General features: G+C 37.4%; 220 protein-coding genes, 1 other RNA gene, 4 pseudogenes and 3 riboswitches (2 of these 228 running past the window's edge). Of the genes and pseudogenes, 156 read left to right on the top strand and 69 right to left on the bottom strand.

Features of this window, described 5'->3' with window-relative positions; all coding sequences use genetic code 11:
* The 5 genes from ACB089_RS17070 to ACB089_RS17050 form a co-directional block, all read left to right on the top strand.
* Nucleotides 1-1233, top strand: the 3' portion of a protein-coding gene (locus tag ACB089_RS17070; protein WP_374967462.1) for an NAD(P)-dependent oxidoreductase. It extends 144 nt beyond the left edge of the window; 1233 of the gene's 1377 nt are visible here — the last part of the coding sequence; its start codon lies off the left edge, out of view; the stop codon is at nucleotides 1231-1233.
* 180 nt (nucleotides 1234-1413) lie between these two features.
* Nucleotides 1414-2676 (top strand): NAD-dependent dihydropyrimidine dehydrogenase subunit PreA, encoded by a 1263-nt coding sequence (gene preA, locus ACB089_RS17065; RefSeq protein WP_374967461.1) that lies wholly within the window; start codon nucleotides 1414-1416, stop codon nucleotides 2674-2676.
* Nucleotides 2677-2781: 105 nt separating this feature from the next.
* Nucleotides 2782-4290 carry an NCS1 family transporter gene (locus ACB089_RS17060; RefSeq protein ID WP_374967460.1) on the top strand — a complete coding sequence of 503 codons (1509 nt, stop codon included), beginning with the start codon at nucleotides 2782-2784 and terminating at the stop codon, nucleotides 4288-4290.
* Between the two features lie 35 nt (nucleotides 4291-4325).
* Complete coding sequence (locus tag ACB089_RS17055) at nucleotides 4326-4535, top strand: hypothetical protein (RefSeq protein ID WP_068982800.1); 210 nt, start codon at nucleotides 4326-4328, stop codon at nucleotides 4533-4535.
* Between the two features lie 527 nt (nucleotides 4536-5062).
* Nucleotides 5063-6433 carry an amino acid permease gene (locus ACB089_RS17050; protein WP_374967459.1) on the top strand — a complete coding sequence of 457 codons (1371 nt, stop codon included), beginning with the start codon at nucleotides 5063-5065 and terminating at the stop codon, nucleotides 6431-6433.
* A 107-nt stretch (nucleotides 6434-6540) separates the two neighbouring features.
* Here the strand turns inward: ACB089_RS17050 and pgeF are convergent, their stop codons facing one another.
* Entirely contained in the window at nucleotides 6541-7305 is a 765-nt protein-coding gene (gene pgeF, locus ACB089_RS17045; protein ID WP_374967458.1) for a peptidoglycan editing factor PgeF, read from the bottom strand.
* Nucleotides 7306-7483: 178 nt separating this feature from the next.
* Between pgeF and ACB089_RS17040 the strand changes: the two genes are divergently transcribed.
* From ACB089_RS17040 to ACB089_RS17030, 3 genes are all read left to right on the top strand, one after another.
* Nucleotides 7484-8107 carry a hypothetical protein gene (locus ACB089_RS17040; protein ID WP_374967457.1) on the top strand — a complete coding sequence of 208 codons (624 nt, stop codon included), beginning with the start codon at nucleotides 7484-7486 and terminating at the stop codon, nucleotides 8105-8107.
* 407 nt (nucleotides 8108-8514) lie between these two features.
* The gene (gene safA / locus ACB089_RS17035; protein ID WP_374967456.1) at nucleotides 8515-9123 is read left to right on the top strand and encodes a SafA/ExsA family spore coat assembly protein; all 609 of its coding nucleotides are present in this window, start codon (nucleotides 8515-8517) and stop codon (nucleotides 9121-9123) included.
* Nucleotides 9124-9408: 285 nt separating this feature from the next.
* Nucleotides 9409-10401 carry a VanW family protein gene (locus tag ACB089_RS17030; RefSeq protein WP_374967455.1) on the top strand — a complete coding sequence of 331 codons (993 nt, stop codon included), beginning with the start codon at nucleotides 9409-9411 and terminating at the stop codon, nucleotides 10399-10401.
* A 146-nt stretch (nucleotides 10402-10547) separates the two neighbouring features.
* On the opposite strand, the gene ACB089_RS17025 is transcribed toward ACB089_RS17030, so the two are convergent.
* Complete coding sequence (locus ACB089_RS17025) at nucleotides 10548-11165, bottom strand: HAD hydrolase-like protein (RefSeq protein WP_374967454.1); 618 nt, start codon at nucleotides 11163-11165, stop codon at nucleotides 10548-10550.
* A gap of 691 nt (nucleotides 11166-11856) precedes the next feature.
* Nucleotides 11857-11982: riboswitch (FMN riboswitch) on the top strand.
* A gap of 204 nt (nucleotides 11983-12186) precedes the next feature.
* A riboswitch (FMN riboswitch) is annotated at nucleotides 12187-12312 on the top strand.
* 183 nt (nucleotides 12313-12495) lie between these two features.
* On the opposite strand from ACB089_RS17025, the gene ribE (ACB089_RS17020) reads away from it, so the two are divergent.
* The 6 genes and pseudogenes from ribE (ACB089_RS17020) to ACB089_RS16995 all read left to right on the top strand — a co-directional run bounded on the left by ribE (ACB089_RS17020) (nucleotide 12496) and on the right by ACB089_RS16995 (nucleotide 18488).
* Complete coding sequence (gene ribE, locus ACB089_RS17020; protein WP_374967453.1) at nucleotides 12496-13134, top strand: riboflavin synthase; 639 nt, start codon at nucleotides 12496-12498, stop codon at nucleotides 13132-13134.
* A gap of 26 nt (nucleotides 13135-13160) precedes the next feature.
* Nucleotides 13161-13754: pseudogene (gene ribB, locus ACB089_RS17015) on the top strand (3,4-dihydroxy-2-butanone-4-phosphate synthase); the annotation flags it as partial.
* A 53-nt stretch (nucleotides 13755-13807) separates the two neighbouring features.
* A complete protein-coding gene (gene ribE / locus ACB089_RS17010; RefSeq protein WP_374967452.1) occupies nucleotides 13808-14275 on the top strand; it encodes a 6,7-dimethyl-8-ribityllumazine synthase in 468 nt (155 codons plus the stop codon).
* A 125-nt stretch (nucleotides 14276-14400) separates the two neighbouring features.
* Nucleotides 14401-15846 carry a spore germination protein gene (locus ACB089_RS17005; RefSeq protein WP_374967451.1) on the top strand — a complete coding sequence of 482 codons (1446 nt, stop codon included), beginning with the start codon at nucleotides 14401-14403 and terminating at the stop codon, nucleotides 15844-15846.
* A 548-nt stretch (nucleotides 15847-16394) separates the two neighbouring features.
* Nucleotides 16395-17702 (top strand): ATP-binding protein, encoded by a 1308-nt coding sequence (locus tag ACB089_RS17000; protein ID WP_374967450.1) that lies wholly within the window; start codon nucleotides 16395-16397, stop codon nucleotides 17700-17702.
* A gap of 219 nt (nucleotides 17703-17921) precedes the next feature.
* Nucleotides 17922-18488: a histidine phosphatase family protein gene (locus ACB089_RS16995; protein WP_374967449.1), complete on the top strand. Its 567-nt coding sequence runs from the start codon at nucleotides 17922-17924 to the stop codon at nucleotides 18486-18488.
* A 279-nt stretch (nucleotides 18489-18767) separates the two neighbouring features.
* Here ACB089_RS16995 and ACB089_RS16990 read toward each other — a convergent pair whose 3' ends face one another.
* Nucleotides 18768-19394, bottom strand: coding sequence for a hypothetical protein (locus ACB089_RS16990; RefSeq protein WP_374967448.1), 627 nt, complete (start codon nucleotides 19392-19394; stop codon nucleotides 18768-18770).
* A gap of 399 nt (nucleotides 19395-19793) precedes the next feature.
* On the opposite strand from ACB089_RS16990, the gene ACB089_RS16985 reads away from it, so the two are divergent.
* The 3 genes from ACB089_RS16985 (at nucleotide 19794) to ACB089_RS16975 (ending at nucleotide 21493) form a co-directional block, all read left to right on the top strand.
* Nucleotides 19794-20015 carry a DUF2829 domain-containing protein gene (locus ACB089_RS16985; RefSeq protein ID WP_374967447.1) on the top strand — a complete coding sequence of 74 codons (222 nt, stop codon included), beginning with the start codon at nucleotides 19794-19796 and terminating at the stop codon, nucleotides 20013-20015.
* A 60-nt stretch (nucleotides 20016-20075) separates the two neighbouring features.
* A complete protein-coding gene (locus ACB089_RS16980) occupies nucleotides 20076-20831 on the top strand; it encodes a 3-oxoacyl-ACP reductase (RefSeq protein ID WP_374967446.1) in 756 nt (251 codons plus the stop codon).
* A gap of 152 nt (nucleotides 20832-20983) precedes the next feature.
* On the top strand, nucleotides 20984-21493 hold the full coding sequence (locus tag ACB089_RS16975; RefSeq protein WP_374967445.1) for a QueT transporter family protein: 510 nt from the start codon (nucleotides 20984-20986) through the stop codon (nucleotides 21491-21493).
* Nucleotides 21494-21549: 56 nt separating this feature from the next.
* Here the strand turns inward: ACB089_RS16975 and ACB089_RS16970 are convergent, their stop codons facing one another.
* Nucleotides 21550-22893: a TldD/PmbA family protein gene (locus ACB089_RS16970; protein ID WP_374967444.1), complete on the bottom strand. Its 1344-nt coding sequence runs from the start codon at nucleotides 22891-22893 to the stop codon at nucleotides 21550-21552.
* A gap of 3 nt (nucleotides 22894-22896) precedes the next feature.
* A complete protein-coding gene (locus ACB089_RS16965) occupies nucleotides 22897-24285 on the bottom strand; it encodes a TldD/PmbA family protein (RefSeq protein WP_374967443.1) in 1389 nt (462 codons plus the stop codon).
* Nucleotides 24286-24504: 219 nt separating this feature from the next.
* Here ACB089_RS16965 and ACB089_RS16960 point away from each other — a divergent pair, with 219 nt between their 5' ends.
* The 3 genes from ACB089_RS16960 (at nucleotide 24505) to ACB089_RS16950 (ending at nucleotide 27444) form a co-directional block, all read left to right on the top strand.
* Nucleotides 24505-24732, top strand: coding sequence for a transcriptional regulator SplA domain-containing protein (locus ACB089_RS16960; protein WP_374967442.1), 228 nt, complete (start codon nucleotides 24505-24507; stop codon nucleotides 24730-24732).
* A 440-nt stretch (nucleotides 24733-25172) separates the two neighbouring features.
* On the top strand, nucleotides 25173-26102 hold the full coding sequence (locus tag ACB089_RS16955; protein ID WP_374967441.1) for an arginine deiminase family protein: 930 nt from the start codon (nucleotides 25173-25175) through the stop codon (nucleotides 26100-26102).
* 16 nt (nucleotides 26103-26118) lie between these two features.
* A complete protein-coding gene (locus ACB089_RS16950) occupies nucleotides 26119-27444 on the top strand; it encodes an amino acid permease (protein WP_374967440.1) in 1326 nt (441 codons plus the stop codon).
* Here the strand turns inward: ACB089_RS16950 and ACB089_RS16945 are convergent.
* Complete coding sequence (locus tag ACB089_RS16945) at nucleotides 27441-28208, bottom strand: YqcI/YcgG family protein (protein WP_374967439.1); 768 nt, start codon at nucleotides 28206-28208, stop codon at nucleotides 27441-27443. The genes ACB089_RS16950 and ACB089_RS16945 overlap by 4 nt on opposite strands.
* 312 nt (nucleotides 28209-28520) lie before the next feature.
* On the opposite strand from ACB089_RS16945, the gene ACB089_RS16940 reads away from it, so the two are divergent.
* A complete protein-coding gene (locus ACB089_RS16940) occupies nucleotides 28521-29384 on the top strand; it encodes a GNAT family N-acetyltransferase (protein ID WP_374967438.1) in 864 nt (287 codons plus the stop codon).
* A gap of 11 nt (nucleotides 29385-29395) precedes the next feature.
* Nucleotides 29396-29800, top strand: a complete 405-nt coding sequence (locus ACB089_RS16935; protein WP_374967437.1) for a GNAT family N-acetyltransferase — start codon at nucleotides 29396-29398, stop codon at nucleotides 29798-29800.
* A 44-nt stretch (nucleotides 29801-29844) separates the two neighbouring features.
* Here the strand turns inward: ACB089_RS16935 and ACB089_RS16930 are convergent, their stop codons facing one another.
* On the bottom strand, nucleotides 29845-30282 hold the full coding sequence (locus ACB089_RS16930) for a MarR family winged helix-turn-helix transcriptional regulator (RefSeq protein WP_374967436.1): 438 nt from the start codon (nucleotides 30280-30282) through the stop codon (nucleotides 29845-29847).
* A gap of 120 nt (nucleotides 30283-30402) precedes the next feature.
* Between ACB089_RS16930 and ACB089_RS16925 the strand changes: the two genes are divergently transcribed.
* Nucleotides 30403-30990, top strand: a complete 588-nt coding sequence (locus ACB089_RS16925) for an NAD(P)H-dependent oxidoreductase (RefSeq protein ID WP_374967435.1) — start codon at nucleotides 30403-30405, stop codon at nucleotides 30988-30990.
* 43 nt (nucleotides 30991-31033) lie between these two features.
* On the opposite strand, the gene ACB089_RS16920 is transcribed toward ACB089_RS16925, so the two are convergent.
* The 3 genes from ACB089_RS16920 to ACB089_RS16910 are packed head-to-tail and all read right to left on the bottom strand — an operon-like array spanning nucleotide 31034 to nucleotide 34550.
* On the bottom strand, nucleotides 31034-32104 hold the full coding sequence (locus ACB089_RS16920; RefSeq protein ID WP_374967434.1) for an ATP-binding protein: 1071 nt from the start codon (nucleotides 32102-32104) through the stop codon (nucleotides 31034-31036).
* The gene (locus tag ACB089_RS16915; RefSeq protein ID WP_374967433.1) at nucleotides 32101-32778 is read right to left on the bottom strand and encodes a response regulator transcription factor; all 678 of its coding nucleotides are present in this window, start codon (nucleotides 32776-32778) and stop codon (nucleotides 32101-32103) included. Before ACB089_RS16915 ends, ACB089_RS16920 begins: the two co-directional genes overlap by 4 nt.
* A 17-nt stretch (nucleotides 32779-32795) precedes the next feature.
* On the bottom strand, nucleotides 32796-34550 hold the full coding sequence (locus ACB089_RS16910; RefSeq protein WP_374967432.1) for an ABC transporter ATP-binding protein: 1755 nt from the start codon (nucleotides 34548-34550) through the stop codon (nucleotides 32796-32798).
* 620 nt (nucleotides 34551-35170) lie between these two features.
* On the opposite strand from ACB089_RS16910, the gene ACB089_RS16905 reads away from it, so the two are divergent.
* The 7 genes from ACB089_RS16905 to ACB089_RS16875 all read left to right on the top strand — a co-directional run bounded on the left by ACB089_RS16905 (nucleotide 35171) and on the right by ACB089_RS16875 (nucleotide 42079).
* Nucleotides 35171-36433, top strand: a complete 1263-nt coding sequence (locus tag ACB089_RS16905; protein WP_374967430.1) for an MFS transporter — start codon at nucleotides 35171-35173, stop codon at nucleotides 36431-36433.
* 812 nt (nucleotides 36434-37245) lie between these two features.
* The gene (locus tag ACB089_RS16900; protein ID WP_068982768.1) at nucleotides 37246-37728 is read left to right on the top strand and encodes a DUF5590 domain-containing protein; all 483 of its coding nucleotides are present in this window, start codon (nucleotides 37246-37248) and stop codon (nucleotides 37726-37728) included.
* A 16-nt stretch (nucleotides 37729-37744) separates the two neighbouring features.
* Nucleotides 37745-38938, top strand: coding sequence for a pyridoxal phosphate-dependent aminotransferase (locus ACB089_RS16895; RefSeq protein WP_368637886.1), 1194 nt, complete (start codon nucleotides 37745-37747; stop codon nucleotides 38936-38938).
* 28 nt (nucleotides 38939-38966) lie between these two features.
* Nucleotides 38967-40262, top strand: coding sequence for an asparagine--tRNA ligase (gene asnS / locus ACB089_RS16890; protein ID WP_374967429.1), 1296 nt, complete (start codon nucleotides 38967-38969; stop codon nucleotides 40260-40262).
* A gap of 103 nt (nucleotides 40263-40365) precedes the next feature.
* On the top strand, nucleotides 40366-41094 hold the full coding sequence (locus ACB089_RS16885) for a DnaD domain-containing protein (RefSeq protein ID WP_374967428.1): 729 nt from the start codon (nucleotides 40366-40368) through the stop codon (nucleotides 41092-41094).
* 11 nt (nucleotides 41095-41105) lie between these two features.
* Nucleotides 41106-41768, top strand: a complete 663-nt coding sequence (gene nth / locus ACB089_RS16880; RefSeq protein WP_374967427.1) for an endonuclease III — start codon at nucleotides 41106-41108, stop codon at nucleotides 41766-41768.
* A complete protein-coding gene (locus ACB089_RS16875) occupies nucleotides 41765-42079 on the top strand; it encodes a YpoC family protein (protein WP_374967426.1) in 315 nt (104 codons plus the stop codon). Before nth ends, ACB089_RS16875 begins: the two co-directional genes overlap by 4 nt.
* Before the next feature lie 129 nt (nucleotides 42080-42208).
* Here ACB089_RS16875 and ACB089_RS16870 read toward each other — a convergent pair whose 3' ends face one another.
* Complete coding sequence (locus tag ACB089_RS16870) at nucleotides 42209-44908, bottom strand: PBP1A family penicillin-binding protein (protein WP_374967425.1); 2700 nt, start codon at nucleotides 44906-44908, stop codon at nucleotides 42209-42211.
* Nucleotides 44905-45555 (bottom strand): Holliday junction resolvase RecU, encoded by a 651-nt coding sequence (gene recU, locus ACB089_RS16865; protein WP_374967424.1) that lies wholly within the window; start codon nucleotides 45553-45555, stop codon nucleotides 44905-44907. Before recU ends, ACB089_RS16870 begins: the two co-directional genes overlap by 4 nt.
* A gap of 427 nt (nucleotides 45556-45982) precedes the next feature.
* Between recU and ACB089_RS16860 the strand changes: the two genes are divergently transcribed.
* The 20 genes from ACB089_RS16860 to ACB089_RS16765 all read left to right on the top strand — a co-directional run bounded on the left by ACB089_RS16860 (nucleotide 45983) and on the right by ACB089_RS16765 (nucleotide 67350).
* Nucleotides 45983-46177 (top strand): endonuclease, encoded by a 195-nt coding sequence (locus tag ACB089_RS16860; protein WP_068982760.1) that lies wholly within the window; start codon nucleotides 45983-45985, stop codon nucleotides 46175-46177.
* Between the two features lie 340 nt (nucleotides 46178-46517).
* On the top strand, nucleotides 46518-46871 hold the full coding sequence (locus tag ACB089_RS16855) for a YppE family protein (protein ID WP_374967423.1): 354 nt from the start codon (nucleotides 46518-46520) through the stop codon (nucleotides 46869-46871).
* A gap of 4 nt (nucleotides 46872-46875) precedes the next feature.
* Nucleotides 46876-49152: a DEAD/DEAH box helicase gene (locus tag ACB089_RS16850; protein ID WP_374967422.1), complete on the top strand. Its 2277-nt coding sequence runs from the start codon at nucleotides 46876-46878 to the stop codon at nucleotides 49150-49152.
* Between the two features lie 5 nt (nucleotides 49153-49157).
* Nucleotides 49158-50414 carry a ribonuclease H-like domain-containing protein gene (locus ACB089_RS16845; RefSeq protein WP_374967421.1) on the top strand — a complete coding sequence of 419 codons (1257 nt, stop codon included), beginning with the start codon at nucleotides 49158-49160 and terminating at the stop codon, nucleotides 50412-50414.
* 121 nt (nucleotides 50415-50535) lie between these two features.
* Nucleotides 50536-50832: a cell division regulator GpsB gene (gene gpsB, locus ACB089_RS16840; protein WP_374967420.1), complete on the top strand. Its 297-nt coding sequence runs from the start codon at nucleotides 50536-50538 to the stop codon at nucleotides 50830-50832.
* Nucleotides 50833-50893: 61 nt separating this feature from the next.
* Nucleotides 50894-51274: RNase P RNA component class B (gene rnpB, locus ACB089_RS16835), an RNA gene on the top strand.
* 416 nt (nucleotides 51275-51690) lie between these two features.
* Nucleotides 51691-53436: an EAL domain-containing protein gene (locus ACB089_RS16830; RefSeq protein ID WP_374967419.1), complete on the top strand. Its 1746-nt coding sequence runs from the start codon at nucleotides 51691-51693 to the stop codon at nucleotides 53434-53436.
* Nucleotides 53437-53439: 3 nt separating this feature from the next.
* A complete protein-coding gene (locus ACB089_RS16825) occupies nucleotides 53440-54576 on the top strand; it encodes a class I SAM-dependent RNA methyltransferase (protein WP_368637345.1) in 1137 nt (378 codons plus the stop codon).
* An 85-nt stretch (nucleotides 54577-54661) separates the two neighbouring features.
* Nucleotides 54662-56569: an ATP-dependent DNA helicase gene (locus ACB089_RS16820; protein WP_374967418.1), complete on the top strand. Its 1908-nt coding sequence runs from the start codon at nucleotides 54662-54664 to the stop codon at nucleotides 56567-56569.
* 251 nt (nucleotides 56570-56820) lie between these two features.
* Nucleotides 56821-58251 carry a histidine kinase N-terminal domain-containing protein gene (locus ACB089_RS16815; protein WP_374967417.1) on the top strand — a complete coding sequence of 477 codons (1431 nt, stop codon included), beginning with the start codon at nucleotides 56821-56823 and terminating at the stop codon, nucleotides 58249-58251.
* Nucleotides 58244-58822 carry an ANTAR domain-containing response regulator gene (locus tag ACB089_RS16810; protein WP_374967416.1) on the top strand — a complete coding sequence of 193 codons (579 nt, stop codon included), beginning with the start codon at nucleotides 58244-58246 and terminating at the stop codon, nucleotides 58820-58822. The genes ACB089_RS16815 and ACB089_RS16810 overlap by 8 nt, the downstream gene beginning before the upstream one ends.
* A gap of 83 nt (nucleotides 58823-58905) precedes the next feature.
* The gene (eutH, locus tag ACB089_RS16805) at nucleotides 58906-60150 is read left to right on the top strand and encodes an ethanolamine utilization protein EutH (RefSeq protein ID WP_374967415.1); all 1245 of its coding nucleotides are present in this window, start codon (nucleotides 58906-58908) and stop codon (nucleotides 60148-60150) included.
* A 29-nt stretch (nucleotides 60151-60179) separates the two neighbouring features.
* Complete coding sequence (gene eutS, locus ACB089_RS16800) at nucleotides 60180-60521, top strand: ethanolamine utilization microcompartment protein EutS (RefSeq protein ID WP_368637350.1); 342 nt, start codon at nucleotides 60180-60182, stop codon at nucleotides 60519-60521.
* Nucleotides 60522-60531: 10 nt separating this feature from the next.
* Nucleotides 60532-61029, top strand: coding sequence for a EutP/PduV family microcompartment system protein (locus tag ACB089_RS16795; protein WP_374967414.1), 498 nt, complete (start codon nucleotides 60532-60534; stop codon nucleotides 61027-61029).
* 20 nt (nucleotides 61030-61049) lie between these two features.
* The gene (locus ACB089_RS16790; protein ID WP_374967413.1) at nucleotides 61050-62474 is read left to right on the top strand and encodes an ethanolamine ammonia-lyase reactivating factor EutA; all 1425 of its coding nucleotides are present in this window, start codon (nucleotides 61050-61052) and stop codon (nucleotides 62472-62474) included.
* Nucleotides 62475-62479: 5 nt separating this feature from the next.
* Complete coding sequence (locus ACB089_RS16785) at nucleotides 62480-63850, top strand: ethanolamine ammonia-lyase subunit EutB (RefSeq protein ID WP_374967412.1); 1371 nt, start codon at nucleotides 62480-62482, stop codon at nucleotides 63848-63850.
* Between the two features lie 9 nt (nucleotides 63851-63859).
* Nucleotides 63860-64891 carry an ethanolamine ammonia-lyase subunit EutC gene (gene eutC, locus ACB089_RS16780; RefSeq protein WP_374967411.1) on the top strand — a complete coding sequence of 344 codons (1032 nt, stop codon included), beginning with the start codon at nucleotides 63860-63862 and terminating at the stop codon, nucleotides 64889-64891.
* An 11-nt stretch (nucleotides 64892-64902) separates the two neighbouring features.
* Nucleotides 64903-65553 (top strand): ethanolamine utilization microcompartment protein EutL, encoded by a 651-nt coding sequence (gene eutL / locus ACB089_RS16775; protein ID WP_368637355.1) that lies wholly within the window; start codon nucleotides 64903-64905, stop codon nucleotides 65551-65553.
* Nucleotides 65554-65567: 14 nt separating this feature from the next.
* A complete protein-coding gene (locus ACB089_RS16770) occupies nucleotides 65568-67055 on the top strand; it encodes an aldehyde dehydrogenase family protein (RefSeq protein ID WP_374967410.1) in 1488 nt (495 codons plus the stop codon).
* Between the two features lie 16 nt (nucleotides 67056-67071).
* The gene (locus ACB089_RS16765) at nucleotides 67072-67350 is read left to right on the top strand and encodes a BMC domain-containing protein (protein WP_004269321.1); all 279 of its coding nucleotides are present in this window, start codon (nucleotides 67072-67074) and stop codon (nucleotides 67348-67350) included.
* Here ACB089_RS16765 and ACB089_RS16760 read toward each other — a convergent pair.
* Nucleotides 67330-67989, bottom strand: coding sequence for a hypothetical protein (locus ACB089_RS16760; protein ID WP_374967409.1), 660 nt, complete (start codon nucleotides 67987-67989; stop codon nucleotides 67330-67332). The two genes, ACB089_RS16765 and ACB089_RS16760, sit on opposite strands and share 21 nt — an antisense overlap.
* Nucleotides 67990-68051: 62 nt before the next feature.
* On the opposite strand from ACB089_RS16760, the gene ACB089_RS16755 reads away from it, so the two are divergent.
* From ACB089_RS16755 to ACB089_RS16710, 10 genes are all read left to right on the top strand, one after another.
* The gene (locus tag ACB089_RS16755; protein ID WP_374967408.1) at nucleotides 68052-68642 is read left to right on the top strand and encodes a phosphate propanoyltransferase; all 591 of its coding nucleotides are present in this window, start codon (nucleotides 68052-68054) and stop codon (nucleotides 68640-68642) included.
* 12 nt (nucleotides 68643-68654) lie between these two features.
* Nucleotides 68655-69524, top strand: coding sequence for a phosphate propanoyltransferase (locus tag ACB089_RS16750; RefSeq protein WP_374967407.1), 870 nt, complete (start codon nucleotides 68655-68657; stop codon nucleotides 69522-69524).
* A gap of 33 nt (nucleotides 69525-69557) precedes the next feature.
* Nucleotides 69558-69842, top strand: coding sequence for a EutN/CcmL family microcompartment protein (locus ACB089_RS16745; RefSeq protein WP_068982741.1), 285 nt, complete (start codon nucleotides 69558-69560; stop codon nucleotides 69840-69842).
* On the top strand, nucleotides 69835-70200 hold the full coding sequence (locus tag ACB089_RS16740; RefSeq protein WP_068982740.1) for a BMC domain-containing protein: 366 nt from the start codon (nucleotides 69835-69837) through the stop codon (nucleotides 70198-70200). Before ACB089_RS16745 ends, ACB089_RS16740 begins: the two co-directional genes overlap by 8 nt.
* Nucleotides 70200-71144: a malate dehydrogenase gene (gene mdh, locus ACB089_RS16735; protein WP_374967406.1), complete on the top strand. Its 945-nt coding sequence runs from the start codon at nucleotides 70200-70202 to the stop codon at nucleotides 71142-71144. Before ACB089_RS16740 ends, mdh begins: the two co-directional genes overlap by 1 nt.
* Nucleotides 71145-71616: 472 nt before the next feature.
* Nucleotides 71617-72183, top strand: a complete 567-nt coding sequence (locus tag ACB089_RS16730) for an AAA family ATPase (protein ID WP_374967405.1) — start codon at nucleotides 71617-71619, stop codon at nucleotides 72181-72183.
* 110 nt (nucleotides 72184-72293) lie between these two features.
* A complete protein-coding gene (locus ACB089_RS16725) occupies nucleotides 72294-72746 on the top strand; it encodes an NUDIX domain-containing protein (protein ID WP_374967404.1) in 453 nt (150 codons plus the stop codon).
* Nucleotides 72747-73022: 276 nt separating this feature from the next.
* Nucleotides 73023-73847, top strand: coding sequence for a MerR family transcriptional regulator (locus ACB089_RS16720; RefSeq protein ID WP_374967403.1), 825 nt, complete (start codon nucleotides 73023-73025; stop codon nucleotides 73845-73847).
* A gap of 24 nt (nucleotides 73848-73871) precedes the next feature.
* Nucleotides 73872-74873, top strand: a complete 1002-nt coding sequence (locus tag ACB089_RS16715) for a serine hydrolase domain-containing protein (protein WP_374967402.1) — start codon at nucleotides 73872-73874, stop codon at nucleotides 74871-74873.
* 95 nt (nucleotides 74874-74968) lie between these two features.
* Nucleotides 74969-76465, top strand: a complete 1497-nt coding sequence (locus tag ACB089_RS16710; RefSeq protein WP_374967401.1) for a carboxypeptidase M32 — start codon at nucleotides 74969-74971, stop codon at nucleotides 76463-76465.
* Nucleotides 76466-76523: 58 nt separating this feature from the next.
* On the opposite strand, the gene ACB089_RS16705 is transcribed toward ACB089_RS16710, so the two are convergent.
* The 4 genes from ACB089_RS16705 to ACB089_RS16690 form a co-directional block, all read right to left on the bottom strand.
* A complete protein-coding gene (locus ACB089_RS16705; protein ID WP_374967400.1) occupies nucleotides 76524-78185 on the bottom strand; it encodes a b(o/a)3-type cytochrome-c oxidase subunit 1 in 1662 nt (553 codons plus the stop codon).
* A complete protein-coding gene (locus ACB089_RS16700) occupies nucleotides 78172-78663 on the bottom strand; it encodes a cytochrome B5 (protein WP_368637369.1) in 492 nt (163 codons plus the stop codon). Before ACB089_RS16700 ends, ACB089_RS16705 begins: the two co-directional genes overlap by 14 nt.
* Before the next feature lie 24 nt (nucleotides 78664-78687).
* Nucleotides 78688-78810, bottom strand: a complete 123-nt coding sequence (locus ACB089_RS16695; RefSeq protein ID WP_263297538.1) for a hypothetical protein — start codon at nucleotides 78808-78810, stop codon at nucleotides 78688-78690.
* Between the two features lie 361 nt (nucleotides 78811-79171).
* Nucleotides 79172-79627, bottom strand: a complete 456-nt coding sequence (locus ACB089_RS16690; RefSeq protein WP_368637495.1) for a chemotaxis protein CheX — start codon at nucleotides 79625-79627, stop codon at nucleotides 79172-79174.
* 623 nt (nucleotides 79628-80250) lie between these two features.
* On the opposite strand from ACB089_RS16690, the gene ACB089_RS16685 reads away from it, so the two are divergent.
* Nucleotides 80251-80865 (top strand): pyroglutamyl-peptidase I, encoded by a 615-nt coding sequence (locus tag ACB089_RS16685; RefSeq protein WP_374967399.1) that lies wholly within the window; start codon nucleotides 80251-80253, stop codon nucleotides 80863-80865.
* Nucleotides 80866-81139: 274 nt separating this feature from the next.
* On the opposite strand, the gene ACB089_RS16680 is transcribed toward ACB089_RS16685, so the two are convergent.
* Both ACB089_RS16680 and ACB089_RS16675 read right to left on the bottom strand, forming a co-directional pair.
* Complete coding sequence (locus ACB089_RS16680) at nucleotides 81140-81460, bottom strand: DUF4183 domain-containing protein (RefSeq protein ID WP_374967398.1); 321 nt, start codon at nucleotides 81458-81460, stop codon at nucleotides 81140-81142.
* A 36-nt stretch (nucleotides 81461-81496) separates the two neighbouring features.
* A complete protein-coding gene (locus tag ACB089_RS16675; protein WP_374967397.1) occupies nucleotides 81497-81922 on the bottom strand; it encodes a DUF4183 domain-containing protein in 426 nt (141 codons plus the stop codon).
* Nucleotides 81923-82356: 434 nt separating this feature from the next.
* Here ACB089_RS16675 and ACB089_RS16670 point away from each other — a divergent pair, with 434 nt between their 5' ends.
* Genes ACB089_RS16670 through ACB089_RS16660 form a run of 3 tightly spaced genes read left to right on the top strand, consistent with a single transcriptional unit; the run spans nucleotide 82357 to nucleotide 86945 of the window.
* Nucleotides 82357-82479, top strand: a complete 123-nt coding sequence (locus tag ACB089_RS16670; RefSeq protein ID WP_375122114.1) for a hypothetical protein — start codon at nucleotides 82357-82359, stop codon at nucleotides 82477-82479.
* Between the two features lie 34 nt (nucleotides 82480-82513).
* Nucleotides 82514-86125 (top strand): dynamin family protein, encoded by a 3612-nt coding sequence (locus tag ACB089_RS16665; RefSeq protein WP_374967396.1) that lies wholly within the window; start codon nucleotides 82514-82516, stop codon nucleotides 86123-86125.
* Between the two features lie 10 nt (nucleotides 86126-86135).
* Nucleotides 86136-86945, top strand: a complete 810-nt coding sequence (locus ACB089_RS16660) for a sulfurtransferase (protein ID WP_374967395.1) — start codon at nucleotides 86136-86138, stop codon at nucleotides 86943-86945.
* Between the two features lie 151 nt (nucleotides 86946-87096).
* On the opposite strand, the gene ACB089_RS16655 is transcribed toward ACB089_RS16660, so the two are convergent.
* Together ACB089_RS16655 and ACB089_RS16650 are read right to left on the bottom strand one after the other, a co-directional pair.
* Nucleotides 87097-87327: a hypothetical protein gene (locus ACB089_RS16655; protein ID WP_374967394.1), complete on the bottom strand. Its 231-nt coding sequence runs from the start codon at nucleotides 87325-87327 to the stop codon at nucleotides 87097-87099.
* A 15-nt stretch (nucleotides 87328-87342) separates the two neighbouring features.
* Nucleotides 87343-87786, bottom strand: coding sequence for a hypothetical protein (locus tag ACB089_RS16650; protein WP_374967393.1), 444 nt, complete (start codon nucleotides 87784-87786; stop codon nucleotides 87343-87345).
* Nucleotides 87787-87915: 129 nt separating this feature from the next.
* On the opposite strand from ACB089_RS16650, the gene ACB089_RS16645 reads away from it, so the two are divergent.
* The 3 genes from ACB089_RS16645 to ACB089_RS16635 all read left to right on the top strand — a co-directional run bounded on the left by ACB089_RS16645 (nucleotide 87916) and on the right by ACB089_RS16635 (nucleotide 92253).
* Nucleotides 87916-88746 carry an MBL fold metallo-hydrolase gene (locus tag ACB089_RS16645; RefSeq protein ID WP_374967392.1) on the top strand — a complete coding sequence of 277 codons (831 nt, stop codon included), beginning with the start codon at nucleotides 87916-87918 and terminating at the stop codon, nucleotides 88744-88746.
* Between the two features lie 565 nt (nucleotides 88747-89311).
* Nucleotides 89312-90574 (top strand): group II intron reverse transcriptase/maturase, encoded by a 1263-nt coding sequence (ltrA, locus tag ACB089_RS16640; RefSeq protein ID WP_374963429.1) that lies wholly within the window; start codon nucleotides 89312-89314, stop codon nucleotides 90572-90574.
* Between the two features lie 476 nt (nucleotides 90575-91050).
* The gene (locus ACB089_RS16635; RefSeq protein WP_368637379.1) at nucleotides 91051-92253 is read left to right on the top strand and encodes an NADP-dependent malic enzyme; all 1203 of its coding nucleotides are present in this window, start codon (nucleotides 91051-91053) and stop codon (nucleotides 92251-92253) included.
* 56 nt (nucleotides 92254-92309) lie between these two features.
* Here ACB089_RS16635 and ACB089_RS16630 read toward each other — a convergent pair whose 3' ends face one another.
* The 3 genes from ACB089_RS16630 to gdhA all read right to left on the bottom strand — a co-directional run bounded on the left by ACB089_RS16630 (nucleotide 92310) and on the right by gdhA (nucleotide 95492).
* Nucleotides 92310-92960: a Yip1 family protein gene (locus tag ACB089_RS16630; protein WP_374967391.1), complete on the bottom strand. Its 651-nt coding sequence runs from the start codon at nucleotides 92958-92960 to the stop codon at nucleotides 92310-92312.
* 286 nt (nucleotides 92961-93246) lie between these two features.
* Entirely contained in the window at nucleotides 93247-93933 is a 687-nt protein-coding gene (locus ACB089_RS16625; protein WP_374967390.1) for a phosphoribosylaminoimidazolesuccinocarboxamide synthase, read from the bottom strand.
* Between the two features lie 185 nt (nucleotides 93934-94118).
* On the bottom strand, nucleotides 94119-95492 hold the full coding sequence (gene gdhA / locus ACB089_RS16620; protein WP_374967389.1) for an NADP-specific glutamate dehydrogenase: 1374 nt from the start codon (nucleotides 95490-95492) through the stop codon (nucleotides 94119-94121).
* A 187-nt stretch (nucleotides 95493-95679) separates the two neighbouring features.
* On the opposite strand from gdhA, the gene ACB089_RS16615 reads away from it, so the two are divergent.
* Together ACB089_RS16615 and ACB089_RS16610 are read left to right on the top strand one after the other, a co-directional pair.
* Nucleotides 95680-96153: a YaiI/YqxD family protein gene (locus tag ACB089_RS16615; RefSeq protein ID WP_068982714.1), complete on the top strand. Its 474-nt coding sequence runs from the start codon at nucleotides 95680-95682 to the stop codon at nucleotides 96151-96153.
* Nucleotides 96143-97483: a D-serine ammonia-lyase gene (locus ACB089_RS16610; RefSeq protein WP_374967388.1), complete on the top strand. Its 1341-nt coding sequence runs from the start codon at nucleotides 96143-96145 to the stop codon at nucleotides 97481-97483. The genes ACB089_RS16615 and ACB089_RS16610 overlap by 11 nt, the downstream gene beginning before the upstream one ends.
* A gap of 78 nt (nucleotides 97484-97561) precedes the next feature.
* On the opposite strand, the gene ACB089_RS16605 is transcribed toward ACB089_RS16610, so the two are convergent.
* From ACB089_RS16605 to ACB089_RS16595, 3 genes are all read right to left on the bottom strand, one after another.
* The gene (locus tag ACB089_RS16605; RefSeq protein ID WP_049666523.1) at nucleotides 97562-97753 is read right to left on the bottom strand and encodes a hypothetical protein; all 192 of its coding nucleotides are present in this window, start codon (nucleotides 97751-97753) and stop codon (nucleotides 97562-97564) included.
* Between the two features lie 267 nt (nucleotides 97754-98020).
* On the bottom strand, nucleotides 98021-99094 hold the full coding sequence (locus tag ACB089_RS16600; RefSeq protein WP_374967387.1) for an LLM class flavin-dependent oxidoreductase: 1074 nt from the start codon (nucleotides 99092-99094) through the stop codon (nucleotides 98021-98023).
* A 22-nt stretch (nucleotides 99095-99116) separates the two neighbouring features.
* Nucleotides 99117-100295, bottom strand: coding sequence for an MFS transporter (locus ACB089_RS16595; protein WP_374967583.1), 1179 nt, complete (start codon nucleotides 100293-100295; stop codon nucleotides 99117-99119).
* Between the two features lie 291 nt (nucleotides 100296-100586).
* Here ACB089_RS16595 and ACB089_RS16590 point away from each other — a divergent pair, with 291 nt between their 5' ends.
* Nucleotides 100587-101168, top strand: coding sequence for a TetR/AcrR family transcriptional regulator (locus ACB089_RS16590; RefSeq protein ID WP_049666516.1), 582 nt, complete (start codon nucleotides 100587-100589; stop codon nucleotides 101166-101168).
* Nucleotides 101169-101410: 242 nt separating this feature from the next.
* On the opposite strand, the gene ACB089_RS16585 is transcribed toward ACB089_RS16590, so the two are convergent.
* Nucleotides 101411-102592 carry a pyridoxal-phosphate-dependent aminotransferase family protein gene (locus ACB089_RS16585; protein WP_374967386.1) on the bottom strand — a complete coding sequence of 394 codons (1182 nt, stop codon included), beginning with the start codon at nucleotides 102590-102592 and terminating at the stop codon, nucleotides 101411-101413.
* Between the two features lie 241 nt (nucleotides 102593-102833).
* Between ACB089_RS16585 and ACB089_RS16580 the strand changes: the two genes are divergently transcribed.
* The gene (locus tag ACB089_RS16580) at nucleotides 102834-103913 is read left to right on the top strand and encodes a DUF1835 domain-containing protein (protein ID WP_374967385.1); all 1080 of its coding nucleotides are present in this window, start codon (nucleotides 102834-102836) and stop codon (nucleotides 103911-103913) included.
* A gap of 59 nt (nucleotides 103914-103972) precedes the next feature.
* On the opposite strand, the gene ACB089_RS16575 is transcribed toward ACB089_RS16580, so the two are convergent.
* Nucleotides 103973-104461 carry a hypothetical protein gene (locus tag ACB089_RS16575; RefSeq protein WP_374967384.1) on the bottom strand — a complete coding sequence of 163 codons (489 nt, stop codon included), beginning with the start codon at nucleotides 104459-104461 and terminating at the stop codon, nucleotides 103973-103975.
* A 902-nt stretch (nucleotides 104462-105363) separates the two neighbouring features.
* On the opposite strand from ACB089_RS16575, the gene ACB089_RS16570 reads away from it, so the two are divergent.
* From ACB089_RS16570 to ACB089_RS16555, 4 genes are all read left to right on the top strand, one after another.
* Nucleotides 105364-106980, top strand: coding sequence for an amidohydrolase (locus ACB089_RS16570; RefSeq protein ID WP_374967383.1), 1617 nt, complete (start codon nucleotides 105364-105366; stop codon nucleotides 106978-106980).
* A 20-nt stretch (nucleotides 106981-107000) separates the two neighbouring features.
* Nucleotides 107001-107852: a nitrilase-related carbon-nitrogen hydrolase gene (locus ACB089_RS16565; protein WP_374967382.1), complete on the top strand. Its 852-nt coding sequence runs from the start codon at nucleotides 107001-107003 to the stop codon at nucleotides 107850-107852.
* Between the two features lie 97 nt (nucleotides 107853-107949).
* The gene (locus ACB089_RS16560) at nucleotides 107950-108147 is read left to right on the top strand and encodes a DUF3311 domain-containing protein (RefSeq protein WP_068982709.1); all 198 of its coding nucleotides are present in this window, start codon (nucleotides 107950-107952) and stop codon (nucleotides 108145-108147) included.
* Nucleotides 108147-109637 (top strand): sodium:solute symporter, encoded by a 1491-nt coding sequence (locus ACB089_RS16555; RefSeq protein WP_374967381.1) that lies wholly within the window; start codon nucleotides 108147-108149, stop codon nucleotides 109635-109637. Before ACB089_RS16560 ends, ACB089_RS16555 begins: the two co-directional genes overlap by 1 nt.
* 212 nt (nucleotides 109638-109849) lie before the next feature.
* On the opposite strand, the gene ACB089_RS16550 is transcribed toward ACB089_RS16555, so the two are convergent.
* The gene (locus ACB089_RS16550) at nucleotides 109850-110335 is read right to left on the bottom strand and encodes a hypothetical protein (protein WP_374967380.1); all 486 of its coding nucleotides are present in this window, start codon (nucleotides 110333-110335) and stop codon (nucleotides 109850-109852) included.
* 604 nt (nucleotides 110336-110939) lie between these two features.
* Complete coding sequence (locus ACB089_RS16545; protein WP_374967379.1) at nucleotides 110940-111425, bottom strand: hypothetical protein; 486 nt, start codon at nucleotides 111423-111425, stop codon at nucleotides 110940-110942.
* Nucleotides 111426-111808: 383 nt separating this feature from the next.
* Here ACB089_RS16545 and ACB089_RS16540 point away from each other — a divergent pair, with 383 nt between their 5' ends.
* From ACB089_RS16540 to ACB089_RS16530, 3 genes are all read left to right on the top strand, one after another.
* Nucleotides 111809-112132, top strand: a complete 324-nt coding sequence (locus tag ACB089_RS16540; protein ID WP_374967378.1) for a phosphoribosyl-ATP pyrophosphohydrolase — start codon at nucleotides 111809-111811, stop codon at nucleotides 112130-112132.
* 7 nt (nucleotides 112133-112139) lie between these two features.
* Complete coding sequence (locus tag ACB089_RS16535) at nucleotides 112140-112436, top strand: hypothetical protein (protein WP_374967377.1); 297 nt, start codon at nucleotides 112140-112142, stop codon at nucleotides 112434-112436.
* A gap of 235 nt (nucleotides 112437-112671) precedes the next feature.
* Complete coding sequence (locus ACB089_RS16530; RefSeq protein ID WP_374967376.1) at nucleotides 112672-113331, top strand: HNH endonuclease signature motif containing protein; 660 nt, start codon at nucleotides 112672-112674, stop codon at nucleotides 113329-113331.
* Between the two features lie 402 nt (nucleotides 113332-113733).
* Here the strand turns inward: ACB089_RS16530 and ACB089_RS16525 are convergent.
* Nucleotides 113734-113811: pseudogene (locus ACB089_RS16525) on the bottom strand (PC4/YdbC family ssDNA-binding protein); the annotation flags it as partial.
* Nucleotides 113812-114890: 1079 nt separating this feature from the next.
* Complete coding sequence (locus ACB089_RS16520; RefSeq protein WP_374967375.1) at nucleotides 114891-116273, bottom strand: PLP-dependent aminotransferase family protein; 1383 nt, start codon at nucleotides 116271-116273, stop codon at nucleotides 114891-114893.
* A gap of 115 nt (nucleotides 116274-116388) precedes the next feature.
* Here ACB089_RS16520 and ACB089_RS16515 point away from each other — a divergent pair, with 115 nt between their 5' ends.
* From ACB089_RS16515 to ACB089_RS16495, 5 genes and pseudogenes are all read left to right on the top strand, one after another.
* Nucleotides 116389-117012, top strand: a complete 624-nt coding sequence (locus tag ACB089_RS16515) for an FMN-binding negative transcriptional regulator (protein WP_374967374.1) — start codon at nucleotides 116389-116391, stop codon at nucleotides 117010-117012.
* 331 nt (nucleotides 117013-117343) lie between these two features.
* A pseudogene (locus tag ACB089_RS16510) lies at nucleotides 117344-117499 on the top strand (transposase); the annotation flags it as partial.
* 385 nt (nucleotides 117500-117884) lie between these two features.
* Nucleotides 117885-118451: a TetR/AcrR family transcriptional regulator gene (locus ACB089_RS16505; RefSeq protein ID WP_374967373.1), complete on the top strand. Its 567-nt coding sequence runs from the start codon at nucleotides 117885-117887 to the stop codon at nucleotides 118449-118451.
* A gap of 703 nt (nucleotides 118452-119154) precedes the next feature.
* Nucleotides 119155-120723, top strand: coding sequence for an FAD-dependent monooxygenase (locus ACB089_RS16500; protein WP_374967372.1), 1569 nt, complete (start codon nucleotides 119155-119157; stop codon nucleotides 120721-120723).
* A 314-nt stretch (nucleotides 120724-121037) separates the two neighbouring features.
* Nucleotides 121038-121280 (top strand): hypothetical protein, encoded by a 243-nt coding sequence (locus ACB089_RS16495; RefSeq protein WP_374967371.1) that lies wholly within the window; start codon nucleotides 121038-121040, stop codon nucleotides 121278-121280.
* Between the two features lie 512 nt (nucleotides 121281-121792).
* Here the strand turns inward: ACB089_RS16495 and ACB089_RS16490 are convergent.
* On the bottom strand, nucleotides 121793-122665 hold the full coding sequence (locus tag ACB089_RS16490; RefSeq protein WP_374967370.1) for a LysR family transcriptional regulator: 873 nt from the start codon (nucleotides 122663-122665) through the stop codon (nucleotides 121793-121795).
* 120 nt (nucleotides 122666-122785) lie between these two features.
* Between ACB089_RS16490 and ACB089_RS16485 the strand changes: the two genes are divergently transcribed.
* From ACB089_RS16485 to ltrA (ACB089_RS16465), 5 genes are all read left to right on the top strand, one after another.
* Nucleotides 122786-124069: a Na+/H+ antiporter NhaC family protein gene (locus ACB089_RS16485; protein WP_374967369.1), complete on the top strand. Its 1284-nt coding sequence runs from the start codon at nucleotides 122786-122788 to the stop codon at nucleotides 124067-124069.
* 61 nt (nucleotides 124070-124130) lie between these two features.
* A protein-coding gene (locus tag ACB089_RS16480) for an IS3 family transposase (protein WP_374966999.1) occupies nucleotides 124131-125266 on the top strand; the annotation gives its coding sequence in 2 pieces (ribosomal slippage) (nucleotides 124131-124356 and nucleotides 124356-125266; 1137 coding nt in all).
* 1390 nt (nucleotides 125267-126656) lie between these two features.
* Nucleotides 126657-128432, top strand: coding sequence for a group II intron reverse transcriptase/maturase (gene ltrA, locus ACB089_RS16475; protein ID WP_374967545.1), 1776 nt, complete (start codon nucleotides 126657-126659; stop codon nucleotides 128430-128432).
* Between the two features lie 668 nt (nucleotides 128433-129100).
* Nucleotides 129101-129208 carry a putative holin-like toxin gene (locus ACB089_RS16470; RefSeq protein WP_220443510.1) on the top strand — a complete coding sequence of 36 codons (108 nt, stop codon included), beginning with the start codon at nucleotides 129101-129103 and terminating at the stop codon, nucleotides 129206-129208.
* Nucleotides 129209-129840: 632 nt separating this feature from the next.
* Complete coding sequence (gene ltrA, locus ACB089_RS16465; RefSeq protein WP_374964162.1) at nucleotides 129841-131106, top strand: group II intron reverse transcriptase/maturase; 1266 nt, start codon at nucleotides 129841-129843, stop codon at nucleotides 131104-131106.
* A 143-nt stretch (nucleotides 131107-131249) separates the two neighbouring features.
* Here the strand turns inward: ltrA (ACB089_RS16465) and ACB089_RS16460 are convergent, their stop codons facing one another.
* Both ACB089_RS16460 and ACB089_RS16455 read right to left on the bottom strand, forming a co-directional pair.
* Entirely contained in the window at nucleotides 131250-131876 is a 627-nt protein-coding gene (locus ACB089_RS16460) for a nitroreductase family protein (protein WP_374967368.1), read from the bottom strand.
* A gap of 128 nt (nucleotides 131877-132004) precedes the next feature.
* Nucleotides 132005-133249 (bottom strand): ferric reductase-like transmembrane domain-containing protein, encoded by a 1245-nt coding sequence (locus tag ACB089_RS16455; RefSeq protein WP_374967367.1) that lies wholly within the window; start codon nucleotides 133247-133249, stop codon nucleotides 132005-132007.
* Nucleotides 133250-133447: 198 nt separating this feature from the next.
* On the opposite strand from ACB089_RS16455, the gene ACB089_RS16450 reads away from it, so the two are divergent.
* From ACB089_RS16450 to ACB089_RS16425, 6 genes are all read left to right on the top strand, one after another.
* A complete protein-coding gene (locus ACB089_RS16450) occupies nucleotides 133448-133936 on the top strand; it encodes a metal-dependent hydrolase (protein ID WP_374967366.1) in 489 nt (162 codons plus the stop codon).
* 638 nt (nucleotides 133937-134574) lie between these two features.
* A complete protein-coding gene (locus ACB089_RS16445; RefSeq protein ID WP_374967365.1) occupies nucleotides 134575-135948 on the top strand; it encodes an APC family permease in 1374 nt (457 codons plus the stop codon).
* A gap of 295 nt (nucleotides 135949-136243) precedes the next feature.
* Nucleotides 136244-137716 (top strand): aldehyde dehydrogenase family protein, encoded by a 1473-nt coding sequence (locus ACB089_RS16440; RefSeq protein WP_374967582.1) that lies wholly within the window; start codon nucleotides 136244-136246, stop codon nucleotides 137714-137716.
* A gap of 60 nt (nucleotides 137717-137776) precedes the next feature.
* On the top strand, nucleotides 137777-138955 hold the full coding sequence (locus ACB089_RS16435; protein WP_374967364.1) for an iron-containing alcohol dehydrogenase: 1179 nt from the start codon (nucleotides 137777-137779) through the stop codon (nucleotides 138953-138955).
* A 70-nt stretch (nucleotides 138956-139025) separates the two neighbouring features.
* A complete protein-coding gene (speB, locus tag ACB089_RS16430) occupies nucleotides 139026-140036 on the top strand; it encodes an agmatinase (RefSeq protein WP_374967363.1) in 1011 nt (336 codons plus the stop codon).
* 359 nt (nucleotides 140037-140395) lie between these two features.
* Complete coding sequence (locus ACB089_RS16425; RefSeq protein ID WP_374967362.1) at nucleotides 140396-141226, top strand: MerR family transcriptional regulator; 831 nt, start codon at nucleotides 140396-140398, stop codon at nucleotides 141224-141226.
* A gap of 362 nt (nucleotides 141227-141588) precedes the next feature.
* Here the strand turns inward: ACB089_RS16425 and ACB089_RS16420 are convergent, their stop codons facing one another.
* Complete coding sequence (locus tag ACB089_RS16420) at nucleotides 141589-142410, bottom strand: squalene/phytoene synthase family protein (protein WP_374967361.1); 822 nt, start codon at nucleotides 142408-142410, stop codon at nucleotides 141589-141591.
* 194 nt (nucleotides 142411-142604) lie between these two features.
* On the opposite strand from ACB089_RS16420, the gene ACB089_RS16415 reads away from it, so the two are divergent.
* The 5 genes from ACB089_RS16415 to ACB089_RS16395 all read left to right on the top strand — a co-directional run bounded on the left by ACB089_RS16415 (nucleotide 142605) and on the right by ACB089_RS16395 (nucleotide 145659).
* Nucleotides 142605-143339, top strand: coding sequence for an SDR family NAD(P)-dependent oxidoreductase (locus tag ACB089_RS16415; protein ID WP_374967360.1), 735 nt, complete (start codon nucleotides 142605-142607; stop codon nucleotides 143337-143339).
* Between the two features lie 531 nt (nucleotides 143340-143870).
* The gene (gene coaW / locus ACB089_RS16410; RefSeq protein WP_374967359.1) at nucleotides 143871-144707 is read left to right on the top strand and encodes a type II pantothenate kinase; all 837 of its coding nucleotides are present in this window, start codon (nucleotides 143871-143873) and stop codon (nucleotides 144705-144707) included.
* Between the two features lie 128 nt (nucleotides 144708-144835).
* Nucleotides 144836-145069, top strand: coding sequence for a hypothetical protein (locus ACB089_RS16405; protein ID WP_374967358.1), 234 nt, complete (start codon nucleotides 144836-144838; stop codon nucleotides 145067-145069).
* Nucleotides 145070-145095: 26 nt separating this feature from the next.
* The gene (locus ACB089_RS16400) at nucleotides 145096-145227 is read left to right on the top strand and encodes a hypothetical protein (protein ID WP_368637407.1); all 132 of its coding nucleotides are present in this window, start codon (nucleotides 145096-145098) and stop codon (nucleotides 145225-145227) included.
* A gap of 102 nt (nucleotides 145228-145329) precedes the next feature.
* A complete protein-coding gene (locus ACB089_RS16395) occupies nucleotides 145330-145659 on the top strand; it encodes a DUF3889 domain-containing protein (RefSeq protein WP_374967357.1) in 330 nt (109 codons plus the stop codon).
* Between the two features lie 37 nt (nucleotides 145660-145696).
* On the opposite strand, the gene ACB089_RS16390 is transcribed toward ACB089_RS16395, so the two are convergent.
* Nucleotides 145697-146251, bottom strand: a complete 555-nt coding sequence (locus tag ACB089_RS16390; RefSeq protein ID WP_374967356.1) for a DJ-1/PfpI family protein — start codon at nucleotides 146249-146251, stop codon at nucleotides 145697-145699.
* Between the two features lie 130 nt (nucleotides 146252-146381).
* Here ACB089_RS16390 and ACB089_RS16385 point away from each other — a divergent pair, with 130 nt between their 5' ends.
* From ACB089_RS16385 to ACB089_RS16375, 3 genes are all read left to right on the top strand, one after another.
* Nucleotides 146382-146555, top strand: coding sequence for a hypothetical protein (locus ACB089_RS16385; protein WP_374967355.1), 174 nt, complete (start codon nucleotides 146382-146384; stop codon nucleotides 146553-146555).
* Between the two features lie 98 nt (nucleotides 146556-146653).
* Entirely contained in the window at nucleotides 146654-147052 is a 399-nt protein-coding gene (locus tag ACB089_RS16380; RefSeq protein ID WP_374967354.1) for a MarR family winged helix-turn-helix transcriptional regulator, read from the top strand.
* Nucleotides 147053-147056: 4 nt separating this feature from the next.
* Nucleotides 147057-148247 carry an MFS transporter gene (locus ACB089_RS16375; RefSeq protein ID WP_374967353.1) on the top strand — a complete coding sequence of 397 codons (1191 nt, stop codon included), beginning with the start codon at nucleotides 147057-147059 and terminating at the stop codon, nucleotides 148245-148247.
* 46 nt (nucleotides 148248-148293) lie between these two features.
* On the opposite strand, the gene ACB089_RS16370 is transcribed toward ACB089_RS16375, so the two are convergent.
* From ACB089_RS16370 to ACB089_RS16345, 6 genes are all read right to left on the bottom strand, one after another.
* Nucleotides 148294-148905 carry a C40 family peptidase gene (locus ACB089_RS16370; protein WP_374967352.1) on the bottom strand — a complete coding sequence of 204 codons (612 nt, stop codon included), beginning with the start codon at nucleotides 148903-148905 and terminating at the stop codon, nucleotides 148294-148296.
* Nucleotides 148906-149555: 650 nt separating this feature from the next.
* Nucleotides 149556-149801: a hypothetical protein gene (locus ACB089_RS16365; RefSeq protein WP_374967351.1), complete on the bottom strand. Its 246-nt coding sequence runs from the start codon at nucleotides 149799-149801 to the stop codon at nucleotides 149556-149558.
* Nucleotides 149802-150939: 1138 nt separating this feature from the next.
* On the bottom strand, nucleotides 150940-151347 hold the full coding sequence (locus ACB089_RS16360) for a hypothetical protein (protein WP_374967350.1): 408 nt from the start codon (nucleotides 151345-151347) through the stop codon (nucleotides 150940-150942).
* Between the two features lie 521 nt (nucleotides 151348-151868).
* On the bottom strand, nucleotides 151869-152249 hold the full coding sequence (locus tag ACB089_RS16355) for a hypothetical protein (RefSeq protein ID WP_374967349.1): 381 nt from the start codon (nucleotides 152247-152249) through the stop codon (nucleotides 151869-151871).
* Between the two features lie 274 nt (nucleotides 152250-152523).
* The gene (locus tag ACB089_RS16350) at nucleotides 152524-152805 is read right to left on the bottom strand and encodes a hypothetical protein (protein WP_374967348.1); all 282 of its coding nucleotides are present in this window, start codon (nucleotides 152803-152805) and stop codon (nucleotides 152524-152526) included.
* Nucleotides 152806-153210: 405 nt separating this feature from the next.
* Nucleotides 153211-153603, bottom strand: coding sequence for a ribonuclease HI family protein (locus ACB089_RS16345; RefSeq protein WP_374967347.1), 393 nt, complete (start codon nucleotides 153601-153603; stop codon nucleotides 153211-153213).
* 171 nt (nucleotides 153604-153774) lie between these two features.
* Here ACB089_RS16345 and ACB089_RS16340 point away from each other — a divergent pair, with 171 nt between their 5' ends.
* Nucleotides 153775-153966, top strand: coding sequence for a zinc-finger domain-containing protein (locus ACB089_RS16340; protein WP_068982684.1), 192 nt, complete (start codon nucleotides 153775-153777; stop codon nucleotides 153964-153966).
* A gap of 288 nt (nucleotides 153967-154254) precedes the next feature.
* On the opposite strand, the gene ACB089_RS16335 is transcribed toward ACB089_RS16340, so the two are convergent.
* Nucleotides 154255-155238 carry an SEC-C domain-containing protein gene (locus ACB089_RS16335; protein WP_374967346.1) on the bottom strand — a complete coding sequence of 328 codons (984 nt, stop codon included), beginning with the start codon at nucleotides 155236-155238 and terminating at the stop codon, nucleotides 154255-154257.
* A 771-nt stretch (nucleotides 155239-156009) separates the two neighbouring features.
* On the opposite strand from ACB089_RS16335, the gene ltrA (ACB089_RS16330) reads away from it, so the two are divergent.
* Nucleotides 156010-157272: a group II intron reverse transcriptase/maturase gene (ltrA, locus tag ACB089_RS16330; RefSeq protein ID WP_374963429.1), complete on the top strand. Its 1263-nt coding sequence runs from the start codon at nucleotides 156010-156012 to the stop codon at nucleotides 157270-157272.
* Between the two features lie 92 nt (nucleotides 157273-157364).
* Here ltrA (ACB089_RS16330) and pepF read toward each other — a convergent pair whose 3' ends face one another.
* Nucleotides 157365-159179, bottom strand: coding sequence for an oligoendopeptidase F (gene pepF / locus ACB089_RS16325; RefSeq protein WP_374967345.1), 1815 nt, complete (start codon nucleotides 159177-159179; stop codon nucleotides 157365-157367).
* A gap of 274 nt (nucleotides 159180-159453) precedes the next feature.
* Here pepF and ACB089_RS16320 point away from each other — a divergent pair, with 274 nt between their 5' ends.
* The 4 genes from ACB089_RS16320 (at nucleotide 159454) to ACB089_RS16305 (ending at nucleotide 161499) form a co-directional block, all read left to right on the top strand.
* Nucleotides 159454-159777, top strand: coding sequence for a hypothetical protein (locus tag ACB089_RS16320; protein ID WP_374967344.1), 324 nt, complete (start codon nucleotides 159454-159456; stop codon nucleotides 159775-159777).
* A 153-nt stretch (nucleotides 159778-159930) separates the two neighbouring features.
* Nucleotides 159931-160461, top strand: coding sequence for a hypothetical protein (locus ACB089_RS16315; RefSeq protein ID WP_374967343.1), 531 nt, complete (start codon nucleotides 159931-159933; stop codon nucleotides 160459-160461).
* An 81-nt stretch (nucleotides 160462-160542) separates the two neighbouring features.
* Nucleotides 160543-160983 (top strand): Dps family protein, encoded by a 441-nt coding sequence (locus ACB089_RS16310; protein WP_068982679.1) that lies wholly within the window; start codon nucleotides 160543-160545, stop codon nucleotides 160981-160983.
* A gap of 183 nt (nucleotides 160984-161166) precedes the next feature.
* Nucleotides 161167-161499: a general stress protein gene (locus tag ACB089_RS16305; protein ID WP_374967342.1), complete on the top strand. Its 333-nt coding sequence runs from the start codon at nucleotides 161167-161169 to the stop codon at nucleotides 161497-161499.
* Between the two features lie 231 nt (nucleotides 161500-161730).
* Here the strand turns inward: ACB089_RS16305 and ACB089_RS16300 are convergent, their stop codons facing one another.
* Nucleotides 161731-162630, bottom strand: a complete 900-nt coding sequence (locus ACB089_RS16300) for a DMT family transporter (RefSeq protein WP_374967341.1) — start codon at nucleotides 162628-162630, stop codon at nucleotides 161731-161733.
* A gap of 134 nt (nucleotides 162631-162764) precedes the next feature.
* On the opposite strand from ACB089_RS16300, the gene ACB089_RS16295 reads away from it, so the two are divergent.
* The 3 genes from ACB089_RS16295 to ACB089_RS16285 all read left to right on the top strand — a co-directional run bounded on the left by ACB089_RS16295 (nucleotide 162765) and on the right by ACB089_RS16285 (nucleotide 165153).
* Nucleotides 162765-163640, top strand: a complete 876-nt coding sequence (locus tag ACB089_RS16295) for a LysR family transcriptional regulator (protein ID WP_374967340.1) — start codon at nucleotides 162765-162767, stop codon at nucleotides 163638-163640.
* Nucleotides 163641-163826: 186 nt separating this feature from the next.
* On the top strand, nucleotides 163827-164501 hold the full coding sequence (locus ACB089_RS16290) for a phosphopantothenoylcysteine decarboxylase (RefSeq protein WP_374967339.1): 675 nt from the start codon (nucleotides 163827-163829) through the stop codon (nucleotides 164499-164501).
* Between the two features lie 331 nt (nucleotides 164502-164832).
* Nucleotides 164833-164928, top strand: a riboswitch (SAM riboswitch).
* Between the two features lie 69 nt (nucleotides 164929-164997).
* Nucleotides 164998-165153 carry a YezD family protein gene (locus ACB089_RS16285; RefSeq protein WP_083226859.1) on the top strand — a complete coding sequence of 52 codons (156 nt, stop codon included), beginning with the start codon at nucleotides 164998-165000 and terminating at the stop codon, nucleotides 165151-165153.
* Nucleotides 165154-165451: 298 nt separating this feature from the next.
* On the opposite strand, the gene ACB089_RS16280 is transcribed toward ACB089_RS16285, so the two are convergent.
* Nucleotides 165452-165940 carry a flavin reductase family protein gene (locus ACB089_RS16280; RefSeq protein ID WP_374967338.1) on the bottom strand — a complete coding sequence of 163 codons (489 nt, stop codon included), beginning with the start codon at nucleotides 165938-165940 and terminating at the stop codon, nucleotides 165452-165454.
* 225 nt (nucleotides 165941-166165) lie between these two features.
* Between ACB089_RS16280 and ACB089_RS16275 the strand changes: the two genes are divergently transcribed.
* The gene (locus tag ACB089_RS16275; protein ID WP_374967337.1) at nucleotides 166166-166951 is read left to right on the top strand and encodes a VOC family protein; all 786 of its coding nucleotides are present in this window, start codon (nucleotides 166166-166168) and stop codon (nucleotides 166949-166951) included.
* Between the two features lie 85 nt (nucleotides 166952-167036).
* On the opposite strand, the gene ACB089_RS16270 is transcribed toward ACB089_RS16275, so the two are convergent.
* Complete coding sequence (locus tag ACB089_RS16270) at nucleotides 167037-167237, bottom strand: cold-shock protein (RefSeq protein WP_068982672.1); 201 nt, start codon at nucleotides 167235-167237, stop codon at nucleotides 167037-167039.
* 213 nt (nucleotides 167238-167450) lie between these two features.
* Here ACB089_RS16270 and ACB089_RS16265 point away from each other — a divergent pair, with 213 nt between their 5' ends.
* Nucleotides 167451-169130 (top strand): formate--tetrahydrofolate ligase, encoded by a 1680-nt coding sequence (locus ACB089_RS16265; RefSeq protein WP_368637431.1) that lies wholly within the window; start codon nucleotides 167451-167453, stop codon nucleotides 169128-169130.
* A 328-nt stretch (nucleotides 169131-169458) separates the two neighbouring features.
* Complete coding sequence (locus ACB089_RS16260) at nucleotides 169459-169659, top strand: cold-shock protein (RefSeq protein ID WP_068982670.1); 201 nt, start codon at nucleotides 169459-169461, stop codon at nucleotides 169657-169659.
* A 317-nt stretch (nucleotides 169660-169976) separates the two neighbouring features.
* On the opposite strand, the gene ACB089_RS16255 is transcribed toward ACB089_RS16260, so the two are convergent.
* Nucleotides 169977-170174 carry a hypothetical protein gene (locus ACB089_RS16255; RefSeq protein WP_374967336.1) on the bottom strand — a complete coding sequence of 66 codons (198 nt, stop codon included), beginning with the start codon at nucleotides 170172-170174 and terminating at the stop codon, nucleotides 169977-169979.
* A 495-nt stretch (nucleotides 170175-170669) separates the two neighbouring features.
* Between ACB089_RS16255 and ACB089_RS16250 the strand changes: the two genes are divergently transcribed.
* From ACB089_RS16250 to ACB089_RS16175, 16 genes are all read left to right on the top strand, one after another.
* The gene (locus ACB089_RS16250; protein WP_374967335.1) at nucleotides 170670-171035 is read left to right on the top strand and encodes an Rpn family recombination-promoting nuclease/putative transposase; all 366 of its coding nucleotides are present in this window, start codon (nucleotides 170670-170672) and stop codon (nucleotides 171033-171035) included.
* A 1-nt stretch (nucleotide 171036) separates the two neighbouring features.
* Entirely contained in the window at nucleotides 171037-171669 is a 633-nt protein-coding gene (locus ACB089_RS16245) for an Rpn family recombination-promoting nuclease/putative transposase (protein ID WP_374967334.1), read from the top strand.
* A 961-nt stretch (nucleotides 171670-172630) separates the two neighbouring features.
* A complete protein-coding gene (locus tag ACB089_RS16240; RefSeq protein ID WP_374967333.1) occupies nucleotides 172631-173245 on the top strand; it encodes an HD domain-containing protein in 615 nt (204 codons plus the stop codon).
* Between the two features lie 441 nt (nucleotides 173246-173686).
* Nucleotides 173687-175573 (top strand): ABC-F family ATP-binding cassette domain-containing protein, encoded by a 1887-nt coding sequence (locus ACB089_RS16235; RefSeq protein WP_374967332.1) that lies wholly within the window; start codon nucleotides 173687-173689, stop codon nucleotides 175571-175573.
* A 12-nt stretch (nucleotides 175574-175585) separates the two neighbouring features.
* The gene (locus ACB089_RS16230; RefSeq protein WP_374967331.1) at nucleotides 175586-176710 is read left to right on the top strand and encodes a conserved virulence factor C family protein; all 1125 of its coding nucleotides are present in this window, start codon (nucleotides 175586-175588) and stop codon (nucleotides 176708-176710) included.
* A gap of 307 nt (nucleotides 176711-177017) precedes the next feature.
* The gene (locus ACB089_RS16225) at nucleotides 177018-178250 is read left to right on the top strand and encodes a M20 family metallopeptidase (protein ID WP_374967330.1); all 1233 of its coding nucleotides are present in this window, start codon (nucleotides 177018-177020) and stop codon (nucleotides 178248-178250) included.
* Complete coding sequence (locus ACB089_RS16220) at nucleotides 178247-179335, top strand: tartrate dehydrogenase (RefSeq protein WP_374967329.1); 1089 nt, start codon at nucleotides 178247-178249, stop codon at nucleotides 179333-179335. The genes ACB089_RS16225 and ACB089_RS16220 overlap by 4 nt, the downstream gene beginning before the upstream one ends.
* A gap of 1 nt (nucleotide 179336) precedes the next feature.
* Entirely contained in the window at nucleotides 179337-180083 is a 747-nt protein-coding gene (locus tag ACB089_RS16215; protein ID WP_374967328.1) for an SDR family NAD(P)-dependent oxidoreductase, read from the top strand.
* Between the two features lie 10 nt (nucleotides 180084-180093).
* Nucleotides 180094-181545, top strand: coding sequence for an aldehyde dehydrogenase family protein (locus ACB089_RS16210; protein ID WP_374967327.1), 1452 nt, complete (start codon nucleotides 180094-180096; stop codon nucleotides 181543-181545).
* 9 nt (nucleotides 181546-181554) lie between these two features.
* Entirely contained in the window at nucleotides 181555-182580 is a 1026-nt protein-coding gene (locus tag ACB089_RS16205; protein WP_374967326.1) for an ABC transporter ATP-binding protein, read from the top strand.
* Complete coding sequence (locus ACB089_RS16200; protein WP_374967325.1) at nucleotides 182555-183529, top strand: ABC transporter ATP-binding protein; 975 nt, start codon at nucleotides 182555-182557, stop codon at nucleotides 183527-183529. Before ACB089_RS16205 ends, ACB089_RS16200 begins: the two co-directional genes overlap by 26 nt.
* Before the next feature lie 42 nt (nucleotides 183530-183571).
* Nucleotides 183572-184561: a P1 family peptidase gene (locus ACB089_RS16195; RefSeq protein WP_374967324.1), complete on the top strand. Its 990-nt coding sequence runs from the start codon at nucleotides 183572-183574 to the stop codon at nucleotides 184559-184561.
* Between the two features lies 1 nt (nucleotide 184562).
* A complete protein-coding gene (locus tag ACB089_RS16190) occupies nucleotides 184563-186110 on the top strand; it encodes an ABC transporter substrate-binding protein (RefSeq protein ID WP_374967323.1) in 1548 nt (515 codons plus the stop codon).
* A 17-nt stretch (nucleotides 186111-186127) separates the two neighbouring features.
* A complete protein-coding gene (locus tag ACB089_RS16185; protein WP_374967322.1) occupies nucleotides 186128-187069 on the top strand; it encodes an ABC transporter permease in 942 nt (313 codons plus the stop codon).
* A 12-nt stretch (nucleotides 187070-187081) separates the two neighbouring features.
* Nucleotides 187082-187909, top strand: coding sequence for an ABC transporter permease (locus tag ACB089_RS16180; protein WP_374967321.1), 828 nt, complete (start codon nucleotides 187082-187084; stop codon nucleotides 187907-187909).
* Nucleotides 187910-187917: 8 nt separating this feature from the next.
* A complete protein-coding gene (locus ACB089_RS16175) occupies nucleotides 187918-188184 on the top strand; it encodes a hypothetical protein (protein WP_374967320.1) in 267 nt (88 codons plus the stop codon).
* An 81-nt stretch (nucleotides 188185-188265) separates the two neighbouring features.
* On the opposite strand, the gene ACB089_RS16170 is transcribed toward ACB089_RS16175, so the two are convergent.
* The 9 genes from ACB089_RS16170 to ACB089_RS16130 form a co-directional block, all read right to left on the bottom strand.
* On the bottom strand, nucleotides 188266-188655 hold the full coding sequence (locus ACB089_RS16170) for a hypothetical protein (RefSeq protein WP_374967319.1): 390 nt from the start codon (nucleotides 188653-188655) through the stop codon (nucleotides 188266-188268).
* Nucleotides 188656-188858: 203 nt separating this feature from the next.
* The gene (locus ACB089_RS16165; protein WP_374967318.1) at nucleotides 188859-189284 is read right to left on the bottom strand and encodes a nucleotidyltransferase domain-containing protein; all 426 of its coding nucleotides are present in this window, start codon (nucleotides 189282-189284) and stop codon (nucleotides 188859-188861) included.
* Between the two features lie 77 nt (nucleotides 189285-189361).
* Nucleotides 189362-189751, bottom strand: a complete 390-nt coding sequence (locus ACB089_RS16160; RefSeq protein ID WP_374967317.1) for an RDD family protein — start codon at nucleotides 189749-189751, stop codon at nucleotides 189362-189364.
* Nucleotides 189752-189820: 69 nt separating this feature from the next.
* Complete coding sequence (locus tag ACB089_RS16155) at nucleotides 189821-190795, bottom strand: carbohydrate kinase (RefSeq protein ID WP_374967316.1); 975 nt, start codon at nucleotides 190793-190795, stop codon at nucleotides 189821-189823.
* Nucleotides 190792-191691 (bottom strand): DMT family transporter, encoded by a 900-nt coding sequence (locus ACB089_RS16150; protein ID WP_368637452.1) that lies wholly within the window; start codon nucleotides 191689-191691, stop codon nucleotides 190792-190794. Before ACB089_RS16150 ends, ACB089_RS16155 begins: the two co-directional genes overlap by 4 nt.
* A gap of 184 nt (nucleotides 191692-191875) precedes the next feature.
* A complete protein-coding gene (locus tag ACB089_RS16145; RefSeq protein WP_374967315.1) occupies nucleotides 191876-193126 on the bottom strand; it encodes a glutamate-5-semialdehyde dehydrogenase in 1251 nt (416 codons plus the stop codon).
* A gap of 21 nt (nucleotides 193127-193147) precedes the next feature.
* Entirely contained in the window at nucleotides 193148-194233 is a 1086-nt protein-coding gene (gene proB, locus ACB089_RS16140) for a glutamate 5-kinase (protein WP_374967314.1), read from the bottom strand.
* 484 nt (nucleotides 194234-194717) lie between these two features.
* Complete coding sequence (locus ACB089_RS16135) at nucleotides 194718-195101, bottom strand: sodium:proton antiporter (protein WP_374967313.1); 384 nt, start codon at nucleotides 195099-195101, stop codon at nucleotides 194718-194720.
* Nucleotides 195102-195497: 396 nt separating this feature from the next.
* Complete coding sequence (locus ACB089_RS16130) at nucleotides 195498-196382, bottom strand: LysR family transcriptional regulator (protein WP_374967312.1); 885 nt, start codon at nucleotides 196380-196382, stop codon at nucleotides 195498-195500.
* Between the two features lie 286 nt (nucleotides 196383-196668).
* Between ACB089_RS16130 and ACB089_RS16125 the strand changes: the two genes are divergently transcribed.
* The 4 genes and pseudogenes from ACB089_RS16125 to ACB089_RS16110 form a co-directional block, all read left to right on the top strand.
* The gene (locus tag ACB089_RS16125) at nucleotides 196669-197421 is read left to right on the top strand and encodes an alpha/beta hydrolase (RefSeq protein WP_374967311.1); all 753 of its coding nucleotides are present in this window, start codon (nucleotides 196669-196671) and stop codon (nucleotides 197419-197421) included.
* A gap of 186 nt (nucleotides 197422-197607) precedes the next feature.
* Nucleotides 197608-198945: a branched-chain amino acid transport system II carrier protein gene (brnQ, locus tag ACB089_RS16120; protein WP_374967310.1), complete on the top strand. Its 1338-nt coding sequence runs from the start codon at nucleotides 197608-197610 to the stop codon at nucleotides 198943-198945.
* 1100 nt (nucleotides 198946-200045) lie between these two features.
* Nucleotides 200046-200429 carry a hypothetical protein gene (locus tag ACB089_RS16115; RefSeq protein ID WP_374967309.1) on the top strand — a complete coding sequence of 128 codons (384 nt, stop codon included), beginning with the start codon at nucleotides 200046-200048 and terminating at the stop codon, nucleotides 200427-200429.
* 88 nt (nucleotides 200430-200517) lie between these two features.
* A pseudogene (locus tag ACB089_RS16110) lies at nucleotides 200518-200745 on the top strand (transposase); the annotation flags it as partial.
* Between the two features lie 337 nt (nucleotides 200746-201082).
* Here ACB089_RS16110 and ACB089_RS16105 read toward each other — a convergent pair.
* On the bottom strand, nucleotides 201083-201454 hold the full coding sequence (locus tag ACB089_RS16105; protein ID WP_374967308.1) for a hypothetical protein: 372 nt from the start codon (nucleotides 201452-201454) through the stop codon (nucleotides 201083-201085).
* 329 nt (nucleotides 201455-201783) lie between these two features.
* Complete coding sequence (locus tag ACB089_RS16100; protein ID WP_374967307.1) at nucleotides 201784-202542, bottom strand: SDR family oxidoreductase; 759 nt, start codon at nucleotides 202540-202542, stop codon at nucleotides 201784-201786.
* Between the two features lie 191 nt (nucleotides 202543-202733).
* Here ACB089_RS16100 and ACB089_RS16095 point away from each other — a divergent pair, with 191 nt between their 5' ends.
* The gene (locus tag ACB089_RS16095) at nucleotides 202734-203303 is read left to right on the top strand and encodes a TetR/AcrR family transcriptional regulator (protein WP_374967306.1); all 570 of its coding nucleotides are present in this window, start codon (nucleotides 202734-202736) and stop codon (nucleotides 203301-203303) included.
* Between the two features lie 88 nt (nucleotides 203304-203391).
* Here ACB089_RS16095 and ACB089_RS16090 read toward each other — a convergent pair whose 3' ends face one another.
* Entirely contained in the window at nucleotides 203392-203622 is a 231-nt protein-coding gene (locus ACB089_RS16090) for a hypothetical protein (RefSeq protein ID WP_374967305.1), read from the bottom strand.
* Nucleotides 203623-203883: 261 nt separating this feature from the next.
* Between ACB089_RS16090 and ACB089_RS16085 the strand changes: the two genes are divergently transcribed.
* The 9 genes from ACB089_RS16085 to ACB089_RS16045 all read left to right on the top strand — a co-directional run bounded on the left by ACB089_RS16085 (nucleotide 203884) and on the right by ACB089_RS16045 (nucleotide 213921).
* Nucleotides 203884-204207: a PadR family transcriptional regulator gene (locus ACB089_RS16085; protein ID WP_374967304.1), complete on the top strand. Its 324-nt coding sequence runs from the start codon at nucleotides 203884-203886 to the stop codon at nucleotides 204205-204207.
* The gene (locus ACB089_RS16080; RefSeq protein WP_374967303.1) at nucleotides 204200-204736 is read left to right on the top strand and encodes a DUF2812 domain-containing protein; all 537 of its coding nucleotides are present in this window, start codon (nucleotides 204200-204202) and stop codon (nucleotides 204734-204736) included. The genes ACB089_RS16085 and ACB089_RS16080 overlap by 8 nt, the downstream gene beginning before the upstream one ends.
* Before the next feature lie 338 nt (nucleotides 204737-205074).
* Entirely contained in the window at nucleotides 205075-205596 is a 522-nt protein-coding gene (locus ACB089_RS16075) for a DUF2812 domain-containing protein (RefSeq protein ID WP_374967302.1), read from the top strand.
* A 12-nt stretch (nucleotides 205597-205608) separates the two neighbouring features.
* On the top strand, nucleotides 205609-206514 hold the full coding sequence (locus tag ACB089_RS16070; protein WP_374967301.1) for an ABC transporter ATP-binding protein: 906 nt from the start codon (nucleotides 205609-205611) through the stop codon (nucleotides 206512-206514).
* Nucleotides 206501-207742, top strand: coding sequence for an ABC transporter permease (locus ACB089_RS16065; protein WP_374967300.1), 1242 nt, complete (start codon nucleotides 206501-206503; stop codon nucleotides 207740-207742). The genes ACB089_RS16070 and ACB089_RS16065 overlap by 14 nt, the downstream gene beginning before the upstream one ends.
* Nucleotides 207743-208263: 521 nt before the next feature.
* Nucleotides 208264-209439, top strand: a complete 1176-nt coding sequence (locus ACB089_RS16060) for a toxic anion resistance protein (protein ID WP_374967299.1) — start codon at nucleotides 208264-208266, stop codon at nucleotides 209437-209439.
* A gap of 282 nt (nucleotides 209440-209721) precedes the next feature.
* Nucleotides 209722-210255 (top strand): hypothetical protein, encoded by a 534-nt coding sequence (locus ACB089_RS16055; protein ID WP_374967298.1) that lies wholly within the window; start codon nucleotides 209722-209724, stop codon nucleotides 210253-210255.
* A 126-nt stretch (nucleotides 210256-210381) separates the two neighbouring features.
* The gene (rarD, locus tag ACB089_RS16050) at nucleotides 210382-211287 is read left to right on the top strand and encodes an EamA family transporter RarD (protein ID WP_374967297.1); all 906 of its coding nucleotides are present in this window, start codon (nucleotides 210382-210384) and stop codon (nucleotides 211285-211287) included.
* 729 nt (nucleotides 211288-212016) lie between these two features.
* A complete protein-coding gene (locus ACB089_RS16045) occupies nucleotides 212017-213921 on the top strand; it encodes an endonuclease MutS2 (protein ID WP_374967296.1) in 1905 nt (634 codons plus the stop codon).
* Nucleotides 213922-213965: 44 nt separating this feature from the next.
* Here ACB089_RS16045 and ACB089_RS16040 read toward each other — a convergent pair whose 3' ends face one another.
* On the bottom strand, nucleotides 213966-215216 hold the full coding sequence (locus ACB089_RS16040) for a helix-turn-helix domain-containing protein (RefSeq protein WP_374967295.1): 1251 nt from the start codon (nucleotides 215214-215216) through the stop codon (nucleotides 213966-213968).
* A 148-nt stretch (nucleotides 215217-215364) separates the two neighbouring features.
* Between ACB089_RS16040 and ACB089_RS16035 the strand changes: the two genes are divergently transcribed.
* The gene (locus ACB089_RS16035) at nucleotides 215365-216651 is read left to right on the top strand and encodes an MFS transporter (protein WP_374967294.1); all 1287 of its coding nucleotides are present in this window, start codon (nucleotides 215365-215367) and stop codon (nucleotides 216649-216651) included.
* A 391-nt stretch (nucleotides 216652-217042) separates the two neighbouring features.
* Here ACB089_RS16035 and ACB089_RS16030 read toward each other — a convergent pair whose 3' ends face one another.
* The 4 genes from ACB089_RS16030 to ACB089_RS16015 form a co-directional block, all read right to left on the bottom strand.
* Nucleotides 217043-217759, bottom strand: a complete 717-nt coding sequence (locus tag ACB089_RS16030; RefSeq protein ID WP_374967293.1) for a lactate utilization protein C — start codon at nucleotides 217757-217759, stop codon at nucleotides 217043-217045.
* Nucleotides 217759-219183, bottom strand: a complete 1425-nt coding sequence (locus ACB089_RS16025; RefSeq protein ID WP_374967292.1) for a LutB/LldF family L-lactate oxidation iron-sulfur protein — start codon at nucleotides 219181-219183, stop codon at nucleotides 217759-217761. Before ACB089_RS16025 ends, ACB089_RS16030 begins: the two co-directional genes overlap by 1 nt.
* Before the next feature lie 15 nt (nucleotides 219184-219198).
* Nucleotides 219199-219915, bottom strand: a complete 717-nt coding sequence (locus ACB089_RS16020; RefSeq protein ID WP_374967291.1) for a (Fe-S)-binding protein — start codon at nucleotides 219913-219915, stop codon at nucleotides 219199-219201.
* Between the two features lie 145 nt (nucleotides 219916-220060).
* Nucleotides 220061-220351 (bottom strand): FCD domain-containing protein, encoded by a 291-nt coding sequence (locus tag ACB089_RS16015; protein WP_374967581.1) that lies wholly within the window; start codon nucleotides 220349-220351, stop codon nucleotides 220061-220063.
* A 331-nt stretch (nucleotides 220352-220682) separates the two neighbouring features.
* Here ACB089_RS16015 and ACB089_RS16010 point away from each other — a divergent pair, with 331 nt between their 5' ends.
* From ACB089_RS16010 to ACB089_RS16000, 3 genes are read left to right on the top strand one after another with little or no spacing between them, the layout of a single operon-like run.
* Complete coding sequence (locus tag ACB089_RS16010) at nucleotides 220683-221393, top strand: cytochrome c biogenesis CcdA family protein (protein ID WP_374967290.1); 711 nt, start codon at nucleotides 220683-220685, stop codon at nucleotides 221391-221393.
* 34 nt (nucleotides 221394-221427) lie between these two features.
* On the top strand, nucleotides 221428-221814 hold the full coding sequence (locus ACB089_RS16005; RefSeq protein WP_374967289.1) for a response regulator: 387 nt from the start codon (nucleotides 221428-221430) through the stop codon (nucleotides 221812-221814).
* A gap of 24 nt (nucleotides 221815-221838) precedes the next feature.
* On the top strand, nucleotides 221839-222333 hold the full coding sequence (locus ACB089_RS16000) for a CcdC family protein (RefSeq protein ID WP_374967288.1): 495 nt from the start codon (nucleotides 221839-221841) through the stop codon (nucleotides 222331-222333).
* A 201-nt stretch (nucleotides 222334-222534) separates the two neighbouring features.
* Here the strand turns inward: ACB089_RS16000 and ACB089_RS15995 are convergent, their stop codons facing one another.
* Nucleotides 222535-222963, bottom strand: a complete 429-nt coding sequence (locus ACB089_RS15995; protein WP_223557026.1) for a DUF2621 domain-containing protein — start codon at nucleotides 222961-222963, stop codon at nucleotides 222535-222537.
* 121 nt (nucleotides 222964-223084) lie between these two features.
* Between ACB089_RS15995 and ACB089_RS15990 the strand changes: the two genes are divergently transcribed.
* The 6 genes from ACB089_RS15990 to ACB089_RS15965 all read left to right on the top strand — a co-directional run bounded on the left by ACB089_RS15990 (nucleotide 223085) and on the right by ACB089_RS15965 (nucleotide 226806).
* Nucleotides 223085-223300 carry a DUF1659 domain-containing protein gene (locus ACB089_RS15990; RefSeq protein WP_223557014.1) on the top strand — a complete coding sequence of 72 codons (216 nt, stop codon included), beginning with the start codon at nucleotides 223085-223087 and terminating at the stop codon, nucleotides 223298-223300.
* Between the two features lie 14 nt (nucleotides 223301-223314).
* Nucleotides 223315-223539, top strand: coding sequence for a DUF2922 domain-containing protein (locus ACB089_RS15985; protein WP_374967287.1), 225 nt, complete (start codon nucleotides 223315-223317; stop codon nucleotides 223537-223539).
* A 67-nt stretch (nucleotides 223540-223606) separates the two neighbouring features.
* The gene (locus ACB089_RS15980) at nucleotides 223607-223729 is read left to right on the top strand and encodes a YvrJ family protein (protein WP_374967286.1); all 123 of its coding nucleotides are present in this window, start codon (nucleotides 223607-223609) and stop codon (nucleotides 223727-223729) included.
* 107 nt (nucleotides 223730-223836) lie between these two features.
* Entirely contained in the window at nucleotides 223837-224733 is an 897-nt protein-coding gene (locus tag ACB089_RS15975; RefSeq protein ID WP_374967285.1) for a helix-turn-helix domain-containing protein, read from the top strand.
* Between the two features lie 128 nt (nucleotides 224734-224861).
* A complete protein-coding gene (locus ACB089_RS15970; RefSeq protein WP_374967284.1) occupies nucleotides 224862-225620 on the top strand; it encodes a hypothetical protein in 759 nt (252 codons plus the stop codon).
* Nucleotides 225621-226032: 412 nt separating this feature from the next.
* On the top strand, nucleotides 226033-226806 hold the full coding sequence (locus ACB089_RS15965; RefSeq protein ID WP_374967283.1) for a hypothetical protein: 774 nt from the start codon (nucleotides 226033-226035) through the stop codon (nucleotides 226804-226806).
* A 221-nt stretch (nucleotides 226807-227027) separates the two neighbouring features.
* On the opposite strand, the gene ACB089_RS15960 is transcribed toward ACB089_RS15965, so the two are convergent.
* The gene (locus ACB089_RS15960; protein ID WP_368637494.1) at nucleotides 227028-227183 is read right to left on the bottom strand and encodes a hypothetical protein; all 156 of its coding nucleotides are present in this window, start codon (nucleotides 227181-227183) and stop codon (nucleotides 227028-227030) included.
* 685 nt (nucleotides 227184-227868) lie between these two features.
* Here ACB089_RS15960 and ACB089_RS15955 point away from each other — a divergent pair.
* On the top strand, nucleotides 227869-228366 hold the full coding sequence (locus ACB089_RS15955) for an AAA family ATPase (RefSeq protein ID WP_374967282.1): 498 nt from the start codon (nucleotides 227869-227871) through the stop codon (nucleotides 228364-228366).
* 967 nt (nucleotides 228367-229333) lie between these two features.
* Nucleotides 229334-230686: the 5' portion of a group II intron reverse transcriptase/maturase gene (ltrA, locus tag ACB089_RS15950; protein WP_374967580.1), read on the top strand. 423 nt of this gene lie beyond the right edge of the window; the window shows 1353 of its 1776 coding nt (coding positions 1-1353); the start codon lies at nucleotides 229334-229336; its stop codon lies beyond the right edge, outside the window.

Below are 230686 nucleotides of genomic sequence, written 5' to 3'. Positions count from 1 at the left end.
CCAACGAGTATTCAAATCCCAAATTTCATAAAAAAAATTGCTTCTGGTAATATGAAGGGCTCTGCTACGACTATATTAGAAGCAAATCCAATTGGTGCAAGCTGTGCAAGAGTTTGTCCAACGGAGGAACTATGTGAAGGGGCGTGTGTGCTAAATTCCTCAACAAAGCCAATTAAAATCGGAGAGTTACAGCGCTATGCAACAGATTGGGCAATGGAAACAAATACTCAGCTATTTAAGCAAGGGCAAAGTAATGGTCAGAAGGTAGCGATTATTGGTGCAGGACCTGCTGGCTTATCTGCAGCTCGTGAACTTAGTCGTTTAGGCTATGCTGTCACAATCTATGAAGCTGAATCGAAAGCTGGTGGTTTAGGTAGCTATGGTATTGTGTCGTTCCGCCTACCAAACGAAGTCGTTGATTGGGAAGTCGAGCAAATTGAAAAGCTTGGTGTGGAAATCAAAACGAATACAGTTGTCGGTGTTGATATTTCTGCGGATGAGATTTTAGAGCAATATAATAGTATTATTTTGGCGGTTGGTATGGGAGCTGTACCGAATTTGGGCATTGAAGGGGAAGAGCTAGATGGCGTAAATGATGCCATCGAGTTTGTTAGGAATACAAAAATGGGAACGCTTACAAAAGAAATAGTTGGGAAGCGAGTAGCTGTTATTGGAGCCGGAAATACCGCGATTGATGGTGCTACATGTGCTGTACGTTTAGGTGCTGACAATGTTCAAATTCTTTATAGAAGAACACAAAAAGAAATGACTGCATACAAATTCGAATATGAATTTGCCAAGCAAGATGGTGTTGAATTTAAGTGGCTAACAGCACCGAAAAAAATTATTGGTAATGAGGTAGGCAAGGTAGTAGGCATTGAATGTGTAAAAATGAAGCTCGGTGAAGCGGGGGCAGATGGTCGTCAAAGACCTGAGGAAGTTGAAGGCTCCAACTTTATTATTGAAGTGGACACTGTCATTAAGGCAATTGGTCAAACACGTTTTGTGTCATTGATCGAAGCTTTTGGTTTACAGCATACAAATGGTGTTGTGAATATTGATGAAACGACAATGCAAACCTCGAATGACAAAGTATTTGCATGTGGAGATGTCGTCTTCGGAAATGGACAGGGCGAGGCGATGGTAGTTACAGCTGTACAGCAAGGAAAAGACGCAGCATATAAGATCCATGAACGTTTAACTTCTTTCAGCGGAAGTCTCCCACCTCTATAGGTGGTGAGATGAATGCAGATTTAAGCTACTTTTCAACAGGCTGAAAGAAGTTAAAGCCTCCGGCGGATGTCACGGAATCGAAAAGGAGTTCTTTGTGCTAGCACAAAGCCGATTCCAGACACAATTATGCCGAGGCATAATTGATAAAACCAAGTGAGATTGCATAAGGGAGGAACTAATATGGCAGACTTACGCATTGACTTAGCGGGCATCAAATCGCCGAATCCATTTTGGCTTGCCTCAGCACCACCAACGAATTCAGGTTATCAAGTACAACGCGCATTTGAAGCGGGGTGGGGTGGAGCTGTATGGAAAACATTAGGGGATCCGATTTTAAATGTTTCTTCACGCTTTGCAGCTGTTAGTTTTAACGGACAAAGAGTAGCTGGCTTCAATAATATTGAACTGATTACGGATCGACCGTTAGAGGTAAATTTACAAGAAATCTATGAAACGAAAAAAAGGTTTCCACATCACGCAATCATCGCTTCTTTAATGGTGGAGCCAAAACAAGAAAAATGGCATGAGATTGTTAAACGAGTAGAAGATGTGGGAGTCGATGGCCTTGAGCTTAACTTTGGTTGTCCACATGGGATGGCAGAACGAGGAATGGGCTCTGCCTCTGGTCAAGTGCCTGAGTTGGTGGAAAAGCAAACGTACTGGGTGAAAGAGGCAGCGAAAACACCAGTCATTGTGAAGTTAACGCCAAACATTACCGACATTACAGTAACAGCAGAAGCGGCCACAAGAGGTGGAGCAGATGCCGTTAGTATGATTAATACAATTAACAGTTTAGCCGGTGTCGATTTAGATACATGGAATACAGTTCCTCATGTAGCAGGAAAGGGTGCACATGGAGGCTATTGTGGTCCTGCCGTGAAACCAATTGCACTCAATATGGTTGCAGAGTGTGCTCGTAATCCATTAATTAATGTTCCTATTTCGGGCATTGGTGGTATTTCCAACTGGCAAGATGCTGCTGAGTTTATATTGATGGGAGCTACGGGCGTTCAAGTTTGTACAGCAGCGATGCATCATGGCTTTAGTATTGTTGAGGATATGATTGATGGACTCAATAATTATTTAGACGATAAAGGAATCGCCTCTGTTATGGATTTAGTAGGACGCTCAGTTTCTAGATACTCCAATTGGGGTGATTTAGACTTAAATTATAAAATCGTGGCTGAAATTAATAACGATGTTTGTATTAACTGTAATAAGTGTCATATTGCATGTGAAGATACTTCGCATCAATGTATCGATTTATATTCAGAAGATGGTCGACCAATGCTGAAAGTTCGAGAGGAAGATTGTGTAGGCTGTAATTTATGCTCAATCGTCTGTCCTGTAGATGGTGCTATAACAATGGTTGAACGTAAATCTTCTGTTCCACCAATGACTTGGAATGAACGTCAAGCTCTAATTAGCAGTCTATCTAAGTAAATAAGCTTTCAAATAAACTGAAATTCCACCTTCCTGTTGAAATGTTGTTGAAGGAAGGCGCCTCATGTAGTTGTCACGGAAATTGAACAAAAAAGGAGAGAGTATATGGAACGTGAAGGGAATTATTTAAAATCCCCAGATTTACTTCCAGTGACACATCAACAAAGAAATATTGGAACATTTGGTTTTGCAGTAATTTGGATAGGAATGGCCATTGTTTTAGCAGCTTTTGCAATTGGTGGTTCAGCAATCATGAGCTTACCATTACCAATGGTGATTTTAGCAACATTGATTGGCTCTTGTTTAATTGGTGTATTTATGACGTTAATTGGTGATATAGGGGTCGAACATGGTTTATCATTCCCAGTGTATATGCGTGCTCCATTCGGTACATTTGGTACACATATTCCGTCACTTGTCCGAGGGGTAACGGCTGCATGTTGGTTCGGTCTGAACACTTATTTTGGAGCACTTGCAATAAACGGCATTTTAAATTTACTTTTTGGTTATGATAATTGGTTTATCTGTTTCATTGTCTTTGCAGCACTCCAACTCTTTAATACGTCACTAGGAATTAAATCGATTGAGCGATTTGCGGATTTAGCAGCGCCAATTATTATCTTAATTTCCTGCTGGATGTATTATACATTGGCAGATAATGCTGTAGCTCAAGGAAAGAATATTTGGACGTGGGTAGAGACGCCGACAACTGGTTTCGCTGCTTTTACCGCATTTATGGTAGTCATCATGGCAAACATGGGCTTTTGGTCCACGTTAGCAGCGGATATGCCTTCACTTTCACGCTACTTTAAAGCACCAAAAAATGAACGTAATTGGTTTAAACGCAATAAAACACAGTTAGTTGGTTCATTAATCGTCATGCCGATCACAAATACCTTTATCGTGACGATTGGTGCCGTGTGCTATATGGCAGTTGCCTCTGCGGATCCGATAAATGCATTACAGCAAAGTGCTAGTGGCTTTATTTTAGGAATCTTACTGTTAATGATTGTGTTAGCCCAATGGTCCACTAATACTTCTGCAAATGTTATCCCAGCGGCAACAATTTTCTCAAATATCGGCGGCCCCAAAGTACCGTTTTGGGTTGGGGTTGTTATTGCGGGGATAATTGGTATTCTTGCACAGCCATGGAGTTTATTTGGTGTATTAGTAAATGCACTATTAATTATCGGAGGTATTTTAACAGCGATTGTCGGTATTTTATTTGCTGATTATTATTTAATCCGTAAACGCCGTGTGCATGTAAGAGAGCTGTATGAATTAGAAGGTCAATTTAAGTATTGGAATGGCTTTAACTTAGCTGGTTTAATCGCTTGGATTATTGGTGGGGCAGTTGCCAATGTTTTCGCCACTTATTCTTCCTTAGTAGGGTTCTTTGTAGGAGCATTTGTATATTTTGTATTAGCGAAGTATTGGTGGTTTAAAAAGTACCCTCAAGCTGAGCTAGAAGATCCAAGTGATGCAAAGTATTTAGGTATTACAGCTGGTCATAATTTGGACGAATTATTTGGGCAGCAACAAGTGCCTGTGCCAACTGAGGATGATATCATTGAGCAACCAGATCCGCTATTAGAAGTAAAAGGTGCCGATTAATGTAGACACCCTAAATCGAAAGGTGAGGTGATGGCATGTCAGAATACCAACAAAGCGCAGAAGAAATAAAAAAGATAGATCATCATTTGGATAGCGGCTTTAAAATCCAATATGTTTATGAAAATTTAAGTGGAATGTTTGTAGAATTTGCGCGTCAAGAAGAGGTTATGCTATTGCAAATTTTAACAGCAGATGCACGCAAATACTTCTCTGCAAAGCTCCAAGAACAGACGTTATTGCAGTAACAAAGTAAACTCTATCCTATTCATCTTTGGATGATGCGATAGAGTTTTTTTACGTAATGAAAATAGAGAGCGGTTAGACCCTTTAAAGTGGTGGATAGCCCTGCTAAAGTGGTGGATAGAACCGTCAAAGTCGTGGATAGCCCTGCTAAAGTGGTGGATAGAACCGTCAAAATGGTGGATAGCCCCATCGAAGTCGTGGATAGAACCGTCAAAATGGTGGATAGCCCTGCTAAAGTGATGGATAGAACCTTCAAAGTGACGGATAGAATTTGCAAAGTGATGGATTGAAATTGCACAGTGGCAGATTGACTTTGCAAAGTGACGCTTAGAACTTGCAAAGATGGATAGAACCCTCAAACTGATGGATAGAATTTATAGAATCCCACGAAAGAATGGATTTAAATCCTTGTTATATAGCCCTCAAGCGTGTTTTTCCTAAAAATACAATTGTATTTTTCAAAATAATTTATTATTATTAAAAAATAATTCATCGTAGAAAGAACTTCAGAGAAAGAGGCGTTATTTGAATGGCAAATAAAGAATTAAAAAGGGGTTTAGAGGCACGTCATATCCAGATGATTGCTCTTGGAGGTACAATTGGCGTGGGTCTATTTATGGGTTCAGCAAGTGCCATTCAGTGGACAGGGCCTTCCGTGCTCCTTGCATATGCAATTGCAGGTATTTTTATTTTTTTCATTATGCGAGCTATGGGAGAGATGCTCTATATGGAGCCTAGTACAGGTTCCTTTGCAACATTTGGCTATAAATATATTCATCCATTAGCTGGTTATTTAACGGCGTGGAGTAATTGGTTCCAGTGGGTTATTGTTGGGATGTCAGAAATTATTGCAGTAGGAACATATATGCAATATTGGTATCCAGATTTACTGGCATGGATTCCGGGTTTAATTGCAATGGTAATTTTAGGTGTTGCCAACTTTATTTCTGTTAAATCTTTTGGAGAATTTGAATTTTGGTTTGCTATGATTAAGATTGTCACGATTATATTAATGATTGTTGCCGGTTTTGGTCTCATTTTCTTTGGGATTGGTAATGATGGCATTGCAATCGGATTATCGAATCTATGGAATCATGGAGGCTTCTTTACAGGCGGTTGGTCGGGCTTCTTCTTCGCTCTATCATTAGTCGTTGCCGCTTATCAAGGTGTTGAACTTATTGGGATTACAGCAGGGGAAGCGAAAAATCCTCAAAAAACGATTACGAACGCGATTCAAAGTATTATTTGGCGTATTTTAATATTTTATATTGGTGCAATCTTTGTCATTGTGACCGTTTATCCGTGGGATGAATTAGGTACGATTGGTAGCCCATTTGTTGCAACGTTTGCAAAGGTTGGCATTACTGCTGCGGCAGGGATTATTAATTTTGTTGTCATTACAGCTGCAATGTCAGGTTGTAATAGTGGAATTTATAGTGCGGGACGTATGCTATATACGCTTGCGATGAATGGACAAGCACCTCCATTTTTTGCGAAGCTTTCTAGTAATGGGATTCCGATATTTGGTACTGTAGGTGTGCTAGTTGGTTTGGTCATTGGGGTTATTTTAAGCTATATTGCACCAGAAAATTTATTTGTCTATGTATACAGTGCTAGTGTGTTACCAGGGATGATCCCGTGGTTTATTATTTTAATAAGTCAAATACGATTTAGAAAAATAAAAGGTGAACAACTGTCGAAGCATCCATTCAAAATGCCACTTTCGCCACTTACAAACTATATAACAATTGCTTTTTTAGTAATGGTGCTTATTGGTATGTGGTTTAATGAGGATACAAGAGTTTCTCTCATAGTAGGAATTATTTTCTTAGCGATCGTTACAATGAGCTACTTTGTTTTTGGTATTGGAAAAAATCGTTATGAAAATAATAAAAACTAATAGCGGTTTAATAAGAGGAACAAATACGAGCGCGATGTAAGAGAATATCCGTGAAAAAGACACATCGAAAAGGGACAATCCAGTTCTCAATGGATTGTCCCTTTCTTTTACTGTTCTTTTCGCATAATAAAGCTTAAATGTCTACCAGCCTGTTTATCTTGACGGTAGGAAAAACCATCTGGGCTAAGGAATGTGCACGTTGAATCAATCAAAATCTGCTTAGAAGGAATACCTGCAAGCTCACATTGTTTTTTGACAGTTTGCTGATTATCGATATGATATTTATTCGTTTGTGCATTGAAATACATAAAGTCCTCAGCGTAGCCTAGGTTGTTGAATTTTTCATAAACATCTGCATCCACTTCAAATTTCTGCTGACTGAGTGCCATTCCAATTTGTACATGAAAATCTTGTGGGTTACAATGCTCATGCTCCATTAAATGTTGGAAAAGCTTTAAGGTCACTTCTTTGACAGTCCCTTGCCAGCCTGAATGAACCACGCCAATAAGACCATTCACTTCATTATAAAAAATAACAGGTACGCAATCTGCTGTAAAACTACATAAAAATAAATTCGGCTCTAATGTGTAAAGGGCATCGGTATTAGCAATGGCAGTGTCCATTTGCTCAGCGCCACGTCCTTTATCAGACATCGTGACTTTATGGAAATTAGCACTATGTGTTTGTTGAGTACAAATAAAACGATTCAAGTCACAATGCAAAGTAGCTGCCAATTTTTTTCGATTTCCTAGTACATCCGTTTCATTCACACATGTATGCAGAGCCATATTGTTTTGTTCTAGCTCGATGTTATCCTTTAAGGTAGTACCCGCGATCAATCGGTCGTTATCAAAATAAATCTTTGTTTTCATATCATCACCTCTTTTTACTATATAGGATTGATTAATGAAAGTATAGGCGCTTACTCTTACTCTTTTTTTAAAGCCTTGAATATTTACATACCCTTCTTTAGATCTTTTAGACATAAAAAATAGAATTCTTCACATATAGTATCGAAGAATCATTAATAGAGGGAAGGAGTATGTATAGATGACTCAAGAGAAATTCCTACTGATTTGTCAATTAGGCATGGGGCTATTTTGGATTATTACTTACATACTAATTATCAAACAAGGATTTCAGGATAAGAAATATGGCATGCCAATGGCCGCAATTTGTGCCAATATTTCTTGGGAGTTTATCTTTGCCTTTATGTATCCACAAAATGATCTGCAAAGGATCATTACTTTCTTATGGTTTATGTTAGACGTCGTTATTATGATGCAATTTTTGCTTTATGGTTATAAAGAATATAAAAAAATGATTCCAAGAAAGATATTTTACTCATCTTTTTTCATTACGCTCGCGGTAAGTTTTTTTATTATTTTAGCGATGATCCATGAATTCAATGATATAGCAGGTAAATATGCTGCATTTTCACAAAATCTGATGATGTCTGGGCTGTTTATCGCATTATTTATCCAAAGAGGGAATTTGAGTGGCCAATCAATGGGCATAGCAGTATGTAAAATGATTGGTACTATGTTTGCAGCAGTAGGCTTCTATATGTACTTTAGAACACCATTGATCACTATTATTTCGCTTGCCACCCTTATATATGATTGGATTTATATCGTATTAATCTATAGGTTCTATGTGAAATATGCTAAATAAGATTTTTCTTTTTACTTTATGATTTTATTAGCATTAAAAATGGATGACATTTGTTAAGATATATGCCTTGTAAATAAGTTGATCTCCGTTCCGGCTGGACGCCCTCAGGAAGCGCACAGCCGGAACGGAAATCAACCACACGTTTTGGTGATGAGCCATTAAAAACATGTATTGGTAATAATAACTATTATTCTGCTTGTGAAAACTATAGTAATATATCCCAGTTACAATAGTGTTGCAACTATATTACAAGATTAGAACTTAAGAATAGCGCTATATTGGTAATTGTTTAGTCTACTGTATCTCTTGTAATACAACTGTAAAAATCCTTCCAAATATTTAGTGATGAATATTGCTCTAAAACTATTTACGATGTTTATAGAGCGAATCAGGAAGGAATGAATTATATGTTTAACAAAGTAAAAAAAGTAGCATTAGCTTCAGTATTATCAGCATCATTATTAGTTCCAGTAGCGGCGATGGCAGCCGATTCATATACAGTAGAAACTGGGGATACTCTTTGGAAAATAGCCTCAAAAACACAAACAGGTGTACAAGAGCTAATTGATGCGAATCCGCAACTTGCCAATCCAAATCAAATTAATCCAGGAGAAAAAATTAATATTCCTACAAACGAACAAGTAAGCGTGGAGCAAGAGGTTGTGAAACTTGTCAATGCTGAACGAGCGAAGGCAGGTCTTCCAGCATTAAAAGAAGATTGGGAGCTTTCACGAGTAGCAAAATATAAATCTCAAGACATGCATGATAAAAAATACTTTGATCACACAAGCCCAACTTACGGTTCACCATTTACGATGATGAAAAACTTCGGTATTTCTTATAAATCAGCTGGCGAAAATATTGCAATGGGTCAACCCTCAGCAGAAGAAGTTGTGAAAGCATGGATGAACAGTTCAGGTCACAGAGCGAATATTCTGAACGAAAGCTATACACATATCGGTGTAGGATATGTGAAGGATGGCAATTACTGGACACAAATGTTTATTCAAAAATAAGAGCAATGAACTGTTCCAAAATCAGTTGAAACTGATGGGGCAGTTCTTTTTTTATGCTAAAAATTCTAGTGGAGGAATCGAAATTTTATCGGCTAGTGCACTACCGATAATTGTTACATTTCCTTTAGAGGTAAGATTTGACCTAATAGCTGTTCAATACAAACTCCGTCACTCAACTTTGTAAAATGTCATTTTATATACAAATAAAAACGATAAAAAGAAACACACTATCATCAATACACGAATAAGATGTCTCTGTAGTATTACAATAGAGGTAGGTGTTTGATGTTGAAGAAAAAGTGGATGGCCATACTGTGTATGATCGGCACAATTGCACTAGTTGGCTGTCAGGAGAAAACGGATGATGAGAAAAAACTAGAACAACAAATTCAAGAGTCAGAGCGAGAAGTTGGGGAAATAAAAAAGCCTGTTAACTTTGAGCAACAAACAGAGCCCGTTGTTGTTGAAATTGTGGACCCTTCTACCAAAGCAATCATACACACAATTTCACCGAACGAAATGGACTATGAGCGTGATGTACAATCCTATACAAAACAAATTGAGCAAATAGCAAAAGAGTTAGCGAGAGGAAATGAACAAACAGCCGGCTATGATAAGCGTATGATCCTCGATAAACTGGATGATCAAGGAAAAGTAATGGAAGGGAGTCCATTAATTGTTTTAAAAGAAAGTGAATTAGTAGAGAGAATATTAGAAGCATCAGCGACCGGTGGTAAAGTGGAGTTGCCTCTTTATATTACCGAAAGCGGTTATTCTTTTGAAGATATTCCTTATTTAGAAGAAGTAGTTGTCGCATCTTATACAACTTACTTCGGTATCACTGATATAGGAAGAAATAAAAATATTGAACTTTCTGCGGAGGCCATCAATAATGTTATCGTTGGGAGTGGAGATAATTTCTCCTTTAATACAGTCGTTGGACCTAGGGACGAAGCGAATGGTTATCAGCCCGCACCAGAAATCATCAACAAAAAGGTTGTGATGGGCATTGGGGGAGGCATTTGCCAAACGTCTTCAACCCTGTTTAACGCGGTTGATCAAATACTAGTAAAATTTGTAGAACGTCATCACCATTCCTTAGATGTTGGGTATGTTCCAAAAGGAAGAGATGCTACGGTTTCCTATGGTGGTTTAGATTTTAGATTCCAAAATACAAGTGACGTACCATTTTTAATAAAAGCTAACTATAGTAAAAATTCTCTTACTGTTGAGATAAGAACTGCAGAAAAATATGTAGAAATCTTGAAAAAGTCATAGTGTTTTTTCAAAGAAACGTATCAAGCTTTGCGCGAAGAAAATGAAGTGACAGCGGTATTTTAGGACACCTTAATTTCATTGCCACATTAATTCTTTCAACAACAAGAGGATCATAGCGAATCTTTAATCGCTATGATCCTTTTAGTTTATATGATGTTTAAAATTTCCTGTGGTGTAGCAACTTTGTACTCGGGTTCCTCTTGTTGAACAACTTCAATAGCGTCATATCCCCAACCAACCCAAATAATAGGCACTCCCACTTTTTTGCAGGCCACAATGTCTCTTTGTTCATCACCAATATATATAACTTCTGATGGTGTAATGTTTGAGTCCTTTAAAAACTTTTTAATTACTTTATCTTTACCAAAAATACGGTTTGAACAAAGAACATTTGACACACAATGAATGCCGTTCATATTTAGAAATTCTAAAATGTTCTCCTGTGAATTGGAGGAAATAATTAGGATTTCAAAGCCCCTTTTATCAATTTCCATAAGAACATCTTTAATACCATCATAAAGATGGACATCATTTAATGATTGACGATACAATCGATAAAATTGTGGTAAAATCATGGGCAATTTATACATAGGAAAGTCGAATAATTTACTTCGTTCCGCTATAGATAATTTTTTCAATGATTCAATTTCCTTTAACTCTATTCCTTTAAATTTATATTTTTGCGCAATTGTATTCCAAGCGGATGCTAACACTGCCGTAGAATCTGCCAATGTTCCATCAAAATCAAAGATAATATATTTCATGTAAACTTTCTCCTTTATAATCTAGTTGTAAAGACGTTTTTTTTTTGAAAATGTTACTAGGAATAGGAAAGCCTATTCTTAATATAATGACATGATTATACAGGATATGAAACAACGTATTGTAAATAACCTTTGATAAGCATTTTTTTCACTAATGCTTAAATATTTTTTCAGGTAAAGGGGAACAAAGCATTTTCTTTGTATGCATCTTAAAGCTAAGGGAGTTTAATAGCATCTAATTACGGAATTTTCTGATAATTATATTATGTAAAACTCCACGAATTTTTTAATATAATTTATCAGGCGTGTTGATTAGGAAAAAATAGGTTTATTATTGAGTGATTAAAGGATCTTTTTGTAGCTATTTTGCTAATATATTCTCATTTTAACTAGATTGTAGCTCCGGGCTACTCGAGTGCTCCTGCCGCTTTGCTTTCGTCGCAGAGCTTAGCTTCAGCCTGGAGCGGAAATCAGCCTCTTTGTATTAATTTGAATGTATAAAATGATTAATCAACACACCTGATAACTTATGCTAATAGGAAAATACCTGTCATCCGTTAGTATTGAGACAGGTACAAACAAATACCCATCCCTTTCTCGCCAAAGCATCAAGAGGTGCAGCCAGTATTTTTTTAAGAATTATCTGGATAATATAATAAAATAGTGTTATCGTAAGAAATAGCTAAATAAAAAAATCCTTCGGGGTAGGGTGAAATTCCCAATCGGCGGTGATGAAGTAATTCAAAGTCCGTGAGCGCAAGCTGATTTGGTGCAAATCCAAAACCGACAGTTATAGTCTGGATGGGAGAAGGGTAAAAGTATGAGCTTTTTAAATTCGCTTGAATTTACAAGGTTTATTTGAGTATGCTTTTGTTAACTACTTCCCATCATTTAAGTTGGGAAGTTTTTTTATTTTCATTCAGTAGGTGTTTGGACACCCACTAAATGAAGATAAAGCCTCCGGACACAATTACGCCAAGGCGAAATTGATTTATTATTTAGCTAACGAATTGAATAGTAGTATGTTCTTCGGGGTAGGGTGAAATTCCCAATCGGCGGTGATGAAGTAATTCAAAGTCCGTGAGCGCAAGCTGATTTGGTGCAAATCCAAAACCGACAGTGACAGTCTGGATGGGAGAAGAACAATGAGATGATAGCCTATGGAAAAATTTTGTATCCATTAGGTTTGTTTGTTGACGTCTTATTTATATGAACTCCCAAACCCCTTTGATGAAAGGGGTTTTTTGTTTGAATGAAAATTTTTTATTGCTGGGAGGAGGGACAACCGCAAAAAATAGGAACGCTCAAAGCATAGGAAGTAGGTGGAAAATTGTTTACAGGGATTGTTGAAGATATTGGTACAGTAAAAACTTTGCAAAGCAATCGACAAAGTATGAAAATCACCGTTATTTCATCGAAAATGGTGGAGGATGTAAAGCTCGGGGACAGTATAGCGGTCAATGGCGTTTGTTTAACGGTGATACATTTTAATGAACAGGAGCTAACGATGGATGTGATGCCTGAATCGGTGAAAGCAACAAATTTACAGCAGCTTGCTGTAGGAGATCCGGTAAATTTAGAGCGCGCCATGTCTGCTAATGGACGATTCGGTGGACATTTTGTATCAGGACATGTAGACGGAGTAGGAAAAATATTGCGTAAGCGAGCATTAGCAAATGCAGTCTATATTGATTTTGAGTTGTCAGAGGAGTTAACGGGCTATTGTATTCCAAAGGGTTCCATCACCATTGACGGTACGAGCTTAACACTTTTTCAAGTCGAGAAAAATAGTGTCACAGTAGCACTGATACCGCACACTTACAAGGAAACAATTTTAGGTATGAAGAAAATTGGAGATCTCGTCAATATAGAAACCGATTTAGTTGGGAAATATATTTGGCATCAACTGAAGCGTGGACAGGGAATGCCGACCATTACGAGAGACTTCTTAGCACAAAACGGGTTTTAACTAATACTGAACAGGAGGTGGCGATATTGCTACATTCAATTGAAGAAGCAATAGAGGATTTAAAACAAGGTAAGATGATTGTTGTTGTAGATGATGAGGATCGAGAAAATGAAGGAGACTTACTGGCGCTCGCGGAGTTTATGACACCTGAAACGATTAACTTTATGGCGACCTATGGAAGAGGTCTTATTTGTACACCGATTTCACAGCAACTTGCACTGAAATTAGGCTTGCACCCAATGGTCCGTCATAATACAGATAATCATCAAACGGCATTTACTGTTAGCATAGATCATGTGAATACAACGACAGGAATCAGCGCCTTTGAACGAGCGATGACGATAGAAAAAATGATAGAACCACAAGCAAAGGCTGAGGATTTTCGTAGACCTGGCCATATATTTCCATTAATAGCGAAGGATAATGGTGTCTTAGAGCGTAGAGGTCATACTGAAGCAACAATTGATTTAGCCAAACTTTGTAATAGTATCCCTGTGGGCATTATTTGTGAAATTATGGGCGACGATGGTAGAATGCTACGCTTTAATGACCTCATCAAGTATGCAGCTCAACATCATTTAAAAATGATTTCAGTAGAGGCATTGGCAACCTATCGACGTCAACAAATAATTGAAGAAAACAAACTGACAATATAAAAGAGGAGAGAAGAAAAATGGGTAGAACATTTGAAGCACAATTAATTGGTACGGATTTAAAAATAGCAGTAGTAGTAGGACGTTTCAATGAATTTATTACAAGCAAATTATTAGACGGGGCGTTAGATGGTTTAAAGCGTCATGGTGTGGATGAAAACTCGATCGATGTAGCATGGGTTCCTGGTGCATTTGAAGTTCCTTTCATCGCAAAACAGTTGGCTGAAACAAAGACGTATGACGCAATTATTGGATTAGGTACGGTGATTCGTGGTTCAACAACACACTATGACTATGTATGTAATGAATCGGCAAAAGGTATTGCAAGTGTGTCATTATCTACAAATGTACCTGTTATTTTTGGCATTGTTACAACTGAAAATATCGAGCAAGCAATTGAACGTGCGGGCACTAAATCAGGTAATAAAGGCTATGATGCGGCAATGTCAGCTATCGAAATGGCAAACTTAAAGAAGATGATTGGATAAAGCATTTTGTTCAACATCCTGTATTCTTGAATATTTTTAAATAGTAAGGGAAAAATATGCATAAGTGTATTGATTAATGTACTAATTTGGAGCTGGCTCAGTAGGAGATGAGGAATATTTCGTCGATGAAACAAGAGTTAAATTTGAAATCTTTGATGGCACTATTTCAACGCTCTGCTGATGTGGTATTCCAAGAATATGTCTTTCAGCAACAAAAGGTACATGTGATAAAATGTGAAGCGATCATTAATGAGCGGTTACTACACACCGTTATTGTGCAACGAGTTCAATCACTATTTACTGCATCACCGGATGAAATGTTAGAAGAACATATACAAAATAATTTACACATTCCTCAACTTCAGAAAATTTCAAGTAAAGATGATGCCATTACAAAAGTCTATAGAGGACATGTATTACTGTATTTTGAAGATATGAATTTGTTGTATTCAAGTAATATTGCTAAAAAACCTAATCGGGACATTAAAGAAACAACCCTAGAATTAGTTGTCAAAGGCCCGAGGGACGATTTTATTGAGGATGTTTTTATTAATATTGCTTTATTACGAAAACGACTACCTACTAATTCATTAAGTGTTGAAACGTATGAACTTGGTAAACGTTCCAAAACAACGGTAGCTGTGCTTTATTTAGAAGATGTCGTAAATCAAAAGATGCTCGAGCAAATAAAATTACAGCTGCAGCGAGTGGATACGGATGTTGTATTTAGTGGAGATTTATTGATGGAAAGAATGGAGCCGAGTGCAAAAATTCTACCTAGACATGATTATACAGGACGTCCTGATTTTGCCTTACAAGCTTTAAGTAGTGGGCGTATTCTCATCATCGTTGATGGTGTATCCTATGTCATTATTACTCCTGCTAATTCAATGTTACTATTTAAATCAGCTGAGGATAATGAACAGCCGATTATTGTAAGTTCTTTGGAGCGTTCATTACGAAGAATAGCTATCTTTTTAAGTGTACTTTTACCAGGTTTTTGGCTTGCGCTAACGACTCATCATCAAGAGCAATTGCCATTTATTCTTTTAGCGACGGTTGTTGAATCAAGAACGGGGCTCCCATTTCCAACGATTCTTGAAATATTAATGATGCTTTTTATGTTTGAATTATTTCGAGAAGCAAATATACATCTACCCAATGTGATCAGTGGTTCAATAAGTGTTGTTGGAGGATTAGTTATTGGAGATGCGGCAATTAAAGCAGGTGTTACGAGTCCTTCCATGATTGTAGTTATTGCTACTTCAAGTATTGCAGCTTTTACACTCGTCAATCAATCTATTGTATCCGCAATGAGTATTTTCAGGATAATTATTATTGTAGCATCTGCTTTTTTAGGGTTATTTGGATTCTTTATTTCGATGTTCTTCATACTGCTGTATATGGCAAATTTACGAGTATTAGGTGTTCCATACTTAAGTATGGGAGCAGATTTAGATTGGCAGGATATTAAAAAGTCTTTATTTCGTTTATCTATAGACGGATACGGTAAGCGGCCAACATTTTTAAAAGTACAAGATAAGTCAAGAACATCTAGTAAAGAAAAATAAATACTTACTTATACAGAGATCAGGTATTATATGCCTGGTCTTTTCAATTGCCCAATAAGTAAGTGGGCGATGAATGTCAGTTGGTGGTAGCCAAAATCTTCTTGTAATGATAAACTAGGAACAAATATTCTCTTTCGGGAGCCGAAGAATCCTTGGTTGTGAAAAAAGAGTAAAATAGTATTTATCTAAGTGAATGGGAACGATGCTAATAAGCCGAAAGTACAAATCCGCTTGTTTCACTCAATTAGCACGATGAAAGAAAGTGATTAAAGTGGATAACAATGCGTCCAAATCTTTCTGAAACATCTTGCGAAATTTTTCAATGGGTACGAACCACTAAGAAAATGGCTAAAAAAAACGAATCGAAACAACTATAAAAAATAAAGTTTACTATAGTATAATAGTATTGTTGATTTGAATTGTTGCAATAGTAAAAAGTATGACAACATGTCATTTTCAGCTATCAATTTTTGTGTTTAATGCGAAAGTCAGCTCAAACTAAATGAATGCATCATTATATTTCTATAGATGAGGAAGTACCAGTTTGTATGAAAAACCGAAAAATAAAATTAATTTTAATATTATCAACGATCTTATTATTATTGTTTACTAGTTTAAATATCTATACATCTTATTTAAAAATGAAGAAGACAGTGGAAGAATCGATAGCAAACCAAAGTTTGGAAGCGGCGATTTCTATTGCCTCTTCAATGGATATCGAGGCGTACAAACAATTTTTAAATAACCCGCAAAAAAACGATTATTATTGGGAAATACGAGACTACTTAAATGATGCAAGAGAAAAAATTGGAGCATTATTTGTTTATACATTGGAGGTTGAAAATCCAAAGGTTTCTACAGCAATGATTATGGGGTTACCTCCCAATTTGACGAACAGTTTCGATATTGGAGGAGTCTGTACGGTTCCTGAGTCGGAAGTACAAAAAGCTTATAGGGGAGAAACCTATGTAACGGAAGTAATACATGATTCTGTTCATGGTGCCTATGTGTCTGTTGGTGCACCGATAAAGGATGATGGAGGAAATGTTATTGGATACCTAGGGATCGATATAAGTGCAGATAAACTGAATGGCATTAAAGGGAAAGTGATAGAGGATAATCTTTTTACCTTGATTTTTAATGGTGTTTTTATTCTAATCGTTATTGGTTCTTTTTTATTTTTACAAAGATGGTATCAAAAAGAAGTGGCGAAGGAAGTTGGAGCAACAGAAGATACATACCAAGCAGAAATTAAAGCTTTAATTACTTCGGTGTCTTCTATAAGGCATGATTTCACAAATCATATACAAGTATTACATGGACTTCTTCAATTAGATAAACCTGAGCAAGCAAAACAATATTTATCTTCTCTTTCTAAAGAGGTTCAAGCTATTGAGTCACTTAAATTAGATATTGATCACCCAGGCTTATCAATATTGTTGCAAACGAAAAAACTAACAGCTCAAAATCATACTATCGATATGGATTTTACAATTTCGGATGATGCATTTAATAAAATTAAAACAACAGATTTAATTAAAATTTTGTCGAATTTAATTGATAATGCCATTGACGCGGCGATAGAATTACCAGAGAGTCAACGAAAAATAACGATTTACTGTAATGCAGATGAAACACAGTATGAGTTCAAAATTACAAATACTGGTCCTAATATTGAAAATGTCTCACAAATATTTAAGCAAGGATTTTCTACAAAGAAACCAGAAAATGAAAAAATTAGAGGGCAAGGCTTATTTATTGTGAATGAAATTGTCAATAAATACAACGGACAAATTTCTATCGACTCATCAAAACATTTAGAGACAACAGTAATCGTAAACATTCCGATAAAGTAAATTTCTAAGCTTCCTACAAAAAATTGTAGGAAGCTTTTTTATCTTTATCGATCGAAGTCCGCTACCGGCGAAGTAAAGGGATTTACTGGATAATATAGCTGTTCTACCTGTGAAGTATTGGTTCACAATACGAAAAGTTGTTGCGACTTTCACTTTTACATTTTTTGAGCAATTCATATCATATAGTACTAATAATTAGAATGGGATTATTGGGAGGAGATGAAGGATTTGGATAAAATCCTTGATTTATTGAAAAAAGGTGGATACATTTTGTATGCAAGGCATGGAGAAGCAACGGTCGGTGTAGATCAGCCATATTTAAATTTTCAAGATTGTTTTACTCAAAGAAATTTGTCTGAAGTCGGGCGAAGAGGGGCAATTTACTTTGGACAAATGCTACGCTATTTCCAAATTCCGATTAGTTCACCAATTGTCGTAAGTCCTTTTTGTCGCACACTTGAAACGGCACAGCTCGCATTTCCTTATGCGTATGTAAGAATGGATCCCTTCTGGTATGAGATCTATAAATTGGGTAGGAAACTCTCTATCAATGAACAAACGAATATAGTATCAAATTTGCAATCCGTGTTAGAAAGAAAGCCGCCGCAAGGAATGAATCAAGTAATTATTGCCCATAGCTTTCCTGAAGGTGTTGGATTAGGGAAAATTTCAAACATGGGAATGGTAATTGTTAAGCCAAAAGGTCCTGGAAAGGGCTATGAAATAGTAAAAAAATTAAATTTAGAAGATTTAGCGCATTTAGATCGTGGCTCAAGTGAAAGCTGAATGAGGTGAAAAAAACTAACACAGTCTTACAGTGAATAGATAGAGGAAACTTTGAAAATATGGAGGGAATTTGTTAATTATGATAGTGGCGACGATCGAAAAGCGAGATATTACATCGAGCTTTCACAAATGAAAAGCGGGGGAAGATGTAACGAAGCTGGATGAGCGTTATCACTAGGAGGTTGAATCGCCCAATACTGAACTGTGCGTACGGTGGTGGGAAAGTCTTCTACTCGATTTTGTTTTCACAAAAAAAGCCACTAATGTGACTACATTTTATTATTTATTTACTTCAATAGTATGAGTAACATCTTCACCTTGCTTATCAAAATTAGAATTTGTAGGAGCACTCACACGAATTTCAATATTTTTCAAATCCTCAACCTTGGAATTTTTTAAAACATATACATTATAGCCTTCATGTTTTACTTTCCCAAGATAGTTACCCTCTATATGTTCAGATAAAACCAGATCAGGCTCTAATTGTTCTTTTGTATTTGTTATAATCACGGCTTGCCCAAGATAAAAATTCATATCTTCAGTAGATGTATTTTCACCACTCATAGAAATAGTTAAAGCATCTACTTCTTCTCCTACAGCTACATCAAATAAATTAGCGGCTTCTTCAGTTTTGGGTTTAATTTTCTTTAATTGAACAGCTTCGATATTGTATAGTATTGGTCCAGATTGGCCACTGATGCCTACTTCTTTGTTAGTATAAGTATTAATGGCTTTTAAATTTGCATTCTCTTGTACGTCATCTTTTTCTGATGAATCATTAGTTTTATCTGATGACACAGATTTTTGTGTTTCCTCTTTTGGCTTCTCTTCTTTGACGGCATCATCTCCACAACCAGCCAATCCTAAACTTAATACGAATGCTGCACTAAAAATTAATTTTTTCATTTTATAATTCCTCCTATATATATTTCCATTTTAGGTAATATGAAGTAAAAAGTACATACAAAAAACAGATAATTGTGATTTGTACCTGTCCTAAATGTTCAATGGCAATGCTACTGGCAAAGTAATAAACAAGGAGAAGCCAAAATTTATTAAAACGAGAAAAATGAAACGATTGGAGAATGGCAACGTAGAAGATCGTCCACACTTTATCGTAAGCAATTCAGCCCTCAAGCAATTTGATGGTCAATGGGGCTAACAGTGGCGATGGAGCAGCTGCAAATGAAGAAAAAAATAGATTCCCACATGCTAAAAAGAAATTTAAGCTATATAATTATTTTTTTTATAGTAAAATTATTATGGATAGTTGCTAAGTATTTGATAAAAAAGGATGAGTGTTAGATGAAGTTTGAAGAAATATTACCACGCTTAAAAGCAGGAGAAAAAGTAATTCGTAAAGGTTGGGGCGGCGTAGAATTATATGTGAAGCTTGTTGGGCAAAGCGAGCATGATGGTGAAACTTTAAATCCGTATTTTTTAATTAATGTACGTGGTGAGGGCTACACAATGTTTACACCAACAGTCTGTGATTTGTTAGCGGAAGATTGGGTCATTGTCAATTAATCCAAAGAGAAGCCATCTCAAATGAGGTGGCTTCTTGTTTATTTTTTGAGGAGAGATGTTATGAAGTTTGAAGAATATAAAGGTAAGACGGTATTTGTAACGGGGGCTGCTTCAGGTATTGGACAGGCTCAAGCTAGTGCATTTTTAGAGAATGGAGCAAACGTATTCGGTTTTGATTTGGATGAGCAAGGGTTAATAACACTACATCAGCAATATCCTCATCATTTTGCATATAGGGTAGGTAGTGTATGTAATATGAACGATGTTGAGCAAGCGTTTGAAGCCGTAGTTTCAATATTTAAGCAAGTAGATATTTTATTAAATACTGCAGGCATTTTAGATGGCTTTGCAAAGACGCTTGATACAGATGAAGCGCTTTGGGATAAAATCATGAATACGAATGTAAAGGGCACTTTTTATGTGACGAATACGGTATTACCTCATATGGTAAAACGAAAATCAGGCATAATCGTCAATATGGCATCTATTGCAGGGCTTGTGGCTGGTGGTGGTGGAGCTGCATACACAGCGTCCAAACATGCAATTGTTGGCTATACGAAGCAAGTAGATTTAGATTACTGTCGGGAAGGAATTCGTGCCAATGCCATCGCACCAGGAGCCATTCAAACACCGATGAACAAGGCTGACTTTGAAGGAGACGGGGAAATGGCGAAATGGGTAGCAAATGAAACGCCTGCAGGTCGCTGGGCCCAACCAAGTGAAGTGGCGAATCTCACACTTTATTTAGCTAGTCAATCGGCTGATTATATACATGGTGCAATCATACCAATTGATGGTGGCTGGCTTACAAAATAAGATTGTTCATTAGTAAATTCTTCTGCTATAATACGCAAGTAAGCAAAAATTAGCTTGCACTACGGCACTTCAGATAGGGCGAAATGCTCTCTTCCTTTGGTCGTAGTTATGACTAAAATAGCGGATGTGCTATTTTACAAAGGAGAATAAAATTGAATACATCTATTGTAAAAGATTCAAGCCGTACTTCTGTAACTGAACTTACAAAGACGGCACTTGTTGCAGCTTTATATGTGGCTGTAACTGTTTTATTGTCAGTTATTAGTTTTGGGGCAGTACAGCTACGTTTGTCAGAGATGTTCAACTATTTGGCATTGTACAACAAGCGATATGTAGTAGCCGTGACATTAGGAGTAGTACTTGCAAATTTCATGTCACCAACATGGATGTTAGATGTACCTATTGGTGGTATTGGGACATTTCTTGTATTAATTCTTTGCCGTAGAGTAACGAAAAATATAACAAATGATATTGTGAAAATGGTTATAACTGCATTGATTTTTGCTGTATCAATGTTCACCGTTGCAGGACAATTAACAATCCTCTATGATCTTCCGTTTTGGGCAACTTGGTTTACGGTTGGGGTTGGGGAATTGCTGTCAATGACTGTTGGTGGTGTGACTATTTATTTATTAAATAAAAAAATTGATTTATCGAAATAATTTAAATGCAAAAAAAGCAAGTCACCTTGTAATAAAAGGGGACTTGCTTTTTTACATTATTCAACTGTTACAGATAGTTCCTTCACAAGGAGGGATGAGGAGCCATACCCATTTGGCAGGAAGTAAAGCTCTGAGCTAGTTTCTTCGATATTGTTTAAGAAATCAAAGAAGTTTCCGGCTATTGTCATTTGCTTCACAGGTGAGGCAATTTTGCCATCTTGAATATGGAATCCTTGTGCCGCGACAGAAAAATCGCCAGAAATCGTATTCGTACCAGAGTGAAGTCCAGATAATTCAGTAATAAGTACGCCTTCAGATAGCGAGGCAATTAACGCCTCCTGTGATCGCTTACCTGGCGAAATATATAAATTTTGGGGTGCGATTGATAAAGTGTCCTTGTAAGAATCTTTATGTGCATGCCCACTCGTTTCGCAGCCCTCCTTCTTTGCCGTTTTTCTGTTATGCAATAGTGTTTGCAGTGTTCCATCTAAAATTACTGTCTGCTCTTTTGTTGCAACACCTTCACCATCAAAGCTTGCTCCAGACAAAGCTTCAGGGTGGAATGGGGCATTAAGCAATGTAAAAGTATCTGACGCCACTTTTTGCCCAACTTTCCCTTTTAACAAAGACTGGTTCTTTTGTGCATTTTCAGCTGACAGTACAGGCATAAAAGTACTTAGTAAAGAAGCAGTCGCATCAGAACGTAGGATGATTGGATATTTTCCGGATGGAATCGACTTTTCACCTAGATTCGCAAGTGCTTCCTCAGCGGCTGCTTTTGCAATTTCATCTGCATTGAGAGAATGAAAATCACGTGTCATTTTTAAATAACTACCCGTTTTCAGTTCCTCGCCTTCTTTGACAACTGTGGACAGGAAGATAACTAAGCCATTCTCCTTATGTGATAAGGAAAGGTCTTTACTATTCGCTAATGAACGTTCGGTACCATATTCTTGAAGAATACAGTAATCAAGCGTTACAATGCGCGAATCGTACGCACGAATTTTTTGTTCTATTAAACGAAGTAGCTCTATTTTTTCAGGAATACCGATCGTCTCTAACTCTTCATTGTAAAATTCATAGGACGTGTATTCGTTACTGCCTTCAAAAATATCTATGCCCTCATCCTCATCTAGAACATCTGCATTTGTTTTTGCACTGTTGATTAAAAAGGAAATTGAATCATCGTCTAATTTTTCCGTATAAGCATAACCCATTTTTCCGTTATACAGCCCACGTAGACTTAGACCCGCATCCTCAGACGTTTCGTAGCTATCAATCTGTCCTTCGTAAAGCATGCACTGGAAAGAATTTTTTCGTTCATAATAAACTTCAGCCTCTTTAAAACCAGCTTCTATCGCATTGTTTAGTAGTTTTTCCTGGTATTCAGCAATGTTCATAAATTATTCCCCCTTCGTTCCTCCAACTGTCATTTCACTAACACGGATCATCGGTTGGCCAACATTGACAGGAAGACTACCACTAATTGATCCACACATACCTGCACCATGCGCAAGATTATTTCCAACACGATCAACGAGCTGCAATGTTCTTGCCCCGTTGCCTATAAGTGTTGCACCACGTACAGGACGATCGATTTTTCCATCCTTAACAATATAAGCTTCCATAACCGCAAAGTTATAGTCACCAGTCGAAGGATTTACTTGACCGCCACCCATATATTTTGCATAAATACCATATTCGGTAGATGCAATAATTTCTTCAGGTGTAGAACTGCCTGGAGCGATATATGTGTTTGTCATTCGGGATGTTGGATTGAAGCGATAGGATTGGCGACGAGAAGAGCCGGTTGGTTCAGCATTCATACGGCGCGCATTAAATTTATCAATCAAGTAGCCTTTTAAAATACCATTTTCAATTAAGATGTTTTTTCGTGTTTTTTCCCCTTCATCATCAATGTTAAGGGAACCCCATTCGTTTGGAAGTGTGCCATCATCAATATATGTAACAATTTCAGGGGCAACTTTTTCACCAATACGATTTGCAAAAACGGAATTGTTTTTCGCGACGGCTGTTGCTTCGAGACCATGACCACATGCCTCGTGAAATATAACACCACCAAATTCATTATCAATGATGACTGGGAATTTACCGCTAGGACATTCATCGGCATGAAGCATAGTGACTGCAATTCGTGCAGCTTCACCAGCATAGTGCTCCAGATCTAGATTTTCGATAAATTCAAAGCCTGCATGTGCACCAGGACCATAGAAGCCCGTTTGCATTTCTTTGCCCTCGGAGGCGGTTGCCTGGATGGCAAGTCGACTATGAATGCGCGTATCTTCTACAAATTTCCCTTCTGAGTTGGCGATTAAAACATGCTGCTCTTCGTCAAGATATCTTACTTTAACTTGATTGATGCGTTCATCATAATTTCTAGCAATGTCATTAGCCTGTCGCATGATTGTTGCTTTTCTAGCATGCTCCACACTGTTTGGTAGAATGATAATGTTATGAATTGGCGTAATAATGTCTTTTTTCAGTGGGTGGATCGTTCCGGTAGCACCTCCGTTAATGGCAAGTGCTGCTCGTTTTGCTGCTGCTAGTAAGCCTTCCTCTGAAAAATCATTTGTGTACGTATAGATGCTTTGAAGTCCAGAAAAAATGCGTATACCAATGCCGAAATCACGCCCTGAAATACTTTGTTCAATTTTTCCGCTTTGCAATGCTAATTCATTGACAAACTTATCCTCGATGAAAATTTCCGAAAAATCGCCACCTGTCGAAAGGGCAGCTTCAAGTACATTTTCAATAACTGATTGTTTAATCATATTTCTCCCTCCTTTTCTTGATTATACCAAATAATTCAAAAATTCTGTATTTGTGAGGTGAATCACATGATTATTTATATTCTATTTGTGACATTTTATGATTAGGGAGTGTTGTTAGTAGGGAAATATTCCAATGAATATCTACATGAGAATCAAAAATTAATTATATTTAACATCTTCTTACACCAAACTAGTGGAAAGGCATAGGAAGGTGATGGAATGAAACAACAACAATATAATGCAGGGGATATCGTTTATATTTTTTATCAACATCCACATATTCAGGAAGTAGTAAACATACAGGAAGCGGTAGTAGTGAACAATCCGGATAATCTAAAGGAGCTGGCGCTATTCCTCTTTGAGACGTATTATCCGCTAACAAACGATATGTTCATATTTACAAGTGAAATGGATGCTGAGCAAGCTTATCATCAGTATTTTCATTGATGGAGACTGACAAGTAGCATTTTTACTTAAATCAGCTTTTCAATACTTTAATGAGAGAAGACGTGATAAGTTTTCTCTCTAAATATTATTCTATAACTAACTGTGTTACATATGGTTCAATATATTTGCTATCTAATCCCTCCGGCGGATGTCACGGAATCGGAAAGGAGGTCTTAAAGGATGTTAGCCTAAAATCATCGCATCCATGCGATAACGGCTAACTGACCTGCATCACGCAGGCCTAAGCACAAAGCCGATTCCGGACGCAATTATGCCGAGGCATAATTGATAGTATTCCAAAGTTACACTCATTTCTTTAATTGTTTTTATACTTATATATATGAATTATCTAAATAACAAAAAAGTCCTCCTCTAATTTGTATAATCCCAATCTTGGTGGTAACGCTAACAGAGATAGTTATGAGAGGGGGGAATACATTATGAATTCATTCCAAGTAAATTGTTGGTCGGAGCATGATGAACTTAAGGTTGTTATGCTTTGTGCACCTTCAAAATTAGATGTACCAGATTTAACAATAGCTGAAAATGTAGGATGGGATGCTACTGTCAATCATGTGAAAGCAATGGAGAATTTCATGGAATTTAAGACAGCCCTAGAAAATGAGGGTGTCCATGTTATTGATTATTCGAAGGAGCTAACAAATGAAGAGAATATAGTAAGTGAGCAGCTTATTAATAGGTACTTTGTTCGCGATCTAGCCTGTGTTTTAGGAAATAGTATTTTATCTGGAGAAGCAGGGAGTTCGCTAAGACGTCCAGAGTATCCACATGCTCACTCATTATTAGAAAAGTGGTTTCCAGAAAAATTAAATAAGCCACCTTCTACTGCTTTAGAATGTGGAGATGTAATGATCCTAAATAAGGATGCCGTACTTATTAATATTGGAATGAGGACAACGTTAGAGGCTGTGGAGAGTATCAAGGATCGTATCTTCCAAGAAGGATTTTCGGAAATTGCAATCATTGATTTGCCAAGACGCTCCGATACACTTCATTTAGATATGAATTGTAATGTAACGAACGCTAATCTGCTAATAGCTAAAAACTTTATGCGTTATTTTCCTGTACACGTCTTCACAGCTCAAACTAGTCGTTTTGAAATGACAGAGCAATTTTTAAATCACCATGGCTTTGACGTTTACTTTCTTGAAAAATATAATACAATCCCTGATATCAATTTTATTAATCTTAATCCCGAGACACTGTTGATTAGTAAGCAAGCAACGAAGCAACACTGGACGAGGCATCCATTATTGCAAAAAAAGAATTTGATAGAAGTTGATGTCACAGAGCTTGAAAAAGGCGGTGGTGGCATTCGTTGTATGACATTGCCATTGTTAAGAAAGTAAAGGAGGGTTGATCAAAATGACATCTAAAACAAGTAAAGGGCGGCTGTCTTGGTGGCAACTCTCGCTACTCGGTATCGGTTGTACACTAGGAACAGGATTTTTTCTTGGGACTAGTATGGCCATTCATAAAAGCGGTCCTGCTGTAATAATCCCCTTCTTGTTAGCGGCGATTTGTACCTATATTGTTTATGATGCACTTGTTAAAATGTCTGTTGCTAACCCTGATAAAGGCTCATTCCGTACCTATGCAAAGCAAGCTTTTGGAAGATGGGCAGGATTTAGTAATGGTTGGGTTTACTTGATTTCTGAAGTGCTTATTATGGGGAGTCAATTGATGGCACTTGGTATTTTTACAAAGCTTTGGTTTCCAACGCTTCCATTATGGGTGGCCGCTTCTATTTATGCTGCACTTGGATTGGCCGTTATTCTTACTGGTATGAAGGGCTTTGAAAACTTTCAAAATATTTTTGGTGCGTTAAAGGCAGCGGCGATTGTGATGTTTATTGTAGTGGCTGTTCTATTAATCATAAAAGGGATTAACAATGATTCAACTACATTGGATTCTTTGCATGCAAACTACGAAGAATTTTTCTCACAAGGTATTAAAGGGATTTGGCTTGGTTTGTTATATGCTTTTTATGCATTTGGTGGTATAGAGGTTATGGGTTTAATGGTCGTAGATTTAAAAAATCCTCAAGAAGCACCGAAAGCTGGAAAAGTGATGCTTATTGCCATAACGATCATTTTCTTAATGGCTATTATGCTTGCCTTGATGCTTGTCTCTTGGAAGGATTTTAATATTGAGGAAAGTCCATTTATTACAGCCCTTCGTGATTATCACATTCCTTTTGTTGCAGATATTTTTAATGGCATTTTAATTATTGCCGGTTTTTCAACAATGGTAGCCTCCTTATATGCGGTCGTAACGATTCTCATTACACTTGCAGAAGATCATGATGCCCCAGCTTCACTGGCTAAAAAGGGAAAAATGAAGGTTCCATTTCCTGCTTTGCTCTTTCTAGCCAGTGGTTTAATCATTACAATTGTTATTGGTTTCCTCATGCCAGAAAAGATTTTTGAATATTTGATGACAGCTGCAGGTCTCATGTTAATTTATAACTGGCTCTTTATATTAGTAACATATGCGAAGCTAATGGAGCTATCGAAGTGGGATCATGTAAAAAATGCTATCGGGATGTTGCTCATTGGTGTGACAGTGTCTGGAACGTTAGGGGAAAAAACTAGTAGACTAGGGTTTTTCGTGAGCCTGCTTTTTATCGTCATAATAGGAATTGCCACTTGGATTGTGATGAAAAGGCAAAAACACGATAAACATGTTTAATGTTCTTCGTTGTGTGATGAAAACAGAGAATTTTGCATACGTAAAAATGGACATTTCGATGGACTACCGTGATCATCACTTAAAAAATATTGCTTCCATTCATAACTATCTTCTTGCCCATACCATTTTAAATCAGGATGAGCTGGAATGGCATCATATTCAGAAATGCGTTGACGAATTAGTTTTTTTAATTTTCGACCAAATACAGTAGAGTCATTGATTTCTTCAAATATCCAGCGGGGCTGAAATGCCATTAATAAAGTAGAAAAATGACGGCTCTTTCGCGATTTATGGGCTGGCGTTGCACAAGAGATAAAATAAGGTTGACCGTTAAAACAAAATTCCCAATCATGATGAGATGGATCAGTTGGAATTTCCTCTGGCCAATCGCAATCATCAAATTTAGTTAAATTGTTTAAAACCAACCAAAACAAATTTCTATAATCCTCAACATCGAAGTTTTCCAGCATATCGTCAGGGGTTTTAAAGAAAATGGCGTGGGTTGTATATTTTCCAAATGTTTGCGAGCATTTTCCGTATTCCTTTAAGCATTGTGCTAACGTCTTTATCGATTGCTCCTCCCGTGGATCTCCGATAAAACTATAACGAAGATGGTTTGATAAAAATCCTGTTCTAGCTGGGATACAAGGGAAAGTATTTACTTCATCTTCAACCGTGGCAGCGAAGTCTGTATATGCTGACTGTTGCCATAATGGAAGTGTTTCAAAATGTTCTTCTATCCACTTCTTGTCTACTACTTCCATTTGAGTCTCCTCCTTCTATACATATTATTAAAAAAAGTGCAGATGAGTGACGATGTATGGGTAATAATGTTTTCTAAATAGCGAAAATAAGGCTCACCACCATAATGTGTGGTTGATTGGAGTGAAGGCTAGGCGTTTGTAAGGAGTCGCCCAGCCTTTTCTGATTTTTGGTGATAAGCAAATTAATAGTTTCAATTTTATTGATAATAGAAAACATGATTAATGATATGATAAAGTTCTACTATTTCAGTTATTTAACATAGAGATTAAATTGAGAAGTTGAAGAAAAATCAATGGAAGGATGTCAGGCATTTGAATTCATCTACTATAAAATTAACAAATCGCATGTTAAGGATTAAAAAAAATGCAGAAAAAGAAGCTTCCTCTTCACAACATAATATGTTACTACCAATTCATTTCCTACTTGCTTGTTTAAAAGAAAAAGAGGGGGTCCTTGGCGAAATAGTATTAAAATGTACTATAGATGGAGCTTCTTTAAGAAACAGGGCTAATGAGTTTAGTCTAAAATCAGACAAGCAAGTTACAAGTCATCATTTATTTAATGTTCCCATAACAAAGGATGTTGTAACTGTATTGGAACAAGCAACTAGCTATATGCAAAACTATAACCAGGTTTATTTAAATGAAGGTCACTTGCTTAAAGCATTAATAAAGACGAATATGCTTGAGGAATTCGTTTCAGAAGAAGATATGAAATTGATTTTAAAACTTGGTACCACATCAAGAGATATGGTTACTCATCTTGAAAATTACAATTTTCCAAAAGTGAATTCTAGCAATATTCGTAGGGTAAATCGTGATGATCAGAATAAGCTAATTCAATTTGTAGAAAATCATTTTTCACAAGAGTGGTCAGATACAATTAATAGTGCATTTTTAAGTACTACACCTTCTATATATGTAGCTTTTGATAATAAGGGAGATCTTGTTGGATTTGCTGCATTTGACGTGTATCAAAATAAAAAATGTTATTTTGGCCCTATGGGTGTAGCGAAATCGAATCGAGTGAAAGGGATAGGATACTCTCTACTCCATCATTGTTTAAAAGATATGCATGATATTGGGTATGAATATGCAATCATTGGAGGAGCAGGTCCGATCGAGTTTTATGAAAAAGCTTGTCGTGCTGTTGTTATTCCTGCAACCACAATTTAAAGGAGATCGTTATGAATATCGTTCAAGCAAACACTATTTCTCCAATTATTAGAAAGCTACTTTCTTTTGCAACGTCGGATGAAAAAGTTCTACAAGTGTATGAAAAATATATCCTTTTATCGAATAGGACATTATATAGCTTCGAAGTTGAGGGTGAAATAGTCGGTTGTATTGGGATAGAACAAATCAGTTTATCAAAATGTGAGATTAAGCATATTGCCGTATTAGTAAATCAAAGAGGAAAAGGCATTGGCAGTAAAATGATTAATTTTGTGGCAAATGAGTACACATCAATAGTTGCTGAAACAGATCATGAGGCAGTAGATTTTTATCGACGCTATGGTTTTTTCATAACTAGCCTAGGGGAGAAATACCCGGGTGTGGAACGCTTTCTATGTCAATATACTAAACAGTGAAAGAACCTGCAATGCTTTTCCTAATGAAAGCATGCAGGTTCTTTTTATAATTTTGGATGAAAGACCTTTTTGTTAAGAATGTTTAAAGCATATTGAATGTCCTCTAAATCTTTCTTTGATGCATGTTGTATTAGTTGTTGAAAGCGCTCTTCTATACAGGCAAATGCTTCTTTCATCATTTTTTCTCCATCTGCTGTAAGGCAAACATAGTGCTTTCTTCGATCTTCGGTATCAATCATTTTTTCTACTAGCTTTCTTTCCTGTAATTTGCGTAATTCACGGCTTGTATTAGGTAATGACATATGCAGACAGTCACTAATTTCAGTAGGCGTGACTGGCTGGCTTACTTTTATATGTTCAAGAATTTTATATTGTACTTGGGTAATATTGTCAATTTTAATGTCTTGTGTTAATTCGTGTGTTACTTGGTGTACAGCTGTTGTAAATGCTACAAACTGATCGAATAATTCTTTTTTGTCCACACTTGTTCACCTCTTACTGACAAGATAACAAAAAACTTATCTTAAAACAATTATCATTTGACAACTAAAAATAGAAGGTTTATTATTTTGTTATCAAATGATAAGTAATGGGGGTATATAATGAACGCATTAATTATTTATACATATCCGAATCATAAAAGTTTGAATTATGCTTTTTTACAGGAGGTTATGAAGGGCTGTAATGACAATCCTTCTATAAAGGATATTCAAATAGTAGATTTATACGAGGAGCAATTTAATCCGCTTTTAGTATTTCATGAGCATAAACGCCGTCGGGATATGTTTCGTGATCCAAAGCTTGAGAAATATCGAGAACAAATTAGGTGGGCTGATAAAATCGTTTTTGTCTATCCGATATGGTGGGGAAGGCCACCAGCAATGCTTTTAGGGTATATTGATCAATTGTTTGCGGCCAATTTTGCGTATAAAGATAAAAAGGGGCTATTTCCAGAGGGGCTTCTAAAAGGAAAATCAGTGGTGTGTATTTCCACAATGAAGGGGCCAACAAAATATCCTCTATTATGGCTGAATAATGCTCATAAAATATTAATGAAAAGGGCGTTATTTAGTTTTGTTGGCATTAAACAGGTGAAGTTTTTTGAATTTGGTAATATGGAAAGTAAAAAGGGGAGACAAAGTAAAAAACTTGAAAAAGTTTATCAGTATTTTAGAAAAGTAGCTTACTAGATTCTTTGTTTAATAGACCCGTGCCAGACGAAGAAAGAAGCTATTATTCGTTTGCACGAGTCTGATCTGTCTGCAATGGCAGTGTGACAAAAAATGTTGTAAATTCAGCAAGCTTGCTTTCGACAGTGATTGTTCCGTTATGCATATCGATAATTTTTTTGACAATGGATAGCCCTAAGCCACTTCCACCATTAGCAGCTGTCCTCGATGGGTCAGCCTTATAAAATCGCTCAAATATATGCTTTTGCTGTTCTTCTGTTAGACCAATACCATTATCATGAACGGCAATAGTAATCGTATTGATTTGCTTCGTCATAGAAATTGTAATGGTGCCAGTAGCATGTATGAATTTAATGCTGTTGCTAAGTAAATTCATCCATACTTGATTCATTAAGTCTTCATCAGCCATAACCGAAATATTTTCTAATTGAAGATCCATCTCTATATTTTTAGCTAACCAATTCGGTTCAAGTGCTAGCACTACATGGCGTAATTGCTTATCGAGTCGGTAGTGCTTTGGCTCGAATGGGTGATGCTGTGATTCTAATGACGTTAGCTTTAGTAAATTGTCACTAATTTTCGATAAACGATTACTTTCCATCTCAATAATTTCTAAATAATGCTGTCGCTTATCCTCTGGGAGATCCATGTTTTTCAATGCTTTAGCAAAACCATTAATAGATGTAAGGGGAGATTGGATTTCATGAGATACATTCGAGATAAATTCTTGTCTCATTCTTTCTAATTCGCCTAATTCGACCGCCATATGGTTGATACCATGTATTAATTGACCGAATTGATCTTCATTTGTTTTAAGGTCTAATTTTACAGTAAAGTCACCTTTAGCAAGTCGGCTTAATGCATCTACAACCGTATCCCAATAGTTTCGCTGTTTATTTAGTCCAATTAAAAAGAGAATAATAATAGTGCAAGTAAAGAGAACAAATACGCCAACTACGGTCCATAACTGAAGCCAAAAACCTTGTGGATGTTTACCTAACCAATCATAAATCCATGAAGTAATGTGGAATGAAATAAAAGCAAATATGATGTTAACGATAAGAAGGACCGTTAAAGATAACAAAAGCTTTAAAAAGTATTTTAGTCTTCTCATGAAACAAGTTCCAATCGATAACCTAAGCCACGAATTGTGCGAATAACAAATCCACTTGTTTCTTGTGGGAAACGTTGACGAAGCCTCTTAATGTGAACATCGACTGTACGTTCATCACCTTCATAGTCATATCCCCAAATTTCTTCAATGAGTTGTTCGCGTGAAAATGTTTTCCCAGCATAGCTTGCTAAGGCAAATAATAATTCAAATTCCTTTAAACGCAGTGTTAAAGATTTCCCATTATATACGACTTCATGTGTATTGCGATTTAACTTTACATTGCCAGCTTCCACGAGTTGAGATATGGAAATACGGTATCTTTTAAGTATTGATTTTACACGGACGATTAGCTCTGCTGGCTCAAAAGGTTTCACAAGATAATCATCTGTTCCAAGATTAAAGCCCTTCACCTTTTGTGAGGTTTCTCCCTTTGCGCTGAGCATCAGGATGGGGAGTTCATCGTTAAATGAACGTATTTCTTCACATAATTCCCAGCCATCCATTTTTGGCATCATAATATCCAATATGATCATATCCACTTTATCAGAAGCTAATTTGGACAGTGCATCCACACCGTCCGTAGCCTCAATTATCTCTAAACCTTCATTTTGTAAAAATATTTTTATTAATTCTCGAATATGCGCATCATCATCTACAACTAAAAGTGTTGTCATGCTAACAAATCCCTTCGTTATTCCTCTTTAATACGTAATTGTTGCTTGGCAAACTCTCGATACATGTCATGAGTCTCAAATAGAGTATCATGTGTGCCACTGCCCGTTATATGTCCTTTTTCCACAAAAAGTATTTGATCTGCATCCACTACTGTTGAAAGGCGGTGGGCAATGACAAGCGTTGTTCTACCTTGCATTAAATTATCTAAAGCTTTTTGAACATAGATTTCCGAGTTACTATCCAGACTAGATGTTGCTTCATCTAGCATTAATATTTGAGGGTTGCGTAATAGTGCTCTGGCGATAGAGATGCGTTGTCGCTGACCGCCAGAAAGTTTAATGCCCCGTTCTCCGACTTCCGTGTCAAATTGCTCTGGCAGTTCGTTGATAAACTGATCGGCATAGGCCATTTTAGCAACTCTTTCAAGTTCTTCATCCGGCACCACTCTGTCGATGCCGTAGCAAATATTTTCACGAATCGTACCAGATAGCAGTGCACTCTCTTGAGCAACGTAGCCGATTTGGCTTCTCCAAGAATGTAGGGAGTACGTGTCGATCGGAGTATCTCCGAGTGTGATCCGTCCGTTAGTAGGTTGATAATATCTTTCTAACAGAGAAAATGTCGTTGTTTTTCCTCCGCCACTTGGTCCAACGATGGCCGTTACTTTACCTGGTTCAATTGTAAAATTGATATTCGATAAAATCGGTTCTTCTCCATAAGCAAAGTCAACATTTTTTACATAAATCGGCTGATCCACTTTTTTTAAGGTTATTCCTTCGAAGATATTCTCCTCTTCATGCTCAAGTAATGCACTGATTCGCTCTGTAGCACCCATTGCTTTTTGGAGCTGCGTAAAGAACATCGTTAATTGAGTCATCGGCATAATGATTTGAATTAAATATAAAATAAATGCCACCATGTCACCAGCAGTAAGCTCTCCTGAAGAAACTCGTACGCCACCATATCCAATAATGGCTACAAGGACTGACATTAATACAAACGAAATAAGCGGAGAGATAAGGGCGTGGATTTTCGCTTCTTTTAAACCAAACGTAAAGAGGTTGGTAATTCCTTTCTTGCCACGCTCGTATTCCATACGCTCGGCGTTAGAAGCCTTTACTAATCGAGTTTCAGGTAAAACTTGATTTAACACAGACGTAAATTTTGCCGTCTCATCTTGCATACCTTTGGAAATGACAAACATCCGTCTTCCTAACAGCATCAAAATAATCATAGCAAGTGGAACAGCAATGAGCATCACTAAAGTCATTTTCCAATCTAAGATTAATAGAATGATGACTGATCCTATAATAGAAATAACGCCCGATAAACAGTTCGCAAGGTGTTCTGTAATAAGCTCCTTGACGACAGCGGTGTCATTCGTAACACGACTTAATGTTTCGCCTGTATCATTTTCATCGTAATAGGGAATTGGTAAATGAAGTAACTTTCTCCAAAGCTGATCTCTTAAATTCGCGACAACATGATGTCCGACACGATTTAAATAATAAATGGAAAGCCCTCTCGCAATAGCCTGCACGATAAAAGCAATACCTAACAAAATAATTTGCCAATAATCAAGGGACTCTACTGAAAAGCCATCCACTAATTTTTTTGTAAATAACGGAACGATAAATCCAACCCCGGTAGTCGCTAAACTCATCATTAATGAGATGATTATAAGCCATATTGGCGGCTCAGCTTGTTTGACTAAGCGAACAAAACGTCGCCAATCATTCTGTTTTGTCGTATCTTTTGAAGTTTCCTGCAACGTAAAAATCCTCCTTCATTTTCATCAACAATAAAATAGGAACCTTTTATGTTTCTTACTATAGCACGTCTTTGTGAACTGAATATGAAACGAGTAGTTCATAGTAAAATAGGATGATTGTGATAGAGGTTTATTCTTGAAATGTATCTATTTCTAAGTTTTTTAGGGGAAGTTCCAAACAGGTTCATTTTTTGGAGAAGCAACATACAATATTATAAACCGACAGTCGGTCTATTGTGGTTTATTTCGGAGATACGCAGAGGGGGAAAGTCATGATTAAAGGGAATATATCTCTTTTTATCATCGAAAAGCTAAAGAGACGGAACAGAAGATAATAGAAAAAGTTTATCTTATTCTGGGTATTACGTTAAGGAAAAACTTCGTCGGAAAACAAAAATTAGTCGCACTGGAAATTATGTATCTATGATCGTGGGACTCTTGCTGCTACTGATATCTTGGAGCACGCAAAGTGAGTGGCTCATGTGGTTAAGTACTATGAGTATTTTTTGTAATGTCCTTCTTCTAACTATACAAAAAAATAATTTATTTTCTTAGTCCTTCAATCTACTCTTTCAAGAGGGGCGTGAATGGAATAGTTCTAAAAGGAAGGGGTCTTATGCATGGAATCACAGATTAAACGAAAAGGCTTTTCAAAAGATTTTAACCTCATGGTCATTGGGCAAATTATTTCTATTTTAGGATCTGCTCTCTTACGATTTGCCCTATCACTATATGTACTAGATATTACAGGGCGTGCAGATCTTTTTGCAGGACTATTTGCGATATCGAGTATGCCAATTTTACTAGCACCGTTTGGAGGAGCTATTGCTGATAGGTTTAATAGACGTAATTTAATGGTAATATTCGATTTTACTAGTAGCATCATTGTTTTTGCTTTCTTTGTAGTACTAGTAATTGGTCATAGTTCTATTTTGCTTATTGGTGTTGTGATGGTGCTGCTTTCTTTCGTTAGTGCCATGTATGCACCTACAGTGATGGCCAGTATTCCAGTCCTTGTAGAGGAGGAAAAACTTGAGCAAGCAAATGGAATTGTCAATGGTATTCAAGCGTTGTCTAATGTAGCGGCTCCTGTACTAGGGGGGATACTATATGGCATGATTGGCTTAAAAGTGCTTGTTATAGTGAGTGGTCTGTTCTTTTTCCTCTCTGCTATATTAGAGATGTTTATTAAAATACCATTTATGCAACGAGAACAGAACGGACATATTATTTCAACGCTTGTAAATGATTTGAAAGAGGGCTTTAGCTATGTAGTGAAGCAATCTTTTATTTTCAAATGTATGATTTTAGCGGCATTATTAAACTTATTATTAACACCCTTATTTGTCGTGGGTGTACCAATTATTCTCCGTGTCACTTTGCAAAGTAGTGATACATTGTATGGCTTAGGGATGGGGTTAATCGATTTTGCTACAATCTTAGGGGCTTTATCAATGGGGTACTTTGCGAGAAAAATGGGCATCAATAATTTGTATTTTTGGATTTTCATCACTGCTTTATTGATTGTTCCAATGGCATTATCGGTTACCCCGATCATGCTTAATATTGGCTATTATTCATCCTATACTTTATTTGTTGGTAGTGCACTTTTAATAGCAATGATTATGACGATTATTTCCATTTACGTTATTACAGTTGTACAAAAAGAAACACCTAATGAAAACTTGGGGAAGGTGATGGCGATTATCATTGCCGTTTCACAATGTATGGCACCAATTGGTCAAATATTGTATGGGCTGTTATTCGAAGGTTTTAGTGTTAACATCTATGTTCCTATTTTAATAATTAGTGTTGTCATGGTTGTGCTGGCAATAGCAACAAAGAGGATTTTGCGATTTGAAGTGAGCGAGGCTGTAAAATGATGCTCAAGAAAATCTTTGTGAAATCGCCTCTGAAGGACCTTTCGCGCTTGCTTACGATATTTTTCCGAATCCAATAGGAAGTGGGTTGTGATTAATGGCCGCAAATCTCCGAAATACACGGGCCATTAACAGAGAAATAGGGTAAAGAAGATTGAATGACTTGGTCAAACAAGAAAAAAGAGAAATCGATGCTGTTCGATTTCTCTTTTTCCTTAGGCAAAGGGGGCAATAATGGAGGGAATTGTGTAATATATAAAATATCGGCATTTGCGGAGACTGATTCGGCATGAACAAAATAATACTTACAAAAACTTGTCAAGAATATGCATGTCTATTTACTTACTTTAGCAATTGTTCAAAAAGATAAAAGCAGTCTCTTAAAAGTGAGAATGGGTGTTTGTCTCAGTGACCAGAAAAATTAACAATACAATAATTTATTTGAGCAAGCAGATTAGTACTTGTATCGCGCTAAAAATGGGGGTTGTGGAAACTATCTGATTTGAGAAATATCATTCGTTTTTAATGGCGTAGTTGATTTCCTATTTGTACTAGTGAATAGGAATTTGTACTTTGAAAGGGTTAATATATTTCTGATTATTCTGTCGATTCGAAAACGTTGTTTTATCAACGTACAATATATAAAATTAAGAAACACGACAGCACAAAATTGTTGTATAATGTTGTGGTATGAGGAAAGAAAGCAGGTTGACAAAAATGGAAAGCAAAATGAATGTATACACAGTTATAAACATGCAAAAGCATCCAGCATTCGTATTGAAGAATAAGCTAGATGTGAAACTTAAGGTGAATATATGAAAAACTGGTTGATTTTCATTTCTGTCTTTATGGTTTCATTGTCACTTGTCATTAGTATTATAGTACTCTGGAAAGCCGAGGCTCCATTCCGTTCAATTGAAGAGCAGGCTGAACAGTTGGCACTCGATGCCAAAGCCCTCGCAATTGTCTCGGAGTCATACACATATAATGGCAAACATTCGTACGTCACTGTGTTCGGGGTAGATGAATATGGTGAGAAAAAGGCTGTCTTTGTTCCGACGAATCTAAAAGCTGATTCAATTAAGGAAGTGTTTTTGAAAGATGGTATTACGGAAAAGCAAGCATTATCGGTTTTAAAAAAAGAAGGAAATGTACAAAAGGTCCTCAATGTAAAATTAGGCTATGAGGAGCCCGGTGCTGTTTGGGAAATTACATACCTAAACGATCAAGATAAGCTCAACTATGTCTATATTATGTTTAAGGACGGCGACTGGTGGACGCGCATTACGAATTTATAAGAGGAGTAGATCCCGTATGAAAAATTTATTAGCAAACCGTGTGAAAACTTTAACACCATCAACAACTCTAGCAATTACTGCGAAAGCAAAAGAGTTAAAAGAACAAGGAATTGATGTTATTGGTCTAGGTGCTGGTGAGCCAGACTTCAACACGCCACAAAATATTTTAAATGCTGCTATTGATTCGATGGAAAAAGGTCTAACAAAGTATACACCTGCTGGCGGTCTTCCAGTACTTAAGAACGCTATTATCGATAAACTACAACGCGACAACAACCTTACATATAAGCCGAATGAAGTAATTGTAGGTGTTGGGGCAAAACATATTCTTTACACTTTATTCCAAGTTATTTTAAACGAGGGCGATGAAGTTATTATTCCGATTCCTTATTGGGTATCTTATCCAGAACAAGTGAAATTAGCGGGCGGTGTACCTGTTTATGTTGAAGGCACAAGTGAGCAAAACTATAAAATTACTGCAGATCAATTAAGAGCTGCTGTGACAGATAAAACAAAAGCAGTTATTATAAACTCTCCTAGCAACCCATCAGGTATGATTTATTCTCGTGAGGAGCTAGCTGAACTTGCGGCTGTTGCAGAAGAAAAAGATATTTTAATCGTGTCAGATGAAATTTATGAGAAGCTTGTATACAATGGTATTGAGCATTTTTCAATTGCACAGTTATCTGATGCAGTGAAAGCACGTACAATCGTAGTAAATGGTGTTGCAAAATCTCACTCTATGACAGGCTGGCGTATCGGGTATGCTGCAGGAGATGCGGACATTATTAAACCAATGACTGACCTTGCATCACACTCTACATCAAATGCAACAACAACTGCACAATATGCAACAGTTGAAGCGTATAATGGGCCACAAGACGCTGTAGAAGAAATGCGTCAAGCTTTCGAATCTCGTCTTGAAAAAATCTATCCACAACTAAGTGCGATCCCTGGCTTCAACGTATTAAAGCCTCAGGGTGCATTCTACTTATTACCAGATGTAGCAGAAGCTATGGCTCATACTGGTTATGATTCAGTAGATGCGTTCGCTGCGGATATTTTAACAGAAGCAAACGTAGCAGTGATTCCAGGCTCAGGCTTTGGTGCACCAACTACAATGCGATTATCTTATGCTACATCTTTAGAATTATTAGAAGAGGCAGTCCGTCGAATTGATGCATTTGTAAAATCAAAATGGCAAGACTAATCCTTTTAACGAACTTTGGAGGATTTCTATGAAAAAAATTATGATTCAAGATATGCCAAAGCATATCGGTGAAACCGTCAAGCTAGGTGCTTGGTTAGCAAACAAACGATCAAGTGGGAAAATCGCTTTCTTACAATTACGTGATGGTTCTGGCTTTGTTCAGGGCGTTGTTGTAAAAGAAGAAGTAGGCGAAGAAATTTTTGCTATTGCAAAAGGTATGTCCCAAGAAACATCAATGTACATTACGGGAGAAGTTAAAGCAGATGAGCGTTCAAGCTTTGGCTGTGAGCTAGCTGTTACTAGTATTGAAGTACTACATGCTGCAACTGATTTCCCTATTACACCAAAAGAACATGGACCAGAGTTTTTAATGGATAACCGTCACTTATGGCTACGTTCTCGCAAGCAACATGCTATTATGAAAATCCGTAACGAAATTATTCGTGCAACTTACGAGTTTTTCAACAACAATGGCTTTACAAAAATGGACCCACCAATTTTAACAGGTTCAGCTCCTGAAGGTACTTCTGAGCTATTCCATACAAAATATTTTGATGAGGATGCATACCTTTCTCAATCAGGTCAGCTTTATATGGAAGCGGCTGCGATGGCATTAGGTAGAGTATTCTCATTCGGTCCAACGTTCCGTGCTGAAAAATCTAAAACACGCCGTCACTTAATCGAGTTTTGGATGATTGAGCCAGAAATGGCATTTGTAGAATTTGAAGAAAACCTAGAAGTGCAAGAACAATATGTAGCGCACATCGTACAATCAGTGCTGGCAAATTGCAAATTAGAATTAGAGCGACTTGGCCGTGATACATCAAAACTTGAAAATATCAAAGCGCCATTCCCTCGTATTTCTTACGACGATGCTATTAAATTATTACATGAACAAGGATTTGACGATATTGAATGGGGCGATGATTTCGGTGCACCACATGAAACAGCAATTGCCAATTCATATGATAAACCTGTATTCATCACTTGCTACCCAGTAGGCATTAAGCCATTCTACATGCAACCACATCCAGAGCGAGATGACGTTGTATTATGTGCAGATTTAATTGCACCAGAAGGCTATGGAGAAATCATTGGTGGTTCTGAGCGTATTCATGACTATGATTTATTAAAATCGCGTCTTGAAGAACATAACCTATCATTAGATGCTTATGCATGGTATTTAGAGCTACGTAAACAAGGTTCTGTACCACATTCAGGCTTCGGTCTAGGATTGGAACGTACAGTGGCATGGATTTCTGGTACTGAGCATATCCGTGAAACGATTCCATTCCCACGTTTACTAAACCGCTTATATCCATAAGCATTACTACCCGTTAATGTTAAGGCGGGATAAATTAAAAGTCGCGTAGTGATATGTCTACGCGGCTTTTCTACTTACGATGGAAAAAGGAGTCAAGTATAAGATGAACACAAACAATAATCGACTCCGTACATGGACTGAGCAGAGAATGGTTCAAATTCCTCAGCTTTTTTTTCAGTTTTATAAGGAGTTAAATATTGAGGATGAAGAGGCACTGATTGTCATACATTTACTCGCGTTCCATATGGAGGGCAATGATTTCCCAACACCTAATGATCTGATGAATCGTCTCACAATGCCTGACAATGACATTACTTCACGTCTACAACGATTAATGCAAAAAGGCTTCCTTGAAATTACAAGCGACGTCGATGTAAATGGCAAGCTATATGAAAAATATTCGGTATACCCACTGTGGGAGCGTATTATGCAGATTATTGAAATGAAGGAGCACCAAAAATCAGCAACAACACTTCGACAAGAAGAAGGTGAGGTATTCCGGTTATTTGAAGAGGAAATGGGGCGTCTTTTATCTCCTTTAGAGCTAGAAAAAATCGGTTTTTGGCTAGATGAGGATAAGCACAGTCCAGCGCTTATTAAGGAGGCGCTGAAGGAGGCTGTGTTTGCTGGCAAACTGAGTATTCGTTATATTGATCGAATATTGCTGGAGTGGAAAAAGAAAAATATTACGACACCACAGGCTGCACAAAAACAAAGTGAACAGTTCCGTGAAAAACAAACTTTTAATAGACCGCCAGCCCGTACAATGCAACAAGATATGCAGTCGGCAAATAAAGTACCATTTTATAATTGGTTAGAAGAAAGAGAGTAGGGGGCTTACGGATGTTAACAAAAAAACAATGGGAGCATTGTCTAGCGGAAATGGATCATATGTTTCCTGATGCACATTGTGAGTTAGTGCATGACAATCCGTTTGAGCTGACTATTGCCACGTTATTATCGGCACAATGTACGGATGTTCTTGTAAACAAGGTAACAAAAACATTGTTTCAAAAATATAAAAAGCCAGAAGATTATTTAGCTGTATCCTTAGAGGAATTACAACAAGATATTCGCTCTATCGGCTTGTATCGAAATAAAGCGAAGAACATTCAAGCATTATGTCAACGACTACTAGAAGAATACAACGGCGAAATACCAGCAAGTCGAGAAGCACTAGTTACATTGCCAGGGGTTGGTCGTAAAACAGCGAATGTTGTATTATCGGTAGCCTTCGATATTCCTGCACTCGCTGTAGATACACATGTTGAGCGCGTATCTAAACGATTAGGGCTTTGTCGCTGGAAAGATTCAGTGCTTGAGGTGGAAGAAACGATTATGAAAAAAACACCGATGGACAAGTGGTCGAAGACGCATCATCAGTTAATCTTCTTTGGTCGTTATCATTGTAAGGCACAAAATCCTGGCTGCCTTACATGTCCTTTACTTGCTGATTGTCGTGAGGGCCACAAGCGTTTGAAAAAAGGACTGGTGAAGGAAGCGTGAATGTAGAGGCAATCGCAAAGGAAAAAATTGATGCTTGGTTTGCAGAGTGGACAGTGCTTGAAGCGAAAATTCATGCAGCTCATGATGCTAGAAACGGTGAAGCAAAAGGCTTAATGGAAGAAGCTATTGTATTGTTTGACCGTTTAGTACAAGAAGCGGGTGACGAGGTATTGCCCATTAATGGTATTGAACGATTGGCTTTTATTCAAGCAAAGCCAGGTCAATATGCTTGCTATCGTCAGCTTGATGAATTATTTAAAGAAACTAAAAAACGAACTGCACGATTACGGCTCCAGGTAACCAAAGGCTAGAGTAGGCGGAACGTGATCAAAATGATTGATAGAAAATACGAATCGACGGTTTGCATCACAATAGTGACGTGAAAGAAACGCTGATACAAATGAAAAAAGCAGAGAAGTGAAAACTTCTCTGCTTTTTCTTTATTCTGTGCTTTCGCCATTTTCATCCGGAGTCACTGGTTCGGTAGGTGGAGTTGGTGGTTGGCCACCATTATTGTCGCCATCGCTTCCGGTGCCGGTATCGGTATTACCTCCACCACCGTTATTGTTACCATTTCCATTTCCGTTTCCATTGCCATGATGGCCATTGTTGCCATTTTCCTTGTCCTTATCTTTGTCCTTGTCTTTGTCCTTGTCCTTGCCGTTATTGTCACCTTGTTCAGGTTCCGTTGGTTCCTCGATTACAGGTTCATCTGGATTCTCTGTTTCCAACTCTTCATCAGTCGTACCCGACACCTGGAAGGTTGTTGTACCTGGTTTACTGCGTGTACCATCTACAATCGCTACGACAGAAATCGTATAATTGCCATCTTCCAATGCGTTGCTGACTGTTAAACCTTTGCTTTCCGTTGTGCCGAGAGAAATAGTCTCTCCACCTTCTCGTGTAGCGGATACTTCAAAGGTTGTTGGTAGAGGTTTATCTGTTTCTGGATTAAGCATTGCATCATGCTCCCAAGAAATATCAATAGATTGACCTTCTAAATCTAGGCTTGCACTTACATTGTAAGGTGTAGTAAGTTCTGGAACTTCGTATTTATTTGAAACTTCGTTAGGTTCTGTACCACGAACAAATAGCTCCGTTTGACGTAATTCTTTTGGTGTGTAATCACTTGCTAATTTAAGTGGCTTTGACCCAACTTCAATTGTTGCTTCCACAACTGAGCTTGGCTTTTTGAAATTTGGTGTTTCAACATCCGCCGAAATCTCGGTCATAATTTGTTTAAATAATTGTTGTGGTAAACGACGTTCATCCCAAGTTGTAATTGGATCAAAGTGTTTTTCGTAACCACTCCAAATAGCGATTGAATAGTTTGATGTGTAACCAGCGAACCATGAATCCGGCACACTCGTATCTGGTAAATTATGCTTGTTAAAATCAGCTTTTGAGTAGTTTGTTGTCCCTGTTTTACCCGCGATATCTAATCCAGAAACATTGGCAGCAGTACCTGAAGCATCAGGCTTATTACTAACAACGTCACGTAGCATATCTGTCACCATATAAGCCGTATAATCGCTCATCGCAACATTAGACTCTGGTGTATAGTCTTTTGTTGTTTTACCATCACGGTAAACGATTTTTGTAATCGCATGAGGGTCAGTGTAAACACCATTATTCCCAAATGCTGCATAGGAAGCTGCCATTTGGATAGGAGACATTGTAATATCCCCACCACCGATTGCATCAGATTCATACACATTTTCAGCTTCAATACCTAAACGACCAATAAATTCTTTTGCTTTATCAGGTCCAACTTCTTTTAACGCTTTTACAGCTGGAACGTTACGTGAAGCGTATAAAGCTTTACGGGCTGTGATTGCCCCCATATACTTACCATCCCAGTTCGTGATGGTTTGTTCCGAACTTGTGTAATTCATCGGTTCATCCACAAGTGTTTGACCCGTTGACCATTTTAAATTTTCGATTGCAGGTCCATAATCGAGTAATGGCTTCATTGTAGAGCCTGGTTGTTGTTTTAAGTCATATGCATAGTTCCAACCACGATCAGCTCCGTACTCGCGTCCGCCGCCAATCGCTTGAATTTGACCAGTTTTTGTATCAATGACAGCTACACCGGATTGAATCTTCTCTGTTGGGAAGTTGCTGTCATCATTCATAATGTTTTCAACAGTTTGTTGTGCTTTCGGGTCAAGTGTTGTATAGACTTTAATACCTTCCGCCATTGCATTACCATCACCGTTATCCTCTAACTCATTAATAACGACATCAAGGAAGGCGTCATATTTAGAGCCAGCAAATTTTTGACGTGTCGCATCGTCAGCTAGACCAGCTTGAACGTCTACTTTCTTTGCTTCCTCCATCTCAGCTTTTGTAATTTTACCATGTTGATACATTAATCCTAGAACTGTATTCCGACGTTTTTCTGCAAGTTCAGGATTTTTTAATGGATTATAAGCATTTGGACGTTGTACTAAACCTGCAAGTAATGCTTCTTCATCTAAAGTTAAATCTTTTAATTCTTTACCATAGAAATATTGAGCTGCTGTACCGAAGCCGTAAACACGACCTGACATCAGCATTTTGTTAAAGTACATTTCAAAAATTTCTTCTTTTGAATACTTGCGTTCTAATTGGAAGGCCAGCCAAGCCTCTTGCGCTTTACGTTTTAATTTTTTCTCATTTTGTAAAAATGAGTTTTTAACAACTTGCTGTGTTAATGTAGAGGCCCCTTGTGCCCCGAAACCATCACGGAAGTTGGCGATTATTGCGCCACCGAGGCGATAAAAATCCATACCACCGTGTTCGAAAAAGCGTACATCTTCCGTTGCAAGAATGGCATTAACCATATCCTCAGGTATATCTTCATATTTTACATATTTGCGGTTTTCTGCACCAATTGTTGCAAATAAATCACCGTTTTTATCATAAAACTCAGAGGAAACGGGGTCCTTCAGTAAGCTTTCATCTAGTTCAGGTGCGGTACTTGCATAATAGGCGAATAACCCAGCACCTCCAATAAAGCATGCAGCTATAATTGCCACAAGTGTTAGCGTAATGCGCTTGAACCATTTTTTCTTCGATGATTTCGGAGGCGCACTTTTTTTATTTTTTTGAGCGAGAGCCTTTTGATGCTCACCGCGTGTACGACGACGTTCAGTCATTCTACTATCTCCTCACTTTCAAAACCATGACTTTCTGCTCCAATGAGCTTTTGGATAATCGGTAAATAGTCGATACGTGGATAATAGCTTGCAGGAATTTCAAAAGCTTCCTCTTCAATCGTTGAAAAGGGTATCGATTTACGTTCACCGTTTTCCATCGCTAGCCAGGCCTTTTGTAAAACTTCGTATGGCACAATAAAATATCGTTCATAAGCTGAGAAACGAACGATGATAAAAGCCACACCATTTTGTTCCGTCACTTGCTGCATATGTGTCATTTGATGTAAATGAATATTCTTTAGGGGAAAACTGGTCTTTGAAGCAGTTTCCTTTGCATCAAAATCAATATAATGCCCGTTCCAAACGCCGTTGTAATCTGTTGTCGAGGGCGTTCGGAAATAAGCCTCACGAATAACTGCAGCACTTCGTGATGGGTACTCTACTTTGACGATTTGCACGGGAACAGGTTTCTTATGAATGATAGCAAGTTGCCTTTTTACATAATAGTCATTTGCTTCATTAATTTCATCCTCTAGTGTTTTTCCTCGATTACTAAAAGAAAAATCTTTATCTTTTCCCTTTTTAGCTGTTTTTTGAACAGCTGGATTAGGAGAATACAATTTCCCATTCGGATAACGAATTGTCACTTTAGTTCACCCTCTATAATACTGCTATTATACAATAGTTTACCATGATTCAGTAGCAGTTCTCCACTTCCATTGATAGCATGGTTGATGCTAGATTAGCAATGGTCAAAAATACCAAACAAATAATCAATCATTGGGCAATTTTCGCCTCTTAAAGTCGAAAAATATCATATAGCACAACTAGTTCTATCACTTGAATCGTCAAAATAACAGATGGAATTTCCAAGCGCATTTTTAGAGAAACTGTACTCCACATTAGTCCCGCTACTTGATCGACGATTTTGAAGACAATGTTCTTACTACAATAGTTCAATTAATCTTTATCGAAATACTTCTTCTTTCAGCTAACTTACGCTTATTTTGTCACGCATGAAGGTAATTTTATACACGCGAGGAATACATAAGTAAAGCAAAAGGAGGCGTTAATTTGAACAAGTTAGGACAATTAGTTGCGCAGTTGGATCTGGTCAATCAATTACTTTTAACGAGAGTGTCTTTGGAAAACAATGCACAGAGCATGCATTTTTTTATGCAGCTCAAATCTGTTAGCCAGAAAGTAAGCTTAGCAGAAAAGAACTGGCAAGTAAAGAATGCTTGTTCGCCTATAAGTAGTGAAAAATGATAGACTTTGGTACACTTATCTCATATGCAATTTAAATAACTCAATATGAGTATTTTTAATGCAATATTTACCACATTAAGAGATATGTCTTGGAGTAAAGTAAGGCATTTTTGCTCATATAATGTGTGTGATTTAGCAGACGATTTTGTTGGTTGGCACGAATTTTAAAAACGTTGTTTCGGAAAAACATCCTAAAATGATACTATGCGTTTATGTTCATGTAGATGAATCTTCAATTTTAAGGATGAAGCAACAGTTAAAATTTGAACTTCTTTTTAGAGGTAAACGAAATTGTCAGCTATTTACGATAATATTGTAATTGATGAGATGAGGTGCAAAATTGTTATTAATACAGCAAACTTCCATATTAATAGATGAATGTGAAAAATGTGTTTCACGCTTCTGGCAAATGCGTGAGGAGGATCGTACTCCAGACTTTTTTACTGAGGTTAAGCCACACGCTGATGTTATTCACCAGCTTTTAAAGGAATGGCAGCAAGAGGCGAATAGTTGGATTCAAAAAAATCGTCCAAAATATATGCATACACAACAAATTGCTTCAGCGGTGGAATCGATGGAGCAATTTGTTGTGCAATCTTTTTATAAAGAAACAAGTAAAAAACGTTTTTTAGATGCGATTCATTCAACCTCTTATACATTGAAGATTTTTGATGGGTTAGTGAAGGAGGTATAAACGGATGTTATCTAAAAAAAGGTCTATTAGCGAATTGTTAAATGAGTGGAGATACGATGAGGAATTGAAGGAACGTATTTTACATTGGCAAACGCTTGAGGGGCGTGAAGCTAAATATGCACCTTTCCCGGAAAATTTACATCCTTCACTTGTAAAGGCTCTTCAAGCAAGAGGGATAGAACAATTGTATACGCATCAACGTCAGGCATTTGATTACGCAATGGAGGGTGTTTCCTTTACAGCCGTTACACCAACAGCATCTGGAAAATCATATTGCTATCATTTACCGGTACTTCAAAAAATAGTAGAAGATAAAAATGCACGGGCTATTTATTTGTTTCCAACGAAAGCTTTAGCGCAGGATCAAAAAAATGATTTAAACGAACTAATCGAACAAAGTGGTGAGGAAATTTTAAGCTATACGTATGATGGGGATACTGCGCCTGGTATTCGTCAGAAGGTTCGTAAGGCAGGGCATATTGTAATGACAAACCCTGATATGCTTCATTCAGGGATTTTGCCTCATCATACGAAATGGGTATCACTATTCGAAAATTTGCAGTATATCGTCATTGATGAGTTGCATACATATAAAGGTGTGTTTGGTTCACATGTTGCGCATGTTATTCGAAGGTTAAAGCGTATTTGTGAATTTTATGGCAGCAACCCAATTTTCATTTGTACGTCAGCAACCATTAAAAATCCTAAAGAATTGGCTGAGACTTTAACGAATGAAAGCCATGCCTTAATTAGCGATTCCGGAGCGCCAGTTGGGAAAAAGACATTTCTTTTTTATAACCCACCCATCGTCCATAAAACATTTGGCGTGCGTAGAAGTGCTGTTTTAGAGGTGAGCGATCTCGCGAAAAGATTATATACAGCAGGTATTCAAACCATTATTTTTGCTAAAAGTCGTGTACGGGTAGAAATGATTGTGACGTATTTGAAGGAACTTACACGCAATAAGCTTTTAGATGAATCCGTGCGCGGTTATCGAGGTGGTTATTTGCCTTCTGAACGACGTGTCATTGAACGAGGGCTTCGTGATGGTACTATTCAAACGGTAGTTAGTACAAATGCGCTTGAATTGGGCGTGGATATTGGTCAATTACAAGCATGTATCATGACGGGTTACCCAGGAAATATCGCAAGTGCCTGGCAACAAGCAGGTCGCGCAGGTCGTCGTCAGGACGAGGCGCTAATCATTTATGTTGCGCAATCGGCAGCACTTGATCAGTACGTAGTAAACCATCCGCTTTTTTTACTTGGTAGTGCACCTGAGGAAGCGCGTATTTATCCTGAAAATATGTTGATTTTAATGGATCATTTGAAATGTGCAGCGTTTGAGCTACCATTTTCCGCACAGGATACGTATGGTGAATATGAGATTCAGGAACTACTTGAATATTTAGCGGAGGAAGGCGTAGTTTTTAAAACAAGTGAGAAGTGGCATTGGATGAGTGACCGTTTTCCAGCACATGATATTAGTCTTCGTTCGGCTTCACAAGAAAATGTTGTTATTATTGATATGACTGTCCCTGGACAAACAAAGGTTATTGGTGAAATGGATCGCCACAGTGCGATGACATTATTACATGAAGAGGCAATTTATTTGCATCAAGGCACGCAATTTCAAGTTGAAAAGCTTGATTGGGACGAGAAGAAAGCGTTTGTACGAGAAGTAGATGTCGATTACTATACGGACGCAAATCTAGCAGTTGAGATGAAAGTGTTAGAGGAAGACCGGAGTCGTGATTATAAGGGTGGCATGATTAGCTTCGGCGATGTGGGTTTAGTCGCACAAGCTACGTTATTTAAAAAAATACGCTTCGGGACGCATGATAATATCGGTTCTGGTCCTATTTATCTACCACCTGATGAAATGCATACAAGTTCATCATGGCTATCATTCTCCGCCCCGGAAAAATGGTCTGAATCAGAGCTTACGGACGCGATGACGGGAGCTGCATATGCGATGAATGCGTTCATCCCTCTGTTTATTCAATGTGATAGCAGCGATGTAGCAGTTGTCCCGCAGGTAAAGGCAACACATAATGAGCAACCGACGTTTTTTGTTTATGATAAGTATCCTGGCGGTATTGGGCTAAGTGAAAAAGTCTATGAATTATGGGATGAACTATTATCGAGGACACAGCACCATGTAGCGAGCTGTGCTTGTGAGTCGGGTTGTCCATCTTGTATTGGGGCTCAAGATAGTTTACAGCAGGCGAAGAAAAAGGTACTACAAGTATTAGCAACTTTACAGGCAGAAAATGAGTGAAATAAATGTCTTACGAAAATAAAATTTTACAAATGAAAAAAATGCTCGGTAAAAAAACGACAACTACTATAAAAAAAGAGGATAAACCAGCTTATCAAAAGCCTGCTGCTCCAAGTTATACTGAACGGTGGGAAAAAGCCGGACTGACAGTTGTAGAAAATGAGTTCGGTACTTTTTTTAAACGACAGGTGCATTATCCATTTAGTTATCAGCATGGTCATTATAAGTTGCAGTCATTTTTTGATGCATTAGAAAAATGGCAAGAGGCAAAGTTTGAACATCCATATGCGCTGGAAATGAATGAAAAGGTTTTATTTTTTGATACGGAAACAACTGGTTTAAAGGGTGTAGGCACGCAAATTTTTCTTCTAGGTTTTCTAGAAGTATCAGAGGAAGAAGAAAGTTTTATTTTAACGCAATATATTCTTGCTGATCCTGCTCATGAGGCAGCGTTACTTTTTGCATCAATGCTTTGGCAAAAAACAGCAACGATTATTACCTATAATGGAAAAAGCTTTGACTGGCCGCAACTTGAAACACGTTGGACACTCCACCAAAAAGAATTACCAAAATTACGAACACAGAGACATATCGATTTGTTGCATAGTTCAAAGCGTTTATGGAAAAATGATATGGAACGAATGAAATTAAAATCTGTAGAAGAAGAGAAGCTAGGCTTTTCCCGCATTGGAGATATTCCTGGCTATCTTGCACCTATTATTTATTTAGATGCAATCAAAAGTGGTGTTCCAGATGCACTTATAAAAGTTCTTCTTCACAATGAATGGGATTTACTTTCATTGATAACGCTTTATATACATTCGACGAAGTTGCTGTTTGAAGAGACAAGTGAAGAATCTGCAAAAACGTTCACGAATATCGGTAAATGGTATGCTGATTTAAAGGAAAGTTCACAGAGCGTAAAGGTTTTAGAAAAGGTTACAGCTCAATTTAATGAACTTGAAGCAGGGAATGCTCAATATTATTTAGCAATACAACATAAAAAAAATAAAAAATTTAGTGAAGCAATCGATGCTTTTGTGGCTTCTCTACATTTTGTTGATCCACGAAAAAAATTACATGTATTAGAACAGTTAGCCATGTTATATGAGCATCAAATAAAAGATTATGAGCAGGCCCTTTATTATACGCAAGAAGGCATACAATTAATTAAAAAGAATGAGCAATGGAGAATGGAACAAAAGCAGAAATGGGAAATTTCTTGGGAAAAGAGGTTGCACAGATTAGGAAATAAGAAATAATTTCCCGGGTAAGTACAAGAAACGACAAGTTTAGCCTTACATTTAATGTTTTCAGACGTTATAATATGTTGAAGTATGCTATAATGGATTCGTGTATGTAGTGTGAGGAAGGGCGATGTAAATGGACATTAAATTAACGTCAAAAATGATCCTTGAAAAGGAATTTAAGAAAAACTTTAAAGGCTACAATGTAGAGGACGTCGATTCATTTCTTGATGAGATTATTCAAGATTATGAAACGTTCGAAAAAGTGGTGGCTCAACTACGTGAAGAAAATAAACAGTTAAAAGAAGATATGGATAATACACCTAAGAGACAACCTGTCGCAGCTGCAACATCTGGTACGACAAACTTTGATATTTTAAAACGTCTTTCAAATTTAGAAAAACACGTGTTTGGTAGTAAGTTGTACGAATAATTTTCATCAAATTATATTGTATTTATCATAAAACTCTAGTATAATGATTCGTATCATCATGAAATTCGAGTAATCGCTGCGGCGCTTGACGTCGTAGAGGAAAGTCCATGCTCGCACGGTTCTGAGATGACCGTAGTGTTCGTGCTTACTGAAAAAATAAGGTAAGGCAGCTGTAATGGCTGACGGCGGAAGGAAAACCTAAGTCTTAATGATATGGTTGAAACTTCCTGAAAGTGCCACAGTGACGTAGCTTGCTTGGAAACATGCAAGGTGGAACGAGGTAAACCCCACGAGTGAGAAACCCAAATTATGGTAGGGGCACTCTCTAGAAGGAATTGAACGGATAGAGGGACAGAGTTCGCTCTGTAGATAGATGATTGCTACCCGGTCGTACGAGGCGCAAGCTGATTGAGTACTCGGGAACAAAACATGGCTTATGGAATTTTTTGATGCTTATCTATGAAATAACAAGCGCTCTCCAATTTGGTGGAGAGCTTTTATTTTGAATTCATTAAGAAAAAGTTACTTGTCAATCATGTTTAGACATGCGCGATATACGTTTGAGAATAAGGCAATACTCTGTTGTTCATGCCTCTGTCGCTACGATTTTAACTTCTTTCAGCAAAGTTTTTTTGTACCGAAAGCGAAGCGATAGGTACAGAAGTCTCCCACCTTCATCGATGGAGAGATAAATGCGGATTAAAGTTATTTTTTTATGCCGAGGCATAATTGATACATAAACATCTAAAAAACGGATATCGCAACGATGTACATATTTGTCTACTTACAAGTAGACAGGCGCAAATGCGCTTATCTAAAAAATGAGGGTAGTAAAGAGAGATAGGATGGAGCGGAAACATGAACGGAGTGAACGGATTGAATAGTCTGGAAAGGCTAAATTCGATTTCCAAATATCCTACTGCCTTAATAACGAAAATCTTCGAAAATGTATCTGAAGGCATCATGATTACGAATAAAAATAAAAAAATAGAAATGGTCAATCCTGCTTTTGAATTTGTAACTGGCTATAAGCGAGATGAAGTGATTGGCAAATCGCCAGCGGTTTTACAATCTGGTGTACATGAATTGCAATTTTATTTAGATATGTGGCAAGAGATACGACAAAAAGGCATTTGGCAGGGAGAAATATGGAATCGTCGTAAAACCGGAGACTTATATCCCGAATGGTTAACGATTGTCGGTATAGCCAATGATGAGGGAGAAATTACTAATTACTGCGGTATTTTCTCAGATTTGTCTGAAAGAAAAATAGTAGAAAATGAACGGGAAAAGCGTTTATTAACTGACTCATTAACGGATGTATCAAATCGATTTGCTTATATTGAAAGAATGGATAGTCTATTAGAATCGACTTCTACTATTTCTCATTCAGTACAGCATGCAGTCTATTTTTTAGATTTAGATCGATTTAAGCAAATTAATGATACGTTGGGACATGCAGTTGGAGATACCATTCTAGTAGAAGTGGCTAAGCGCTTAAAAACATTGTTGAAAAATAAAGATATTATTGCAAGGAATGGCGGAGATGAGTTTATTATTACGTTAACAAACGTGAAAAATGACAAAGAAGCCGCAAACTTTGCTGAATTAATTATTGGGACTATTGAACAGCCTTTAGATATTAATGGTCAGGATATTTTTATTTCTACGAGTGTTGGTGTCAGCATGTATCCAGCGGATGGAGAATCAACGGAGCAATTGATTCGTTGTGCTGACAAGGCAATGACTTATTCCAAAAAGAACGACCTTAACGGCTATGCGTTTTATTTTGATGAATTGAAAACTGACTCTCAACGTGTTTTATTATTAGATTCAGAACTACGGAGAGCAATAGAAAATCGGGAATTTGAGCTGCATTTCCAACCTAAAATCTCTGTGGAAAATGAAGAGATTCAAGGCGTAGAGGCACTTGTTCGTTGGAATAGTGAAAGGCTAGGGTTTGTTTCTCCAGTAGAATTTATCCCATATGCAGAGGAAACAGGATTAATTATTCCATTAAGCGAAGTGATTATAGAAAAAGCTTGCGAGGCAGTTATTGAGATGCGTCAATGTGGTTACAAGATTCCAGTTGCCATTAATATTTCTAGCATTCACTTTAAGCAACAAAACTTTTTAGAATCTATTCAATCGATATTAGAGCGCTATAACACACCTGCGAACAATTTTGAAATAGAAGTTACAGAACGTACTGTGATGAACAGTGCAAATGAAACGGTTAGCAAGCTCGTGAGACTCAAAAAGATGGGCTTTAAAATTTCTATTGACGATTTTGGGACAGGCTATTCGTCTCTTAGTTATTTAGTTCGCTTCCCACTGGATTGTTTAAAAATCGATCGAAGCTTTATTCAGCATATTGGCTCACTCGATGAAAAACAGGCAGTAGTGGATGCAATTATCCAAATGTCGCATCGTTTAAAAATGAAAGTTGTTGCTGAAGGTGTAGAACATGCACAACAAGTGGATATACTACGTAAAATGAACTGTGATATAATCCAAGGTTATTATTACAGCAAACCATTACCGCTTCACGAACTCATTGAGTTTATGGAGTATTGGAAAATTGAGCATCAAGGAAGGAATTAGAGTATGGCAAACTATAAATTAGTAGCAACTGCTGCAATGGGTTTAGAGTCGATTGTGGCACAAGAGGTAAAAGCACTCGGCTATGAAACAACAGTCGATAATGGCAAAGTGTATTTTGAAGGTGATGAAACGGCCATTGCACGAACAAACTTATGGTTACGTGTAGCAGATCGTGTAAAAATTGTTGTAGGACAGTTTCCTGCCAAATCTTTTGAACAGTTGTTTGAAAGTGTAAAAGCTCTACCTTGGGAAAAATACTTACCAGTTGATGCAGCTTTTCCGGTATCAGGGAAGTCTGTCAAATCTAAATTATTTAGTGTACCAGATTGCCAGGCAATTACTAAAAAAGCAATTGTAGAGCGCATGAAACAGCATTATAAACGTTTAGGATTTTTGGACGAATCCGGTGCAACCTACAAGATTGAAGTTTCAATTTTAAAAGATGTGGCTACACTTACCATTGATACATCAGGTGCAGGCTTGCATAAGCGTGGTTATCGTCAAGCACAGGGTGAAGCACCATTAAAAGAAACATTAGCTGCGGCACTTGTACAAATTTCAAAGTGGAATCCGAATCGACCGTTCGTTGACCCATTCTGTGGTTCAGGAACAATTACATTAGAAGCAGCGATGCTTGGGCAAAATATTGCACCAGGCTATAACCGTGAATTTATTTCAGAAGATTGGCCATGGATGAAGGCAAAAATTTGGGATGCAGTACGAGATGAAGCAGATAGCTTAGCGAACTATGATCAACCTCTGGAAATTATCGGGTCTGATATTGACCATCGAATGGTAAGTATTGCCCAAGAAAATGCAATAGAAGCTGGGTTTGGTGATATAATTACGTTCAAGCAAATGCAAGCACGTGATTTCACGACACAGCTTACAGATGGTGTCATGGTCGGCAATCCACCATACGGTGAACGTATTGGCGATGTTGAAGTCGTAGAACAAGTGATTCGTGATTTAGGTACAGTCATGAAAAACTATCCGACTTGGTCTGTGTACATGCTGTCCTCGATGAAAAACTTTGAAGAATTGTATGGTCGTCAAACGACGAAGAAACGAAAATTATTTAATGGTTTTATCGAAACGAATTATTACCAATACTGGGGACAAAAGTCTAAAAGAGATTAACGAAGGATAACGGAAGATAAGATTTTTTCTTATCTTCCGTTTCGTCGCGTATAATAGGACCAGATAGTTAGAGGGGGAACGTCAATTGCGTAAATCTTTACCATTTGTATTATCAAAGGATCGCTCATTTTTTGAGTCATTAGGTGACTGGATGGGGGACGTCCTTTACGATGAATTACCTGAAAAGGGCTTTGAATGTCGTGACGAGCAAATCTTTATGGCCTATCAAATAGAGCAGGCCCTAAAAGAGAAAAACGTGCTTTTTGCAGAAGCAGGGGTAGGAACTGGGAAAACAATTGCTTACTTACTACCAGCTGTATCCTATGCACGCTATACTGGTAAACCGGCCCTTATTGCATGTGCTGATGAAACCTTAATCGATCAGCTAGTAAAAGAGGGCGGCGATATTTATAAATTACAGAAAACATTAGGTCTTGAAATTGATGTCCGCTTAGCAAAGTCAAGAGATCAGTATCTGTGCTTAAAGCGCTTTGAGGAAGCAGAGAAAGTAGAAACTGATGAATGGATCGATGATATTGCGTTTTCTATACCTGATGGCGTATATGCACAGGGTTCAATGATTGCGATACAACCTTATGGTGAACGCAGCAATTATCCAACTGTCAGTGATGAAGATTGGCAAAAAGTAAACTATAACTCGATTATGCAGTGTTCAGTATGTGATCTACGTAATCGATGTGGGCAAACGCTACACCGTGCGCATTATCGTAAATCGACGGACTTGATCATTTGTTCGCAAGACTTTTTAATGGAGCATTTAGCTACAAAGGAGTCTCGTGAGCGTGAAGGGCAATTAGCTCTATTGCCTGAAGTATCAATGATGGTGCTAGATGAAGGGCATTTATTAGAATATGCTGCACAAAAAGCAATGACGTATAAAGTACAGGCGACAACAATTGTTAGACTTTTAGAACGTTTAATGGTGGATGGGGTACGAGAACGTACACTATATGCGATGGAAAAATTACAAGATGATCATGAGCTATTTTTTGACCAGCTGCGAGATGATTTAGTCGTTTCTAAAGAAGAACGTAAACGTATTAATAAATCGAAGGCGCTGTTAAAATACGGTAAGCAGCTTGTTGATGATGTGGAAACATTACTTGAAGAATTGGTTTTTGAATCTGAAATGTATATGATTCCAGAGTATGAATTGAATATGGCGGAAGAATATTTAGAACAATACGAAGCATCTTTACGTATTTTCATAGCACAAGGGGATGCTGTAGATTGGTTAGAGGAAACGGATGGGGAAGAAACGCTTGTCATTATGCCTCGTCTCATCACAGAAGTTTTAGCAGAAAAATTATTCTCTAAAAAGCTTCCGATTGTATTTTCTTCAGCAACTTTATCCGTTAATAAAGATTTTTCATACATTGCCTATAGTTTAGGAATTCGTAATTATCAATCGTTTTCTGTTCCATCGCCATTCGATTATGAAGAAGTTATGCGAATTTATTTACATGAGCTATCTCAAAAGGACAAAACTTCGCGTGTTCAACAGCTATTACGTGATGGTGAAAAAACGTTAATTTTATTTAAATCAAAACAAGCAATGTTAGATTTCAAAGCGGAGTTACCTCTTATGGAGCGAATGTATGTAGCATTTGAGGGGGACCGTGAACTATCAGGAATCGTTCGTGATTTCCAAGAAGGCACAGTCAAAACATTATGTTCCTATCATTTATGGGAAGGTCTTGATTTGCCTGAGGAGGCATTAACACGTGTTATTATATACGACTTACCTTTCCCACCGCATGATCCATTATTTGATGCGAAACGTACGTTTGCAGAAAATCCATATGAAGAAGTTGAATTACCATTTATGCAGCTTCGTTTGCAGCAAGGAATGGGGCGATTAATTCGTACTTCAAACGACCATGGAGATATTCATATCTTGTTAAATGAAGAAGAAGCAAAACAACGTGAAACATTTGAAAATATATTAGCTGTCACACCAGAAATTAAGTAATTAAAAGCGAGTTTGCATTCATTGCAAACTCGCTTTTTGATTATATTGAAATAATAATTTTGTCGTAAAATGTAGATGAGCTTGAAAAAAGTGTTGAATATTTCTCTTTTAAGCTATATAGTTCTTTGTAATGCAACGGAAATTATTAAAATAAATTATTTTTTATATTGAAAATGATTTTACAAAAGGTTTATAATGATGACAAGAAATTTTAAGAATAATTCAATTCTGATTATTCGGTGATAGGGGGTTTGAACCTGTCGAACATTCAATCATTGTGTAGAAAATATACGAACTTATCTACAACAGATATAGAAAAGTTAATAGAAATAGAAGCTACACTAACGTATTATGCTGAGTTGACAGATTGTTATATGTTCATAGATTGTATGTTGGAAAACTTACCGCATGCAATTGTTGTGGCAGAGGCATTCCCAAAAAAAGAAAAGAGCTTATACGAAAAATCCGTAATTGGTAAATTTGTATTTGAAAGCTTTGAACCAGCAGTATTTGCTTCTTTTAAACATAAAGAAAAATCGTCAATTACTAGAGCAATCACACAGGAAGGAATAACTGTTGAACAAAACGTTATCCCTCTCCTTAATGATCAACAACAGGTCATTGCAGTGTTAATACAGGAAAAAAAGGTAGAGATGCAAACAACACCTAAAGATGATTTTCGGAATATGCCATTTGCGTTAATTGAGCATAGCGTAGAGCACAATTCTCAACCGATTCCAGTCGTTTCTGATTTGTTAGTAGAATCAATTATTCTCACAAATCATGAAAACAAAGTCATCTATAGCAATCCTGCAGGTTACCGATTTATATCAGAGCTATCGGGGCTAGAATGTTTTGACAACGTTCCATTGAATAAGATTTTACCTTTTTTACAGGAAGTCTATGATAAGGGCGATGATGTCTTTTTCTTAGAAATTACGATTGATCGTAAATCCTTTATTGTAAAGAAAATTCCTATTCGTGATCAAAACGATAAAGTGACACTTCTCATGATTCATGATCTTACAGAGCTTAAGCTAAAAGAAAATGAACTAATGATGAAAACTTTTGCAATAAGAGAAATTCACCACCGTGTGAAAAATAATTTACAGACAGTTACAAGCTTATTACGTTTGCAAATGCGAAATGATTTGTCAGCTTCGAATGCAAGTGCTTTTCAAGAAGCATTAAATCGAATATATAGTATTTCATCCGTCTATGAACTTATTTTAGAAAATGAGGATAACGCTGAAGAGAAAGTAGACGTTATCGCGTTGTCTAAAAAAATTGGACATAAAATGGTTGGGACATCCAACACAGCATCTATTCAATTAACCTTTCTTCACGATAATGTACAACTATTTTGTCATGCTAAAAAAGCTGTGTCGCTCGCGTTAATCATTTGTGAGCTACTGCAAAATGCATTGAAATATGCTTTTACTGGTCGTGAGGAGGGAACAATCGAAATACAATTTCAGCAGGATGCGTCCACTATTTCACTTGATATTTCTGACAACGGCGTTGGAATGCAAGAGGTGAAGGCATCATTTGGAATGGAGATTATTACAAGGCTTGTTGAATATGATTTAGCTGGTACATTTACAATTATCCCTAGTGAAAAAGGTACACATACTCAAATTCAGTTTTCTGTAAGTGAGGAGGTATTTATCCTAAATGACTAGGAAAGTTATGATTGTCGAAGATGAGTCACTAATTGCGCTTGATTTGAAGTTAATGTTAGAAGATAATGGCTACGAAGTGGTAGCACAAGCGAATAATGGAGAAACAGCAATTGAGTTGGCTTTTACACATAAGCCTCAGTTAATCTTAATGGATATTAAAATGCCGAAGCTGGATGGATTAAAGGCAAGTAAAATTATCGAACAACAGGTCGGTATACCGGTACTATTTATTTCAGCTTATAGTGAAAAAGAATTGTTACTATACATGAAGCAGGACAATATTTTAGGCTATGTTATGAAACCGTTTTCTGAAAAAAATGTCCTTCCAGCGTTGGAAGTAGCTTTTCATCAAATTGATAAGTTCAACCGTCTTAACGGGGATTTGCTGCATAAACAAACAGAATTAGAAAAGCGAAAAATAATCGAACGCGCAAAAGGTTTGCTGATGCAGTCAGAGAATCTTAGTGAGGACGAAGCTTATAAAAAAATTCGAAGTGAGAGTATGCAGACTCAACAGGAAATGGTGCTTATTGCAAGGCGCATTATCAATACTTTACAAGTAAATAGTTGAAGCAAAGACGCTTTAAAGAGATTTTCTCTTTAATGCGTCTTTTTTCATATAGAAAGATAAAAAATAAAGGGGTGGTGAGTAGGATGGCAATGATAGGAACGGTAATCGTTTATATTATTATGATTTGTGCAGTTTTAGGGGCAATCGGAGCGATTCGGGATGCTGAGTATGGTATCGGTAAAGAGTTTATGAATGGTATTCATACGGTTGGACATATTTTTGTACCTGCTGCAGGGATCATGGCAGCTATACCTTACTTAACGTGGTTTATAAGTCATTTTATTAGTCCAATTTTTGAGTTGATTGGTGCTGATCCTGCCATTGCGGCAACGACAATTTTAGCTTCGGACATGGGAGGATATCAATTAGCAAATGCGTTAAAAGAGTCCTATGAAGGATGGGTCATGGCTCTAGTTGTCGGATTTATGTCTGGTGCAACAATCGTCTTCTCTATTCCAATGGGTCTTGCCATGTTAGATAAGCGTGATCATAAATATATGGCTTTAGGTATTATGGCGGGTGTTTTAACAATTCCGATTGGCGCATTTATTTCTTCCATCATGATTGTGACGTTTAATACAGAGGTTCGTGATGTGATTAGTACAACAGCGGAACCAACATATGTTTTTGCCATTTCAGTTTTACAAATATTAATAAATTTATTGCCTTTATTTATTTTCGTCGTGTTAATTGCGTTAGGTCTCAAGCTAATTCCAAATGGCATGATCAAAGGCTTCATGATTTTTGGACGTGTGATGGATGCTGCTATCAAGCTTGTGCTAGTGTTCTCGATTGTAGAAATTTTCACAGGTATTTTTACAAAGGTCTTTGGTGCATGGGGCTTTGATCCAATCATGGCAGATAAAGTCGATCAATTCCGTGCATTAGAAACGGCTGGATATATCGGTATTATGCTAGCGGGTGCATTCCCAATGGTGTATTTGATAAGAAAATATGCATCAAAACCTCTAGAAGCAGTAGGTAAAAAATTAGGCTTATCGTCAGTAGGAAGCGCAGGTCTTTTAGCGACAATTGCTAATATTTTGGCCATGTTTACACTCGTTCGACATATGCCACCGAAAGATAAGGTTATTAACATTGCCTTTGGTGTTTGTTCAGCATTCCTTCTAGGAGATCATTTATCCTTTACAGCGAATTTCCAGCCGACAATTATTTTACCTGTTATTGCTGGTAAGTTTTTAGCTGGTGTGATCGCTATTATTTTAGCCTATAAGTTATCTGTTCCAACAGCTTTAAGGCTAGAACAAGAGGATCGCGAGGCAGGCATTATTAAAGAAGGTGAATATCTGACGGATCAAAAGTCTTAATTAAATAAACCTAAAAGAGGTGATGACGTGTGAGTGAAGAGAAGAAACGGTTTATTCAGGAGTTTGTGCCCGGTAAGCAACTAACATTGAGCCATATAATAGCCAATCCTGACCCTGATATGTTTCAAAAGCTAGGCATTCAAGAAGCGGGTGCACTTGGCATCATGACATGTACACCGAGTGAAACAGTTATTATCGCAGGAGATTTAGCAACAAAGGCGGCCAATGTAAGACTAGGATTTTTAGATCGCTTTACTGGCAGTCTCGTTATTGTTGGCAGTGTGTCAGAGGTTGAAATGGCGATGTTAGAAATTAATCGTTTTTTATCAGAGATGCTAGGCTATACGCCATCAAAAATAACTAAGTCATAGGATGTGCCATATGAAAAATCGAGTAATGATCGTAGGTGGTGTTCAAGCAGGGAAGTCGACACTAATGAATGCATTATTAGGGAAAGATGGACAAGCCAATAAAACACAGGCACTCGTTTATGATGACTGGATTGTTGATACACCTGGAGAATATATAGAAAATCCGATGTATTACAGAAACATTATGGCAACATCGCTTGAAGTGACACATGTGATTTATTTGCAGGATGCCACGTCAGCAAAGAGTGTTTTTCCTCCGCAATTTAGCTTAGGAATTCCGAAAATTCAAATTGGTGTCATTACAAAAATTGATGCACCTCTTGCAGATGTAGAAAGAGCAACAGCATTATTACAAAATGTCATGACACATGGTCCTATTGTGAAAACCTCTTCGTGGCAAAAGCTTGGTATTGAGTTTATTGCGCCACTTATTCAGCTCAAGTCTGACGAAGAAATTCGTCAATTTGTGATGGATCGTGATAGTCCTTATCTCATGTATAGCCATTAGTGGGGAGAGGGAGGAGTAAATTGAAGACAGAAAAAATTTATAGTGCAGGCATTGATATTGGTACAAGTACAACAAAAATGGTTGTGAGTAGTTTTCTGTTGAAAAATGTTGCTGGTGTAACACATGTGCCGCGGATAGAAATTATTGAAAAAACGGTACTACATCAAAGTCCTATTATTAAAACACCGTTTATCAATAAAGAAATAATCGATATGGAAAAAATTGAACAATTTATTTTTCAGCAATACCAATTAGCCCAAATTGCACCAGCAGACATATCAACGGGTGCCATTATTATTACAGGTGAATCTGCAACAAAGGAAAATGCCAGCGAGGTTGTTCATGCGATTGCAGATACAGCCGGCCACTTTTTAGTGGCCACTGCTGGTCCCGATTTGGAAGGCATCATTGCCGCAAAGGGTGCAGGTACCGTACAACAGTCTAAAAATACTGCCAAAGTAATTGCCAATATCGATATCGGCGGTGGAACAGCAAATATTGCGGTCATGCAGTTCGGAGAAGTAATTGGTACGTGTACATTGCATGTCGGTGGAAGACTAATAGAATTTCAGAATGGAATTGTCCATTCGATTTCACCACCGATTATGAAACTTATGGAAAAATGGTCAAACCCATTAAAAGTTGGTGATTCAGCAGAGGATGCTCGTGTCACACAACTTATCCAAGAAATGGTGGCGACATTAGCGATGACGCTAAGTGGACAATTAACAGATGAAGAGCATCCGTTATTGTTAGGGCATTTGCCAACTTGGGATAAACCAGTTGAAGCAGTCGTCTTTTCTGGTGGAGTAGCAGCCTGTATTTATGAAAATGATTGCACAAAACGCCAGTATGATGATATCGGCGAAAGATTAGCAAAAAACCTTTTACAGCACGAGCAATTGCAATCCTTTTTATGGCTAAAGCCAGAGGAAACAGCCCGGGCAACAGTGACGGGTGCAGGTACCCAAATAACTGAAATTAGTGGTGCAACAATCCAGGTAGATGCGGATGTATTACCTTTAAAAAATGTGCCTGTTTTCAATTGCTATATGGACACGGACAAAAATAAGTTCGACTATACGATAAAGACAGCTGTAGAACGAGCCGATGCTTTATTTTCTACACAAGAGAATCGCTCTCCATTTGCACTCTATTTTAGTCAGTTACCATATTTAAGTTTTCAAGATGTCCACACATTAAGTAAGGCCATTTTGCAGCACTTAGCGACGAGAAGCTCCAAGGAAATACCAATTATCATAGTCATTCAATCAGATTATGCAAAGGTTATTGGACAAACGATTCAAGCACTGAATCCAACTGTTCACATTATTTGCATCGATCAAATCAAAGTAGAAACGGGTGATTATATTGACATTGGGGAAGTACTACCATCTGGTGTAGTCCCAGTCGTTGTAAAAACACTTGCTTTCCACTCAAAGTAAGGAGGATGAATGTGAAATTATCGGTGATATTTGGTGGAGAAAAATATAATTTTAATTCATTAAAAGATGTAATGGCCAAAGCCAATGAAGAAAAATCAGGTGATCAGCTAGCTGGCATTGCAGCTGAATCTGTACAGCAGCGAATTGCAGCAAAGGCTGTTTTAAGCGAGCTGTTAGTGAAAGATATAAGAGAAAATCCATTAGTTCCTCAAGAAAATGATGAAGTGTCACGCATTATTGAAGGTGATATTAATGAGCAAATTTATGGAGAAATAAAAAACTGGAGTATCGAGCAGCTAAGAGAATATATTTTATCCAATGAAACAGGCGACCGGGAATTAAAACGGTTAAGCAAGGGCATGAATTCAGAAATTATTGCGGCAGTTACAAAGCTGATGTCCAACTTAGATCTCGTACATGCTGCTAATAAAGTTGAAATACTGTCAACTTGCAATATTACGATTGGACAAAAGGGTACACTTTCCTCGAGATTACAGCCGAATCATCCAACAGACAATATTGACGGTATTATTGCTTCGTTAAAAGAAGGATTGTCCTATGGTATTGGTGATGCAGTTATTGGTATTAACCCAGTAGATGATTCCGTTGAAAGTGTGAAAAAAGTATTGCATGCGACAAAGGAGTTTATCAATGATTGGTCGATTCCTACACAAAACTGTGTATTAGCACATATTACAACCCAGATGAAGGCTATTAAACAAGGTGCACCAGCCGATATGATTTTCCAAAGTATAGCGGGGACTGAAATTGCCAACCGTTCATTCGGTATTTCTGCAGATTTAATCAGAGAAGCAGAGGAACTTGTAAAAAAACAAGGAACAGGTACTGGCCCGAATTTATTCTACTTCGAAACAGGTCAAGGCTCAGAGCTTTCAGCAGAGGCTCATATGGGGATTGATCAGGTGACACTTGAATCTCGAAATTATGGGTTTGCAAGACATTTTAATCCATATATCGTGAACACCGTTGTTGGCTTTATTGGACCTGAGTATTTATACAATAACAAACAGGTAATACGTGCTGGCCTTGAAGATCATTTCATGGGTAAAATGCACGGTCTCCCAATGGGTGTGGATATTTGTTACACAAACCATATTAAGGCAGACCAAAATGATATTGAAGATTTAAGTGTTTTGCTAACAGCAGCGGGTGTCAACTTTATTATCGCTGCAGCTATGGGCGACGATATCATGCTGAACTATCAGTCAATGAGCTTCCATGATGTCGCAACATTACTTCAAACGTTTGGTAAAAAACCAGCTCCTGAGTATCTAGTATGGTTAGAAAAAATGGGCATTTATGAAAATGGTCGTCTATCTGCAAGAGCTGGCGATTTATCGATATTTGAAAGGTAGGTGAATCCATTGAATGAACAACTAGTTTCGATGATCACACAGCTCGTAATGGAAAAGATGAGTAAAGATACGTCAGTTAAATCTTCACCAGAAACAGCTGTGGCAACAGAAAACCAAAAGGAAACACTTATTAAGTTTCACAATACGGTAGCTAATACTAATTATGCTGATGAAGTAGTAAGCCCGAGCACAATTGAACAATCAAATGAACCATTAATTAAGCTTTATCATACTGAATCAAGTAATCATGAACAATCATATTACAGCGCAAGTAATGATGAATCGACTTATACTTCAGTACCTATCACAGAATTTAAATTTGAAGACGACGAAGTGTCTGAAAGTGTCCAAGCTGCTAAAAAACATACACCAGCAAGAATAGGTGTTGGGAGAGCTGGGACAAGACCAAAAACAAAAACTTGGCTAAAATTCCGCCTCGATCATGCAGCAGCAGTAGATGCAGTATATGGAGAAGTGACAGAAGGGCTATTACAAAAGCTTAACGTCTTTCAAGTAACAACTAAAGTGACAGATAAGGAAGAATACATTACTAGACCGGATTTAGGTCGCCGTTTATCAGATGAATCGAAGGCACTTATTCAATCAAAATGCCAAATAAATCCTAAAGTACAAATCATTATTTCTAACGGATTAAGTGCAAGTGCGATTGAAGAAAATGTGCAAGATGTTTATTTAGCGTTACAGCAAAGTCTTAGCAATTTAAATATTGAAATAGGTACTACTTTCTATATTGATAAAGGGCGTGTTGCTCTCATGGATGAGATTGGCGAGCTTTTACAAGCAGAGGTCATCGTGTATTTAATCGGTGAGCGTCCTGGACTTGTATCAGCTGAGTCAATGAGTGCCTATATATGCTATCAACCAAGGATAGGCACAGTGGAAGCTGATCGAATGGTCGTTTCGAACATCCATAAAGGTGGTATCCCGCCGTTAGAGGCAGGTGCTTATTTAGGAACAGTCATTCAAAAAATATTGCATTACAAGGCAAGTGGAGTAGGTCTTGTGGCAAAAGAAGGTTAGGGGGCCCAACAATGAATCCTCAAAAAATTATGGCTGAAATTTTGGCAATGCAAATTATTCCAAGAGTAAATAGTGAATTAGCAGAGCAATTAGATTTAAAGCCATATCACAATAGCATTGGACTCGTAACTCTCACAATAGATGACGTTGGATATGTAGCATTAGATGAAGCGACGAAAAAAGCAGATGTTGATGTTGTTTACGCAAAAAGCTTTTATGCTGGAGCGGCACATGCATCTGGACCATTATCTGGTGAGGTCATTGGCATCATTGCTGGTAGATCACCTGATGAAATACGAAGTGGTTTAGATGCGATTCAACAGAAAATTCAGTTTGATGCGTATTTTGAAGCTATTCTTCAAAATGAAAACCACGCTCTCTTTGCACATACTGTAGCAAGCTGTGGTACGTATCTGGCAGAGTTGGCGAATGTTAAGGCTGGAACTGCTCTTGCTTATTTAATAGCACCACCACTTGAGGCTGTCGTTGGTTTAGATGCTGCATTAAAGGCGGCAGATGTAGAGCTAAAGGTTTTCTTTGGTCCACCATCTGAAACCAATTACGGTGGCGGTTTATTAAGTGGTAGCCAATCTTCCTGCCAAGCTGCAGCAGATGCTTTTAGAGAAGCTATTGAGAATTTAGCGAGAAACCCAGTTGTATAGAAAGGAGGGGCTTTATGGCCACATTAGATAAAGATTTATTAGCAATTCAAGAAATGAGAGACGCCGTGAGACGTGCCAATCTTGCACAGGCTGCTTACATGCAGTATTCACAGCAGCAAGTAGATAGTATCGTCAAAGCTGTTGCTGATGCCGCATTTAAAGAAGCAGAACGTTTGGCAAATATGGCCGTTCAGGAAACGGGGATGGGTATACCTAATCATAAAAAAATGAAAAATGAGGTTGCCTCTCGAGATGTCTACGAAGATATAAAAGATTTAAAGACAGTTGGTGTCGTAGGTTTCGATCGCATGAAAAAAGTCACAGAGATCGCTAGTCCGTTTGGCGTGATCGCGGGCATTGTCCCAACGACAAATCCAACATCAACAGCAATCTTTAAAACACTTATTTCATTGAAAACTAGAAATGCTCTAGTATTAAGCCCACATCCTTATGCAGTCGACTGTACAAAGGAAGCTTTAGAGATTTGTAGAGTTGCTGCAGAAAAAGCAGGAGCACCAGAAGGATTGCTACACTGTTTAACGATGTCTTCTATGGAGGCTACACAGCAACTAATGAAGCACCCAGATATTCATTTAATTTTAGCGACTGGTGGCGGTGCGCTAGTGAAAGCAGCCTATAGTTCAGGTAAACCTGCTTATGGTGTAGGACCAGGAAATGTTCCGGCTTACATTGAAAAATCAGCTAATATTTCTAAGGCTGCTCGTCAGCTTGTACAAAGTAAATCTTTTGATAATGGCACAATTTGTGCAACGGAACAATCCATTATTGTAGATAAAGTCATTGCTCAACAAGTTTTAACAGAGTTAAAGAAAAACGGTGCTTATCTTTTGAGTGATGAAGAGAAAGTGAAGATGGAGAAGCTAATTTCTCCTATCCCAGGAAAAGTAAATCCTCAAATTGTAGGGAAATCAGCTGCATGCTTAGCGGATTCTGTAGGTATTACCGTGCCAGAAGATACGAAAGTACTCGTTGGGATGGAAACGATGATTGGCAAAAACATTCCATTTTCACTTGAAAAATTGTCACCGATATTTGCATTATACACAGTTGAGGACAGCACAGAGGCAAAACAAGTGATGATTGATTTACTAAACATTGGTGGACGTGGCCATACATGTTCGATTCATACAGAAAATGCGGCTTTAGCTGAGCAGTTTTCAGTTGAATTGCCAGTGTCCAGAATTGTGGTCAACACATTATCTTCTATTGGCGCTGTTGGTGGAACTACTGGACTAGCACCTTCCTTCACATTAGGATGTGGCACGTTTGGTGGCAATATTACGTCCGATAACATTACAGCGAGACATTTATTAAATATTAAACGTATGGCTTATGGCATTAAAGATGTAGAGGTGCCAAAACCAGAATTCTTAACAAATCCAGTTGTAGAAAGTATCAAGGAACAAGATTCATCTATTGATACAGCTATGGTACAGCAAATTGTGGATCAAGTATTAAAACAAATAACATTAAATAAATAATTTGGAGGAATGACAAATGAGTACAGCATTAGGAATGGTAGAAACAAAAGGATTAGTAGGAGCAATTGAAGCAGCAGATGCAATGGTGAAAGCTGCTAGCGTTAATTTAGTAGGAAAAGTACATGTTGGTGGCGGTATTGTTACTGTATTAGTTCGTGGTGATGTAGGCGCAGTAAAAGCAGCTACTGATGCAGGAGCTGCAGCGGCACAACGTGTAGGAGAACTTTTATCAGTACATGTAATCCCACGTCCACACCATGAATTAGAAATGATTTTACCAAAAGCAGAAGCTTAATTTTAAAGATAGAAGAGCCGAAGCGAAGGATAGAGAAGTCGAAGCGACAGATAGAAAAGCCGAAGCGAAGGATAGAGAAGTCGAAGCGACAGATAGAAAAGCCGAAGCGAAGGATAGAGAAGTCGAAGCGACAGATAGAAAAGCCGAAGCGACGGAAGGAAAAGTCAAAGTGACGGAAAGAAGAGCCGGAGTGACGGTTAGAAGCCGAAGCGACGGAATGAAGGTCCGAACCGACGGAAAGAAAAGCCGAAGTGACGGATAGAAAAGCCGAAGCGACGGATAGAAGCCAGAGCGACGGAAGGAAAAGCCAGAGCGACGGAAAGAAAAGCCGAAGTGACGGATAGAAGCCGAAGCGACGGAATGGAGGTCCGAACCGACGGAAGGAAAAGTCAAAGCGACGGAAAGAAGAGCCAAAGCGACGGATAAAAGCCGAAGCGACGGAAGGAAAAGCCAAAGCGACGGAAAGAAGAACCAAAGCGACGGATAGAAGCCAGAGCGACGGAAAGAAGAACCAAAGCGACGGAATGAAGGTCCGAACCGACGGAAGGAAAAGTCGAACCGACGGATGAAATCATTGGAGCGACGGAAAGAAAAGCCGAACCAACGGATAGAACACATAAAGAGAAGGGCAGGATGCATCACATTGTGCCTCATCCTGCCCATTCATTTTCAACAGTAATTAAGATATAGAGGTGGCTAACGTGAAAACAGCGACAAAATCATTTCCTGTGGCCATTTCAGCTCGGCATATACATGTAAGTGAAGAGGATTTACAAGCACTTTTTGGTCCAAATGCGGCGCTAACAAAGGATTTTGAACTTTCGCAGCCAGGACAGTTTGCAGCAAAAGTGCGTGTCTCCATAGAGGGACCAAAAGGTGTCCTTCACAATGTACGTGTATTAGGTCCTGTAAGAGCGGCAACACAGGTGGAAATCAGTCGAACAGATGCAATGAAATTAGGATTAACCCCCCCTTTAAGGCAATCGGGTGATATCGAAAGTTCAGCTGGCATCAAATTAATCAATCAAGAAAAAGAAATAATGATCGAGCAGGGTGTCATTATTGCACAGGCACATATTCATATGACGGAAGAAGATGCGTTGGCATTGGACGTACAAAATAATGAATTAGTATCTGTTGAAGTAGATAGTGCGCGACCGGTGACATTTCGTGGGGTTGTAGTTCGTGTGTCGAACGATTTTAGTTTAGAGATGCATATCGATACAGATGAAGCGAACGCGGGCTTTATTGAACAGCAAGCGCAAGGAAGAATTGTCAGATCATTGACGTAAGGAGGAGGTTAGATGCAAGAAAATCTAGTCCAAAAAATTGTTGAAGAAGTATTGCAGCAAGTCTTGAAAAATCAGCCTTCCCCTCAACATGACGGAAAAATTCCTATTGGTGTATCAGCACGACATGTACATCTTGCACAAGCGGAAGTGGAGAAGCTTTTTGGTGAGAATTATCAATTAACACCGAAGTTTGAGCTTTCGCAGCCAGGCCAGTTTGCTGCTGAGGAAACAGTTGTTATTGCTGGTCCAAAGGGTTCCATTGAGCGGGTACGCATTTTAGGTCCAGCTCGTTCATTATCTCAAGTAGAAATTAGCTGGACAGACGCAATGAAATTAGGGGTTAAGCCACCTTTAAGAGTATCAGGAGATATAAAAGGCTCTAGCCCCGTTACACTTATTGGTCCAAAGGGCAGTGCCGTGCTAAATGAAGGACTCATTATTGCTCAAGCTCATATTCATATGTCACCAGCTGACAGTGCACGCTTCCAAGTAGCGGATGGACAATCAGTGCAAATCAAAGTTGAGGGTATAAGACCCATTATTTTATCAAATGTAATAATTCGTGTTTCTGAGCGTTATCGATTGGAGATGCATATCGATACAGATGAAGCAAATGCAGGTTTAATCCAACAAGGTGCCTTTGCAGAAATTGTCAATGCTCAAGCGAATGAACAAAAGAATATCAAAGAACTTCCTCCAGTCGTAAGTCAAGCTGACAAACCATCGATCTATCATTTTGATAAGAAGCTACTTTCGCAGGTAGAAGTACTTGAAATAGAAGCAAAGGAAATTGTGGTTACTAAAAAAACAATTGTGACAGCATTGGCTTATGACAAAATAAGAGAGTTGAATAAAACGTTAACAATTCGCTCTAGTAATTAGAAAAGTTCATGCAGAATAAAGAGGGTGATGTTCATGCTGATGGGAAGAGTGATAGGAAGTGTATGGGCTACACGTAAAGAGGAAGGGTTGAATGGCTTAAAATTATTAATCATTCAACCAATCGATTCCAATCAACAGCCGATTCGCACAGAAATTGTAGCAGCTGACCGGATCGGAGCGGGAATTGGAGATGATGTGCTCATTACGAGTGGTGGATCATCACGATATATTATGACAGACAATCCATTACCTATCGATGCAGTTGTTATAGGTATTATTGATTCTACGGAAGTTATGCGAGGTGAAGAGAATGAGTAGCGCTATTGGAATGATTGAGACAAAAGGATTAGTAGGCTCTTACGAAGCTGCTGATGCGATGATTAAGTCATCAGATGTAACCATCGTCAAGCAAGAGTTTGTTGATGGTGGGATTGTGACAATCGTCGTGAAAGGTGATGTTGGTTCTGTCCAAGCAGCAGTAGAAGCTGGAAAAGCCGCAGCAATGCGTGTCGGTGAATTGTTAGGCGCTCATGTTATTCCGAGACCTGATGAAGATGTGTTCCAAATGATTAAAGGACCAGAAGCACCAAAGAAAAAGCCAGCACCGACTACAACATCAACGCGTGCTAAAAAAACGACGGAAACAGCAGCTACTGAAAATCGAGGTGAGGCTTAATGACATTTCGGAAAAGTAAAATCGCTGTGATCGGAGCTGGTCATACAGGCGCGACATTAAGCTTATTTTTAGCCCAAAAAGAGCTAGGAGATGTTGTTCTGTTGGATATTCCAGAAGCGGAAAATCCGACAAAGGGAAAGGCGCTTGATTTATTACAAACAGGACCAATCGAAAAGTTTAATGTTTCCATTAAAGGAACGAGTAATTATGAGGATATAGCTGGAGCAAATATTGTCATTATTACAGCTGGTATCCCTCGTAAACCTGGTATGAGTCGTGATGACTTAGTGACGACGAATGCGAAAATCATTCAACAAGTTTCTAAACAAATCAAACACTATGCACCTAACAGCATTGTTCTTATATTAAGCAATCCTGTAGATGCTATGACTTATGTTTGCTATAAGGAAACAGGCTTTCCGAAAAATCGTATCATTGGCCAATCAGGTGTGTTAGATACAGCACGTTTTAATACATTTGTAGCACAAGAGCTTCAAATTGCTCCAGAAGATGTTTCAGGATTCGTCTTAGGTGGACATGGCGACGAAATGGTCCCTTTAATTCGATATTCCTATGCTGGGGGTATCCCATTAGAAAAACTAATTCCTCAAGACAGACTGCAGCAAATCGTAGAACGTACACGTAAAGGTGGCGGAGAAATTGTTGGGTTGTTAGGGAATGGCAGTGCTTATTATGCACCAGCTGCAGCATGTGCTCAAATGGTAGAAATCATTATGAAAGATCAGCGAAAAATAATTCCTTCTATCGCCCTTTTAGAAGGTGAGTACGGTTACCATGAATTATTTTTAGGGGTACCGACAATATTAGGTGGCAATGGCATTGAATCAGTCATTGAATTGCACCTGACAAATGAAGAAAAAACGGCGCTCCATCATTCAGCAGAAGCCGTCAATCAAGTAATACAAATTTGCCAAAACATCTAAATAAGGTAATCGGACCTTATTCGTCAATAGGATATATTGGATCCCCAACTATATATCTATTGTCATAAATTTTAGCTCTTAAAAATGTTTGATTGGAAACCGAACAGTACACTTAAAAGCTAGTTAAAACTCCCCGTATATATAGATTTAGAAGCTCTCTTTAGTTCGTGAAAACGATTTAGGAGAGCTTCATTTTTTTAGTTGTTGGGAAAAGCAAACGGTTAGTTAACAAAGTGACCGATTGAACATTTGGTAAGAGAGAGGAAGTTGCTGGAACACACTTGATGTGGTACCTGTAGCTTTGCAAAAAGACCTTTAGTATTCCATTTTGTCTAATCCCTACAGGGGAAATATCTACAGAGGATTGAAGTGAAACAGATGCGATTATTCAATTAGAGCAATCACTTTTTGTGCTAACGGAGCAGCTTAGTGGAATAGGTTATGCTGTAAAATTAGGAATGGAGTTGAAATGATGAAAAGGTTAGTAATTATTACAGTAGGCAAAACCCATAGTGGAAAAACTACATTCGCAAGAGCTTTAGAAAAAGTGTTAAATAACTCTTTTGTTATGGACCAAGATAACCAAGCAGAATTTATAAACACTTATTATAAGAACTTACAACCAAAACGGGGGCCAAATACTCTTAAACATGCTCTCTCAAAGCTAATTGTCGATTATGCCAAAGAAAACACTGATTTCAATCTTATTATTTGCAACTCAAATCGAAGTCGAAATGGACGTTTGTATTTGCTTGAAGAGTTGTTTAACAAAAATGAGTTTGTTCGTATCTTGGTTCATTTTGATATTCCTGACGATGTTCTTCAAATAAGAGTTACTCAAAGTAAAAGAAGTACAAATATATTTAGGGGCCCTTTTTCTAATTTTGAGGAAGTTCTTTTGAGGCAACAAGTTGAATCTCAAAAGGAAGATGTAACAGGTCCAGAAGAAGGAGAAGCAGACCATTTATTTGTTATTAAAGACAATGCAGAAGTTAATTCAGTTATTCAAAAAATTGTTCATATTGCTGAAAGTTATTAAATTAACGAGAGCGATTATTCAATTAGGAAATTGCTTCTTGTGCAATCGCAACAGGTTCGTTCAATATTAGTTGAGGTATAATGAATTAATTTAATGGTGGAGATGATTTAGTGTTTAAATATAATGTATGTTTTTTGAAAAGTAATGACCGAATCTTAATGCTGAATCGTGAAAAGCCACCGATTATGGGGGTGTGGAACGGGGTTGGCGGTAAATATGAAGCAGGAGAAACAGCTGATGAGGGTGCAATACGTGAAGTATTTGAGGAAACAGGTATCAAAGTAACCAAATATTACTCAAAAGGTGTAATTACATGGGATAAAAGTGATGGGGAAAAAGATGGGATATATGTGTACTTATTCGAAGTAGATGCGACATTAGGGGATGAATCCATACAAAAAACAAGAGAAGGGATTCTCGATTGGAAACAAATAGATTGGATAATGAACCCGAATAATTTAGGGGTTGCTGAAATGGTATGTCAGTACTTACCTGTTCTGTTAGAAAAAGATAATAATTATTTATTTGAGTACAAAGACGGTATAGTAAAGCTTATAGTGTAAGAAGTAACATATAAAAATTTATTTACAAAGAAGTTAATCTGCCACATTCAAATAAGAGCATGTTTTGATCAATCTTTTTCAGAACATGCTCTTTAAATTTTCTCTTATATCAAGGTTAGTATCATTAATTGAATCAAATTTTATTACAAAGCTACAGTTTCCATTAATTACGTCAATCCATTTAAAAGTGTAAAGATTGTTGATTGACTTTGCCCTTAGGGGAAGGTGTATAAATGAATTGAAGCAAAGTATCAAATCAATGCGTGGGGTGATTTTGTGTTATCGATTGGGGAATTCTCGAAGATATGTGGTGTATCTACAAAAACACTTCGATATTACGATGAAATTGGATTAATTAACCCAGATGAGATAAATATAGAAAATGGTTATAGATATTATTCTATTAAGCAATTAAAAAGGATGCTCTTTATAAATCGACTAAAATCCTATCAATTTTCACTTGAAGATATTAGGGCCATTATAGAAATGGAAGAACATCAAGGAGAAGAAAAGCTCTTTTTAATGCTCCGTCAGAAGAAAAGAGAAATGCAGGAAAAAATAAAGGCTTATGAAAATACGTTGAAACAAATGAGCGAAGATATTTTATGTTTAGAGAAAGGTACTTCCATTATGTCTTACCTTGAAAATATTCAAGTGCAGCTTGTTGAAACAAAGCCAATGAATATCCTTTATAAGCGCCAGATGATGAGTAGCGATGACTATGCATCGGGATATGGCAATTATTTTAGTGAAATATATCAAAAGATTGCGACGGAGAAGCTCACATTACTTGGTAAGCCGATGACGATTTACCACAGCCCTGAATTTAATCCTGCTGGCAATGATACTGAGTTTGCCATCCCAATAGCCGAGGCTGTCAAAGGAACGAGAGATTTACCCGGAGGACTTTGTGCTAAATCAATTTTAGAAGGAGCTTATCCAGAATTATCATCAGTCTATGCTAATTTAATTGAGTGGACTGAAAAAGAGGGGTATGAATTGATACTGCCACCCTATGAAATATACATAACAGATCCAAATCAAGCAAATGTTCCTGAAAATTATGTAACTGAGGTATATTTTCCTGTAAAGAAGAAATGACAAAACCAACATTGGGAGGTTCCTATGCAAACAACAATCAATTGGCAAATGGTAGAATCGAAGAACGTAAAGATGGACAGTAATAAGCTATCCGAGCTAGAGCAGACGATAACAAGTGAGTATAGCAATATAAATGGCATTGTTATTGTCAGAAATGGTTGTTTAGCTTATGAAAAATATTTTCATGGCAAAGGTCGTGAAGACACTCATCATGTAGCATCTATAACAAAAAGTGTCCTATCTGCACTTATTGGTATTGCAATTGCTAAAGGTTATATTAAAAGCGTTGAACAGAAAGTGTTGGATTTTTTCCCTGAATATATTTTAGATGCTAAAAAACATGACATTACTTTACGTCATCTTCTTACGATGACGGTACCATATCCTTTTGAGGACTGGCATGAACCATTAGATATACTTTGTCAGCAACAGGACTGGGTACAGTATACGCTAGATATTATGGGGGAAAAGGGGAATATGGGCACGTTTAAGTATTCCACAGCAGGGGCTCATTTACTGTCAGCCATTCTTACTCGGAGTACAGGCAAGAGTGCTCGTGCGTTCGCAAATGAACATTTATTTTCACCGCTTGGCATGAAAGAAATTCCTGACTATCGAATGGATGCATATGGGTTTGATGATTTATTCGGGAAAAACGTAAAAGGGTGGGTTCATGATCCAAACGGTAACTCGACAGGTGGATGGGGGCTAACTTTAACTACTCGTGATATGGCACGGTTTGGCTACCTCTATTTAAACAATGGCGTTTGGGGTAATAACGAGGTTCTTCCAGAGAGATGGATTCGTGAATCAACAGAGTTGAACGATAATCATTACGGTTATTTATGGTGGCTACGACAAGAAGATGGATTTTTTACATATGCAGCAATAGGGGATGGAGGCAATATGATTTGTTGTATGCCGAAAATGAATATGGTTGTAGCAATTTCATCAGAATTTATGATGAATCCACGCGATAGATGGTTATTAATTAAAGAGCATATTATTCCTGCGGTAATAGATTAAATTTTCTTACCATTTATACAAAGGAAGTTCGTCCATAATATACAAAATATTCGAAAATATGATAAAATAGTAGCGTGAAAAAGGAGGATGATAGTATGACTGTACAACAATTTACAGACTATGTGAAAAAAATGCAGCACTATGAAGAAGCGCTCAATGTGATTTATTGGGATATGCGCACTGGTGCACCTAAGAAGGGATTAGCACAACGCGCAGAGGTAGTTGGAACATTATCCGCCTCCTTGTTTGAGATGCAAACTAGTGAAGAATTAGGGGAGTTATTAACTGTTCTAGAGGCACAAAAGGCAGAACTCGATTATGTTACGCAGCGTTTAGTGGAAGAAGTACGCAAAAATTACGATCAAAATAAAAAAATTCCTGCTGATGAATATAAGGAATACGTTATTCTACAATCAAAAGCAGAAACAGCTTGGGAAGAGGCAAAAGCAACTAATAATTACGCTTCATTCCTACCTTATTTAGAGGACATCATAAGCCGGCAGAAGAAATTTATTCAATATTGGGGTATTAAAAACGGTTCACCATACAATACATTATTAGATTTATATGAACCGGATATGACGACAGATGTTTTAGACCAAGTATTCGGTGAATTACGTGAAACAATTGTTACTCTTGTGCAAAAAATCACAGCGTCACCAAATACACCAGATACAAGCATGTTATTTAAGCATTTCCCGCGAGAGTCACAGCGTGCATTATCATTAGAAATGTTAGCGCAACTAGGCTATGACTTTGAGGCAGGTCGCTTGGATGAAAGTGTGCATCCATTTATGATTGGGTTGAATCATGGAGATAATCGTATTACAACGAAATATGATGAAAATGATTTCCGTTCAGCAATTTTTGGCACAATTCATGAGTGTGGACATGCTATGTATGAACAAAACATCGATGCTAAGCTTGGTGGTTTACCATTAGCAACAGGTACATCCATGGGTATCCATGAATCGCAATCTTTATTTTATGAAAACTTTGTTGGTAGGAACGAAAAGTTCTGGGAGCATAACTATGAGCGCCTTCAAAAGTATTCACCTGCACAGTTTGGAGATATAGCATTAGCTGATTTCCTTCGAGCAATTAATATGGTAGAGCCTTCTTTTATTCGTATTGAAGCGGATGAGTTAACATATCCACTACATATTATGATTCGTTATGAAATTGAACGTGACCTATTCAATGGTGATCTTCAAGCAAAGGATCTTCCGCAAGTATGGAATGATAAGTACGAAGAATATTTAGGTATTCGTCCTGAAACAGATGCAATAGGCGTATTACAAGATATGCATTGGTCAGGAGGCATGTTTGGTTATTTCCCATCCTATGCTTTAGGCATGATTTATGCTGCGCAATGGAAGCATGCCATGGATAAAGATATTCCAAACTTTGATGAGCTGTTAGAAAAGGGTGAGCTTCTGCCAATTCGGGAATGGTTAACAGATAAAGTCCATCAATATGGTGCACTGAAAAAGCCTTTCGAATTACTACAGGAGGCGACAGGGGAAAGCTTAAATGCTAAATATTTAGCAAACTATTTACAAGAAAAGTATACGAAGCTGTATCAACTCTAAAAGAAAAAGCGATTTCTCAACAACAGAGAAATCGCTTTTTTGAAGATGCTAAAGATTGTTACCAAAGTTGATAGCCTTTAGAGCCAGGTGGGGAATTAGCAATGATATCGAAAATTGGGATCGTATAGGCAAATAAAATTAAGGCTACTAAAATCACAAGCCATACTTTAAAGTTTTCTAAGATGGCCGGTGTCGTTCCGCCATTTTCATGTACTTCACCAACTGGGAATTCCTCTTCGCCTTTTGGCGCAAACCAAGCTAATTTCACCACAATATAAATAATGACTAAGATGGCGATGAATAGGATCGTGCCACCAACTGCTTGCGCAATTTGATAAGGAATCCAATCATAAGCTTGTTGAGCACCACCATACTCAGAGTAATCAGAACGGCGAGGTGCACCGAATAGACCAGCAATATGCATAGCGGAGGACATAATTGTCATACCAGTTGCCCATAAAATACCAGCAAAATTACCGAGATTGTTTAAAGATTTAGTTAGTGTACGACCTGTTAAATGTGGAATTAACCAAAATGCCGCACTGAAATAAGTTAATACGACGGCTGTTGCAATTGTTAAATGGAAATGACCTGTCACCCAAATGGTATTATGGATTAATTGATTCATTTGGTAAGAGGCATTGACGATACCACCTGCACCACCAGGAATAAATGCGACCATACCGATAAATGGTACGAAGAAACGAGCATCTTTCCATGGTAATTTTTTAAACCAACCGAAAAGCCCTTTACCACCTAATTCACGACCTCGTAATTCAAACATTGAAAACATCGAGAAGGCGGTCATTAAGGATGGCACGATTACAGCAAATGTTAAAACAACTTGAATGAATTTCCATGTGCTAGAAATACCAGGCTCTGTTAATTGGTGATGGATCCCAACCGGTACAGAGAAAATTAAGAATAGCATAAACGAAAGTCTTGCTAAAGAATCAGAGAAAATTTTTCCGCCAATAACCTTTGGAATAACAACATACCAAATCATATAAGCTGGTAATAACCAGAAGTACACAAGAGCATGACCGAAATACCAGAATAATGTACGTGATAATGCTACGTCAACACGTTCGATGAAGCCTAAAGACCATGGGAGTAGCTGGAATAGAACAGAAACAGCTACGCCTAGAGTTGCTACGAACCACATGAGATTGTTGACAACAACCATAAATGATAGTAATGGGCTTCGTTGTCCGCTTCCTTTGTTTTCTTTCCGCCACTGTGCATATCGTAAAATTTGACCTGCGCCGCCAACCCAAGAACCGACAACGACTAATGTAAGGCCTAAATAGAAAATCCAGTGAGCTTTCAGTGGTGCATAGAACGTATATAAAACAGTTGCTTTGTTAAGTAAAACCATTGTTGAGGCAGCTGCTGTACCAATTGTCATTAACCAGAAGCCGATCCAGCCAAGACGACGTTGACTAGCTGTAAATGTCCCCGACGTACGGCTAACACTAGCAATTTGGAAACCATAAATAAAGAACGTTGTTAAAATAAGTCCGAGTAAAACACCGTGTACGGTTAAAATTTGATAGTAACCAATGCCTGCTGGTAATGTGAATTGACCAGAGCGTACGAAAACTTGTAATAAACCTGCAAGACCTCCTAATAACAATGCGATGAATGCCACGTAAATATGTGCCATTGCAAGCTTCGCATCACGATGATCCACCTTTGTCAAATTATTATTTAGACTCATTTGGATCCACCACCTTTAGCATAGAGTGCATCATCGTATGTCCTGTACCACAGTATTCATTACATACAATTAAAAACTCGCCTACTTTATTTACTTCTGTTACATATTCAGAAATATAACCAGGTTCAAGCATCATATTAATATTTGTACCTGCAACCTCAAAACCGTGCATCACATCTTCACTAGTTGCGATAAATTTCACCTTCGCGCCAAGCGGAACTTCAATTTCAGGTGGGTTGTAATAAAATGCGGATGCTAAAACAACAACTTCATAATCCCAATCTTTACCTTCGACTTTATGAACACCGGGATTATCGAAAGGTGGAAATTCTTTTACTTTCTCATAATCTAGTGTTTTTTTACCAATGTTCGGATGTGAACCTTGATGAAATGCACCGATGCCTAGAATGATCAGGAATGCTACTAAAGTAGTAACTCCAAACACAAGCCAATATTTCTCATACTTATGTAAGTGCATAAGTCTCTGTCCCTTCTTAGTAGATTAAAAACGTTCGATGAACAAATTGAAGCAGTACACCCAAAGCAAGATGATCATGATGCCTACTCCAAATACCGCATAGAGTGAACCTTTTAAATTCTCATCAGGTTTTTTTTTATTTGCCATTTTTGCTCCTCCTACGCTTTTATTGTGGTCTTTCTAATTGACATGATATATAAATAAATTTTCTTTCGATGTGAAAAAAATCACACATATTAGCGAATTATGTGAAGAAAATGTGAAATATTGAGGAGGGGAATTAAAAAAGCCACCTCAATAGTCATTGAGGTGGCATGAATTAAAGTTGAAATTGGAGTAATTTTATTAAAATCTCTTATTTTTCTAGAAATTTTACTATTAGTTAATTTGGCTCAAGGCTTATGATGTAGCCTCTACTAATTAATGCGAATGATAATGCGTATTCATAGATGCAAATTGCAGTACATAGGATATATTATTTGGAAGAGTTCGATATCCTATCGTTCTATTATCCTTCTTCAATCGTCAATAGAACTGTCAGTGCACCAATGTTTGGAATTGTAACAGGGAGTACGAATGCCTTATCGAAGCCATATAGTTTTGTGTTACCAACCATTACTGTTGGCGGTGTGATATCAATTTCTAAGTTTTCTTGTCCTACGGTTGTACATAAATTACCTGCAATCATATTTCCAAACTCACCGGTGAAAGATTCTAGCATTTCTCCTTCAAGAGGCATGCCAAACATAGTATTGCCGATGCCACTAAATACTTCAGGCGAAGAATCGATGATTACACGGCCTTTTAAATCTCCTATTAAGCCAATTAAAACACCCATTTGCTGTTGTTGAAAGGGTTCTGAAATTATATTTGGCGTTTTCACTTCAATATCCACAGGGAGGATCGATTTTAAAGCGTGAATTGTCCCGTTTAAAATAGTTTGAAAGTACTTCGAATTACTCATCATTACCGCATCCTTTTTCCGACTTTTCTACATCTTACCATGATAAATAGGTAAGATGAAAGTATGTCTTGACGAATTACTGGGAAATTTATATTATATTAATGAGAATGATTTTCAAATTCAATAAATGGACGCTTACGTCTACATAAAAATAATTCTTTAGTCCAAATTTTTTATAAAAAAGGAGCGGTCGGCTATGACATTCGTATTTATTGGAGCAACAGTAGCTATCTATATAGGAGTAGGAAAATACGTCATGAAACAGGCTACTGCACATTTAAAATAAGCAAACTAGGCATGTTGATTAGGGAACTATAGGTTTATTGTTGGCTTATTAAAGTTTTTTCTATTTTGCTTATGTATATGCTGATTGTAGCGGAAGCTAGCGGTTCTAATATAGTAAAAATGGGCAATAATACGTGTAAATAACGACCATTTTCATACAGGTAGAGCATGACCCGAGTAATTTTTGGGTTATGCTTTTTTATTAATTTTGAACCTATCGTTGCAATGAAGTGCGAAAAAAAGTTGTTTGTTTTTTCTGAAATTTATTTTAAAATTAAATAAATCCTTACGGTTAGGAAACAATGAAAAAATGTTCAATAGAAAATTAGGTGAAGAAAATGACAAAAATATTATTAACAGGGTTTGTACCATTTCTTGAATATAAAATTAATCCAACAATGCAAATTGTAGAAAATTTAAATGGAGAGAAGATGGGTGGCTATGAAATTGTAGGAAGGGTTTTGTCTGTAGATTTTCAGCAATCTGCTCAGCAGCTGAAACAATATATTGCTGAGATAAAGCCGCAAATTATTATTTCATTAGGATTAGCTGGAGGACGTTTTAAAATAACGCCAGAGCGAATTGCGATTAATGTTAAAGATGGTGAAGCAGATAATAATGGTTATACACCAGTAGATGAGCGTATTTATGATGGCGGTGTAGACGCCTATATAACGAATTTACCGATCAGAAATATGGTGAATCGATTATGCAAAGAAGGGTATCCAGCGGAAATTTCAAATACGGCAGGTACCTATTTATGTAATAATATTATGTATGAAGGGTTAGCTTACGCAAAGCAATTTAAAGGGGTCCGTGCTGGATTTATACATATTCCTGCGTCATTTGATTTGGCGATTCAGCATGGAAAAATACCGGGATGGAATATTCAAGATTTAATAACTTGTATTAGACTTTGCATCGAGGAGACAATTCACGTAACAAATGATTGATTTGCCTCATACGATGTTGATTAACCAACACACAATTCGTTTTGCATTTAATGAAGAAAATCAAAATTTCCGGGCAAATAATATGTATACACGGAGAAGACTCATATGCATTGGACGATTAAATCGTCAAGCGATATAAGTAGTATGGATGGATGCCCTAAAATGTAGGGCATCCACTTTTAATTATAGGAAGGTATCTTATTGGAAAGTAGTGTCTCTATACGATTGTAGTATTCGATTACATATACATCCCAACCCAATGTATTCAAGAACACTAAATTGTAGTCACTAACTCTACAGCTTCAATAACGATTGGTGTTCCAGCGGAGATAGCGCCTGTAACAGTATGAAACGTTAATTGTGTAGCAGAAACTGTATAGGATGCACCTTCTTGAAGCACACCATTTATATATAAATTATAGTAACCATTTGTTACGATTGGAAAAGTAGTTGCAGCATTACCGCTATCAGTTAAGAAGGTAGTAGCAGCAACCGTTGTACCATCCGTGATCGTTAAGGGTGTAGCTAAAACATTGAAAAATCTTGTCGAAGTAGCTGAAACATTTACATGGATATTAATAATGGAAAGCGCCACTTATTTTCACCCCCTTTCAAAGCGATGATTCTTATCTTATTTTGTAGAAAATCCTAATGATTCTATAATAATGGGTGTTCCTCTATAAATTGTTGAATTATAAGAATTCAAGGTTAGGGAGGTTGTAGTTATGGTATATATCCCACCCTCCTGCATAACACCATTGATATAAAGATTGACGTAGCCATTTGGATTGAAAATTGAAAATTCGGTTATTGAATTCCCATTGTCATGGAAAAATAGGTTAGCTGGTAGAGTTGCCCCATTAGTCAAATCAATGTCTGATGTAACAATATAGAAATATCTATTGACTGTTGGAATAATTTTTCCATTAGGCACAATGACTGGGGGAGGGGCTACCGTAGGAAGGGTGCTAACTTTTATACGGGGCCATATAAAACGATCTTCACAATCACATGCCCCTTGTCGCTCGATTTTTCGGTGTTTCCTATAATTCACCATATTTTTATCACTCCATTTATTTATTGTTACCCCCATAGCTTTGTTGCTTAACTTTCATTGTTATTAGTGATGCAATCGCTCATCAAACATTTTTTTAACCTTATTTATCCTCACCTTAAAATATGAAGAAAATTATTTGCTTCTTAGATATGCATCCTTTATGAAATAGAAATTAGTAGTTTTTTTAGAAGTATCATGCTTTCTTACAACACCGTGTGTACAAATATTACGTCTGAAACCCTGATATATATGCTTTTGAAAGTAAATTAGTGTTATACTTTGCTTGTCGAATAAGGTAGAATACTAATTATGACTATCTTCATTCAGAGAAACTACCACCTCTGAAATGGTAAGATGAATGCGGTTATAGTTCCTTTCCAAACATTACTGAATGAAGATCAAGCCTCTGGCGGATGTCGCGGATTTTTAAAGGAGTGAATTGTGCTTGCACAATTCAAAATCCGGACACATTGTTTATCTGCGCGAAAGCGAAGCGACAGCGGCAAATGTATTCTGTAGCGAAAGCGCAGCGACAGCTACAATTACGCCAAGGTTAAATTGATTAATATGAATAAAGGGGTTACTGGTTTTATGAATGATTTTGAACAACAGTTGGAGGGGCTTTTAAAGCAAGCCGCGTTACAATACATAATTTATCAGCATAATGATGATACAGAGCGTATGGATAAGACATCACTTTTTGCACGTAAAATACAGCAAAAAGAATATGTTATTGGCTTTGCAGGTCATTTCTCTGCTGGTAAGTCGAGTATGATTAATGCATTATCAGGTGAAGACTTACTTGCGTCAAGTCCAATTCCAACGAGTGCCAATATCGTAAAAGTCCATAAATCAGATGAAGACTTTGCGATTGTCTATATGCACAATGAAAAACCTGTGAAATTTGAAGCAGGCTATGATTTTAAAACGGTAAAAGAGCTAAGTAAAAATGGGGATCTCGTGTCACAAATTGAAATTGGACATAGCACATCGACATTACCACTAGGCGTCACTGTAATGGATACGCCAGGTGTCGATTCAACAGATGATGCACACCGTATGTCAACTGAGTCAGCACTTCATATTGCTGATATCGTATTTTATACAATGGACTACAATCACGTGCAATCGGAATTGAATTTCCAATTTACTAAGCAATTAATGAAGTACAATCCAAACGTTTATTTAATCGTTAACATGATTGATAAGCATAAAGAAAATGAATTAAGTTTTGAGGAATTTAAAGCAACGGTTCACAATTCTTTTGCGGCTTGGGGAGTAGTACCAAAAGGCGTATTTTTCACTTCCTTAAGAGAGCCTGAACACCCTTATAACGATTTTGAGGTCGTAAAGAAAATCGTTATGGATAGTATGAATGATTGGCAGGATCAGCTTGTACAGACTGCATCAAATACATTGCGTTTATTACAAAGTGAGCATGACAATTATTTAACGGAAGAAAGACAGGATCGTTTAGATATCGATGAAGAAGTATTAAGTGCCGATGACTGGGCACACCATAAAGATATTTTAGAACAGTACAATAAATTAAATCGTCAAGTTGAATTGTTCTCAGTAGAGGCATGGAATGAAACGTTTGAAGAGCAACGTAAAGAACTACTTGCGAATGCAGCGATTATGCCTGCAGATTTACGCGATAAATTACGTCTGTTTTTAGAAAGTCAGCAAGAAGGCTTCAAGGTGGGAGGCTTATTTACCGCCAAGAAAAAAACAGAGGAAGAGCGTAAGCGCCGCAAAGAAGACGTCTATAGCACTTATCAAAACGTGGTGCATGCACAGATTACGGGACATTTAAAAGGGTTGATGAAAAAGGTAATAAAGGATGTTGGTGCGTTAAATGAAGAACGTGCTACAGCTATTGATGCCTACGCCTTTGAATTACCATTTTCACTTATTGAGCAGCATGTACAAGTTGGTGCAATTTTAACGGGAGATGCTGTGTTAAACTTTGCTAATCGTGTGGCAGAGGCGACTAAGCGCTACTATATCCAGGAAACAGATAATTGGAAGGATGCGCAAGCAACAACATTACAGGCGGTAGCAACAGAAACAGCTGCTCCATCTAAATTAAAAATGGCAGGGATGCAAGCGAAAGTTGATGCTATTCAGGCAGTGCTTGAAATTGAGGGTTACCAGCATTATAGTGCAAGCATTATGCATCAGGCGAGTATTGAAATTCGTAAGCTGGCAAATCAACAGCTTTCAAACTGGGACAATGCCTTTAAGAAAGATTTAGCAGATATTCGATTATTTGATGAATCGATGTTAAAGCCAAAAGAGGAAGCGTTACAGCAAGAAGAGGCACAGCAAGCAGTTAGTGCAACAAGTCTTCCTATTGAAGGTGTAGTTAAGCGTGCACTTCATACGGCAAATGCGGTAAAAGATGTACAAGGCTTTGCGGAAGTAGCAACTTACTTAGAAAATAAAGTAGAACGATTACAGAAAAAGGATTTCACAATCGCGCTGTTCGGTGCATTTAGTGCAGGGAAATCTTCATTCTCTAATGCGTTAATGGGTGCTAAAGTTTTACCTGTATCACCAAACCCTACAACAGCGGCTATTAATAAAATTCGTCCTGTGACACCAGAGCATCCGCATGAAACAGCAGATGTACTGTTAAAAACAGCTGACCAAATGCTAGAGGATATTCAAGCTTCTTACGCGGCAGTTGGTTTATCCGTTTCTTCTCTAGAAGAAGCGTTTAATCGTGCCGATGAAGGACTTGCGGTGCAGCTAACGGACGAACGCTTAAATGTGCATAAATCATTTATTCGTGCATATAAAGAAGGATTCCCAACATTTAAGTCTGAGCTTGGGAAAGTATTACGTGTTAATCGTGAAGAGTTCGAAAAATTTGTTGCACAAGAAAATAAATCATGCTTTGTTGATAATATTGATTTCTATTATGATAGTCCGTTAACACGCATGGGTGTGACACTTGTTGACACACCAGGAGCAGATTCTATTAATGCGCGTCATACAGGTGTTGCGTTTGAATATATTCGTAATGCTGATGCAATCTTGTTTATTACTTATTATAATCATGCTTTTGCTAAAGCTGACCGTGAGTTTTTAATCCAGCTAGGACGTGTGAAGGATGCCTTCGAACTTGATAAGATGTTCTTTATCGTCAATGCGATTGATTTAGCAACAACGGAAGAAGAACAGGAAGATGTAAAAGGCTATGTACGTTCAGAACTACAACGCTTTGGCATTCGCTTCCCTCGACTTTACGGTGTGTCGAGCTTAATGGCTTTAAAAGAAAAAGTAGAGGGTGCTGATTTAACATCAGGTATGCCACCTTTCGAAGATGCCTTCCACACGTTCTTAAATGATGAATTAAGTGCATTGGCTGTGCAGGCACTTGCAGAGGAAGTCGATAAAACTGAACAACGTTTAGGTGATTTGATTGCACAGACAGAAGAGAACTTAAAGCGTAAAGACGAGCGTTTAGAGGAATTAACAACACTAGAACAGCATATTAAATCGAAGTTCAATACGCTCAATACAAGTATGCTAGAAAGTGAAACGAAGCAAGAGCTTGATGAATTACTGTATTATGTCCTTCAACGCGTGTATTATCGTTACCCAGAGTTCTTTAAGGAAGGCTACAATCCGTCAACATTTGCAGCAATGCCAGCTCAGCAAGCTTTAGAGCATGCATTAAAGGAAGTAATGCAAAGCTTACGATTTGATTTTACGCAAGAAATGCGAGTAACAAACTTCCGTTTATCACAGTTTATAAGTAAGAAGATGCAACTGCGCTTTAAAGATGAAGTACGTGAGCTTAAAGAATTAAACCGCAGCTTCTCATTTTTAGCGTTTGAACCTTCTGAGCCAGATTTACTTGATTTTGAAGGACCATTTGCAGATATCGCGAAATATGCAGGGGTGAAATCACACTTCCGCAATCCGAAGGCATTCTTTGAAAAGAATGAAAAAGTGAAGCTAAGTGAGGCGCTTGAGGTATTAACGAAGCCAGATGCACAAAACTACTTAGATGCACAGAAAATATCTCTCATGACATGGGCCATTACTTTTATTGCTGAGGAAGCAGAGAAATTACGTCTGTATATTTACCATCAGGCACTTGAACAAATTGCCACAGAAAGACTTGCACTTCAAGAAGAAAGTCGTTTAGCTTCTTGGAAAGCTATTTACACTCAATTACAATACGTGTGAGGTGATTCACTTGGGAAAAGTATTCAAATTAGTTGAGGAAATTCAATTAGACGGAGCCCGTTTCGTAGATGCTCGCTTTGATTTACAAGACAAAGAAGCAGGTAAAAAAGCATTTGAAGAAGGGCATGCACCAGGAGCAATTTATGTTGATTTAGAGCAAGAGCTGTCAGATATGGAGTCCAACAATGGTCGTCATCCAATGCCAAACAAGGAAAAGCTAGGGGCCGTATTTCAAGGATTAGGGTTACGCTATGAAGACCAAATTGTTGTTTACGATCAAGGAGCTGCACCATTTGCACCACGTGCTTGGTGGATGCTGACGTATGCAGGCTTTCCAAATGTAGTGATTGTGAATGGCGGTGCACCCGCTCTTGAGGAAAAGGTATCGTTCACAAAAGATATTATTAAATACCCACCAACTACGATTGAATTTACTTGGCAAGATGAATTGTATGCTCCACGTCAAGCGGTAAAAGCCATTGTAGATGGAGAGGTGAATGCGACGTTGTTAGATGCGCGTGCCGCAGTTCGCTACCGTGGTGAAATAGAGCCTCTTGATAAGGTAGCTGGGCATATTCCAACGGCGAAAAACTTTGACTGGGAGCAATTAAAATCCGATGGTCAATTGCAAGCCAATGATGCGTTACGTAGCAAAGTTGCACGCGACGAGCACGTAGTTGTTTATTGTGGCAGCGGTGTTACAGCATCACCGTTGTATGCAGTGCTAGCAGATGAAGGTTATGAAAATATTCAACTGTATGTAGGCAGCTTTAGTGACTGGATTACAGAATATGATGTAGAAAAAGGTACAAATGAATAATTGATTGAAGACGAAACGCTCACTTCGGTGGGCGTTTTTTGTTTTTATTGGAGTGGAAAGGGGAGTAAGAGCCAAGGTGACGGATAGAAATTAGAGCGACGGAAAGAAAAGCAAGAGCGATGGAAAGAAGAGTCAAGGTGACGGATAGAAATCAGAGCGACGGAAAGAAAAGCCGAAGCGACGGAAAGAAAGGCAAGAGCGATGGAAAGAAGAGCCAAGGTGACGGATAGAAATCAGAGCGACGGAAAGAAAAGCCGAAGCGACGGAAAGAAAGGCAAGAGTGGCGGAAAGAAGAGCCAAGGTGACGGATAGAAATTAGAGCGACGGAAAGAAAAGCCGAAGCGACGGAAAGAAAGGCAAGAGTGACGGAAAGAAGAGCCAAGGTGACGGATAGAAATTAGAGCGACGGAAAGAAAAGCCGAAGCGACGGAAAGAAAGGCAAGAGTGGCGGAAAGAAGAGCCAAGGTGACGGATAGAAATCAGAGCGACGGAAAGAAAAGCCGAAGCGACGGAAAGAAAGACAAGAGTGACGGATAGAAAGGCAAGAGTGGCGGAAAGAAGAGCCAAGGTGACGGATAGAAATCAGAGCGACGGAAAGAAAGGCAAGAGTGGCGGAAAGAAGAGCCAAGGTGACGGATAGAATCGTCAAAGCGACGGATAGAAATCCAAAGTCGTGGATAGCACCGCCCAAATCGTGGATAGAACCGTCAAAATGATGGATAGACCCACCAAAATCGTGGATAGCACGCCAGAGCGAGCAATTATGAAACAATATATGTGGATTGTACCCTCTGCTACAGCAAGATGGACTTTTTTTAATGATTGTAAAATACGATGCCATGGTCTCTCTATTAATACTGAGAGTTTTAATGGTAATCATCAATCGATGCGAATTGTTATGTACTCTTAAAATGACTGACTATTCATTTTGTGCTACACTCTTTTTACAAAGGACAAAGGGGGAGAAAGGATGTTTAAACGAGAGAAAAGTATAGAAATTCAACGAAATCGAGATGTGCAATGTTCACATGGTAAAGTTGCGGTTGAGGGTTTTGGATTGAGTGTTTATTGCTTTTTTGTCGATGGGTTATTAATTGATACAGGTTCTTACTCACTGACACAGGAGTTCCAATCCTTTTTTAACGAGATACCGATTGAACAAGTGGCACTGACACATTCCCATGAGGATCATGCAGGAAATGCAGCATGGATTCAACAGCAAAGGGATGTACCAATCTTTGTTCATCGTGATTCGGTTAGCATTTGTGCGGAGAATGGAGACTATCCAATTTATCGACAGGCATTATGGGGAGAACGACCGGCTTTTGTAGCGCAACCATTTGGCGATACATTGCAAACGAATTCAGCAACATGGGACGTTATTGCAACACCGGGACACACAACAGATCATGTATCATTTTACAATCGTGAAACAGGTGCTATGTTTACAGGCGATTTGTATATACAGACGAAAACGAAGGTTGTCCTTGATGAAGAAAATATCGTACATACCTTGGCGTCTTTAAAGAAAATATTAAACTATGATTTTGAGGAAGTGTATTGCTGTCATGCAGGCTATATAGCGGATGGTCGAGCAAAAATACAAGAAAAAATTGCTTATTTAGAAGACATGGAGGGTAATGTCAAGCAATTATTTAATAAAGGTTATTCAATAGAAGAAATCACAAAAGCAATCTTTGTTCGTGATTATCCGATTACTAAAGTATCAAGGGAACAGTGGTCTTCCAAACATATTATCACCGCTTTTATCAATCAATTTAGGCAAGAGTCCTTTATATAAGGGCTCTTTTTTGTGTGCGCCCGGCATGCGTATGAACTATAGGGTGCAAGTCCCGAACCTCGAAGACAGAAGTAGAGGTTAGCCAAGAGCAAGGGTGTCCGTGGCGACGCGGAATCTGAAGGAAGCTGGAGGCAAAACACCGGTCCGAGGAACACAAATCTCATATAAGGCTAGGTATGATTGGATGAGTGTGCACAACAACACAAAGTCCTTTCTGTCGAAGGTCATATCGAGTAAATGAGGCGGATAGATGGTGTGAAAGTGCATACGCTTACCCGGGGAGGTCTGATGGAAACGTAAAGTACACTTTGTAACCTACTTAGCGATAGGTAGCTGAACCATCAGAAGTCAGCAGAGGTCATAGTACCATTCACTTCTAGAATGAATGGAAAGGACCGAACAATTCGGAGAGAATAGCCCTTGGCATGCAGTTTTCTATGATAAACACAGAAAATCCAGAAGGACCGACTTAATGGAGGTAATGGTGAATCCCATGAGGGACATTGAGCGGGTGCAGTAGAAACTGTTATAAGAAGACAAGCTATTCACGGAGGAGTCGAACGAGATGTTAATGAATCAAATTTTATCACGAGAGAATCTGCTTCTCGCACTCAAACGGGTGGAACGAAACAAAGGGAGTCATGGAGTAGACAAAATGCCCGTAAAATTCCTACGACAGCATGTAGTCGAAAACTGGCTAACGATTAAGAAGCAAATTCTTGAGGGAACCTACCAACCACAACCAGTTCGCAGAATCGAAATCCCGAAACCTGACGGCGGTGTGCGACTATTAGGAATCCCAACCGTGACAGACCGACTCATTCAACAGGCAATTGCCCAAGTGCTATCCAACCTATACGACCCGAACTTCTCGAATCATAGTTACGGATTTCGACCAAAACGAAGTGCTCACGATGCAATCCGAGAAGCCAAAGGCTATATAAAAGAAGGATATCGCTGGGTAGTAGATATGGACTTAGAGAAATTCTTCGACAAAGTAAACCATGACCGTCTAATGAGTACATTAGCGAAGAAAATTTCTGATAAACCTCTACTCAAGCTGATTCGTAGATACTTGCAATCGGGTGTCATGATAAATGGTGTCGTTTATGATACAGATGAAGGAACACCCCAAGGGGGTCCACTGAGTCCACTTCTCTCAAACATTGTGCTGGATGAATTAGACAAAGAATTAGAGAAACGTGGTCATAAATTTGTCCGTTACGCCGATGACTGCAATATTTATGTGAAAACAAAACGAGCAGGAGAACGAGTGATGGCAAGTATCAAAACCTTTATTGAGAAGACGCTGCGATTGAAAATAAATGAGAAGAAATCCGCAGTGGCTCGTCCTTGGCAACGTAAATTCCTAGGATTTAGCTTTACCTCCCGCAAAGAACCACAAGTTCGAATTGCGAAAGAGAGCATAAAGCGAATGAAGAACAAAATTCGGGAATTAACAGCTAGAAAGAAGCCATTTCCAATGGAGTACCGAATTCAACAATTGAATCAATACTTAATTGGGTGGTGTGGCTACTTTTCATTAGCGGATACGAAATCAATATTTGAATCACTGGATGGATGGATTAGAAGAAGACTTCGCATGTGTTTATGGAAGAATTGGAAGAAGCCTCGTACGAAAGTGCGCAACCTTATTCGCTTAGGAGTTCCAGACTGGAAGGCTTACGAATGGGGCAATACTCGCAAGAGTTACTGGCGTATTTCGAAAAGTCCAATATTACACAGAACCCTTGGTAACTCTTATTGGAGTAACCAAGGGCTCAAAAGTCTGCAAGCTCGTTATGAAATCTTGCGTTATTCATCTTAATTGAACCGCCGTATACGGATCCGTACGTACGGTGGTTGGAGAGGTCGGGAGTTAGTCACTCCCTCCTACTCGATTGGTTAGAATGAAATCTCAAAGGAAAAAGAATACTTTTGCAAGAATAATAAAAAACTTTGTGAAAAAATGTGAAGAAAATGTGACGAAACTAGATGTAATAATGGATGCGCTTACATTAGTTTGTGAAAAATTTCTCATTTACATAAGAAAAATACTATGTGAAAAGTTGAACAGGCTGAATGGCGATATGTGTACATTTTTTCAGATGGAAACCAATTAATTAATTATATTGAAATAATTGATTGTGAAAGTAATAACAAGATGAAAAAGTGGTATTATCGATAGTAAATGCCTTTATTTCTAACGAAAAATAAAATTGACAGAAAATTCGTTGACTTTACTTTCACAAAGTATTATGATTCTAAAATATATAATAATTCATAAGAAAAGGATGGGATTGAATGGATGTTATGAAAAAGGCTTTAGAAATGCACGAGCATTATTGTGGAAAATTAGAGGTGATTTCAAAGGTACCTGTGCAAGATTCCTATGATCTAAGTCTTGCATATTCTCCAGGGGTAGCTGCACCTTGTATAGAGATTGAAAGAAATCCATCGCTTGTTTACGACTATACTATGAAAGGAAATATGGTGGCAGTTGTTTCAGATGGTACTGCGGTATTAGGTTTAGGAGATATCGGTCCGAAGGCAGCATTACCAGTAATGGAGGGGAAGGCGATTTTATTAAAGCGTTTTGCCAATGTTGATGCTTTTCCTATTTGTTTAGATACGAAGAATACGGATGAAATCGTCAGCATTGTGAAGGCGCTTGCTCCAACTTTTGGTGCTGTAAATTTAGAAGATATTTCAGCACCAAGATGCTTTGAAATTGAAGATCGTCTCCGCCAAGAATGTGATATTCCTGTGTTCCATGATGATCAGCATGGAACGGCGATTGTCGTAGGTGCAGGGATGATTAATGCTAATCGTATTGTAAAAAAAGATGTGGCAACAATGAAGGTTGTCATTAACGGCGCAGGCGCAGCGGGGATTGCAATTTTACGTATTCTTGTGCAAATGGGTTATAAAAATATTTATATGTGTGATACAAAAGGCCTTATTTATGAAGGGCGTGCTGAAGGGATGAATCCAATTAAAGAAACGGTGGCCCATTTAACAAATCCAGAAAAATTGCATGGAACATTAGAGGATGCCCTAATGGGTGCTGATGTCTTTATCGGTGTATCTGTTGCAAATTTATTAACAGAAGCGCATATTGCTTCTATGAATGAAGATCCAGTCGTGTTTGCACTAGCAAATCCAAATCCAGAAATTACGTATGAAAATGCTAAAGCGTGGGGTGTACGTGTAATGGGAACGGGACGCTCAGATTATCCAAACCAAATAAACAATGTGCTTGCTTTCCCTGGTATTTTCCGTGGGACATTGGATGTGCGAGCAACGGATATTAATGAAGCCATGAAGTTAGCCGCAGTTGAAGCGATTGCATCCCTTGTAAGTGACGAGGAATTAACAGAGGAATATATCGTGCCTAAATCATTAGATGAGCGGGTAGTTGCAATTGTTTCACGTGCTGTAAGTGGTGCTGCTGTTGAGTCAGGTGTATCAGAACTATTCCAACAAAATACAGTACTTTCAGTTTAACAATTGCTCAAATTAAATGAAAATCTCCCACTCTGTTCATCAGAGGGGAGATTTTTTTACATCATACTAATGCCGATTATGCCGAACATAAGAATGATAAAGAAAACAAAGAAAATAATAAACAGAATAATAGAAGGGATAATAACAGTCAATATTGCTTTCCAAATTTCAAATTGATGAGCTTCTGCCACAACACCTACTGTGATAACTAATGACCAGATTGCTAGAACAAAGCTAACAAAACCAGTTATTAATAATAACCAAGGTATTGTTTCAATAGAGCTAGTGTTCATTAACGTTTCAGGTGATGTAATCAACCAAATTAAGTAAAGTGGTATAAGAACGATGAATGGTATAGCAGTTAAACTTAAAGCTTTAAATAAATCAGAGAATGTACTAGTCCCGTTGAAAATCTTACCAAACAGCCATAATATTAGCGTTGAGAAACCTGTGCCTATAATCCCTACAATTGGTGCAAATATCACACAAAGTAGTGCCATAAACCAAGGAGAAAAATCAGCTATAATTTTTTGATCAATAAGCCCTGATAACGAAGAACCGATATAGCCAATTGACATAATAAGAATCGCAAATCCAATTGATTTTTCATCAATCATATAACGTGCAGTTTGTTTAGGGTGTATCCAAGCCGATAGAAATGGATTTAGTTTTGTCCTCGCCTGTGGTGTGTCATTATAGTTTTCCATTAAACTACCTCCAAAAGAATAGAAAATTGCATTATGCGTATAGTTAGTATACGGCTATGCTAATGAAAAGTTTCGAAAAAAATTATTTTTTTTTATTAAAAAAGGGTACTCAAACATTAAAAGTCAATCATTCTGTCAGGTGTGTTGATTAAACATTTGTATCCATTCAAGAACCCTTATTTCCGCCAAGGGCTACAAGTAAACCTGTCTTTTGTTGGAGCATTAAAATAGCCCTGTTAATAGTAGATTAACAAGGCTAATTTTGAATTTCATGAATGTATTATTTTTATTCAGCAAGCATAATTTTTTCTAGTTCTAAAGGCTCGATATATTGTTCGCCTTTGTAAGCACGCATATTTCCGCCAGAAATTTCATCTATTAATAAAATTTCATTTGTTTTAGCATCGCGGCCAAATTCTAATTTGATGTCGTACAGTGTTAATCCTTTTTTTGCAAGCTCGGCAGCAACAAATTTAGCAATTTCAATTGTACGTTGCTTTAAAATTGCATACTCTTCGTGTGATAACAGGTTTAACATTGCTAATGCATCTTCAGAAATAGGAGGATCTAGGCGATCGTCATCTTTGATGGTAACTTCTACGAAAGAATCTAAATCTTGTCCTTCTTTTACGTAAGCACCATAGCGACGAAGGAAAGAGCCAACTGCTTTGAAGCGGCAAATAACCTCTAAGCCTTTTCCGAAAACTGTAGCAGGTTTTACTGTCATTGTTGCATTGTTAAAGTTTGCATCAACATAGTGAGTAGGAACACCTTGATCGTTTAGTTTTGAGTAGAAATAAGAAGTTAAGCGAAGTCCAGCAAGTCCTGCACCATCGATTGTTAAGCCTACAGTGTTAGCACCAGGGTCGAATACGCCGTTTTCACCAGTTACATCATCTTTGAATTTTAATAAGTAGTGACCATCTTCTAATTTGAACACATTTTTCGTTTTACCTGTATACAATAATTCCACAAAAAACCCTCCAATATTTCATAGTACTCCATTATTATAACACGAATATTTTAAATGTTTAATAATAAAATTGTTCGTTTTAGGAGCTATTTTTGTGTATATTAACTTTCTTTATACTAAAAAAATAAGATGATAACGAATATTCGCTATCATCTTAGGTGGGGTTGAATGGAAAAAGAATGTGATTAATATACGCCTTCAGCTAGCATACCATCTGCTACTTTTACGAAGCCGGCAATGTTCGCGCCTACTACTAGGTTCCCAGGGTAACCGTATTTTTCAGCAGCAGCTTTACTGTCCGCGTAAATATCTTTCATAATTTGATGTAATTTAGCATCTACTTTTTCAAATGACCAGAATACACGGCTAGAATCTTGTGCCATTTCAAGAGCAGATACAGCAACACCGCCCGCGTTAGCTGCTTTGGCAGGTCCGAATAAAACGCCAGCGTCTAAGAATTCGTTAATTGCTTCAAGATCAGATGGCATGTTAGCTCCTTCACCAATCGCTTTTACACCATTAGAAATTAATGTGCGAGCTGATTCACCGTTAATTTCGTTTTGAGTAGCACATGGAAGCGCGAGATCACAAGGAATAGTCCAAATACCTGTGCAACCTTCTGTAAATGTTGCATCTGGACGATAGTTTACGTAAGTTGAAATACGATCGCCTTTTACTTCTTTAATTTCTTTAATTGCGTCAAGATCTAAACCATCTGGATCGTAAACGTAGCCTGAAGAGTCGGAGCAAGCAACAACTTTTGCACCGTAAGCTTGTGCTTTTTCAATTGCATATATTGAAACGTTACCAGAGCCAGAAACTACAACTGTTTTACCTTCGAATGAATCATTGGCATCTTTTAGCATTTCGTTTACAAAGTATACTGTGCCATAACCTGTTGCCTCTTTACGAGCCAAAGAACCGCCATATCCAGGAGTTTTACCAGTTAATACACCAGATTCGCTTGCATGTGTTAAACGCTTGTATTGACCCCATAAATAGCCTACTTCTCGAGCTCCAACTCCGATATCACCTGCAGGAACATCGACATCTGGACCAATATGGCGGTATAATTCAGTCATGAATGCTTGACAGAAGCGCATGATTTCAGAGTTTGATTTACCTTTAGGATCGAAGTTTGAGCCACCTTTACCACCACCGATTGGTTGGCCTGTTAAAGCATTTTTAAAGATTTGTTCAAAGCCTAAGAATTTGATAATAGATTCGTTAACGGAAGGGTGGAAGCGAAGACCACCTTTATATGGTCCCATTACATTGCTGTATTGTACACGATAACCACGGTTTACTTGAACTTGGTTGTGATCATCTTGCCAAGCAACACGGAAGGAAATGATGCGGTCTGGCTCAACGATACGAGATAAGATATTAGCTTTAATATATTCAGGGTGTTGTACAAATACAGGCACTAATGAAATGAAAATTTCTTCAGCAGCTTGTAAGAACTCCGCTTGATGACTGTTCTGTTGTTTTAATTGCTCGAATACGCCATCTACGTATTCTTTTGCTAATTGTTCGTTGCTAACAGTTGTAATTGTCATAGTAAAAAACCTCCAGTTAGTTGATAGTTGTATCGTATATCTATTTTTCAAACTATTCAATAAAATACTTTTTGCAAAGACCTTGAGTTTGTGAAAAAATGAGCAAGGGATGTTGGGGATTTATTATATTTAAATAATAACTGACTGCTTGATTGATCTAATTATGAGAAAGGAATGATGCTTTATTGTGAAGGTTTTAATTGACGCTGATGCCTGTCCAGTAGTGGATTTAGCGCTATCTATATCATCTGAGTTTGAGATGGAAACAATCTTGTTTTGCGATACATCTCACCGTATTGAACGTGATAATGTAATAACAATTATGGTTCCGAAAGGACCAGATTCGGTTGATTTCACGCTAGTGAATGCGCTTTCAAAACATGATATTGTCATTACACAGGATTACGGTTTAGCAGCAATGGTTTTAGCAAGAGGGGGCTATCCGATTGATCAAAATGGACGAGAAATGTCCGATGAAAATATCGAACGTTTGCTCGATATGCGCCATGTTGGACAGAAGATTAGACGTGCTGGTGGACGTACGAGGGGACCTAAAAAACGAACGCAAGAAAACAATATTTCGTTCGAATTGAAATTTCGACAAATTTGTGAACGAGCAATTTCAGCCCAAAAAATGGAGGCATCTGAAGATGAAAAATAAACTAAAACACGAACTATTAAATCAATTTCCGAGACTAAATGAGTTAGCAAATAAAGATACTGTACTTTGGGAGAATACGAATTGGCGAAAAAAGGCGAGCACAAATCTTTTTTCAATGGAGGAAGTCGGGGAGGCAGAAGAGACACTTAAACGTTTTTCTTCCTATTTAAGTGTAGCATTTCCAGAACTTTTGGAAAGTAAAGGACTCATTGAATCATCAATTCAAGAAATACCATTGATCAAGAAAGCACTTGAGAAGGAATTTGATCTTCTAATACCAGGTCAATTTATCTTAAAATGCGATCATGCTTTGCCAATCTCAGGCTCCATTAAAGCTCGTGGTGGTATTTTTGAAGTATTAAGACATGCAGAACGGCTTGCGATTGCTAGTGGAAAGCTAACAATAGAGGATAATTACGCGGTGTTGGCCACAGAGGATTTTCAAACGTTCTTCCAGCAGTACACAATTGCCGTAGGTTCTACTGGTAATTTAGGACTAAGTATCGGCATTATGGGCAAAAAACTCGGCTTTAATGTCGTTGTACATATGTCGAGTGACGCAAAAGAGTGGAAGAAAGCATTACTACGAGAAAAAGGTGCGACAGTTATTGAATATGAGGCCGATTATAGCGTGGCTGTTGAACAAGGTCGCCGAGAGGCTGAACAAGATCCTATGTGTCATTTCATTGATGATGAGAATTCGAAAGACTTATTTGCAGGCTATGCGGTAGCAGCAAAGCGTTTAAAATCACAATTTGAAAAGACGAACATTACAGTGGATAATGCGCATCCATTGTTCGTTTATTTACCGTGTGGTGTAGGAGGGGGACCGGGTGGGGTTGCGTACGGCATCCGTGAAATTTTTGGAGAACACGCTCATATTTTCTTCGCTGAACCAGTAGCATCCCCTTGTATGACAATGGGCTTGATGACAGGCTTACATGATGAAATCAGCGTAGAAGACATCGGCTTAGACAATAAAACGGAGGCAGATGGTCTAGCTGTAGGTCGTGCTTCAAAATTCGTAGGAAAAGTGATGGATACGTATATTAGTGGCTGTTATACAGTGAAAGATGAAGAATTGTTTACGTCACTTGGCTTGGCTATGGAAGTTGATGAATTATTTTTAGAGCCATCTGCACATGCAGGGATGTTCGGACCCATTCAGTTAATGAAAAATGGACAAAATTATTTAGAAAAGCATGATTTAGTTGATAAGATGGAGCAAGCTACCCATCTTGTATGGGCAACAGGTGGCAGTATGGTGCCGGAGGAAATGCGTGAGGAATACATGGCAAAGGTAGTGCGAGTAGGAAGAATTAATGACTAAGGTAGTTAGTTAATAAGAAAACGCAAGAATGCAATCGGAATCAACATTCTTGCGTTTATTACTTTTGCTCATCTAGAGTTATTTATATAAATAGTCCAACGCTTGATAATCTTGCTGATAGCGTCCACCGTCCGCTACTTCAGCGTGATATAGAGCTTTTAAAGCATAATTTTTTTGCAAATCCATTTCGGACATTAACTCTTTTAGGCGATCATGTAATTCACGGTTTTCTTTCACAAGTTGCTGCATTTGTGGTTTAAAATATTTCATACTGTCTAACTCCTCAATTTATAACGTGCTTATTAGTATAACACTTTTAGCTTTTGAAAATGCACTTATATTCATAATTCTGGCGGTAAAAGATTATTCAGTCGATCATGCCGCGAAGTATTGGCTTAAATTGCAATTTTACTTCAGATTTCCTAAGTCCTTGTTTTAGGTGTATCGGCTTGGCAACAAATCAACACTGCTAATATTTCTCACGCAAGGAGGAAAGGGTGGAGATTTGTATAAATCCTCCTGTTAAATAATGAAATCTTAAAGAAATGAATTTTCTTCTAGTGCCATTTCCGCCTCCCATTTGGCAACTTCCTCACGTACTCGAGGAGCAACTTTTGTTCCGAGCAATTCTATAGCTTGCATAACTTGATCATGTGGCATTGTGCTTAATGGTACGTACAGCATAAAACGTGTAATCCCTACATGTTTACGAAGATGGATGATTTTTTCAGCAACTGTATCTGGATCACCTACATATAACGCCCCTTCAAAACTGCGTGCAGCATCATAGCTAGAGCGATCATAATATCGCCAACCTCTTTCTTTGCCCAATTTATTCATACCCGCCTTCGTTGATGGGAAAAATGTATCCGCTGCCCAGTCAGTATTCGGGCCGACGAAACCTATTGAATGAGATCCAACCTGAAGTTTTGATAGATCATGCCCTGCTTGAGCAGCTGCCTTTTTATAGAGTTGTACGATAGGTGCAAACTGCATTGGACTGCCACCAATGATTGCTAGCATAAGTGGTAATCCTAAAAGTCCTGCACGGATGGCAGATTGTTGATTTCCTCCACTACCAACCCATATTGGTAAGGAGTTTTGAACAGGCCTTGGATACACACCTAAATTATTGATCGCTGGTCGATGTCTACCTTCCCATACTACTTTTTCTGACTCGCGAATTTTGAGGAGTAAGTCCAAATGTTCCTCAAATAGTTCATCATAATCATTTAAATTGTAGCCAAATAAGGGGAAGGATTCGATAAAGGAACCACGACCTGCCATAATCTCAGCACGCCCATTTGATAGTCCATCTAATGTGGAAAAATCCTGAAAGACACGTACTGGATCAGCTGAAGATAGAACTGTTACCGCACTAGTAAGTCGAATCTTTTTTGTTTGTAGAGCTGCAGCAGATAGCACCATTGCTGGAGAGGATGCAGCATAATCTTCTCGATGGTGCTCACCAACACCAAACACATCCAGCCCCACTTGATCTGCAAGAATGATTTCTTCAACCACTTCACGCAAACGTTGTGCATGACTAATCACTTCACCACTATGAACATCTGGTTTTGTTTCTACAAAAGAAGTAATTCCTATTTCCATATGTTATCTCTCCAAATCAACTTTAATATTTTGTTAACCGTTTAGTCGTAGCCCAAAAAATAAGAGCGATTGTACTGATTGAAGCTCCGAGGAAACAAACCCCTCCCCAGCCAAAGTGTGCATACATCTGTGTAGAAGTAATTGAGCCGCCAGCACCGCCGATGGAATAAAACATCATATATCCAGCAGTAAGTCGACTCCGTGCCTCTGTACGTAATGGAAGAATCATCGTCTGATTCGTGACATGTACTGCCTGCACGGCCAAATCGAGCAACACAATACCTACAATTAATGCCAATAACGACTGTTCTAGATAGTTGATAAACAACCATGAAATGAGTAATAGAACTAAAGCAATACCTGTCGTTCTTTGTCCGTAACCTCGATCGGCCAGTTTCCCGGCCTGTGCTGCAGCTAGTGCACCAGCCACTCCAACTAGACCAAATGCGCCAATTACACTGTGTGAAAGAGCTAATGGTGGCGCACTAAGTGGTAGAACAAGTGAAGTCCACAAAATACTGAAATCAGCAAAAATTAACATGGCTAGAACTGAGCGGATGCGTAATGTTCTTTCTTGCATAAACAGAGTGAATACGGATTTAATTAGCTGATGATAGGGGAGTGATTTTACTTCACGCTCCACCTTTGGTAACACCTTCAGAAATATACAAACCATTACAAGCATGAGGGCAGCAGAGACTAGATAGACGGAACGCCATCCTGTAAGGTCTGTTAATAGACCAGCGAAGGTTCGAGCGAGCAGAATGCCAATGACAATCCCGCTTGTGACAATGCCAACGACACGTCCGCGTTCTGTAGGGGAAGCCATAGTTGCTGCAAACGCCACAAGTGTCTGCGTCACAACAGCAAGTAGACCTACTAAGGCCATACCAGTAAAAAGCAACACGCTAAAAGAAGCAGTACCCACTATAACCAAAGCCGTTGTGGATAATAGCATCTGTCCGATAATCAAGCGTCGTTGGTTAAGTAAATCTCCAAGAGGCACTAGAAGTAATAAGCCCAATCCATAAAAGATCTGCGTGATGGTAATTACAACACCTATTGTCGAGTGATCAATATTAAATTCATAAGACAATTGATCAAGCAACGGTTGTGCGAAATAAATATTGGCGACAGACATTCCGCAGGCTGTTGCGAATAATAAAGTTACAGTTCTAGACATAGAAGGTTGTAGATTCATCACAGATACATCAACTTCTTGCTTCAGATTATGATCCACGCCATATCCTCCGTTCATCATTGAATTTTAATTATAACATACCGTTCGGTACAATATAATTATTGGTAAATATATCTTAGTGTTGTTTATAATGTCAAGGGTTTATTTTAAAAAAATTTCCTCCGTAGTTACCTAATACAACGAAAATTGACAATGAAAGCAGCTGATTATACAATGTTTACATACTGTTTGGTATTTAAAATTTTATAGTAACAAACTCGCAAACTCTTAAACAATGGAGGTGGAATTTTTATGGCAAGAACCCGTGAATTTGATGAGGAAAAAGTTTTAGAGGCTGCCATGCAGTTATTTTGGGAGAAGGGCTATGAAGCTACATCTTTAAGTGATCTCACTGCTAGAATGGGGATTCAACGTCCGAGTATTTATTCAACCTTTGGAGATAAAAAGGAACTATTCGAAGCAGCACTTCGTAGATATACGACATCTCGTGCAGCTGATATACGAGCTAGACTTCAAGGTCATACCTCTGTAAAACAGGCATTTGCTATTTTTTTTGAAGAAGTGATTGCTGCTGAATATACGAAAGATATTAGTAACGGCTGTTTTTGCATCAATACAATGGTTGAACTAGCTCCTCATGATGAGAGATTTGAAATCTTAACGAGAGAGCATCAACTTTATCTAGCCGTCATTTTTCAGGAGACAATTGAACGAGGAATCCAATCGGGTGAGTTAGAAGAAGGCACGGATGCAAAGTCTATAGCACAGGCTCTAATTGTGGCGTTAATTGGATTAACGGTCATGATGAAATCTCAACCGCAAAAATCATTTATTGACAATGCAATCGCAACAACTCTCACATTACTTAAATGAATTTTATGAACTATTAACATCTTTTTTCCTCAATATAAAAAATCATACGAAAAGTTTGTTTCAGACCCATTGAAATAAAGGGATTAAATTAACTTAAATAAACAAACCTCCAAATCAATGCATAGATTTGGAGGTTTAAATCTTTATCCCACATTAGCAAACAGTAAAATGGAGAATAACTACCCATATAAGCCCGATTGGTTAAGACAAATCATCGGTGGAGATACAGAAGACCACACTGATTAAAGTTTTACTTTATCGTGGCATTGTTTTCGCTGAGCGGTTAAAAATACTTCTTGTGCTGCCCGCACACCTACACCTGGTTCAAAGTCGTATTCAAAGTCTTGGAGAGCAGCTTCCATTAAAGAAATGGCCTGTAAAATATCGCTTGGGAAACAATAGCCCATGTGGCCGAATCTAAAAATTTTGCCCTGCAAATCCCCAAGTCCTCCAGCGAAATCTAAATGATATTGCTGCTTTAAATGTGACAAGAAGTCACCGAGTGCAATCCCTTTTGGAGCCATAATCGCTGTAATAGTCGGAGAAGCATGCTCTTCATTAGTGAGAAGTTCAATATTGAGGGCATTCATTGCATTGCGCACCATGTTTTTCATTAGTTCATGGCGGGCAATTGTTTTTTCAAAGCCTCCTTCTTCCTCTATAAGTTTACATACTTCGTAAAGTCCATATATAAGTGTGACAGTAGGTGTGTTTGGAGTCATCCCTTTTTCTGCCCAATTACGATAGCTTAATAAGTTTAAATAGTAGGACGGTGTATTATTTTCTTCAATAACTTTCCAAGCTCTATCACTAACACTGACTAGAGAAAGTCCAGGAGGTAGCATCATCGCTTTTTGAGATCCAGTAACAAGAATATCGATTCCCCAGGCATCCATTTCAGCAGGAGATCCACCAATGCAACTTACACCATCGACAATACATAATGCATCCGTTTCCTCACGAACAACTTGTGCTAATTCAGCAATTGGGTTTAAGATACCAGTCGAAGTTTCATTGTAAGTTATAAAAACAGCTTTAATATCTTTTAACGGCTGCAAGAATTCTCGTAGCTCGTTAGCTGTGCAAGCTTGCCCCCAATCTTTTTCAAGCTTATGTACATGAAAACCGTATTTCTCACAAATCGAAACGAAATAGTCTCCGAACGCTCCAACAGTTATTACAACAACATTTTCACCAGCAGAAACAGTATTAACCGCTGCAGCCTCTAAAGCAGCAGTACCACCTGATGGAAGGAGTAAAATATCCTGTTTTGTCCCGAAAACAGGTTTTACTAATTCAATAGTTTCACGGTAAAGCTCCACAAATTCATTGCTTCGATGACTAATAATATCGCGATTCATCGCAAGCTGAACCTTTTTCGGAATAGGCGTTGGCCCTGGATGTCTTAAAATATTTTCATACACAATCATCAAACCCCTTTGTTTTAAAAAATAGAAATTCTAAATTTTCTAACTATAATATAGCATATTTTTTCTGTTATCTAACTTCTTTTTCAAAAAGCTGGTGGCATTTGATAAGTAAAGTGTCGTAAGAGAGTAATTATAATTGAATAGCGGAAATTGGAAATTGCGTGTGTGCAAAGATACAACGATTAGTTCCTTATATTTTTATGTGGTAAAATTTTTTAAAAAAGGGGGATAAGTTATGGAATGGAAAGTAAATTATCCATTTATTTATTTTTTATTGGAGTCAAATACGGTTTTTGTCTATAGAATTACAACACATAATTATCTAAACGCATCAGATGTGATAGATAGTAGTAAATGGGAGACATTTAAAATACAGCAACATGCTCTATTAGAAACATTCAACCATGAAGAAAGTGATGCAATTGAGGGCTGGGGATTCTATCTAGAGCAAGATGAATTATGCAACATAGTAGAAATCATAAATGACTGTATTCAAAAACATCGTGCAGTAGATCAACGATTAACAACGCTGGCAGTTCATATTGTTAGCTCTGAATCTACAGCAGGTTCGGTGAGAGTAGCGCTTGCACCACCTAAACATGTGATTGGATTCCCTGATTGCTTTTCAATTGGACCATTGTGGAAGTTAGAAGAGAAAAGGGGACAAGTATTCCGAAATGATTGGTTATTTGAAAATATTAACGATGGCCAGGAAGATGTTTATCAAAATAAGTTTACAAATACATTGCGTGAAATAGAAGATATTTCAAATCATGTACCTATCTATATTTGGTATGGTAATAATGCCAATGAACAATGTGGGCTTCGTTTTTTCCTCTATTTATTGCGAGATAAATCAAATGAGATTTTTCTTATTAATACAACAGAACATAATAAGACTATTTGTGCGACAAGTCAGCTTGATTCACAGCAATTAGCGCAGCTGTTTGAGAACATAAAAGAAAAAAAGCCATTAACTACTCAGGACCGTCTTATTTTCCAAAATGAATGGGGAACATTATCGAAAACTAACGATGTTCTGCGTTTATGGATTGATAATGAAATAAAAGTGGTACCAGAAAATTATTTTGATCTACAAATTATAAAGACAATAGAAAAGCTACATAATGAGCAAGAATCTAAAGATTTTATAAAGACGGGAACAGTGATTGCGGAACTCTTACCTTTAATGGACGAGCTTCCAAGTGTCTACTTTTTAGAATGTAGAATAAGATTTTTAGTTTATAGTGGGATACTTGCATTAAAGGGTATTCCTAAGTCCATGGGACATTATAGTGTAAAATTACGTGAATAAGTTGAAAACCTCTTTACCCTTTTAAGGGTGTAAAGAGGTTTTCAATTTTGCATATGTAATTATGCAACAAAAGGTTTATTCATTTTCATTAAGCCGTAGATAAAATAGAATAGTCCGAATGTAATGAACGATAAAATAATATAAAGTACAGCTCTTCCGGGCTCACCAGACCAACGATAAAAGAGGCGATATGTGAAGTACATAACATAAAAACAAAGACCTAAGGAAGCGAGTATACCTATAAATGGAATGATGAATGAAACAAGTAATAATCCAGCATAAATTAAAACATTCTTTTTCGCTTCCGCACGAACTGTTACGTCATCATCACCCTTTGCTGTTAATAAGAAAAGGCTATAAACGTTAATAATAGGAATCCAAGAAACATAGGCAAGATCATCAAAGCCATTTGCTTTAGATGCCTGATAATAAATAAGTGAACTAATAACATAGCCTGCAATACCCATCACAAGAAAAATCAACATAATGATAAGGAAAAAACCAGCGAAGAATGCATCGGTATCATTAAAATAATAAGAATCGTACATTGGAAAACCTCCTTTCTAAAAAAATACTTCATTATAATAACAGTACTAAAGTGTTAAATCTATAGTGATAAATACAGGCAACGTTAGATAATCATACATATATACTATTTTTATGGAATATTTATATTGTTTTAATGATGTTTTTTTTGATATAAGATTGATCGAATTGTAAAAATGAATTTGGTACTATTGGGAATCTAGTGGTGAAGAATCATTTTATACAAATTTTTCTGTTTTAGATTCTACTAATATTTAATAGAGTATGACAAAGTACATCATATGCTGTATTAAATGCTTCTTTCCCTGAAAATCGCATAGAAATATGAAGGAAAGATAGCAATTAGTTATCCTTTAATTTTTCTTTTAGGGTATTACTTTAAGTGGTGAATAAATTAAAATTAATGGAATTGTTAGAGACTTTCCATTTTTTCTTTCTTCGATGGATTTAAATAGTGAACAAAGAAATTGTAATGACTTTAAATTTAATTACAAACGGAAAAGATGAATTAGTTTGAAATTATTTGAAGTATTTATTTTGTACATCCTATGATATCTAACATTACGAAATACGTTTGCGATGGTTTTATTTAATCTTAATTTTGCTAAATCTGACTGGGACGTTTGATTATTGTTTATTGATATACAAATAGAAAAATCGAGGGGTAGTAAGGAACAGCATAAATTTGCTTTTTCAAAAGTAATATTAGCATGCACATAATAAAGCCTTTTTTGAATTTTTATAGTTACGTAGAAATAACCCTTTTAACCTTTTGTCTAAAAAAAAGTAAAATTAATTACCTTTTGTAAAAATAAAAGACAATCTATTTTTAGTAAAATAAATGAATAGTGCAACACAATTAATGTTTTCTGAATATTCAATTTATTTAACGAGGAGGATCTATATGAAAGCTAATATTGCTTTTTTAAATGGTGAAGTAATTACTGTAGATGGACAAGATTCTATCCGAGAGGCTCTAGCGATTTCTGATAACAAAATAGTAGCAGTTGGTTCGAATGAGGAGATTAAAGAATTAATTGGTGATTCTACACAAGTAATTGACTTGGAAGGAAAGTCCATTCTACCTGGAATTATTGATGCTCACTTACATTTGGTCACGTATGGTACTTTCCATCTCAGTATCAGCTGTAAAGAGCCCGGGTTGGATTCCATAGATGCGATTTTGACTGCTTTAAAAGACAAAGCTGCTACTACACCAAAGGGTCAGTGGATTCGCGCTAGCGGTTTCAATGAACGAACGGTGAAGGAAAAACGATATCCTACTCTTGAAGAATTGGACAACATTACGATCGACCACCCGATTGTCATTACCCGTACTTGCTGTCACATCGGAATTGTCAATTCGGTTGCTTTACGTCTAGCAGGTATTGACGAAACAACTCCTGATCCTCAAGGAGGTTTAATTGAAAGAAATGCAAAAGGTCAACGCACTGGACGATTGATCGAAACTGCATATATGCAGTTTAATGAGTGTGCATCTTATTCAAATGAAGAAGTTTATCAAGCCATTCAAATCGCACAGCAACATTTCTTAAAAGGTGGCATTACAAGTATTCATGAAGCAGGAACGTTTACAAAAGATAGTTACCGAATATTACAATTAGCCTCCCAAAAAGGAGACTTGAAAATTCGTGTCTATGCGATGATTGCTATTTTAAATGACTGTAAGCAGTTCACATTAAATATGATGGAATCTGGGGTATTAACTGGAACTGGAAATGAATTTTTTAAAGTGGGTCCTGCTAAATTGTTTACAGATGGGAGTAGTACTGGCCCGACTATTGCTACCCGTGAAGGTTATACAAGTAATCCTGACGATCATGGAATCTTATTTTACACCGAGGATGAAATTTATGAAGTACTTGGTAAAGCACATGAATTAGGCTATCAAATTACTGTACATGCACAAGGTGATCAAGCAATTGAATCGTATTTGAATGTTGTAGAACGCGCTTTAAAAGAAAATCCTCGTGAAAATCATCGACATCGTATTGAACACGCTGGAATTTCAAGCCCTGATTTACAGCAACGAATGAAAGAGTTAAAGATGATTCCAATACCTAATCCACCATTCCCATATGAATTTGGTGAAAGTTATTTAACGAACTACGGTGAACGTACGGACTTTATGTACCCTGCACGAGACTTTATTGATCAAGGAATTATTGCTGCTGCTGGGTCAGACTCACCAGTTACAACCTACAATCCGTTTATGGGAATTCACGCAGCGGTCAATCGGCTCACTGCCAATGGAACTTCATTTGGTGAAAGACAAAAAATAGATGTTCTCGAAGCCATTCGTCTATATACCTATAACGGTGCATACGCAAGTTTTGAAGAGGATATAAAGGGTAGTTTAGAACCCGGTAAATTAGCAGATATGATTGTACTTGATCGCAGTATTTTGAAAACCCTTCCACAAGATTTAAAAGATATTCAAGTCGAATTAACAATACTAGATGGCGATATTCTTTTCGAACGCTCTAAAACGAAAATATAGGAATGAGGCTGGGGGCTCTTATGACAATAAAAATTTCAAGCTGTCAATTTGAATTGCAAAAAGTTGATCATTTCTCTACCTTTAAAGATCGAATTTTACATGCATTCAATGATGTGCCACTTACAAGTGATTATGTACTCTTACCAGAGTTATTCACCATGTCTTTACTAACAACTTATAACAATTACAATCAATTCACAGAAAAAGATCATGAGAAATTAGGTTTCTTTTTAGATGACTACCTTGAATTTTTTAATAATCTTTCACAGCAAAGAAAACAGATTATTATTGCAGGTTCTACAATTGAACCGACCAATAAAGGAAATTACAATACGACTTATATCTTTGATGGCAATGGCAATGTATTAAAACATCGGAAGACACATATTTTTCCTGCTGAATCTGCTTGCAACACTGTAGAGGGAGATGAATTAGAAGTTTTCAAAATTGGACCAGTAACATTTGGTATTGCTATATGCTATGAAATAGAGATTCCAGAAATTGCACATATATATAGTCAAAAAGGTGCAGATATTATCTTTTGCCCTTCCTATACGTTCTCTGAATATGGTTTCTGGAGAGTTCGTCATTGTGCTCATGCACGAAGTATTGAAAACCAACTTTATGTCGTTCATTGCCCTACGATTGGTGAAATCCAAGGACCCATTCAAAATGGATTTGGGACCACCGCTATTATAGGACCTGCTGACTTACCTTGGACAAAAAATGGCGTAATTGCAGAAACTACAAGTAAATCAAGTACAGTTGTTACAGCTGAACTATCTATTGAAGATCTTTACGAAAATCGTAAAAATGGGGCTGCTACAACTTATAAAGATCGTATCCGTAGAAAAGATATTTATACATTATGAATCGGTATTTGAACTCCGAATTTCCAGGATTATGCTCGTTAAACTGAGGGTAACACTACTTTTTTGGACGATAAAAAGAAATTCCAAGGAGGCTTATATGAAAAACATTAAACTGTTATTGTTGATACCGTTTGTTGGAATGTGCTTATGTTTGCCCTTTGCAAATAAAATAGAGCCGTATATTTTTGGTTTACCGTTTCTCCTGTTCTGGATTACTTTATGGATGATATTATCGTCATTAGTGTTAGCGATTGTGTATAAATTGGATCCTGAAAACCAAGGAGGCGATGAATAATGAATATAGCTTTACTGATAATCTTTGCATTTGCATTGATTGCTCTTTTCCTTGGTATACTAGCAACACGTGGAAAAAAAATGAATGTCGATGAATTTGCTGTTGGTAATAAGGGTTTTGGTACATTATTCATTTTCCTACTAATTGCAGGAGAAGTTTATACTACTTTTACATTCCTTGGTGGTAGTGGTTGGGCTTATTCGAATGGAGCCGCTGCTTTTTATGTACCCGCATACATTTGTTTAGCATATGTTTTATCTTATTGGATTGCACCAAAGATTTGGAACTATGCTAAAGATCATCATATAATTTCTCAACCAGAATATTTTGCTTCCCAATATAAAAGTCCGATATTAGGATTAGTTGTATCGTTTTTGGGTGCTATCGCATTGATTCCATATTTAGTTATACAATTAAAAGGGTTAGGTATTATTGTTTCGGAGGCTTCCTATGGAGGAATTAGCCCAATTATGGCTAGTACTATTGGTGCTATAATTATTACAATTTATGTTACTATTTCGGGTATCCATGGCTCTGCTTGGACAGCAGTATTAAAGGATATTATGATATTAGGCGTCATTGTATTTTTAGGAATTTATATTCCATACCATTATTTTGGAGGCATACAACCTCTATTTGAAGCTGTAGAAAAAATAAAACCGGAAAGCTTAACTCTCGCTAGTTCTGGTTTAAGTATTTCTTGGTTTGTCTCAACTATTTTATTAAATGCGTTCGGATTCTATTTATTACCAACCAGCTTTTCAGTATTATTTTCATCTAAGAGTGCAAAAGCATTGAAGAAAAATGCCATTACCTTACCTTTGTATACTCTATTACTCTTATTCGCATTTTTCATTGGTTTTGCAGCCATTGTAGAGATTCCAGGATTACAAGGGGCTGAAGGAGATTTATCATTACTCCGATTAACGATTCAAACATTTGATCCATGGATAGTAGGCGTTGTCGGTGCTGCTGGGTTATTAACGGCTTTAGTACCCGCATCAGTTATGTTAATGTCTGCTTCAATTGGATTAATGACTGGATTTTACAAGCTTGTGAAACCAAAGGCAACAGATCGCCAACAGTTATTTGCTTCAAAAATATTTGTGTTCGCTATAATATTGGTTGCATTCATCTTCACGATTACTGGAGGGGATGCATTAGCAATCTTAAACATTATGTCATACAGCTTAATCACACAACTTTTCCCAGCACTCCTGTTTAGTTTCTATAAAAATCGCATTCTTAACAAAATCGGTGCAATGGCAGGGATTTTTACCGGTGTAGGAATCGTACTATATAGTGCTATAACATCACATAAATTAATTGACTTTTTCCCGAACATCCCACACGTAATTAATGACATCAGCACAGGAATGATTGCTGTTATTATTAACTTTGCAGTAGCTATTGTAGTAAGCCTTGCAACCAATCATTTAGTTACGAGAGAGAAGGGCGATATTGATACACTTGTAGAGGTAGACGCGTAGGGGGAAGCTGAGCTTTTTTTGAATAGGTGTAGGTCCTGGAAGTCTTAAATCCTTTACTAACGGGCAGTAATTGATCTGTAACGAATGCGAAGCGCCACGTATAAAACGCCCACCTCAAAATGCAGAGAAAGCAGAGAAGGGTGAAAACTAATAATCAGTGGGGATGAAGAACCCCCACTGACTAAAATTTCACTTTATAGGTGCATCAGTAATTATGCAACGAATGGTTTATTCATTCTCATTAAGCCATAGATACAATAGAATAACCCGAAAGTAATAACCGTTAAAATAATATAAAGTACTGCTCTTCCGGTTTCACCTGACCAACGATAAAAGAGTCGATACATGAAATACAAAGCATAGCCAATAAGACCAAAAGAAGCAATTATACCAATAAACGGAATAAATGAAACAAGTAGTAATCCAGCATAAATTAAAACATTCTTTTTGGCGTTTGCACGAACTGTTGCATCATCATCACCCGTAGCAGTTAATAAAAATAGGCTATAAACGTTAATAATAGGAATCCAAGCAATATAAGCTACATCACTAAAGCCATTTGTTTTAGATGCATTATAATAAATAAGAGAGCTAATAACATAGCCTGCAATACCCACCACGATGCAAATTAACATAATAATAAGAAACAAACCACCTAAAGCCGCATCGAGATCATTGCTACTATAAGAATCGTACATAAGAAAACCTCCTTTCTAAAAAATACTTCATAATAATAACAATACTATAGTGTTAAATCTATAGTGAAAAATATCCGGTATTTAGTGGTAACAATACATTTGTACTATTTTAGTTGAGGATATATGCTGTTTTGATAATAAATTTTTGATAAAAAATTGATTGATTTGCAAAAAAAAAATGGAATTAATGGAAAACTAGTGGTGAAGAATCATTTTATACAATTTTTTGTTTTTTACTTTGGATTCAAGCAATATTGAAATGAACATATGGAAGAGTACATCATATGCATTAAATCGGTTAAGAATGTGTGGTTCAACTTAATATTTGGGAATAGATGGACATCACAGGAGCTAAGAATCTGTGAAAAACGAGAGCGTTTTGTGATGGAACCTCAGATAGAAATCACCTCCCAATATTTGAAATGGTGATACTGCAAAAGACAAAAAAATACATCCAACATTTATGAAGTGAAAAACCTCTTCAGTCTTAGATAGACGTGAAGAGGTTTTGTGATGTATTTTACCTTTATTCAGCAAGTAGCATAAGCAAAGTGTTAACGAAACGTCAGCAGCAATTACGCTAAGGTGAAATTGATACTTTAGGCTACGCTTTGAAAGGTTGATTCATATGCATTAAGCCATAAATAGCATGGAATAATCCGCCTGTGATCAACGATAAAACGGTGTAAAGTACGGCTTTACCTGTATCACCAGACCAGCGATACATTAAGCGATAAGAATAATAAATCCATAAACAAAACATGATAGGGAGTGTAATAAGGCCTATTAAAGGGATGAGAAATAAAAATAATATTAATCCCGTAAAAATCAGGGTAGGCTTTAACGCTGCTGCACGTATTGCTTTATCATCATCGCCACTGGCAGTCAAAAGAAAAAGACTATAGATATTTACAATTGGAATCCAAGCAATATAAGCTAAATCACTAAAGCCATTTTTTTCAGAAGCCCTATAATAAATTAGTGCGTTAAAAATATAACCTGCTAATGCTAAGACAAGAAGAGATAACAAAAAAATGGCTAAAAACAAATCAGAGATTGCCTCATTATACTCAGTAGCCTCATAGCTCATTTGAAAACCTCCTTTCAAAAAAATTCCTCCTTATCATAACAAGTCAAAAGTGTTAAATCTAGAATAGTTTGAATGTAAATTTTAATTGAAATCGAACATTAGTCCTAGGATATTTTTAAAAAATAATCTTTTGATGATAAATATTTGAATAATAATAAAAAAATGAAAAAAATATCCTTGGAAATATTGGTATAATAGTTTTGAAGAATCATTTTTGAATTTTGTCCGTTTACGTGAGATGAAAGATTAGGGAGAAGGTTGTTTATATTTAAAGTGATTAGTTTTTACTGTACACAAATATCCAGAGCAAGAAAGACACAACTTATTCAAACGATTCGGTAGAAATACGGGATATAATCTTATATTAAGAGGAGGCAGTAAAAATGCCTGTATACAATAAATTAGTACGTGATTTGATTCCACAAGTAATTGAAGCAGGGGGAAAAACATGTAGTATAAGGATGTTAGATTCCAGCGAACACTTAAAAGAAATAAAAGTGAAAATGCAAGAGGAGGCATTAGAATTTATCGAGGCAGCTTGTCAAAAAGAGGCCGTTGAGGAACTTGCGGATATTTTGGAATTAGTCCATGCAGCTATACATATGTACGGTGTATCCTATGAACAGTTGGAACAGATACGAACACAGAAGAAAAAACAGCGCGGAGGATTTTCTCAAGGTATTTATTTAATTGAAGTGAGGGAGTAAGAAGAGTATGTCTCATGATTTAAAGGTTGGTGAAATACGTGAACAATATGTAACTGAACATCAGATTTGGCAACATCTGAATAATTTTTACTATCGTTCATCAGTGTCAACTTCTTATAAGTATGTGTTTTTCAAAGCATTACTCGAAAATTTATACAATGTAGACGATAAGCTAGGACTTAGCTACAATCAAATATTTTATTCGTTCACAAATATTTATTGGAATTTAGTAATCCATCATAATCTAGTGCAGTCTCCTAATTATAATCAATTTCGCCTTGGCGTAATTGCGTCCGGATTTTGAATTGTGTTCGCACAATTCATTCCTTTCAAAATCCGTGACATCCGCCGGAGGCATTATCTTCATTCAGTAGGCGTTTGGACACCAACTGAAAAGGAACCATATTCTCATTTATTTTACCACCTTCAGAGTTGGGAGACTTCTACTGAATGAAGATAAACCGGCTCGTGCACAAACCATTTTACAGAAATATGCAAATGACAACGCTATTCCTTCCGAATGGCAATTCGATCAACTTGTGGATTCTTTACAACTAAAAATCGTCAATGAAGTGAAACGGGACTGTAAACAAAATGTAATCGGCGCATTTTACGGAGATACAGCGGGGATATTCTATGAATTTGACATCAAACAAGCACATTTTCGTTTCAACAATCCTGTCTATCAATTCATGAAAAAGTATCAACGAATTTTAATAAATCTAACAAATTATCATTTAGGCAAATATCTTGAAAAAGTGAATGAAGCCACAAGTACAATGGCTTTACTCTCAAAAATAGAGGTAATATCAAAGCGTAGTTCTTTAGAGACATTTTACAAAGTTCTTACCCAATTTGAACAAAATCGATGTTTCTATTGTAACTGTGATTTATCAACTAATCGCCGAAAAACGCACGTCGACCACTTCATTCCGTGGAGTTTTGTTCAAAATGATAATTTATGGAATTTAGTGTTGGCATGTAATGAGTGTAACTTACAAAAAAGCGACAAAATCACGGCTCGTTTTTATTTAGAGTCGATGCTCGAAAGAAATCACAATTTAGTGTCAATTGTGAGGGAACCAACTTATTTTAGTACATATGAAAATAAAAAGCTTGTGGATTTATATGATTATTCAATAATGAACGGATATACGACGTTATGGGAGCCAAGGAAGGTACACGGATTGAAGAATTAATTTGATCATATAACAGTCGTGTTGATTAGGAAAAAATAGGTTTATTATTGAGCAAAAAAAGATTTTTTTGTTGCTGTTTTGGAATATTCCTATTTTCAACTGATTGTAGCGTAGGGCTACTCGACGCACGCCCGCAGGAAAGGGAGTAGCCCGTAGCGGAAATCATCGCCTTCTAAATAATTTGGATGGATCAAAAATGGTTAACCAACACACCTGATCATATAACGGAAGAACATTGAATACAGATTTCGCGTTTCCTAGAAAGTATAATTATTTCAAGTGTTGTCACGTTTGATAATCCTATTATTTCAAGATATAGTTCTTATTACAGATACCATAAGGAGGAATGTATATGGCAGAAGTTAAATACGAAATTATTGAAACAATTGCGGTATTATCGGAAGGTGACCAATCTCTAATATCGTATTTCGGTTCACGACCATTCCAGCTAATTAAATTCAATTCTTTTTTCCAGCCTTTATTAGCTCACTTTTCTCATTGTGCTAACGCAGCAGGTTAGTTGTGCGAAATGTTCCTAGTTTAAATGGATGATGGTTACATCAATCTGGTAAAGGCTAGGCAGTTCCTTTAGGAATTGAAGGGTTATATCGAAGAATCAAATGATAGGGTAACGCCTAGAAGGGTTCTCTCTTAGTCGAATAGCACTGGATTTAGTAAGAATAATAGTGTTATAAGCTCGGTGAAAAGGCGTAAGAATTTACCGTAACAGTTCGGCTGTCGAAAGCCTACCCGCGGGGGTGGTGTAAATCATGATGCTTGAGTTGAATGAATATGGTGAGAATGCGAATAAACCTAAAAGAAAGGGTTAAGCTGACGAACTTCTGAATGTACGGGTCTATAACTGCGATACATAGAAATGTGTATATCACCAAATTGTGAGGTTAGATGTGGGTGAGTAAGACTAACTAATATGAAAATCCACGATACGTTACAGGCGTATGAACGCTAACAGGCTTACAGGAAGCACCTAAGTTCATTCTATAATAGATATAGTTCAACATTGTAAGCTGATAACGTGGAGGGCTTACTCCTAAAGAAACGTTGATAAGGAAAGCAGGAGTGAGAGTAGCTGTTGTATAACTTATCTTTATATCAGTGAAAGTGGTGGAACAGTACCAATGAAGTGTCTAATCAACATGGAGGGATAGCCACTAGACTAATGAAGAATCATTTAATCATGCAAGGCAAATCTTTAACGGTTAATAAGGTTCTCGTAAGACTAAAAGAGGTTTACCTCCCACGGGAGGCACCGACTTATAGAAACGGAAGAATTGAGACATGGAAGAGTTTACGATATCAGAAGTGTTGATGATTAAATCGAATTGGATTAGTTGGAACGCCGTATGCGATGAAAGTCGCACGTACTGGTGTGGACGGGGGGAAAAGGGAGAGATAACTTCAAACCCTTACCTATCTGTATGAACAAGAAAAATAAAAAGCATTCTATATAAGAATTCTTTTTATTTTTATCATAATTTGGTGATGTACTAGAGTTTGTTAATGTGCGTTCCAGTGGTAAAAGGCATAAAGTAATAATATTAGCCCCCCCAAGCCTCTTTTAAAAGCTTCACACCTTTTTGAATTTCATCACAGGTAAGATTACTGAATCCAAGTTTAATAATTGCTTCTGCAGGATGGTTTTTTATGAAATAGATTGAGGTAGGATAGACTTTCACCCCATAAATGGAAGCACGCTCGATTAACCATTCTTCTGAACGATTTAGATGTACCTTAACTAAAACGTACAAACCAGACTGTTCCCCAATAATGGATATATTTTGTTTGAAGTGTTTTTTTAATTCTGAAACTAAGCACTGCATTTTACGCTTATACACAAGTCGCATTCGTTTAATATGGCGATTCCATTCTCCCTCTTGCATAAATTTAGCCATTGTAAGCTGGCTTAGGAGTGAAGTGGTACTCTCGAAATGAAGAAATTGGTTTTTATAACGATTTAATACTAACTGCGGTAGCACCATATAACTTAGGCGGATTCCTGGAAGAAAGGACTTTGAGAAACTCCCTAGGTAAATGACTCTTGTTGAATCAATGGATGCAAGTGCTGGAAATGGTTGTTGAGTGTAGCGAAATTCACTATCATAATCGTCTTCGATAATAAATCCATTTTTGTTGTTAGCCCAATGAATAAGCATTTGCCTTTGCTGAATGGACATACTTACACCTAGTGGACTTTGATGGGAGGGGGTTACATAGATTAACCTTGACCTCAATTTTTCTAATTTTGAAAAATTAGCACCTGTCTCATAAACTGGTAAAGTCTCAATCGTGAAACGATGAAATCGAAAAGCTTCCATTGCTCCATCATAACCTGGATCCTCTATAATAATGCCAGCAATATCATCCTTCAGGATTTGTCCAAGATGAATTAACATTTGTTGAGTACTACTGCCAATTATAATTGCATTTGGCTCTGTTTTCACTCCACGAGATTGGAATAAATAATCGGCGATTTGCTCACGCAAGCATACTTCACCAAAGGGTTCCCCGTATCGAAAGCTCTCCTGTAATGTTAAAACTTGATTTGATATTCTTCTCCAAATTTTTAGGGGAAAATCGGTTTGATCCACGGCCCCTGCTCTGAAATCAATTTCGACTGGCGTTACCGTCTCTTTATGCTTTTTTTGAGGTGGGATGAAAGTATCTTGAAATAAAACCGGCTCTAATTCATTTACAAAATACCCTTTTCTCCCTTCTCCGCGGATATAGCCTTCCGCTACAAGCTGCTCATATGCCATCAATGTGGTATTGCGACTGACTTGAAGGGACTCTGCAAGTTGGCGGATGGATGGTAATGGATCATTAGGATGTATGTCGCCACGCTCAATAAAAGACTTAAACTGCTCGTATATTTGCTTGTATTTTGGGGAATCATCCTTCAAAACAAAAATAGTGTTTTTCATCTACACCCCCCCTTGACATGATTATTTGTTTATAATTGTACCTTTTTATATGTCAATTTGCATAGTAGGATACTTATATAAAAAATTTATAAAACCATAAAGGGGTTGTTCAAACATGTTTATTCCTAAATATTTGAAAGTCACGGACATGGATGAAGTCAAAGAGTTTATTCAAGGAAATTCTTTTGGGACCATCGTCACAACAAAACAAGGGAAACCAATTGCCACTCATATACCTTTGGAGTTTAGAAAAAAAGGCAATGAATATTATATCACTGGACATATGGCCTATGGGAATCCTCAATGGAGAACATTTGAAACGTGTGTGAACGCACTTGTTATGTACCAGGGACCGGATGCGTATATTTCTTCTTCATGGTATGGTCATGAAAATGTTCCAACATGGAATTATCAAGCTGTCCATGTATATGGCAAACCGAGTATTTTAGAGCAAGAAGAGTTAAAACAAGACCTGATTATATTACTAGAAAAATATGAAAAACATCGAGAAAATCCAATTTTATGGGACAAGTTTTCGCCTCAGCTATTGGAAAGGGAACTTAAAGGTATTGTGGGATTTAAGATTAAAGTACAAGAAGTTCAAGCCGCTTATAAATTAAGCCAGAATCGAAATGAGGAGGATTACCGCAACATCATTGATCAACTACAAAAGGAAGAAGATGTAAATTCTCATCAATTGGCAGAAGCGATGAAAAAAATAAAAAATAAGTGGAATTGAGAGGTTGGTTTGTGAAGATTTTCACTTAAACTTACGGGTGCTTCGTATTATATAGTTCAGCCAGAACTTTCTGGTTGAACTTTTTTTATTTAGATTTAATCTAAAAGTAGCCAGGGTAGAACGTACAGGGGCGTGGGACATTGATCCCGTCAACTAAACTGTTCACCCCCTACTTGTAGAAATATGTTTGAGGCTGGTTGGGACTTAGATTTCGTATAACAAGCGAAGCTATAATACTACTTGGAGGTAATAGGGGTTACTGGTGAATACGCTGTAGGAGGAGAAAAAATGAACCCAGTAGTGGGCGGAATTAGAGAGCCAAATGATATCCCTGGCAAGTGAAATAGAAGAATATAAGATTATCCAATCAATCCCTGGAATCGGTGAAAAGATCGCTGCAACGATTATTTCTGAAATTGGGGAAATTGATCGGTTTAATCACCCTAAGAAATTGGTGGTCTACGCTGGAATTGATCCGAGTGTTTATTCTTTTGCATAGCTTCAGCTTCGGGAAGATTTTCATCTGAACCTTGCCCACCATGATGACAACAGGTCGTTTGATTGGTTTGTATATTACTATTCAACAAAGATGTAATAAGTAATCATTTAATTGAGTGCAACACTTCTGTGTTTTTAGCAAAAGGTTATTATGGATAAATAAATGACAAAAACCAGGTATTCTCTTTTAATTAGTGAGCATGGTCGTTTTTTATTTCTTAGCTTTGTTAAAGAATCTTGTAGAACTGGTTCGAGACTGTTTAAGGCACATGGTGATCGAATACGCCTTTTATCCAGTAACTTACTTGAATTCTTTTTGATACTGTTTTATAATAATTGGAATGAATATTCATTCAGTATGGAGGTAGGATTCTGTGGCAACAAATAAAAGAGAAGATATTTTGCAGGCAGCATTACTTTTGTTTACTGAACGTGGTTTTGATGCAACAACCGTACCTATGATAGCCGATAACGCAAAAGTTGGGGCCGGCACTATTTACCGGTATTTCGAAAATAAAGAGGTACTTTTGAATTGTTTATTTCAAGAATGCGTACAACGTTTTTTCAACAATATAAAGCAAGGTTTTCCTGATTTCGGAACGGTACGCCAGCAATTTCATCACATTTTTGATCAAATGGTTCACTTCGCAAAAAGGGAAAGAGAGGCTTTTTCATTTATTGACTCCCATCTAAATCCCCGTTTATTAAATGAAGAAAGCCAAAAGATGTTCAATGAATTTATGGATTTTATGCGCGATTTCTTAATAAAAGGGCAGGAACAAGGCATTATTTACTCATTACCTCCTGATGTGTTGATTCCTATTTTCTATGGTGCTCTTGTCAAATTAATTGAAGCAGCAAGAGCAGGAGTAATAGAGGAAACAGACGAACTTTTTGCGGGTGTGGAAGAATGTTGTTGGAATGCGATACGAGTCCATTAACTCAATCAGTTTCGTACAATTTCCATATAGGAGAAATTTATCGAATTTGTTAACCTTTTCAAGCTCGTTGATTTCTCTCATAAGACTTACAAGTTTTTAGTTTAGGCTGAATGTACCTCGACGAATTAAAGGATGAGTAATGTCTTACCAATCAAAGCTAAGCTCTTTTGAAAATGTATCGTAGCCAACCTATTATCCAGTAACCTCCAAAAGCTGTAAATCATCAACGATTACAGGATCAATCTTAATATGGCTGAGAATTTTGTTTTGACCAAAAGAAACGAGATAATGAGGGTTGGCGATGTTGATATTGAATACGTCGTTTGGCTGTCTCACTTTAGCGATGCACTTTTTATTTTGCTGTGCACATAATTGTGATTTTTATGACGTATATATATTAGATGTGTAGACCGAACATTAGAGATTAGCTCTTGAATTAATAATGAAAAAGATATATTCTATGATTAGGAATGAATATTCATTCTGTACGAAGGCGAATTTTAGCCTTCGAAATAGAGGGAAAATATATAAAATTAAAGTGGAAGGCGGTGTAGGAATCGAACGAATTTCTTGTTGATGTGGAGGAATGTCGTTGGAATACGATTAGAGTCTGCAGACTCTAATAACTTCATAGCCTAACAGGAATGAATATTCATTCCTGTTAGGCTGAAAAATATTACTAAAATGAGGAGGTACAAAGTATATGAATCAAGTAATTCAGAAACATGAAGATGCGGTACAAGATAATAAAAATTTTGACGTCGTAATTGTAGGCGGCGGCCCAACAGGTTTGATGGTGGCTTGCGAATTGAAGATAGCAGGCATCAATGCGGTAGTATTGGAACGAAGAATCGAGGTTGTACCACAACCTCGCGCATTGACTTTGCATACGCGTTCTATAGAAATTTTAGCGATGCGTGGTATTCTGGATCGGTTCATGTCCCAAAGCCAACCACAGTCTAAGATTGAGTATGCATTTCTAGAAACTTGGCTTGATGTATCAAAGTTGGACTCAGATACTCCCTACACCTTGTATATTCCACAAAATATAACTGAAAGTTTGTTAAAGGAATATGCTGAGGAATTAGGCGTGAAGATCCTCTACGGACATAATGTTGTATCGTTACAGGAGAATGAACAATTCGTGTTGTTGGAAGCTCGTGACGAAAATGGAGATAGTTATGAGTTGCAGGCAAGTTATGTAGTTGGTGCGGATGGAGCACGAAGCATTGTTCGCGAGTATATGGGAGTTGCTTTCTCCGGGTGGGATGAGAATATCACTGCTATGCAAGGTGACGTCTACGTTCAGGAATATCAAAAAATAGCGACCCCGACTACAGTGTTCAATGAACATGGGTTTTGTGTGTCTGTCCCGCTGCCTAACGGCAGTCGCCGCTTCGTATTAATCGATTCGACTAGACAGCATATTCCGGGTCGTACACCGGTTACACTCCAAGAGTTCACCGAATCCATATATCGGATTACAGGAACGAAGTATGAATTTGAATCTGTAATTTGGCTGACTCGCTTTGGCAATGCTACACGGGTGGCCGATTCTTATCGGATTGGACGCGTTTTACTTGCTGGAGACGCAGCACACATTCATTTCCCGTCTGGAGGACAGGGGTTGAACGTCGGCCTGCAAGATGCATTTAATCTTGGCTGGAAGCTTGCAGCTGCAGTGCGAAGTGATTCGGCTGATTGGTTGCTTACAAATTATAGTGACGAGCGGCAACCCGTCGGGAAGACGTTTACACAAGGCACATTAGCACAGTCAAAGTTATCGAGCGATTTCTCACAAGCTGGACTGGCACTGCGTGACGTTGTATCACAATGGATTGCTCACCCTGAGGTGAACTTATCGCTTGCGGAGAAGATCGGAGCTACCGGAGTGGCCTATCCACCAATCTTGGAAAATGGTTCTGAGCAATTGTTTGCAGGACGCCGTTGTCCTAATTTTACACTTAGAGATACGAACCAGAAAAAGCATACACTCTATGAAATGATGCCTAACGGTCGTTTCGTACTGATATTATCTCCTGATCACCAATCATTGGCGGATAAACTGCAACGTTTTGCTCACCGTGTGAATATTACTGCCGCACGCATTGAAAGGAGCGAGTTCACAAATATGAATGCAATGTTAATCCGACCTGATGGTCACATTGCCTGGACACATTCAAGCAATGAGAAGCAGAATCTGGAGGAAAAAACACTCGCTATGCTTCAAGTATGGTGCCCACTGGAGAATTCAGTTGCCGCTGAGTCATAAGCAGCTAGATTAGACAACTTTAGCTGTACAAGAGAAAGCAGGCATCTCTCACATTTATCTTTGTACGCGAGATGCCTACTTCTTTCTAGAGGCTAATTTAGTGATTGGCCGTTTTCTGCTTGATAACTTCCGGTTGATTGTGTATTTGTTGTTGGATCTGGATAAGCAGTAATCTACGCTTTTGCATTCAGTAAGGGAACTTTACATGGATAAATAGTTGTTCCTATAAAGTAAAGTTAGTGGTTCTTGTTCTTGAAAAGATAATGGATTAACTGTTTCTTTTTAATCAATCTTAAAGCTACAGTCAAATATCAATGAAGAAAATACGTTTAAATGAACCTTTGGATAATGTCTATCCTATACAACAGCCTGTAATTATGAAAAAGAGTATTGAATTATTATTAAAATCGAAAGTTAAGACAGCTCAGGATATTTTATATGACTTAAAACTTCCTAGAGAAGATATAGAAGTGTTATGTAGTTTAGAACGCGATACATTAGTTTTGAACCAAGGAGAACCAACAGTAAGATTGGTTAAAGAATTAAAAGAAGAGTAGTAAAAAAGCGAATGAGCTAAGGAATTAAGTTCACTCGCTTTTTCCTATGTATAGACTATTAATCACAGGTTATTGTATCTTTGAAATAAAGTTTGATCGTAAGCCCGTATTCAAATAACGCATATAAACACGCAGCAGTTCAAAATGAAGGAGGTGCTTTTCCTATGCTACAGCTCAATTAACCATCGTTCCTGTGACATTACATCCAAATCATGAAAATCGCTCTAGACCATTCAACTCCATCGACTTTCAGTCCTAGCTGCACAATCAAAACTCCTACAGCTGAGATTTCCTTCTTTAATGGCGTAGATGAGCGCATTATCCAAACCATTATGAAGGAGTTGAATCATCGATGAAACTTTTGTGTTAGCTTATTTCTATTAGCTTTCTAGCGGTAATACGATAAATGAGCTAAGAGGAGAGAACGAAATTGGATAGACCTATAGGGTAGCCGTCTTTTCGGCAGGCTTTCTTAAAAGAGAGAGGCTCCAAAAAGCTCAATTTTGTACCTTTTATTCCTCGAGAAATGTTTCAATGAAATGACGTGCTGTAGTAGTCATATATTGATTTTTCATCCAAACAATAGCCGTCTGAGTAAGTAATGATTCATCAGCAATTTCCTTATATTTAAAGTCATCATTTTCAAAAAATTGTAGCCAATCTCTCTGGACAATTGCAATACCAATACCTAAATTTGCCCAAAGTAAAATTGATCTAGTATCATCGATTCTGCCAATTATATTTGGTTCAAATCCTGCATTTTGACATACCAGTGTTATCATTTTCTCATATCTATTGTGTACGAGTAATGGTTGTTCAAATAAGTCCGATATTTCTATCTTCGAAGATTCATTTTCCTTCCAAAATGGTTCTCCAACAGTAACTGCAACCATTGGTTCCTCTGGTAGTAAAATAGAATCCAAATAATCTGAATTAATAGGGGTTCTGACAATACCGATATCTATTAATCCCTTTTTTAACATATCCAAAATCTCAGGTGTGTTACGGTGTATAATTTGAAATCCAATATTAGGATATATTTGATTGAATTTATATATTTGTTCAGGAAGTATTGCATCACCCGTAACTGCAAGAGTTCCAATTTTTAAAATACCACGCTTGCCTTCGTCGAAATCCTTTAATTCTTTAACTGTAGTTTCGAGTAAATCAATAATTTGTTTCGCTCTGTAGTGTAATCTTTTCCCTGATTCTGTGATTTTTAAATTTCTAGTATTTCTTTCGAATAACTGTATACCCAATTCTTCTTCTAATAATTTCAATTGTTTACTAAGTGGTGGTTGTGCCATATGCAATCTTTCTGCTGCCTTCGTAATGTTGCCTTCATCAGCAATTGCAAGGAAATATTTAAGTTGTTTGATATCCATAAAAAGAATCTCCAATTTTAATTTATTCCTAAATACTATTAATGATATATCATTTAGATATTTTTATTATATATAAGTGTTTAGTAAAATAAAACTATTCTTTATTTGGGAGAGAGTTTTATGGATATAGTATTTTCACTTTTAATAATATTTATTACATTGATTATTTGCATCCTTAAGAACATTTACATCTTTTATCCTCTTTTATTTGGTTTAAGTATTTTAATATTACTAGCATTAAAACGAGGATATAAAATAAAAGAAATATTAACTATGTTATTAAAAGGTGCATTAAAAACAAATCAAATTTATATTCTTTTGATATTAATTGGCGCATCTACTGCCATTTGGATGAGTAGTGGAACGATTTCAGCTTTTATATTTTATGGAATAAAAATTATTAATCCAAATCTTTTCATCATCTCAGTTTTTTTTATTACTTTAGTTGTTTCATTCATTATAGGATCATCTTTCGGAACGGTAGGTACAATTGGGATTGTATTTATTACTTTGGCTAAAGCAAGTAATATAAATCTTGATTTAATTGCAGGTGCCATAATAACTGCTGCTTTTATTGGAGAGAGAATTTCTCCATTATCGTCTAGTGCTAATTTGATTGCGGTTTTAACTGAAACCAATCTTTATAACAATTTAAAAAGAATGACTTTATCAACAGTAGTTCCGTTTATGTTGACTGTTAGTATTTATTTAATACTATCAATAAAAAATCCACTTAGTATTAAGTCGCTTAATATTAGTACTGAACTTCAAAATTCCTTTAATCTAAATTTAATGGTTCTAATACCTGCACTTATTATTTTGATATTTGTAATTTTTAAAATTGATGTGCGTATAGCCTTGTTAGTTAGTATTATGATTGCTTGTATAGAAAGCCTTTTGCTCCAATCTACAACATTTGGTGAAATAGTTCATTTTATAATTTTTGGATATGAAATGAATTCTTACAATAACCTTTCAAATATTTTACATGGTGGTGGAATACTACCAATGCTTAAAACAATTTTGATCGTGATAATCTCATCATGCTATGCAGGAATCTTTGAAGGGACAAAAATGCTTAAGGATTTCGAGACCATTTTAGAAATGACAAGTCAAAAGTTTGGAACATTTTTTTCTATGGTCTTAGCAAGTATTGCTGGTTGTTTTATTGGCTGTAGTCAAACATTTGCAATAATAACCGCTCATCAACTTATGAGTAAAATCTATATAAAAAGAAATATAAAAAAATCTGATCTTGCACTAGATATTGGAAATACTGCTTTAATTATTGCTCCTTTAGTACCCTGGAATATTGCATCAACTTTTCCTGCACTAATTTTATCAGTTGGTGCAGGATATATACCGTATGCCTTTTTTCTATATTTAGTACTGGATGTATTATAGATGAGTGGACATACCTCGGTTAAATCAATAGAATTGAGTATAAGAGAGGACGTGTCCGACCATGAGTCAAAAAAAGTACAATAAAGAATTCAAACAAACAGTAGTCGAGCTTTATCGCGCGGGTACACCGGTCAATCAATTAGCTAGCGAATATGGTGTGTCAGAAGTCACAATTTATAAATGGATTAAACTCCATTGTCCAATTGAAGGAACTGGGGAGTTAACTGCAGCTGAAGTAGCCGCCATCCAGAAGGAAAATCTTCGATTAAAACAAGAGGTAGATATCCTAAAAAAGGCTATGACCATATTCGCGAAAAAATAGATGACCAAGAGCTAATCGACCACATTACGAAAGAAAGCGAACATCAACCCGTTCAATTGATGTGTCGCATTTTAAAGATGCCTAAAAGTACGTATTATCAATCATTTCATAAAAAGCCGAACAGCTATCATGCTGCTAATGAAAAGCTACTCGCACGCATTCGCGTCATTCATAAGGAAAGTGACGGTCGTTATGGTGCACCGAAAATATTTCAAATCCTTAAACAAGAGGGCTATACAGGTAGTATTGATCGCGTTCAACGCGTTATGAGAAATGCAGGCATTCGTTCAAACATCACAAAAAAGTACCGTCCGACGCCAACACAGAAACCCGTGGAAGAGCGTGAAAACGTGTTGGGACAAGACTTTACAACCGAAACTATCAATGAAAAATGGGTGGCAGATATTACGTATATCCACACAGTACAAGATGGTTGGTGTTATTTGGCGTCGGTATTAGATTGTCACACCAAGAAAATTATTGGGTATAAATTTGGTCGTAAAATGACGGTTGACCTAGTTTTAGAAGCCCTTGATAACGCAGTAGCAGCGCAAAATCCAGCACCAGGACTAATTGTACACACTGATTTAGGCTCTCAATATACAAGTGAAGTTTTTGGTGAACGCTTAAAGAAATACGAAATGATCCCATCATTTAGTCGAAAAGGATGCCCGTATGACAATGCATGCATCGAATCATTTCACGCAACACTCAAAAAAGAAGAAGTATACCGAACACGTTACGACCGCTTTGAAACCGCACGCGTAGCTTTATTTAAGTACATCGAAGGCTGGTACAATCGCAAGCGAATCCACGGTAGCATTGATTATTTCACACCCGATGCGTATGAGAAAATGTGTCGAGCAGCAGCGTAAAAAAGGGGTACAAAGAAATCTACCCCTCCACATTTTTCGGGCGCAACTTCCATACATTTTCCGCTCTACATCCCGAGTAGGCGGTCAAAGGCTCTTTTCACTTTGACGGGCTACTCGGGATGTGGAACACTCCAAAAATGGACGTTGCGCAACACAAAAAAAATTAACTTGAGTGTGTCTATAAACTTGACGTAGATCCATACCTATATTTGGGTTAATTAAAGTCATTGATTTAAATTATAAAAAATATGTATTCGATACAAAAAATTAAAGCAATAACGATAAATTATAACCATTAGGGAAGTCACCTTTTCTTAAGTTATGGGAATTATGCTAGTTATACAAGTTATCAATAACATAAAAATTTTTAGCTTCTCGAATCTTTAACTAACGGAGCAGCGCGACAAGTTTTGTTATAAGCACTAATGTGTGAAAAAACAAGGGATTCCTTCGGAAATCCTAACTTTATAACCGAGGATAGGAATGACAAAACCATGTATTTTGAAACTATCCCATTAATACTCCTGCATGCGTCATAATGGACAGATTATGGGGTCTGAAGTTTTGTTACGCTAACGGGTGCTTTAATTGGTGCGACACGTTCCTGGCTTAAATGAGTTGTGGTGAACACAATCTCGGTAAAGGTCAGGCAATTTATGATTTAAATTGAAGGGTATTATCAAGGAGTCGAATGATGAGGTAACGCTCAGAAAGGCTCCCCCTGCATCGAATAGCACGCTATATAGTAAGGAAAAGCGTGTTATAAGCTCGGTTAATAGGCTTAAGAATTTACCGTAACAGTTCAGCTGACGAAACCCTACCCGATGGGGTGGTGTAAATCATAATGCTTGGGTTGAATAGATATGGTGAGAATGTATGAAAGACACATAAGATTAGTGTACTACTGGCGAACTTCCGAATGTACGGATCTAGACGCACATAATATAGAAATGTATTAACTACTATATGTAGGGTTAGCTGTGGATGAGTAAGAATCAACTATATGAAAGTCCATCTTATGTTACAGGCATATGCAACGCTAACAGGTCCATAGGAAGCACCTAAGTTTATTCCATAATAGATAATATTCAACGTGGTAAGCTGATAACGTGGAGAGCTTACTCTTGATGAAGCGTTGAGAAGGAAAATAATCGTGAGATTAGCGAGTATATAACTTCTCTTTATATCAGTGAAAGTGGTGGTATAGTACCGTTGAAGCGTGTAATGAACGTGGAGGGATAACCACTAGATTAATACAAGATTTATTCACCATGCAAGGCAGTTCTTCAACGATTAATAAGGTTCCCGCGAGACTAATAGAGGTTCAGCTCCAAAAGGAGCCACCGACTTGTTAAAACGAAAGAAATTGAGGCATAGCGAGTATTATGACATGCAGTATCATCTCGATACGTTATATGCTCAGAGTGCTAATGGTCAAAATTTTTATGATTTAGTAGAGCTGATGCAATCGGATGAAAATATCCGACTTGCCTACCGTAATATTAAGAAAAATACGGGTAGTCAAACTTCTGGGTTTGATGGGCTTACCATCAATGACGTAAAAAGCCTTCCCATTTCAGAAGTCATCGAGAATGTACGGAAAATGTTTTCATTCTACCAACCGCAAGCTGTTCGACGTGTCTTGATTCCAAAGTCAAATGGAAAAACTCGCCCGCTAGGTATTCCAACGATTTGGGATAGATTGTTTCAACAATGTATCTTGCAAGTGTTAGAGCCAATATGCGAAGCGAGATTTTATAAGCATAGTTACGGATTCAGACCGAACCGTAGCACACATCATGCCAAAGCACGCTTTGAAACATTAATTAATCGAGGATGTTTCTATCATTGTATAGATGTTGATATAAAAGGCTTTTTCGATAACGTGAACCATGCGAAACTGCTTAAACAAATGTGGGCAATAGGGATTCGGGATAAAGCTTTATTATCCATTATTTCTCGATTATTAAAAGCAGAAATTGTTGGTGAGGGTTTACCGATAAATGGTACACCACAAGGTGGGATTCTCTCTCCATTGTTATCAAACATCGTATTAAACGAACTTGATTGGTGGGTTAGTCATCAGTGGGAAAACTTCCAGACAAAAAAAGTCTATAAAACACCACCTAACAAGATGCAAGCCTTAAAAAAGACCAACCTAAAACCTTGTTATATTGTCCGTTATGCGGATGACTTTAAAATTTTATGTCGAACTCGTTCACAGGCGATAAGAATGTATTATGCGGTAACTGATTTTCTGGGAAATCGCCTCCATTTAGAGGTTAGTGAAGAGAAATCAAAAGTAGTAAATTTAAAGAAAAACTCCTCAGAATTTTTGGGGTTTCGCATAAAAGCCCATCGAAAGAAAACAGCGAAACGTACGCTATATGTCGCACACTCTCACATGACGGAAAAAGCATTGAAAAACGCTCAACTAACGATTAAACAAGCTGTTAAAGCGATTCAGAAACATCAATCAGTAGAAAATGTATGGCGGTTTAATACGGTTGTAATGGGGATTCAAAATTATTACGCCGCAGCGTCACACGTCACAAAAGATTTAAATAAGCTGAACCACTGCACACATCGAACTATGCATAATCGACTGAAAGAAATGAGAAAAGAAGCAACGTTCACAGACTTCACGAAATCATTACAGAAACGGTATAAAGGATACGAATGTAAGTTGTACAAGATTAAAGAAATGATGCTCGTTCCTATTCACGCCCAACGTTGCCGAGTTAATCTCAATTTCTCACAGGACATTTGTAATTATACTACCAAAGGTAGACACAAAATCCATCGCAATCAACGAGCGATTCCTAAAGAAACCCTCACTTATGTGATGAAACAATTTATTCCACAACGCTCTATTGAATATAATGATAATCGCATTAGTCGGTTTATTGCTCAATATGGAAAATGTGCTGTAACTGGTGTCTCACTAGGTTTAAATGGTTGGCACTGTCACCATAAAACACCGTATTATTTAACACAGGATGATTCCTATGGCAATTTAATGATTATCCACGAATCAATTCACCGACTAATCCACTTAAAAGACCTCGAGAAAATACAAATGCTCCTCAAAGCATTGAAATTAGATGAAAAGCAACTATTGAAAGTAAATGAATTGCGTAAGCAATGTCTGAACGCCACAATCTGACTCTAAGTAGTAACTTAGCCTACACATAAAATCTGAATGAATTGGATTAATGGGAACGCCGTATGCTGGGAAACTCGCACGTACGGTGTGAAGTGGGGGAAAAGCCGGAGATAACGTCAAAGGCTTACCTATCACTATAATATTCGCATCCCGAAATAATCAAACTTTTTTATAAAAACCAAACTAGATAAATAAAGAACCAACTGTTTTGATCAAACTTTGTTTCAAAACAGTTGGTTTCTTTCTGTATAAAATCAGCGTTTGCAAATTACTTTTAATCGAACTTTATTAAAAAGCTACATCTATATAAAAATAAAAGCAGAATTAGTCCTTCAACTAATTCTGCAAAAAGCTATTATTTTGTGTAACATTCTATTTGTCATATTGTTAAATCTTTAACAGTAGAAAATAACTTGACTTTTAATAAAACTTTGAGGATAGCTTTTTCTTATTACTAACAAGAGTTAGTTCAAATCTTCTCTCTTCAAGAATGGGATACGATAATAAAAAATCATCCTCCATGGTTATTAAAAGAGGATGGCTTTTAAGGCTGAATCGGCAGTAGAGTTTTTTCAATTACGTATTAGATGTTTAAAGTATATAATAAAAAATGCAGTTGATTTTATAGAGTTTATTACTTGTTATATACACTTTACTTAAGATAACCAATGACAGTATTTGAAGCATTCAGTTTGATTGTACAGTGTAGCCTTTTGCTAATTGCAGTACTTACACTGATGCTTAGCATTATTGTCTCACAAAATAAAAAGAAATAGCCACCCTGCCGGCTAAGTAAGGTGACTATTGCTATAACTTTAACTTGGTCAGCCGCTATGGTGCGGCATGATTGTTGCTGTTTTGACTGGATGTTGACGCATCCAGTCTTTTTTAGTGTGCCGGGCATGTCCGTCAACTAGGTGATGAAAGTTCACTGTGGGCGTTGGGATATGCGAACCACTAGCCAAGTGCAAGGGTGTCCATGGCGACGTGGAATCTGAAGGAAGCAGGAGGCAAAACCTTGGTCCGAGGTATACGAATCACATTCGAGGTTGTTCTGACTGGACGAGATTGCTAAACAAATCAAAATCCAAAATATCCACGGGAGTCAGTGCAATAAATGTGGCGGATAGATGAGGTGAAAGTGGACGGACTTACCCCGGGAGATCTGATGAATACCTGGAAACAGAACCTATTTAGCGATAGATAGCTGAATCATCAGAAGTCAGCAGAAGCCATAGTACCAATAAGGGGAAGGGCTGAACGAAAGGAGTGAACATGGAAGGGCACATTATATGACAGTGAAGACACAGCCAATCATAAGACTTTACGTTGCCTTGAAACGCAGAACGTGAATCGCGCAACGAAAAGAGTGGAACTGTTCATATGCATACCTATACCATGAGAACATATGGATTCAAATGGACTAATTTATTTAATAACAGACCGAGATAATCTAAACGAAGCTTTTAAGAAGGTACGTAGAAATAAAGGTGCTGCTGGAGTCGATGCGAAAGATATAGAAGCAACACGCCAATACTTAAAAGAAAATAAAGAAAAGATTATTCGTCAAATCCAAACAGGGCAATATACACCGCAACCGGTAAGACGGGTAGAAATTCCAAAAGGAAACGGTAATACGAGAAAATTAGGGATTCCAACTGTAACAGACCGCGTCATTCAACAAGCAGTCGTTCAAATCTTAACACCAATCATCGACCCAATTTTCAGTGACTATAGTTATGGTTTTCGGCCAAATAAAAGTGCTCATCAAGCAATTGCACAAGCGCAATCTTATATGGATGAAGGCTACAAATTCGTGGTCGACATGGACCTTGAGAAATTCTTTGACCGCGTTCAACACGATAAACTGATGTCCCTAGTTGCGGGATATATTAAGGATAAGCCAACTTTAAAGTTAATCCGTAAATTTCTCAACGCTGGTACTATGGCAAATGGCGTTGTAGTACATAGCCAAGAAGGCACGCCGCAAGGTGGTCCACTGAGTCCACTACTTAGTAATATTCTTCTCCATGAACTAGATAAAGAGCTTGATAAAAGAGGTCACAGATTCGTTCGTTACGCGGATGATTGTAATATCTATGTCAAAAGTTTAAAAGCAGGAGAGCGTGTAAAAGTAGGGATGACAACATTTATCGAAAAGAAACTAAAGCTTAAGGTAAATGAGGAGAAATCCGCAGTGGGAAAGCCGAGCGCACGGATATTCTTAGGAGTGAGTTTCTATCGAAACAAACGACAAACAAGGATATACGTGCCAAAGAAAAGTAAACAGAAATTTGAAGATAAAATCCGCCGCCTCACGAATCGTAATCGGAGCATGCGAATGGATGAAAGAATTAAATACCTCAACTATCTGATTCAGGGGTGGGGTAATTACTTTAAAATCGGAGAGCTTGGTAAATACGCTAAAAAGATGGATGCCCATATACGCCGAAGACTGCGAGCGTGTCGATGGAAAGAATGGAAGAAAACCACAACGAAGTGTCGCAACCTTAAGAAACTTGGTATCCGACCGAACGACGCCTATAGAATGGCAAATACAAGAAAGGGATATTGGCGAACATCTAATAGTCCAATCATAGATAGAGCCCTAAATAATAAATACTGGGAGAAACAAAATTTAAAAAGTCTCTCCCAAGTCATTTTAAAACCATAAAACTTTTGAACCGCCGTATACGGAGCCGTATGTACGGTGGTGGGAGAGGTCGGAGGTTAATCACCTCCTCCTACTCGATTTCTATATTTAGTGTATCATATTTATTCTAAAAGAAAATATTTTGTACAATTTCTATCTTTCGATTAAATAAATTTTGCAATGTCATTTAGTGCTAAACGAGATGAGCCGTGAGCGGGTACTGCAGCTTTTCCGATGGCAATTAAGACGATTGGCACTAGATTATCTGTTAATTCAAAGCGTTGCGCAAAAGCCTCTTTATTGAAGCCGCCCATTGTTACTGTATCATAGCCCATATCCTTTGCTAAAAGCATGATTTGCATAGAAATTAAGCCTGCATCAAATGTAGCTATATTTTTTAAAACTTCTTTAGGAAGGTTTGAATAAAGCTTTAATGAATTTTCAATCATCATATTTTTTGTTGCTTCATCCATATAGCCGAGTTCGAAATTTTTTGTGTAGACTTCCTCTACATTTTTGTACATTGCCGTATCTCCTAAAACCGCAATGATGGCAGAGGCAGTTTCCACTTGCTCCTGGTTATTAGCAATTGAACGTAATTCTTTTTTTACTGTCTCATCTTGGATCACTAAAAAGCGCCAAGGCTGTAAATTGCTTGATGATGGCGCTGTTGTTGCCTCTACAAGTAATTCTTCTAATTCTGCTTGTGGGATTTTATAGTTTTCCTCATATTTACGAACAGATTTACGTTCATGCATAACTTTATTTAAATAACTTTTTGTTATAGTCATCGTGAAAAATCTCCTTTATATGTGATGAGATTTTACTATACGATAAACTTTTCAATAATCCAAGTAAATTGCTTGAATTAAAGATTCTTGAATTCAGGGGTTCTCTTACAACTATAAAATTAAATTCTTCATCTAATTTTAAAGGCTTCATATTCGATGTCTGCACCTGTATTGAAGGACTTCAATTGCTTGGCAAAACGTTTCACCATTTTTTCTGGGCCACACATAAAAATGCTTGTCTTTGCTGGCACCGAAAAATTTTCAAATGAAAGCCTGTCCATTTGAGCGGTATCAATAAAGTTCACGTTAAAATATTGGTTAGTTTTTGCATACTCCTGTAAAAATTCTTGATAGATCGCATTGTCTTGACCATGATAAGTGTAAAATAATTCAATGTTACGATCGACGGGTTGTGATTGCAAATAGGATAAAAAAGGGGTAATGCCTATGCCACCTGCTATCCAAACTTGTTGTTGTGTTCCTTTTTCAAAGTTTAAATGACCATATGGACCATCAAGTGCGACTGGCGTATTCAGTTGAACTGAATGAAATACTTTCTTTGTGAAATCACCAAGCCCTTTAATGGTAACAAATACTTTTTTTCCATCACCACCTGAAATAGAAAAGGGATGAGATGCCTTTTCTAAGCCATCTTGAAAAATCTTAATAAAAATAAATTGTCCATGTCGATAGGGGATTTTTTTATCAAGTGTTAGCTCCAGTTCAATAACATTGGAGCCTAATTTTTTGATCCCTGTAATTTTACCTTTATATTTAAAAAACATATCCTGATACATTGTCAGCATATACAATGCCGACATAAATCCAATAGTCGCTGTGAGTGCGGTGAAAATTCCTAATGGTGTAGGCTGGAATAAATCGTATCTACTTGAAAAATAGGCATGATAAATACCGAATGTATAAGGAATAAGCAATAGCCGATGAACGACCCGCCAATGCTCATATTTTAGAAATTTAGCAAAAAGTGCTATTAAGATAAGGGCAATAAAGCCATATTGTCCTAGCTCCCCTAACTCCTTGGCAAATTCGCTGAGCGGAGTTTCTTGTGCTTCATCCCAATCAGGTACCATATCTTGTAATTGACCATGTAAAATTACTAATCCTAATGAAAAAATGGCTAACCATTTATGATGAAAATATAGGCGCTCTAAACCATGGAACCAGCGCTCAAGGATTTTCATTCTTGTTGCAAATAAAAAGACAAGAAAGAAGCCTGTAATGGCCAAGCCTCCGATGATGTGACTAAGCCTGTTAACGGCATGTATAGGCTCTATAGGTGTAGCAAAATACCATAGTAAAGCACTACTACTCATCGTGAGTATGATAAACAAAATTCCTTTGATAGATTTCATAAATAACCTCCAGTACTCATTTTTATCGCTAATCATCCTACATATACAATAAGAACCTGAAATGTTTCTGATATTTTGTTGAAATGAATATTTGATGGTGAAAAAGGGAGTGTGTGTTCGGAATATATGTTCCCTTTTAAGGTCGGATGTGTTAAATTAAGAAAGGTAAAAATAGAGATATAAGGAGTGGAAGTAATTATGCAAGGGAATACACATATTATTGGAGGCATCACTGCAAGCCTTGCCTTTGCACAAGTTTCTAATGATAATCCGCTTGTTTTAGTAGGAGCAGGCGTTATCGGTGCATTACTTCCAGATATTTGCCATGGTGGTAGCAAAATCGGGAGGAAGTTTCCCATCATTTCAAAAATTGTCAATTCGCTGTTTGGACATCGTTCTTTTACACATAGTGTGCTTTTTTTATTTCTAGTTGTGATGTTACTACATACATTTATACCTTACGAATCCATTTCAATAGGTATATTATTAGGAATGGCAAGTCATATTTTCCTTGATATGGGGACGAAGAAGGGTGTTAAGCTGTTTTTCCCAGTATCCATTTCGGTACGTTTACCATTTACAACAAAAACGGGTAGTAAAGCTGAAAAGGTAGTGTTTATGTTGTTAACAATGCTTTCCATCTATTTTAGTTATGAAATTATGGTTAACCTTATTGATAGCGTATAAGCAAAGAAACTCAGTCAGTCAGTGAGAGAGTGAAATACTCCTCCTAAGGTAGGCAGATAAAAAATCTGTTTATCTTAGGGGGAGTGTTTTTTATGTAGCGAAAGTAAAACCAGTCATAGTTACTTGAAAAGGGAAAGCTTGTGATAAGGGTAATTGTTCATATCTTTCATGATTACTTCATTTAAGATTGTAATGCCTTGCTTTTTTTTTTAGATGAAGAATTCTTTTGTGAGGTTAAACTCTTTCAACAATAAAAACCGTATGTTCTTCAAGGTCCTCATTTTTTCTTGCGTTCGTAGAGCGAATAATAATATTTGGTCTTCATTTATTGCTTCCTAATTTTTTTGAGAAAATGCCACTTATAAAAATAACAAATCCAATAATTTTATGGGAAATTTCTCTATTGACAGTAATGCTCATAAAAAACAACCTTCGTCGAATAAGTAGCTTTCCCTCGCTAGAAACCTTACATACAGCCATCCAAATTGATGCATTTTCGGTATTCATAAGGAGTTTTTCCCACTAAAGAAAATCTTAATCTAGCTATTGACCTTTGTGTAACAAAAACCTTTATATTCATTATTAATAAAAAGAATCTTCAGAAGATTCGAATTACATAAGGGGGCGGGGGAGCTATTATGAAACGACAAACATTAATGCGAACACTGACTTTGTCTCAAGTTGTATTTTTAGGGATTGCATGGAATAACCCAATGGTATTCTTCAATACTTATGGAATTGCAACCGTCACTTCCCAAGGTGTCATCATGGGGGCGTATATCATTGCATTTCTCGCAATCATGTTTACCGCATTTAGTTATGGAAAGATGGCAAAAGCATTTCCAATCGCCGGCTCGGCTTATACATTTACACAAAAATCAATTAATCCACAACTTGGATTTCTGATTGGTTGGACAATCATGTTGGATTATATGTTGACGCCAATGGTCACTTGTTTAATGTCTACTGTTTTTTTACATGCAGTTTTTCCAGGAGTCCCTCACGCCCTGTGGATTATCCTATTAACTGCAACCATTGTAATACCTAGCATCTTGGGTGTTAAGTTCACCGCATCTACGGGTAAGATTTTTGTAATTGCTCAAGTCGTTTTTGTTTGCATTTTCTGGATTTTGACCATCAAAAGTTTATTGGCAGGTGAAGGGGCAGGTACACTTTTCTCAATGCAACCTTTGTTCAATGCAGACATCGATTTGCCTGTAATTTTGGCAGGAGCGTCCATTCTTTGTTTCAGTTTTCTTGGCTTCGACTCCCTTACTACGTTGTCTGAAGAAACAATTAATCCTGAAAAAACAATACCAAGAGCGATTATCGTCATGTTGCTGATCATAGGTGTCCTCTATATCGGATCAGCCTATTTGGCACAATTGGTTCACCTGGGCTTTGCTTTTGAAAGCACTGATTCTGCAGCTATGGAAGTTGTCTATTTGGTCGGCGGGAATTTGTTCCAATCTTTATTTGTGACAGCAGTAATTTTAGGGAATTTCTCTTCCGGTGTTGCTGCGACTACAAGCGCATCCCGTGTACTGTATGCAATGGGGCGAGATTCTGTACTGCCTAAAAAAGTGTTTGGGCATATCCATTCACGTTATAAAACACCGTCAACAGGAATTATTGTAATCGGTTTCATTTCATTGCTCGGTATTGTGCTGACACTCGACCAAGTCATTAAGTTTATTAATTTTGGGGCGCTAATTGCGTTTGCTTCAGTTAATTTGTCTGTCATCGCACATTATTTTATTCGGAATCGTAAGCGCTCTACTTTCACCGAATACATGCGTTATCTGGTTATGCCACTAATTGGAGCAGGATTTACGCTTTGGCTATGGTCTCACTTAGAGTTGGATGCATTGATTCTTGGAGGCATCTGGATGGCAATTGGCATTGGGTATTTAATTTATATGACAAAGTTTTTCAGACAGGGATTGCCTGAATTCAGTTTCGATAAAGAGATTATTCCTGAAAATGTTCTTATAGAAGACATAAAAATGTAAAGGCTTACATGCGATGATTCTCGTGTTATTTTGCAGGTAGGATAGGCAATTGAAAGGGGTGAGGTGATTCGAAAAGGCTGATTTTGGAAAATGGGTACAGCTTTTTTGGAAAAAAGAAAGATCGTAAGCTTTGAAAATGATATGACGAAACGATTATTTTGGGGAATGTAGTTCTTTGACAATTAATCGGAATAGAGACGTCATGCAATTCCTCCCACTTATAGGTGAGGCTAAATATGAATTTAATAAAATATGGATAATAAATTAGGGGGTTTTTAGAATGCTAAACTTGAAAATGTTAGATTTGAAAATGTTTATTAATGGTAAATGGTCGGATTCTGTGAACATGGAAAAACGTAATATTATCAATCCAGCGAATAACGAAGTGATTGCAGAGGCTCCGAGAGCAAGTGTAGAAGAAACGCGAAATGCCATTGATGCAGCGCGAAATGCATTTGATTCAGGAATTTGGTCAAACTTGCCGGCTTCAGAAAGAGCCTCCTATTTATTCAAAATTGCAGATAAACTTGAGGAAAAAGCATCAGAGCTGAGTGAACTTGAAATGTTGAATACAGGAAAGCCCCTTAAAGAAGCAGAGTTCGATATTGGGGATGCTGTGAGTTGCTTCCGTTATTATGGTGGCCTTGTCACAAAACCAAACGGTCAAACATATCCAGTTGCCGATCCAGTACAGGGGCTTATTGTTCGTGAGCCTGTAGGTGTATGTGGTCTGATCGCACCTTGGAATTTCCCATTATTGACAGGAGCGTGGAAAATTGCGCCTGCACTTGCAGCAGGAAATACGATTGTGTTCAAGCCATCGGAGTTAACACCAATTACTACTTTTAAGCTCTTCGAAATTCTTGAAGAAGTAGGGATTCCAGCGGGCGTTGCGAATTTGGTAACCGGAGGAGGTTCGACTGTCGGTAATGAATTGGCTGAAAGCGATAAAGTCGATATGGTTTCCTTCACTGGCAGTACAACAGTAGGTAGATCAATTATGAAAGCAGCATCAGGAAATATTAAGAAAATTGCTCTCGAATTAGGTGGTAAATCGCCGAATATCGTCTTCGCTGATGCAGATTTTGAAACAGCAGTCGACTATGCGCTTTTTGGAATATTTATGAACGCGGGTCAAGTATGTAATTCAGGTTCACGTTTACTTCTTGAAGAAAGCATTCATGACAAGTTCGTTGAAAGCCTGATTAGTAAAGCCAAAAAAATTCGTGTAGGTCGTGGTGATGATCCGTCGACTCAAATGAGTGCCCTTGTCGGTGAAGATCATATGAACTCAGTGCTAGATTATATTCAAATCGGTATCGATGAAGGAGCAAAATTAGTTTGTGGCGGTAAACGGATTACAAGTGGTGGGCTTGAGCATGGCTGTTTTGTTGAGCCGACAATCTTTGTAGATACAACGCCTGACATGAGAATTGTACAAGAAGAAATATTTGGCCCTGTACTAGTTGTCCAAAAGTTCAAAGATGAAGCGGAGGCTATCGAGCTCGCAAATGATACGCCGTACGGTCTTGCAGCTGGAGTGTTCTCTCAAGATGGGGCTAAAGCTTTACGCGTTATTAAAAAAATTAGAGCAGGTATTACTTCAATTAATGCATACAATCTTGCTTACAACGAAGCTCCATGGGGAGGATACAAGCAAAGTGGACTCGGTCGTGGGTTAGGCACGTTCGGTTTGGATGAATTTTCGGAAGTGAAGCAAATCAATATCAATTTAGAAGTTAGTCCGACGAATTGGTTTGAAAATTAACATCTCGTGAAAGAAGTTCGCTGGCGTAAGGACGTGAAAAAAGGAAAGGGGAAATGATGAATGATTTGGGATTTCAATTTCAATTTACCGACTTCTATTGAGTTTGGTAACGGGACAGTAAACAATGTAGGGAAAAGAGCGAAAGAGTTGGGCGGCAATAAAGTACTAATCATTACGGATAAAGGGCTGGCACAAACAGGGATTTTAAAAAGGGTAACAGATTCATTGGAACAAGAAGAGGTTTCTTTCCTTGTTTATGATGAAATTACTCCGAATCCGAAAGATGTAGACTGCGTAAAAGCCTACGAAAAATTCAAAGACGAAAATATCGACTTGTTATTGGGCCTTGGTGGTGGAAGTTCAATGGACACTGCTAAAGCAATTGGGGTACTTTTCACACATGAAGGGGAGCTTAAAGATCGCTATGGTTTCAATCTGCTGGAGCGCGATATTACACCTCTTATTTGTATCCCTACCACATCGGGTACAGGAAGTGAGGTGACGACGGGATCTGTCATCACAGATACAATCACTAAACAGAAAGAAGCAATCCTTGATTTAAAATTAGCGCCGAAACTGGCAATAGTAGATCCTGAATTGACCCTAACTTTGCCTAAATCGATTACGGCTGCAACTGGAATGGATGCATTGACGCATGCAATCGAAGCGTATACGAGCAATATTGCTGAACCGATTTCTGATGCACTCAGTCTTTATGCGATTGAAATTATTGCTAAGTATCTTCCACTCGCTGTAGAAAACGGCAACAATTTAGAAGCAAGACAAAATATGCTTGTAGGAAGTTTGATTGCAGGTATGGCATTTACGCACGCCGACCTGGGTGCGGTGCATGCAATGGCTGAACCGCTTGGAGGGCTATATGACACACCACATGGAGTGGCAAATTCCATCTTCCTTCCTCATGTATTTGAATATAATATTCCTTCCAATCCGGAAAAACATGCGACGGTTGCTGTGAAGCTTGGCGCGAAAGCGGAAGGGAAGACAGTAGAGGAAATTGCTCAAGAAGGTGTTGTATTGCTACATGAACTCGCAAGTAAAATTGGCATTCCGAAATTCCGAGATTTAGATAATGTTGACCCTGAAGATTTCGATTTCCTTGCTGAAGGAGCATTCAAACATTTATGTACAATTACAAATTCTCGTAAATTATCGAAAGACGACTACTTGAAATTGTTTCAAATTACTTATGAGATGAAAATGCAACATTCATCTTAATCACCTCACGATACACTGGAGGGCTCCCGTGTACATAACGTGAGAATCAAGAATAGTAGGGGGAAATAATATGGTTAGTCGCGATGAGAAACAATTTTTGAATTTACCATTTACAGGGATATGTACGTTTGGGAAATATCCAATTTGCTCAGATTTAGACCAGCTGAATGCCGACGTAGCGGTTATTGGGGTTCCGAATGACATGGGTACCCAATGGAAATCAGGTGCCAGAATGGGACCGCGGGGGATCAGGGAAGGTTCAACACTTTACAGTTTTGGATTAGATGGTGCGTATGACATCGAAAATGATATTACGTATCTCGGGCCAGATTGGAAAGTAGTGGATTGCGGCGATGTCGACATGGTACATGGAGACCTCATGCAATGTCATGAAAATACAGAAGAGGCAATCCGCAAAATTGTTTCTAAAGGAGCTATGCCAGTAGTGTTAGGTGGAGATCATTCTATCACGGCTGCAGTAGGAAAAGGACTGGAAGAATTGGGTCCATTTCATGTTATTCAGATTGATGCGCATCTAGATTGGGCGGATCACCGCTCAGGAATGCGGTATGGCCATGGGAACTGTATCCGCCGTTTATCGGAGCTAGATCATGTACAGCAAATATTCCAATTAGGTATTCGTGGTATTAGCAGTAGTAAAAAAGAGGATGTTGATGCTGCAAGAGATTATGGTAGCGTCATTCTATCTCCACGCCAAATGAGAAAAATGGGAATTGAAGAAGTGTTGGAACAAATCCCAGCAGGAGAAAGATATTATGTGACGATTGATATTGATGGATTGGATCCATCAATCGCACCGGGGACTGGTACTCCTTCCCCAGGCGGCCTTCTTTACGATGAAGTAAACGAATTATTGGAAGGTATCGCAAAACGGGGAGATGTGATTGGATTCGACTTAGTCGAAGTGGCGCCTCCTTATGATCCTACCGGTATAACGCAGCAAGTAGCGGCTCGCATCATGCTAGATTTGCTCAGCTATGTTTTAAAAGAGAAAGAGACTAGAGGACTAGTAAAAAAGGAAAATAGTACGCAAAACACGATGGTTGCTGAACTGAAGTAAAGTATACCTGTTTAACCGTTTGGAAGCGCTTCTGAGTATTGAAAGAACGTCCATGAAAACTTGAAAGCTTTACTTGGGCTTTTATCTACTAGCGGAGATGGGATCGGAATTGTACTTGACAAATAGTCAGAAAAGATTGCATATTTTGAATTAGGGACTCGCTGAAAATTCAATCCACCTGTAAAAGGGTTCTAATAGATTTTTGCAGAAATTGAAGTAGGCAGGAAAACAATTGAGGATACAACTTTTCACTTGTTTTTTGAAGTTTGTTGTATGTATGCCAACTTTAGATTTGGTGAGTTTTAAATTCCTACTATAAAAACTTTAGCAGTCCTTAAATTTTGTAGGAGGTATGCTGATTGAAAGAAAAACTGACAATTGGTGAAATGGCAAAACTGCGAGGGGTGACTTCGGAGACATTACGCCACTATGACCGGATCGACTTGTTCAAGCCACAATTTATCGATCCTCATTCAGGGTATCGATACTATTCCATTTTCCAATATGAAATTCTAGGTACCATAAAAGAACTAAGGCAACTTAGGATGACTACAGATGAAATAAAGGAATATCTTAATGAACGTAATTTCAGTAAATCATTGGATATTATGAGAACCAAACACGAAGAACTCGTTTCAAATCTGAAAGAATTGAACGAGATGGAAGAAAATATCAGGGAAAAGATCGCCTACTTGGAACAGGTGGAAAAAGAAAATGAACTTCAGAAAGTCATATTCCGTGAGATGAAAAGTAGGCGATTACTTACTCTGCATGAGAAAATTAATGATAACTTTGAACTCTGTTATGGTGTGTTGAATTTAGAGAATATGCTTACAGATAAGACACCTATTCTAGCTACCAATAGACTGGGCATTATGATCGAAGAGACGAATCTTAAATTGGAACGTTTTGAAGAACCTTCTACAATTTTTATTGTCGCAAAGAATAAAGAAGTTATTCCAAATACATATCAATTGACGATTCCAGGGGGATTATTTGCCTGTATCAGATACAATGGAGAATTGTTGTCGAGTCGCAGCGAAAGTTTAAAAAAAATACTTCATCATCTTAAAACAAACAACTATGAAATTACTGGTGATGCATTGCAAATCATGCATCTAGATATCACGATTTCGGATAAACCAAATGAGATCACCTTTGAAATTCAAGTTCCCGTTCGAAAACTGTGATTAAATCCATTTTGGTTAACAAAATGGATTTTTTTGATGGAAGGAGTGTCGTTCAGTCCGTTAAGAGTATGTTAAATCGAGGGGAGTAAAATGTATTAACACGTAAACGATCGTAAGTGGCCTAACAGCAAGACTTACCATAGCGCAAATTTCCAATTGTTATAATAGGGGCAGGGTTGTCGAGGGGATTGCTACCAGATATTTGTCACGGTGACAGTAAAATCGGGTGGATCATTTCCTTTATTTCAAAAAGATATGAGAAAGAAGACGGTAGTTGAATTGTTTTCCTATTTCTACCATAAAAGCAATGAACCCCAGTATGAGAATTACCTCATTACTGGGGGTTGTGTTCAAGTACAGTTTTAGTCAGCCTGTACTTCTTCGACCGTTTGCTCAACCTCTGCACGTGACATTTTTTCACGACCATCTTGCATTGCTTTTAATGTTTTATGGGCAAGTGCAAGTGGGAGTCTGCAAAATAATAGTACAGTACGCTTATTAATATCTTTCATATAAAGATCAGCTTTCGCAAGGTTCTCCTCCGCGTAAGCAAATAAATCCTCACGTGTCCAGCCGTCTGGTACAAAACTCACACCACGTTCATCCATATCCTCATGCTGATTTCGTAAAATATTAACTGCTTGGAGACCTCGACCATAGCCAATAGCTAAATCACGATCAGTTTGAATATCTGCACCCCACGCCCAAAGCTCGGACAGCATTGTCCCAACAAGCCCTGCCACATAGTATGTATAATCATCTAAATCCTCACGTGTATGCACTTGCCAATTTGCCTTTGCCCACTTGCCCATTCCATAAGCCATTTCACTCGTTGAAGATTGGACAATTTTACGTGAACCTTCAGGGCAAAATGTTAACCAATCCGCTAAGCGAAGTGTAACCTCAGGTAGCTGATCTGCATATGGGGCTAATAATGCTTCGTATGCCTCAACATTAAATGTATCTTTTAATAATTCGCTTGTTCCATTTAATAAATCATATTTTACATCGTTTGAAAGCTCTTCATGATCTTCAATTTCATCTATAGCACGCATTGCTAAATATGCGGCTGCCACTGACAATTTTAAATCATTTTTTAAAAAAGTAATCGGTATATAAAAAGTGCGGCTTGTTTCCTTTAAAACTTGCATCGCTTCTTTATAAAGTTTCTTTTGATCTTTCACTTGTATTCCTCCGTTCAAATGGTAACACCTCTATAGTATATCGTATCGTAAAAGTGCTGAAAGATAAAACAGATTGTTCAATTTTAAATCATATTATTTGAAAGCTAGTAAATAAAATAGTATGGTTTAGCGGTAAACTATTTAATACTATACTATTTAAGGCGTAGTATTTGTAAAGAGAAGGAGTTTTTTTGATGGGACGTTTAAGTAACAAGATTGCAATAATTACAGGTGGTGCATCAGGGATGGGCGCAGCTATGGCAAAAGTGTTTGCGAAAGAAGGGGCTACTGTAATTGCTGCTGACATTAACGAAGAAAACCTAGCAAAAATTTCTGAGCTAGAAAATGTTGAAGGGATGAAATTAGATGTTTCTTCGGATGACAACTGGGCAGAAGTAACGAAAGCAGTGGCTGATAAGTATGGGCGGATTGATATATTAATTAATAATGCAGGTATTTCATCTGAAAAAGATCCAGACCAAATATCTCTAGCGGATTGGACAATTATGCATAATATCAATGCTTTTGGTCCATTTTTAGGCATTAAACATGCTTCAAAATATATGAAAGAAGCTGGAAAAGGCTCAATTGTAAATACGTCTTCATATACAGCAATCATTGGTGCGGGCTTAAATGCTTATACAGCTTCTAAAGGATCATTACGCGCAATCGCTCGAGCAGCAGCTGCTGAATTAGGAGCTTACAATGTCCGTGTAAATACCGTCTTCCCTGGTGTTATTGAAACGCCAATGACAGCAAAATTGTCCGAAGCAAAAGAAACAATGAATAGGTTAGTACGAGCTACACCAATGGGCAGACTTGGGCAACCAGAAGAAGTTGCAAATGCTATATTGTTCTTAGCATCAGATGAAGCTTCTTATATTACGGGTGCTGAACTAGTGATCGATGGTGGTTATTCAGCTCGTTAATTGATAAAGAAGTGAAAATGCATTGAATGTCAGTGCATCTTCACTTCTTTTGTTTTTTTAGTAGAATAATGTTAAAGTTATAAAAATGCGTTGATAATCGTGTGAATAATAGAAAAAATTTGATATTTTTTGCGTTTTTTTCATGAAAGTTTGCTAAGTTATTGCACAATCATTTCAACAGCGGTAAAGTTTAGGAAGGGCAAATATGCAACTACATTTTTCGAGTAATTGTAGCTGACGCTTTGCTTTCGCTACAGAAGACATTTGCTGCTGACGCTTTGCTTTCGCGCAGAAGACATATGCTGCTGACGCTTCGCTTTCGCGCAGAAGACATTTGTAGCTGTTGATTAGCTATAGTACTAAATACAATATGTCGGATTTGGCACAATAACTCCTTGCAAAATCCGTGACATCTGTGGAGACATGAACGTTATTCAACTGGCATCTAAACGCCTCTTGAATAAAGCAAAATCTAGTATATATCTCATCATCAGAAAATAGAGATTGTACGTTAATTCAAAGGAGAATGGTATGCCAAAGGCTATAGGTATTGATGCAGGCGGCACATTGACAAAAATTGCTTATTTAGATGAGCATAATGAGCTTATTTTAACAACTTTTCCGTCAAATGATTTGCTGGCTGTAAAGAATTGGATTATTAATCAACCTGATATTGAGGACATTGGTGTTACGGGGGGGCGTACAGAACAATTACTGGATGTCATTAAAACAATGAAATCGATTCATTATATAGTAGAATTTGAAGCTACATTGAAGGGCGTTCGATTTTTGTTGCATAAAGAAGGATACTTCTTCGAGCGTAGTATGATTACGAACATTGGTACTGGTACTTCGATTCATTATATGGAAGGAAATACGAATATTCGTGTTGGTGGGACAGGCGTTGGTGGTGGAACATTGATTGGATTGTCAGCGCTTACAACGGGAATTACGGATTATAATGAAATACGAGACATGGCTTCTAAGGGCAATCGAGAGGATATTGATTTACTGGTTAGGGATATTTACCAAGGAATGGATACACCGATTGATGGACATTTGACTGCCAGTAATTTTGGGAAAGTCGGTATTACGGAGTTTGTCAAACACCCAGCTGAAGATATTATTGCCACTGTACAAGGGCTTGTCGGTGAGGTTATTACTACACTTAGTATTCAATATGCTGAGGAAAAAAATGCCCAACATATCGTGTATATAGGCTCAACTTTAAGCAATAATGAACATCTTGCACGGGTGATTGCTAATTACACACGCACAAAAAAACATACACCGATCTTTATTAATGACCACGGTTTTTCAGGTGCGGTTGGTGCATTACTAAATATAACTGAATATACAATTGTCTAAAGGACAAATAAAAATGTACATTACTAATTTTATTGGTGATGTACATTTTTTTTTGGTAATGTCTGCCGTAATCCCCAAAGCATAAATCGTTCTATCCTGAGCACATTACAATTAGGAGGTGAATATCCGTGGGCAATAGAAACACCAATAAAAACAACAAAAATAACAATAAAACAATGAATGTTAGAACGCATAATCCTTTTGATACCTACAAAAAAATAGACCTCGATCAATCAAATAGCAATAACAATAACCCGAATGACAATCTAAACGAAGAATTCGCTGCAGAATTCGATGCGAAAGCGAAAAATAAAGATAATAAAACGAACCATGCGAAAAATCAGCAGTCCAATAAAAAGTAATAATCTAAATTTTGGAGGTGTCAATAATGGCTAAGAAAGGGAAAACAAGCTTTAAAAAGAAAAAGAAAGAAGATACACATAAAAGAAATGATCGTGAAGAATACTCAGCAGAATTTAATCAAGTGATTCATAATAATCCTCAACAACCAAAAAAATAATGACGAAAACTGCTCCTTAAGTAGGTTGAGAATACTTAGGGAGTACTTATTATTTGTTGTTTTAACGACTTTATGCAAAAAGAGTACGAGAGGTGGATACATTTGCAAAAATTTTTTGTAATACTAGGAACTTTTCTCGTATTTCTTACTGTGCAATTACATGTACCAACAATTGCTTATGCTCAACAAGAAGTGCCTGCCTATGCTAAATGGGGAAAGTTAGCGGTAAAAGAGGCACAGGCCAAATATCCTGAAGCAAAAATTCTAGATTATTTGCATGAGGGAAGCGAGGTTCATGAAGATTCAACTATTGAAAAATTTAAGCTTTGGCTAAAACAAAGTGATAAGGAATTCGGTCTACATGTAAGAATCAAATATGTAACGAATACGAACAAAGTGGTAAATATTGAATTTCAAGAAACAACTTCATAATAGAAGAGGATGCCTAATCTATGGCATCCTCTTTCTTTTAGCTCTCTAACTTCTGAATAAATTCGCGCATTAATCCAGGTAAGTCTGGCCATGCATGACCACTAATTAAATTGCCATCTGTATGAAGATTAGCATCAATATACGTTGCTCCTGCTACTTGAACTTCTGGCTTACAGGCAATATAGGCTGTTAGCTCACGTCCATTAAGTACCTCAGGAATGGTCGCGAAAATTTGAGCTGCGTGACATACAGCAGCAATTGGTTTATTTGTTTCAAAGAAATGGCTCACTAGTGTTGGAACATGCTCATTTAAACGAATGTATTCTGGCGCTCGCCCACCAGGAATGATGAGTCCGTCAAATTGTGCTGGATCTACATCTGCAAATGAAGAGTGTGCTTCTAAGCCATATGCTGTACGTTCGATGTATGTATCGACTCCATCAACAAAATCGTGTAGTACAGTTTGTAATTTTTTTACTGATGGTGCTGCAATCGTCACATCATAGCCAGCCTCTAGACAACGGTAATAAGGATAAAAAATTTCTAAAGCCTCAACAGCATCTCCTGCAAGTATTAAAACCTTTTTCCCCATGATTCCATCTCCCTTTTATTGTAATCTAGTAGCTTAATTCGACACTTTCAAAAAATTTCCTTCTGATTTTTTTGAAAAGATGATAGAAGTAGAGAAATCGCTGGTAGTGTCAGGAGGATCGCTGATAAAAGTGAAGAAATCGCTGATAATGCCAGGAGAATCGCTGATAAAAGTGAAAATCGCTGATAATGCCGGGAGAATCGCTGATAAAAGTGAAGAAATCGCTGATAACGCCAAGAGAATCGCTGATAACAGCATGAAGATCGCTGATAAAAAAGAAGAATCAATCACAGTCAATCTATAAAGGAACTTTAATAAAACTTCAAAACTTGCTTTACAATGAAAAAAATGAAGCGTATAGTAATTATTTAACTAGGTAAGTAAATTTCAAGGAGAGATAAAATGAATCCTATATTTCATGCTTTATTCCAAAAAAGTCGTTATTTAACGAATTCTTTAAATGAAGTACTGAAACAGCATAATTTGTATAGCTCACAATGGGCTATTTTATACTGCTTACATAAGCACGGTCCAATGACGTTAACGCAAATCTGGAAGTATTTAAATGTGGAGGCACCAAGTATAACAAGAGCAATTACTCGACTCGAGTCTTTAGGGTGGGTACTAAGAATGGATGGTGAAGATAAGAGAGAAAAAATTGTTACCTTATCTTTATATGCAGAGGAACAGTTGCCAACTATTACTGAAACCATTTTAGCTTTTGAAGAAGAAATGGTAGGGGCATTGACTGTTGAGGAACAGCAGCAATTAATAATTTTATTGAAAAAAATGAAAGGTTGATTACATGCAACAAGAAGAGAATACAAAAATTTGGACGAAACGGTTTATTAGTCTCTTTTTAACAAATATCTCGGTATTCTTTGTTTTCTATGGGTTGGTAACGACTTTACCACTATATGCGATAGGTGAGCTGCATCAAACAGATAAGGAAGCTGGATTGTTACTGTCGGTATTTTTATTATCAGCCATTATCGTTCGTCCGTTTTCAGGTAAACTATTAGATGTCTTTGGGAAGAAAAAACTTCTAGTTATTTCGATTGCCGGCTATTTTTTATGTACGGTTTTATATTTATTCATTCATCCTTTTGGACTTTTACTAGGCTTACGTTTTATTCAAGGGATCTTCTTTAGTATTATTACAACAGCAGCTGGCTCTTTAGCTGCAGATATTGTGCCAGCAAACCGTAAAGGTGCCGGCCTTGGCTATTTTACAATGTCTACTAACTTAGCGGTAGTTATTGGGCCATTTATCGGCTTACTGCTTATTCAATATAGTAGCTTCAATGTACTTTTTATTGTTATGAGTATTTGTATATTAGCAGGGGGTATCCTAGCTGTAACGGTGAATACCGATGATTTACCCAAGCCTGCATATCAAGGGAAATTAACCTTTAAATTTGATGATTTATTGGAACGTAAAGCACTCCCAGTAGCTGCTATCGCTAGTTTAGTAGCTTTTTCATATGCGAGTGTATTATCGTTTTTATCAGTGTACGCACAGCAAAAAGATCTAATGGCTGTAGCGAGTCTATTTTATGCAGTTTTTGCTGCAGCTATGCTTATTACACGTCCATATACAGGTAAGCTTTATGATACAAGAGGACCGCAATTTGTTATTATTCCTGGTATTATTTCCTTTGCCATTGGGCTTGTTATGCTCGCATTTGTCTCAGGACCGGCATTATTTTTATTTGCCGCCATTTTTATTGGATTTGGCTATGGAGCAGTGACGACAAGCTTACAAGCACTAGCTGTACAATCTACTGTACACACGCGCAGTGGTTATGCAACTGCAACGTACTTTACGATGTTTGATATTGGGATTGCTCTCGGTTCTTATATTTTAGGGATAGTGGCAGTAAAAGCGGGCTATTCTGCTGTTTATCTAACGGGTGCAGGTTTACTGATCGTTGTTTTTTTCATTTATTTAGCACGATTAGCCAAAATAAAAACAAAAAAAGTAGTACACGTTTAAGCATAAAAAAACAGTTGGTCAAAATCGCCAACTGTTTTTTCTTTCACTATATACGACCATAGCCAACAAAGTGCTTCTTCCAATAAGAGCTACTAATGCTAGCGATATTAACACCACTATTACTCGCATTAATCATTTGATTATTTCCAATATAAATGCCCACATGTGAGATACCTGCTTTATATGTATTGGCAAAAAACACTAAATCACCCACTTTAGGTGTGCTAACTTTTTTAGATGTATTGTAAAAACCTGCTGCTGTTTTACGAGCTGTCGGAATACCGGCTTTATTAAAAACGTAAGTGACATAGCCGGAACAATCAAAACCTGTGCCCGGTGTATTTCCACCGAATGTGTATTTAACACCTACATATTGTTTAGCGATTTGTACTAGGTTAGTTGTTGGTTTAGGTGTAGACACCGGGGTATTGAGGTTTAACTTTTGTCCAACGTGAATTGTTGGAGAAGATAAGTTATTCCATTTCATCAATGTTTGATAAGAAACACCCTGTTGATTGGCAATCTTCCATAAAGAATCACCAGATTTTACTGTGTAAGTTGCCGCTGATGCTGTTTCAATCGTTGAAAAAAGTACAGATGTACTTAATACCAATGTAGCTAATTTCAATCCCCATCGGTACTTTTTATTTTTTTTCATTATATGTATCCTCCTAAAAACTTTAAAGATTATCAATTGGTATATAAATGATATTAACATTGTAATATTACAGTTATATGTCAACAAAATAACATTAAGGATACAATTTATACGGATAATAATTAGAAAATTACTACACATTATAGCATTCATTGGTTGAATACATTTTTTTGAAATTACTCGTTAATATAAGGCTCTGGTTTTTGAGTGGCAAATTCATAAAAATCTACCTTTCTAACGTTTCAATCTTTTGAAAAATCTCTTTGTAATCATTGTTATTATAGGTAATATATATACACTAAAACTTTTGCGAGGGTTAGCGTCAGAAAAAAGCGGATTTACAACGTTAAGAAATATGCATAATATTATTCATTAAAGTCGATAGTGCAGCAGTGTTCCAAATACCACTAAAGCAATGATATGACTTACTTTTAAGAAAGTGCATAAAAAGCTGTATCAACAATGTGCCATAAAAAAAGCGACAAACGCCGTTGAATCAACGTTTGTCGCTTTTTTATATGTTTCCAAACTTGCGTTTGGGTTTTGTATACGTTATAAGTCCTTGTTGCACTAAAGCACCCGTTGGTTTAAGTGCAATTCTTCACAATATAAGAAGTAAGAATAAATCCATAAATCGCTTTCCGTCATCTTTAAACAACAAAGAAGGTTATAAGTCCCATATAAAGAAAAAAACTTAAAAGAAATAACAATCCGAAAACTAATCCTTTTATCTCTTTGTAATAATTACGTATCAAATAGAGTAAAGGTATTCCAAAAACAAGTGATATATCTTTACCTGTATTACCGTAAATATCAATTAAAAAATCACTTTCCATAGAACCTAATACAAGACCATTTAAAGCAAACAAGGATAAAAAGCAAAAGGAAATCTGCATACAAACACCTCCTATGATTTATCCTTCCCTTTTCTATTTGTGTTCTTCATACAGATAGGTAAGCCTTTGAAATTATCGCCAGCTTTTCCCCCTGTTCACACCGTACGTGCGACTTTCACCGCATACAGCGTTCCAACTAATCCAATTCAATTAATCATCAACACTTCTGATATCAAAATACCTTCTATGTCTCAATTCTTCCGTTTCAATAAGTCGGTGCCTCCCTTGGAAGGTGAACCTCTTTTAGTCTCACGAGAACCTTATTAACCGATAAAGATTTGCCAAGCATGATTAAATAATTCTTCATTAGTCTAGTGGCTATCCCTCCACGTTCATTACACGCTTCAACGGTACTGTGCCACCACTTTCACTGATATAAAGTAAAGTTATATAACCGCTAATCTTACGATTATTTTCCTTCGCAACGCTTCAAAGAGAGTAAGCCCTCCACGTTATCAGCTTACAATGTTGAATTATATCTATTATAGAATGAAATTAGGTGCTTCCTGTAAGCCTGTTAGCATTCATACGCCTGTAACGTATCATGGATTTTCATATTAGCTAGTCTTACTCACCCACATCTAACCTCACAATTTGGTGACATACACATTTCTATGTATCGCAGTTATAGGCCCGTACATTCAGAAGTTTGTCAGCTTAACCTTTTCTTTTAGGTTCATTCGCATTCTCACCATATTCATTCAACTCAAGCACCATGATTTACACCACCCCCGCGGGTAGGCTTTCGTCAGCCGAACTGTTACGGTAAATTCTCACGCCTTTTCGCCGAGCTTATAACACTTTCATTCTTACTAAATCAAGTGCTATTCGACTAAGAGAGAACCCTTCCGAGCGTTACCTCTTCATTTGATTCTTCGATATAACCCTTCAATTCCGAAAGGAACTGCCTAGCTTTACCAGAGTAATGTGACCATTCTCCATTTGAGCTAGGAACATTTCGCACAACTAACCTGCACCGTTAGCACAAGAAGCGACTGCTCTAATTGAACAATCGCACCCGTTAGCCATCCATGAAGTGCAAAAATCAGCACTTCACCACAGAAAATGAAAGATGATTAAATTCTTTCATGGGAGTTGAAGAAGAAACTCACATATTAAAAGTTAAATACTATTTCATTTACTTAAATTTTAACTCAAATTCTTCTACCTTATCGTTCCACTCAATTTTAAACGGGATAACTGTTTGTTCATTAATGTAATCAGCGTTTGTACTTTCATTATCTTCATATACGATAGCCTTTTTTGAAGATAACCCATCTGGTCTATTTTCAGAACGTCTTCGTTCTTCTGTACCGTATTTATAACTGTAACTTATTTGATGTACATATTTTAAATCTTCTAAATCACCTTTGTATTTAATACTCAAGGTGAAATCTGTCCCATCTAAATCTTCTTTAACTATTGTAGCTCTCCAGTAATCTGCCTCTCCAGAAAAAGTTACTTCCCTAGTAACATTAGAATCGCCGTTAGAACAACCTCCTAAAATAATTAGTGCAAATAATAAAATAACCATCGTCTTCTTCATAAACTCACCCCCTCGAATTTATTTTATAAACTCCATAAATTGTGAAATAAATACATAATCATAACACTAACCTGCACCGTTAGTTGAATAAAAAACGCACCGAAAGCGTCCTTTGGTAACATTTCATTGAGATTCTATTTATATGTTACTGCCATTCAGAACAAGTGGATCGAACAGTCTTCTTTAAAATTATTTTTCGCAGCGTCTCAGAGTGTTATTTTCTATAAAAATCAGCGACAAACACTATTAAATCGGTGTTTGTCGCTGTTTGAAATGTTACCAAGCTTGATTTGGGAACGTTTATTAGTATTGTTTTGTATAGCTTATAAGTCCTTGTTGCACTAAAGCAACCGTTAGCGTAACAAAATACTGCCGATTGCGGAGCAATAACGATACCTATGGTTCACAACGTTCTCGACCAAGTAAAAAAATATTAGGTATCTCTCTTAATTCGGTTTCCTTCTCGATGGAAACATGGGTTGGAGCGATAGTTGAACATGAACGTTATCAGAAGCGTTCTACTAGTCATATTGTGAGTACAGCGCAAGCATATCATCAGCACAGCCAGCTGTGATCGTATTTGCTTGTTCAGCATGTTTTACGGCCTCAGCGTAAAGTTGTAGATTAAAACTAACAGAAGCCATTATTAAATGCCATTCAGCGTCCGTAATTCCCTTATCAGAAACAGTTTGCAGCAGCCTGTATGCTTGCTCAAATGGATTGGTCTGGTTAGAATAATCTTGCAGATAATTCAATGCCCTTGCAAATGCTAAAATCATTTCATATGACCACTGTTCCTGAGGGTACTGCTGCAGGATTGATTTTATTTCATTATAATTACCTACAAGCTTCATTACATCCATCTCTGCCTCAAGATCGTTTATATACTGTATGTCAATCATTCAGCTTGCTCCCTTCTATATTCATATGCCAATTTTACTAATTATTGATACATGATGTAAAAGAGGATTTCGCCTTATTTTTTGCAATCCTGCCCGTTAGCTTAATGCCGTTCCCAGTCTAGTGCTATATTTTCTCAGTCTACAACTTTATTTTCCAAAGACACCTGCTTGTTCAACTAACCTGCTGCGTTAGTTGAAGTGTAACCTTCCCAAAGCGAGATTTGGGGACATTTTGCTCTTAACGTTGTAAATCCAAATGAACAACAATAAGTAATTATTTTTTATTTTTTAGTTCTAAAAGTATAGGTGCTATATTTAGTAAGATAGAAACAATTGTCAGAAACCAAAACGCCTTATTCATATTAGGTACTTCCCTTAAAGCCGACCAATCTTCACCTTTTATCCAATTAGATACAAGGCTATGTTCTGCACAGAGTGTCAATGCTGTAAATGATAACCCCATTGCCATCGCAAGTTTATAATCTTTACCTGTTGTATACATATAAAGATTTATAAAAGTTGCTACTATAGCAATAAGACCTAATATTAACCACATAATGACACCTCCCTTTTTCAATATAGACATAAATTGTAATTAAATTGTGCTCAAACCCTCGTTTGGGCACTTAAATTGCTTAGCGTTGTAAATCCGCATAAATCTGTCACGTATTCAGCCTTAAAAGTTGCATGCCCTTCATTTTAACTCTCCCCTGAGTATCTGGAATCCAACCTTGATGAGATAGAAATTCTTCGGAAACGGCATGCTCTAACGCGCTAGTTCGTTCTGCACCCTAGATCTTAGAATGAATGTTAGTAATAGTCGAATATCAACACCTTAATTAAACAGAGCCTAATAAAAAAAGAGTAAAAAATAACATATTGGGGGATAGTAAGTACCTGAACGAATTGAAGGGACTGACACTTGATGGATGTAGGCAAGGGACAGTCCTCATAATGTGGTTTATTTTTTTTCTTTTTGAATTGCGTTTCGTGCAAGTGCATCTGCAGCTTTATTTTGCGTATCTGGAACCCATTTGATGAAAAATAAATCGAAGCTGCGTGCAAGTGTAAGTGCCTGCTCAAGATAAGGTTTAAATTCCTCATTTTTGACATATTCTTTTTCCATAGAGGCTACAACGATTTTTGAATCAGAACGTACTGAGACAATGTTTGAACCGAGTTTTTGTGCTTCTTCAAGGCCACGTACTAAGGCAGTAAACTCAGCAATATGGTTATTGGCTTGCCCTATATACTCACTGATTTGTATATGTTGACCTTCTCCTTTAATAAATATTCCAATACCACTAGGGCCTGGATTTCCTGCACTGGCAGCATCTATGTTTACTTCTAACATAAAATCCCTACTTTTTAATTTAGATTTTACTTTAATTGTACATCAATAGTGCTTTTACACAATATCTTAATGAGATGAAGATCAACAAAAACAAAATAGTTGCTTGATCAAAACGTTCACTTCATAATAGTAAGAAGTGAAATTTGGACGTGAAAGGAGCAAGAGCTCAAAATGGATAAAGTGACGGTTATGAAAGATATTGATGAACTGCATGATACGTATTGCGCTGATTGCCTAGTGATAAAGCAATTACGAAAAGAGCGTGGTAAGCCTGGAGCTCATCGTTTCTGTATTGAAGCTTGCTCAGTAGGGGAGAGACTACAGTTTCTAGGGGAAGAGCTTCTAAAGGTTTACAGTAGGTAATGTCTGCGAATTTTAAAGGCTTTGACAAAGTAATCATAAGTACTAAATTGAGTACGTTAAAATAATAGTGATAAAAGTTTTATTTTTGCATAAAAAATAATCATATTTACTAAATACAATGCATAAATAACAATATGTTCGGAAATAATGGAATTGGTTGGTTACCATAGAAAAAGCTACTTTGTTGATAGGTCCTTACTTATTACAAAAGTAGCTTTTTTCTATTTATACACAAAGAGCCGTACACTTTAAGAAAAAAGGTGTACGGCGTCTTTTTATTTTTATGCATTATTTAGTTGCAACATAGTGACTTAAGTCTTGATAATATTTTGTCAGAGAGGAAGCTGAAATATCAAACGTTGCTGCGATTTCTTTTACTGTCATTGATAGCGACTCGAATAACTCTTTTTCCTGACCATATCGAATCGCACCAGCAGCAATGGCAGCCTCTTTACGCGCAGCTGGTTGTCCTTCAATTAAATAGTCCTCTAAAAGCTCTAACATAGGAGCTGTTTCACGATCATTTTGCTCAAGGAAATCTTTAACTTGTGTAAGTACATTGCTTTCAAAGTTAGTGAATTCCTCGCCTTTATAACCATTTGAAACAAGTAATTCCCAGAAGGATAAATGATCTTCTTTTAAGAACGCTTCAACCTTCTTGTCAGAAGCCTCAAAATTTTTCTTGAATTGCTCAAATACTTTTGCATGATCTTCTGGGAAGAAAATCAGCGTTGAAACAGCTAAATAATACTCTGATTTTTTTGTACCATCTGGTAAAATGAATGCAAAAACATGCATGCCTTCAGGAATTGGCTTGTCATTTTCTCGACGAATATAAATTTCTTCATTTGTTAACACATGTATAGCCTTGAAATATTTTTCTTCTACAACTGACACAGAACCAATAAATAAGTTTGGTTGTGACCAGCCTTCTAGTACTTTTAACGTAGAAGGTCTTACCGCTTTTTTCTTCGTTTTCTTTAAGTAACCTTTCCAAATAGATGGCTCTTGATGGAAGAAGAAGTCGTCTAACGCGATTGCCTCAATTAGCTCTCTTTGTAGTACGCTTTCTAATTTTGGCTGCCATGTGCCTACATGTTCGATATAGGCACGAACATCTTTGCGTTCAGGATATTCTAAGTAAAATGTTTGTAGTACACGCTCTAATTCTTCGATTGCTACAGTTTCTACTGTAACCTGCTGTTTACCTTCACAACATTTTTTATATTTTTTGCCGCTACCGCATGGGCATGGATCATTACGTTTTACCATAATTAGAAACACTTCCTTTGAAAATTGTTAGTCGAATTTTGCTAAATAATTTGCTTACACTTAATAATAACGGTACATTAGTACGAAGAAAAATGATAGTCTATTTAGAAATATCTAAAAAAGGTAGATGGACGCCCTGATTATAGTATATGTACATATTTTCTAACTTAGAACTAAAAAAAGAAACCATCTACGCCTTAAAGCGTTGGATGGTTCTTGTGTGCGCCCGGCATGCGTATGAACTATAGGGTGCAAGTCCCGAACCTCGAAGACAGAAGTAGAGGTTAGCCAAGAGCAAGGGTGTCCGTGGCGACGCGGAATCTGAAGGAAGCTGGAGGCAAAACACCGGTCCGAGGAACACAAATCTCATATAAGGCTAGGTATGATTGGATGAGTGTGCACAACAACACAAAGTCCTTTCTGTCGAAGGTCATATCGAGTAAATGAGGCGGATAGATGGTGTGAAAGTGCATACGCTTACCCGGGGAGGTCTGATGGAAACGCAAAGTACACTTTGTAACCTACTTAGCGATAGGTAGCTGAACCATCAGAAGTCAGCAGAGGTCATAGTACCATTCACTTCTAGAATGAATGGAAAGGACCGAACAATTCGGAGAGAATAGCCCTTGGCATGCAGTTTTCTATGATAAACACAGAAAATCCAGAAGGACCGACTTAATGGAGGTAATGGTGAATCCCATGAGGGACATTGAGCGGGTGCAGTAGAAACTGTTATAAGAAGACAAGCTATTCACGGAGGAGTCGAACGAGATGTTAATGAATCAAATTTTATCACGAGAGAATCTGCTTCTCGCACTCAAACGGGTGGAACGAAACAAAGGGAGTCATGGAGTAGACAAAATGCCCGTAAAATTCCTACGACAGCATGTAGTCGAAAACTGGCTAACGATTAAGAAGCAAATTCTTGAGGGAACCTACCAACCACAACCAGTTCGCAGAATCGAAATCCCGAAACCTGACGGCGGTGTGCGACTATTAGGAATCCCAACCGTGACAGACCGACTCATTCAACAGGCAATTGCCCAAGTGCTATCCAACCTATACGACCCGAACTTCTCGAATCATAGTTACGGATTTCGACCAAAACGAAGTGCTCACGATGCAATCCGAGAAGCCAAAGGCTATATAAAAGAAGGATATCGCTGGGTAGTAGATATGGACTTAGAGAAATTCTTCGACAAAGTAAACCATGACCGTCTAATGAGTACATTAGCGAAGAAAATTTCTGATAAACCTCTACTCAAGCTGATTCGTAGATACTTGCAATCGGGTGTCATGATAAATGGTGTCGTTTATGATACAGATGAAGGAACACCCCAAGGGGGTCCACTGAGTCCACTTCTCTCAAACATTGTGCTGGATGAATTAGACAAAGAATTAGAGAAACGTGGTCATAAATTTGTCCGTTACGCCGATGACTGCAATATTTATGTGAAAACAAAACGAGCAGGAGAACGAGTGATGGCAAGTATCAAAACCTTTATTGAGAAGACGCTGCGATTGAAAATAAATGAGAAGAAATCCGCAGTGGCTCGTCCTTGGCAACGTAAATTCCTAGGATTTAGCTTTACCTCCCGCAAAGAACCACAAGTTCGAATTGCGAAAGAGAGCATAAAGCGAATGAAGAACAAAATTCGGGAATTAACAGCTAGAAAGAAGCCATTTCCAATGGAGTACCGAATTCAACAATTGAATCAATACTTAATTGGGTGGTGTGGCTACTTTTCATTAGCGGATACGAAATCAATATTTGAATCACTGGATGGATGGATTAGAAGAAGACTTCGCATGTGTTTATGGAAGAATTGGAAGAAGCCTCGTACGAAAGTGCGCAACCTTATTCGCTTAGGAGTTCCAGACTGGAAGGCTTACGAATGGGGCAATACTCGCAAGAGTTACTGGCGTATTTCGAAAAGTCCAATATTACACAGAACCCTTGGTAACTCTTATTGGAGTAACCAAGGGCTCAAAAGTCTGCAAGCTCGTTATGAAATCTTGCGTTATTCATCTTAATTGAACCGCCGTATACGGATCCGTACGTACGGTGGTTGGAGAGGTCGGGAGTTAGTCACTCCCTCCTACTCGATTAAGCAGAGTAGGGTTGCTTATCCTTTAATAGCTTCAATTCCCATTGTTAATCGTTCAAGCTCATCAACGAGGTGACCGATATAAGAAATCGTATCTCGAAGCGGCTGCTCTGTTGTAATATCAACACCTGCCATTTGAGCTAGCTCTACAGGTGATTTCGTGCCACCAGCTTGGAGGACAGCTAACCATTCATCTACCGCTGTACTGCCTTCCTTTAGTATACGCTGAGATACTTGTGTAGAAATCGTTAAGCCTGCACTATATGTGTAAGGGTATAAGCCCATATAATAGTGTGGTTGACGCATCCAAGTAAGCTCTGCACCTTCAGAAATATCGACAGTATCGCCCCAGAAATCTTCAAGGACAGAACGTTTTAATTGATTTAAAACTGTAGCATTAACAGCTTCACCAGCGTCAATTAATTCATATACTTTTCGTTGATAGGCTGCTTCTAGTAAGTGTGTCACGAAGTTATGATAATACGTTTTGGACACAATATTAGAAATAACCCAGCGTTTGAAACGAAGGTCATCGTTATGAGTTAATAAATAATTTGCTAGTAGCATTTCATTCATTGTGGATGGTGCCTCAATAAAGTATAACGAAGGACGACTGTTAAAATAAGATTGATGTGCATGCGCATTCGCAAAATGACCTGCGTGTCCTAACTCGTGGATCAGAGTGAATACCTCATTCATACGTTCATTCCATGACATTAAAATATATGGATGACTGCCATATGGACTCGAACAGAATGCGCCCGTAGATTTTCCTTTGTTTGGTGCATAATCAATCCAACGCTCGTTAAAAGCCTTCTCCATTAAGTTCTTGTATTCTTCACCCATAACTGCTAACGCTTTTTCTACATAACTCTTTGCTTCAGCCATTGTTATTTTAGGATCGTAATCTGGATCAAGTGCTATCTTTAAGTCAGCAAATGTCATTTTCTCGATGCCATTCGCTTGTTGAATAAGCTTTGCGTAACGGCGCATATGAGGGGCAAGCTCTTTTGTAATAAGATTTATTTGACGATTATATAGCGATCGATCAACATCCTGATCAAACAGTAAATAGTCAATGACAGAGTCAAAGCCTCGTAAATCAGCCATTGTTTTTTCTTGTTGGATATGTGTGTTATAGATTTTGGCAGTTGTGTGCTGATAATCGCGTAATTTACTGGAAAATGCCTCAAATGCAGCGCGGCGTACATTTGTATTAGCCTCAAACTCCCAGTTATTTTCGTATAATACAAAGCTTAGTGGATGCTTTTCACCATTTGCCTCAAATTGTCCAAAATGCATATCAACTAGCTTTGCCGTATTATACGTTTCATATGGTGCCTTAAAAGTTGAACTGAATGAAGCTAATGCTTTTTCCACTTCTGGATGTAGCTGATGAGGCTTTTGCTTTAACAATTCTTCTAAGTAAATCTTGTAAATAGGGCTAGACTTCGCAGCTTCTTGTAAAATCACTTCATCTAATGCTAGTAATTCACTGCGTACAAATGATAGTGCACTACTAATTTTTCCGACTGCGGTACTGAATTTTGCAGAACGCATTTGGGCTACGTCATCCGTACGATCTGCTTGAATATTTAAGTTTGCATAAGCGCCAATAGGAACAATGCTTTCTTGTAATGCTTCAGAAGCTGTTAATACAGCAATCACCTGTTGGGCATCTGTAATTGTACCTTGATACTTGCGTTCAAAGTTTAGTGCATCCTCTACAAGCTGAGCTAAAGCAGGCTCAAAATCCGCATCATTTTCAAGTAAACCCTTTAAATCCCAAGTTTCTTCTACTGGTACATCTTTTCGTAATGGTAAAACCTCCATCAATTAACACCCCTTTTAATGTAACTGTCTCCATTATAACGAAACTATTTCGGAAAGTGAAATAATTATAGAGAATAGTTTTAATATTCTTAAATAAAAAACAATAAGATTGTAGAAACTTATGTTCGTGTTAGCTATAATGGTTTTAAGATAAAGGGGGAATGAAATGATCATGCAATTAGTTTTGGAAAAACCGGACGTGTATAAGGTTAGCCAGTTGAATCAAGATAATCTATAGAAAAAAATAATTGCGGATTTGTTTGAAGATTTTTTGTTGTTCTTTTTGCCAGAGTTACATGCAGAAGTGGATTTTTCTAAGCGAGTGGAATTTTTACAGCAGGAGCTTTTCAAAGAAATTATTGAGTATCGTCAAGGACGCAAAATAGCCGATCAAATAGCGAAGGTCCATCTCAAAGATGGAAAAGAGCAATGGATCTTCGTTCATACGGAAGTACAAGCTATAGATGAAGTGCATTTTGCGAAGCGCATGTTTGAGTACTTCTATCGTATAAGTGATCGGTATGGTAAGAAGGTTGTTGCTATTGCAATTTTCACCAATAAGAGTACTAAAAGCACGAACCAGTACCATGATAAATAGTACGGTACGGAAATAAAGTACACTTTCAACTTCTTTCAGCGAATGTTCAAACATTTGCTGAAAGAAGTTAAAGCCTCCGGCGGATGTCACGGAATCGGAAAGGAGTTCTTTGTGCACAAAGCCGATTCCGGACGCAATTATGCCGAGGCATAATTGATTCAGTTTGCTGTGTCAGATTTTGATGAAGAAGCATTGAAAAAATCACCTAAGCTGTTTAGTAAAGCGTTACTAGCTTCTATTTATTTGAATCGTACTAAAAATAAAATGAGCTTGCGTACTGCATATAAAAGGGCTCTCCTAAGAGAAGTGTGGTTATTAAATAATATTGAACGAACAGAAATAAGAGCACTTCTTTACTTTATTGATTACTTATTGAAACTACCAAAATCTATGTCAGAGCAGCTTGTAAAAGATATTAAAGATGAGATTAGTGGGGAGGAAGAAATTTTGAATCTATATAAAGAGGATTTACCACCAACACTTGCTGGTGTTTTAGAATTAGAGAGACAGGAATGCTTTAAGCAAGGTATCGAACAAGGTATCGAACAAGGCATCGAACAAGGCATTAAACAAATAATTATTGGTTTGATTGAAAAGGGTGCTGAAGATGAGTGGATTGCTGAAGTTGCAAAGCTTCCAGTAGCAAAAGTACAAGAAATTCGTAAGGAGCTTAAATCCTGTTAATGAAAAAACTGTGCGTATAGCCAACATGCATTGTTACACATACTAAGGGATAGAACAAGTGACATAATTGGAGGAGAAATAATGACGCAAAACTTAAACAAACAATTGAATAAACTTGTCGCTACATGCTCGGTACTTTATACAAAATTGCACAATTATCATTGGTATGTAACAGGTAACGCCTTCTTTACACTACATGCAAAATTTGAAGAATTATATAATGAAACAACATTAAATCTAGATGAAATAGCAGAGCGCATTCTTTCGAAAGATGGCAGGCCTGTAGCAACTTTAAAAGAGCATCTTGAACTATCATATGTTGAGGAAGCGACAGGAAATGAGACAACCGAGGAAATGGTAGTTACAACCATTTCGGATTTCCAAAAGCTAATGAAAGCTTTAAACTCAACAATGGAGCTAGCGGCTGAAGAAGGAGACGACCGAACAGAGGATTTACTTAATGCCATGTTTCAGTCCCTTGAAAAGCATACTTGGATGTTAAAAGCATTCCTAGGTGGCTAATAACCAAAAGGTAAATAGTAAAAGAGGCAATGCATAACTTATAAGTAAGTGCCCATTGCCTCTTTTTTCATTTAATAAAAACGCCAAACCATTGTAACAAGACGTGAATAGGTAGCAAAATGTTTTTTTCTTGAAAAATAGGGTAAATACCTAGTAAGCCATATAAATTAGGAGGAATTGAACATGATGAATGAACAAAACTCACAAATTGAAGTGGCCCATACTAGGGAAGAAATGCTTCATATTTTAGAAAGTATGCGATTAAAAGCATTTCAAATAGAGGACATTCACATTATTGCAAAGGATCCAAGCAAATTAGAGGATGTAAAATGGGATACTGACGTTAAAACACATGAGGTAGGGAATTGGGTGGATCAATTTAAATCATGGTTTACTGGTGAATCAGCTGTAACAGAAGGATTAAAGAGATTTGATCTTACTGAGGGACAAACAGCATACTATGCTCAACTCGTAGAACTAGGTGCTGTTGTATTATTTACTGAGTGTGGGACTTAACTGAGTCTATGATGACATCAACTATTTAGAAAGATAATCATTATCGTCATGATCCGCTTAGTCCTCGTCTAACTGTACCAGAATCTACTCTTTATAATGTAGAAACTCCTGAATATTACGAGGAGCGTATGTATGAATGAGGCAGAACAAATTTGAAGATATCCACACAATACAAAAAACCGAGTGAATGTACATGCATCACTCGGTTTTTTGTATTGTGTGGATTCAATATTAATGAATAGCTTTCTCATGTTCTTGTTTTTTAATAAAGCGTAAAACATGAAGATGCTCTAATTGCGCAACAAGGTTACCAATCAGAATAAAACTACCACCAATTAATAATTTTATCGTTATTCCTTCGCCGATAAACATCATTGCAAACATCGCTGCAAAAATCGGCTCTAAAGAAAAAATAAGTCCTGTATGTGTAGCAGAAGTATACTGTTGTGCAACAGTTTGTCCTACGAAGCAAAATGCACTACAAATGACACCTAGCCCTATAATGGCAATCCATGCAGTCGAGGTACTTGGAAGTGTTGGTGTTTCAAAAATGAATGTTAAGATAAGTGCATAAAGTCCTGCAAAACCAAGCTGGTAAATACCATAGGAGATTGATTCTACGTTTTTTGTAAATGTACTATTTAATAATAAGTAAATTGAATAACATAGTGCTGCGATGGCTACTACAATATCCCCTTTTTGAAAGGAAACTGAGCCATGAGTAGTTAAAATTGTAATGCCAATCATTGTGCAAATGATCGCAAAACTAACTGCTTTTGAAGGTAATTTTTTTTCAATAAAACTGCTAAAAATAGGTACTAAGACAACTGTTAAACTTAAAATAAATCCAGCGTTGGATACCGAAGTTGTTTCTAGTCCGATTAAGCTAAGAGCGAACACAATGAATAATAGTAACCCTTGAATAGCTGCATATTTTAATGTTTTTGCATCGACCTTAATTATTCGTTTATAAAAGATAATACCTGCTGCCAAAAATGCGATGATACAACGCAACGCCACCACATTATAAACTGCCATTGTTTCAAGTCCCATTACCATAAAGGTATAAGATAATCCCCAAAACATTGTCACAATAACCATCAATAAATTTGCTTTTCCCTGGATCCCCATTGTGCCCACCTACAATCTGTGTACTAAAACAGTTTTCATTCTAAAAATTACTATATATCTTGTATTGTGATTAGTAAAACGAATGTTTATAATGATTAGTATTAAAAAAATTCATGTATATAGAGGGACAGGCAATGAGTTTAGTGAAATATGAGATTTTGAATAAAGTGGCTGAGGTAGCAAGCTTTACAAAAGCAGCAGATGCTTTAGGTTTAACTCAATCCGCTGTAAGTCATGCTGTTTCAAGTTTAGAAAAGGAGTTCGGCTTTGCGCTCATTCATAGAAGCCGCGCGGGTGTCACGTTAACGAGCGAAGGGGATACCATGTTAAGAGCAATGAGACATGTCCTTGATGCAGAGGAATTACTACAACAGGAAGCTGCACATATACTTGGTGTTACTCGTGGAAAAGTGCGAATTGGCGTCATCTCAAGTATTTCCTCAAACTGGATGCCTGAAATTGTTCGTATTATGGACAATCAATTTCCTGGCATACAAGTCGAAATGCGAGAGGGAGACTATTATGAAATTGAACAATGGCTACTGAGTGGGGAGGTTGATGCTGGATTTTTAAATGGTCAAAAGTCTGGGCAATTTCAATATATCGAACTCCAGCAGGATCCATTGTTGTGTATTGTCTCCGATAAAAGTCTACTTTATGATAAAACAGAAATTGATATAGTGGAATTAGAAGACATGCCATTTATCATGACTTCTTATAAAGGGACAAATGATGTAAAAGTACTTTTAGAGCAATATCACGTAAAGCCAAATATTCGTTTCGAACTATCAGAAGAGGTAGGGATAATTTCGATGATTTCTCACCAGCTTGGCATTAGTATTTTACCGAAATTAGTTACGAATAACTTGCCTACTACGATAAAAGCCATTCCTTTAAAACAAGGTGGTTATCGTACAATTGGAATAGCAATGAAACACCAGGCATCACCCGTGACCAAAAAATTTGCGGAAATATTAAAAACCTGGTTGAAAGAACAAAATATGGAATAATTTTAGCTCATCACCGAAAGTTGTACCCAGTCGGAACGGAAATCAACTACACGTTATGGTGATGATCCAAAAATTTTGAGCTAACTTATAGAGAAGAGCAATATGCCCTATAAAAACAACATTGAAGCTTAACATATCCTTAAGTTAAAATAGTATTTGTATATTTTTTAGAAAAAAGGTGAGTGTATGGGGACATTACGAGGTAAGACCGTACTCATTACAAGTGGGGGAACGCTTGAAAAATGGGACCGTGTGCGAGGGCATACGAATTTATCAAAAGGGTCGATGGGCTGTTATTTAGCTGAGGCGGCACTAGCGGCTGAAGCTAACGTCTTGTATATGCATGGTTATTTCGCACAACTTCCGACAAACAAAGATAAAATGCGTACCATTCGATTTGAAGGTATAGAGGATTTAGGCGAGAAAGTTCGACAGGCTGTTCAGGAAGAACAGGTGGATATCGTTATTATGGCGGCAGCTGGCTCAGATTGGCTCATTGATAAAGTATATGACCAATCCGGAAATTTAATGGAGGAAGCAGGTAAAATGCCATCTGACGAGCCACCTATCATTCACTTTAAAAAGGCACCTAAAGTATTAGGTCAGATAAAAGAGTGGCAACCGAATGTTACTTTAGTGGGCTTTAAACTCGAGGCAACAGATGATGAGGAATTTTTACTGTCTCGCGCACGTCTACGGATGGAATCGGCTAACGCTCAGTTTATGGTAGCAAATAGCTCGCAGTCATTATATGGTGGAGATGAGCCACATTGGATTGTACCAGCTAAAGGCGAACCAACAAAGGTAGTGGGCAAGCAACAAACAGCGAAAGCATTAATAGATTTTTTACAAAATACGTAAAGTGAAAACTGTGTAGAGAAAATGATCTGCACAGTTTTTTTGTTTTGTTTAAATTATTTAGTGAATATTTAAAAAGAAGTTGTATGCGTTAGGTTTTCTGAAAATGCATTTCATTCTGTAATAAGTGAATGGTGGGAGTAATACTGCCTTTTAATACGGAATAAAATAACTTGTGTATAGTAAGCTTCAAGGAAAATAAACGTCTTAACTAAAATATTCGAACTTTAAATAATCCTTTTTACTTAATTACAAAGTATTCGACTAGGAATTGTAATATTTATATTGACAATAGGTTTTCTGAATTATAGAATTATTTCCAAGAAACATAATACTCTTATCGAGAGAGGTGGAGGGACTTGGCCCAATGAAGCCTCGGCAACCAATAGTGTAGGTGCCAAATCCAACAGGGCTATCTGAGAGATAAGGGGGCTATAAATCAATTTGATGCGTTGGCCTCTTATGTACAAAAAGTATGTAAAAAGAAGGGGTGTATCGGATGACTCAACAGGCAAAGATCGATGACAAAAAGCTAGAGGCAATTGCAAAGGCCATTCAGAATTTAGAATATGGAGAAGTGAACATTACGATTCAAGACGGTGTCATTGTTCAGATTAACAGACTTGAAAAGCAGAGATTTCCACAGAAAAAGTAAATAATAGGATGTCAGTTTGCTAGATATTTGAAGGCCACAAAGAAAGCAGGGATTATTTTCTTTGCTTATTTGTGGCTTTTTTTGGAAGTTAGCCAGAGGTGCTGGATTATTGTAGAGGTCCTGCTGTGCAGTATCTCCGTTAAAATTGAACATTCTTCTTTAAGATATCGACATTAATAGCGTTTCATCATATGGCTCAATCTTCAGCAATTGTTTATGATACAAAAAAACAGGAGGATTACGATGAACCATCCTGTTTTTACATGTAGTCAATTCTAATTGCTTATGAGATAGTATCTTAGCTATAAAAACTTTTAGGGATTTCCCCAATATGTCTACGATGATAGAGTAGGGGCTCCTTTTGTGCATGATCAATGGCTAGGACCTGCCCAATAAATATCGTATGGTCTCCTGCATCGATTTGTTGAAAGGTTGTGCATTGTAAAGTGGCTACAGTATCGTGTAAAACCGGTAGACCATGAACGGAAGTTGACCACTTTGCCTGAGCAAAACGATCTGGGATTTTACTTGAAAATAGTGTACATAAATGTTCTTGATTGCTCGCTAAAATATTCACAGCGAACTTTTTAGCTGCTGTAAAATATGGATGAAGCTGTGATTTTTTATCGAGCGACCATAAAATAAGCAGTGGATCTATGGAAACTGACGCAAAGGAATTGACAGTTAAGCCAATAGGTTCATCAGCGTCATTACAAGCTGTGACAACCGTAACGCCTGTTGGATAATTACCCAATGCTAGTTTAAAAGCAGCTACTTTGTCTGTCATTCTAATCACCTCTTGTTATTTTATGTGAATATAACATCGATTTACCTAAATGAAAAACTTTTTTCTTTGATGATCAGCAAATAGTAACTTCCTTGCTGAGCATCTTGAAATAGTTAGCATAAAATATAGCAACTTCTTAACAAATTGAATATTCTTAATTTTATTTTAAACCAACAAAACTAACAGGTAAAGTATATAATGGTGGGAGAAAAAAGGGGGGTAGTCATGACTTTATATTTTGACCATCTAGTTCATCAAGTTCAATCACCAGACAATGCAAAGGTTTTTTTAAACAAACGTAATATCCATACAGTTAACGGCGGTCAACACACAATGTGGGGGACATATAATGCGCTAAGCTACTTTGGATTAAACTATATTGAGCAAATAGCAATTTATGATCGTCATTTATTTGAAAATGCAGCGGAATTGCCTTATTCCCTACACTATACGTTTAAGCGGGCGCAGGAGCATTATGGATTTTCACGAATTGCATTACGTACAAAAAATATTGAAGAAGAAGGACAACGTTTGCGTGCACTTGGTTTTGAGGTGTATGGTCCTGATGCTTGCAGTCGAACAAGACCAGATGGCTCCGTCATAGAATGGAAGCTATTGCATTTTGGGAAGTCAGAGCAGGCAATTGATTTTCCTTTTTTAATCGAGTGGGCTGCTGATGATGAGGACCGTTTTGCACAATTACAGGCAAGTGGGGCAATCCATCCAAAACAATCGATCACAATGGAATCGGTGCAATTTTATGTAAAGGATGTGCGAGCTACAGTGAAATTATGGCAGGAGGTATTGCAATTACCAGAGCCTGAGCAACATTCACAGTATATGTCCTTGCGCTTTCCGAATATTCGTTTAGATTTTTATGAAAAAGATGCTGCAACTGCGATGGCACTTGGTCATTTAAGTGAGGGACCATTTGGGGTGACACTTAAAGATCCTGAAAAAATAAGAGAAACAATAGTATTTCCAGGAGCTTTTTATTGGATCAATCGTTGAAGTTTTAGCTAGTAGTAGTCAATAGAAAACAAAACATCAAATATTTAAAAAGGAGCCGTTCAGCAATCGAACAGCTCCTTTACGCTTATAATTTCACAACATTTGACGCCTGTGGTCCGCGATTTCCTTCCACTACATCAAATGTTACCTTCTGACCTTCATCAAGTGTACGGAAGCCTTCCTCTTGGATCCCCGTAAAATGTACAAATACATCTTCTCCATCATCACATTCAATAAAGCCATAACCTTTTTCATTATTGAACCACTTTACGATTCCTTGTTGCATAAGCATTCGCCTCCATTGCGCTTGAATGTAAAACTAAATCAATCAAGTCGTGATAGTATTGAGAAAATGTGAAAAAATGCATTTTCACTTAGAACATACATGAATTGAGCAAAGTTGTCAATTGATTGTCGAAATGCTTGTATAACTAATTAGGATTTCTTGTACAATAAAGTCTATAATGGAATTTAACAACATAGAAAGTAGGTATGCCATATGACAACGAAAAATCAACCTTTAACAGATTTAGAAATTGCTAGTCAAGCGGTTATGAAGCCTATTACCGAAATTGCAAAAGCTGCAGGTATTTCAGAGGATGCACTGGAACAGTATGGTCGCTACAAAGCGAAAATTGATCCTTCAAAAATAACAGCACGTGGTGATGATGCGAAGGTTGTATTAGTAACAGCCATTAGCCCAACTCCAGCAGGTGAAGGGAAATCAACTGTAACTGTTGGACTTGCTGATGCACTTCATCAATTGAATAAAAATGTTGTTGTAGCTTTACGTGAGCCGTCACTCGGTCCTGTTATGGGTGTAAAAGGTGGCGCAACTGGTGGTGGATATGCACAGGTTGTACCAATGGAAGATATTAATTTGCATTTCACTGGAGATCTTCATGCAATTACGACGGCGAATAATGCATTATCAGCCTTTATTGATAATCATATCCACCAAGGAAATGCTTTAAACATTGATCCTCGTCGTATTATTTGGAAGCGTGTAATGGATTTAAATGATCGTGCTCTTCGTAAAGTAGTTGTGGGTCTCGGTGGTCCTGTGCAAGGGATGCCACGCGAGGACGGCTTTGACATTACTGTTGCATCAGAAATAATGGCAGTCTTCTGTTTAGCGACAAGCATTGATGATTTGCGTGAACGTTTAGCAAACATTGTGTTCGGTTATACATTTGATCGTGAGCCTGTATTCGTACGTGATCTTCAAGTAGAGGGGGCATTAACATTATTATTAAAAGATGCCTTCAAACCAAATTTAGTACAAACACTTGAAGGGACACCTGCTATTATTCACGGTGGACCATTTGCTAACATTGCACATGGCTGTAACTCGATTATGGCAACACAAACAGCACGTAAGCTAGCTGATATCGTCGTAACAGAAGCGGGCTTCGGTTCAGATTTAGGTGCTGAAAAGTTCATGAACATTAAAGCACGTAAAGCAGGCTTCAAACCAAGTGCAGTAGTGATTGTGGCAACGATTCGTGCATTGAAAATGCATGGTGGTGTAGCGAAAACAGCACTCGTTGGCGAAAACGTAGATGCACTTTTACAAGGAATTGAAAACTTAGAGAAGCACGTTGAAACAGTTCGTACATTTGGGGTTGAACCAATTATCGCGTTAAATCGCTTTATTACAGATACAGAGGCTGAACTTGAAGCAGTATTAAACTGGTGTCAAGAGAAACATGTACGTATTGCTCGTACAAATGTCTGGGAAGAAGGCGGAAAAGGTGGCCAAGCCCTAGCAGAACAGGTGCTAACTGTACTTGAGGAAGAAAATAATTTCTTACCATTATATGATGTAACAGAATCCATTGAAGAAAAGGTACGTACGATCGTGCAAAAAGTGTATGGTGGGAAAGATGTTCAATTTACCGACCAAGCGAAAAAGCAAATCGCTCAAATCGAAAAATTCGGCTGGGACTCTATGCCGATTTGTATGGCCAAAACGCAATACTCATTATCGGACCAACCAAGTTTACTTGGTCGTCCTGAAGGATTTACAATCACAATCCGTGAAGTCATTCCAAAACTAGGTGCTGGCTTCTTAGTTTGCTTAACTGGTGACATTATGACGATGCCAGGTTTACCAAAAGCACCAGCAGCATTGCGTATGGATGTTGATCATGAAGGACATGCGGTAGGATTGTTCTAAATAGAGTTTGAATTTATCATTAATTAATAGAAGATATTGAAAATAAATGTATGAAAGCTGCTCTTTTTATCTGAGAAAGGGCAGCTTTTAGCTTATTTTTGCGGAATTCTCCCACTGTAGCACATTATTTTAAAGAAATTTCACTTTTGTACTAGACATTTATAATTTTATATTATAAAATGAATGTAATAAAATCGTTTACAAAGAAAACAATGAATTCACATATTACAAAGAGTAATCGTGTTTTATTAGATGCTTTTTGTAATATGTGAATTTTTTTTCTTATAAAAATGATATTTATTTAATACAATTAATGGAGGTCATTAAAATGACACAAGGTACAGTAAAATGGTTTAACTCAGAAAAAGGTTTTGGATTCATCGAAGTAGAAGGCGGAAACGACGTATTCGCTCACTTCTCAGCTATCCAAGGTGACGGCTTCAAAACACTTGAAGAAGGTCAAAAAGTTGAATTCTCAGTAGAAGAAGGCCCACGTGGACCACAAGCTACAAACATCGTAAAACTTTAATTTTAATGATGTAACCATAAGAAAGAGGCATCCTTACATGAGGATGCCTCTTTTATAGTGTCGACAAAGCCGTTTTTAGACTTTGTCGACATTTTTTATATTTGTAGTAGCTTTTTTGTAAATAAAGAATGCAGCTAGTAAAAGCTGTGAATCTTAGTAATTTGTTTCAAAATTCTGTTGTCTACAGTTTCAGTTGCTTCTTTAAGTTATAAAAGAAAGCTTTTAGGGTCATCATCATATCGTTTGGTTGATTTCCAAATGATAAAAGATTGCCTTTTTACTCAAGGGTGTTGATAGTACTAAGATGGTCAAGTAAATTATGCACCATAATGAATAAGTAGAAAACTAGCTAACCATAAAAAAATCGCAATTCGAATGATTAAATACATTGTATATTCAAAGGAAGAAAGTTTTCTTTCACGCTTTAAATTTTTTAGAAGTCTAACGGAAATAACAGAACATAAAAGTAGGACTGCTATAGATAATTGATATACGTTTTCTAATAGGTCTTTCACATAATCATCCTCTCATACTGAAGATATGAGCTGTCATTTCTTATTATGCTGGCCCTTTAGTTGATTGAGAGGACTGCTATCGATTGTAAGTTAGTTGCAAGCTCTTTCGTTTTAGGACTGTGGTGAATAGCCAGAGTTTATTTTTATGCTCTTATAAAGAAAAAGGAAGAACAATACAATGAGTTTTATTGAAAGTACTTGCCGTGGATATCCAACTGGAATTAGTTTTTTGAATCTGCATGAATAGATGGGCAGCTTTTACAGTCTCTTCGGCAGGGGGATTACATAACATTCGTTCCTATAATACCTCAACAGCAGCATTGTGTATTAACATGGATAACGATGGTCATGTATTAGGGCTATTAGAATTATTTTTAATAAACTACAGAAGGCTTGTTTTTTATTTCTTGAAGTTGGTCCTACAATTGAAGCATGTTAAAATAATATAAAATATGAAGATTTATGACCAAACTTTAAGTGAATGGGGTGATGGTTGTGAGTGAAAAGGCTTTACGTAGAATTCCGCTAACGAAATTGATGGATTTGAAAGTAGACTATGCATTTAAACAAATGTTTGGTAGCGAAAAAAATAAACATATGACCATTGTTTTTCTTAATGCGATTTTAAATCGAACTGGTCGAAATACCATCCAAGAAGTGGCTTTTATGAAACAAGAATTTGGTGGCGAATATAAGGATGATAAGCAGTCAAGATTAGATATTGTGGTGAAAACGCAGGATCAGCAAATGATTAATATTGAAATTCAATTGTCTAATCAGCACGATATGTTTAAGCGTACATTATTTTACTGGGCTCAACTATATACATCACAATTGCAAAAAAGGTATGGGGTATCATAAATTGCTACCGACTATTACCATTAATATAGGTAATTTCACCGTATTTCCTCAAAGTGCATATTATCACAGTACCTTCCATTTATATGAGGATAAAACATTAAAGCGATTAGTTATACAGGATGATGCTTTGGAAGTGCACTTTATTGAAATGAATAAATTCCTTGAACAATGGCATAGGGGAGTTCTTAAGCCACTGGATGATATTTTAGCACGTTGGTTATTGTTATTAGGAATGGTCGATGCACGAAAGAAAAAGGTTTATGAAAAAATTTATCATGAATTGGAGGAACTAGCGATGAAGGACGAACATCTATTACAGGCATTCAATGTCTGGGAAGAGCTAAGTTTATCACAGGAGGATGTTATTGCCTATCAGTCACGCTTAAAGTATATCCTTGATGAAGAGGCGAAGCTAGACTATGCGAAGCATATGGCAGAGCAAAAGGGTATAGAAGAAAGGAAAAAAGAAGGGAAAAAAGAAGGGAAGAAAGAAGCAAAGGAAGAAATCACCAACAATCTTTTAGTGAATAATATGGATATTGATTTTATTAGTAAAATAACAGGCTTATCTATGGAGCGTATTGAAGAAATTAAGAAAGAGCTAATCCAAAATAATGACAATCAACAACGGTAGGGTTAACGAAGTTATAATTTCTGAGAAGAGCTAATGCATGGAATGTAGAGTGGTAAGAGCAACAGGAGAATCTGCTTTAATTAACAAGCTCATTACCACAAGAGTTATTAACTTCTATGCGAATATATCATGGTCTTCTAAGGAACATGTGAAAAAAAGAAGCAGAGAAAAGTGAGATAGGATAAATGTCTTTAAAATGGAAATGGAAGAAACAATAAAAGCTGCCATCATCTACATATAGTAAATGGGCAGCTTTTATTGTTTCTTCAGCGGGTGGGTATTACATAACATAACGATCGTTCCTACTTCCTTCATAACTTATTACTTCATTTACGGCTTAAATGAAATTCGGAAAAAAAGTTGCCTAAAAAAGAATGATCTAGTTTTGTTAGCACGACTCTGATGATTCAGCTTTTCGCACTATGTTAACAAATTGGTGTTCTCTTTGCCATTAATGGGAGGAGTTACGTTCACATTATACTTAAAATAATAGAAGAAGGTAACATCAATTAATGATAAAAAATGACACGCTTGCAACAGTTGGTCAAAGCATTCTTGGTCGTGAAAACAGGCTAACTGTTTGTTCACTCATCTCATCATGTACGTTTACTATGCGGGTTAAAACAAAGAATTTACTAAGGGAAAGTGTTCACTTTTATTTGTTTTCTTAGATGATGGATTTACACTATACGAACATCATCTTTCAACAAAATATTCAATTGTAAGCCCGCTGAAGTTGTTTAATCTGTCAAAGCATAGTTCTTGTACACTAATGAAATAGTGAGCTTACAGAACATAATTAGCTGTTCTGTATGTTTATCTTATAATATTCTGAAAAATTAGTCAATTGAAATATGCATATTATTTTAATTTTAATTTTAAATCTAAAAGAAAGGTGCTTCGCTACCAACTCCTCTAAGCTATACAGTATAATCATAAGGGAAAGGACTGAATTAAAAATATGAACAATTTAATGAATAAAGTACGTGGGATTTATGAACAGTTTGATGCTAGTCATGATTTTCAACATATTGAACGTGTTTATCAAAATGCGTTAGCGATTTTACATACAGAGCCGAAAGCTGATGCAGAGGTCGTGAAAATTGCTGTGCTTTTGCATGATGTAAGTGATAAAAAGTATACCGATAGTAAAGAGCAAGAAAATAAGTTAATTGCTGAGCTGTCTTTAAACGAGGAGAAAAAGCAACATATCCGAGATTGCATTGCACAAGTATCGTTTAATGGTGGGAATGAGCTAGAAGCAACTTCTCTTGAAGCAAAAATAGTAAGAGATGCAGATCGCTTAGATGCTATAGGAGCGATTGGTATTGCACGCACATTTGCTTACGGCGGTGCGAAAGGTCGAAAGCTTTACGATGAAACGGAAGAAGCACGTATGAATATGACAGAGGAGGCATATCGCAATAAAAATACTGCCTCTGTCACACACTTTTATGAGAAGCTTTTATTATTACAAGATTTAATGGTAACAGAGAAAGGCAAGCAAATGGCTAAAGAACGCCATCAATTTATGGTACTGTTTTTAGAGCAATTAAAACATGAAATAGGAAAGTAAATGTACATTCCAATTCTAAGTAGCTGTAAATGCAATCTTTAAAACTTTAACTTCTTTCAACAAGATAAAAAGGTATAAGCGCCGCTGGATTAATAGCGAGCTTATACCTTTCTTCATATTGTCTTACTTTGTACTTGATACCTTTAAAAATTCTTTACTCCTCGGATGTTATTTCAATCAGAATAGATGGCCTTCACTAAGTGGTTGTTCTACGTTTTGTATGGTAGTGCCTATATAATATATCTATTTCTTCTGTTCTCCAATGGTTAAAGGCAGCAAGTTAATGGGGGAGAGCATGTTTTTTGATAGGGAAGCTCGGTTTGTTGTCCTTTGTTTACCTGTCATTTGATGTTATGATAAAAATGGATATCAATAATAAACTACATATTCAAAGTAGTACGGACACTAACAACACCTAAATGAAAGAGATGGACAAGTGTAATGAGTCATTTAATTGTACAAAATTTAACGAAAACAGTGGGCGATAAAACGCTCTTTCAAAATATTGAATTTACCATTTATGAGGGAGAGCGTGCGGGGCTAATTGGTATTAATGGTACTGGTAAATCCACGCTGCTTTCTATTTTAGCAGGTGAAATCGAAGCGGATTCAATGAATGTTGACCGCCCAAATAAATACCGTGTAGCATATTTACCACAGGAGCCTACTTTTGAAAGCGGAGAAACTGTGTTACAGGCAGTGTTTGCAGGGGATTCACCTATTTTAAAACTTAATCGTGAATATGAGGAAACGGTTGCTGCACTTGCATTAAATCCAACTTCAGAAAGTTTACAAAAAACGTTATTTAGCATACAGCATCGCATGGATGAGGAACAGGCATGGGATGTCAATGCACTTGCTAAGACAGCACTTACGAAGCTCGGCATTGAAATGTTTGATAAAGAAGTATTAACACTGTCAGGTGGTCAACAAAAGCGCGTCGCCTTAGCTAAAGTATTAATAGAGCCAGCAGATCTTTATTTATTGGACGAGCCGACCAACCATTTAGACGTGCAGTCAACGGAGTGGTTGCAAGAAATGGTGTTACGATTAAAGGGAGCCGTCATATTTATTACCCATGATCGTTATTTCCTAGATGAATTATCTACTCATATTTATGAGCTAGCTGACCAAACATTATATCGACATACAGGGAATTATGGAGATTATTTAGAAGCACGTGCTATTCGTGAGGAAATGAGAGCAGCCTCTGCACAAAAAGACCGCAACCGCTATCGCTCAGAGTTAAAATGGATTCGTCGTGGTGCGAAGGCGCGTTCGACGAAGCAAAAGGCACGTATTCAACGCTTCGAACAGTTAGAGGAAGGCTTGGAGCGTAATTCAGAGGATGTTTCGCTTGAAATGGGGCTAGCTACAACGCGTCTCGGTCGAAAGGTTTTAGAGGCAGAAAATATTTCAAAGGCTTTTGGCCAACAAAAAATCCTTGAAGACTTTTCATTTTTACTACAACAGGGCGACCGTATTGGTATTATCGGAGCTAATGGTGTAGGAAAATCAACATTATTGAACATGCTAGCAGGTGAACTTACACCGGATATAGGTGAAATTCATGTTGGCTCGACAGTGAAGTTAGCGCATTTCAAACAAACATTACCGAAAATGAATGAAAATGAGCGTATGATTGAATATATTCGAGAAGCTTCAAATGATATAACAGATGCAGAGGGTGTGCGCTATTCGGCGGCTCAAATGCTGGAGCGTTTCTTATTCCCGCTTCATGGGCATGGTACACCGATCGGTAAATTATCGGGTGGCGAGCGTAAACGTCTACATTTATTACGTTTATTAATGGAGCAACCAAACGTATTGTTACTAGATGAGCCTACGAATGATTTGGATATTGAAACACTAGGTGTGCTAGAAGATTTCATTGAGCATTTCCCTGGAGTCGTTATGACTATTTCCCACGATCGCTTTTTCCTAGATCGTATTGCGAAAAAACTATGGATTTTAGATGGTCTTGGACATGTTGAGGAGACACTTGATATTTACAGTGATTATTTACAAAAGCGTGAACAGGAAGCTGCTGTAAAGGTAGAGGCGCCAAAGGTAGAAAAACCGAAAACCGAAAAGCCTAAGTCAGACAAGAAAAAATTATCCTTTAAAGAGCAAAAAGAATGGGAAACAATTGCTGATGAAATAGAAAAGACAGAGACAGCAATTATGGAGACAGAAGAAGGTATTGCTCACGCAGGTGCTGATTTTACAAAATTACAGGAATTAACGGCGAAGCTTGATGAGTTGAATGCACATTATGAACACCTTATTGAAAGATGGTCGTATTTAGATGAAATTGTAAACGGGTAAGGAGCGATATGCGTGAAGATTATTACAATTGAACCGACACCAAGTCCTAATTCAATGAAAATTGTCGTCGATACAGAGTTACCTTTTGGCAAAAGCTATAATTTTACAAAGGATAATAAAGATCAAGCAACTGGTGAAGCTGCAGCGATTTTAGCAATTGAAGGTGTCAAGGGAGTTTATCATGTAGCAGATTTCTTCGCTGTAGAGCGTAACGCAAAATATGCATGGGAAGGTATTTTAGCAAGTATTCGTCAAGTGCTAGGTGAAGAAGTACACGAAGAAAATGAAACGCAAGTAGCCAGTGAATTTTATGGTGAAGTGTACGTTCATGTGCAGTTTTATAAGCAGGTGCCACTACAAGTAAAAGTATTTGATAATCAACGTGAGCACCGTGTGAGCTGTGGCGAGCGATTTGTGGAGACTTTCAATAAAATTATTGATACAGCAGTTGATGAAAATTATATTTTCCAACGTAAGTGGATTGACTATGGCGTTCGTTATGGAGAGCTCGAGGAAATTGCGGAAGCCGTGAAGCAGGAAATCAATGTGACATATTCTGAGGAGCGTTTAGCAGAAATTGTCTCAACGACTAATGATTCTGAGAAAACAATAGTGAAACCTGCTAAGCTAAAAGTGACTGTTGAACAGTTCACACAACCTGAATGGGAAAAGCGTTTCCAATTACTTGACCAAATGGCAGATCCAGAACTAGATGATTTACCACTTTTAGATTTAGCGTTACAAGATGAACAAATGTCCATCCGTCGCCTGGCAACAGTGTATTTAGGAATGATTGAAGATGTTGCAGTTGTTCCCTATTTAGAAAAGGCATTACAAGACAAAAGTGCAGCTGTACGACGAACTGCTGGCGATTGTATGAGTGACCTTGGCTTAGTGGAATTTGAAGATGCGATGCAGCGAGCATTACAGGATAAAAATAAGCTTGTTCGATGGCGTGCAGCTATGTACTTATATGAAGTCGGTACTGAAAAGTCATTAGTGGCATTAAAGGCTGCCGAAGAAGATAAAGAATTCGAAGTGAAACTACAAGTAAAAATGGCGGTTGCCCGCATCGAACAGGGTGAAGAAGCAAAAGGCTCTGTTTGGAAGCAAATGACAGAATCACGCAAGCAATAAAATGAAAAAACCAGCATCTATTTGAGCTATTCAAATTAGATGCTGGTTTTTTATCTTCATTCAGCAAATTTTTTTGAAAGCGCCCAATCGGAACGGAAATCAAACCCACATTTTGGTAATTATTTAATCTTTTTTTATCGAAAATTAACATAAAATAGATTGTTTTGTTCTTTTCTAACTTTTTACTACTAAACAAAATGTTAATAGCATTAAATGTTTTATTAACAAATTGTCTAATGCTTATCTAAAAGGACAATGTTAAAATAATCTGAATTTCGAATATTCTATTAAATAAGGGGGCCTTTAGATGACAGTACTAAATTTAAAGACAACAGAATCTTATTTGCGTGACCGAGAGGTAGTTATTGAGCTTACTCAAAAGCTAGTTCGTATTGAAAGCGTTTATCGAGAAAATGATCCAAATGGCAATGAACAAGAAGTGGCAAATTTTGTTGCTCAATATTTACGTGATATCGGGATTGAAACATATGTAGAGGAAGTTGTGCCAGGCAGACCGAATGTGATTGGTATTATTGATTCGGGTAAACCAGGGAAAACGCTACTCTTTGAAGGACATACAGATGTTGTGACTGAAGGTAATCGTGAAGCATGGACGTACGATCCATTCGGTGCAGAAATTATTGATGGTCGAATGTATGGCCGTGGTACAAATGATACAAAAGGAAATCTTGCATGTATGATTACAGCTTGCCAGTCGTTATTACTGGATCAGGAGGAATTTACAGGCAAGATTATTTTATGTATTCCTTGTGATGAAGAAGGATTGATGCTTGGCATTAAACATTTTATAAAAAATGGTTGGGCAGATGGTGTAGATGGGGCCATTATATGCGAACCACAGGAAAATAATGTTAGTATTGCACAGCGTGGAGCGATACGTTTGAAGGTAGATATTTTTGGTAAGATGGCGCACGGTGCAATTTCTTGGAGCGGCATTAACCCGAACTGGCGTATGGCACGTTTTATCGTGGAGCTAGAAAAATTAGAAAAAGAAGAGCAAGCACGTTTGGGACGAGATCCCATGCTTAATTGGCCATCTATTACACCGACTATTTTGCGAGCACCAGTCAAAGGGGATGCACAAATTAATGTGATTCCTGATCATTGTATGACGACGCTTGATATTCGTACAGTACCTGCTCAGGATCATGATGAGCTTCTCGGCAAAATTGATGCGATTATTAAACGTCTGCAAGCAGATGACCCTGATTTTAAGGTAGAACTAACGGTGCTTGACAACCGACCAGCCACAGCTACTGCAAAGGAGGAACCTGTAGTACAAGCCATTTATGAGGCAGTTGCTGAAGTAACGGAGAAAGAACCAAAATATAACGGTGTTCCAGGGGCTACAGATGGAACATTCCTTCATGTGCACGGTGTCCCAATTGTGACGATTGGTGCAGGTGATCGTGATATTCCCCATCAAATTGACGAATATGTCGATATCGAAGAATTGGCAGAAACAACAGCTATATATCGTTTGGCAGCACTTAAGTTTTTAACAGGTGATACACAATGACTCACGCAAAAATCGCAGTCATTCCAGGTGATGGTATTGGAAAGGAAGTTATGGAGGAAGCGCTAAAGGTACTAAATTTTCTTCAGGAACATGATTCGTCTTTCCGAATAGAAACAACCATTTTTCCTTGGAGCTCCGATTATTATCTCAAGCACGGTCGTATGATGCCTGAAAATGCACTAGACATTTTAAAAGAGTTTGATGCGATTTTATTCGGGGCTATTGGAGATGCTCGTGTTCCAGACGACGTTACGGTATGGGAATTAATTATGCCGATACGAAAAAACTTCCAGCAATATGTTAATTTCCGTCCGATTAAATCGCTACCTGGCATAGCCTCACCGCTTGCCAACGAGCGTGATATTGATTTCGTTATCTTTCGAGAAAATGCGGAGGGGGAATATTCCGATAGTGGTGGACGAATGTATCATAATCAGCTACAGGAAATGACGATTCAAAATACGATTATGACACGGATCGGTATTGAAAAAATTGTACAAGCCGCCTGTGATTATGCCTATAAATATGGCAAAACAAAAATTACGAGTGCAACAAAATCGAATGCGATGATCCATTCGATGAAGTTCTGGGATGAGCATACGAAAAGAATTCTTACTCAAAGTTTACCAACGCTAGAACTAGAATCTATTTATATCGACGCATTAGTAGCTTACTTTGTGGAGCGACCTCAGGATTTTCAAGTTATTGTTGCCTCCAATTTATTCGGGGATATTTTATCTGATTTAGGGTCAGCTATTGTCGGCGGTCTAGGATTATCACCATCAGCCAATTTGAATCCAGAAAAGGAATTCCCCTCTATGTTTGAGCCTGTGCATGGTTCAGCGCCAGATATTGCAGGAAAGGGAATTGCAAATCCAATCGCTCAAATTTGGTCACTCGCTTTATTGCTCGGACATATTGGAAGACCTGATTTAGAGGAGCTCATAGTCCATGCGATTGAGGCGGTGCTACGAGAGGGAATTGTGAAAACGGCTGATATTGGTGGACAGGCGTCAACAGCGCAAATGGGTGATGCCATTTGTCAGGAGATTGTCAAAATGAAATTAGCAGCAGGGGGTGTATAGCATGGCAGCAGAACAACAGGTTATTATTGTCACAGGTGCTGGCGGCGGTATGGGGAAAGCCATTATTCAGGAGCAGCTTGAGAAGGGCCATATTGTAGTAGGGCTTGATCTTTCTGTAGCATCACTAACAGACTTAGCGCAGGATGCCTTGCAATGTTTTGAAGTTAATGTTTTACAGGAGGAACGTGTGAACGACATATGCAAACAGGTTTTTGAAAAGTATGGCCGGATTGATGGACTTGTCAATGCACTTGGCATAGCGCAGGCTGCAACACCGATTGAACAAGTCTCGATGGATGAGTGGAATCGGTTAATGGATGTCAATGTGAAAACTTTATTTATAACAACGAAGGCGGTCGTTTCTTATATGAAGGAACGGCAAAAGGGCTCAATTGTAACAATCGCCTCGATTTCTGCTGTCCGCCCGAGACCAGGTTTACAAGCGTATATTGCTTCTAAAGGGGCGGCAGAGAGCTTTGCACGTGGAATGGCGATTGAATTAGCGCCGTTCCAAATACGTGTCAATACGATTCATCCAGGACCAGCGGATACACAGATGCTGGGTCAGTTCGCTGCACAAGGAGCGGACATCGAGCAAACAAAGCAAAGTGTCTTTGTTCAATCAGTACCCCTTGGGCGTTTAGTGAATCCGTCAGACATTGCAGGTGCAGTAAGTTATTTACTTTCAAATGAAGCAAGTATGGTTACAGGAACGACATTACATGTAGATGGTGGTCGCGGACTTTAGGAGGGATCAGGTGAAAAAAATTCCGATGTTTATAAACGGTGAGTGGGTTCACGCTGGCTCGGAGGAATTATTGGATGTCATGAATCCCTCTACCGGTGAAATGATTGCCCAAATTACGAATGCGAATAAAGCGCACGTCGATGAAGCTGTTCGTGCTGCCCGAGTAGCGTTTGAAAGTGAAGAATGGCGGAAAATAAAGGCGCATGAACGAGGACAGCTACTTGTTGAGTTCGCACACTATATCCGCAAGCATGCAGAGGAATGGAGCTTATTAGAATGTCGTGATGTTGGCAAGCCGTTATCCCAGGCAAGAGCAGATATTGAGGCAGCAGCTCGCTATTTTGAGTTTTACGGAGGAGCAGCTGATAAAGTGATGGGGGATACAATTCCAATTGAAGATGGTATTTTAAATGCGGTAGTGTTAGAGCCTGTTGGGATTACCGTACATATCGTGCCCTGGAATTATCCTATTCAAATAACAGCGAGAAGTGTAGCAGCTGCCATTGCAACGGGCAATGCAGTGATTGTCAAAAGTGCTGAAGATACGCCATTGACAGCACATGCCATAACTGAATGGTTTGCAGATAAACTGCCAAAAGGTATTTTTCAGCATATTACAGGTTTAGGTCGTGAAGTCGGTCCATATTTAACATCACATCCTGATATCAATCACATTACGTTTACGGGCTCTGTCCCAACAGGCATAGCTGTTATGAAATCAGCAGCTGAAAATGTAGTACCTGTGACATTAGAGCTTGGTGGGAAATCGCCTAATATTGTTTTTTCGGATGCAAACATGGAGCAGGCGCTGGATGGAGTAGTTCGTGCGATTATTCAAAATGCAGGACAAACATGCTCTGCTGGAGCAAGATTGCTGATAGAAGCGCGTGAGAAGGAAACATTTATCGCGCAACTAGTGCGAAAATTCCAAGCATTAAAAGTTGGTCCAGGTGAAGCAGATGTTGATATGGGACCATTGTTAAATGAACGACAATATACGAAGATCTCAACACTATTGCATAAAGCGAAGGAAGATGGCTATGTGGTTACTGGTGGCGAAACATTGACGATTGAAGGCTATGAAAAAGGCTATTATATACAACCGACCATACTAGATGGCGTAGATGTGAACGATCCGCTAGCACAAGAGGAAATTTTCGGACCAGTGTTGACTGTTTTTACGTTTACAACTGTCGAAGAAGCGATTGCCTTAGCGAATAGTACAGACTACGGTTTAGTTGCGGGCGTTTGGTCAAAGGATATAGATACTGCTCATTATGTCGCAAGCCGAGTACAGGCCGGGCAAGTATTTGTCAATAACTACGGGGCAGCAGGCGGTATACAAATGCCTTTTGGTGGCTATAAAAAGAGCGGCATTGGGCGAGAAAAAGGCTTTGTCGCGTTAAGGAATTATACGCAAATGAAAAATATCGCCATACGCTATGCTCCACCTAATCAGTGAGATGGAGGGATGCATTTGGAAGAAAATCAAGTGCTGCTAGAGGTAAATCATTTAAAAATAAGTTTTTATTTAAAAAATGGCAAACAGGCAAAAGTTGTTGATGATGTGAGCTTTACGATTCGAAAAGGCGAAACAGTTGCACTTGTAGGTGAATCTGGTAGCGGAAAAAGCATTACATCGTTATCCATTATGCGTTTACTACCAATACCACCAGGAGAAATTACAGCGGGTACCATTAAATTGAATGGCAAAAATCTACTAGACTATAAAAATAAAGAGATGAGCCATATAAGAGGCAATGAAATTAGTATGATTTTTCAAGAGCCGATGACCTCTTTAGATCCTGTTTTTACAATCGGTAATCAAATGATAGAAGGAATACGCAGGCACCAAAAGATGTCTAAAAAAGAGGCGTGGGAGAAATCTTTACAGTTTTTAAAAGAAGTCGGTATTGCCAATGCAGAAAAGGTTATGACAGAATATCCGCACCAATTATCAGGCGGTATGCGGCAGCGTGTCATGATTGCAATCGCCATGTCCAATAATCCTCAGTTGTTAATTGCAGATGAGCCAACAACAGCACTTGATGTAACCGTACAGGCACAAATATTAAAGCTCATGATGAAGATGAAGGAAGAGCATCATTCGGCTATATTATTTATTACGCATGATATGAGCGTTGTTGCACAAACGGCAGATCGTGTCATGGTCATGTATGCCGGGCAAATCGTAGAGGAAGCACCAGTGCAGGAGCTCTTTCAAAATCCAAAGCATCCGTATACGACTGCCCTTTTAAAAACAATGCCGAGTCTTGAGACGGATGTTAAAAGATTACCTTCCATTCCAGGCACCGTCCCGCCAGCTTATGCGTTACCAGAAGGCTGCCGATTTGCACCACGCTGTCCATTTGCGATGGAACAATGCCGTGTCACTCAGCCAGAGGTCATCCATATTCAAGAGGAGCATAAAGTGTCCTGCCATCTATTCACAGAGGAAGGGGAGCCTGTTTATGACGAAAAAAGAAGTTTTGCTTGAAATTAATCATTTAAAAGCCTACTTTCCTGTGAAACGTAAGTCGATGAAGGAAGAGAAAAAAGTCATTAAAGCAGTCGACGATATTTCCATTGAGATTTTCCGTGGCGAGACGCTTGGCATAGTAGGCGAATCTGGCTCCGGGAAATCAACGTTTGGACGGACAGTTTTGAAACTTGTTGAACCGACTTCGGGAGAAATTTTGTATAAAGGGCAGCCTATCCAGCATTTAAAAGGCAACAAGCTTCAAACCTATCGCAATCAAATGCAAATGATTTTTCAGGACCCTTTTGCATCTCTGAATCCTCGTATGCGAATTGGTGCCATTATCGAAGAACCGATGAAGCTGCAATTAACATTAACGAAGGAGCAACGCAAAGAACGTGTGAAGGAGCTTTTACACAAGGTAGGTCTATCAGAGGATGCGATGCAAAAGTTTCCGCATGAATTTTCTGGAGGTCAACGGCAACGAATCGGTATTGCACGGGCTCTTGCTATTCATCCAGAGTTCATCATTGCGGACGAGCCTGTATCTGCGCTAGATGTATCAGTGCAGTCACAAGTTTTGAACTTAATGATGGATTTACAGGATGAATTTCATTTGACCTATTTATTTATCTCACATGATTTAAGTGTTGTGAAACATATAAGTGATCGAGTGGCGGTGCTGTATTTAGGGAGAGTGGTGGAAATTGGCACGAAGAAAGAATTATTTGCTAATCCTCTACATCCATATACACAAGCATTACTGTCAGCGATTCCAGTAGTAAATTTTGATAAGCCGAAACAGGAAATACCGTTACAAGGTGAATTGCCGAACCCGATGAATCCGCCTATTGGCTGTGTGTTCCATACACGTTGTCCTTTTGTGATGGAAAGATGTCATCAGGAACGACCAGTACTTCAAGAGAAAAATAAAGATCAACGAGTAGCCTGCTTATTATATGATTAATAATCTGAATATTAAGTCTTTTTTGAGGGTGAGGTGTATAGTATGTTTGGCAATATTACAGATGTGCCCGGAGTTAAGGTTGGGCATGCAGAAAATAATGAAGGCATTACAGGCTGTACAGTAATCTTAGTCGAAAATGGTGCAGTTTGCGGTGTCGACGTAAGAGGCTCTGCACCGGGCACTCGAGAGACGGATGCACTTGATCCTATGAATGAAATAGATCGAGTACATGGGATTTGCTTGTCTGGAGGAAGTGCATTTGGATTAGATGCAGCAACAGGGGTCATGCAATATTTAGAGGAGCAGGGTGTTGGTGTGGATGCGGGTGTTACGACAATACCAATTGTCCCTAGTGCTGTGCTTTTTGATTTATTTATCGGTGATCCAAAGACTAGACCTACAGCTAAAATGGGTTATGAAGCGGCCAAAAGTGCGATTGTTGGGCCATTCGCAAATGGTAATACAGGTGCTGGTTATGGTGCGACTGTAGGCAAATTAGCAGGACCTCAATTTTGTATGAAAGGGGGGCTTGGTAGCGCCGCTATCGCTGGCAAAAATGATCTTGTTGCTGGTGCAATTGTTGCTGTCAATGCTGTTGGGGATATAAAAGACCCAAATACAAGACAAATACTAGCAGGTGCGAGGAATCCAAAAACAGGGGAATGGTTGGATTGTTGTGCTTATTTAGAAGAACATGTGCAATCAGAAGCGCTGTCTGGTACGAATACGACAATTGGTGTCATTGCAGTGAATGCCAAACTAACAAAAGCAGAGGCGAAAAAAATAGCGCAGCTGACACAAAATGCCCTCGCACGCACCATTTATCCTGTTCACACAATGCTAGATGGAGATACGGTTTTCGTGCTAGGTACAGGAGATAAAACATATCCAGTCGACTATTTGGGACATTTGGCTACAACGGTTATGGAGGAAGCGATATTAGTGGGTGTGAAAGAGGCTGATAGGTTAGCAGAAGTAGAGAGCTATAAAAGCATTCAAATAAAGAGTATTGAGGGAACAGGGGGAAATTGACATGAGGCTGAATAAAAATTGGTTGCTGCTGTTGTTGGTATTGATAGTAGGTTTACTAATAAGTGCATGCTCAAGTGATGATGGGAAAGAAGCCAGTTCAGGTGAAAAGTCAGTAGCAGAGTTACCTCAAGAAATTGTAGTTCGTGTAAATGATGACCCAGACTTTTTAGATCCACATAAAGCAACAGCATCGATATCATACCAAATGATTCTTAATATTTTTGAAGGACTGATGGCACCAGAAACCGATGGATCTTTAAAAGAAGGGCTAGCAGAAAGCTATGAACTATCTAAGGATGGCTTAACATATACCTTCAAAATTCGCCCAGGTGTGAAATTTCATAATGGTGAGGATTTAACGATTGAGGATATTCAATATTCATTTGATCGATTAATGGGGAAAAACGGTGGAGAAAAGATGTCAAACAGCTTTGATAATGTTGCGTCAACAGAAGCACCAGATGCCAATACATTTGTCATAAAGCTGAAAGAGCCAAACTCCAATTTCCTCTATTCATTAACTGCTCGACAATCAGCAATCGTACCAAAAAGCAATGATGGCAAGCATAATGAAAATCCAATAGGTACTGGGCCATTTGCTTATGTAAAATATTCTCCTGGTACAAATTTAGAGCTAAAGAAAAACGAAAACTACTGGAAGGAAGGTCTTCCATACTTAAATAAAGTGACGTTTACATTCCAATCAGATGATCAAGCAGCAATAATGAGTTTAATGGCCAATGAAGTAGACTTAACGAGTGTTCCTTGGCATCGTGTAGGTGAAGTGAAGGGGAACTATAATGTATCGCATCAAAATAATAACTCATCGTTAATTATTACATTTAACGAAACAAAAGCACCATTTGATAATGTCAAGGTCCGTCAGGCAATCAACTACGCAATAAGTAAGTCCGATATTATTGACTCCGTGTTTGCTGGCTATGCTGTACCACTCGGTTCAAATATGAGTCCTGCGATGGGAGACTATCAAAAGAAAGGCCTAGAAAGCATGTATACGCGAGATGTGAAAAAGGCAAAAGCATTATTAGCGGAAGCGGGCTACCCTGATGGCTTTAAAACAAAAATTACAGTGTCTTCGCATAACGATATTTATTCGAATATCGCTCAAATCGTTGTAGATAATTTAAAGGAAATCGGTATTGACGTGGAAATTGAAGTTGTAGAATGGGGAATTTGGCTAGACCGAGTTTATTTTGGCCGCGACTATCAAATGACAACGATTGATTTAACAGGTCGAGCATCTGCCTACGAAGTATTAAATGATTACATTTCAACGAATGAGAGTGAAAACTTCTTCTTATTTAAAAATGATGAGTACGACAAAATGATGACAGATGTTTTGAAGGAAGCAGATCAGGCAAAGCAAATGGACTATTACCATCGTGCACAGGAAATTTTAGCTGAGCAGGCAGCAGCGGTTTACATCGCGGATTATCAAATTGTTTGGGGCTCCGACAAGCAAGTTACAGGATTAAAGAACTACCCATTCTGGTTCCACGACATGTCTGAAGTGAAATTTTCTAACTAGAAAGGGATGAGTGTCCAATGATGTATATGATACGTCGATTCATTCTGTTAATAACAACCATCCTTTTAGTGTCGATTATTACATTTGGTGTTTTTCAAATTTTACCTGGTGATCCGGTTCGGACAATGTTGGGGACTGAAGCCGATCCCACACAAATTGAAAATTTGCGATCAGAGCTTGGCTTGAATCGACCCCTTTATGAGCAATACACGGATTGGATGAAGGGATTATTGACAGGGGAATTAGGAAATTCTATTCGTTTTTCAATGCCAGTAAAAGACTTATTATTTGAACGACTTCCTGTAACGATGTCATTGGCTGGGCTCACACTCATAATTGTGTTATTCATTTCCTTACCATTAGGGATGTTTGCGGCGAGAAGACAAAATAAGCTAAGTGATGTGTCATTATCGACAGTGACACAAGTTGGTATGGCCGTTCCCTCTTTCTGGCTTGGCATGATGCTTATTTTATATATTGGCATGCAATTTAGCTTTTTTAAAATTAGTGGATATATTCCGTGGACGCAAAGTGTAACAGGAGCGCTAAGCACGCTTGTTCTCCCTGCATTAACCATTGCGATTCCGCAAATTGCGGTTAATTTCCGCTATGTTCGTACTGCTATTTTAGAGCAAGTTCAGCTCGATTACGTGCGTACGATTCGCAGTAAAGGAATGTCAGAGCACAATGTTATGTATAAACATGTTTTAAAAAATTCGATGATTCCGATATTAACGGTCTTTGGACTGATCATGGCAGAGGTCGTGGCGGGAACAATTATTGTGGAGCAAGTATTTTCATTGCCAGGTGTTGGTCAACTGCTGATCACAGCTATTAGCAATCGAGATTTTCCATTAGTGCAAGGAATCGTCATGTATATTACTGTAGCGGTGGTTATGATTAATTTTATGGTCGATATTTTATATTCTGTGATAGATCCTAGAATCCGATTACGATGAGGGGTGGATACGATGAAAAATAGACAAAGGTACACGAAAAATATCAATTTAATCATTGGTCTACTAGTCATTGTCGGTTTTCTAATCGTGATGATTGTCAGCTTTTTTTATACGCCACATGATGTGAACGCTATGAATATACCTCAAAAGTTACGCAGCCCAAGTAGTAACTATCTTTTTGGTACGGATGAATTTGGTCGTGATATTTTTAGCCGTATTATGAAAGGAACACAAACTGCCTTTGCAGTCGGTTTACTGACAGTATGTATAGGAACAGTTTTTGGTATTTTAATTGGAGGTATAGCGGGCTATGTAGGTGGCTGGATCGATGAAATTTTTATGCGCATGATGGATGCATTAATGGCCTTTCCAGGTATTATTTTAGCTTTAATGCTCGTTGCCGTATTTGGACCAGGGATCGTCAATACTGCTATAGCATTAGGCATTATTGCCATACCGGCCATTGCCAGAATTGCACGTAGTGGCTTTGTTCAACATCGTGACGCCGAATATGTATTAGCTGCAAAGTTAATTGGCGTAAAGCCCTATAGCATCATGTTCCGCCATATATTACCGAATATTTCATCGCAGATTATTGTCGCAGCAACTGTGACCTTTGCAACCGCAATGCTTGCAGAGGCGGCACTGAGTTACTTAGGGCTCGGCGTGCAGCCACCAAACCCTAGTTGGGGGCGAATGTTAAAAGACTCACAAGCCTATTTAGTTGGGGCCCCTTGGTATACTTATGCGCCAGGTGGAGCTATTACAGTACTTGTGCTAGGCTTATATATGCTTAGCAATGCGTTACGTGATTTTATGGATCCACGTTCAAAAGCGTAGGATATCGGATGCTGTTTTTTTCACTGCTATTTCTATATTTTAAAGGTGGTCCTACCGGCGGGGAAAGGGATTTAGCGGCGGAAAGAAGGATCTTAGCGGCGGAAAAGGTGGTATTAGCGGCGGAAACAAGGATCTTAGCGGCGGAAAAGATGGTATTAGCGGCGGAAACAAGGATCTTACCGGCGGAAAAGGTGGTATTAGCGGCGGAAAAAGAGATTTTACCGGCGCAAACGACGATTTTAGCGGCGGAAACAAATTCCGTAAATTTGGATTAGGTAAAGTCATTATCCAAAGTTCAGAGGGAATAGCTCCTGATAAATAGCAAACTAGGTAAGAGGCTAGTTTGCTATTTTATTTTACTGTAATAGCTCTTTGATTTTTTCCCATAATGGTTTAATTTCTTCGTGATCTGGCGCATTATCGAATATCCAACTTGATTCATAGTGGAAAGTGTTCACTAATTTCTTTACGGCTACCCCATGTGTTACAAGGCTCGTACAATTCATAATATCGACAATCTCATTTAATGGGTTAGGAGGTAACGAATGATGTAACGTTTTAAGTCCAAGTGATGCCCGTTCAGGACAATATTTATGGAGTAGTACTTTGGCGAAATGTTCTAAACTATGCCGCAGTAATTGAACGCACCAAATGTCATTTCCACGCGAAGCACTCTTATAATATTGATACAAATACCAAACCGTATCATCTACAGCATCTTGAAATTCAAGTGGACTTAATGACAAAGTTGTATTCCTCTGTTTAGATGGAAGAATTCCATTTGGATCAAATAAGATTTTAACTTCTTTCAGTGGAAGTCTCTCACCTCCATAGGTGTGAGATGAATGCGGTTTTAAGGTAACTTTTCAGCGTGTGTCCAAACAACCACTGAAAGAAGTTAAAGCCTCCGGCGGATGTCAAGGAATCGGAAAGGAGTACTTAGGGGATGTTAGCCTAAAACCATCGCATCCATGCGATAACGGCTAACTGACCTGCATCGTGCAGGCCTAAGCACAAAGCCGATTCCGGACGAAATTATGCCGAGGCATAATTGATTTACATCTTTATTACTTATTTCAGAGGGGGTTACGGTGAATAAATCGATATGAATCATATCTTCATATACGACTAAGAGCTGAGGCGCGATTATATAGATGTCATCAACGAATAATATTTGTTTATAAGCTTCAATATGGCGGATACGTTGTGGCAAAAATGCCTCGATATGTTCTTCCTCCACAACACAATACATATCAATATCTGAAAATTCATCATGCTCATCTCTAGCGATTGACCCTCTTAAAAATACAGCTTCAATATATTCATTATTTTTTAAACTTTCAAGTAAAACATCAACAACATGATCCAATTTCAATTGTAAATTTCCTCCCTAATTGATTCTCGATCTATTAAAACAGGCTACTCAAAATTATATTTGAGCAGCCTTATCTTCTAGATTTCCTTTACAACTGTACCTGAAAAGTTGTCGTGAGGAAGAAGTTGACCGTTTTGTTGTTCAAACGCTTTTGGACTTTTTAAGTAATGAAATGTGCTAATTGTATCTCGATAAGCCATCCGTTTAATAATTTGAGGGGTTGTTAGCTTTGACCCATTTTCATTTGCAAGTTCGAGTCCCATTGTTTTATAGCCAACTGTTTGTCCATTTTTACGTAATTGTGCAAATTCAAGAGACCACATAACGACTGTTGGTGTGATCATTGCATGGATTGCCTCGTTTTTCACTTTTTTTCGCAGGACATATTCTACACCAGCTCCGACAACTGTTGATATTGCCAAATCAATGAAAAATGCTTTCGTACGCTTTTTCGTAATAGATTTCACTTTAGCTCCTCCTCTTATCCAACGTGTCACTACCTAATACGAATGACATTAGAATAAGTTCCGAAATATTCAAAAAATAATATCGTTTTTAAGTGACAGTTCATGCTTGGCAAGATAAGATGCAATGGCACCATGTTTTTCTGTCGATGCTCCTGCATAATGATTCGCGAATGTAAGGAGAGGGGGAGCCTGCTGTTTACAAAAGTCGAGTAGATTGATGGCTGTAATCTGCTTGCTAAGGAGAATAGTTAACACCGCTCCAATAAAGGCATCGCCCGCTCCAGTTGTATCAATCGCATGAACCTTGTCAGCTGGTACTTTCATATGGTGCTTATTCGTATAAAGACTTGCTCCTTCTGCTCCACGTGTAATGATGAGTACTTGTACTTTCCCCTGAAACAATGATTGGACTGCTGATTCTTCATCCTCAATCGCCGTTAAAAACAAAAGCTCTTCCTCGGACAATTTAACGAGATGGGCTTTTGGTAAAAATTCTAAAATGGTTTGACGACAGGCCTTCTCATCGTTCCATAGAGGCAATCGAACATTGGGGTCAAAAGATACAAGACTACCTGCCTGATGAGCCTGTTCTATCAAAGCTATATGTGCATGCTTCATTGGACTTTCCACTAAATTAACTGAACAAAAATGAAGAATATCAGTACCTGTTAATATATTCGGTGGTAGTTGCTCTTTGTTGTAAAGTAAATCTGCTGCATGGCGACGATAAAATAAGAAGTCACGGTCCCCATCATTTGTCAGTGACACAAAGGCCAAGCTTGTTTCACCTTGATCCGTTTGACTAATATAGTTCGTATCGACACCAGCCTGCCTTAACGTGTCAACAAGGAAATCTCCAAAAGCATCCTGACCTACTTGTGTGATAAGAGCTGATTGTTGCCCAAGCTTTGCACAAACAGCTGCAACATTGGCAGGGGCCCCACCAGCATTTTTAGTAAATTGCTCTACTGCAGCAAGGGAGGTATTTTGTTCAGTAGGCGTAAAATCAATTAATAATTCGCCAATTGCATAAAGTTTACTCACGGAATAATCTCCTTTACATCAGTCTGAGGCACACGCTTTTTCTTTGGAACGTAAATGGTGTAAAAAATGCCACCGAAAATTAATACAATACCAAGTGTTTGCATGAAGCTTGGCATAAAATCAAGTAATAGCATATCGAGAAATATAGCAACAACAGGGTCAACAAATACTAATACTGAAACTAGAATTGTAGAGAGACTACGAATGCTATCAAAAAATAAATAGTAAACAAATCCTGTATGAATAAAACCTGTCCCTAAAATATAAAGCCAGTTTGTTGTCGTTAAGCCTTCAAATAGTGAAAAATCAACAAATGGTAATAGTATGACAATTCCAACTGTTGTTTGGATATACGTTAATGCATAGGAGCTAAGGTTTATGATCGTTTTACTTGTGAGCATCGTAAATGCATAAAATAGTGCAGACAGTAATGCCCAAATAAAACCTGATTTCATAAATTCAGAGAGTGTCAAAAAATTATTTAAGCCGATAATGAACATACTACCGATAAAACAAGTTACTGTTGCTAGCAATGCTTGAATAGTCATCTTCTCTTTTAAGAACAATGCGCCAAAAATTAATACAAATATAGGTGCCAAATTATAGATAGAAATAGCAATGGAAATCGACATTTCTTCAAAGGCTTTAAATAAAAATACCCAGTTTAAGACGATAAAGACGCCACAAAGAAGTGTTTGTAATATTTCTTTTTTATCCCATTTCTCTGTTTTATGCCCGCCAGTAATGAGCCACATTCCTCCTAGAAAGAGGGTAGCGCAAATACATCTGACAAATACTAGCTCGATAGCAGGTACGCCCGTATGAACAGTAAAAAAACCAATGGAGCCAAAAAGAGCCATGGAAACCGTTAATTTTATGATGGCTGAAATGTTCATTCTAAACCTTCTTTCTATTAAAAGTATTATGAGGACAGACGATTATGTATACTAAAACCGCTCAACTAGCAGCTCAGGACACGCTACTCAAACCACTACAACCCATCTCTCCGCTTTAAAAAGTAAAGAAAGCCGACAGAGGAGTAAGATAACAACTGCCGGCTTTTACTTAATAGTTCTACCTTTATTCTCGGATTTGTCCGTTACCGTGAATGAAATACTTTGTAGATGTTAACGCAGGTAAACCCATTGGTCCACGAGCGTGTAATTTTTGCGTACTAATACCAATTTCTGCACCGTAGCCAAATTCAAAGCCGTCCGTAAAACGAGTTGAGGCATTATGATAAACAGCTGCAGCATCCACGCTATTTAAGAAGATGTCCGCTACTAGTTGATCTTCTGTAATAATGGCTTCAGAGTGGTTCGTACCATATTTATTAATATGTTCGATTGCTTCATAAACGTTTTCCACAATTTTAACGCTGATCTTTAAATCTAAATATTCAGTGGCATAATCTTCTTCGGCTGCTGGATGAGCAAAATCAAGTTTTTGACAAACGATTTCATCACCGATAATTGTCACACCTGCCTGATGCAAAGCACTTAGTAGCTGTTTGCCATGCTCATTAAACCAATCAGGATGAATAAGTAAGCTTTCTGCCGCATTACAAACAGAAGGGCGCTGTGTTTTCGCATTTAGACAAATTTTTTCTGACTTTATGTAATCGGCAGTCTGGTCCACATAAATATGGCAGTTGCCAGCACCTGTTTCTAGTACTGGAACAGTGGCCTCATTAACGACTAAGTCAATTAGTGCCTTTCCACCGCGAGGGATTAAGACATCTAAGTAATCTTTTAAATGGAATAATTCTTTTGCTGTTTCCCGATTCGTATCCTCAATTAATTGAATCGCGTCTACAGGGATTGCTGTTTTTTCAAGTGCTCGATGGATAGTTGCTACAAGGGCTATGTTTGAAAATTTTGCTGAAGAACTGCCGCGTAAAATAACAGCATTTCCTGTTTTCAATGATAATGTTGCAGCGTCGACTGTTACATTAGGACGCGCCTCGTAAATCATCCCAATCACACCTATTGGCACCATACGCTTTTCAATCAATAATCCATTATCTTTTTCAATTCGCTCTAGAAGGCTGCCGACTGGGTCATCTAATTTTACGAGTAAATGAATGGCATTTGCCATAGCCTCTACTCGTTCTTTGTTGAGCATGATACGATCAAGTGTAGAAGCAGGCATTCCTTGTTGCTCACCCTGAGCTAAATCTTTTGCATTTTCAGCAATAATAGAATCTTGGTCGATTATCAACTGCTCAGCAATTTTTGTAAGTGCATTATTTTTTTCACAAGTCGTTTTAATGTTTAAGATATAGCTTGCGGCTTTTGCCAGTTTTCCTTTTTGTTGAACTTCACTTGTCATGTAAATTCCCCCTTAATTTGTTTAAATTTTTAGCCATTTGTCTCGGTGAATAACCTCAATTGGATAGTTCGCTAACTCATTTGTACGTTTTCCCATCGCATGTGCTAACTCAAGGGAAGAATATAAGACCTCACCCCGGCCAAGTAGCCTATTGTCACTATAGACCTCGACTACGTCGCCATTTGCGAAATCACCTTCGACACGACATACACCAGCAGGCAACAAGCTTTTCCCATTTGCCAATAGCGCATGTTCAGCACCGCTATCTATAAAAATTTTACCAGATACTTCCGTGAGTGCAATCCACTGTTTATTATTTGTTAAAACAGCAAGAGCCTCATGCTCAACATACGTACCATCACCGCGTCCTTCCATAATATCGACAAGCTTATTCGCGCCGTGACCCGTTCCGATAAATACCTTAACGCCTGCATTTAAAGCTGCTCGAGCTGCCAGTAATTTGGATTCCATACCACCTGTACCTACCTTAGAGCCTGCACCATCTGCAAAACCAAGCATTTCATCGGTTACCTCTGTTAAACGATCAATACGTTTGGCATGTGGGTCTTTATTTGGATTTGCGTTATAAAGCCCATTTATATCTGTTAAAATAATGAGCTGATCTGCATGAACAAGTCCACTTACAAGTGCCGATAGCATGTCGTTATCTCCAAACGTTAATTCGCTGACAGATACCGTATCATTTTCGTTAATAATCGGAAGCATAGAGCGCTCTAGTAATTCCTCAAATGTAGCGTATGCGTTTTTATAGCGCTCCTTTTTTGAGAAATCAGTACGTGTTAGTAAAATTTGTGCAGGCACAATATCATAAATGCTAAATAAAGCGTGGTAGATTTGGATAAGTAAGCTTTGCCCAACAGCCGCCGCAGCCTGTTTACCTTTGACCGTGATTGGACGAGTAGGGTAGCCTAGCTGCTTAAAACCTGCTGCAACTGCACCTGATGAAACAAGTAACACTTCATGGCCACATTTTTTTAATTCAGCAATCGCTTGAACATGGTCCATTAAACGTATTTTATCAATTTCACCTTTTGCATTTGTTAAGGAGCTACTTCCAATTTTAACGACGATTCTTTTTCTTTCCATCACAATTCCTCCAATTCGTCATTTCATTAGCATTATTCGCTACTAGTTTTTTTCAAAATAAAAAACCTCTTCATCCTAACAATTAGGACGAAAAGGTTTGCTTTCCGTGGTACCACCTACATTGAACGTCATTGACATTCCACTTTGCTCATAACGCTTGAGACTGCGCCTAGTTTAGCTAGGACGTTTTACGAAGTAGGTTCTTTAGTCTTTCTTGTACAATGCCTTACAGCCGATGGGCATCGCTCTCTGATCAAGCAGTTTCTAGGTACTAGTCTTCGCACGTTTTTATTGTATAATTCAACATCTTTTGTATAGGGGCTCTTTAGTTGATGCCCCAAACCTTAAAAAGTAATTGAATAAAGAATGCACTACTTCAACGTGTCTGTCAAGCTGATTAGAAAAGTTAATAGAAAGTTTTGAGTAAATAAGTAGGTAATGCCGAACACACGAGGGGAAAGAGTGAAGGGGAACAAATCTTTGTTTACTTGAACCACCAAATTGCCATTACTAGTGGGAGCATCGCCATGACAATGACGAAGAAACTCCATAATATTTGTTTTCCAGAAGACATATTTTTGGGTTTGATACTCATTTGTTCATATAGTTTGTTGATAGCACCTTGTTCTTTCGAATAAAGCATGGCGTGAAATTCATCGTAATCTTGAATATAACTTGAGGGAGGACGTGGACTGAAGCGCAAATTTCGAATATCGTCCGTAATCTCTTTTTCACCCATCCAATAAGTAATAACAGGCGCTAAACCTGATGTTTGCGTAGCCTGTACTTCGATATCATGTGTTTTCATTTTATAATAAACATTTCCTTGCTCGTCTTCATATTGCTTGACAATATCACTTACTGCCATCGACAAACACCTCTTTCTCCAAAACTATACGACTTACTTTTATTATAAGGTATTAAAAGAGAAAAGTATTGTAATTACGAGCATAATTGGTTGGTGAATTTTTCTAGCGAAGTTCAGGAGAACCTATTGTCATGTAGTATAATAGGAATAAAACCATTTTATAATGGTTCTTTCTGAAAGAAGTGGCTCCTCACCAAACTGTGTGCCTAAGTAGTCGCCTAGCCGGAACGGAAATTAACTTCACGTAATGGTGATGAACCTTTGTACTGAAGAGTAAAAATGGATAAACATCTTAAAAATTTTCCCAAAACTATTTAAACATAGAACAAAAGCGAGTAACAATTACGTTGAGGTAAAATTGTTACTCGCTTTTGTTCATTAGTCCAACAGGAGCTCTCAATTATTTTTTTCGTAAAAATCGAATACAAATTGCTGAAATTGTCGTGCAGATGGTGGGAGATATCGGTTTTCTATCCAGGCCATACCTATTACACGTTCACAAACCATATCCTCCACATGTATTTTTGCCAATTTATTTGGATTTAAGTCTTCGTCAACAGGCAGTAACGATACGCCAAGTCCAGCACCTACAAAGCCAGCAACTGTCGATACCTCATCACCTTCAAAGGTAATCTTCGGCTTAATACCTGCAGCATTTAATAATCGATCAGCGGTACGGCGCAATGCGTAGCCTTTTTTCATCAGAACAAAATTTTCATTTTCTAGTTCCTTCATTTTAATACTTTTACGGGTGGCGAGGGGATGGTCGATCGGCACCATAATATAAAGCTCATCACGCCATAGCTCCTTCCAGCAAACAGGGGGCTCCGTGTCAATCGCTGCAAGTAAACAAAGGTCTAACTCTCCCGCGAGCAATTGCTTCAGCTGGGAATGTGAGTAATTTTGTGTAAAGTGAAAGCGAATATGCGGATGGTTTAACCGGAAAGCGCGGATTAAATCAGGTACGATGCTAGTCCCCAGAGTATGTAAAAAGCCGAGTGACACATCACCAAGCTCTGGGTTATTCAGCTCCTGTAATTCAATAACTGCTTTTTCATATTCCTTGCGCATACGTAGGACACGATACAAAAAAAGCTCGCCATATCGGTTGAGCATAATCGAACGTCCTTGTCTGTCGAACAAGGGTACTCCTAATTCCTCTTCAAGCTTTGAAATCGAGCGACTTAATGCTGGCTGAGAAATCGCTAATGCTTCAGCCGCACGTGTCATATGCTCAAGCTTTGCTACTGCTACAAAGTATTCTAATTGTTGCCATTCCATATATTCACCCCCCATTCCTTTTATTTTGAGTTATCTGCATTATAACGGTAAAAGGGTAGGAAGTATAGGAGCCGTTAAAATTTTTAAACAGACGGAGAACTAAAAAGCAGAATGCAAAATTTAAAGTCGCAGAAAGTGTGATATGACAGCTATTAACCTCACATCATTAATGCATGAAATACATCAATATGATAAAAACTATAAATTGTACATTATGAATAAAGGGTGTTAAGATAGACACATAAAATACACAATTACGAAATTTCCGTGAAGGGGATATTATAAAATGAAGTTTTCAAAGCCACAACCTCTAACAATTGAGGGAGGCAATAAAGCCGTACTATTACTGCATGGATTCACAGGTAGCACAAAAGATGTGAAAAAGCTAGGAGAATTCTTAGCTCAACGAGGATATACTGTTCATGCACCGATTTATAGTGGGCATGGCGTAGAACCAGAAGCATTACTTGAAACAAAACCAGAAGATTGGTGGAACGATGTCGTGGAAGGTTATAACTTCCTGCAGAGTAAGGGTTATGAAGAAATCGCTGTTGTTGGGATTTCACTTGGCGGCGTATTCTCGTTAAAAGTAGCAGAGACGTTTCCAGTGAAAGCATGTGTTGCAATGTGTGCACCAATCACACGAGACAATTCAAAAGGCTTATTTACGCGTTTATATCATTATGCTCGTTTATATAAACACTTTGAAAATAAATCGAAAGATCAAATTATTTCAGAGTTACATGAACTTCGTATTACACCAAAGGATTCATTAGATGGTGTTACACGTTTAACTACAGAAACACGCGATGAATTATCAACAATTAAAGCACCTACATTAGTATTACAAGGTTCTTTAGATGATGATCTTTATCAAGAAAGTGCACCTTTCATTCTTAATACGGTGGAAACAGATGATAAAGAAATCATCTGGTATGAAAACTCTGGTCATATTATTACTTTAGACAAAGAACGTGATAAAGTGTATGAGGACGTATACAAATTTTTAGATCATATAGAGTGGTCTGTAGCAAACTAAGAGCTGTCAGCAGACAGCTCTTTTCGTTTTGCCTATTTTAAGCTAAGAACAATACAATTAATATTTATAAAAGAAAAAACTATTGTTTTTAATATAAATGCCTGATACCATAGTGGAATTGTAGGGAGAAATCCATTCTATTTAAATTATTTGCAAAAGTTAAATACATCTAAGGAGTACATCAAAATGCAACAAAAAATACCTTTTTCAACATATGCAGTCATTGGCACGATGCTTTTCGGACTGTTTTTTGGAGCAGGGAATCTTATTTTTCCAATTCAGCTTGGACAATTAGCAGGGACCAACTTTTGGTTTGGACTAATTGGATTTTTAATAACAGCTATCGGTTTACCGTTTCTAGGTATTTTAGCTATTGGTTTATCAGGTAGTAACGGTTTGCGTGACTTAGCGAGCCGTGTTCATCCATTATTCGGCGTCATCTTTTCATTAGCGCTCTATTTAACGATCGGTCCTTTTTTTGCGATTCCTCGTACAGCGACAGTTCCGTTTGTTGTTGGCTTTGAACCATATATTCAAGCAGAGCATACAACACTTCTACTTGCTTTATTTAGCTTTGTATTTTTCGCCATTGTTTATTATTTCTCATTGAATCCTGCGAAAATTATGGATTATATCGGTAAATATTTAACACCAGCTTTTTTGATTATGTTATTTATTTTAATTATTATTAGTATTTTAAAGCCGATGGGACATTTCCAGCAGCCAATGGGAGACTATATTGATTCAGCATTTATGACGGGCTTTAAAGAAGGCTATAACACAATGGATGCGCTAGCGTCATTAGCTTTTGGTATTGTCGTTATTAACGCGATTAAAAGCGCAGGAATTTCTGATAGAAAAGAAATTGCTAAGGCAACGTGGAAATCTGGAATTTTTGCCATGGCATTAATGATGCTAATATATGGTTTAATAACATATATGGGGGCATCGAGTATTGAGGCTGTTGGTACATTTGATAACGGTGGTTTAATATTTGCTGCTGTTGCTGAACACTATTTCGGATCCTTTGGTGCAATTTTATTGGCATTTATTATTGTCCTTGCGTGTTTAAAGACAAGTATTGGCTTAATCACATCTTGTAGTGAATTTTTCCACGAAGTGTTCCCGAAAATAAGCTATAAGTGGTTTGTATTCATATTGTGCCTTGTATCATTTACCATTGCGAACTTCGGTTTAAATAATATCATTAAATTCGCCATTCCAGTACTAATGTTCTTATATCCTCTAGCGATTGTTTTAATTCTACTTGCTTTAAGCTCATCGCTATTTAACAATAAGCAATCGGTTTATGTAATAGCGATGATTTTTACATTTTTTATTAGTTTAATTGATGGCTATAAAGCATTAGTGAGTAGCATTCCAGCGGCGAAATTAAGTATTTTTGATGCGGTTGAGAAAGTTTATTCAGACTTTTTACCTTTTTACGATATTGGCTTAGGATGGATACTACCAGCGTTAATTGGTGCTATTATAGGAAGCATGTTCCCAGCGAAAAGGGCGTAATATAATTCATTTATTAGAAAAATAAGCACGCACATGAAATTTTTTTTATTAAAAGTCAAGTGATTAGTTGAAACTATTTTAAATAGTGAATTCTTATTTAATGTCACACAATATGTATAGAAATTAAAAGGATAGAAGAGCTTAAATAAATTCGCTCTATCTATCCTTTTTTTTACCACAGATAACCCTATTTACTACAACAATTAAATCAATCTAATTGGATGTATTATAGATGAATGGACATACCTCGGTTAAATCAATAGAATTGAGGATAAGAGAGGACGTGTCCGACCATGAGTCAAAAAAAGTATAATAAAGAATTCAAACAAACAGTAGTCGAGCTTTATTCGCTCGGGTACACCAGTCAATCAACTAGCTAGCGAATACATTTTTCGGGCGCAACTTCCATGCATTTTCCGCTCTACATCCCGAGTAGGCGGTCAAAGGCTCTTTTCACTTTGACGGGCTACTCGGGATGTGGAACACTCCAAAAATGGACGTTGCGCAACAAACAAAAAATTAACTTGAGTGTGTCAATAATCTTGATGTAGATCCAAATGTTGCAGTAATTTAAACGGAGCTTATATCAATTTTTAATTGTATATTAAAGCCTATTTCTTAAACTTCTAAGTAATAAAAGAATAGGTTGTTTTCTAAAAGATTGTTGCTATTCAACTCCCATGAAAGAACGTAATAATCTTTCATTTTCTGTGGTGTAGCGATGATTTTATGCGACATGGATGGCTAACGGGTGCTTGTGCAACAAAGTTTTATAAAGTAGAATCAATTTCATAAATCGAAAGCCTTACTGGGCTTGAAATTTTAAGGCATAAAAAAAGGAGTACCTCCCCAAATCTCGAAGTGTTTAGTACCACTACCACACACTAGAGAGAGAAAGGAAGAACTCCAGATGTATTGTATTCGACATTACAACCATGAACACATTCATTCATCAATCGGATACAGCACGCCATCTGATTTTGAATGCCAGTACTACTTTAATACGTTAAATCATTAAATTTTTTGTCTGCTATCTTGACAGAGGTCCAAAGATAACAAAAGTAAATAAAACACGGATTTTATTAGATTGGAATGATAACATGAATTTAATGGAACTAAGAATACCACAAGGTTTCGCTATTTATTATAATAGGTTTTATGATGTTGAACCGATATCAGACCCCAATGAAGATGATTTCTTAACAAATTGGACATTCTTTACACAAGACCTACTTCAAATAAGTAAAATGGAACTTGAAAAAGGGAGTTGGAATGTACCTAAAGATGAAAATAGAAGGATACATATTGTTTTAGGGTGGTATCCAGATTCAAGAGCGAGCGGCGAGTATGGATTAGCAATCACTAATGGGAAATGGGATACGCTAATGGAAATTAGTTCAAGGGATAGGTTTGAGATAAAACGGACGCTTGAAAAATGGTTAGAAAAGTTGAACGAAGATCAGAATTTTTTAAAAAATGGTTGATGTTTAAGTTGACTTAAGCTTTATTTATCTTTAGAGGAAAAGGTTGAAGCCATTTAGAGGTAAAAAGGCTCAAAAAGTAGCTGCTTAACTTCCTGCCAGAGGAGGCCATAGTTACAAAGAATTATACAAAAAGCATACGGCTGTTGAACGAGTAAATGCATACCTCAAAGAATTCTTCCAACTCGACAACATCCGCCATCGAGGAGGTGCATTGGCTAAAGTAGACTTTGATATTTCTTGCCTCGTTTATACGCTCAGTAAATTGGCCGTTGATCGTATTAACAAACAGATGAACGAAATGAAAGAAGCAGTCTAAAATCTAAGAATGAATCGTAATGTAAAAGTTTTGAAAAAAAGTTGTTCAAACTTTTATTTGGTGTGCTCGTTTTTAGTTCTTTAGAATGTTGTTTTTAAACTTTTTTTAAAAATGGATAATAATAATTCTGCGAGAATTAGCTAATGAAAAATCTATTATGAAATTGACTCAAGTATACAAAATAAATCTAATAAGCATTCCCAAATCAAAGTTAGGTAACAAAACACCCTATTGAATTGAGTAATTTGTTTTGGCGCTTTATGATTATTAGTTCCTAACCTCACTTTAGGAAGCTTTTTTCTCCATCAACATTTGAATGAGTGAATTATTTTAATCCTTATTTATTTGGATTTCGATTGATAAACTCAATAATATCAATTTTCATAAAAGATATAGCATAATCGTAATAAAAGTGACGGTCAATTTCCCCTTTATTTAATGCTTTATCTAGTGCTTCAAATTGTTCTTCCGCTAGGTATGATATCAATTGTTGGGGATAGATATTACGTTTTTCGGCAATTTCAGATATTGTTCTTCCGCTATTCCATTCAGACCTGTATTCTTTTTCACTTATATCAAGGAACCGGTAAAGTTTATCGCAATCATACTTATAATGGAAAGTTTGAGGGACTTTTCTCTCGTAAATATCTTTAAATTCTTCGTTGTCTTTATTAGCAAAGACTCCAACAACATTTCCAGTTAGATTCAAAGTAGCAAAAGCTATTTTCAGCTACTTCTTTTACTTTAAATTCTTTCAAGCTATTGCCTCCAAATCGAATGTATGTTTCGAGAATATATGTTCTATTTTACCGCAACGTTTAATTGCTGTAAATATTTCCTTTCGTAGGTTAGTTGTGGTAGTTAATGAGTTCATTTAGAGGTCTAACAAACAAAAAAAGTACACCACTATATATAAGTGATGTACTAATTATTTAATATAATGTGTGACATTAAAGACAACCTCTTGATATGAATGTTTTATAATACATTCACTTGTCTTTAATTTTACAGAGTAATTCTGTGCGTGCTTATTTATTTTTAGTAAGCCGTCCAGCCACCATCAACAGCAATGACTTGGCCGTTGACAAAGCTTGCTTCATCTGAACCAAGGAAAATAGCTAGTTGAGCGATTTCCTCTGGTTGTCCAGCACGTGGATTAATGGACATACCTAGTGCTTGGCGAGCTGCACCAGTTTGACTCATATTTGTCATGGAAGAAGCAATGTTTGTCATAACTGCACCTGGAGCAATACCATTACAGCGAATATTTTTATCTGCATACATAAATGCTGTGTTTTTTGTTAAACCAACGACAGCATGCTTAGAAGCAGTATAGGCAGCCCCAGCACGAGCACCATATAGACCGCCAGCAGAAATATTGTTCACAAAGACACCATGACCTTGAGCAAGGAAAATCTCAGTTGCCATACGCATCGAACGCATAACAGCAGTCGTGTTTACCGCAAATACTTTATCCCAACGTTCATCAGAAATTTCACCAACTGGCTCCATACCATCCATAATGCCAGCATTATTGACTAAAATATCTAATTGACCATAAGCATTTTTTGTTTCATCAAATAAGCGTTGTAAGTCTTCTGTTGATGCGACATTTGTTTGAACAGCGATCGCTGAGCCCCCAGCTGCGTTTATACCTTCAACAACAGCCGCTGCACCCTCTAAATTTAAGTCAGAAACTACAACCTTTGCGCCTTCTTTTGCGTAACCTTCTGCAATTGCTTTCCCCATACCTGATGCTGCACCTGTTACGATTGCTACTTTACCTTCTAATCTCATCACAAAGACCTCCTATTATTTATGCTTGTTCACTTTGTATGAACATTACACGGATGTATTACGTTAGATATTGAACATGTGTTCATTAAAATCATATAATAATATTGTAAGCGATTTCAATATGCAAAAAACTAAGAACTGTTCAGTAATCAACACATATACAAAATCTGTTTAGTAAGGGGATGAAAAGTTTGAGTGCGAACGATTTAAGAATTGTCAAAACAAAGCAAGCATTACATAATGCTCTGTTAACTTTATTGAGTGAGAAACCTTTGGAAAATATTACGATTGCAGAAATTTGTCGGGTGGCAAAGGTGAATAGAGGTACCTTCTACTTGCATTATGAGCAAAAAGAAGGGCTATTTGAGGAATACTTCCAGGAAATTATGGAGGATTTGTATAATTCCTATGAGGAACCATATCGTGCAGTAACAACATTGGATAAGAATCAATTAGATCCAAATACGATTCGTATTTTTCATCATATAGAGCGTTTTAAAATGTTCTATCGCATTGTTTTTTCAAAAAATGTGCCATTGACTTACTATTACATGTTATTTGATGGAATTCATGCGCTGATGAAAAGAGACCTAACCACTCATTATAATATGCATGATGAAATATCTATTGAATATTATAGTGCTTATCAAGCAAACGCAATCATCGGTCTAATCATCCAATGGTATCGCCAGGATTTTGAGGATAGCGTTAGTACCTTGAATAAGCAACTTGCGGCTATTTTGAGAATTGACGAAAAGTAATGAAGAACCGGATAGAAGCGTGGAACAAAATAGTCGATTTAATGAGCGATGCACTAACTTGTCATTAGTACATCGCTTTTTGACAATATTATTGAACAGAAGCAGTGACGATTTGCTTGCTTTCGCTTTTTACTTTTTCTCTTTTTAAAGCAACGACCGTAGTAGAAATGGCCAAAGTTACAGCGATGATAATTCCTAACGAGCTACTATTGCTTATTAGATTGTCAGCGCTTCCTCCAAAAATAATTGTGTAATAGCCATCAGCTCCATACGTTGCTGGAAGAAGAGAAGCTAATTTATTGTAAAAATCAGATAGCATTGTTTGTGGAACAAGAACGCCTCAGGAAAACTGCTCAGGTGAGGTCAAGAACAGCTCGGGTAGCCAAGGAAACGGCTCAGGTGAGATCAAGAACTGCTCTGGCATCATTCGAAAAATAAACAAAGAACCTTGTTTAAATAAAGAAGCATTTTGAAAAGCTTATAATGTGAAGAACGGAATTGACAACTATATCGACTGCTGATATATTTTAAATATATCGTTGGTCGATATATTGTTAGGCGATATAGAGGGGGATGTTGTATGACACAGGAGCACCCGCCGTTAACAGAGGGCGTTTATTATATTTTATTGGCATTATTTGAGGCAAGGCATGGTTATGGCATTATGCAATTTGTAGAGGAAATGAGCAATGGTCGAGTTCGACTTGGAGCGGGAACAATTTATGGGGCGATCAAAACATTACTCGAGCGAGGGTGGATTGAGGCACTAGATGATGATGGGCGAAAAAAGGAATATATTATAACAGAGAGTGGAAAAAAAGTTGTGGAATATGAAATTTTGAGATTAACGGAACTTTTTGACAATGGCATCCGTATAACACAGAGGGATGGGAAAAATGCATAAATATCGATTACTCGTCAACCCGTATGATATTGAGAAATGGGTTAATGAAATGGCTAGCCAAGGCTGGTATTTGCAAAAATTCACTTGGATTCGTTTTACATTCGAACGTGGTGAACCAGGTAGCTATATTTATCGCCATGATGAATTGGAGAGATTTGGTGCCTCCTATGAGGAAGAATACTTAGAATTTCTAAAGTCCTCGGGAATAGAGCTGGTGGACCGATCTGGCAATTTTGTATTTTTTAGAAAGCCAGCATACGAAGGACCATTTGAACTATACACGGATAAAAAAACAAAAATCAGTAATCTTTCCAAAAAAGTAACGGTACTATTATGGGTTATCTTACTTAACTTAATGGTCGGGATCATTGGACTTAGTGGGGATTTTTCAGAGTACGAAGTAGACTGGTTTGGATTGTCCCTTAATATAGGGAACCTCTTAGTAGTTTTGGTATTTTCTATACCATTGTTCAAACTCATTCGATTACGGAAACATTTAAAAAGAGACTTAGATGTATTTACAGATTAATAGGAAAGATACATTTAAAATTAATCGACCACAATTGTGTGTTTTGAAAATTCTGTTTTAAAATTGCAGCTTTGGTGAATATATTTATTGCAAAGAAATTGTGTTAAAACGAAAGAATATTAAAATATTTTGAGTGTAGGGATACTTTAAGAAAAGAAGGAAATGCCATTAATTTATTTTCCGGGAAATTAGAAAAATTTAAATATTTTCAAAATAAAATTATCTTTATATGAAGTTAAATGCTTGTTTACCCATTTAACCAACTATGTCGATAAATTTTCTGGGTGTATTTCTAAAAGTCTTAAATTCATTTCTTTCAGACTAAGTGAGGAGATTACATGAAAAAAAGAGTCTATCGCATTTTTCTAGATTATGAAAAAGAAGAGGCATGGGTCAACGACATGGCGGCACATGGATGGGATCTTAAGAAAACAATTTTAGGTTACTTTGTATTTGAAAAAGGGGAACCTGGTCAATACATTTATCGCAACGAATTAGTAAAAGGTAAGAAAAAAGACTATTTTGAATTTTTAGAGACAATGAATATAGAGCGTGTTTCCAAGTTTGCAGGCTGGGCCTATTATCGTAAAAAGGCATCAGAAGGACCGTTTGAGTTATTTTCAGACAATTCTTCGAAAATACATTATTTACAATCACTAAACCGTCTCTTTATTCCTCTAGCATTATTCAATCTTTTTATGAGCATTACTAACTTTTCACTTGGATTAACAGTAAATCTCCTAAATTCAGCGATGGGATTTATAAACTTTTTAGTAGCGATAACGATGTGCATACTTATTTTGAAAATTGAAAAGCGAAAAAAAGGATTACAACATGAATTACATATATTTGAAGGGTAGGGAGGAAATAAGATGACATTACAATTACAACATGTCACGAAGAAGTATAAAGATTTTACAGCAGTCAATGATTTAAATTTCACCATTGAGAAAGGTGAAATTTTTGGATTGATTGGACAAAATGGTGCGGGTAAAACAACAACGTTCCGCATGATTTTAGATTTACAGGAAACAACAGCCGGCACAATTACATGGGATGGCAAGTCGGTTAATGCTATAAACCGTGATGTACTCGGTTATTTACCAGAGGAACGAGGGATTTTCCCAACTATGAAGGTGGAAGATCAGCTTTACTTTTTTGGCGAGCTGCGCGGCATGAAAAAAGCTGAGCTAAAAAAAGAAATTGATTTTTGGATCAGTCGTTTCGAGCTAGAAGAAAAGCGAAAAGATAAAGCCGAGACATTATCAAAAGGAAATCAACAAAAAGTACAATTAATAGCAAGCTTTATTCATAAGCCACAATTCTTGATTTTAGATGAGCCGTTTAGTGGTCTTGATCCGGTAAATAAAGATTTACTAAAGGATGCGATTCTACTGTTAAAGGAACAAGGTACTACCATTTTGTTCTCTAGTCACCAAATGGATAATGTTGAAGAGCTTTGTGATCATCTTTGTTTATTAAAACGCGGTGTTTCTCTTTTTTCAGGTAGTTTACTAGATTTAAAGAAACAATACGGCAAAATAAAGCTAGCGGTACGTACAGACTGGTCGACAACACAATTGCTGGCACTTGAAGGAGTTCAAGATGTTCGCGTAGAGAAAGAGCAAACGGTGCTGACTTTAGAAGATGAAAGTTTTGCACAGAGTATTTTTGATCAGCTTTCAAATGGGAAGTACATTGAAAAATTCAGCTTAGATTATTTAACACTAGATGAAATCTTTAAAGATAAGGTAGGTGGGAACGTTGTCGAAGTTTAATTTATTGATGACACAATTATACAAATCAAAAATAAAATCTAAATCCTTCGTCATAATGACATTACTGTACGTGGCCATTATGTCCGTCGCCGTTTTTTGGTCGGATATTAAGGAGCTTTTTACAGGCGATGAAGAGGCACAGAAAATCGCCATTGTGAATGAAACATCAGCGGATTTTAGTGAGATCTTTGTGTCAAACGGGGACATGGAGTTTATTCAGGACGAAACGGATAGTAAAGTGTTAGAGCAAAAGGTTAAAGATGAGAAGCTCGCAGCAATTATTACAATAAGTGATGAAAATGGTCAATTACAAGCTGAAATTGCAACTTTTACTCCTTTAAAATTGAATGATCAAACAACGATTTCTTCATTATTGCAATATGCAGGTAAAAATTATGCTGTTCAGCAGCTGTCGTTATCATCAGAGCAGGCTGCGCAAATTATGGATGCACAAACAGTTATTTCAAACAAAAATTTAAATGAAGAAACAGCAGGCGGTAAAAGTGAGGAAGAAAAACAATCAGGGTTAGTAGTATCATATGCTGTCGGAATTTTAATCTACTTCTTTATTTCTACTTTCCTATCAATGATTACAACTGAAATTGCCTCTGAAAAAGGTTCTCGAGCAATGGAAATGCTCCTAGTAAGTGTCAAACCAGCAACCCATTTTAAAGCAAAAATTGCGGGAGTATTACTACTCGCTTTAACACAGATGGGCATTATTGCAGTGGTATTCCTTGTCTATGCGAAATTTGTGAAAGGTGGAGCTGTTTGGGATATGGCAGCCGGTATTGTTAAAGAACTTTCGGTTGGCTATGTCATATATGCTGTAGTATTCCTATTATTAACAATTATGCTTTATTTAATTATTGGCGCATTATTCGGCTCGTTAGTTTCAAAAGTAGAGGAAGCCGGTCAAGTTTTAATGCCAGCAATGATTATTACAATGATGGGATTCTATGTAATGCTTTCAGGAATGGGCAATCCAGATACGATTTTAATCAAAGTTTTCTCTTATATACCGTTAACTTCTGGTATGATCATGCCGATGCGAATTGGTGCAACAGATGTTGGCGTGATGGTGCCACTTATATCTTTAGGTATTTTAGTGGCGACAATTATCGTGGCTTACGTATTTAGTTTATCGTTCTATAAACGCAGCGTGCTAACATATAGTACAGGTGGCGTTATTCAGAAAATTAAAACCGTGTTAAAAGTGACAACATGATATTAAAGCAGCTACATAGGTGGCTGCTTTTTTTGTCCAAATAAGGCTCATCAGGCATACATCTTCATAAATGTCTCCCACATTTTTGCTGATTGGGCCCAAATATGATAATACTAGAAAACAAAGTATAGTAATTCGCGTATTCAGTCGAATTTTCTAATGAAACAAGCTATAATTTATAAATGGGATTGAAGCTATGTGATCTCAAGCAAAGATTGAAGCTTTAGTAAAAGAATCGTCAAATTATCGTCCTGCAACACAAGAGGAGAAAGAACAATTCTTTGTAAAGCTCGAACGGCAACTTCCTATGAGTGATGAATTGCTAGAAATCTTAAATAGCCGTGAGCGTATAACACTTATTGTCGATAGATTTGATCCAGCTCATTATTGCTTTCAACTACAAAATCATGAGAGTTCATATATAGTAAGTGACTCTTATTTTGCAATGCTTGAATAAACGAAACTTTTTCGATTTGAAATCGTATGTAATAGAAGAGATAAATCGCAGGGGGTAAAACTTTATGTCTGAATTCGACAACGACCTATTAAAATCAAAAGATCCATTTGCATCAGAAAATCCATTATTACAGCCTAATCCACTATTACAGGTGGAGCAAGAGCAAAAACAAAAACCTGTACTTGTTTCTGAGCAAGAGCTATCACAAATTGCTCAAAATCAACTTGCATTAAAGCAAAATCCTGAGATCCATGCACTAGCACAAAAAATTGATGTAAAAGACCAAATCGCCATGTTAGAGCTTGGAAAAGAAACAGCGAATGGTATTTCTACTTTTTCAGATAAAATGCTAGCAACGATGAAAACAAGTAAGCTAGAGGAATCGAGTGTATTATTAAACAATTTAAATAGAATTATGGATAAATTTGATCCTCAAGATTTTGCAGAGGATAAAAAAGGTGGCTTCCTGACAAAGCTGTTTAGCAAAGGGAAAGAACAATTAGAAAGGTTCTTATCCAAATATGATAGTATGAATAAAGAAGTAGATGTTATTCACCGTGAAATTCAAAAATACGAAGTTGAAATGAAACGTAATACAATTGATCTTGAAAACCTATATGATCAAAACTTAAATTACTTCCAAACTTTAAGTAAGTTTATTGCGGCAATTGAAGTAAAAACAGATGAGGTTCGAGCGTCATTACCAGCACTTGAACAAAAAGCACAAACTGGTGATCAATTAGCGGCAATGGAATATGAAACGATGCTACGTGCAGTGGATTTACTGGAACAACGTCGTTATGATTTGGAAATGGCGCAGCAAGTTTCGTTCCAGTCTGCACCACAAATTCGTTTAATGCAGCAAGGCAACAACCATTTAATTGCAAAAATTAACTCTGCGTTTGTTACGACAATTCCTATATTTAAGCAAGGACTTATTCATGCAGTAACGTTAAAACGCCAAAAGCTTATTTCTGATTCTATGAGTGAACTAGATCGTCGTACGAATGAAATGCTTGTACGAAATGCAGAAAATATTAGTAAAAATAGTGTTAATATTGCACGTGTGGCAGGTAGTCCAAGCATTAAAATTGAAACAATTGAAACGACATGGCAAACAATTATGACCGGTATTCAAGAAACGAAGCAAATTCAAGCGGAAACGGCGAGAAATCGTGAGGAAGGACGTAAACGCATAGAGCGTTTGCAGCTTGAATACGAAAAACTGAAAAAGATGTAATCGTGAAGCTTCTTGCATTCTCTCTTACGCAAGAAGCTTTTTTTGAGCTCTCTACTATTTGTTAGGTACCGAAAAACCGCCTAAAGTGATGTATTTCGGTAAGAATCGTAGTATGCTTAACCTCCAATACAAGAATAGGAGCTTAATTTTTTTGACAAAATAATAAATACTCATTATGATGATTTAAATGAGAATGGTTATCAAACACAAAGGAAGAAGAACGATGTTAAACAAAGCAATACCATTACACGAATTATTTAGTAATGGAGTGGAGAAAAGACGATGAAGAAAATGAATTTAACTACATTATCGTGTGAGCATTTAAAGGATGGAACGCTTGCCATTAATATGACAGAAACGCTTATGCTAGTATCGCAAAGTCGCTATCAGGAATTAATGCATAGTGAAGAACTTTACAATGCTTTGCATACAGATTTAGATGAAAAGCATCATGTTTTGGAGCAGGAGCGAAAAACTTTAAAGAAACAAAATGTCCAGCTTGTAGAAGAAATGCAAAAAATGAAGCAGCAAAATGCGGTCTTGCAAAAAAAGCTAACGGAATATAATTGTGTCGTAAATGAACTAAAGGAGCTTCGTCAACAAAATACAGAGCTATTAATTGAACTAAGTAAACATACAGCTTTGTCGAGGGAGTCATTGTCGGGGCCGTTAAAATCTATGATACGCGATATGCGAGAACAGGGCGTAGGTATTAAGGAAATTCATATTCGAATAAAACGTCAAATTAATCCAGATATTAGTTATAGTATGGTGCGTAAATATATTTCTGAGCTAGAATCTGAAAACAAAGAGTAACGACATTGTTGCCTTAATTCAAATTTGGCATTTACAGTTACAAAGCAAAGTCCTATAATTAGTCTATTCTTTAAGATGTATGCATAGTCGTAATGGATACAAACAAGAGTAGGAGAGTTAAAGGCAATGTCAAATGAGAAAAAAGGTGTTTTGTCAGCATTTTTAGCCTATGCTTTTTGGGGTGCATTTCCTCTTTATTGGAAATTACTTGAGCATGTACCGAGCATGGAAATTTTATTATCACGTGTCATTTGGTCCTTTGTCTTTACAGTACTAGCAGTAATAGTATTTGGAATGCGTAAGGATCTAATCGCAGATTTAAAATATTTATGGTCACACCAAAAGCATTTCTGGCAGCTTGCTGGAGCTTCATTCGTTATTTCGATGAACTGGTATTTATATATTTGGGCAGTTAACCATAACCACATAATTGAAACGAGCTTAGGTTATTATATTAATCCTTTGCTGTCAGTTATTTTGGGGGTTATTTTCTTTAAGGAAACGCTTAGCCGAGCACAATGGATAGCTACTGGAATTGCCTTTTTCGCTGTAATTATTTTAACGGTTAATTATGGTTCAGTCCCATGGGTAGCTTTACTAATTGCCGTATCATTCGCAATTTACGGTGTACTAAAAAAGAAAATTAAGCTTGATGCGACAAGAGGTCTAGCCATAGAAACGTTATTTATTCTACCGTTTGCATTAGGCTATTATGTGTACCTCTTTACAACGAATCATGCCTCATTTTTACATGTTGATGTGAAAACAGACATCCTCATGATTGTAAGTGGTATCGTGACAGCAGTACCGTTAATTTTATTTGCGAAAGGTGCACAAAATATTCCACTCTATTTATTAGGCTTTATTCAATACGTATCGCCAACGATTACGTTAGTTATAGGGATCGTGCTTTATAAAGAACCGTTTAGTCAAGTCGAGCTATTGGCATTCAGCATTATTTGGGCAGCCTTACTACTGTTTTCAGGCTCGAAAATCATTGAAACGAGAAGGGCCCATCATAAATCAGCTTAAAGTTATTATGAATAATGTTGATAAAAAATCCTGTTAATGCAGGATTTTTTTATTTATCAATATAATTAAAGGCTAACGAAATAGGGTTCTATAATATTTGTTGGGGTATCCATACAATTTGAAGATGGAGGTGTAGTCGCCGAAATGTTTGTGAAAGCACCACATTATGGCTCACCTCAATATTGAGTAGGAAACTTTACTTTTTTGCCAGCATATAGTAATATGGTGGCAGTCAATTAGATAACAATGATTATAAATTATAATAAATGAGAGGTGCTTTTTGTGAGTGCGGTAGGTTCTAAATAGGAACAACTTAATGAAATAAATTTAATGACGACAGGGGATTTTTGTCATAAAGTCACCCCTTATTTAGTCGTGGATTTATTTCAACACCTATGAAGATACCTACAATACTTTATAAAGCGTGTAATGTTCTGAATGTGCTTCATTATATGAAGTCTTTTTCACGATGCTTTTTTACACATGCCTTGTAATGTAAAAGCTGTGGGATCCCCACAGCTTTTTTGTTTTATTTTTGAAAATAAAGGTTCCATACTATTTGTTGAGGTGCCCCAATAAAGGGGAGGGCAATCGCCGTAGCCTTTGTGAAACTTCACATAGTGCTTCACTCTAACCTTTGATGTAGAGCCAATAAAAAATCATTGCTATCTAATAAGTAGGTATCTTCATGAATGATGATGAAAAAAATCATAGTGAGGAGAATCAATAATGAATCAAGCTACTCTTGAGAAGTTACAATACAATGAATTAAAGGATATCGTAAAATCATACTGTGTCAGTGGATTAGGTAAACAGTTATTAGATAAATTAACACCGAGCCCCAATTTAACAGTTGTTAAAAATCGTTTAAATGAAACGACGGAGGCACGAGCAATTTTAGATGCGGAAGGCCATGTCCCGTTTTTAGGCGTTTCGAATATTGACAATACGATTAAAAAGCTAGAGAAGGGTATCATCTTAGACCCAAGTGAATTGGTGAGCATCTCAGACTTTTTACGAGGCTGTAGAATAATTAAAAAATTTATGCTGGAAAAGGAATTTTTTGCGCCAGTACTTGCATCCTATGCCAATTCGATGGCTGAATTTAAAAGTGTAGAAGAGGAAATTAATTTTGCTATTAAAGCAAATCGAGTTGATTCGGCAGCGAGTAGAGAACTAAAACGTATCCGAAATCATATCGAAACAACTGAGGAAAAAATTAAAGACCGTTTAACTAAATTTTTAAATAGTAGTGCCAATAAAACATATATCCAGGAATTCTTTATTAGTAAAAAGGATGATCGATACACAATCCCTATTAAGGCTTCTTATAAAAATCATGTGCAAGGGACGGTAGTAGAAGTTTCATCTAAAGGTGCAACGGTCTTTATGGAACCAAGTGCAGTTGCGAAATTAAATGTAGAGTTGGGTATTTTAAAAGCAGAGGAAGCGGTCGAGGAATATCAAATTTTGGCGACATTATCAGGGCTCCTGATGGAAAATATCCGTGAAATCAACATTAACATGGAGTTGATTAGTCAATATGATATGGTGTTCGCCAAAGCCAAGTTTAGCAAGCATATTGGGGGCGTCGAACCGAGTTTAAATGATTATGGCTATATTAAGCTCGTCAATTGTAAGCATCCATTATTAACAGGTGAGGCAGTGCCACTTTATTTTGAAATTGGCCAAGATTATCGCAGCTTAATCATTACAGGGCCTAATGCTGGCGGAAAAACCGTTGTGTTAAAAACAATTGGCCTGCTAACATTGGCGACAATGTCGGGCTTCCATATTGTTGCGGATAAAGGTACTGAAATAGCTGTATTTACTAATGTTTTTGTCGACATTGGTGATAATCAAAGTATTGAAAATGCACTTAGTACGTTTTCATCGCATATAAAAAATCTTTCAGATATTATGAGGGCATCCAATAATAATACGCTTTTACTATTTGATGAAATCGGCAGTGGTACTGAACCAAATGAAGGTGCTGCATTAGCTATTTCCATTTTAGAGGAATTCTATCATATGGGATGCATAACAGTGGCAACTACTCATTATGGTGAAATTAAACGTTTTTCTGAAATGCATAGTGATTTTATGAATGCGGCTATGCGCTTTAATAGTGACACATTAGAACCGTTGTATCAATTAATCATCGGAACGTCTGGGGAAAGTAATGCGCTGTGGATTTCCAAAAAGATGAATATACGCGACACAGTTTTACAAAGAGCGAAAGGCTATATTGACAATAAGGATTATCATCTTGAACGAGTAAATAACAGTAAAATCAGGAAGCCCCAGATTGAAAATAGGGGAACAACAGTAAAGTATGAATTTAAAAAGGGAGACCGTGTGAAGCTGTTGGATCATGATGACGTTGGAATTGTTTATGAAGAAATGGATAATTTCTATAATGTTGTCGTGTTCTATGAGAGAGAATTCATAAAGGTAAATGTTAAGCGACTGGCATTAGAGCTACCAGCAACAGAATTATACCCAGAAGGATATGATGTAGAGACATTGTTTGTGGACTATAAAGAACGAAAGCTACAGCATGATATTGAGCGTGGTTCAAAAAAAGCCCTACGAAAAATTCAGAAGGAAATAAGAAAAGATAAATTGAGCTAAAAACAGGGATTGCACATAAGTGTTAAATGTGCAATCCCTTTAATTTATTGAAGCGAATTAATTTGTGCTTTAATCGCAAAATACGTTTCCTCAATTTTTTGTTTATAAGGAAGATCGATTAAATCCTGAGAATCCAAATAGGCCATTTTGGCAATTTCATAGGCAGTTGTTAACTCACCGAAATGTGCATAGCAAAGCGCTTTATAGGAAAAGCATTCATTTATGCCTAATATGTCAAATGGATGCACAATGAATGATGGAATCTTTGTAAAATGTTCAAATGCTTCCTTAGCTTCTTCATATCGACCTAGCAAATATAAGGATTTTCCTTTTTCTGAATAATAAAAGTTTTTATCAAGTTTAATCGAGTCTTCGTGCATAAGCGTTCCAAAACGTTCTATTTCCTCTAGTGCCTGCTGATAATCGTGAGTGTAACTGTTATAATAATGCGCACGTAATCCGAAAATAAAAGCATCGACATCCACTTGTTCGACAAAAATCCGATATTGCTCAAGCTTTTTCAACATATGCTCTGCTTGCTCGAAATCATGGTCAATCATGGCACAAAACGCCCCAATACGATACATATCATCTATATAATAGTAAAATTGGTTTTTATGTGCATAGGTAATGGTCTCGTTAATGAGCTGTTTGCCTGCTTCAAGTTCGCCAATTGCTACCTGAAAAACGCAAATATAATAAGCCATTTTCCCTGCATCACGCGAATCTAATTGGTAATTTTCCTGCTCAGCCTCTTCTTTCGCCTGTAAAATACAGGAATAGGCCATTTTGTATTTTCGATTTTCTGATAATATACCCAACTGTAAAATATAGGTTTCAAACCAATGACTTAGTAAGTTAATTTCTTTAAACATAAAGCGTGACTCTTGCAGCGGTGACTCCCATGTCGTTAATCCCGCAAAATATTGTGCTGCAGCGTATATATACAGTAAACGACCTCCTTCATAACTAAGCGGAAGCTCTTCTACATAAGGCTTAATCATCTCGACGATTTGCTGCGCATTATCCGTATCACCAGTTTTTAATTCCGCAAACAAAATTTCTACCTGCTCTAATAGTTGACGTAGCGAAGAGGGGGTTACTTGTTCTAGTAATTCACTTGCCTTTACTTCTAAACGTTCTGCTATATATTCAAGACTTTCCATCGAGGGCTTGGCCTTATCATTTTCAATTTGACTTAGCATACCTTTTGTTAGACGATCACCGGCAAGTGCCTCTAATGTTAATTTTCGTTCTTTTCTTAATTTGCGAATTCGTGTGCCTAAAGAGTCCACTGCCTCGTCTCCTTTTTATTATAAGTAAATACAACTATTTTGTTTAATTATATTAAACTTTTTCTTGCGTGAAAAGTGGGAGCTGTGTTATATTTTGTTTAATATAATTAAACTTTTTAATTTAGTTAAAAATATGGAGGGGTTTTGGATGACTGAAGCGGAAAAATATAAAAAGGCGACGTATCATTTATGGACATTTACAGCTAGTAAAATGATTTCTATGCTTGGGGCACATGTGCTGGCATTTGGGTTCAGTTTGTATATTTTAGCTATGACGGGGTCAGCAACGAGCTTTGCGACGAATATGATTTGTTCTATTTTACCACGTGCACTGCTAGCACCAGTGGCTGGTTATGTAGCGGATCATTATTCGAAAAAGCGTACGATTCTAATGGCACAAGCTGGTACCATTTTGACAGTAGGGGGCTTACTTCTTTATACAGAAACAGTTGGAATGTCAGTTTATGCTATTTACGTGACAACAATATTCAATACGATTTGCTCTGCCTTTTCAGGTGTAACGTTTTCATCTTCCATTGCAACTTTGGTTAACCCAGAACGGTTACAAAAAGCAATGTCATTTAATCAATTGTCTACGTCTGTGGCTATGATTGGTGGACCGGTAATTGGGGGAATGTTGTACGGATTTTTCCCAATGGAAGTATTTTTAATGATCAATATGGTAGCATACGCGCTTGCTTTTTGCTTAGAATCGACAATGAATTTTAATCTGTATAGTACAAGAGGGGAAGATGTGAAAAAGGAAAAAATTTGGGCAGGGCTTGGTAGTGGTTTTCATTATATTAAGCAACAAAAAGTCATTAAAACAGTCATGTGGATTTCACTATGGATTAATTTGTTTTTCTCCGCCATCGTTGTTGGAGGGACGTATATTATTATTGAATTACTAAAAGTAAAATCAACTCATTTTGGTTTTATTGAGGCATCAGGTGCAGTTGGTATGTTAGTTGCCTCCCTTTACTTCGCTACACGGGCAGAGGTTAAAGTGCCACTACGTTTCTCTAAAATCAGCTTAATACTGTTGGCTAGTAGTTTAGGTCTGGCCGTTATTCCGTTGGTTTCAAATTTTTCTTATTTAGGAATTGTTACTTTTTACATTGTGTTTTATTTTATATTCGCTATTTTTGAAATGGGGATTAACATGCCAATTGGCGTTTATATGCAAAAGCTGATCACAGAAGAATATCGTGGACGTGTATTTGGACTGATGGAAACAATGGCAATGTCAATGATGCCGATGGGTATGATGATTTTTGGCTTCTTGTACGATACATTACCAGCAACGGTTATTTTACTTGTCACGAGTGCAATTATCGTGACGATAGCGTTAGTTATGCTGCGAACATCTGTCTTAAAAGAAGCACATCCAGAGTTTTATGAACAAAAGATAGTAACGGAGAGTGTAGTAAATTAATATCCTGCGTTGAAGGTAAAGGGGGTCACCACGTTTGTGAGGCTTTTCAGCGATAAAAACAGTCTCGTCAGCGATTCGTGAAATTTATCAGCGATAAAAACAATTTTATCGGCGATTATTGAAAGTTTATCAGCGATTCGGAACCATCCATCAACGAGATTATTCGTTTTTATCTTATTAAGATAACGAAACCAGGCATTTCTTCAACGTGAAGTATGCCTGGTTTATCTTCAATTAGTAAAACTTCCACCTCTGAAAAGGGTAAGATCAATGCAAACAGGGTTCCTATTGATGTGTGCTCAATGCTGAAATAGAGGAACTCAGTCTAAGAACGCCGAGTCCTGTGGCAATTTATCAGCGACAGCGGCAATTACGCCAAGGCGAAATTAATTTACTGATCCTCAATCACAATGTAAGTTGCTTTAATTGGTCCATGTACACCTATGACTGGAATCATTTCGATATCCGCCGAGTTACTTGGACCTGTTATAAAATTGATGCAGGAGGCAATTTGCTCGCCATTTCTTATTTTTTCACTAATGAAGCGAGCGGCTTGGGTCATTCTTGGGACAATTGTACTTTTCGGAATCAAAATGATAGAGTTTTCTGGTAAAAAGCTGACTGATCTACCTTTATCCTTGCTACTAAACAGTACAGCAGTTCCTGATTCTGCTAATGTTATTTCACTAATCGTGATGCCAATGTTAGCTTTCTCAGCCTGGCGGATATTTTCCTCTGGCTGTTCAGAATCCCATTCGTACAGTTGAATATTCGCTTGTGGCCACTGCTCAGTCATTAATGATGAAAGTCCATAGCTTTGAAAACGCTCGTCCTTCCACGTTATAACAGAATGACCCCCATAATTTTCAACTACTTTTTGTAATGCATCTGAAAGATTAGCTGTATTTGTCATGACGATTTCCGTATCAATGTTGTTGCATTGATCAGCTAAAACCTTTACTAATTCATCTTGTGTTGCACCTTTTAGGACGCGATCTTGTGGTTGATATTGCCATGTTGGTCGTGTAAGTTCTGTTTTTGGGGCGTGCCCAAGCTGTTGCGCGATTTTTGATAAAAATAGATCTCTATTTTGAATGCTACCTGCCATTATTCCTCGCCTCCTTTTTCACGGTGTTTAAACCAGTCACGGAAACGATCTTTATTTGGAGCGGGAAAATCTCTTGCTTCCGTCCATGCTTTTAGTGGACCTGGACCATTTGAAATTTGATCTTTTGTAAATGGGGACATTGCTGGTGATGCCATTTTTGTCGCCATTTTATATAAGGTAGGGGAGGAAGCACCTAAACCAAAGGCCTTCATTAATAGCTTTTCCGATATAGGCGCTTTTCCTTCGTTTTCAACAATTACTTGGCGATGTCTAAGAATAAGCTGATGTAATGGAATTTTGACAGGACAAGCATCGGTACAAGCTCCACATAAAGTGGACGCATACGGAAGCTCCTTAAAATCATCATAGCCCCCTAATAACGGTGAAAGAACGATACCTACTGGCCCTGAATAGATAGAGCCATACGTATGCCCGCCAATATGACGATAAACAGGACAGACGTTGACACAAGCTGCGCAGCGAATACATTGTAAAATAGGCTGGAATTCACTGCCTAAAATATCCGATCGTCCATTGTCAACGATTACTAAATGGAATTCCTCTGGTCCATCAGTGTCACCTTCATCTCTGATTCCTGTTAATGTTGTAATATAGCTTGTTAGCTTTTGCCCGACAGCGCTTCTTGTTAATAGACCTACTAGCACTTCCATCTCTTCGAAGGTGGGAACGATTCTTTCCATTCCCATTACCGTAATTTGTGTTTTAGGCAAAGCTGTTACTAAATCTGCGTTCCCTTCATTGGTAACGAGTGTAATCGAGCCGCTTTCTGCAATAGCAAAGTTACAGCCTGTAATGCCAATATCCGCTGTTAAATATTCATTCCTTAATTTTTCACGTACATACAGGGCTAGTTCCTCAGGTTTTTCTGTTTTCTCATAGCCTTGCTTTTCTTTAAAAACGTCACGAATCTGCTCCTTATTTTTATGCAATGCCGGAACAACGATATGAGATGGCGGCTCGTGATCGTCTACTTGCAAAATGTATTCACCAAGATCTGTTTCAATGACTTCACACCCTAGTTGTTGTAAAGCGGCGTTTAAATTGATTTCTTCCGTGACCATAGATTTCGATTTTACAATTTTAGCAGCATTTTTCTGTTTAGCGATACGTTGAATATAGTCTGTTGCGTCTTTCGCTGTTTGCGCAAAGTAAACATGTCCACCTCTTTTAGAGACATTTTCACTCAACTGATATAAGTAATAATCTAAGTTGGCAAGCACATGCTTTCGAATTTCCTCTCCATGTGATCGCCATTCTTCCCAATGTCCTAGCTCTTCAGCTTGTTTTAGCTTACGTGTTTGAAAGCGTTCTTGTGCGCTTGACACAGCTCCACGCATAAAGGTATTTTCTAATTCTTTCGTTAATCGATGTTGAAAGTCTTCATCACTTGTTTTCATTGACATCTCTTTTACCCCCTTTTAGCGGCAGTTTAATACTTCCGCAATATGCATGACTCTAATAGGCTTTCCTAGTCGATTCAGTCGACCACCAATATTGATTAAGCAGCCAGCGTCAGCACCGATTAGAATGTCTGCCCCTGTTTCTTCAACATTCTGTACTTTTTCATTGACCATTTCTCCTGAGATATCGCCCATTTTTACCGAAAATGTTCCACCAAATCCACAGCATCGTTCTTTCCCTGGAAGTTCTACATACTGTAATCCTTCGACATGATTTAATAGTTTAAATGGAGCTTCCGTAACACCGAGCAGTCGTGTCATATGACAGGAGGTATGATAAGTAGCTTTGCCCTCTAAACGCGCGCCTACATCCTCGATCTTTAATACATCTACAATAAACTCTGTAAACTCATATGTTTTATCGGCTAATGCTTGGGCTTTCGGCTCCCAAACAGGATCTCCCTTAAATACTTCTGCATATTCCTTAAACATAAAAGCACAGGAACCAGAAGGGGAGACAACATATTCGGCATGTTCAAAGGCTGTGATCATTTTCTTCATGGCATTTTTAGATTCTTTTACATAGCCACTATTGTAGGCAGGCTGTCCACAGCAAATTTGATTTTCTGGAAAGTCAAGGTCACAGCCGAGTCTTTCAAGAACTTCGACAACAGCTTTTCCTACATCACCTTGAAACATATCAACTAAACAAGTTGCAAATAGAGTTACTTTCATAATAATCGCTCCTTCGTGTCTCCATTTCCGTTCTAAACAACGAATCAACAGGTCATCAGATGACTTAGTGGGTAATATATTGCTACTACATCTTTTTAATTTCATAAAAGGCAATGCTCCTATTGTGAAAACTTGGCATTTGCTGTTATTTTATCCTGTAAAAAATCAGTGGGGATGAAGTAACCCCACTGATTAAAGCTTCACTTATGGATTCGGTCTTTTCAAAAACCTTCTCCACATCACATAAATGCGGAGCCATCGCATGCTTTGCTAGCTCCTCATTTTGCTGTTTAATTGCGAGGAAAATTTGTCGATGTTCATCATACAGTTTTTCACTTGTTGTTTTTTTAGAGTTTAACCAAATTCGGCGTGTTTCTTTCATCGTTTCGGTCAAGAAGGTAGAGACCTGGTCTACTATTGTTGAATTAGGATGAATATGAAAAATGGTTGAACGTCAGTGTTTACTATTCAACTAAAAGCTACAAAGAACCTTACTGTATGAACGGTGGGAGTAGTCACATAACATGATGTGTAGAATTATGGTGAATTTTGTTGACAGATAATACGAGGGGGCGCATAATGCAGAAGTACATTAACAAATACACCTTGGTGTAATGGCATTTGAAAATTTCATTGCGTATGATGTTTGATGGGACTTCACTTTTTCAACACCTTTTTGTCAAGAAACGTTCACAAACAGAGAGGGAGCAATTTACAGTGATTTTTGGTACGATGAAGGCAGTAACTGTAAGGAGCGAATGAAAAATATGGAAACTGATATTAACGTATTTTTAGCTTTTGGTGCAGGGTTTTTAAGCTTTATTTCACCGTGTACCCTTCCACTGTATCCAGCATTTTTATCATACATAACAGGTATGACATTAGATGAGCTAAAATCGGAACGAGGCATGATGCAAAAGCGTGCTATTTTGCACACACTATTCTTTTTACTAGGATTTTCAATTATCTTTATCACGATTGGATTAAGTGCATCTTTTGCTAAAGAGTTTTTCCTAAATTATCAAACATTATTACGTCAGGTTGGTGCGATTTTAATCGTTGTATTTGGTTTAATGATTGTGGGATTACTACAAATTGACTTTTTAATGAAGGATCGAAAATTCCAATTTAAAAATAGACCATCTGGTTATTTTGGATCAATGTTAATCGGAATAGCCTTTGCGGCAGGATGGACACCGTGTACAGGCCCGATCTTAATGTCAATTATTATGTTAGCTGGAACAAATCCAAGCGCAGGCTTTAGCTATATGTTAGCTTATTATTTAGGCTTTGCGATTCCGTTTTTCGTGTTATCTTTCTTTATAGCACGTATGACTTGGATTCGTACGCACAGCCAAAAAATTGTAAAAATCGGCGGTTATATTATGATTGTCGTTGGGGTATTGTTATTCTTTGATGGATTAACGTATTTAACACGCGTTTTAATGCCTATTTTTGGTGGATTTAAGGGCTTTTAATCTGCTAATCATAAAAGACATACCGTACTTTAACGTGGAGGGAGATGAACATGTGCCTACAGTTCTAGTAGTAGATGATACGCTATTTATGCGTGTTGCAATAAGTAATATGTTAACCGAATGGGGTTATGAGGTAGTCGGCAAGGCTGCCAATGGTAAAGAAGCTGTAGCTATGTATCGTGAGTTACAACCAGATCTTGTAACGATGGATGTAACAATGCCCGTTATGACAGGTATCGCAGCAGTAAAAGAAATCATCCCTGAATTTCCAAATGCAAAAATAATTATGATTACGGCTTTAGGACAACAGAAGTTAATCGTGGAAGCGATTGAAAGTGGTGCGAAGGATTTTATCACAAAGCCTTTCGAGCCAGCAAGATTAAAAGCTGTAGTTGATCAATTAATTGGACAAAATTGTTAATTTGACATTAGAGGAGGAATTTTTATGTTTAGCAATATCCCTTCTCAATATTATGTTATAGGTTCAACTATAATGGCCATTGTTATGGGTTGCTTTGTCATGGTTATACGTATGCGAGCATCCAAGAAGCCGACAAATGAGAAGAAAATTATCATTCCACCTATTGCGATGTCTTCAGGTGCGGTAATGTTTTTATTTGAACAATTTCGAGTGTCGCCTATGGAGATTCTGGAGGCGTCAGCAGTCGGTATTTTGTTCTCGACAATCTTAATTGCCACTTCTAAATTTGAAGTGAAAGGGCAAGAAATTTATTTAAAACGTTCAAAAGCATTCGCCTTTATCCTAATAGGGTTATTAATATTCCGTATTGTTGCAAAAATGATATTAAGTAGCTCCATTGATGTTGGCGAATTAGCAGGAATGTTCTGGATTTTGGCATTTGCCATGTTAGTCCCTTGGCGAATCGCAATGCTGATCCAGTTTAAAAGAATTAAAAAGACCATTCCACTGAAGGGTTAATAATAGAAAACTACACTAGAGGCTTAATCTGGTGTAGTTTTTTTGTATCTAGTTAGTTTTTTTATTAGAATCGCGTGAAAGAAAAGGGCTAAACTCTTAACTATCCAATTCTATCAGGATGAATATTGAAAAACTTTTTTGTATGATGAAACTTCACGAAGGATAGTAAAAACGCTGCACAGATTTTTGTGCAGCGTTCCCTTAATTAAATAGATGTTCATATGGAGCGATGTCAATTTGCATTTCATCTAATTTTTTACGTAAAAATTTATGGTCGCGCTTAGGCGTTGCTTGAATATAGCCTCGAATAATCAAATCATGGTTAATGGCAGATGCTTTTTCTTCTAAAGCAAGCTCGCCAATTTTTCCTGCTATTTTTTCCTTTGCTACTTGTCTAAATAGCTCAGGTACAGGGCTTACAAGTTCATATAAAAGCTCTTTCTCAGGTTGTCCCCATAAATGAATGGTCTTATCTAAATAATACTCTTGCCAATCTAAATCAGATTTACCGTCCTGCTTCGGTAATGCCTTTAAAAATTTTCGGAACATAAAAAATCCGCCTATCCCCATAAACGTAATGAGCACAACTACCCAAAATAGGATAAACCATAAAAACCAACCTTCTAACAAATCGTTCACCTCTTTGCCTTCTCTCACTCTATTATAAAAGCTTACATAAAAAAATTCATCCTTAATGTCCCTTTTTTAGCAATAAGTCTGTATATATTGTGTAAGAAAGGAGGTGATCCTCATGGCAAATGTCAATTTCTTAGGTGCAACTTTTCGCTTAAAGTATGTCACTGGACACAATGATCAAAATGAGCCAATGTTCACAACTCAAACGTACCGTAATTTAAACGGCTCGCATACGGCAGAGGAATTAGTAGCGGTAGCTTCTGGAATTGCTAGTCTTTCCTCGTACACACTAGATAGTATTGTAAAACAAGAAACAACAGATTTATCCTAAAGGAGGGAAAAGCTATGACACAAGTTTTAGAGATGCAATTTGAAACAGCAACAGGGAAAACAGCAACGATAGCGATTGATGCACCGAAACCGAAAGTAACAGCGGCAGAAATTCAAAAGGTAATGCAAACGATCATTACTAAAAATGTTTTTGGTGGACAAGCTGGTGCTCTGGTTGCCATAAGCCGGGCACGAATCGTTGATCGACAAGTGACGGAATTTAAATTAGAAGTAGAATAATCAAGAAATGGTCTTTGCAGAATGTTCTGTAGAGACCATTTTTAGCAAAAGTAGAGGAGGAATTCACATGGAACAGTGGTTAAACATGATATCGGATGTCGGCTTTCCTATCTTAGTGTCGTTTTATTTAATACACCGGGTAGAGGTTAAACTGGATGCTATTCATGATGCACTTGTCTCCTTAGAGTGATATGGATTTGTGGAGGACAAAGCGCATAGAGAACGTCCCGTGCCTTTCTATAATTGGTTAAATGAGCGTGATAGTCTTAGGAACAGGATCAAAGTGAGGTGAAAACGATGGCATTTGAATACTTAGCAACTTATAAAACATTTGAAACAGTAGCAGATATGGATAAGAGTGTGGAGGACCATATGGCGGCACATTATTATGACTTAACAGAATCAGAACGTGCCATCGTTTTCAAGTTAGCTTCACACAGTTTGGAACATCCAGGAGTGTGTCACCTTAAAGCAAGTACCATTGCTACAGCATTGGAGATCAGTACAAAGACAGTTTATCGTGCTATTTCAAAATTGGAATCGCTAGGCATCGTAAAAAAAGAAACGACTGTAAGAAGTAAAGGTGGTCAAGGTGCAAGCATTTATATCATTTTGCCTTACAATGTCTCACCGTCAATGTCCGACCGTGAAAATGCTGAAAACCCTTGTGAGAGTAACGTTTGTCCTCCACAATCTGAAAACCAATCTTTAAACTCTTTTAATCTTTTAAGTTCTAAACAAGCAAATAATATTATGAGTCTTGGAAATGAATTAGCTTTGGAAGCTGAAAAGAAAAAAGAATACATGAATGAGTATCAAGTGATGCTATTTGATTTCATGAGTATCTTGCCATTAGCAGATAACTTAAAAGATGAGTTGCACAAGGTGGTATTAGCTGCACAGGTTCAAAGTGCAACTGACTTCATTAAAGCTAAGAACGTTCTATTCAAAATTGCAATGGATATTAAAGAAGGTGTATTAACTGTTTCTAGTACATTAAGAGCTGTATTTGTAGGGGCTTATAGTAAGACTGTAGAACGATTAAATAGTAAGACGATTAATTCGTCATCTGTGGAGGACAAAGCACATAGAGAACGTCCAGTACCTTTCTATAACTGGTTAAATGAACGTGATAGTCTTCCACAATCAATTAGTAATAGACCATATAATTTAAAGAATTGGGTAGAATGGTAGATGGGAGAAATAATGTTATGGAAAAACACTATACTTTTGTATGGTTTTAACATCCGTTGGTAGAATATTAAGTTACTGGTATATAATACTAAGAAATTATGTTTTTAAAACTGTGTAAGGGGAGAAAAATGAAAAAATTATTTATTGTGTTACTAGCAGCATTTTTATTTGCGGTAGTAAATCCAACGAAATCAGAAGCGAAAGTGATGTATGATGGAGCGGAAGTTGTAAAAGGGCAAACCGGAAAAATGACCTTTAAAAAAGACATCAAGGTGTACAAGAAAAATCTAGATGGTACGTTTGATTCTTTAGTGGTAAAGCGAAATAACTTCTATAGAACGTATGATATTGAAAAATATGATGGCAAAACATTCTACCAGATGGGGCAATATCGGGTACAAGCAACGGATTTGGTAGTTTTTAAAGAAGTACCAATAAAAATTCGTTCATCTTTCTATAGCAATCCAACTTATATTTATATTAATCGTGATGGTACTACTAATAATTACGGAAGTTACTTCAGAGAACAAGACCAATGGTATATTTCTTTCTCGGATACAAATAATGGACAAAAACTTAATTATTGCGCTGCCGATAATGATGGTACTTACGATCCGTGTATTTATTATCTTGGTACAGATCTTAAGATCTCTGAGACAATATCGAGAGAAAGCAATGTACGTTATGAGATAACCAAAGATGCCGAAGGAAAAACCTTTCCATTAAAAGAATCAAAAACTGAAAAGATTATGAAAAAGGGAAGCATTGTTTATTCATGGAGTGATGAAATTAATGGTTATCTGCATGTATACAATGGCTTAGAAGGAAATGACAGAGAATATATTTGGCTTCCAGTAGATTTATTAAAGCCAGTTGGAAATAAGTGATAGATTAAGAATTATATAAAGCCCTCTTATTTATTTGATAGGGGGCTGTTTTTTATGGTTGGTTGACATGTGGATAGGATGTTTATCGATGTCTTGGGCTTAGATGAAAAGACCACTCCGTGATGGGTGGTCTTTAAATTTGTATTTGTTAATTTTTCTGTGGAGGACAAAGCATACAGAGAACGTCCGGTGCCTTTTTATAACTGGTTAAAAGAACGTGATAGTCTTCCACAATCAATTAGTAATAGACCATATAATTTAAAGAATTGGGTAGAATGGTAGATGGGAGAAATAATGTTATAGAAAAATACTATACTTTTGTATGGTTTTTAACATCTGTTGGAAGAATATTAAGTTACTGGTATATAATACTAAGAAATTATGTTTTTAAAACTGTGTAGGGGGGAGAAAAATGAAAAAATTATTTATTGTGTTACTAGCAGCATTTTTATTTGCGGTAGTAAATCCAACGAAATCAGAAGCGAAAGTGATGTATGATGGAGCGGAAGTTGTAAAAGGGCAAACCGGAAAAATGACCTTTAAAAAAGACATCAAGGTATATAAGAAAAATCCAGATGGTTCGTTTGATTCATTAATGGTAAAGCGAAATAACTTCTTTAGAACGTATGATATTGAAAAATATGATGGCAAAACATTCTACCAGATGGGGCAATATCGGGTACAAGCAACGGATTTGGTAGTTTTTAAAGAAGTACCGATCGATATTCGTGCATCTTTCTATAACAATCCAGCCTATGTCAATATTAATCATCAGGGCTTGAAATTTGAAGGAGTGTATAACCTTGACTATGGTGAACTTTTAACAGTTGGAAAACGAGAAGATGCTTGCAGACCAAAAATATTTGTAGTTTCTATTGGGAAGGGCAAATTAAATTACCATCTTTGTGCTGGAGATATTGAAGGAGAGGATGTAATTACTCCTGGTATTCTTGATAGCACTGATATTCGAATTTTTGAAAAGATAATAAGAAATAAAGGCTCGTATATATTAACAGAAGATACAGAACAATACAGTGGTCCGATGATAACAAAATACCATGGAAAAGAGTTGAAGGGAACAGTCTTTTATTCACCAGGAATTGAGATCAATGGTTATTTGATGGTGGGAGAAGTGAATTTTGGTTTTATTCCAGCAAATCTATTGAAGCCAGTTGAAGATAAGTGATATATTAGGAATTATATAATGCCCTCTTAATTATTTGTTAAGGGGGCTATTTTATATGGCTTGTTGATATGCAATATTAGTTGATTAAATTAGCTGAATAAACTATTTAAAGACCACTCCGTGATGAACTGCTCCCCAATTGTTAGACACACAATCTAACAATTGGAGGTGCAGTTCAGAATGGGTGGTCAAAAAAATAAAACACTAAATAGCAGCCTTAGTTATAACGAAGTTGATTTACTTTTTTTCGCATTTCTAACGTCTCCAGGTGGGCGAGTGGGTTCAGTATGTTCATCACGCTCATTAGGTTTTTTAATATTTGATTGTTTTGTTGACTCGTCTGTTGCAAATTCTGTATCTTTTTTATCCCTTTTCATTTCGACACCTCCTAAAGATATTATTTAACTTAACTAATAAAATATACTTTGTTTATGAGTGGTCTAAAAAGCGAGGTAAACAAAAGGTAAAGAATATAGTCATAAACCGTTGATATATCAATGTTTTAGTATGTCCTCCTGGGACGTATCAAGGTTCAGAAAGAATAAGTTTGAACCAACTGGAAAGCGCTTCAAAACCTTTAGTATCAAGGGTTTGAGGCGCTTTTCCTTTTTTTGAGAATACGTTAGAAAAGGATAGAAAATGAAAAGTTTCTACACATTTTCTACACAAGAAAAAGTATTACTAAGTCGCTTCGTGACTGTTATTACACGGAGGCGCAAAAAGGTTAAGTGTAACTATTCGCATACAATTAGTCGAGCAGACTTCTGGGCAACCCATCGTTTGAAAAATAATAAATGTATTTAAAAATGTGAGTTAATTTATTCAAAAAACGGGCCATATTCTTGAATAAAGGTTAAAATAAGCAGGTCTTAGGGGGTGTTTATATCCTAAAACATTAAAAAAATAAATTTAAAATTAAAAGACCCGATTTAGATATTGAATATTTAAAACTGAATATTCATACTTGAAAAAGACAGTTACTATTACTAATAACGTAGGTTGTAAATTATAGTATTACAAGGTGGGGTAAAAACCAATTTAAAAAGCCCGGAGGAATAGAATATGAAACAATTGGGGACTCTATACTTTTTCTGTGGAAAAATGGGAGCAGGAAAATCAACTAAATCAAAACAATTGGCTATAGAAAAACATGCGGTACTGTTATCTGAGGATGAATGGCTTTCATCTCTTTATCCCAATCAAATCACATCATTTGAGGATTATCTAAAATTTTCAGCGCAGCTCAAGCCGATGGTGAAAAAGCTTGTCCAAAACATATTAAGTGTTGGTACAGATGTAGTGATGGATTTTCCAGGTAACACTCAAAAACAGCGAAAGTGGTTTTTGGATATAGCATCAGAGGTCAATGCAAACCATCAACTAATTTTCCTTAATTTAAATAACGAGCAATGCTTAAGTCAAATTGCACAAAGGCGTAACGAACAACCCGAAAGAGCAGCTTTTGACACGGAAGCGACGTTTATTCATGTTACTAAATTTTTTGAAGCACCAGAAGCATCCGAGGGTTTAAATATTTTAGAGTTTAGTAGAAAAGAATAACAAGGAGATCAACATAGCGTTATAGTACCAGAAAAATAATTTGCTGAACTAACCCGCCAATAGAAACCCCTTTGGAATTCCACAATCAGCTAATAGAAGCTAACTGTTATTTAGTTATCGGGCGCGTTTATTTAGGAACGCGTCTTTTTCTTGTAAAGGGCCATATTGTTGGTGCGACACGTTCCTAGCTTAAATGAGATGTGGCTAACACAATCTCGGTAAAGGCTGGGCAATTTATATTTAATTGAAGGATATTAACAAGGAGTCGAATGATGAAGTAACGCTCTGAAAGGCTCCCCCTGCGTCGAATAGCACGCTATTTAGTAAGGAAAAGTGTGTTATAAGCTCGGCTAATAGGCGCAAGAATTTACCGTAACAGTTTTGCTGACGAAATCCTACCCGATGGGGTGGTGTAAATCATGGTGCTTGGGTTGAACGAATAAGGTGAGAATGCAACATAATAGGTCAATAAACTAAATTGCTGACGAACCTCTGAATGTACGGGTCTAGAATGGCAATACATAGAAATGTGTATATCACTAAATGTGAAGTTAGCTATGGATGAGTAAGAATCAACAATATAAAAGTCCATCTTGTGTTACAGGCACATGCAATGCTAACAGGCTTATAGGAGGCACCTAAGTTTGTTCCATAATAGTTAATATTCAACGTGGTAAGCTGATAACGTGGAGAGCTTACTCTCGATGAGACGTTGGAAAGGAAAATAATCGTGAGATTAGCGATAATATAACTTTCCTTTATATCAGTGAAAGTGGTGGCACAGTACCGTTGAAGCGTGTAATGAACGTGGAGGGATCGCCACTAGATTAATACAAGGTTTATTTACCATGAAAGGCAGTTCTTCAACGATTAATAAGGTTCTCGTGAGACTAATAGAGGTTCAGCTCCAAAAGGAGCCACCGACTTGTTAAAACGAAAGAAACTGAGACATAACGAGTACTATGACATGCAAAAACAATTTGATATGTTATATGCTCGCAGTGTTGATGGTCAAAATTTTTATGATTTAGTAGATATAATGCAATTACGTGAAAACATTCAATTAGCGTACCGTAATATCAAGAAAAATACGGGTAGTAAAACGACTGGGTTTGATGGCCAAACAATTGAAGATATCAAGCGATTACCAGTAGAAGAAGTTGTATCTACGATACAAAAGATGTTTAAATATTATCGCCCACAAGCAGTACGACGTGTTTTTATTCCAAAGGCAAGTGGAAAAACACGACCGCTAGGTATTCCTACAATTTGGGATAGGTTATTTCAACAGTGTATTTTACAAGTATTAGAACCAATTTGTGAAGCAAAATTCTATAAGCATAGCTATGGATTCAGAACCAATCGTAGTACACATCATGCTAAAGCACGTTTTGAAACTTTGATAAATCGAGCGTGTTTGTACCATTGTGTAGATGTTGATATAAAAGGGTTCTTTGATAATGTTAATCATGCGAAACTGTTAAAACAAATGTGGACATTGGGGATTCGTGATAAAGCACTACTTTCTATAATTTCACGACTTTTAAAAGCAGAAATAATAGGCGAAGGTTTTCCGATAAAAGGAACCCCACAGGGAGGAATACTTTCACCACTTCTATCGAACATTGTATTGAATGAACTTGATTGGTGGGTTAGTAATCAATGGGAAAACTTTGAATCAAAGAAAGCTTATAAAAACAAAGCGAATATGAATCAGGCATTAAAGAAATCGAACTTAAAGCATTGTTATATTGTGAGGTATGCCGATGATTTTAAAATTCTCTGTCGAACACGTTCACAAGCAATACGTATGTTTTATGCAGTTGAAGATTTCCTCACAACACGTTTGCATCTAGAAATTAGCGATGAAAAATCGCAAGTCGTGAATCTTAAGAAAAATTCTTCCGAATTTCTAGGTTTTCGTATTAAAGCTCATTCTAAGAAAACTGCGAAGCGTACCCTATATGTTGCGCATTCACATATGACAAAAAAGGCTCTAAACAATGCACAAATAAAATTGAAAAAAGCGGTAAAAACAATACAAAAACATCAATGTATTGAAAATGTCTGGCGATTTAATACGGTTGTTACGGGGATTCAAAACTATTACGCCGCAGCGTCACACATAACAGATGATTTAATTGAGCTGAACTACCGTATTCATAGAACGCTACACAATCGTTTAAAAGGCATTAGAAAAGAAGCGACGCTTCAAGACCTCACGAAATCTTTACGAAAAAGGTATAACGGATACAAATGCAAAATTTATAAAATTAAAGATATGGCACTTGCTCCAATTCATGCCCAACGTTGCCGAATA

It is taken from the genome of Lysinibacillus sp. RS10, assembly GCF_041956855.1.
GTDB classification, from domain to species: Bacteria; Bacillota; Bacilli; order Bacillales_A; family Planococcaceae; genus Lysinibacillus; species Lysinibacillus xylanilyticus_A.
This window is presented reverse-complemented; position numbering and strand designations above follow the sequence as displayed.

Bases quoted from the DNA above. Each gene is read 5' to 3' on its own strand.
- ACB089_RS16520 (WP_374967375.1), bottom strand. From the start codon at position 116,273: ATGAAAAACACTATTTTTGTTTTGAAGGATGATTCCCCAAAATACAAG.
- ACB089_RS17060 (WP_374967460.1), top strand. From the start codon at position 2,782: ATGGAACGTGAAGGGAATTATTTAAAATCCCCAGATTTACTTCCAGTG.
- ACB089_RS16415 (WP_374967360.1), top strand. From the start codon at position 142,605: ATGGGACGTTTAAGTAACAAGATTGCAATAATTACAGGTGGTGCATCA.
- ACB089_RS16305 (WP_374967342.1), top strand. From the start codon at position 161,167: ATGATGAATGAACAAAACTCACAAATTGAAGTGGCCCATACTAGGGAA.
- ACB089_RS16400 (WP_368637407.1), top strand. From the start codon at position 145,096: ATGGCTAAGAAAGGGAAAACAAGCTTTAAAAAGAAAAAGAAAGAAGAT.
- ACB089_RS16435 (WP_374967364.1), top strand. From the start codon at position 137,777: ATGATTTGGGATTTCAATTTCAATTTACCGACTTCTATTGAGTTTGGT.
- nth (WP_374967427.1), top strand. From the start codon at position 41,106: ATGTTAACAAAAAAACAATGGGAGCATTGTCTAGCGGAAATGGATCAT.
- ACB089_RS16300 (WP_374967341.1), bottom strand. From the start codon at position 162,630: ATGGGGATCCAGGGAAAAGCAAATTTATTGATGGTTATTGTGACAATG.
- ACB089_RS16825 (WP_368637345.1), top strand. From the start codon at position 53,440: ATGGCAAACTATAAATTAGTAGCAACTGCTGCAATGGGTTTAGAGTCG.
- ACB089_RS16885 (WP_374967428.1), top strand. From the start codon at position 40,366: ATGAACACAAACAATAATCGACTCCGTACATGGACTGAGCAGAGAATG.
- ltrA (WP_374963429.1), top strand. From the start codon at position 156,010: ATGTTAATGAATCAAATTTTATCACGAGAGAATCTGCTTCTCGCACTC.
- coaW (WP_374967359.1), top strand. From the start codon at position 143,871: ATGCCAAAGGCTATAGGTATTGATGCAGGCGGCACATTGACAAAAATT.
- ACB089_RS16995 (WP_374967449.1), top strand. From the start codon at position 17,922: ATGAAGGATTTGGATAAAATCCTTGATTTATTGAAAAAAGGTGGATAC.
- ACB089_RS16035 (WP_374967294.1), top strand. From the start codon at position 215,365: ATGACTGAAGCGGAAAAATATAAAAAGGCGACGTATCATTTATGGACA.
- ACB089_RS17005 (WP_374967451.1), top strand. From the start codon at position 14,401: ATGAAACAAGAGTTAAATTTGAAATCTTTGATGGCACTATTTCAACGC.
- ACB089_RS16645 (WP_374967392.1), top strand. From the start codon at position 87,916: ATGTTTAAACGAGAGAAAAGTATAGAAATTCAACGAAATCGAGATGTG.
- ACB089_RS16365 (WP_374967351.1), bottom strand. From the start codon at position 149,801: ATGCAGATTTCCTTTTGCTTTTTATCCTTGTTTGCTTTAAATGGTCTT.
- ACB089_RS16970 (WP_374967444.1), bottom strand. From the start codon at position 22,893: ATGAACATTGCTGAATACCAGGAAAAACTACTAAACAATGCGATAGAA.
- ACB089_RS15965 (WP_374967283.1), top strand. From the start codon at position 226,033: ATGAAAAAATTATTTATTGTGTTACTAGCAGCATTTTTATTTGCGGTA.
- ACB089_RS16750 (WP_374967407.1), top strand. From the start codon at position 68,655: ATGCAAGAAAATCTAGTCCAAAAAATTGTTGAAGAAGTATTGCAGCAA.
- ACB089_RS16055 (WP_374967298.1), top strand. From the start codon at position 209,722: ATGAAGAAAATGAATTTAACTACATTATCGTGTGAGCATTTAAAGGAT.
- ACB089_RS16445 (WP_374967365.1), top strand. From the start codon at position 134,575: ATGAAACGACAAACATTAATGCGAACACTGACTTTGTCTCAAGTTGTA.
- ACB089_RS15975 (WP_374967285.1), top strand. From the start codon at position 223,837: ATGGCATTTGAATACTTAGCAACTTATAAAACATTTGAAACAGTAGCA.
- ACB089_RS16080 (WP_374967303.1), top strand. From the start codon at position 204,200: ATGCATAAATATCGATTACTCGTCAACCCGTATGATATTGAGAAATGG.
- ACB089_RS16770 (WP_374967410.1), top strand. From the start codon at position 65,568: ATGGCCACATTAGATAAAGATTTATTAGCAATTCAAGAAATGAGAGAC.
- ACB089_RS17050 (WP_374967459.1), top strand. From the start codon at position 5,063: ATGGCAAATAAAGAATTAAAAAGGGGTTTAGAGGCACGTCATATCCAG.
- ACB089_RS16515 (WP_374967374.1), top strand. From the start codon at position 116,389: ATGTTTATTCCTAAATATTTGAAAGTCACGGACATGGATGAAGTCAAA.
- ACB089_RS16380 (WP_374967354.1), top strand. From the start codon at position 146,654: ATGAATCCTATATTTCATGCTTTATTCCAAAAAAGTCGTTATTTAACG.
- ACB089_RS16900 (WP_068982768.1), top strand. From the start codon at position 37,246: ATGAAAAACTGGTTGATTTTCATTTCTGTCTTTATGGTTTCATTGTCA.
- ACB089_RS16920 (WP_374967434.1), bottom strand. From the start codon at position 32,104: ATGAGAAGACTAAAATACTTTTTAAAGCTTTTGTTATCTTTAACGGTC.
- ACB089_RS16335 (WP_374967346.1), bottom strand. From the start codon at position 155,238: ATGGTAAAACGTAATGATCCATGCCCATGCGGTAGCGGCAAAAAATAT.
- ACB089_RS16935 (WP_374967437.1), top strand. From the start codon at position 29,396: ATGAATATCGTTCAAGCAAACACTATTTCTCCAATTATTAGAAAGCTA.
- ACB089_RS16460 (WP_374967368.1), bottom strand. From the start codon at position 131,876: ATGACTATAACAAAAAGTTATTTAAATAAAGTTATGCATGAACGTAAA.
- ACB089_RS16450 (WP_374967366.1), top strand. From the start codon at position 133,448: ATGCAAGGGAATACACATATTATTGGAGGCATCACTGCAAGCCTTGCC.
- ACB089_RS16455 (WP_374967367.1), bottom strand. From the start codon at position 133,249: ATGAAATCTATCAAAGGAATTTTGTTTATCATACTCACGATGAGTAGT.
- ACB089_RS16925 (WP_374967435.1), top strand. From the start codon at position 30,403: ATGAACGCATTAATTATTTATACATATCCGAATCATAAAAGTTTGAAT.
- ACB089_RS15985 (WP_374967287.1), top strand. From the start codon at position 223,315: ATGACACAAGTTTTAGAGATGCAATTTGAAACAGCAACAGGGAAAACA.
- ACB089_RS16905 (WP_374967430.1), top strand. From the start codon at position 35,171: ATGGAATCACAGATTAAACGAAAAGGCTTTTCAAAAGATTTTAACCTC.
- ACB089_RS16760 (WP_374967409.1), bottom strand. From the start codon at position 67,989: ATGCATCCTGCCCTTCTCTTTATGTGTTCTATCCGTTGGTTCGGCTTT.
- ACB089_RS16260 (WP_068982670.1), top strand. From the start codon at position 169,459: ATGACACAAGGTACAGTAAAATGGTTTAACTCAGAAAAAGGTTTTGGA.
- ACB089_RS16745 (WP_068982741.1), top strand. From the start codon at position 69,558: ATGCTGATGGGAAGAGTGATAGGAAGTGTATGGGCTACACGTAAAGAG.
- ACB089_RS17040 (WP_374967457.1), top strand. From the start codon at position 7,484: ATGACTCAAGAGAAATTCCTACTGATTTGTCAATTAGGCATGGGGCTA.
- ACB089_RS16070 (WP_374967301.1), top strand. From the start codon at position 205,609: ATGACATTACAATTACAACATGTCACGAAGAAGTATAAAGATTTTACA.
- ACB089_RS16390 (WP_374967356.1), bottom strand. From the start codon at position 146,251: ATGGGGAAAAAGGTTTTAATACTTGCAGGAGATGCTGTTGAGGCTTTA.
- ACB089_RS16185 (WP_374967322.1), top strand. From the start codon at position 186,128: ATGATGTATATGATACGTCGATTCATTCTGTTAATAACAACCATCCTT.
- gdhA (WP_374967389.1), bottom strand. From the start codon at position 95,492: ATGACAATTACAACTGTTAGCAACGAACAATTAGCAAAAGAATACGTA.
- ACB089_RS15960 (WP_368637494.1), bottom strand. From the start codon at position 227,183: ATGAAAAGGGATAAAAAAGATACAGAATTTGCAACAGACGAGTCAACA.
- ACB089_RS16685 (WP_374967399.1), top strand. From the start codon at position 80,251: ATGACAAAAATATTATTAACAGGGTTTGTACCATTTCTTGAATATAAA.
- ACB089_RS16690 (WP_368637495.1), bottom strand. From the start codon at position 79,627: ATGAGTAATTCGAAGTACTTTCAAACTATTTTAAACGGGACAATTCAC.
- ACB089_RS16535 (WP_374967377.1), top strand. From the start codon at position 112,140: ATGTCTCATGATTTAAAGGTTGGTGAAATACGTGAACAATATGTAACT.
- ACB089_RS15980 (WP_374967286.1), top strand. From the start codon at position 223,607: ATGGAACAGTGGTTAAACATGATATCGGATGTCGGCTTTCCTATCTTA.
- ACB089_RS16555 (WP_374967381.1), top strand. From the start codon at position 108,147: ATGAATATAGCTTTACTGATAATCTTTGCATTTGCATTGATTGCTCTT.
- ACB089_RS16740 (WP_068982740.1), top strand. From the start codon at position 69,835: ATGAGTAGCGCTATTGGAATGATTGAGACAAAAGGATTAGTAGGCTCT.
- ACB089_RS15970 (WP_374967284.1), top strand. From the start codon at position 224,862: ATGAAAAAATTATTTATTGTGTTACTAGCAGCATTTTTATTTGCGGTA.
- ACB089_RS16205 (WP_374967326.1), top strand. From the start codon at position 181,555: ATGCATTTGGAAGAAAATCAAGTGCTGCTAGAGGTAAATCATTTAAAA.
- preA (WP_374967461.1), top strand. From the start codon at position 1,414: ATGGCAGACTTACGCATTGACTTAGCGGGCATCAAATCGCCGAATCCA.
- ACB089_RS16495 (WP_374967371.1), top strand. From the start codon at position 121,038: ATGAAGAAAATACGTTTAAATGAACCTTTGGATAATGTCTATCCTATA.
- ACB089_RS16220 (WP_374967329.1), top strand. From the start codon at position 178,247: ATGACTCACGCAAAAATCGCAGTCATTCCAGGTGATGGTATTGGAAAG.
- ACB089_RS16085 (WP_374967304.1), top strand. From the start codon at position 203,884: ATGACACAGGAGCACCCGCCGTTAACAGAGGGCGTTTATTATATTTTA.
- ACB089_RS16090 (WP_374967305.1), bottom strand. From the start codon at position 203,622: ATGCTATCTGATTTTTACAATAAATTAGCTTCTCTTCTTCCAGCAACG.
- pepF (WP_374967345.1), bottom strand. From the start codon at position 159,179: ATGGAGGTTTTACCATTACGAAAAGATGTACCAGTAGAAGAAACTTGG.
- ACB089_RS16470 (WP_220443510.1), top strand. From the start codon at position 129,101: ATGACAGTATTTGAAGCATTCAGTTTGATTGTACAGTGTAGCCTTTTG.
- ACB089_RS16000 (WP_374967288.1), top strand. From the start codon at position 221,839: ATGTTTAGCAATATCCCTTCTCAATATTATGTTATAGGTTCAACTATA.
- ACB089_RS16295 (WP_374967340.1), top strand. From the start codon at position 162,765: ATGAGTTTAGTGAAATATGAGATTTTGAATAAAGTGGCTGAGGTAGCA.
- ACB089_RS16730 (WP_374967405.1), top strand. From the start codon at position 71,617: ATGAAAAGGTTAGTAATTATTACAGTAGGCAAAACCCATAGTGGAAAA.
- ACB089_RS15955 (WP_374967282.1), top strand. From the start codon at position 227,869: ATGAAACAATTGGGGACTCTATACTTTTTCTGTGGAAAAATGGGAGCA.
- ACB089_RS16845 (WP_374967421.1), top strand. From the start codon at position 49,158: ATGTCTTACGAAAATAAAATTTTACAAATGAAAAAAATGCTCGGTAAA.
- ACB089_RS16950 (WP_374967440.1), top strand. From the start codon at position 26,119: ATGACATCTAAAACAAGTAAAGGGCGGCTGTCTTGGTGGCAACTCTCG.
- ACB089_RS16045 (WP_374967296.1), top strand. From the start codon at position 212,017: ATGAATCAAGCTACTCTTGAGAAGTTACAATACAATGAATTAAAGGAT.
- ACB089_RS16490 (WP_374967370.1), bottom strand. From the start codon at position 122,665: ATGGATATCAAACAACTTAAATATTTCCTTGCAATTGCTGATGAAGGC.
- ACB089_RS16605 (WP_049666523.1), bottom strand. From the start codon at position 97,753: ATGAAATATTTTAAACCACAAATGCAGCAACTTGTGAAAGAAAACCGT.
- ACB089_RS16500 (WP_374967372.1), top strand. From the start codon at position 119,155: ATGAATCAAGTAATTCAGAAACATGAAGATGCGGTACAAGATAATAAA.
- proB (WP_374967314.1), bottom strand. From the start codon at position 194,233: ATGGAAAGAAAAAGAATCGTCGTTAAAATTGGAAGTAGCTCCTTAACA.
- ACB089_RS16285 (WP_083226859.1), top strand. From the start codon at position 164,998: ATGACTCAACAGGCAAAGATCGATGACAAAAAGCTAGAGGCAATTGCA.
- ACB089_RS16560 (WP_068982709.1), top strand. From the start codon at position 107,950: ATGAAAAACATTAAACTGTTATTGTTGATACCGTTTGTTGGAATGTGC.
- ACB089_RS16290 (WP_374967339.1), top strand. From the start codon at position 163,827: ATGGGGACATTACGAGGTAAGACCGTACTCATTACAAGTGGGGGAACG.
- ACB089_RS16270 (WP_068982672.1), bottom strand. From the start codon at position 167,237: ATGCAACAAGGAATCGTAAAGTGGTTCAATAATGAAAAAGGTTATGGC.
- ACB089_RS16340 (WP_068982684.1), top strand. From the start codon at position 153,775: ATGGATAAAGTGACGGTTATGAAAGATATTGATGAACTGCATGATACG.
- gpsB (WP_374967420.1), top strand. From the start codon at position 50,536: ATGGACATTAAATTAACGTCAAAAATGATCCTTGAAAAGGAATTTAAG.
- ACB089_RS16665 (WP_374967396.1), top strand. From the start codon at position 82,514: ATGAATGATTTTGAACAACAGTTGGAGGGGCTTTTAAAGCAAGCCGCG.
- ACB089_RS16150 (WP_368637452.1), bottom strand. From the start codon at position 191,691: ATGAACATTTCAGCCATCATAAAATTAACGGTTTCCATGGCTCTTTTT.
- ACB089_RS16945 (WP_374967439.1), bottom strand. From the start codon at position 28,208: ATGGAAGTAGTAGACAAGAAGTGGATAGAAGAACATTTTGAAACACTT.
- eutL (WP_368637355.1), top strand. From the start codon at position 64,903: ATGAATCCTCAAAAAATTATGGCTGAAATTTTGGCAATGCAAATTATT.
- ACB089_RS16240 (WP_374967333.1), top strand. From the start codon at position 172,631: ATGAACAATTTAATGAATAAAGTACGTGGGATTTATGAACAGTTTGAT.
- ACB089_RS16100 (WP_374967307.1), bottom strand. From the start codon at position 202,542: ATGAGATTAGAAGGTAAAGTAGCAATCGTAACAGGTGCAGCATCAGGT.
- asnS (WP_374967429.1), top strand. From the start codon at position 38,967: ATGAAAAAAATTATGATTCAAGATATGCCAAAGCATATCGGTGAAACC.
- ACB089_RS16020 (WP_374967291.1), bottom strand. From the start codon at position 219,915: ATGAAAGTAACTCTATTTGCAACTTGTTTAGTTGATATGTTTCAAGGT.
- ACB089_RS16675 (WP_374967397.1), bottom strand. From the start codon at position 81,922: ATGGTGAATTATAGGAAACACCGAAAAATCGAGCGACAAGGGGCATGT.
- speB (WP_374967363.1), top strand. From the start codon at position 139,026: ATGGTTAGTCGCGATGAGAAACAATTTTTGAATTTACCATTTACAGGG.
- ACB089_RS16785 (WP_374967412.1), top strand. From the start codon at position 62,480: ATGAATGTGAAATTATCGGTGATATTTGGTGGAGAAAAATATAATTTT.
- ACB089_RS16345 (WP_374967347.1), bottom strand. From the start codon at position 153,603: ATGTTAGAAGTAAACATAGATGCTGCCAGTGCAGGAAATCCAGGCCCT.
- pgeF (WP_374967458.1), bottom strand. From the start codon at position 7,305: ATGAAAACAAAGATTTATTTTGATAACGACCGATTGATCGCGGGTACT.
- ACB089_RS16580 (WP_374967385.1), top strand. From the start codon at position 102,834: ATGGAATGGAAAGTAAATTATCCATTTATTTATTTTTTATTGGAGTCA.
- ACB089_RS16375 (WP_374967353.1), top strand. From the start codon at position 147,057: ATGCAACAAGAAGAGAATACAAAAATTTGGACGAAACGGTTTATTAGT.
- ACB089_RS16550 (WP_374967380.1), bottom strand. From the start codon at position 110,335: ATGTACGATTCTTATAGTAGCAATGATCTCGATGCGGCTTTAGGTGGT.
- ACB089_RS16565 (WP_374967382.1), top strand. From the start codon at position 107,001: ATGACAATAAAAATTTCAAGCTGTCAATTTGAATTGCAAAAAGTTGAT.
- ACB089_RS16175 (WP_374967320.1), top strand. From the start codon at position 187,918: ATGCTGTTTTTTTCACTGCTATTTCTATATTTTAAAGGTGGTCCTACC.
- ACB089_RS16060 (WP_374967299.1), top strand. From the start codon at position 208,264: ATGTCTGAATTCGACAACGACCTATTAAAATCAAAAGATCCATTTGCA.
- ACB089_RS16600 (WP_374967387.1), bottom strand. From the start codon at position 99,094: ATGGAAATAGGAATTACTTCTTTTGTAGAAACAAAACCAGATGTTCAT.
- ACB089_RS17000 (WP_374967450.1), top strand. From the start codon at position 16,395: ATGAAAAACCGAAAAATAAAATTAATTTTAATATTATCAACGATCTTA.
- ACB089_RS16590 (WP_049666516.1), top strand. From the start codon at position 100,587: ATGGCAAGAACCCGTGAATTTGATGAGGAAAAAGTTTTAGAGGCTGCC.
- ACB089_RS16915 (WP_374967433.1), bottom strand. From the start codon at position 32,778: ATGACAACACTTTTAGTTGTAGATGATGATGCGCATATTCGAGAATTA.
- ACB089_RS16810 (WP_374967416.1), top strand. From the start codon at position 58,244: ATGACTAGGAAAGTTATGATTGTCGAAGATGAGTCACTAATTGCGCTT.
- ACB089_RS16695 (WP_263297538.1), bottom strand. From the start codon at position 78,810: ATGGCAAATAAAAAAAAACCTGATGAGAATTTAAAAGGTTCACTCTAT.
- ACB089_RS16130 (WP_374967312.1), bottom strand. From the start codon at position 196,382: ATGGAATGGCAACAATTAGAATACTTTGTAGCAGTAGCAAAGCTTGAG.
- ACB089_RS16630 (WP_374967391.1), bottom strand. From the start codon at position 92,960: ATGGAAAACTATAATGACACACCACAGGCGAGGACAAAACTAAATCCA.
- ACB089_RS16850 (WP_374967422.1), top strand. From the start codon at position 46,876: ATGTTATCTAAAAAAAGGTCTATTAGCGAATTGTTAAATGAGTGGAGA.
- ACB089_RS16715 (WP_374967402.1), top strand. From the start codon at position 73,872: ATGCAAACAACAATCAATTGGCAAATGGTAGAATCGAAGAACGTAAAG.
- mdh (WP_374967406.1), top strand. From the start codon at position 70,200: ATGACATTTCGGAAAAGTAAAATCGCTGTGATCGGAGCTGGTCATACA.
- ACB089_RS16960 (WP_374967442.1), top strand. From the start codon at position 24,505: ATGAAACAACAACAATATAATGCAGGGGATATCGTTTATATTTTTTAT.
- safA (WP_374967456.1), top strand. From the start codon at position 8,515: ATGTTTAACAAAGTAAAAAAAGTAGCATTAGCTTCAGTATTATCAGCA.
- ltrA (WP_374963429.1), top strand. From the start codon at position 89,312: ATGTTAATGAATCAAATTTTATCACGAGAGAATCTGCTTCTCGCACTC.
- ACB089_RS16870 (WP_374967425.1), bottom strand. From the start codon at position 44,908: ATGACTGAACGTCGTCGTACACGCGGTGAGCATCAAAAGGCTCTCGCT.
- ACB089_RS16440 (WP_374967582.1), top strand. From the start codon at position 136,244: ATGTTAGATTTGAAAATGTTTATTAATGGTAAATGGTCGGATTCTGTG.
- ACB089_RS16955 (WP_374967441.1), top strand. From the start codon at position 25,173: ATGAATTCATTCCAAGTAAATTGTTGGTCGGAGCATGATGAACTTAAG.
- ACB089_RS16545 (WP_374967379.1), bottom strand. From the start codon at position 111,425: ATGAGCTATGAGGCTACTGAGTATAATGAGGCAATCTCTGATTTGTTT.
- ACB089_RS16595 (WP_374967583.1), bottom strand. From the start codon at position 100,295: ATGAATCTACAACCTTCTATGTCTAGAACTGTAACTTTATTATTCGCA.
- ACB089_RS16225 (WP_374967330.1), top strand. From the start codon at position 177,018: ATGACAGTACTAAATTTAAAGACAACAGAATCTTATTTGCGTGACCGA.
- brnQ (WP_374967310.1), top strand. From the start codon at position 197,608: ATGCAACAAAAAATACCTTTTTCAACATATGCAGTCATTGGCACGATG.
- ACB089_RS16635 (WP_368637379.1), top strand. From the start codon at position 91,051: ATGGATGTTATGAAAAAGGCTTTAGAAATGCACGAGCATTATTGTGGA.
- ACB089_RS16990 (WP_374967448.1), bottom strand. From the start codon at position 19,394: ATGAAAAAATTAATTTTTAGTGCAGCATTCGTATTAAGTTTAGGATTG.
- ACB089_RS16360 (WP_374967350.1), bottom strand. From the start codon at position 151,347: ATGAAGAAGACGATGGTTATTTTATTATTTGCACTAATTATTTTAGGA.
- eutH (WP_374967415.1), top strand. From the start codon at position 58,906: ATGGCAATGATAGGAACGGTAATCGTTTATATTATTATGATTTGTGCA.
- ACB089_RS16355 (WP_374967349.1), bottom strand. From the start codon at position 152,249: ATGATTGACATACAGTATATAAACGATCTTGAGGCAGAGATGGATGTA.
- ACB089_RS16350 (WP_374967348.1), bottom strand. From the start codon at position 152,805: ATGTGGTTAATATTAGGTCTTATTGCTATAGTAGCAACTTTTATAAAT.
- ACB089_RS16025 (WP_374967292.1), bottom strand. From the start codon at position 219,183: ATGTCAATGAAAACAAGTGATGAAGACTTTCAACATCGATTAACGAAA.
- ACB089_RS16765 (WP_004269321.1), top strand. From the start codon at position 67,072: ATGAGTACAGCATTAGGAATGGTAGAAACAAAAGGATTAGTAGGAGCA.
- ACB089_RS16010 (WP_374967290.1), top strand. From the start codon at position 220,683: ATGGAAACTGATATTAACGTATTTTTAGCTTTTGGTGCAGGGTTTTTA.
- ACB089_RS16965 (WP_374967443.1), bottom strand. From the start codon at position 24,285: ATGATTAAACAATCAGTTATTGAAAATGTACTTGAAGCTGCCCTTTCG.
- ltrA (WP_374964162.1), top strand. From the start codon at position 129,841: ATGGATTCAAATGGACTAATTTATTTAATAACAGACCGAGATAATCTA.
- ACB089_RS16195 (WP_374967324.1), top strand. From the start codon at position 183,572: ATGTTTGGCAATATTACAGATGTGCCCGGAGTTAAGGTTGGGCATGCA.
- ACB089_RS16980 (WP_374967446.1), top strand. From the start codon at position 20,076: ATGAAGTTTGAAGAATATAAAGGTAAGACGGTATTTGTAACGGGGGCT.
- ACB089_RS16895 (WP_368637886.1), top strand. From the start codon at position 37,745: ATGAAAAATTTATTAGCAAACCGTGTGAAAACTTTAACACCATCAACA.
- ACB089_RS17055 (WP_068982800.1), top strand. From the start codon at position 4,326: ATGTCAGAATACCAACAAAGCGCAGAAGAAATAAAAAAGATAGATCAT.
- ACB089_RS16830 (WP_374967419.1), top strand. From the start codon at position 51,691: ATGAACGGAGTGAACGGATTGAATAGTCTGGAAAGGCTAAATTCGATT.
- ACB089_RS17025 (WP_374967454.1), bottom strand. From the start codon at position 11,165: ATGAAATATATTATCTTTGATTTTGATGGAACATTGGCAGATTCTACG.
- ACB089_RS16215 (WP_374967328.1), top strand. From the start codon at position 179,337: ATGGCAGCAGAACAACAGGTTATTATTGTCACAGGTGCTGGCGGCGGT.
- ACB089_RS17030 (WP_374967455.1), top strand. From the start codon at position 9,409: ATGTTGAAGAAAAAGTGGATGGCCATACTGTGTATGATCGGCACAATT.
- rarD (WP_374967297.1), top strand. From the start codon at position 210,382: ATGTCAAATGAGAAAAAAGGTGTTTTGTCAGCATTTTTAGCCTATGCT.
- ACB089_RS16705 (WP_374967400.1), bottom strand. From the start codon at position 78,185: ATGAGTCTAAATAATAATTTGACAAAGGTGGATCATCGTGATGCGAAG.
- ACB089_RS16030 (WP_374967293.1), bottom strand. From the start codon at position 217,759: ATGGCAGGTAGCATTCAAAATAGAGATCTATTTTTATCAAAAATCGCG.
- ACB089_RS16485 (WP_374967369.1), top strand. From the start codon at position 122,786: ATGGATATAGTATTTTCACTTTTAATAATATTTATTACATTGATTATT.
- ACB089_RS16235 (WP_374967332.1), top strand. From the start codon at position 173,687: ATGAGTCATTTAATTGTACAAAATTTAACGAAAACAGTGGGCGATAAA.
- ACB089_RS16200 (WP_374967325.1), top strand. From the start codon at position 182,555: ATGACGAAAAAAGAAGTTTTGCTTGAAATTAATCATTTAAAAGCCTAC.
- ACB089_RS16145 (WP_374967315.1), bottom strand. From the start codon at position 193,126: ATGACAAGTGAAGTTCAACAAAAAGGAAAACTGGCAAAAGCCGCAAGC.
- ACB089_RS16265 (WP_368637431.1), top strand. From the start codon at position 167,451: ATGACAACGAAAAATCAACCTTTAACAGATTTAGAAATTGCTAGTCAA.
- ACB089_RS16370 (WP_374967352.1), bottom strand. From the start codon at position 148,905: ATGAAAAAAAATAAAAAGTACCGATGGGGATTGAAATTAGCTACATTG.
- ACB089_RS16135 (WP_374967313.1), bottom strand. From the start codon at position 195,101: ATGGCAGTAAGTGATATTGTCAAGCAATATGAAGACGAGCAAGGAAAT.
- ACB089_RS16700 (WP_368637369.1), bottom strand. From the start codon at position 78,663: ATGCACTTACATAAGTATGAGAAATATTGGCTTGTGTTTGGAGTTACT.
- ACB089_RS15990 (WP_223557014.1), top strand. From the start codon at position 223,085: ATGGCAAATGTCAATTTCTTAGGTGCAACTTTTCGCTTAAAGTATGTC.
- ltrA (WP_374967545.1), top strand. From the start codon at position 126,657: ATGCAGTATCATCTCGATACGTTATATGCTCAGAGTGCTAATGGTCAA.
- ACB089_RS16075 (WP_374967302.1), top strand. From the start codon at position 205,075: ATGAAAAAAAGAGTCTATCGCATTTTTCTAGATTATGAAAAAGAAGAG.
- ACB089_RS16610 (WP_374967388.1), top strand. From the start codon at position 96,143: ATGAAAAATAAACTAAAACACGAACTATTAAATCAATTTCCGAGACTA.
- ACB089_RS16125 (WP_374967311.1), top strand. From the start codon at position 196,669: ATGAAGTTTTCAAAGCCACAACCTCTAACAATTGAGGGAGGCAATAAA.
- ACB089_RS16180 (WP_374967321.1), top strand. From the start codon at position 187,082: ATGAAAAATAGACAAAGGTACACGAAAAATATCAATTTAATCATTGGT.
- ACB089_RS16570 (WP_374967383.1), top strand. From the start codon at position 105,364: ATGAAAGCTAATATTGCTTTTTTAAATGGTGAAGTAATTACTGTAGAT.
- ACB089_RS16280 (WP_374967338.1), bottom strand. From the start codon at position 165,940: ATGACAGACAAAGTAGCTGCTTTTAAACTAGCATTGGGTAATTATCCA.
- ribE (WP_374967452.1), top strand. From the start codon at position 13,808: ATGGGTAGAACATTTGAAGCACAATTAATTGGTACGGATTTAAAAATA.
- ACB089_RS16310 (WP_068982679.1), top strand. From the start codon at position 160,543: ATGACGCAAAACTTAAACAAACAATTGAATAAACTTGTCGCTACATGC.
- ACB089_RS16650 (WP_374967393.1), bottom strand. From the start codon at position 87,786: ATGGCATCGTATTTTACAATCATTAAAAAAAGTCCATCTTGCTGTAGC.
- ACB089_RS16985 (WP_374967447.1), top strand. From the start codon at position 19,794: ATGAAGTTTGAAGAAATATTACCACGCTTAAAAGCAGGAGAAAAAGTA.
- ACB089_RS16575 (WP_374967384.1), bottom strand. From the start codon at position 104,461: ATGTACGATTCTTATTATTTTAATGATACCGATGCATTCTTCGCTGGT.
- ACB089_RS16275 (WP_374967337.1), top strand. From the start codon at position 166,166: ATGACTTTATATTTTGACCATCTAGTTCATCAAGTTCAATCACCAGAC.
- ACB089_RS16710 (WP_374967401.1), top strand. From the start codon at position 74,969: ATGACTGTACAACAATTTACAGACTATGTGAAAAAAATGCAGCACTAT.
- ACB089_RS16795 (WP_374967414.1), top strand. From the start codon at position 60,532: ATGAAAAATCGAGTAATGATCGTAGGTGGTGTTCAAGCAGGGAAGTCG.
- ACB089_RS16540 (WP_374967378.1), top strand. From the start codon at position 111,809: ATGCCTGTATACAATAAATTAGTACGTGATTTGATTCCACAAGTAATT.
- ACB089_RS16190 (WP_374967323.1), top strand. From the start codon at position 184,563: ATGAGGCTGAATAAAAATTGGTTGCTGCTGTTGTTGGTATTGATAGTA.
- ACB089_RS16115 (WP_374967309.1), top strand. From the start codon at position 200,046: ATGAATTTAATGGAACTAAGAATACCACAAGGTTTCGCTATTTATTAT.